Raw genomic sequence first — 230686 nt, 5'->3', positions numbered from 1 at the left:
GGCCGAACAACGTCATCAGGAGTGGCTTCGTTTTGTGGAGCTGCTTCGCCAGTCTTATGAACAGGATCTGCATTTGCCGCTGCTGCAGCTGATGCTCACGCCCGACGAGCGCGAGGCGCTGGGCACGCGGGTGCGGATTATCGAGGAGTTGCTGCGCGGCGAGATGAGCCAGCGCGAGCTGAAAAGCGAGCTGGGGGCGGGGATCGCCACCATCACTCGCGGATCGAACAGCCTGAAATCAGCGCCGGTTGAACTGCGCCAGTGGCTTGAAAATATCCTGTTGAAAAACGCCTGATGGCGCTGCGCTTATCAGGCCTGCAACTGACAGTGTTTACCCCAGGCCGGATAAGGTGAAGCCGCCATCCGGCAATTAGCGGTAAATGGCGTTATGAAACGGACTTAACGCCAGAATCACCGCCTGGTGGTAAACGCTTGAACGCGTCAGCGCCCCGGCGGTAAAGACCCCAATCGCCCCCTCTTTACGGCCAATCTCATCAATGCCCGTGTAGTGTGACATCACCGGGCCGAGGGCTTCGCCTTCGCGCACTTTATCCAGAATGACCTCCGGCAGTGGCAGGGTGGCAGAACGCGCTTCGCCGCGCTGTTCGCGGCTCTCGATAACCACCCAGCTAAAGGTCGCGCCTTCGTCAATTCCCGCTTCAATCGCCACCCAAAAATCCGCGTCAGGACGGGCTGCACGGGCGTTAGCCACGCGGTTTCGGGCGCCAGCCCGTGTTTCTTCGCTGCCGAATGGCTGTTCCGGGACGCCGCTCTCGACGTTGACGGACTCAATGTGGCAGGATCCTTCGCCGTAAATCTCGTCAAATGCCCTTAGAATTGCCTGAATTTTGGCAGGATTAGTGGTAGCAGAGATAACCTGGTGCATAATTAAGCCTAACTCTAAAAATATCATCGCAGTATAACGGAAAAAAAGTATGTTACAGGTATACCTTGTTCGCCACGGTGAAACGCAGTGGAACGCCGAGCGACGTATTCAAGGCCAGTCAGACAGTCCACTTACTGCCAAGGGCGAGGAACAGGCCCGTCAGGTTGGCGAACGCGCCAGAACGCTGGGCATCACCCATATCATCGCCAGCGATTTAGGTCGTACGCGACGCACAGCAGAGATTATCGCCCAGGCCTGCGGCTGCGATGTCACTGTGGACGCCCGCCTGCGCGAGCTGGATATGGGAGTGCTGGAAAAGCGTCTTATCGATACCCTGACCGAAGAAGAAGAAGCATGGCGTCGCACGCTGGTTAATGGCACCGAAGCGGGCCGTATCCCGGAAGGCGAATCCATGCTGGAGTTGAGCGAGCGTATGCACGCGGCGCTGGCGGCCTGTCTGGATCTGCCTGAGGGGAGTCGACCGCTGCTGGTGAGTCACGGTATGGCGTTAGGTTGCCTGGTCAGTACCATCCTCGGTCTGCCAGCATGGGCTGAGCGTCGCCTGCGTCTGCGCAACTGCTCGCTTTCCCGCATTGATTATCAGCAGAGTCCGTGGCTGGCATCAGGCTGGATTGTGGAGATGGCAGGGGACATTTCGCATCTCGATGCCCCTGCATTAGATGAGCTACAGCGTTAACGGCGTACGGGAATCAGGTATTCGCAGCGCAAATCAATTGGGCGTTCGTCCGGTTTAACATCCGTTGACGGATAGTAACGCTCAATATCCTGCCCCTTTCTGCGGTTCAGGTTCAGCATCGGCATGCAGGTACCGTATACCGTCATGATAAAATCCTGTACCCCGGTGCCCAGCCCTTCATAGGTGAACATCACGTATTCGCCGCCTTCGACCACCACCGGCTTCGAACCCTGGATATAGCCGTTGGCCATCTCAGGCGTTAATGCCGTGGTGTAGAAGACCTCCTGCTCGTCATCTTTTTCCAGACTTGGACGCGTCTCGTTCAGGCCATACAGCAACGGCGGAATAGCCGGTGCGTGGCTGAGGAAATCACGCCAGAACTGGACACGCATCTGGTGACGGAATTCGGAGATCTGCTCCAGCGAGCAGGAGTAACTTTGGGTGGTGCCGACCAGATGTGTCTCCGGCAGGGTAACCATCTCGTGCTTCGGCATCTCGAATTCGCCCAGACGCAGGGGCGGGCGCATCCCGAACGAACTCCAGTCTGGCGAGCGGCGATAGAGCGCAGGGGTCAATGAGAACTGTTTTTTAAACGCACGGGTAAAGGTCTGCTGCGAATCAAAGCGATACTGTAATGCGATATCCAGAATCGGACGCGCAGTCAGGCGAAGCGCCACAGCGGATTTGGAAAGACGACGCGCGCGGATATAGGCGCCGATGGCATGACCGGTGACATCCTTGAACATCCGTTGTAAATGCCACTTAGAATATCCCGCTTTTGCCGCCACGTTGTCGAGTGACAAAGGCTGGTCCAGATGGCCTTCCAGCCAGGTAAGAAGATCGCGAATAATTCCAGCCTGATCCATATACTATCCTCATCCTTAATACAGCAGAGACCCTGCTAAACAGGTTAGCGGATAATAGCATTTTTTGATGTTTTAGCATTCAGTGTTTTTTTTGCGCTTAAATGCGCTTTGCCCGGCATTGCGCCGGAATATATTCTAATCCTGTGATCTTGCTACGCTTTTCACATGATTGTTGAATAATGACTCAGTGTAATATTTAAATATGGTAACAATATGAAATACAAGACATTGATCCTCACAACGCTGCTGTTTTTAGCCGGTAATGCGGCGCAGGCAGAAGAAATTGGTTCCGTTGATACCGTATTTAAGGTTTTCGGGCCAGACCATAAAATCGTTGTTGAAGCTTTTGACGATCCCGATGTGAAAAACGTGACCTGCTATATCAGCCGGGCGAAAACCGGCGGGATTAAAGGCGGGCTGGGGCTGGCGGAAGACACCTCCGATGCGGCCATTTCCTGCCAGCAGGTGGGGCCGGTTGAATTGAGCGATAAGATCAAAAACGGCAAGTCGCAGGGCGAAGTCGTGTTCCAGAAGCGCACCTCGCTGGTGTTCAAAAAACTTCAGGTCGTGCGTTTCTATGATGCGAAGCGTAACGCGCTGGCATACCTGGCCTACTCGGATAAGGTGGTGGAAGGGTCGCCAAAGAATGCGCTCAGCGCCGTACCGATTATGCCGTGGCATTAAAAAGGCATAAAAAAAACGGCGCAAATGCGCCGTTTTTAATTGCTGACGTGAGGATTACTCCTGCAGGTCGCCGCAGAAACGATAGCCTTCACCGTGGATGGTGGCGATGATTTCTGGGGTGTCCGGTGTGGATTCGAAGTGTTTACGAATACGACGGATGGTTACGTCAACGGTACGGTCGTGCGGCTTCAGCTCACGGCCGGTCATTTTTTTCAGCAGTTCTGCACGGGACTGGATCTTGCCCGGGTTTTCGCAGAAGTGCAGCATGGCGCGGAATTCACTGCGCGGCAGTTTGTACTGGTCGCCCTGGGGGCTTACCAGTGAACGGCTATTAATATCAAGTTCCCAGCCGTTGAATTTGTAGCTATCTACGCTACGACGCTCTTCGCTGACGGTGCCCAGGTTCATGGTACGGGACAGCAGATTGCGTGCACGAATGGTTAACTCGCGTGGGTTAAACGGTTTGGTGATATAGTCATCCGCACCGATTTCCAGGCCAAGAATTTTATCAACTTCATTGTCGCGGCCAGTCAGGAACATTAACGCAACGTTCGCCTGCTCACGCAGCTCGCGCGCCAGCAGAAGGCCGTTTTTACCCGGCAGGTTAATGTCCATGATGACCAGGTTGATATCATTTTCAGAAAGGATCTGATGCATCTCTGCGCCATCGGTCGCTTCAAAGACATCGTAGCCTTCTGCTTCGAAAATGCTCTTTAACGTGTTGCGTGTTACCAACTCGTCTTCAACGATAAGAATGTGCGGGGTCTGCATGTTTGCTACCTAAATTGCCAACTAAATCGAAACAGGAAGTACAAAAGTCCCTGACCTGCCTGATACATGCCATAAATTAACATGACCGGCGTAACGTGACTAAAGTACGTAATTGCGTTCTTGATGCACTTTCCATCAACGTCAACAACATCATTAGCTTGGTCGTGGGTACTTTCCCTCTGGACCCGACAGTGTCAAAAACGGCTGTCATCCTAACCATTTTAACAGCAACATAACAGGTTAAGAGGCACCGGACACCCAATAAAACTACGCTTCGTTGACATATATCAAATTCAATTGTAGCACGTTAACAGTTTGATGAAATCATCGTAGCGGATTGCTAGCTTTTGTCACATTTTTTCAATAAACCAACCAGTTGCGTTCATTGATTAATAAACAGGGTGAATCCAATGTCAATAACCAACACAAGAAAGCATTATCATTATTAAACATAGGGATAAGTGCTATTCTTTAACATTATCGCGTAAAGTTCATGCATGAAATAGTTTAGTAATTTTAATTTGTACTGAAACACGATTTCGGTGATTTGTGTTGCAATTTTGTAAATTCGCGCCGCGTAATATGATGATGTCCATCACATTATTTGCGGCTAACTGCCTAAAAAGAGAGCATAAATGCATTTGTCAATTGTACTGGTATCCCCCGCAAGAGCAGAAAACATCGGTGCCGCCGCACGTGCCATGAAGACCATGGGGTTTACTGATTTACGTATCGTTGCCAGTGACGCACATAACGATCCGGCGGCGCGGCGTGTGGCCCATGGATCGGGAGATATTCTCGATAATTTAACCACTTACGAAACGCTCGCGGACGCGCTGCACGACATTTCTTTTACGGTCGCGACCACTGCACGCGGTCGTTCGAAATTCCATTACTACGCCACGCCAGCGGAACTGGTGCCGCTAATGGCTGAGAAAAGTCAGTGGTTGCCGAAGATGGCGCTGGTATTTGGCCGCGAAGATTCCGGCCTGACTAACGATGAACTCGCCCTGGCAGATGTGTTGACCGGCGTGCCGATGGTGGCGGATTACCCGTCGCTGAATTTAGGCCAGGCAGTCATGGTGTATTGCTATCAATTAGCCTCTCTGATGCAAATGCCGGCTGCCCCGGTGGCGGAAGTTGATGAAAACCAGCTTGCCGCTTTACGTGCGCGCACCGATCGTCTGCTGACCGCGTTGAATGTTGCTGACGATCAAAAAATGGCGGAGTGGCTACAGCAGCGGCTGGGTCTGTTAGCTCAGCGAGACACGGCGATGTTGCACCGATTACTGCACGATATCGAAAAAAAGCTGGCAGAGTAAACGTCTGTCATAAATTTTTATTATGGTTAAATATTCCAGAATAGAGGTTGCATACGGCCCGATCCGAGAAGAAATAAAATCTCAGGCAGCAAGACGTCACAGGGCCGGGAAAGCCGCTTAAATGAGAAATTCGTTGACTTAGCGGCACGTATGCTTTAACCAATAGAGGTAGACAGCACAGACAGATAATAATGACAGAGTACACAACATCCATGAAACGCATCAGCATCACCACCATTACCACAACCATCATCATTACCACAGGTAACGGTGCGGGCTGACGCGTACAGGAAAGAAAGAAAAAAGCCCGCACCTGAACAGTGCGGGCTTTTTTTTCGGCTAAAGATCACGAGGTAACAACCATGCGAGTGTTGAAGTTCGGCGGTACATCAGTGGCAAATGCAGAACGATTTCTGCGTGTTGCCGACATCCTGGAGAGCAATGCCAGGCAGGGGCAGGTGGCGACGGTACTCTCTGCCCCGGCTAAAATTACCAACCATCTGGTGGCAATGATTGAAAAAACCATCGGGGGGCAGGATGCACTGGTGAACATCAGCGACGCAGAGCAGATCTTCGCTAACCTGCTGCAGGGCCTGGCGGACGCCCAACCCGGCTTTCCGCATGCTCAGTTGAAGGCTTTTGTTGAGCAAGAATTTGCCCAGATTAAACACGTTTTGCATGGTATCAGTCTGTTGGGGCAGTGCCCGGACAGCATTAACGCGGCACTGATCTGCCGCGGTGAAAAACTCTCTATCGCCATTATGGCGGGTCTGCTGGAAGCTCGTGGCCATAACGTCACGGTGATCGATCCTGTCGAAAAACTGCTCGCTGTTGGTCATTACCTCGAATCCACCGTAGATATTGCCGAATCTACCCGCCGCATTGCCGCAAGCAAAATCCCTGCTGATCATATGATCCTGATGGCGGGTTTCACCGCCGGGAATGAAAAAGGGGAGCTGGTGGTGCTGGGCCGTAACGGCTCTGACTACTCTGCCGCCGTACTGGCCGCCTGTTTGCGTGCCGACTGTTGCGAGATCTGGACTGACGTGGACGGTGTGTATACCTGTGACCCGCGTCAGGTGCCGGATGCCCGCCTGCTGAAGTCGATGTCGTATCAGGAGGCGATGGAGCTTTCCTACTTCGGCGCCAAAGTGCTTCACCCGCGTACCATTGCCCCTATCGCCCAGTTCCAGATCCCATGCCTGATTAAAAACACCGGCAATCCACAGGCGCCAGGCACGCTGATTGGGGCCAGCAACGACGACGATGGCCTGCCGGTTAAAGGTATCTCTAACCTCAACAACATGGCGATGTTCAACGTCTCTGGTCCGGGGATGAAAGGCATGGTGGGCATGGCGGCACGCGTGTTCGCGGCCATGTCGCGCAACGGCATTTCCGTGGTGCTGATCACCCAGTCCTCTTCCGAATACAGCATCAGCTTCTGCGTACCGCAGGTGGACTGCCTGCGCGCCCGCCGGGCGCTGGAGGAGGAGTTCTACCTCGAGCTGAAAGAAGAGTTGCTGGAGCCGATGGCCATCCAGGAGCATCTGGCGATTATCTCTGTCGTCGGTGATGGCATGCGCACCCTGCGCGGTATCTCCGCGAAATTCTTTGCCGCGCTGGCGCGGGCAAACATCAATATTGTTGCCATTGCCCAGGGGTCTTCCGAGCGTTCCATCTCCGTGGTGGTGAATAACGACGATGCCACTACTGGCGTGCGCGTGACCCATCAGATGCTGTTCAATACCGATCAGGTGATTGAAGTGTTCCTGATTGGCGTGGGCGGTGTGGGTGGTGCATTACTGGAGCAGCTTAAGCGTCAACAGGAGTGGCTCAAGAAAAAGCATATCGATCTGCGTGTCTGCGGCATCGCAAACTCCAAAGCGCTGCTGACCAACGTCCACGGGCTGAACCTGGAGAACTGGCAGTCAGAGCTGGCAGAAGCAAAAGAGCCGTTTAATCTGGGCCGCCTGATCCGTCTGGTGAAAGAGTACCATCTGTTGAACCCGGTGATTGTTGACTGTACTTCGCACCAGGCGGTGGCCGATCAGTACGCAGACTTCCTGCGCGAAGGCTTCCACGTGGTGACGCCGAATAAAAAGGCCAACACATCGTCGATGGATTACTACCATCAGATGCGCCACGCAGCGGCGAAATCTCGCCGTAAGTTCCTCTACGACACCAACGTTGGCGCAGGGCTGCCGGTTATCGAAAACCTGCAAAACCTGCTCAATGCCGGTGATGAACTACAGCGTTTCTCCGGGATCCTGTCCGGCTCGCTCTCCTTTATCTTCGGCAAACTCGACGAAGGCATGAGCCTGTCGGAAGCGACCAAAGTGGCGCGCGAACTGGGCTACACCGAGCCAGATCCGCGTGATGACCTTTCGGGCACCGACGTAGCGCGCAAGCTGCTGATCCTTGCCCGTGAAACGGGACGTGAGCTGGAGTTGTCGGATATCGTGATCGAACCGGTTCTGCCGGAAAGTTTTGATGACTCCGGCGATGTGGCGACCTTTATGTCCAGGCTGCCGCAGCTGGACGATGCCTTCGCCGCGCGCGTTGCAAAAGCCCGTGATGAAGGGAAAGTATTGCGCTATGTTGGCAACATCGAAGAAGACGGCGTTTGCCGGGTGAAGATGGCGGCAGTAGACGGTAACGATCCGCTGTACAAAGTGAAAAATGGCGAAAACGCCCTCGCGTTTTACAGCCACTATTATCAGCCACTGCCGTTGGTCCTTCGCGGCTATGGCGCAGGAAACGATGTGACGGCGGCGGGCGTCTTTGCTGATCTGCTGCGTACCCTGTCATGGAAGTTAGGAGTTTAACATGGTCAAAGTTTATGCCCCGGCTTCCAGCGCCAATATGAGCGTCGGGTTTGATGTGCTGGGTGCGGCGGTGACGCCGGTGGATGGTTCATCGCTGGGGGATACGGTCACGGTAGAGGCCGCAGACAGTTTTAGCCTGAGCAACGTCGGGCGTTTCGCCAGCAAGCTGCCGACCGATCCGCGTGAGAATATCGTTTATCAGTGCTGGGAGCGTTTCTGTCAGGAGATCGGTAAAAACGTGCCGGTCGCAATGACCCTGGAAAAGAGTATGCCGATCGGCTCCGGGCTGGGATCGAGCGCCTGTTCGGTCGTGGCCGCGCTGGTAGCGATGAACGAACACTGCGGCAAGCCGCTGAATAATACCCGCCTGCTGGCCCTGATGGGTGAGCTGGAAGGGCGCATCTCCGGCAGTATTCATTACGATAACGTCGCCCCCTGTTTCCTGGGCGGCATGCAGCTGATGATCGAAGAGAACGGCATCATTAGCCAGCAGGTGCCAGGCTTTGACGAGTGGTTGTGGGTGCTGGCCTATCCGGGCATCAAAGTGTCCACCGCGGAAGCGCGCGCCATTCTGCCAGCGCAGTACCGTCGTCAGGACTGCATTGCACACGGTCGTCATCTGGCGGGCTTTATTCACGCCTGTTACACCCGCCAGCCAGCTCTGGCTGCAAAACTGATGAAAGATGTTATTGCCGAACCATACCGCACCAAACTGCTGCCGGGCTTCAACGAAGCGCGCAGTGCGGCGCTGGATATCGGCGCCCTGGCCTGCGGCATTTCCGGTTCGGGTCCGACGCTGTTTGCCCTGTGCGACAAGCCGGATACGGCACAGCGGGTCGCTGAGTGGCTGGGAAAAAATTACCTGCAAAATCAGGAAGGCTTTGTTCATATTTGCCGTCTGGATACGGCCGGCGCACGAGTACTGGGATAAACGATGAAACTCTACAATCTTAAAGATCATAACGAGCAGGTGAGCTTTGCACAGGCCGTCACACAGGGCCTCGGCAAAAACCAGGGGCTGTTCTTCCCGCACGACCTGCCAGAATTTGGTCTGACCGAAATCGACGAGATGCTGAAACAGGATTTCGTCACCCGTAGCACCAAAATTCTCTCTGCCTTTATCGGGGATGAGATCCCGCAGGAACTGCTGGAAGAGCGCGTCCGCGCTGCCTTTGCTTTCCCGGCACCGGTAAGCCAGGTGGAGCCGGACGTCGGTTGCCTGGAGCTATTCCATGGCCCGACTCTGGCATTTAAAGACTTCGGCGGCCGCTTTATGGCGCAGATGCTGACTCACATCAGCGGCGATAAGCCGGTCACCATTCTGACCGCGACGTCCGGCGATACCGGCGCGGCGGTTGCGCATGCCTTCTATGGCCTGAAAAACGTGCGCGTGGTGATCCTCTATCCGCAGGGCAAAATCAGCCCGCTGCAGGAAAAACTGTTCTGTACCCTCGGGGGCAACATTGAGACTGTCGCCATCGACGGCGATTTCGATGCCTGTCAGGCGCTGGTTAAGCAGGCCTTCGACGACGAAGAGCTGAAGGTCGCGCTGGGTCTGAACTCCGCGAACTCCATCAACATTAGCCGCCTGCTGGCGCAGATTTGTTACTACTTCGAAGCGGTCGCTCAGCTGCCGCAGGAAGCGCGTAACCAGCTGGTGATCTCAGTGCCGAGCGGCAACTTTGGCGACCTGACTGCGGGCCTGCTGGCGAAGTCTCTCGGCCTGCCTGTGAAACGCTTTATCGCCGCCACCAACGCCAACGACACGGTGCCGCGTTTCCTGAAAGAGGGCAAGTGGACGCCAAACACCACGCAGGCCACTCTGTCCAACGCGATGGATGTGTCCCAGCCTAACAACTGGCCGCGTGTGGAAGAGCTGTTCCGCCGTAAAATCTGGCGTCTCAATGAGCTGGGTTATGCTGCGGTGACTGACGACACCACCAAAGAGACCATGCGCGAGCTGAAGCAGGTGGGCTACACCTCCGAGCCGCACGCGGCGGTGGCGTATCGCGCCCTGCGCGATCAACTGAACCCGGGCGAGTACGGCCTGTTCCTCGGCACGGCCCATCCGGCGAAGTTTAAAGAAAGCGTGGACGCGATCCTCGGTGAGTCGCTGCCGCTGCCGAAAGAGCTGGCCGAGCGTGCCGATCTGCCGCTGCTATCGCACAACCTCCCGGCTGATTTTGCGGCGCTGCGTAAGTTGATGATGACGCGCGGGTAAGCCTGTTTGTTGCCGGGTAGCGCTGCGCATACCCGGCTAACCCAAGTACCGTGTTTGAGGCCGGGTAAGGCGAAGCCGCCATCCGGCTTTTTTTATGGAGAAATTAAGGAGAAAAATAGCAGGGAAAAAGCAGAAATTCCCAATAAATGCGGTAACTTACAGAATAGGATTGCAGAGAATAACATCCTTCCCGCCCCTCACGTAATCTCCTCACATCGGCCCATAACGGGCAAGATCAATAAGGAGTAACCTATGTCTACACTGAAACCTGTGCTTATCGCACTTTCGCTGATGCTGGTGGCTCCGATGGCGGCTCAGGCCTCTGAAATCACGCTGTTACCGGCGGTTAAACTGCACATCGGCGATCAGGACAGGCAGGGACACTACTGGGATGGCGGCCGCTGGCGCGACCATGACTGGTGGAAGTCTCATTACGAGTGGCGTGACAATCGCTGGCATCCGCATGGCGAGCATCATGATAATCGCCATCACGATCGTCATGACGATCACCGTCCGGGACCGGACTGGAAACACCATTAAACTCACCCCGCCAGCTGGCGGGGTTTTGCATTACTGCTCGTGGCGCTTAAACACCAGTTCACCTTTCCCTGACGCTTCTTCGTCAAAGAAATAGTCGTCGCTGTTGAATGCGGTCAGCTGCTCTGGCTGCGTCAGGCGGTTTTCAATGATGTAACGGCTCATCAGCCCGCGCGCTTTTTTGGCGTAGAAGCTGATGACTTTAAACTTGCCGTTCTTCTCATCGAGGAACACCGGCTTGACGATCTCCGCGTTCAGCTTTTTCGGTTTGACCGATTTGTAGTACTCGTCCGACGCCAGGTTAATCAGGATATTGTCGCCCTGCGCCTTCAGCGCATCGTTCAGGGTGTCAGTGATGGTCTCGCCCCAGAACTGATACAGATCTTTGCCTTTTGCGTTCTCCAGACGGATCCCCATCTCCAGACGGTAAGGTTGCATCAGATCCAGCGGACGCAGCACACCGTACAGACCGGAGAGCATGCGTAAATGCTGCTGGGCAAAATCAAAGTCGGCTTCGCTAAATGTTTCTGCCTGCAGGCCGGTATAGACGTCACCTTTGAAGGCCAGAATTGCCTGGCGGGCGTTGGCCGGGGTGAAGTCCGGGTGCCAGTCGTGGAAACGAGTGGCATTAAGATCCGCCAGCTTATCGCTGATCCCCATCAGGCTGGCAATTTGCGGTGCCGAAAGTTTGCGTGCCTCGCGGATCAGCTGTTGCGAGTGATCCAGCAGTTCAGGCTGGGTATAACGCTCGGTGGCGAGGGCGCTCTGGTAGTCGAGCGTTTTAGCGGGTGAAATCAGAATCAGCATATCCAGTCCTTGCAGGAGATTTAGGGCGACTTTAACAAAAAAACCGCCTGTATTGATCGATGGCTGTTATTGACGCGGCAAATCATCCCAGGCGCCTGGCGCAAGTTGCGCTTCAATCTCGGGGTAACGCGCGACATCAAACACAGGCCGAACCCCCAGTTTTCGCTGACGCAGATAATCCCGCGCAATCAGGGTAACCACGGGGGAGAGGAGCAGGATTGCCGTCAGGTTGGTGATCGCCATCAGCGCCATAATAATATCTGCCAGTTGCCAGACCATCGGCAGGCTTAACAGGGAGCCGAGCAGCACCATCAGCACCGCGCCACCCCTTAACAGCCAGCGGGATTTGTGGGCATCAGCGTGCAAAAAGATCAGGTTGTTTTCAGCGTAGATGTAGTTCACCACGATGGAGCTAAAGGCGAACAACACGATAATAAAAGCCGCGAAATCGGCACCCCAGTCCCCGGTAAGATTGACCAGCGCCTGCTGCATCAGCTGCACGCCTGTGGTATTGGCCGGGAGGTCCACTGGGCCTGCCAGCAGCACAATCATCGCGCTGGCAGTACAGATGATAATGGTATCCACGAAGACGCCAATCATCTGCACGATCCCCTGGGAGGCCGGGTGAGGGGGCCAGGAGGCAGCAGCCGCGGCGGCATTCGGCGTTGACCCCAGGCCCGCTTCGTTGGAAAACATACCGCGCTGAAAACCAGCCGTCAGGGCCTGGCTCAGGGTATAGCCCAGCGCACCCGCGGCGGCTTCGTGCCAGCCAAAAGCACTTTTAACGATCAGCGTAAAGACGGCGGGCAGCTGGTCGGCATGCCAGGCGCAGACCAGCAGGCTGGCGCTTACCCACAGCAGGGCCATCACCGGTACCATCCATTGCATCAGCCGGGCAACGCCTTTTATACCGGTGATGATCACTCCCAGGGTGAACAGCGCCATCACGCTGCCGGTAACGATTTCCGGGCAGTCGAAGGCGAAACGCAGCGCGTGGGAGACTGAGTGGGCCTGAACGGTATTGAAAATCAGGCCGTAGGCGACGAGTAAAAAGAGCGAAAACAGCACACCCATCCAGCGCATGCCCAGGCCGCGGGCCATATACCAGGCCGGGCCACCGCGAAATTGTCCCTGTTTATCCGCTTCTTTATACAACTGGGCCAGCGAGCACTCGGCAAACGAGGTCGCCATGCCGATGAGGGCGGTCATCCACATCCAGAAGATGGCCCCCGGGCCGCCCGCCGAAATCGCCAGCGCGACCCCGGCTAAGTTACCGCTGCCCACCCGGGCCGCCAGGCTGGTACAGAGCGCCTGGAACGACGTTAGGCCTCCCGGCAGAGGGCTTAGGCTATTTTTCAGATTATTGTGCAGCTGGCGAAAGGCGCGAAACTGAATAAAACCGCAGCGAAAAGTGAACCAGATACCTGCCGCAAACAGCAGGTAAATCATCACCGAACCCCACAGAATTTCATTAATAAATGACAGAAAATCAGGCATTAACGTCCCTCTTGTTGATGCCAAAGTGCATAGGTAATCGCTTCCAGTGAGTGGGCAAACAGATTATGAGCAGGGTGGAGTTTTGCCAAGTTTATCACAGTATCTTTCAGCGCATTGTCTGCGGTTGCGCTGACCTTCCGTCGTGTTATCATCAGGGCAGACCGGTTACATCCCCCTAACAAGTAAACCTGTCATTTTTCCGTTTCTGGCCTTCAGCTGGTAACGCGAATTATCCAGGGCAAGTTAAAGAGAAACACTATCATGACGGATAAATTAACCTCCCTTCGTCAGTTCACGACTGTTGTCGCTGACACCGGAGATATCGCGGCAATGAAGTTGTACCAGCCGCAGGATGCCACAACGAACCCTTCTCTGATCCTTAACGCTGCACAGATCCCTGAATACCGCAAACTGATCGACGACGCCGTTGCCTGGGCGAAAACCCAGAGCAGCTCACGCGAGCAGCAGATTGTTGATGCCTCGGATAAACTGGCTGTTAACATTGGTCTGGAAATTCTGAAGCTGGTTCCGGGCCGTATCTCGACAGAAGTCGATGCACGTCTGTCTTACGACACCGAAGCGTCTATCGCGAAAGCCAAACGCCTGATCAAACTGTACAACGATGCTGGCATCAGCAACGACCGTATCCTGATCAAACTGGCCTCTACCTGGCAGGGCATCCGTGCTGCAGAGCAGCTGGAAAAAGAAGGCATCAACTGTAACCTGACCCTGCTGTTCTCCTTTGCCCAGGCGCGTGCTTGTGCAGAAGCGGGCGTGTTCCTGATCTCTCCGTTCGTGGGCCGTATTCTGGATTGGTACAAAGCCAATACCGATAAGAAAGAGTACGCAGCGTCTGAAGATCCGGGCGTGGTTTCCGTTACCGAAATCTACGAGTACTACAAACAGCACGGCTATGAAACTGTGGTGATGGGCGCAAGCTTCCGTAACGTTGGCGAAATCCTGGAACTGGCTGGCTGTGACCGTCTGACCATCGCACCTGCGCTGCTGAAAGAGCTGGCAGAAAGCGAAGGCGCGATCGAGCGTAAGCTGAGCTTCAGCGGCGAAGTGAAAGCCCGTCCAGAGCGTATCACTGAATCCGAATTCCTGTGGCAGCACAACCAGGATCCAATGGCCGTAGACAAACTGGCGGACGGTATCCGTAAGTTTGCTATCGACCAGGAAAAACTGGAAAAAATGATCGGCGAACTGCTGTAATCATTCCCGCGTGACCGGGCTTCCGGTCACGCGACTTCGCTTGCTCCCTGTCTGAATCCCCCGCCTGCGTGTATCATTCCCTCAATCTGTATTGTTTGAATGGAATGAATATGAATACCTTACGCATTGGCTTAGTTTCCGTCTCCGATCGCGCCTCCAGCGGTGTTTATGAAGATAAAGGCATCCCCGCACTGGAAGCCTGGCTGGCGTCTGCCCTGACCACCCCCTTTGAAGTGCTAACCCGCCTGATCCCGGATGAACAGGCCATCATCGAGCAAACCTTATGTGAACTGGTTGATGAAATGAGCTGCCACCTGGTGCTGACCACAGGCGGCACAGGGCCAGCGCGTCGCGACGTGACGCCGGATGCGACCCTCGCCATTGCCGATCGTGAAATGCCGGGCTTTGGCGAACAGATGCGCCAGATCAGCCTACACTTTGTGCCAACGGCGATCCTCTCCCGCCAGGTAGGGGTGATCCGCAAGCAGGCGCTGATCCTCAATTTACCGGGTCAACCTAAGTCGATTAAAGAGACGCTGGAAGGGGTGAAAGAGGCTGACGGTAAGGTGGTTGTGGCAGGCATCTTTGCAAGTGTACCTTATTGTGTACAGCTCCTTGAGGGGCCTTACGTTGAAACGGACCCGCAGGTGGTAGCAGCTTTTCGCCCGAAAAGCGCGAGGCGTGAAATAATCTCCTGAAATTAACAATAATGTGACATAAGCTGTAACGGCAGTGGCGTGCTAATTGATTTACGGTATAGTAATTTTTTCTTTACGATCGCTGTAAATATAACTCAACAACTCAGCCCAAAATGGTTCGCTATGTCACATTACAACCGGCCTCTCAATCGTCAGGATTATAAAACCCTCACGCTTGCCGCTCTCGGCGGCGCGCTGGAGTTTTATGACTTCATCATTTTCGTCTTTTTTGCGGCGGTCGTCGGGGCGTTATTCTTCCCGGCTGACATCCCTGAATGGCTGCGTCAGGTACAAACCTTTGGCATCTTTGCCGCCGGGTATCTGGCTCGTCCGCTGGGGGGCATCATCATGGCGCACTTCGGCGATCTGGTGGGACGCAAAAAGATGTTCACCCTCAGCATCCTGCTGATGGCCGTACCGACGCTGGCTATCGGCCTGCTGCCTACCTATGCCTCGATGGGGATTATCGCCCCGGTATTGCTGTTGTTGATGCGCATTTTGCAGGGGGCGGCAATCGGCGGGGAAGTGCCCGGTGCCTGGGTGTTTGTGGCGGAGCATGTTCCGGCCCGGCGGATCGGTATTGCCTGCGGGACGCTTACCGCAGGGCTGACGGTTGGTATTCTGCTCGGTTCGGTGGTGGCGACGTTGGTGAACACCAGCATGACCCAACAGGCGGTGCTCGACTGGGGCTGGCGTATTCCGTTCCTGCTGGGCGGTGCTTTCGGGCTGGTGGCGATGTATCTGCGTCGCTGGTTGCAGGAGACGCCGATCTTCCTCGAGATGCAGCAGCGCAAGGCGCTGGCGCAGGAGCTGCCGGTCAAGGCGGTGGTAGTGCGGCACAAAAAAGCGGTGGTGGTGTCGATGCTGCTCACCTGGCTGCTGTCGGCGGGCATCGTGGTGGTGATTTTGATGTCGCCGGTCTGGCTGCAAAAACAGTACGGCTTTGCCCCGGCGGTAACCTTGCAGGCCAACAGTATCGCGACCATCATGCTCTGCTTTGGTTGCTTGATTGCCGGGCTGGTGGTGGATCGTATCGGTTCCAGCCTGACCTTTATCATCGGTAGCCTGCTGCTGGCCGGAGCGAGCTGGGCGTTCTATCACCTGGTGGGCAGCCACCCGGAACAGCTGTTCCTGCTATACGGCATGGTCGGGCTGTGTGTTGGCGTAGTAGGGGCCGTGCCCTACGTCATGGTGCGCGCCTTCCCGCCGGAAGTGCGCTTCACTGGTATCTCCTTCTCGTATAACGTTTCTTACGCCATCTTCGGTGGGCTGACGCCGATTGCCGTCACCCTGCTGATGGGCGTATCGCCAATGGCTCCTGCCTGGTACGTGCTGGCGCTCTCGCTGATGGGGCTGGCATTAGGTCTCTGGCTGCGCCAGAAGCCCGTAGAAGTGCCTGTCCTGGCCGGTTAACGCTTTGGCCGGGGAGGCGAAGCCCCCCGGCCTTGTCGTTAGTGCGATGGGGTATAGCTCAGGATGATATTGTCATCCGGGATCTGAGTAAAGTCTTTGATAATGCGATGGTAATCCGCGACCGGATCTACATCGTTAAACAGCGTCGGGTAGAAAATTTTGCTCAGTGTCTCAATGGCGACGATGTTGTACGGATTGTTATAGAAGTGGTGATAGAGCGCGCCGGTGTGGCCTTGTGCGACGGCAGGAATACTGCTGACACCCTGACGCGACAGCAGGGCGTTGAAGGCGGCGGTGACATCCTCCGCCGGAACGTTGTAGCCAAACGGGATAATCGCCGTACCTTTACCTGGTCGTCTGGAGCCGGTCATCAGGTAATAATCCGGGTTCAGCGAGATAATTTTCTCTACCGCGATATTCCCGGTTGCCCCCGGTAGCAGCTGCGAGCCGATGTTGGTGCCGCCTGCCGCTTCGACCAGTCCACCCCAGCCGTTACGCGCGTGGGTAAAGCAGCAGCCATTATCCAGCCCGCCGACGCCAGCAATAGGTTCGATAAAGACCAGCGGTTTTTTACTGGTCGTTGCCAGACGCTGGTGGATCCTATCCAGCCGCTGCTGATAGAAATCCATGTAGGCCTGCGCACGCGCGGTTTGTCCCATCACCTTACCTAACAGGGCAATACTCGGCAGGGTGTTCTCCACCGGGTGCAGTTCATAATCCACGAAGATAACCGGAATATGCAGGGCGTCGAGCTTCGCCAGTACGCCGGTCTGCACCAGGGACGGCTTAGCGCGTAGCTGGGCAATCATCAGGTCGGGCTGACGGGAGATTACCGTTTCAAGATCGACATTGCCCTGGTCGGAAAACTTCATGTCGAGGATCTTCTCCGCTTCCGGCCATTTACGCTTCAGCACGTTCCAGGTTTCGGTGTCCTGTTTTTTCGGCAGATTGTTCCACGCCACCACTTTAGCGAACGGGTTATCGCGCTCCAGCAGCGCCAGGGCGAAGATGTCGCGTCCGTCCTGCAGGATGATACGCTGCGGTTCGTGTTCAACGGTGACCGTGCGGTTATCCAGATCCTTAACCGTTACCGGCCAGCTCTGCGCCTGGGCGAGCAAAGGTGAAAGTAGCAATGCCAGGCCGCCTGCGGCGGCAATGAGTTTTTTCAGCGTCATGTTTTCCCCGTCTTTTTCTTATGGTGTTAACCCATCGACCACCACATGCGGCAGCCCACGGGAACAGTATTCAACCCGGCCATCCACGCCGTACACCGTTGCCAGGTTGGCTGGAGTAACAACCTCACCCGGCAGGCCGCTGGCAATCAGTTCTCCACCTTTCAGCATCAGTGCAAAATCCGCATGGCGCAGGGCAATGTTGATGTCGTGGATCACCACGACGGTGACGATATTGCGCAGACGCGTTTCGCGGGCAACGATATCCATCACATGGAACTGGTAGTTAAGATCGAGTGCGCTTAGGGGTTCATCCAGCAACAGCAGATCCGGTTCGCGGATAAGGGACTGGGCAAGGCCAATAAGCTGTTTTTGCCCGCCGGAGAGCTGATCGAGAAAGCTCATCGCCAGATGGGAAACACCCAGTTTGTCCAGAATGGACCAGGCTTCGTGTTCGACATCCAGACCCGAAGTGCCGCCACTCGCCCGGCGGGCGACGATAATCGATTCCAGCGTGTGCAGATGCACGCCCTGCGGCAGGGATTGCGGCAGATAAACCACTTTTTGCGCCCGCGTAGCAGAGGGAAGGGTCATCAGATCTTCGCCGTTAAGCAGCAATGCCCCTTGAGCGGGGTTCAGGTCAGCCAGAGCGCGCAGCAGGGTGGATTTGCCCGAGCCATTTGGCCCCAGCAGGGCGGTGATCTGCCCGCGAGGGAGAAGCGGGGTGTTCAGCCCACTGATAATCTTTTTCTTGCGATAGCCGGTGTGCAGATCGCAGACGCGCAGGCCTTCGGTCATACGTTCCCCCGGTTGCGAATAATGATGCTGAGGAAGAACGGCACGCCCACCAGCGAGGTGACAATGCCCACAGGAATAATGACGCCGGGAACGATGTTCTTGGAAAATACCGAGGCCAGCGACAGCACCAGCGCGCCAATCAGCATACTGCCCGGCAGATAAAACCGGTGATCTTCGCCAAACATCATGCGGGCGATATGCGGGGCCACCAGGCCGATAAAGCCAACGGGGCCGACAAAGGCGACCGTCAGGGCCGAGATAATACTGATGCGTAACAGCGTCGCCAGACGCAGCTTTTTCACGTTAATGCCAAAACTGACGGCACGATCTTCACCCAGACGCAGCGCCGTAAGCTTCCAGGCATTTTTCAACGACAGCGGCACGATAATCAGCAGCGCCACGGCCAGGATCGCCAGCTTATCCCACGAGGCTCTCGCCAGGCTGCCCATCGTCCAGAAGACCAGCCCCTGTAGCGTGTCTTCGCTGGCCACAAATTGCAGGATGGAAATCAGCGCGTTAAAGGTAAAGACCAGCGCGATACCAAACAGCACCACGCCGGAGGTGGCCACACGGGTCCAGCGGCTGATGCCATCCAGAATAAAGCAGGCCAGCAGCGCAAAAACAAAGGCGTTTGCCGGAATGAACCACTTGTCGGCAATGCCGGGAATGCCTAAACCGAGCACAATCGCCAGCGCGGCGCCGAAAGAGGCCGCAGACGACACGCCCAACGTAAACGGGCTGGCGAGCGGATTATTGAGGATGGTTTGCATCTCCGCCCCGGCCAGCCCGAGTGCCATGCCGACGGCAACGGCCATCAGCGCGAACGGTAACCGCAGTTCCCAGACGATCACCCGGGTCCCGGCGTCGGCCGCGGCGGCGTTGATTAAGGTATGCCAGAGGGTGGAAACGGAAATGCCTGACGGGCCGAGCGTGAAGTCGAGTAACAGGGAGCAAATAATAAAGAAGAATAGCGCCCCTGCCAGGGCAAAGCGCCTGACAAGAACCTTACGGTATTGTGACGCGATAATGGATTCGCCAGTGTGATCGCTGGCAGCAAGGCTGGAATTCATCAGTTAACCTTATGCAACACAATAGAATCATTTCATCCCCTTGGGTTCCATTTCGGGTGCTACCTGATATCCATTCTCCGGGATGCGCCGGGTCACACTAATCGCAATGATAATGCTTATCAATTGTATGAGGTAATTATTGCCATCCCGTTTAATCATCGTTTCTGTTGTGACTGAAAATTGAGCGGAGTGAAACAAGAGAGGGTATGCACGGAGGAGGCGATATCGTGCCCGCAGGGCGGGCACGAAGGGGGATCAGTGTTTTTCACCAATCGGCAGAACGGCGCGACCGAACTGTTCGTTCAGGACTTCACCCATTGCCAGGTAGATGGCGCTGGCGCCGCAGACCAGGCCAATCCAGCCCGCTACGTGAATAATAGATTCGCCGTTTTCCACCAGATGACCTACAGCCAGCAGTGCAAACAGTACGGTCAGGCTCAGGAACACAAACTGCAGCGCACGGTTACCTTGCAGCGTACCGAAGAACATGAACAGGGTGAAGATACCCCACAGGCCCAGATAGACGCCCAGGAATTGTGCATTCGCCGCATCGGCCAGACCCATTTTCGGCATCAGCAGAATGGCGACCAGGGTCAGCCAGAAAGAGCCGTAAGAGGTGAATGCGGTTAAACCGAAGGTATTGCCTTTCTTATATTCCAGCAGGCCCGCAAAGATCTGTGCGATACCGCCGTAAAAAATGCCCATCGCCAGGATAATGCCGTCCATCGGGAACATCCCGATATTGTGCAGGTTCAGCAGAATGGTGGTCATGCCAAAACCCATCAGGCCCAGCGGAGCCGGATTAGCCAACTTAGTGTTGCCCATAAGTCCTCAAAAAAATCATCATTAATATGGTGAAATGGTGAATCCCACGCCAATTCTCCCTGGCGGGGCGCGGCATCATAATGGGCGGCATCAGCGCCGTCTATGATCTAATCAGGGTGAAATTAAAAATTTTTTTATCCTCCCCCCTTGATGGATGCCGTTGCGACCCCATCTTGTAGTCAACCGCAGTGTGTGGACCTGAAAAAATTCAAATCTGGACAGTTGAAAAAGCACCTTCTGCCCTTATTACAGGTACACAACCACATGTTGACTGAATTTTTAGTGGAGACGTTTAGATGGGTAAAATTATTGGTATCGACCTGGGTACTACCAACTCTTGTGTAGCGATTATGGATGGCACCACTGCACGTGTGCTGGAGAACGCCGAGGGCGATCGCACCACGCCTTCTATCATTGCTTATACCCAGGATGGTGAAACTCTGGTTGGTCAGCCGGCTAAACGTCAGGCAGTGACAAACCCGCAAAACACCCTGTTTGCGATTAAACGCCTGATTGGCCGTCGCTTCCAGGACGAAGAAGTTCAGCGTGATGAAGCCATCATGCCGTACAAAATCATCGGCGCTGAGAACGGCGACGCATGGATTGACGTTAAAGGTCAGAAAATGGCACCGCCGCAGATCTCTGCTGAAGTGCTGAAGAAAATGAAGAAAACGGCCGAAGATTACCTGGGCGAAGCGGTAACTGAAGCAGTTATCACCGTACCTGCTTACTTCAACGATGCTCAGCGTCAGGCAACCAAAGACGCCGGTCGTATCGCAGGTCTGGAAGTCAAACGTATCATCAACGAACCAACCGCAGCGGCACTGGCCTACGGTCTGGATAAAGAAGTTGGCAACCGTACTATCGCGGTTTACGACCTCGGTGGTGGTACTTTCGATATCTCTATTATCGAAATCGACGAAGTTGACGGCGAAAAAACCTTTGAAGTTCTGGCAACCAACGGTGATACCCACCTGGGTGGTGAAGACTTCGACAGCCGTATGATCAACTACCTCGTTGACGAGTTTAAGAAAGACCAGGGCATTGACCTGCGTAATGACCCGCTGGCGATGCAGCGTCTGAAAGAAGCCGCAGAAAAAGCGAAGATCGAGCTTTCTTCTGCACAGCAGACCGACGTGAACCTGCCGTACATTACTGCAGACGCGACCGGTCCAAAACACATGAACATCAAAGTGACTCGCGCGAAACTGGAAAGCCTGGTTGAAGACCTGGTTAACCGTTCCATCGAGCCGCTGAAAGTTGCTCTGCAGGACGCGGGTCTGTCCGTATCCGAAATCCAGGACGTTATCCTGGTGGGTGGTCAGACACGTATGCCAATGGTTCAGAAGAAAGTGGCTGAATTCTTTGGTAAAGAGCCACGTAAAGACGTTAACCCGGACGAAGCTGTTGCCATCGGTGCAGCGGTTCAGGGCGGCGTTCTGACCGGTGAAGTTAAAGACGTACTGCTGCTGGATGTTACCCCGCTGTCTCTGGGTATCGAAACCATGGGCGGTGTGATGACGGCGCTGATTGCCAAAAACACCACCATCCCAACCAAGCACAGCCAGGTGTTCTCTACCGCTGAAGACAACCAGTCTGCGGTAACCATCCATGTGCTGCAGGGTGAGCGTAAACGCGCCGCAGATAACAAAGATCTGGGTCAGTTTAACCTCGATGGTATCAGCCCGGCACCGCGCGGTATGCCGCAGATCGAAGTGACCTTCGACATCGATGCCGACGGTATCCTGCACGTTTCCGCGAAGGACAAAAACAGCGGTAAAGAGCAGAAGATCACCATTAAGGCCTCTTCCGGTCTGAACGAAGAAGAGATCCAGAAAATGGTTCGCGAAGCGGAAGCTAACGCCGAGTCTGACCGTAAGTTCGAAGAACTGGTTCAGACCCGCAACCAGGGTGACCATCTGCTGCACAGCACCCGTAAGCAGGTTGAAGAGGCCGGCGATAAACTGCCAGCTGACGACAAAACTGCTATCGAGTCTGCACTGAGCGCGCTGGAAGCGTCCCTGAAAGGCGAAGACAAAGCCGATATCGAAGCGAAAATGCAGGCGCTGGCCCAGGCTTCTGAGAAGCTGATGGAGATCGCGCAGCAGCAACACGCACAGCAGCAGGCTGGTGCAGGTGCTGACGCTTCTGCAAACAACGCGAAAGATGACGATGTTGTCGACGCAGAGTTTGAAGAAGTGAAAGACAAAAAATAATCGCCCTTTGAACGGGTAATACACTGGCACGGGCGAAGAGGTTTCCTCTCCGCCCGTGCACGCATGTTAGGGGCAGATAAAACAAGATGGCTAAGCAAGACTATTACGAGATTTTAGGCGTTTCCAAAACAGCGGAAGAGCGTGAAATCAAAAAGGCGTATAAGCGCCTGGCCATGAAATTTCACCCGGACCGCAACCAGGGTGACAAAGAGGCCGAAGCCAAGTTTAAAGAGATCAAAGAAGCCTACGAAGTCCTGACCGATGCCCAGAAACGTGCGGCATACGATCAGTACGGTCATGCTGCGTTTGAACAGGGCGGCATGGGCGGCGGCGGCGGATTTGGTGGCGGCGGCGCAGATTTCAGCGATATTTTTGGTGACGTCTTTGGTGACATCTTCGGCGGCGGTCGCGGTCGTCAGCGTGCGGCCCGTGGCGCAGACCTGCGCTACAACATGGAACTGTCGCTGGAAGAAGCGGTACGCGGCGTAACGAAAGAGATCCGCATTCCGACCCTGGAAGAGTGTGACATCTGCCACGGCAGCGGCGCGAAAGTGGGTACCAAGCCGCAGACCTGTCCAACCTGTCACGGTTCCGGCCAGGTACAGATGCGCCAGGGCTTCTTTGCCGTTCAGCAGAGCTGTCCACACTGTCAGGGGCGCGGTACGCTGATCAAGGATCCGTGCAACAAGTGTCACGGTCATGGTCGCGTTGAGAAGACCAAAACCCTGTCCGTTAAAATCCCGGCAGGCGTGGATACCGGCGATCGTATTCGTCTGTCTGGCGAAGGCGAAGCGGGTGAACATGGTGCACCAGCGGGCGATCTGTACGTTCAGGTGCAGGTGAAGCAGCACGCGATTTTCGAACGTGAAGGCAACAACCTCTACTGCGAAGTGCCGATCAACTTTGCGATGGCGGCGATGGGCGGCGAAATTGAAGTGCCAACCCTCGACGGTCGCGTAAACCTGAAAGTGCCTGGCGAAACGCAGACCGGCAAGCTGTTCCGCATGCGCGGGAAAGGCGTGAAATCGGTGCGTGGCGGCGCACAGGGCGACCTGCTGTGTCGTGTGGTGGTTGAGACACCGGTTGGCCTGAACGAGAAACAGAAGCAGCTGCTGAGAGAGTTGCAGGAGAGCTTTGGCGGCCCGACGGGTGAGAATAACAGCCCGCGCTCCAAAAGCTTCTTTGATGGCGTGAAAAAATTCTTTGACGATTTGACTCGCTAATCGGTGAGCTGACGTTTTTCTCAAAGCCCGGAAGCGATTCCGGGCTTTTTTTATGGCTGAAAAACATAGCTCGGAAAAACTGAGTGCATACTCAATATTAACCTGCTTTTACCGATGAATATCCACGAGTATGATGGTTTTAACGAAGAATTTCCGTAAAAAGAGAGAGTAAAAGTGAAACTTCTGCACCGTTTTTTCAGTAATGAGGCCGCCGGCGGCATCATACTTATTCTGGCGGCCGCGCTGGCAATGCTGCTGGCTAATATGGGCGGTACCCGCGACCTCTATCATTCTTTTCTGGAAACGCCTGTCGAACTACGGGTCGGCGTGCTCGAAATCAATAAGAACATGCTGCTGTGGATCAACGATGCACTGATGGCGGTCTTTTTCCTGCTGGTAGGCCTTGAGGTGAAGCGTGAGCTGGTACAAGGCTCACTCGCCAGTCGCCAGCGCGCTGCGTTCCCGGTGATTGCCGCTATCGGCGGGATGGTGGTACCCGCGCTGATCTACCTGGCGTTTAACTACCAGGACCCTCTTGCCCGCCAGGGCTGGGCAATCCCCGCAGCAACGGACATCGCCTTTGCGCTGGGCGTTCTGGCTCTGCTGGGCAACCGCGTGCCAATGGCGCTAAAAATCTTTCTGATGGCGCTGGCTATCATTGACGATTTGGGCGCAATTATCATCATCGCCCTGTTTTATACCAGCGAACTGTCGATGTTGTCGCTGGGGGTCGCAGCGGCGGCCATTGCGGCACTGGCGCTGCTGAATATCTTCAACGTCCGTCGGATTGGCATCTATGTGCTGGTGGGGATGGTTCTGTGGACGGCGGTGCTGAAATCGGGCGTGCATGCCACCCTGGCCGGGGTGATTATCGGCTTCTTCGTCCCGCTGAAGTCGCAAGAGGGCAAATCCCCGGCGAAACAGCTGGAGCATGTTCTGCATCCATGGGTCGCTTTTCTGATCCTGCCGCTGTTTGCCTTTGCGAATGCGGGTGTCTCCCTTCAAGGGGTGACCTTCGCTGGACTGACATCAATGTTGCCGCTGGGGATCATTGCCGGACTGTTTATCGGCAAGCCGCTGGGGATTAGCCTCTTCTGCTGGCTGGCGCTGAAACTGAAACTGGCCTCGTTGCCACACGGCACCACCTGTCGGCAGATCATGGCCGTTGGCGTGCTGTGCGGGATTGGCTTTACGATGTCGATCTTTATCTCGACGCTGGCATTTGGCGCACATGCCCCGGAGCTTATCGTCTGGGCTAAACTGGGTATTCTGACCGGGTCACTGCTGGCGGCGTTTGTTGGTTATGCCTTACTGAAAATGAAATTGTCGGGGCAGGTGCATCCGGCATAACGGGACATCGGGAGGGCAGGCCGCCCTCCCGTAAACACTATCAGGGAGCGAGGAACGTATGTCTCATCTTAATTACAACCACCTGTACTACTTCTGGCATGTCTATAAAGAAGGGTCGGTTGTCGGCGCTGCAGAAGCGCTCTACCTGACGCCACAGACCATTACCGGGCAGATCAAAGCCCTGGAAGAGCGCCTGCAGGGGAAGCTCTTCAAGCGCAAGGGACGTGGCATCGAACCCAGCGAGCTTGGTGAGCTGGTGTTTCGCTACGCCGACAAAATGTTCACCCTGAGCCAGGAGATGCTCGATATCGTCAATTATCGCAAGGAGTCGAACCTGCTCTTTGACGTGGGCGTGGCGGATGCGCTGTCAAAAAGGCTGGTCAGCGGCGTGCTGGATGCGGCGGTGGTTGAAGATGAACAAATCCACCTGCGCTGTTTTGAATCCACCCACGAGATGCTCCTTGAGCAGCTAAGCCAGCATAAGCTGGATATGATTATCTCGGATTGCCCGATCGATTCTACCCAGCAGGAAGGGCTGTTTTCGGTGAAAATTGGCGAATGTGGCGTGAGCTTCTGGTGTATCAATCCCCCGCCGAAAAAAACCTTCCCTGCCTGTCTGGAAGAGCGACGTTTACTGGTGCCAGGGCGGCGTTCAATGCTCGGCCGCAAGCTGCTGAACTGGTTTAACTCGCAGGGGCTGAACGTGGAGATTCTGGGTGAGTTTGATGATGCGGCGCTAATGAAAGCCTTTGGCGAAGCGCACAACGCGATCTTCGTTGCCCCGACGCTTTACGCGCAGGACCTCTATACGGACATCAGGATTACGGAGATTGGCAGGGTGGATAACGTGATGGAGGAGTATCACGCGATATTCGCCGAAAGAATGATTCAGCATCCGGCGGTGCAGCGTATTTGTAACCGTGACTACTCGGCGCTGTTTACGCCACCGGCAATCTGAAGGCATAAAAAAACCCGCGTTAAGCGGGTTCTTTAAACAAGCAACAACAAGTGACGATTAAGCCAGTTTGTTGATCTGCGCGATCAGGTTTGCTTTATGACGCGCTGCTTTGTTTTTGTGGATCAGACCTTTAGCAGCCTGACGATCCACGATTGGTTGCATTTCGTTAAATGCGTTCTGCGCTGCAGCTTTGTCGCCAGCTTCGATTGCTGCGTATACTTTCTTGATGAAAGTACGCATCATAGAGCGACGGCTTGCGTTGTGCTTACGAGCCTTTTCAGACTGAACGGCACGTTTCTTAGCTGATTTGATATTAGCCAAGTCCAACTCCCAAATATGATCTATGTGGACAATTCAAAGGCCGAGGAATATGCCCTCTCTGCCTTCTTTTGTCAATGGATTTGTGCAAATAAGCGCCGTTAATTAGCGACGCTACGTTACGTAGTGATGGCGCAGGATTCTACCAGCTTGTCGCTCCTGAATACAGCTTTTCGACATAAAAATCCTCATCCGCAGACAGATTTTTTCGCTGTGAAAGGCAACCCTGATGAAATCATTACGGCTTTCTGTTTTGCGTGAACAATCGCCGGTTAACCTTAACCGCTGTACAAGGTATACTTTGGCGATTTTCACTGTTTTGAGCCAGTCATGAAGCTGATACGCGGCATACATAATCTCAGTCAGGCCCCGCACGGGTGTGTGCTGACTATTGGTAATTTCGACGGCGTGCATCGTGGACATCAGGTGCTGTTGCAGGGGTTACGTGAAGAGGGGCGGGCACGAGGTCTGCCGGTAGTAGTCATGATTTTTGAGCCGCAGCCGCTGGAGCTTTTTGCCAGCGAGAAGGCGCCTGCGCGCCTGACCCGCCTGCGTGAAAAATTACGTTACCTGGCCCAGTGCGGCGTGGACTACGTCCTGTGCGTCCGTTTTGATCGGCGCTTCGCCGCGCTGACGGCACAAAATTTTGTCAGCGACCTGTTGGTTGATCGCCTCGGGGTGCGCTTTCTGGCCGTGGGTGATGATTTCCGCTTTGGCGCTGGTCGTCAGGGGGATTTCTTGCTATTACAGAAGGCTGGCCTGGAGTATGGCTTTGACGTCACCAGCACCCAGACCTTTTGCGAAGGCGGCGTACGCATCAGCAGCACGGCAGTACGCCAGGCGCTGGCTGATGACGATCTGGATGCCGCCGCAACGCTGCTCGGCCGCCCGTTCTCCATTTCCGGGCGCGTAGTGCATGGCGATGAACTGGGTCGCACCATTGGTTTCCCTACGGCGAACTTACCGCTGCGCCGTCAGGTTTCCCCGGTAAAAGGGGTCTTTGCGGTAGAGGTAACGGGGCTGGGCGATAAGCCTCTGCCCGGCGTTGCCAATATTGGTACCCGTCCGACAGTGGCCGGTGTACGTCAGCAACTCGAAGTGCATTTGCTGGACGTTGTAATGGACCTTTATGGTCGCCATATAGATGTAATCCTGCGTAAAAAAATACGCAATGAGCAGCGATTCGCCTCGCTCGATGAGCTGAAAGCGCAAATAGCGAGAGATGAATTAACAGCCCGCGAAATTTTTGGGCTTTCAAACCCGGCTTAATGCCTGAGATATAAATACGGAACCGAGAATCTGATGAGTGACTATAAATCAACCCTGAATTTGCCGGAAACAGGGTTCCCGATGCGCGGCGACCTCGCCAAGCGTGAACCGGGAATGCTGGCGCGTTGGACCGATGATGACCTGTACGGCATCATCCGTGCAGCCAAAAAAGGCAAAAAAACCTTCATTCTGCATGATGGCCCTCCTTATGCGAATGGCAGCATTCATATTGGTCACTCTGTAAACAAGATTCTGAAAGACATTATCGTGAAGTCCAAAGGCCTCATGGGCTTTGACTCGCCTTACGTTCCAGGCTGGGACTGTCACGGTCTGCCAATTGAGCTGAAAGTAGAGCAAGAGTTCGGTAAGCCAGGCGAGAAGTTCACCGCAGCTGAATTCCGCGCGAAATGCCGCGAATACGCTGCCACCCAGGTTGACGGTCAGCGTGAAGACTTTATCCGTCTGGGCGTGCTGGGCGACTGGTCGCATCCGTACCTGACCATGGACTTCAAAACCGAAGCCAACATCATTCGTGCGCTGGGTAAAATCATCGGTAACGGCCATCTGCACAAAGGCGCCAAGCCGGTGCACTGGTGCGTGGACTGCCGTTCTGCGCTGGCTGAGGCGGAAGTTGAGTATTACGACAAAACCTCTCCATCCATCGATGTGGCCTTCGAAGGCGTCGATCAGGAAGCGCTGCAGGGCAAATTTGGTCTGCCAGGCGTCGAAGGCCCAATCTCGCTGGTGATCTGGACCACCACGCCATGGACCCTGCCAGCCAACCGTGCGATCTCCCTCTCTGCGGAGTTCGACTACGCGCTGGTACAGGTTGAAGGCCGTGCGCTGATCCTGGCGAAAGACCTGGTGGAGAGCGTGCTGAAGCGCGCGAACATCACCGAGTACAGCATTCTGGGTACGGTTAAAGGTGCCGAGCTGGAGCATCTGCGCTTCAAGCATCCGTTCCTCGATTTCGATGTGCCAGCGATTCTGGGCGAACACGTCACCCTCGAAGCGGGTACCGGTGCGGTGCATACCGCCGGTGGCCACGGCCCGGACGACTACAACATCAGTTTGAAATACGGTCTGGAAATCGCTAACCCGGTTGGCCCGGACGGCGCTTACCTGCCAGGCACTTATCCGACCCTGGACGGCGTGAACGTCTTTAAAGCTAACGACATCATCGTCAACATGCTGCGTGACAACGGCTCGCTGCTGCATGTTGAGAAAATGCAGCACAGCTATCCGTGCTGCTGGCGTCATAAGACACCAATCATCTTCCGCGCGACCCCACAGTGGTTTGTCAGCATGGATCAGAAAGGCCTGCGCGCGCAGTCTCTGAAAGAGATCAAAGGCGTGCAGTGGATCCCGGACTGGGGCCAGGCGCGCATCGAATCTATGGTTGCGAACCGTCCTGACTGGTGTATCTCCCGTCAGCGTACCTGGGGCGTACCGATGTCTCTGTTCGTCCATAAAGAGACCCAGGAACTGCACCCGAATACCCTGGAACTGATGGAAGAAGTGGCGAAGCGCGTCGAAGTTGACGGCATTCAGGCGTGGTGGGATCTCGACGCCCGCGACATCCTGGGCGCGGACGCGGATAACTACGAGAAAGTGCCAGATACCCTGGACGTATGGTTCGACTCCGGTTCAACGCACGCCTCTGTTGTTGACGTGCGTCCAGAGTTTGCCGGCCACGCTGCCGACATGTATCTGGAAGGTTCTGACCAACACCGCGGCTGGTTCATGTCATCCCTGATGATTTCCACCGCCATGAAGGGTAAAGCACCTTACCGTCAGGTACTGACTCACGGTTTCACCGTGGATGGTCAGGGTCGTAAGATGTCCAAATCTATCGGTAACACCGTTTCTCCGCAGGACGTGATGAACAAACTGGGCGCCGACATTCTGCGTCTGTGGGTGGCATCAACTGACTACACCGGTGAAATGGCGGTGTCTGACGAGATCCTGAAACGTGCTGCCGACAGCTATCGTCGTATCCGTAACACCGCGCGCTTCCTGCTGGCGAACCTGAACGGGTTCGATCCGGCGAAAGACATGGTGAAACCGGAAGAGATGGTCGTTCTGGATCGCTGGGCCGTAGGCTGCGCGAAAGCGGCACAGGAAGATATCCTGAAAGCTTATGAGTCTTACGACTTCCACGAAGTGGTGCAGCGCCTGATGCGCTTCTGCTCCATCGAAATGGGTTCGTTCTACCTCGATATCATCAAAGACCGTCAGTACACCGCGAAAGCCGACAGCGTGGCGCGTCGCAGCTGCCAGACCGCACTGTTCCATATCGCAGAAGCGCTGGTGCGCTGGATGGCACCGATCATGTCCTTCACCGCGGATGAGATCTGGGGCTACCTGCCAGGGGATCGTGAGAAGTATGTCTTCACTGGCGAGTGGTACGAAGGTCTGTTTGGCCTGTCCGGGACCGAAGCCATGAACGACAGCTTCTGGGACGAGCTGCTGAAAGTGCGCGGCGAAGTGAACAAAGTGATCGAGCAGGCGCGTGCCGACAAGAAAGTGGGCGGCTCCCTGGAAGCGGCAGTAACCCTGTACGCGGAACCTGAGCTGGCTGCGAAGCTGACTGCGCTGGGCGATGAATTACGATTTGTCCTGTTGACCTCCGGTGCGAATGTTGCGGATTATGCCGACGCGAGCGCTGATGCCCAGCAGAGCGAACTGCTCAAAGGGTTGAAAGTGGCGCTGGTGAAAGCCGAAGGTGAGAAGTGCTCGCGCTGCTGGCATTACACGACCGATGTCGGCAAGGTGGCGGAACACGCAGAGATCTGCGGACGCTGTGTCAGCAACATCGCCGGTGATGGCGAAAAACGTAAGTTTGCCTGATGAGTAAATCACTCTCTTCAACAGGGCTGCGCTGGCTGTGGCTGGTGGTAGTCGTGCTGATTATTGATTTGGGCAGCAAATACCTGATCCTCCAGAACTTTGCTCTGGGGGATACGGTTTCGCTGTTCCCGTCGCTTAATCTGCACTATGCGCGCAACTACGGCGCGGCGTTTAGCTTCCTGGCTGACAGCGGCGGCTGGCAGCGCTGGTTCTTCGCAGGTATCGCTCTCGGTATCTGCGTTGTGCTGGCAGTGCTGATGTACCGCGGGAAAGCCACGCAAAAGCTGAACAACATCGCCTACGCACTGATCATTGGCGGTGCGCTGGGTAACCTGTTTGACCGTCTGTGGCACGGCTTTGTGGTCGATATGATCGACTTCTATGTCGGCAACTGGCACTTCGCCACCTTTAACCTGGCCGATACTGCAATTTGTATTGGTGCGGCGTTAATCGTGCTGGAAGGCTTCCTGCCGAACGCAGCCGCGAAGAAACAGGCTTAAGCATCAATGCCGGGTGACGCACAGCGATCCCGGCCTACCGAATATGCCAACGCCAGTTTGCCGGGTAAGCGAAGCGCCACCTGGCAAACTGCGAGGCAATATTAAAGAGACAATGTTTATGTCTAAATCCGTACAGAGCAACAGCGCGATCCTCGTTCACTTCACGCTGAAACTGGATGATGGCTCTACCGCAGAATCCACCCGCAATAACGGCAAACCGGCGCTGTTTCGCCTGGGCGATACCTCCCTGTCCGAAGGTCTTGAGCAGCAACTGCTGGGGCTGAAAGAGGGAGAGAAAAAAGCCTTTTCTCTGGAGCCGGATGCTGCGTTTGGCGTGCCCAGCCCGGACCTGATCCAGTACTTCTCGCGTCGTGAATTTATGGACGCGGGTGAGCCTGAAATCGGGGCGATTATGCTCTTTACCGCTATGGACGGCAGCGAAATGCCTGGCGTGATTCGGGAAATCAACGGGGACTCCATCACCGTCGACTTCAACCATCCGCTTGCCGGGCGTACCGTCCATTTTGATGTTGAAGTGCTGGAAATTGACCCAGCGCTGGAGGCCTGAAATGCAGATCCTGTTGGCTAACCCGCGCGGTTTCTGCGCCGGTGTAGACCGCGCTATCAGCATTGTTGAAAACGCGCTGGAAATTTACGGCGCGCCAATTTATGTGCGTCACGAAGTGGTGCACAACCGTTACGTGGTCGATAGCCTGCGCGAGCGCGGGGCGATCTTTATCGAGCAGATCAGTGAAGTGCCTGATGGCGCGATCCTGATTTTCTCTGCCCACGGCGTTTCTCAGGCCGTACGTAACGAAGCGAAAAGCCGCGATCTCACCGTTTTCGATGCTACCTGTCCGCTGGTCACCAAAGTGCATATGGAAGTGGCGCGTGCCAGCCGCCGTGGTGAAGAGTCGATCCTGATTGGCCACGCCGGTCACCCGGAAGTGGAAGGCACCATGGGGCAGTACAGCAACCCGGAAGGGGGGATGTACCTGGTCGAGTCGCCGGAAGATGTGCTTACGCTGAACGTGAAAAACGAAGCGCGTCTGTCCTTTATGACCCAGACAACGCTCTCCGTAGACGATACGTCAGACGTTATTGATGCGTTGCGCCAGCGCTTCCCGAAAATTGTCGGGCCGCGTAAGGACGACATCTGCTACGCCACGACAAACCGCCAGGAAGCTGTGCGTGCGCTTGCTGAGCAAGCAGATGTGGTGCTGGTTGTCGGCTCCAAAAACTCCTCGAACTCCAACCGTCTGGCCGAGCTGGCGCAGCGGATGGGGAAAGCGGCGTTTTTGATTGACGATGCGACGGACATTCAGGAGGCGTGGGTTAAGAATGCCGCCTGTGTTGGCGTAACTGCGGGCGCTTCCGCCCCGGATATTCTGGTGCAGAACGTCATTGTCCGCCTGCAGGAGCTGGGTGGCGGTGAAGCGGTGCCGCTGGAAGGACGCGAAGAGAACATCGTCTTTGAAGTCCCGAAAGAGCTACGCATTGATGCCCGCGAAGTCGAGTAAGGTTTAAAAAATGCCAGTCACTGAATGACTGGCATTTTTTCATTCAGGTAGTCGATCATGGCCCGCATTCTGGCCGGCATATGTTTGTTGCGCGTCCACAGCAGCCAGAGATCGCCCGTATAGCTACTGATAAACTCCCACTCCGGTAAGACCTGCACAATCTCCCCACTTTCCAGCGTCTCACGCGCCGTGAACAGCGGTAAACTCCCGATACCCAGGCCGCGCTTTACCGCATCCAGCCTCACACCCGTGTGGTTAGCGGCGTAACGACCATGGGTCTGTACCGTTTCCGTTTTTCCATTCAATGCAAACTTCCAGCGTGAATCGGCCGGCGTTTCACCGAGCGAAATACAGCTATGTTGCCGGAGATCGTGCGGATGCTGCGGTATGCCCATGCGACGAAGGTACTCTGGTGTGGCGCAGATGACATGGGTAACCGGCATCAGCGGTTTACCGTACAGGCCGGGAGAGGGGGTGTTAGTGATCCGTAGCGCCAGATCGACACCGTCGTCGATCAAATCCATGTAACGATCTTCCAGGCGCAGGCAGACATCAATCTGCGGATAGCGCTCAAGGAATGCCGGGATTAAAGGATGGATCACGAAGCGTCCCACGGCTTTCGGTACGCTCATGGTGAGTTTCCCCTGCGCAACGGTCTGCAGGCTGCTGCCTGAATCCATCGCCTGTTGTGCCGCGTCCAGCATATCCAGCGCATGTTCATAAACCGCTTTTCCGGTCACGGTAAGTGCCAGCTTACGTGTAGTGCGGTGCAGCAATTTACATCCCATCTCTTTTTCCAGACGTGAAACACAGCGGCTGATCGCAGAGGGCGTGGCGCCAGTGAGGCGGGCTGCGGTTGAAAAATTGCCATGTTCTACGATGGTGACGAAAGTGGCGAGATCGGGAAGCAAAGAAGGTTTCATTTGTGCATACCAGGCAAGAGTGCAATGTCTGAGTGGCCGATTATCGACACTTAAGTGATGAATATACTGTCAGGGTACAGAGGAGAACAACCATGACAGAACGACTTTATTACACCAGTGACGCGACAGAAGGGCGTACACAGGTGATCCGTTGCACTGAGGAGCCTGACGGCCGCTACGCAATTGAACTTAATCAGACCCTTTTCCATCCGCAGGGCGGTGGACAGCCAGCGGATCGAGGATGGATCGCCGGGATAGCGGTAGAAGCGGTATCCCTGCGTGGGGAGCATGTCGTCCACATTCTGCCCGCAGCGCTTACGCCAGGCGAGGTGGAGATGCAAGTCGATAAAGATGTGAGAGAACGTCACTCCCGCTGGCACAGCGCAGGTCATTTGATCGGCTATGCTGGGGAGCAGTTTGGCTGGAAGCCGGTAAAAGCTCACCACTGGCCTGGTGAAGGGCGGATTACCTTTACGCCTGGCGAGGGTCAGGATCCCCTGCCAGATGCCAGCGCCCTGATGGTCATTATTGACGGCTGGAAAGCCGATAACCTGCTTCGCCATACAGAAATTGAAACGGGCAGACGCAAGGTTCGCTTTGGCGATCTCCCGCCTTATCTTTGCGGTGGAACGCACGTTAAACAGCTGGCGGATGTGGGGGCAATGCAAATCCTCGGACTGAAAATGAAAAAAGGGCAGCTGGTCGTCACCTATAGCCTCGATTAACAGGGTTGTGATTAACCCGACATCGCGGGTGGCCTGGTATTTCTATTGAAAACAATGCCAGGCTCAGCGGCGATCCTCAACACTGCATGTTGAACGTTACATTGATGAACCATAACCTGGGCTGCTGGGTGCGGCTCGCGAAACGCCACGTACTTTTTTCTATGGCCGGAAGCGGGTCATATCCTGGCGATCATGTCTTTAACTGATATCTCTCCCTGTTTATCATTAATTTCTAATTATCGGCGTTTTCTGTGGCAGCCTTCGTCAGGGCTGGTTAATCTGAAAGCGGTTTACATCATTTTAACGTAAGAGAATAACTATGCATGATGCAGAGATCCGTGTCGCCATTGCGGGCGCGGGCGGACGTATGGGCCGTCAGCTTATTCAGGCGGCACTACAGATGGACGGCGTGGCCCTTGGCGCGGCGCTGGAGCGTGAAGGTTCATCTCTTCTGGGAGCCGACGCAGGTGAATTAGCAGGCGTGGCGAAAACGGGCGTGACCGTGCAGAGCAGCCTGGAAGCCGTTAAAGATGACTTTGACGTTTTCATCGATTTCACCCGTCCTGAAGGCACGCTCGACCACCTGGCTTTTTGCCGTCAGCATGGGAAAGGAATGGTTATTGGCACCACGGGTTTTGATGATGCCGGTAAACAAGCCATTCAGGCTGCATCAAACGAGATTGCGATTGTTTTCGCTGCGAACTTCAGTGTAGGCGTTAACGTCATGCTGAAGCTGCTGGAGAAGGCGGCGAAAGTGATGGGGGATTACACCGACATCGAAATTATCGAAGCGCACCACCGTTATAAAGTCGATGCCCCGTCTGGCACCGCGCTGGCGATGGGCGAGGCGATCGCTCAGGCGATGGATAAAGATCTGAAAGAGTGCGCGGTCTATACCCGGGAGGGTTATACCGGTGAACGTGTGCCTGGCACCATTGGGTTTGCAACCGTCCGTGCTGGCGACATCGTTGGTGAACATACCGCGATGTTTGCTGATATCGGTGAGCGTGTTGAGATTACCCATAAAGCCTCCAGTCGGATGACTTTTGCAAATGGGGCAGTTCGTTCTGCAATGTGGTTGAAAGGCAAGAAAAATGGTCTCTTTGACATGCGCGATGTGCTTGATCTTAATAATTTATAATCATGATTACCCTTCGTGATGTGGTTATTGCAGTCATAATCAATTGATTGCACAGGGCAATATTTTATTGCCCTTTAATTTTGACCGTTTTGATATAATTTTTTTCTTAACCCATCATAAACCAACGTTATCCTCACTATTTTTGTTTCAAAAATGTGAATTTTGACCAAATGGTCCACTTTTTTGGGCTTGAGATGAGCACTTGCTATTAAAACTGAGTCGCAAGCGTTTTCTTACGTGATTTAGTTGATCTTTTTGCCCGTTAATTACTTTCCAGCTCATCAGTGGCGCAAAAACAACAAACAAAACCCACTTTTTAAGTTGACTTTCCCCTGCCAAATCTCCAGAATGCCGCCGTTTGCCGAAAATCCACTGGCAGCAGATTTGCATTGATTCATACTATGGGTATGCATTAATATGCAAATAAAGTGAGTGAATATTCTCTGGAGGGTGTTTTGATTAAGTCAGCGCTATTGGTTCTGGAAGACGGAACCCAGTTTATCGGTCGGGCCATTGGGGCAACAGGTTCGGCGGTTGGGGAAGTCGTTTTCAATACTTCAATGACCGGTTATCAAGAAATCCTCACTGATCCTTCCTATTCCCGCCAAATCGTCACTCTAACTTATCCCCATATCGGCAATGTCGGCACTAACGCCGCTGATGAAGAGTCTTCCCAGGTACATGCACAAGGTCTGATTATTCGCGACCTGCCGCTGATTGCCAGCAACTACCGCAATACCGAAGACCTCTCTTCCTACCTCAAGCGCCATAACATCGTGGCGATTGCCGATATCGATACCCGTAAGTTGACGCGTCTGCTGCGTGAAAAAGGTGCCCAGAACGGCTGCATCATCGCTGGCGATAACCTGGATGTAGCTCTGGCGCAGGAAAAAGCCAAAGCCTTCCCGGGGCTGAACGGCATGGATCTGGCAAAAGAAGTAACCACCGCTGAGGCCTACAGCTGGACTCAGGGGAGCTGGACGCTGGCAGGCGAACTGCCGGAAGCCAAAAAAGAAGAGGAGCTGCCGTTCCACGTCGTGGCCTACGACTACGGTGCCAAGCGCAACATCCTGCGTATGCTGGTGGATCGCGGCTGCCGTCTGACCGTTGTGCCGGCGAAAACCCCGGCAGAGGACGTGCTGAAGATGAACCCGGACGGGATCTTCCTCTCCAACGGCCCGGGTGACCCGGCGCCATGCGACTACGCAATCGACGCGATTAAGAGCTTCCTGGAAACCGATATTCCGGTATTCGGTATCTGCCTCGGCCATCAGCTGCTGGCGCTGGCGAGCGGTGCAAAAACCGTGAAAATGAAGTTCGGCCACCACGGTGGTAACCACCCGGTGAAAGATATTGATAACAACACGGTGATGATTACCGCGCAGAACCACGGTTTTGCGGTGGACGAAGCCTCCATGCCTGCCACGCTGCGCGTAACGCACAAGTCGCTGTTCGACGGCACCCTGCAGGGGATTCATCGTACCGACAAACCGGCGTTCAGCTTCCAGGGCCACCCGGAAGCCAGCCCAGGCCCGCACGATGCCGCGCCGCTGTTCGATCACTTCATCGAACTCATTGAGCAGTACCGTAAGACCGCTAAATAATCAGAATCTGTTTATGCCTTGCTGCGCTCAGGCAGACGGCGTCAAAAATTTGTCTGCCAGTCGCTCGCGACGCGCATAAACAGGTTCTCCGGAGAAAGAAGCAATGCCAAAACGTACAGACATAAAAAGCATCCTGATTCTTGGCGCTGGCCCGATTGTGATCGGCCAGGCCTGCGAATTCGACTACTCCGGCGCACAGGCGTGTAAAGCCCTGCGCGAAGAGGGTTACCGCGTTATCCTGGTGAACTCTAACCCGGCGACCATCATGACCGACCCTGAAATGGCCGATGCGACCTACATCGAGCCGATTCACTGGGAAGTGGTACGTAAAATCATCGAAAAAGAGCGTCCGGATGCGGTGCTGCCGACCATGGGCGGCCAGACAGCGCTGAACTGCGCGCTGGAGCTGGAACGTCAGGGCGTACTGGCTGAGTTCGGCGTGACCATGATTGGCGCGACTGCCGACGCGATTGATAAAGCAGAAGACCGTCGTCGTTTCGACGTGGCGATGAAGAAAATCGGCCTCGACACTGCACGCTCCGGTATCGCTCACAACATGGAAGAAGCGCTGGCGGTTGCCGCTGACGTGGGTTATCCGTGCATCATCCGTCCGTCCTTCACCATGGGCGGCACCGGCGGCGGTATTGCGTATAACCGTGAAGAGTTTGAAGAGATTTGCGAACGCGGTCTGGATCTTTCCCCAACCAAAGAGCTGCTGATTGACGAGTCGCTGATTGGCTGGAAAGAGTACGAAATGGAAGTGGTGCGTGATAAAAACGACAACTGCATCATCGTCTGCTCTATCGAGAACTTCGATGCCATGGGCATCCACACCGGTGACTCCATCACCGTGGCACCCGCCCAGACGCTGACCGATAAAGAGTATCAAATCATGCGTAACGCCTCGATGGCGGTACTGCGTGAGATTGGCGTCGAAACCGGCGGCTCTAACGTTCAGTTCTCGGTAAACCCAAAGAACGGTCGCCTGATTGTTATCGAGATGAACCCGCGTGTATCCCGCTCCTCTGCGCTGGCATCGAAAGCCACCGGCTTCCCGATTGCTAAAGTGGCAGCGAAACTGGCCGTGGGTTATACCCTCGATGAGCTGATGAACGACATCACCGGTGGCCGTACCCCGGCATCGTTTGAGCCGTCTATCGACTACGTTGTGACCAAAATCCCTCGCTTCAACTTCGAGAAATTTGCCGGTGCGAACGACCGTCTGACCACACAGATGAAGTCCGTTGGTGAAGTGATGGCGATTGGCCGCACCCAGCAGGAATCCCTGCAGAAAGCGCTGCGCGGCCTGGAAGTGGGCGCGACCGGTTTCGACCCGAAAGTAAGCCTGGATGATCCGGAAGCCCTGACGAAAATCCGCCGTGAACTGAAAGATGCAGGTGCCGAGCGTATCTGGTACATCGCCGACGCCTTCCGTGCTGGCCTGTCCGTTGATGGTGTCTTCAACCTGACCAATATCGACCGCTGGTTCCTGGTGCAGATTGAAGAGCTGGTGCGTCTGGAAGAGAAAGTTGCAGATCTGGGCATCAACGGCCTCGACGCTGACTTCCTGCGTATGCTGAAACGTAAAGGCTTTGCCGATGCGCGTCTGGCAAAACTGGCGGGCGTACGCGAAGCAGAAATCCGCAAGCTGCGTGACCAGTACAACCTGCACCCGGTTTATAAGCGCGTGGATACCTGTGCGGCAGAATTTGCAACTGACACCGCCTATATGTACTCCACTTATGAAGAGGAGTGCGAAGCGAACCCGTCGGTTGACCGTGACAAAATCATGGTTCTGGGCGGCGGTCCAAACCGTATCGGCCAGGGCATCGAGTTCGACTACTGCTGTGTACACGCTTCACTGGCGCTGCGCGAAGACGGTTACGAGACCATCATGGTTAACTGTAACCCGGAAACTGTCTCTACCGACTACGACACCTCCGACCGTCTCTACTTCGAGCCGGTTACGCTGGAAGACGTACTGGAAATCGTGCGTATCGAGAAGCCAAAAGGCGTTATCGTGCAGTACGGCGGCCAGACTCCGCTGAAGCTGGCGCGTGACCTGGAAGCCGCAGGTGTACCGGTTATCGGCACCAGCCCGGACGCGATTGACCGTGCCGAAGACCGTGAGCGTTTCCAGAAGGCGGTTGATCGCCTGAAGCTGAAACAACCGGCTAACGCCACTGTGACCGCGATTGAGCAGGCGGTTGAGAAGGCCAAAGAGATCACCTATCCACTGGTGGTGCGTCCATCCTACGTGCTGGGCGGCCGCGCAATGGAAATCGTCTACGACGAAGCCGACCTGCGTCGTTACTTCCAGACCGCGGTCAGCGTCTCTAACGATGCGCCAGTACTGCTGGACCGCTTCCTGGATGACGCGGTTGAAGTGGACGTTGATGCTATCTGCGATGGCGAAATGGTGCTGATTGGCGGCATCATGGAGCATATCGAGCAGGCGGGCGTTCACTCCGGTGACTCAGCCTGTTCTCTGCCGGCTTATACGCTGAGCAAAGAGATTCAGGACGTGATGCGTGACCAGGTGCAGAAGCTGGCCTTCGAGTTGCAGGTGCGCGGTCTGATGAATGTGCAGTTCGCGGTGAAAGACAACGAAGTTTACCTGATTGAAGTTAACCCGCGTGCGGCGCGTACCGTACCGTTCGTCTCCAAAGCAACCGGCATTCCGCTGGCGAAAGTGGCGGCGCGCGTGATGGCTGGCCAGACTTTGGCACAGCAGGGCGTGACCAAAGAGATCATCCCGCCGTACTACTCGGTGAAAGAGGTCGTGCTGCCGTTCAACAAATTCCCGGGCGTTGACCCGCTGTTAGGGCCAGAAATGCGCTCTACCGGGGAGGTGATGGGCGTGGGTCGCACTTTCGCTGAAGCCTTCGCGAAAGCGCAGCTCGGCAGTAACTCCACCATGAAGAAACAGGGCCGTGCGCTGCTTTCCGTGCGTGAAGGGGATAAAGAGCGCGTAGTGGACCTGGCGGCGAAGCTGCTGAAACAGGGCTTCGAACTGGATGCCACTCACGGTACTGCGATTGTACTGGGCGAAGCGGGTATCAACCCGCGTCTGGTGAACAAGGTGCATGAAGGTCGTCCGCACATTCAGGACCGTATCAAGAATGGCGAGTACACCTACATCATCAACACCACTGAAGGGCGTCAGGCGATTGAAGACTCCAAGCTGATTCGCCGCAGCGCGCTGCAGTACAAAGTGCACTACGACACCACCCTGAACGGCGGTTTTGCAACAGCCATGGCGCTGAACGCGGATGCCACCGAGAAGGTCATTTCGGTGCAAGAGATGCACGCGCAGATCACGAAGTAATCGCTTCAGATTGCTCTCAAAACCCGCTTCGGCGGGTTTTTTTATGTCTTTCCGACCATTTTTGGCGGTTGTGCCTCCTCCCTTTTCAACGCACTGTAGGGTGATACCTGAAAAAAGGAGTTTATTGTGAAACAGGCCCTTACGTTGATACCCCTGGTAATACTGCTTGCTGGCTGTGCAGATTTTGCCTCGTCGGTGACCAATACCATCGATGGAATGGGGATGACTCCCGACTATGCAAAAGGCTTAAAGGACGATCTGGAGCCGCAGAAAAAGTTAACCACACCGGTGGTGAAGGTGGCAGATAGCGTGCCTGAGGGCAAGCTCGTCGAGAAGTATGACAATGGCAATAAGAAGTTTGAGACTGTCATCAAGAACCGCTGCTTTAACGACTATATCGACGTCTATTACCCGAACGGCGTCCTGCGGAGCCATACGCCGCTGGTTAACTGTCAGGCGGAAGGGCTGTCTCAGGGTTATACCCAGGACGGGAAGCTGCGCTCGACCATCACCTTCAAAGCGAGCGTGGCGAACGGCGAAGCGAAAACCTATGACGCTGGCGGAAAAGTGGTTCAGACAGTGATCTACAAAGATGGCTTCCCGCAGAAAAGCTAACCTTCAGAGTGTTCTGCATTTTTCCCTGACCGTAGCGTATTACGCTACAGTTTAGCCTGATGATAACAATGACGACCAACAGGGAGAATACTATGCAAAGCAAACTACTGATGGCCTCTGTCTTTGCGGCTGCAACGCTGTTTACCGTAGCGGGATGTTCGTCTAATCAGGCGGTAAAAACGACGGACGGCAAAACCATCGTTACCGACGGTAAACCGCAGGTAGATGATGATACCGGGCTGGTGTCATATGAGAATGCAGAAACCGGGCAAACCGAGCAGATTAACCGCGATCAGGTTAAATCCATGGGTGAACTGGATAACTGATAAAAAAATGCAGTGGCCTGAGCCACTGCATTGTTCGGTCTGGTGATGGGATTACCAGCGGTGGTTCAGCAGGATATGACCGCCATACGCGTCATAACCGTTTTCACCCCACTCGCCGCTGGCGCGTAACGAGATCAGCGTGGTTTCATTCAGTTTGCCGGTAACGCCCAGCTCCAGTTGACCGCGGTCTTCCGGGGTATCATTACTGAACGCTTCGCCGTTGAAGGCGATATCATTCTGTCCGGCACCTTTCAGCCAGTTGACTGCTACGTAAGGCTGCCATGCCTGCACATCTTTCTGATCGAAGTAGCTGGTTTTCACACCTACGCGTCCCAGAATGCCGTCATTATCAGGGGTAGAGATACGTACGCCGTCGGCGTCTGTATGGTTTTCCTGATCAAGATAGCTGTAGATGGCCTGGATCTGCGGTTCGATTTTCCAGGTTCTTTCGTTTTCTGAGTCAACGATCCAGGCGTGGCCTGCTTCCAGTGATACGGCAAAGCCGTGGCTGTCGTAAGACTCGTCGCTGCGACCGTCACTGGTGAGCGAGTTGTGATACCAGCCGAAAGAGGCCCAGCTGTCGATATAGCTGCCTTTACGCAACTGTTGGTCTTCCTGCCAGGTGGCGTATACGCCGACGTTCACCCCATCGACTTTACCCTGCGCTGAACGTTTACTGCCTGTGGACGTGGAGTCAGTTTTTGCCTGACCGGCACCGAACATCACCCCGCTATGCAGTACACCCGTGTCCATCTTCTTGCTGATGAAATCACTGCCGACCTGCATCACGTACTGGGTGGTGTCATAGTTTACTTTACCGCCCGCCACATCGTTTTCGTGGTAGCGGCCTTTGACATACATCCAGGTGTTGAGATCTTCTTCATTACGCAGCGTCAGCTGATCGCGATCGTCGCGTTTGTGCAGGAACATGTCCTGGGCAGCCAGGTAGTTACCTAAATAGGCACCGACCTCAGGAGCAAGATTGCTCATCTCTGGTGGGGTATAGCCGCCGCTGTTGCCGCCGTCGTTGTTACCACTGTTACCGCCGTCGGTGTTGCCGCCGTCGGTGTTACCGCCGTTTCCACCGTCGGTGTTACCGCCGCTACCGCCGTCAGTGTTACCGCCGTTGCCGTCGTCGTTGTTACCGCCGTTGCCGCCGTCGGTGTTGCCGTCGGTGTTATCGTCTTTGTCAGGAACCGGGGTAGTGTCTGCAGACTCCAGGTACCAGTTGCCATCGCTGTGCTGGTTCAGACTGTATTCCCACGCGCCAACGACGACCGGTCTGGAGAGGCTAAACGCAGCCCCGGAATCGCCACCCACGCTCACGATCTGCATACCGTTGACGGTCTTCGCGCCCGCCCCACCGATATTGCTGATACGGATATCCGATACACCTGCACTGTTACCGGTGATGGTAAGATGGTCGGTCAACGCATTGTCATCCCCCAGCACGCTGTTCATGGCGATCAAACTGCCGCTCATGCCGGTGTAATCACCGTTGATGGTGAAATCATTCCCCACACTGTCGTTCAGACCGCTGATTTGCAGCGTACCGCTGTTGGTGACGTTGCCGTTGATGGTATCGGCGGTAGAAGCACTGGACAGCGTATTTCCCTGAACCGCATTCCATGAGGCCAGAACGCCGCCGCTGAGAATATTGACGTTATTGTTTACCGTACCTGCACTGGCGAAGGTAGCCCCGTCCTGAATCGTGACGGTGGCGGAATTGCCTGCACTTCCCAGCGTTGCGCCTTCGGCTACCAGCATCGTGCCGCTGTTCAACTGCGTGTCGCCTGTATAGCTGTTGTTGCCGGTCAGCGTCAGGGTATGGGCATCTGTTTTTTCGACATTGCCGCTGCCGGAGATATTGGTTGCGAAGGTGGTATCCGAGCCTTGGTTAAATATCAGCGTGCCGTTATCGGTCAGCGTTCCGGTCAACGAGCCGGTATTAGTACCGTCACCCAATTGCAGGGTGGCGTTATTAGCAATCAGGGTATTTCCGGCACCATTTTTTACATCACCTGCCAGGATCAATTTACCTGTATTGACTTTAATAGAGTCACCAGCGCCGATAATATCGATATCGCCAGTCAGCGCCCAATCAGTGCCGTCCATGGTCAGCGATGCGAAGCCGTCGCCATCCTTCAGTCCCAGGAAGTTGCTATCTTCGGATCCGTCTTCCAGCAGAATTAATGTGTTATCTTTTGAATTCGTGGAGAAAACGTCGCCATCAAGTTGAGAGCCTTTTTTCAGCGTTAATGAGTTATTTTGATTGCTTTTAAAAGTGACTGCGCTTTCTGAACCTTTAATTAAGCCGGAGTTGATGAGCTGGAGTCGGTTTTCATCCGTGGTAATAATCCCGTTTGTGGTACCCTGGATCGTCCCGTTGTTTTCGATTTTACTTTTACCTGCCTTCTGAAGCTCAACACCATTGCCGGCAGTGCCATTGAAGATGCCATCATTATCAAGTGTGAAGCCTGCATCGGTTGAAAGCGCGGTTTTACCTTCAATAATTCCAGTGGCGGTATTAGAGATGTTAAAGCTGGAGGAGTCTTCTTTAATTTTAATTCCGTTCTCTGCACCAGTAATTTTGCCTGCGTTTTTTATCGTACCCCCCATATCAATGACGGTAATCCCATTGGCGCTGCTGGAGTTGATAACCGCATTTTGTTGATTATCTAACTCAAGCGTTTGTCCGCCCGTGGCGATATAAAGCCCGTCACCTTCCCCGGTAATTTCCCCACTATTTTTTACGCTAATGACTGTGCTGCCTGTAACAGTAACCGATGGCGCAGTTGTAGTAGGGTTAATGCTGACACCCTCAGGAATGATGTAGGCGTTATCCGATGAAAAGACCTGTGCCGCATCCGTAGAGCCACTAATTGTCGTTTCTGCGGATGTTATAAACGGAGTAAATGCGATTAAGGCTGGAAAAAGTATTTTTAACGATTTTGTCGTTTTATTTAACTGAGGATAATTGTTATTCATTGCCACGTCCATTTGTGATTAAAAATGAACGGATATTTTAATGGGGATAAAAATTATTGTAAATATTTGATTTTGCAGACTAATTTGAAATATAGAAATTAAATTATTAATTTTAAAATCAATTCTGTATATCAATTTATTTTAAATTTTTAATTAACTATGAGTTAAATGCTTCATATTTCTTATTGTTAACAATTAATCGATCTGTAATTATAATATTATATCTTCTGATGATTTATTATTTGCGATATATATCTTTTGCCGCGACGGGATTTGCCAATCCTTGCGGTTAAGCCTGGCACAGGCGCAGACCCCTTCAAACGCCTGCCGTTCCTGTCTACACTGACTGCTACAACAAGAAAGCAGTTCAACCAGGTTAATCATGATACTCATTATTTACGCCCATCCTTATCCGCATCATTCCCATGCGAACAAACGGATGCTTGATCAAGTCAAGACGCTGGAGGGCGTAGAGATCCGTTCGCTCTACCAGCTCTACCCCGATTTCAATATAGATATCGCTGCCGAACAAGAAGCGATCGCCAGGGCCGATTTGATCGTCTGGCAACACCCGATGCAGTGGTACAGCACGCCCCCGTTGCTGAAACTGTGGATCGACAAAGTGTTCTCGCATGGCTGGGCATATGGTCATAACGGCAATGCGCTCAGGGGGAAAAGTCTGCTGTGGGCAGTGACCACCGGCGGCGGTGAAAGCCATTTTGACATCGGCTCCTTCCCCGGCTTTGAGGTACTGGCGCAACCGCTACAGGCAACGGCGCTGTATTGCGGCCTGAACTGGCTCCCGCCGTTTGCCATGCACTGCACCTTCGTCTGTGACGACGAAACGCTCCAGGCGCAGGCGCGCCACTATAAACAACGTTTACTCGACTGGCAGGAGACGCACCATGGATAGCCATACGCTGATTCAGGCGCTGATCTATTTAGGCGCTGCGGCTTTGATTGTGCCAGTTGCGGTACGCCTCGGGTTAGGATCAGTACTGGGGTATCTGATTGCCGGCTGCGTGATTGGGCCGTGGGGATTCCGGCTGGTTACTGACGCCGAGTCGATTCTGCACTTTGCCGAAATCGGCGTGGTGCTGATGCTGTTTGTCATCGGCCTTGAGCTGGATCCGCGTCGTCTGTGGAAGCTGCGCGCGTCGGTGTTTGGCGGCGGGGCATTGCAGATGCTGGCTTGCGGTCTACTGCTGGGCGGGTTCTGTATCCTGCTGGGCATGGACTGGAAGGTGGCAGGGCTGATCGGCATGACGCTGGCGCTCTCCTCCACGGCCATCGCCATGCAGGCCATGAACGAACGTAACCTGACGGTTTCCCGGATGGGGCGCAGCGCCTTCTCGGTGCTGCTATTCCAGGATATCGCGGCTATTCCGCTGGTGGCGATGATCCCGCTGCTGGCTGTATCCGGAGCGTCGACCACGCTTGGCGCTTTTGCGCTGTCGGCATTAAAGGTCGTCGGAGCGCTGACCCTGGTCGTCCTGCTCGGACGGTACGTCAGCCGACCGCTGCTGCGCTTTGTCGCCCGTTCCGGCCTGAGGGAAGTGTTCAGTGCCGTGGCCTTATTCCTGGTCTTCGGCTTTGGCCTGATGCTGGAAGAGGCGGGGCTGTCCATGGCGATGGGGGCGTTTCTGGCGGGCGTTCTGCTGGCGAGTTCGGAATATCGTCACGCGCTGGAAAGCGATATCGAGCCGTTTAAAGGCCTGCTGCTGGGGCTGTTTTTCATCGGCGTGGGGATGTCAGTCGACTTCGGAACGCTAGTGACGCATCCGCTGCGCATTGCCATCCTGCTGGTAGGTTTCCTGGTCATTAAAATGACGATGCTCTGGCTGGTGGCTCGTCCGCTAAAGGTGCCCGGAAAACAGCGTCGCTGGTTTGCCGTGCTGTTGGGGCAGGGGAGTGAATTCGCATTTGTGGTCTTCGGCGCAGCCAATATGGCAAACGTGCTCGATCCAGAATGGGCCAAGGCGCTGACGCTGGCGGTCGCGCTCTCAATGGCGGTCACGCCACTGCTGCTGGTCGTGTTGACCCGTCTGGAAGCGGCCGACAGCGGTCAGGAGCGTGAGGCAGATGAAATTGACGAGGAACAGCCGCGGGTGATCATTGCCGGGTTTGGTCGCTTCGGCCAGATCACCGGCCGTTTGTTGCTCTCCAGTGGCGTTAAGATGGTCATCCTCGATCACGATCCCGACCATATTGAAACCCTGCGTAAGTTCGACATGAAGGTTTTTTACGGTGATGCCACGCGCGTGGATCTGCTGGAGTCTGCCGGAGCGCACAAAGCCGAAGTGTTGATCAACGCGATAGACGATCCGAAAAATAGCCTGCAGCTGGTCGAGCTGGCGAAGACCCATTTCCCGCACCTGAAAATTATCTCCCGGGCGCGTGATATCGAGCATTACATCAAACTGCGTCAGGCAGGTGTCGATGCGCCGGAGCGTGAAACCTTTGAAGGGGCGCTGAAATCGGGTCGGCTGGCGCTGGAGAGTCTCGGACTCGGGGCATATGAAGCCCGGGAGCGAGCCGATCTGTTCCGCCGGTTTAATACTGAGATGGTCGAAGAGATGGCTGAAATGGCCGAGAATGATGCGAAGTCACGCGCGGCGGTGGTTAAACGTACCAGCGCTATGCTGATGGATATCATCAATGAAGATCGCAATCATCTCTCGCTGACGCAGCGTCACGGCTGGCAAGGAACGGAAGAGGGTAAGCATACCGGCGATCCGGGAGACGAGCCGGAAAGTAAACCACTGGCGTGAAGAGGGGTTGCCAGCAAATATAAAAAATTTCCTGTTCTTTACTCTGCCGCCAGTCGACGAAAGATTAAGCTTTCCGTATAGTGGCGGCAATTTTTTGCATCCGGGAAATAATCAATGATCAGTCTGATTGCGGCGCTTGCGGTAGATCGCGTGATCGGTATGGAAAATGCCATGCCGTGGAATCTGCCTGCCGATCTCGCGTGGTTTAAACGCACTACGTTGAACAAGCCGGTAGTAATGGGTCGCCTGACCTGGGAGTCAATCGGGCGTCCATTGCCGGGCCGTAAAAACATCGTTATAAGCAGCCAGCCCGGCACGGATGATCGTGTTGAGTGGGTCAAATCCGTTGACGAAGCCATTGCTGCCTGCGGTGATGCCGAAGAGGTAATGGTGATTGGTGGAGGCCGTGTGTATGAGCAATTCCTGCCGAAAGCGCAGAAATTATATCTGACACACATTGATGCTGAAGTGGAAGGGGATACCCATTTCCCGGACTACGATCCTGACGAGTGGGAATCGGTATTCAGCGAATTCCACGACGCGGATGCGCAAAATTCGCACAGCTATTGCTTCGAGATCCTTGAACGCCGCTAATGTTTTACTGCACCTTTCCCCACGGGAGAGGTGCAGCTCTCTGCTACGACGCTACCGCTTCATTCTCGCCTAAATCCAGATGCCGGTTCGACGGCTGAACAAAGTACGCTTTATCTTCCCAGCGCAGGCAGGTGAGTTCTCCACCCCAGCAGCAGCCGGTATCCAGCCCGTAAATACCCTCAGGCGTGCCTTTGCCCTCCAGCGACGCCCAGTGACCAAAGATCACGTTGTAATGGTCCGTCACCGGGCCGGGGATCGCAAACCAGGGTTTGAGCGGGGTCGGTGCGTTTTCCGGCACATCCTTGCAGTACATGTCCAGCTGACCGTTCGGGAAGCAGTAGCGCATGCGGGTAAAGGCGTTGGTGATAAAACGCAGGCGTGCTACGCCGCTAAGCTCCATACTCCAGTTGTTGGGCATGTCGCCATACATGGCATCAAGGAAGAAGGGGTAAGAGTCGCTGGAGAGCACGGCTTCGACGTCGCGTGCGCACTCTTTCGCGGTTTGCAGATCCCACTGCGGGGTAATACCCGCGTGCGCCATCACCAGCTGCTTCTCTTCATCGACCTGTAGCAGTGGCTGGCGACGCAGCCAGTTAATTAAGTCATCGGCGTCAGGTGCATCCAACAGCGGGTTGAGCCGGTCTTTCGGTTTATTACGGCTGATCCCGGCGTAAACCGCCAGCAGATGCAGATCGTGATTGCCAAGGACCAGCCGCACGCTGTCACCCAGCGATTTCACATAACGCAGCACTTCCAGCGAGCCAGGCCCGCGCGCAACGAGATCGCCGGTGAGCCATAGCGTGTCCGTACCGGGGGTAAACTCCACCTGCTTTAATAATGCGATCAGTTCATCGTAGCAACCATGAACGTCACCAATGAGATATGTAGACATGTTTAGTGAATGAGTGTTGGAACAGCCAGACGGAAAACAGGAATGGCAACGCGGAATGCGTTGCCGTCGGCATCGACCATTTCATAATGGCCCTGCATGGTACCCAGCGGTGTTTCGATTACCGCACCGCTGGTGTACTGATACTCTTCGCCGGGATCAATGTGCGGTTGTTCACCCACCACGCCTTCGCCCTGCACTTCAATTTCACGACCGTTGCCGTTGGTGATAAGCCAGTAACGCCCAAGCAGTTGCACAGGCGTCCGCCCCAGGTTGCGAATGGTGACCGTATAAGCAAAGACAAAGCGCTCTTCATCCGGGGTGGACTGTGACTCAATATAGATGCTTTGTACGTGAACACATACGCGGGGCGAATCAATCATGGCTTAGCTCTCCTTCGGCGGCGCATTTTCGCTGATGTAATTAGCCAGCTTGCAGTACTGTTCTACAGAGATGTTCTCTGCACGCATTGCCGGATCAATACCCAGCTCAGCCAACACTTCAACGGTAAACGTATTGCCAAGGCTGTTACGAATCGTTTTACGACGCTGGTTAAAGGCTTCAGTAGTAATACGGCTCAGGACACGCAGCTCTTTGACCGGGTACGGCTTGGTTTTATGCGGCACAAGGCGTACAACCGCAGAATCCACTTTTGGCGGCGGCGTGAACGCGGATGGCGGCACTTCGAGTACCGGGATCACGTTGCAGAAATATTGCGCCATCACGCTTAAACGACCATACGCTTTACTGTTTGGCCCTGCAACCAGTCGGTTAACGACCTCTTTTTGCAACATGAAGTGCATGTCGGCAATGGCATCAGTATAGCTAAACAGGTGGAACATCAGCGGCGTGGAGATGTTATACGGCAGGTTGCCGAACACGCGCAGCGGCTGACCAAGCTTCTCCGACAGTTCACCGAAGTTCATGGTCATGGCATCTTGCTGATAAATAGTCAGTTTCGGTCCAAGGAACGGGTGCGTCTGCAGACGGGCTGCCAGATCGCGGTCCAGTTCGATGACGGTCAGTTCATCCAGACGCTCGCCAACCGGCTCGGTCAGTGCGGCCAGACCCGGGCCGATCTCGACCATCGCCTGGCCTTTTTGTGGATTGATAGCCGAAACAATACTTTCGATCACGAACTGATCGTTGAGGAAGTTTTGCCCGAAACGTTTACGGGCTAAATGGCCCTGGTGGACGCGATTATTCATTGAGTATTAACAATCATTTTGATGGCGAGATTAAGCGCCGTAATAAAACTGCCGACATCTGCTTTTCCCTGGCCCGCTAAGTCAAGCGCAGTGCCATGGTCAACAGAAGTGCGAATAAAGGGTAAACCGAGGGTGATATTCACGCCGCGGCCAAATCCCTGGTATTTTAGCACGGGAAGGCCCTGATCGTGGTACATCGCCAGCACGGCATCTGCATGATCGAGATATTTTGGTTGAAACAGGGTATCCGCAGGCAGCGGCCCGCTGAGATTCATCCCCTGGGCACGCATCTCGTCCAGCACCGGAATAATGGTGTCGATCTCTTCCGTGCCCATATGGCCGCCTTCACCCGCGTGCGGGTTCAGGCCACACACCAGTACGTGCGGATCGGCGATACCGAATTTGGTGCGTAAATCATGGTGCAGAATGGCAATCACCTCGCGCAGCAGTTCCGGCGTAATGGCATCGGAAACCGCTTTGATCGGCAGATGCGTAGTCGCCAGCGCAACGCGCAGCTCCTCGGTGGCCAGCATCATCACCACTTTTGCGCTGTGCGAGCGCGCTTCAAAAAACTCGGTATGGCCGGTAAAAGCCACCCCCGCATCATTAATCACCCCTTTATGCACCGGCCCGGTGATCAGCGCGGCAAATTCGCCGCTCAGGCAGCCATCACAGGCGCGTGCCAGCGTTTCCACCACATAATGACCGTTTTCGGTACTGAGTTGTCCGGGAACAACGGGGGTACGCAGCGGGACAGGCAACAGCGTCAGGGTGCCCGCTTGCTGGGGGAGAGGCGCATTTTCTGCCTGATACGGCAGGAGCGTCAGCGGCAGATTAAGGGTTTTTGCTCGCGCCTCAAGTACGCTGGCATCGGCGCAGATCACCAGTTCGACCGGCCAGCTGCGCTGGGCAAGCTGGACGACCAAATCGGGACCAATCCCGGCAGGTTCGCCGGGAGTGATAACAACACGATGGTGTTTCATTAGTTGCTCAGAACTTTGACGTAAGCGCTGGCGCGTTGTTCCTGCATCCAGGTTGCCGCTTCTTCAGAGAACTTACGGTTGAACAGCATGCGGTACGCCCGGTCTTTCTGGGCTGCGTCGGTTTTATCCACGTTACGGGTGTCCAGCAGCTCAATCAAGTGCCAGCCGAAGGTGGAGTGAACCGGTTCGCTCAGCTGACCTTTGGTCATTCGCATCAGCGCATCGCGGAAAGCGGGATCATAAATATCCGCTGCCGCCCAGCCCAGATCGCCGCCCTGATTTGCAGAGCCTGGATCCTGAGAGAACTCTTTCGCGGCGTTAGCGAAGGAGGTTTTACCGCTGCGGATATCGGCAGCAATCTGCTGCAGCTTAGCCCGCGCCTGATCGTCATTCATCAGTGGGGATGGCTTGAGCAGAATGTGACGGGCATGCACTTCGGTGACGGAGATGCTCTTGCTTTGGCCGCGCAGGTCGTTCACTTTCAGAATGTGGAAGCCAACGCCGGAACGGATTGGACCGATGATATCGCCTTTCTTCGCCGTGCTCAGCGCCTGAGCGAAGATAGACGGCAGTTCCTGAATACGACCCCAGCCCATCTGGCCGCCTTTCAGTGCCTGCTGGTCAGCCGAGTAGGTGATCGCCAGTTTACCGAAATCACCACCATTACGCGCCTGATCGACGATCGAGCGTGCCTGGCTTTCCGCCTCAGCAACCTGGTCGGAAGACGGGTTTTCTGGCAGCGGGATCAGGATGTGGCTCAGGTTCAGTTCGGTGCTGGCATCATTCTGGTTACCCACCTGTTTTGCCAGCGCGTCCACTTCCTGCGGCAGAATAGTCACACGACGACGCACTTCGTTGTTGCGCACTTCTGAAATCAGCATCTCTTTACGGATCTGATTACGGTAGGTCGAATAGCTGATGCCGTCATAGGCCAGACGACTGCGCATCTGGTCGGCTGACATGTTGTTTTGCTTCGCAATGTTAGCGATAGCCTGATCGAGCTGCTCATCAGAGATCTTCACACCCATCTTCTGGCCCATCTGCAGAACGATCTGATCCATGATCAGACGTTCAAGGATCTGATGACGCAGTGTGGAATCATCCGGAAGTTGCTGACCTGCCTGACCCGCGTTGAGCTTCACAGACTGCATTAAACCATCAACGTCGCTCTCAAGTACCACACCGTTGTTCACAACGGCAGCGACTTTGTCGACAACCTGTGGGGCCGCGAAGCTGGTATTCGCGACCATAGCGATACCGAGCAGCAGCGTTTTCCAGTTCTTCATACTTTTTCCATATCAATTAACCGCAATGCGGATTACGTTGTAAATCAAGCACATTATAAGGAACTACGGTACGGCAGAATCGGTGAGCGCAGCATCTGCTGAGTGCCCAGGCCATAGTTGGAACTCAGGCCACGCAATTCGATGTTAAAGCCGATGACGTTATCGTACTCGCTCTGACCTTTGTCAGGATCCCAGCCATTCAGCTTACGTTCGTACCCGACGCGGATCGCGTAGCAGCAGGAGCTGTACTGCACACCCAGCATCTGATCGGCCGACTTACTCTGATTGGTATCAAAGTAATACGCCCCGACGATTGACCAGCGATCGGCAATCGGCCAACTGGCGGTACCCCCCACTTGCGAAATGCCCTCTTTGTACTGATCCGCCGTCGAGAAGTTAGGCAGCGTTGCCTGGATATATTCCGGGCTGGCGTAACGGTAGCTAAGCTGAACCATGCGGTCTTCATCACGGCGATACTCAATGGCGGCATTGCTGGTAGCAACGTTATCCAGACGCGTATCGTACTGCAGACCGCCACGCAGTCCCCAGCGATCGGTCATGCGCCAGTAGGTATCGCCCGCCCAGACCAGTGAACCCGTTTTGTTGTTTTTCTCCCAGTTGATGTTGTCATCGCCGGTACGCGATTCTGTGAAGTAGTAGATTTGACCCACAGAAGCATTAAAACGTTCAACGGAAGCATCATCATAAACGCGGGTTGTGACGCCGGTCGTCACCTGGTTGGCCGAGGCAATACGGTCCAGACCACCGTAGGTACGGTCGCGGAACAGACCGCTATAGTCGGATTGCAGCAGTGAAGAGTCGTAGTTATTGATTTTGCTCTGATCGCGATACGGCACGTACAGGTATTGCGCGCGCGGCTCCAGGGTCTGGGTATACCCCTCGCTCCAGTTCATGTCACGCTCGAAGACCAGCTTGCCGTCCATTTTAAACTGCGGCAGCGTACGATTAACGGTCTCTTCCAGATGAGTACCGTTAGTGGCGTTGTACGTTTCCAGATTATCCTGCTGATAGTGGGTTGCCATCAGCTTCACTTCAGTATCCAGGCTTGCCCAGTCGTTAGACACCGGCAGGTTGATCGTCGGCTCAAGGTGAATACGGGTGGCTTCTGGCATATCCGAGTTGGTATTCACGAAATGCACGGCCTGGCCGTAGATACGAGTATCAAACGGGCCGACATCATTCTGGTACCAGTTGACGTCCAGCTGCGGTTCAGCCCCGTAGGTGCTGGCGTTCTGGCTGCTGAACACCTGGAACTGACGGGTGGACACGGTGGCGTCAAAGTTTTTCACCGCGTAGCCTGCGCTAAAGATCTGCGTGGCGTAACCGTCGGTACTGGAACCGTATTTTGTTGTAAAGTCGTTGAAATAGTACGGATCGCTGACTTTGGTATAGTTGACGTTAAAGCGCCATACCTGATCCATTACCCCACCATGTTGCCAGTAGTACAACCAGCGGTGGCGATCACCCTCGGTGGGGTGCTCGTCTTCAAAGACTTTATCTGATGGCAGATAGTCCAGCTCCATCAGACCTTCACCCGCGTGCGTCAGATAACGGAACTCGTTTTCCCACATGATGTTGCCGCGCTTATGGATATAGTGCGGCGTGATCGTGGCGTCCATGTTGGGCGCGATGTTCCAGTAGTACGGCAGGTAGAATTCGAAATAGTTGTTGGTGCTGTACTGAGCGTTCGGGATCAGGAAGCCTGAACGACGTTTGTCGCCCACGGGCAGCTGCAGATACGGGCTATAGAAGACCGGTACCGGACCGAGCTTAAAGCGGGCATTCCAGATCTCCGCAACCTGCTCTTCGCGGTCGTGGATTACTTCGCTACCGACCACGCTCCAGGTATCAGAGCCCGGCAGACAGGAAGTAAAGGTCCCGTTTTCAAGAATGGTATAGCGGTTTTCACCGCGCTGTTTCATCAGGTCGGCTTTACCGCGCCCCTGACGGCCCACCATTTGATAGTCACCTTCCCAGACGTTGGTATCTTTGGTATTCAGGTTCGACCAGGCTTTCGGACCTTTCAGGATGACCTGATTATCGTCATAGTGCACATTACCCAGCGCATCCACGGTTCGTACTGGTTCTGCCGCGCCTTCTGGCTGTTTCTGGTGCAACTGAACTTCATCGGCCTGCAAACGGCTGTTGCCCTGGTTAATATCCACATTGCCGCTAAACACGGCGTCGTCAGGATAATTCCCTTTTGCATTGTCAGCCGTGATGGTGACCGGTAGCGTGTTCGTATCACCCTGTACCAGCGGGCGATCATAGCTGGGCACACCCAGCTTACATTGCGAGGCGAGATCGGCTGCGAGACCCTGTTGACTGTACAAAGCACTCGCTATCATCGTGGCCAGAAGGGTGGGGATACGTTTTTTCATACGTTTTATTTATTGTTCCGTCATCAGTGGCTTATCGCTGGCAAACGGTCAGAGACTATCTTACTCATCATCACAGTGCCAGCGTTAATCCTGCCCGTAAACAAGCCGTGGTGATAGGCTCGTTATTGAATGACGAGTATGATAATGCAAATTATAGGCGATGTCCTTCAATTGACCGTGGCCCGGCCACCGGAATGATGGCGTTCGCGGGATCAAATACATCACCATTTGGGGAGTATATGCAGTATTGGGGAAAAATTATCGGCGTAGCGTTCGCTTTACTGATGGGCGCGGGCTTCTGGGGTATCGTTCTGGGCCTGATTATCGGACATATGTTTGATAAAGCTCGAAGTCGTAAGATGGCCTGGTTTGCCAACCAGCGTGAACGTCAGGCACTTTTTTTTGCGACGACGTTTGAGGTCATGGGGCATCTGACCAAATCGAAAGGGCGGGTGACCGAGGCCGACATCCATATCGCCAGCCTGTTTATGGACCGTATGAACCTGCACGGCGACTCCCGCGCGGCGGCACAACACGCATTTCGTATCGGCAAGGCGGATAACTATCCCCTGCGTGAAAAAATGCGTCAGTTTCGCAGTATTTGCTTTGGGCGCTTCGATTTAATTCGGATGTTTCTGGAGATCCAGATCCAGGCGGCGTTCGCCGACGGCTCGCTTCACCCGAACGAACGTGCGGTGCTGTATGTTATTGCTGAAGAGCTGGGGATCTCCCGCACGCAGTTTGATCAGTTCCTGCGCATGATGCAGGGCGGCGCGCAGTTTGGCGACGGCTATCAACAGCAGCAGGCGGGCGGTGGTGGCTGGCAGCAGGCACAGCGCGGGCCTACCCTGGAAGATGCCTGTAACGTGCTGGGCGTGAAGCCCACCGATGAGCCAACGACCATTAAGCGCGCCTATCGCAAGCTGATGAGTGAGCACCATCCAGACAAGCTGGTGGCAAAAGGTTTACCGCCGGAAATGATGGAGATGGCGAAGCAAAAAGCGCAGGAAATTCAAAAAGCGTACGAACTTATCAAAGAGCAGAAGGGCTTTAAGTAAGGCTCAAGGCTGTAGGCCCGGCAAGCGTAGCGCCGCCGGGCAAACATCAGAAATCCGCCGGGGCCTTAAAGGTCATCGGCGTACCGTATTCCGGATGGGTGATGGCCAGCATCTCTGCATGCAGCTGCAGCCGCGGCGCCATGGCCCGGGCTTCTGGCGTGGCATAGAAGCGGTCACCCAGAATAGGATGACCCAGTGCCAGCATATGCACACGCAGCTGGTGCGAGCGGCCGGTAATCGGTTTTAACAGCACGCGAGCGCTGTTATCCGCCGCGTACTCCAGAACTTCATACTCGGTTTGCGCCGCTTTGCCGGTCTCGTAGCAGACCTTCTGCATCGGACGATTCGGCCAGTCGCAGATCAGCGGCAGGTCAATCAGCCCTTCCGCCGGTTTTGGATGTCCCCAGACGCGCGCAAGGTACTGCTTCTTCGGCTCGCGCTCACGAAACTGCCGCTTCAGTTCACGCTCTGCCGCCTTGGTCAGCGCGACCACAATCACACCGCTGGTGGCCATGTCCAGACGATGCACAGACTCTGCCTGCGGATAGTCGCGTTGAACGCGCGTCATCACGCTGTCTTTGTGATCGTCCAGTCTGCCCGGTACGGACAACAAGCCGCTCGGCTTGTTGACCACCATAATGTGCTCATCCTGATACAGAATGACCAGCCACGGATCCTGCGGCGGATTGTAGGGTTCCATCAACATTTTGCGCTCCGCTTACTGATGCGTCACAACGATGAGACGCAGCGCATCCAGACGCCATCCCGCCTGATTCAGGCTTTCGAGTACCTGCTGACGATTGCTCTCAATCGCCGCCAGTTCATCGTCACGAATGTTCGGATTGACCGCGCGCAGGGCTTCCAGACGCGACAGCTCCGCCGACAGTTTTTCATCCGCTTCGCTGCGTGCAGCGTCAATCAATGCCCGCGCCGCTTTCTCGATCTGCGGCTCACCCTGCTGCAGGATGGTATAGACGTCCTGCTGCACCGCATTCACCAGCTTGCTGCCGGTGTGGCGGTTCACCGCACTCAGCTGACGGTTAAAGCTCTCAAACTCCACCTGCGCCGCCAGGTTGGTGCCATTCTTATCCAGCAGCAGACGCACCGGCGTGGCAGGCAGGAAGCGGCTGAGCTGCAGCTGTTTCGGTGCCTGGGCTTCAACCACGTAGATCAGCTCCAGCAGCAGTGTCCCCACCGGCAGCGCCTTGTTCTTCAGCAGCGAAATGGTACTGCTGCCGGTATCGCCTGAGAGGATCAGATCCAGGCCGTTACGGATCAGCGGATGCTCCCAGGTAATGAACTGGGCATCCTCGCGGGAGAGCGCCACATCACGTTCAAAGGTGATAGTGCAGCCATCTTCCGGCAGACCCGGGAAATCAGGGACCAGCATATGATCGGACGGCGTCAGCACAATCATGTTCTCGCCGCGATCGTCCTGGTTGATACCGACGATATCAAACAGGTTCATGGCGAAGCTGATCAGGCTGGTATCGTCATCCTGCTCTTCGATGCTCTCGGCCAGCGCCTGGGCCTTTTCGCCGCCGTTGGAGTGGATCTCCAGCAGACGGTCACGGCCCTGTTCCAGCTGCGCTTTCAGGGCTTCATGCTGCTCGCGGCAGGTTTTGATCAGATCGTCGAAACCGTCCGTGTTTTCCGGTGCCGCCAGATACCCGGTCAGCTCGCTGTGCACGTTGTCGTAAATAGTACGGCCGGTCGGGCAGGTATGTTCAAACGCATCCAGCCCTTCGTGGAACCAGCGCACCAGTACTGACTGGGCGGTTTTTTCCAGATACGGGACGTGGATCTGAATGTCGTGTGCCTGACCAATACGATCCAGACGGCCGATGCGCTGCTCCAGCAGATCCGGGTTGAAGGGGAGATCGAACATCACCAGACGGCTGGCGAACTGGAAGTTACGCCCTTCGGAGCCGATTTCGGAGCAGAGCAGCACCTGTGCGCCGCTGTCCTCTTCGGAGAACCACGCCGCCGCACGGTCACGTTCAATAATGGACATGCCTTCATGGAACACTGCCGCGCGGATACCTTCCCGCTCGCGCAGAACCTGCTCAAGCTGGAGCGCAGTGGTCGCTTTGGCGCAGATCACCAGCACCTTCTGCGAGCGGTTGGCGGTCAGATAGCCCATCAGCCACTCAACGCGGGGATCGAAGTTCCACCAGGTGCCACTGTCGCCTTCAAATTCCTGATAAATCTGTTCCGGGTAAAGCATGTCCCGGGCACGCTCTTCTGCTGTTTTGCGCGCACCCATGATGCCTGACACCTTGATCGCCGTCTGGTACTGGGTCGGCAGCGGCAGGCGAATGGTATGCAGCTCGCGTTTAGGGAAGCCTTTCACCCCGTTACGGGTGTTACGGAACAGGACGCGGCTGGTGCCGTGGCGATCCATCAGCATGGAGACCAGCTCCTGACGCGCGGCTTCAGCACCCTCACGATCGCTGTTGGCGGCCTGTAGCAACGGCTCGATATCCTGTTCGCCAATCAGCTCGCCCAGGGTGTTCAGCTCCTCGTTGGAGAGGTGCTTGCCCGCCAGCAGCAGGGCAACGGCGTCGGCTACCGGGCGGTAATTGTTCTGCTCTTCGACAAAGAGCGCGAAGTCATGGAAGCGGTTTGGATCCAGCAGACGTAGACGCGCAAAGTGGCTCTCCAGACCCAGCTGTTCCGGGGTAGCAGTCAGCAGTAACACACCCGGTACACGCTCGGCCAGCTGTTCAATCGCCATGTACTCACGGCTCGGCGCATCTTCGCTCCAGACCAGGTGATGGGCTTCGTCGACCACCATGATGTCCCACTCGGCGTCGCACAGATGCTCCAGGCGCTGTTTGCTACGGCGAACAAAGTCCAGGGAGCAGATCACCAGCTGTTCGGTTTCGAACGGGTTATCCGCATCGTGCTGGGCTTCGGCGTAGCGCTCATCGTCAAACAGGGAGAAACGCAGGTTAAAGCGGCGCAGCATCTCCACCAGCCATTGGTGTTGCAGGGTTTCCGGCACCACAATGAGCACGCGCTCGGCTGCGCCGGAGAGCAACTGCTGATGCAAAATCATGCCCGCTTCGATGGTTTTACCTAACCCCACTTCATCGGCCAGCAGGACGCGCGGTGCATAGCGGCGACCGACGTCATGGGCAATGTTTAACTGATGGGGGATCAGGCTGGTACGCTGGCCGCGCAGGCCGCTCCACGGCATACGGTACTGTTCGCTCTGGAACTTACGCGCGCGGTAGCGCAGCGAGAAGCGATCCATACGGTCAATCTGACCGGCGAACAGGCGATCCTGTGGCTTGCTAAATACCAGTTTGCTGTCGAGCAGCACTTCGCGCAGCATGACATCGGCCTCTTCGGTATCGAGGCGAGTGCCGATATAGGCGAGCAGTCCATTCTCTTCTTTTACGTCTTCAATCTTCAGCTGCCAGCCCTCATGGCTGGTAACGGTGTCGCCCGGGTTGAACATCACGCGGGTAACAGGGGAATCATTGCGAGCATACAGACGGTTTTCACCGGTGGCGGGGAAAAGGAGAGTCACCATACGCGCATCCAGCGCAACCACAGTTCCTAACCCAAGTTCGCTTTCTGTGTCGCTGATCCAGCGTTGACCAAGTGTAAAAGGCATATTTGTTCGGCTCTAATCTTTAATTGCAGGCAATAGTTCAACCACCGATCATAAATGACGGCAATTGAATAATGGGTCCGGGAATGGAAAGGGCGCTATGGTACTGGATGGCAGCGATTTCGTCACCTGTCAAAATAGCCCCAACTGACCTGTCATCAGTGTAGCAAAGTCGTCGTCCATGAAAGGTAAAATTCCGTCTGCCACGGGCTGCAGTTGCCGTGTCAGGTAGTGCTCATAGTCAAGCGGAGCGCGCTGATAATCCACCGGCTCCGGGCCGCTGGTGGTCCAGACATATTTGATTGTGCCGCGGTTCTGGTACTGCGGCACCCGCCCAAGACGGACGTTCTCTTCATCGGCAAGCCGGGCGGCACGGACGTGCGGCGGCACGTTGCGCTGATACTCCGCCAGCGGGCGGCGCAGGCGTTTGCGGTACACCAGCTGGTCATCCAGTTCACCCGCCATCAGGCTGGCAATGGTCTCACGCACAAACTCCTGATAAGGCTCGCGACGGAAGATTTTCAGATAAAGTGCCTGCTGGAAGTGCTGCGCCAGCGGGGTCCAGTCGGTACGTACTGTCTCCAGCCCTTTGAACACCATTCGCTGCGTTTCCCCCTCCTGGATAAGCCCGGCATAGCGCTTTTTACTGCCCTGATCGGTACCCCGAATGGTGGGCATTAAAAAGCGGCAGAAGTGGGTCTCATACTCCAGTTCAAGGGCGCTGGTTAAGCCAGCCTGCTGCAGATGAGCCTGCCACCACTCATTAACGTACGCCACCAGCGACTGGCCGATGGCGGCCGCCTCGTGTTCGCTGTGCGCGCCCTTAAGCCAGACAAAGGTTGAATCGGTATCGCCATAAATCACGTCATAGCCCCGGGACTCTACCAACACTTTGGTCTGGCGCATGATTTCATGGCCGCGCATGGTGATCGATGACGCCAGGCGCGGGTCGAAGAAGCGGCACGCGCTGGTACCCAGCACGCCGTAAAAGGCATTCATGATGATCTTTAGCGCCTGGGAGAGAGGCTTGTTGCCGTGGCGTTTGGCCTCTTCGCGACCGTGCCAGATCTGGCTGACAATCTCCGGCAGGCAGTGTTTTTCCCGGGAAAAGCGCGCCCCGAGGAAGCCTTCAGTGCTGTGCTCATCATCCGGCTGCGCCAGGCCTTCCACCAGCCCGACCGGATCGATAAGAAAGGTACGGATGATCGACGGATAGAGGCTTTTGTAATCCAGCACCAGCACCGAGTCGTACAGGCCGGGGCGGGAGTCCATCACATAGCCGCCGGGGCTGGCCTGGGGCGGCACGTCACCCAGGTTCGGGGCTACATAGCCCGCCCGGTGCATGCGCGGAAAATAGAGGTGGCTGAAAGCGGCTACCGAGCCGCCGTGCCGGTCAACGGCAAGGCCATTGACCGTGGCGCGCTCCAGCAGGAACGGCATGATGTCGGTTTTGTGAAAAATGCGCGTGACCAGCTCGCAATCTTTCAGGTTATAGGTGGCCAGCGCCGGTTTATTTTCGGCGAAGCGGCGGTCGATCTCGTCCATCCTGTCCCACGGGTTGTCGATGGATTTGCCCTCGCCGAGCAGCTCCTGTGACACCGACTCCAGCGAAAACGACGGAAAACTCCAGAACGCCGATTTCAACGCCTCGATACCGTCGATAATCAGGCGTCCGTTCGCCTGGGCGAAGAAGACGCCGTTTTTAAAGCCGTGCTCGCGCCACTCCAGCTCGCTGTTCCCGCGCCCGAGCAACAGCGGAATGCGGTAGCGTTCGGCGTGCTTTTGCAGCACCCGCAGGTCAAACTGTACGACGTTCCAGCCGATGATCACGTCCGGGTCGTGCTGTGCAAACCACGCATTGAGCTTCTCGAGCAGTTGGGGACGGCTGTTAACGTAGATAAGATCAAAATCGAGCGTGGCGGCATCGCCATTTGCCGGGCCGAGCATATAGACAACACGCTGGCCGCAGCCCTCAATGCCAATGCAGTACAGCTCGCCGTGGCGGGTGGTTTCAATATCCACCGACGCCCATTTCAGCGGCGGGCGATAGTGCGGGTTAGGCTTGAGGCGGGCATTGATCAGGCGATCGCCCAGAGGTGTACCGTCCACCCAGACCGGGGCGGTAATAAAGCGCTCCATCAGAAAGCGTTCCGGGGGGCGAACATCGGCTTCATACAGGGTCACGCCTGCTTCGCGCAGCAGTTTTTCATAACGCATCAGCTGGCGATGGGCGCGGCAGTAAAGACCGTAGACCGGACGACGCTGGAAATCTTTCAGTTCAAGGGGCGTCAGGCGCCAGCCGCTTTCATCGCGCAGCAGCTGTCGGGTCTTTTCGACGTCTGGCTCAGGTATAAAGGCAACGGACTCCTGCGGCGGCAGGGTGATGTGCAGCGGGCCATTGTCAGTCGCCAGCCAGAATTCCACTTCGGTACCTTGAGGGGTATCCCGCCAGTGTCGGGTCAGTAAAAAGCCTTGTTGCGCCTGCGCCACGCCGTTTTCTCATAAAACAAAACCAGGCGTGAGTATAGCCTGGTTGCGGGTGTTTTGCTGGGGTTTTATACAGGCATTCCTTCACCTTCTCCCAAAGGGGAGAAGGTGAAGGGGGATTTTTTACTGCCCGTAATACGCTTTCGCGCCGTGCTTACGCAGGTAGTGTTTATCCAGCAGGGTTTGCTGCATATCAGGCAGTTGCGGTGCCAGTTGGCGGCAGAAAATGCCCATATAGGCCACCTCTTCCAGCACGATGGCGTTATGCACGGCATCTTCGGCATTTTTGCCCCACGCAAACGGGCCGTGAGAGTGAACCAGCACCCCCGGCATTTGCGCCGCGTCGATACCCTGTTTCTCGAAGGTTTCGACAATCACATTGCCGGTTTCCCACTCATATTCGCCGTTGATTTCGGCATCGGTCATCTTGCGGGTGCAAGGGATGGTGCCATAGAAATAGTCGGCGTGAGTGGTGCCAGTTGCCGGGATGGGCTGTCCAGCCTGCGCCCAGATGGTCGCGTGACGGGAGTGGGTATGAACGATGCCGCCAATAGACGGGAAAGCCTGATACAGCAGACGATGGGTCGGCGTATCGGAGGAGGGCTTTTTCTTCCCTTCCACCACTTCGCCGGTGGCGATGCTCACCACCACCATATCGTCGGCGGTCATGACCCGGTAATCGACGCCGGACGGTTTAATGACAAATACGCCAGCTTCGCGGTCAACCGCGCTGACGTTACCCCAGGTCAGGGTGACAAGATTATGTTCCGGCAGGGCCAGGTTGGCTTCAAGCACCTGACGTTTGAGATCTTCCAGCATGTATCCTCCAGGAAAAAAGGCCCGCCCTGCGGCAGGCCAAAGGTTCCCCTGTTAACGTTTTGAACCGTAATAGACTTCGTTCCAGCGCAGTGCGTCTTTGAACGCCGGCATGCGGGTGTCGTTATCAATGACGGCCAGCTCGATATCATGCAGCTCCGCGAACTGACGCATATCGTTCAGATCCAGCGCATGGCTGAAGACGGTATGGTGCGCGCCACCCGCCACAATCCAGGCTTCAGATGCTGTCGCCAGATCCGGCTGGGCTTTCCACAGGGCGTTAGCCACCGGCAGTTTTGGCAGGGAGTGCGGCGTTTCCACAGCGTCAACGCAGTTGACCAGCAGGCGGAAACGATCCCCCAGATCGATCAGGCTGGCGTTAATCGCCGGGCCGGTACGTGTGTTGAAGATCAGACGCGCCGGATCGGCTTTGCCACCGATGCCGAGGTGTTGAACGTCGAGGATCGGTTTTTCATCCACCGCGATCGACGGGCAGACTTCCAGCATGTGGGAACCCAGCACCAGATCGTTGCCGTTTTCGAAGTGGTAGGTGTAATCCTCCATAAAGGAGGTGCCGCCCTGCAGACCGGTCGACATCACTTTCATGATGCGTAGCAGAGCGGCAGTTTTCCAGTCGCCTTCGCCGGCAAAGCCGTAGCCCTGCTGCATCAGACGTTGTACCGCCAGGCCTGGCAACTGCTTCAGGCCGTGAAGGTCTTCAAAGGTAGTGGTAAAAGCATGGAAGCCGCCCTGTTCCAGGAAGCGCTTCATACCCAGCTCAATACGGGCTGCATCCAGCACGTTCTGGCGTTTATCACCATTCACCTGCGCCGCCGCCGTCAGGCGGTAGCTGCTTTCATATTCATCCACCAGCGCGTTGACGTCGCCCTCGCTGACGTCGTTGACAACCTGCACCAGGTCGCCCACGGCCCAGGTATTGACGGAGAAACCAAATTTAATCTGCGCGGCCACTTTGTCGCCGTCGGTGACGGCCACTTCGCGCATGTTGTCACCGAAGCGTGCCACTTTCAGCTGGCGGGTATCCTGCTTCGATACCGCCTGGCGCATCCACGAGCCAATGCGCTGGTGAGCTTGTTTGTCCTGCCAGTGGCCGGTTACGACGGCATGTTGCTGGCGCATACGTGCACCGATAAAGCCGAACTCGCGGCCGCCGTGCGCGGTCTGGTTCAGGTTCATAAAGTCCATGTCGATGCTGTCCCATGGCAGCGCCGCGTTGAACTGGGTATGGAACTGCAGCAGCGGTTTGTTGAGGATCGCGAGGCCGTTGATCCACATCTTGGCCGGGGAGAAGGTATGCAGCCACACCACCAGCCCAGCGCATTTGTCCTCGTAGTTGGCGTCGCGGCAGATATGGGTAATTTCATCCGGCGAGGTACCCAGCGGCTTCAGCACCAGTTTGCACGGTAGTTTTGCTTCCGCATTCAGGGCGTTAACGACATGTTCTGCATGCTGAGTCACCTGGCGCAGGGCTTCCGGCCCGTAAAGATGCTGACTACCAATCACAAACCACACTTCATAATTATTAAAAATCGTCATTATCGTGTCCTTAATGTGTCAGGGTTGCCGTAGATTCCGGGATGTTCTTAACCGGGGCGGCGACAGGGAGATAGTGCTGTTCAGCGCTCTTCGCCCACTGCTGGTAGCGCTGATAAAGTTGCTCAAAACGTTGCGCCTGCTGTGGGCGTGGCTGCAGGGTGCTTTCTACCTGGCTCGCCATGTACTGCTGCGCCGTCGGGATATCCGCATGTACCCCCGCGGCTACCGCTGCGAAGATTGCCGCGCCCAGAGCGCAGCACTGATCGGAGGCGACAATCTGCAGCGGACGATTCAATACGTCACAACAGGCCTGCATGATCACCGGGTTCTTACGGGCGATACCGCCCAGCGCCATCACCTCGTTGACGGCAATCCCCTGTTCGGTGAAGCACTCCATAATGGCGCGTGCGCCAAAAGCGGTGGCCGCCACCAGCCCACCAAACAGTGCCGGGGCGTCGGTGGCGAGGTTCAGATCGGTAATGACCCCTTTCAGACGCTGGTTGGCATTCGGCGTACGGCGACCGTTAAACCAGTCGAGCACCACCGGAAGATGGTCGAGCGACGGGTTTTTGGCCCAGGCGTCAGTCAACTGTGGCAGGAGCTGTTTCTTGCTGGCGTCGATCTGGGTTTTCAGCTCGGGATGCGCAGCCGCCAGCTGATCCAGCGGCCAGCCCAGCACGCGGCCAAACCAGGCGTAAATATCCCCGAAGGCAGACTGACCTGCTTCGAGGCCGATAAAGTCAGGCACTACGCTACCGTCCACCTGTCCGCAGATACCCTTCACGGCGCGGTCGCCGACGCTGGCTTTATCTGCCGTCAGAATGTCGCAGGTGGAGGTGCCGATCACTTTCACCAGCGTATTCGGCTGGGCACCAGCACCGACCGCACCCATATGGCAGTCAAATGCACCGCCGGAGATGGCTACGTGCTGCGGCAGGCCCAGGCGTTCCGCCCACTCGGCGCAGAGGGTGCCCACCGGGATGTCGGCAGTCCAGGTATCGGTAAACAACGGGTAGTCGAGATTCTGGTTAATGATTGGATCGAGTTCGTCAAAGAAGGCGGCAGGCGGCAGACCGCCCCAGCTCTCATGCCAGAGGGATTTATGCCCGGCGCTGCAGCGGCCGCGACGGATATCCTGCGGGCGCGTCGTGCCGGAGAGCAGGGCCGGAACCCAGTCGCACAGCTCAATCCATGACACCGCCGCCTCGGCGACGCGCTGATCCTGACGGGTGACGTGCAGGATCTTCGCCCAGAACCATTCGCTGGAATAAATGCCGCCGATGTAGCGGGAGTAGTCGCTTTTGCCCGGCTGATGGCACAAACGGGTGATGGCCTCGGCTTCTTCCACCGCGGTATGGTCTTTCCACAGCACGAACATGGCGTTCGGGTTGTCGGCAAACTCCGGGCGCAGCGCCAGCACATGGCCGTCGGCGTCAATGGGGGCCGGGGTGGAACCGGTGCTGTCTACGCCAATGCCAACAATCTGGCTGCGCTGTGCCTCGCTTAATTCAGCCAACACGGTTTTGATCGCCGCTTCCATCGACTCGATATAGTCGCGCGGGTGGTGGCGGAACTGATTGTTCGGCGCATCACAGAAGCGCCCCTCTTGCCAGCGCGGATACCACTCAACGCTGGTCGCTATCTCCTGACCCGTTGTGCACTCCACTGCCAGGGCGCGTACTGAGTCACTGCCAAAATCGAGGCCAATCGCAATTGCCATGGTGTTGCTCCATCAAAAAACAGATATGAATGAACATTAGAGAGTGAGGGGGAAAATCGTCAGGCAGGATCCGCTAATCTTATGGATGATTTTGCTGTGGCATGGGAAAGTGTGACGCCGTGCAAATAATGGATGTGGACATTTCTGCCGTAGTTATAGACACTTTTGTTACTGCCGACCCGCTCGATGTTACGGTTAAATCGCAACGGAAGCGTTATGATGGTGGACATAAAAGCAGCCTGATACCTTTTTGTGCTTTGGATGGCCGGTTTTTATGCCGCTTTTGTTGATATGGACAAATGGTTTCCTTCAGGACCGTCAGGAGTACTGAAAATATGGCTGAGACACAAAGTGATCCCCTGCTGCCGGGCTACTCATTTAACGCCCATCTGGTGGCGGGGCTGACGCCCATTGAGGCGGACGGTTATCTCGATTTTTACGTTGACCGACCGCTGGGGATGAAGGGGTATATCCTCAACCTGACCGTACGCGGGGAAGGGGTGATCAAGAATAACGATCAGACCTTCGTCTGCCGTCCGGGGGATATTTTGCTCTTCCCTCCGGGCGAAATTCATCACTATGGCCGCCATCCCGATGCCCGCGAGTGGTATCACCAGTGGGTCTATTTCCGCCCCCGCGCCTACTGGCATGAGTGGCTGGCCTGGCCATCCATGTTTGCCCATACCGGTTTTTATCGTCCTGATGAGATCCATCAGCCACAGTTTCGTGAGCTCTTTGCCCAGATCATCGAGGCTGGGCAGGCCGGAGGACGCTACGCCGAGCTGCTGGCAATCAACCTGCTGGAGCAGCTTCTGCTGCGCCGGATGGAGGCGATCAACGAATCGCTTAACCCGCCGCTGGATCACCGGGTGCGCGAAGCCTGCCAGTACATCAGCGATCATCTGGCAGATAGCCAGTTTGATATCGCAAGCGTAGCCCAGCATGTCTGCCTGTCGCCTTCGCGTCTCTCGCACCTGTTTCGCCAGCAGTTAGGGGTGAGCGTGCTGAGCTGGCGAGAGGATCAGCGCATCAGCCAGGCCAAGCTGTTACTCAGTACCACCCGGATGCCCATTGCCACTGTCGGGCGCAATGTGGGCTTTGAGGATCAACTCTATTTTTCTCGCGTGTTCAAGAAATGCACCGGTGCCAGCCCGAGCGAATTCCGTGCAGGCTGTGAATAGAAGGTAAATAAAACTAAACATATTCGCTGAATGTCGTTCACACCCGGTAAACTATTCAGACAATTGTTGTCTTGACGAAGCAGGCCTCTCTTCGCAGAATCCCTGCTTCGTCACCTGACCGGAACTGTTATGCAGGCATTGCTGGAACATTTCATTACCCAGTCCGTTACTTATTCGCTCATCGCTGTGGCGTTAGTGGCTTTTCTTGAATCTCTGGCGCTGGTCGGACTGATTTTACCCGGCACGGTGATGATGAGCGGGCTGGGTGCCCTGATCGGCAGCGGCGAGGTGAACTTCTGGCAGGCGTGGCTGGCGGGGATCGTCGGCTGTCTGCTCGGGGACTGGATCTCATTCTGGCTGGGCTGGCGCTTTAAAAAACCGCTCCACCGCTGGTCGTTCATGAAGAAGAACAAAGCGCTGCTCGATAAAACCGAGCATGCCCTGCACCAGCACAGCATGTTTACCATTCTGGTCGGGCGCTTTGTCGGGCCGACGCGTCCGCTGGTGCCGATGGTGGCGGGAATGCTGGATCTGCCGGTCGCCAAGTTCATTATCCCGAATCTGCTGGGTTGCCTGTTCTGGCCCCCAATCTATTTTCTGCCGGGTATTCTTGCCGGGGCGGCCATTGATATTCCTGCCGGGATGCAGAGCGGCGGCTTTAAGTGGCTGCTGCTGGCGACCGCGCTGCTGCTGTGGCTGGCCGCATGGCTCTGCTGGCGGCTGTGGCGCAGCAAAAAAGCGTCTGCCGATCGTCTGAGCCATTACCTGCCGCGTGGGCGCTTGTTCTGGCTGGCCCCCGTCACCCTGGGTATCGCTGTGGCGGCGCTGGTGGTGCTGCTCCGCCACCCGCTGATGCCGGTTTACGGCGAGATCTTATTGAAGGTGGTGAGCCGCTGACCGCCGTCAGTGGATCCCCAGCAGGCGCGACGCGCTGGCTTTTCCGCTCGCTAACTGTTCCGTATCGCCATCCCAGGCGATACGGCCATCGGCAATCACCACAGACCGCGGAGCGATTCTGACCGCATCTTCCACGCTGTGCGACACCATCAGCATCGTCAGGCCCTGGCGTTCACACACCTCTTTGACCAGCAGCAGCATCTCCTGGCGTAACGCCGGGTCGAGCGCGGAAAAGGGCTCATCCAGCAGCAGGATTGGCTGCTCACGTACCAGGCAGCGGGCAAGGGCGACGCGCTGACGCTGGCCTCCCGATAGCTCGCCCGGCAGCCGTGCCAGCAGATCGCCAATCCCCATTTGCGCTGCGATATCACTCAGCTTCTGCTGCTGTCCGGCGTTCAGCCTGAGTCCCGGATGCATGCCGAGGCCGATGTTCTGGCGCACGGTCAGATGGGTGAAAAGATTGTTTTCCTGAAACAGCATCGACACCGGGCGCGCAGCGGGCGGCGTATGGGTATGGTCCTGACCCTCAATGGTGATACGGCCATTCGCCGGTTGCAGAAAACCGGCCACCAGATTGAGGAGCGTGCTTTTCCCTGCGCCGCTGGGGCCGAGCACGGCAATCAGTTCGCCCTGACGCACGGACAGGGTGAAACGCATCGGCAGGTGTTGATAAAGCCAGGTGACATCAGTGAGTGTTAGCATCACGCCCCGGAAGTTTCTCAATAACGGTAAATAACGCAAAGCACAGTAACAGCAGCAGCAGCGCCGTGACGGCACCGTCCTGGCTGCGATACGAGCCGATCTGCTGGTACAGCCAGAATGGCAGGGTGCGGAAATCATCATTGCCAAACAGCGCCACCACGCCAAAATCACCAATCGACAGTACGCAGGCAAAGGCCAGCGCTTGCGCCAGCGGGCGTTTCAGGGCGCGCAACTCAACCACCTTCAGCCGCTGCCAGCCGTGCATTCCCAGCGAGTCGCAGAGCAGGGTATAGCGGGCGGCAAGATCCCGCATCGGGTTTTCCAGTACCTTCAGCGCATACGGAATGGCCATTAATGCGTTGGTAAAAATGACGATACCATCCGCCGACTCGGGCAGGCCGACGGTGCTGTTAAACAGCAGGAAGAAACCGCTCGCCAGCACGATACCGGGCATCGCCAGGATCAGCATCCCGCTGAGATCCAACGCTTGTCCGGCTACTGTAGCCTGACGGGCATACAGCTCGCGGCTGGTCCACAGCAGCATCATGGTTAATAGCACGCAGAGTAGACCGGCCCCCAGCGCAATACGCAGCGAGGTGCCGAGCGCTTGCCACAGCACCGGCTGTTGCAGCACCGACAGCAGGTTAAGATTCAGGCCATCCACCACTACCGCCAGCAACGGCGGGAGCAACAGCAGCAGGGCCAGAGTGATAAGCAAGCCATCGGTCAGGCGGCTGCGCAGGCTGTCCTGCGGATCGCGCCAGCCAGCCAGCTGGTTGCTGCCCACGGCGATAGCTTTACCCAGCCGCTGACTCAGCATCACCAGCCCCAGGCAGCAGATCATCTGCACCATCGCCAGTAGCGCCGCGCGGCCCGGATCGTAGTCGTAGCTCAGGGCCTGATAGATGGCAAGCTCAATGGTGGTGGCCTGCGGCCCGCCGCCCAGCGAAAGCACCGTGGCAAAGCTGGCAAAGCAGAGCATAAAAATCAGCGCGGCCACCGGCGGAATTTGTCGGCGCAGCCACGGCCATTCAACGAAGCGGAAAAAGAACCAGCCGCGCATCCCGAGCTGGGCGGCGAGCTGACGCTGCTCGCCCGGGATATTCTCCAGCGCCTGCAGGAGCAGCCGCGTCGCCATTGGCATATTGAAAAAGACGTGCGCCAGCAGGATGCCCTGCAGGCCATAAGGCGAGAAGGTCCACTCCAGCCCGAGCGCCTGGCAGAGGGCGGCAAGCCAGCCCTGACGGCCATAGACGCTAAGAATGCCAAATATCGCCACCAGCACCGGCAGGATCAGCGTCATGGCGCACAGGCGCAGCAGCGCCTGCCGTCCGGGGAAGCGACGGCGGTAGAGGGCGCGAGCAAGAAATATGGCGGGCACGACGGAGAGCAGGGCAGAAAGAAACGCCTGCCAGAAAGAGAAGCGGATGACGTGCCACAGATAGCTATCGTGCAGCAGCGCCGTCACGTCAGTGGCTGGCGCGTTAAACCACAGCGCCAAAAATGCGCCCAGGGCGACGGCGACCATTAAGATGGCGGCTATCAGCCCCGGGAGTAACCAGCCGGCGATCAGCGGCTGACGGCGCGTTGCCATTCACTGACCCAGGCAGCACGTTTCCCGGCCACTTCCTGCGGGGAGTATTCCAGCGCGGTTTGCGGTTTCACCAGCGTGTCGAAACCGGCCGGTAAGGCGACGTCAGTTACCGGATACATCCAGTTGCCGGTCGGGATCGCATTCTGGAACGACGGCGAGACCATAAATTTCAGGAACTTGCTTGCCAGTTCCGGCTGTTTGCTGGCGGCGGTGCGGGCGGCAACTTCCACCTGCAGGTAGTGGCCTTCAGCAAAATCGGCAGCAGCGTAGTTCTCTTTTTTCTCCGAAATAATGTGATACGCCGGAGAGGTGGTGTAGCTCAGCACCAGGTCGCTTTCCCCTTTCAGGAACAGGCCGTAGGCTTCGCTCCAGCCTTTGGTGACGGTGACGGTTTTGGCGGCCAGCTTCTGCCAGGCTTCCGGGGTCTTATCGCCGTACACTTTTTGCATCCACAGCAGCAGACCCAGCCCCGGCGTGCTGGTGCGTGGATCTTCGTAGATCACACGCCATTTCTGATCGCTTTCCACCAGCTCTTTCAGGCTTTTCGGCGGGTTTTTTAGCTTGTTTTTGTCATACACGAAGGCGAAATAGCCGTAATCGAAAGGCACAAAGGTGTCGTTCTTCCAGCCGCCAGGGATGTTAACCGCATCGGTCGCCACGCCGCTTTTGGCGAACAACCCGGTTTGCGTTGCCGCTTCCAGCAGGTTGTTATCGAGACCCAGCACCACGTCGGCTTTGCTGTTCTTACCTTCCATACGCAGGCGATTCAGCAGCGAGACGCCATCTTCCAGCGCCACGAATTTCAGCTCGCAGTTGCAGTCGGCTTCAAAGGCTTTTTTGACCGCCGGGCCTGGACCCCAGTCGGCGGCGAATGAGTCGTAGGTGTAGACCGTCAGGACAGGGCTGGCAACGGCAGGCAGCGCCATCAGCGCCAGCAGGGAAAGAACAGTTTTGAACACTTTGCACCTCTGTATTTGAGAGTGGCAAAGGATTTTGAGCGACAGCCTCAAATCCCTTCGCCGGCGTTATCCGGATCAGGTTCGACGGGTATTTTCTCAGCACACGCTTGCACGTAGCACCCCGTTGAGAACGGCGGTATTGTAATGATTTGGTGAATATTACGAAAGTATTATGGTTCCGGTGGGGCAAACCACGCGGATTTAAAGTCAAACCAGCCCAGGGTATTCATGCGTAAGCCGCGCATACTGCGCTGCCCCTGGATCATCAGCCAGTGGTGGATCAGCGGGACAATCGCCTGCTGGGACAGCAACTGCTGGCACCAGGCGGCAAGGTTCATCTCGCCTGCGCGCCACTGGGCGGCGTCCTGCTGCCAGTCGCGGGGAATGCAGTGTTGCAGGAGCGGGACTTCATACAGATGCGAGAACAGCGAGAAGTCGAGCGGCAGGGTGAAATTGACGCTGTTGAGCCAGATGTCGCTCACCGCCTCGCCGCGATGCCACTCCTCATAGCTGACCTCCTGAATATTCAGCGTCACCTGCTCGGCGGCCAGTAGTTCACTCATCATTCTGGCGATCACCCGATGTTCAATATGCTCGCGGTAGAAGGTGAGGGTGAGGCTCTCCAGTCCGGCCGGTTTGTCGCCGCGTCCCGGGCGGGCGTGATGCCAGCGTGGCAGCAGGCCATAGGCCGGGAACCAGTAGGACTGATAGACCTCCTCGGCCTTATAGATCAGATTGGCCGGGGAGAGGATCTGGCTTACCCACTGACGCACTTCTGCGCTGGCGCCGCGATGGGAGCGGGCGTCGAACAGCAGATAGTAACAGCCCTCTTCGAGCCGACTTTCCACTGCCTTTTCTCCCTCGGTCGGGCCCTCCAGCGTCAGGCCGACGCTCAGCTCTTCGTTGATATCCGGCAAGACCCAGACGTTCACCTCGTCAATCAGCGCCCGGTAACCAAAGTAGTCATCGAAGGCGCGGATCTTCAACTGGTTATTATTATTACGCGATACGGCATACGGCCCGGTACCCACCGGCAGGCTGGCAAAGTTGTGCATCGATTCCCACTCGCGCGGCAGGATCATCGACGGCACATACCCCAACAGCCAGGGGAGCCAGCGGTCAGGCTGCGAGAGATGGATATCCAGGGTCCAGGCGGTAGGGGACTCGACCCGGGTAATGTGTGAATAGAGGGGTAGCTCGCGGGCGCGTTGCAAAGTGGCAATGACGTCGGCCATCTCCAGCTCGCGTCCGTGGTGAAAATGGATGCCTGGCCGCAAGAAAAAGCGCCAGTGCAACGGAGAAAGTTGCTGCCAGTGGTGGGCAATATCGGCTTCGAGTTCCCCATTTTCCTCATTTATGCGCATCAGCCCGCTGAAGATCTGGCGTGCCATATGGGTTTCGGAGCGCCGTAATGCGCTGCCCGGCAACAAGTTTTTCATCGGACGATAATAGAGTACCCGCAGGATGTGTCTGCCCTGGCGGAAGCTGCGGCCCAGATGGGAGACCAGCATCTGGCGTACCGCAGCCTTATCACCTACCAGCTGCACCAGTTGATCGATGCGATCCTGCTCCAGCAAATCTTCTGCCCGCTGCTGCTGCAGTGCGAGGCCAGTGTAGAGAAAGGTGAGGCGGGAACGCTTGCCGCGCCCGGCTTCGGCTTCCCAGCTCAGCCAACCCTGATGCTGCATGGTGTTCAGCAGGGTGCGCATATGGCGGCGCGAACAGCTGAGTAACTCGGCCAGCTCGCTGAGCGTGGTGACCTGAGCCTGGCCGTCACAGCACTGCCACAGGCGAATGAATTGTTGTTGCAGACGACCAGAGGGCATAAAAGGGGAACTCCTGACAAAAAATCAGCAATTTATTAATCCCTATATTAAGCCAATAATTCACTTCGATGAAGCGAGGAGGTGAATATGAAGAGGTCTACCACCCGTCAGTTTTACCGACAGTACTTCTCAGCGACAAAGGGAGTGTCCTGGCTGGCCCGCCGGTGTGCAGAACAGCAGCTGAAAATACTGGAAGATCTGATGCAGTGGGAGGTGACACCGTCGACCTCGGAACGCTGAATGGCTTCGATCATGTGTGACTGAGTATTGGTGCGAATCACCACGCCAGCAGGTATTATCTGCTGGCTTTTTTCGTTTTCACTTGCGCTAAAGGGAACAGTTAATGCTCTGGTTAATGACGATGGGACGCCGTCTGAACGGTGTTTATGCCGCCTTTTTAGTGGTGGCTTTTATGATGGGCATCGCCGGTGCGCTGCAAGCCCCGACCCTGAGCCTGTTCCTGAGCCGTGAGGTGGGCGCCCAGCCATTCTGGGTAGGGATTTTTTACACCGTCAATGCCGTCGCCGGGATCCTGGTCAGTCTGTGGCTGGCGAAACGATCGGACAGCCAGGGCGATCGCCGCAAGCTGATCCTCTTTTGCTGCGCGATGGCGATTTGTAACGCGCTGCTGTTTGCCTTTAACCGTCACTACCTGACCTTATTGACCTGCGGCGTACTGCTGGCTTCGCTGGCCAATACCGCCATGCCGCAGCTGTTTGCCCTCGCGCGGGAATATGCCGACAGCTCGGCGCGTGAAGTGGTGATGTTCAGCTCGGTAATGCGTGCTCAGCTGTCGCTGGCGTGGGTTATCGGCCCGCCGCTGGCCTTTATGCTGGCGCTTAACTATGGCTTTACCGTCATGTTTTCTATTGCGGCGGCCATTTTTGCTATCAGTCTGGGGCTGATAGCCTTCGCGCTGCCGTCGGTTTCCCGGGTGGAGTCAGCGAGTGCCGTACCGGTGACGCAGATCAGCGGCTGGAAAGACAAAAACGTCCGCCGGCTGTTTATCGCCTCCACCCTGATGTGGACCTGCAACACCATGTACATCATCGACATGCCCCTGTGGATCAGCAGCGATCTGGGCTTACCGGATAAGCTGGCCGGGATCTTAATGGGTACCGCCGCCGGGCTGGAGATCCCGGCAATGATTCTTGCTGGCTACTACGTCAAATACTTTGGTAAGCGGCGGATGATGGTGATTGCGGTGGCGTCGGGCGTGCTGTTCTACTTTGGGCTGATCCTCTTTCACAGCCATGAAGCGTTACTTGCCCTGCAGCTGTTTAACGCGGTCTTTATCGGCATCGTCGCCGGGATTGGCATGCTCTGGTTCCAGGATTTGATGCCGGGGCGGGCAGGTTCAGCCACTACGCTGTTTACCAACAGTATTTCAACCGGCGTGATTCTGGCGGGGATTATTCAGGGAGCGCTGGTGCAAAGCTATGGTCATGCCGTGGTGTACTGGGTGATTGCAGCCATCTCGCTGGTGGCGTTGGTGCTGACCTGGCGGGTAAAAGAGAGTGAAATTCTGGAAGGCGGCTTCACGAAATGACGGCCGATTCTGACAGCAGGACGGAATACGAATAGAGTTCACGCGGGTGCTTGAGGCTGTTTGCCTGAAGCATTGCTGGAAGGGTAAACAGAAGAAAGCCCCACTCAACATAACGTTGATGTGCACTGCACCCATTTAGTTGGACTCTCAAACTGGAGAGTCCTATGCCCGGACGTAAATATACCCTCGAAGAACGCCTTGCAGTCGTTATGCACTATCTTGCTGGCGATGAAGGCTATCGGTTAACTTCAGCCCGTTTCAACGTTCCCAGAACCCAGGTAAGAATCTGGGTTGCAGCCTATGATGCTTATGGTGAAGAGGGATTAAAGCCCAGAGATAAGGGCGTATCCATCGATCCTGAAATCAGAATTGAAGCTGTGAAAGCCGTGCTTTCCGGACAGATCTCCCTTACCCAGGCCGCGACTAAATTCAATGTTGCTGGTGCATCATCTGTCGCCAAATGGGTAAAAGTGTTCAATGAGCATGGTGAAGAAGGGCTTCGAGCACTCAAGGTAGGCACAAAAAGGGTATCTTACATGGCTGAACACCCTGAACTTATTGAAGCCGCAGAGGAACGATCAAAAGAGCAACGGATTCATGAGCTGGAAAGGAAGGTCAAACGTCTGGAATTACGGATAGTTTATCTACAAAAGCTGAAAGCCTTAGTTCGGTAAGAGATAAGGTTCTCGTTGTTGACGAACTAAGGCAGCATTATCCGCTTGACCAGCTGCTGAGTATTGCCCGGATACCCAGAAGCACGTTTTACTATCATCTTAAGGCACTTAAGTCTCCTGGAAAATACGATGCAATAAATCGTCGAATCAGTGAGATATATGATGAAAACCAGGGTCGATATGGTTATCGACGGATAACGCTGGCGCTCAGAAGAGAGGGGGGCGTGATCAACCACAAAGCGGTCCAGCGCCTGATGAATGCTCTTGACCTTAAAGCAGCTATCAAAGTAAAGCGTTACACCTCATGGCGTGGCGAACGGGGAAGTGCTGCTGCCAATATCATGCAACGAAACTTCAAAGCCAGCCGGCCTAATGAAAAATGGGTCACAGACGTCACCGAGTTTGCTGTCAATGGCCGGAAACTCTATCTTTCTCCGATCATCGATCTCTTCAATAACGAAGTCATTTCATACAGTATTTCGGAACGCCCAACCATGCCGATGATTGACGACATGTTGATTAAGGCATTTGCCAGAATGGAGGCAAACAGCAAACCAGTACTTCATTCAGATCAGGGCTGGCAATACCGGCATCGATGGTATCAGTATCAGTTGCGTGAGTTTGGGGTTTTGCAAAGCATGTCCCGTAAAGGAAACTGTCTGGATAATGCCTGTGCAGAATGCTTTTTCGGGACCTTAAAATCTGAATGCTTTTACACCCGTAAATTCAACGATGTTGACGAACTGAAGATCGTTCTTGAGGAGTACATTCATTACTACAACACCCGGCGAATCAGCCTTAAATTTAACGGCCTCAGCCCGGTTGAATATCGCCTGAAAACCTATCCGCTACGAATTTGATATGGTGATTTTCATCAAGGAAGCATCATAAATAAAATTATGATAAGGCGTAATCAGCTTGCGCAGGATTTTTACATTTTTGATGATAGTGTTAAGGATATCATCCAGTTATCAAGCCTGCTCAATATCTGAAATGAATAGGGTATAGGTCCGCTATGAGCGACAAGCGGAAATCCGCCTGGTGTTAGAGATATGCTGTGAGCGATGGCCGACTCTGCTCATCAGAAGGTTAAATGTTACTTGCAAACATTACAGGGCATTGATTTTGCAAAACTATGCCTCTTAAAATTCAATTGGTTGTTTTATTTGCTCACTTGCTGAATATGCTTGCCTGGTTATATTTATTCATGTTCCCCGCCGTTAATTCTATTTCTTTAAATTTTTTCAGCCAGCGCACTCGCAGCAGAAGCACCGAAAGAGGCTGCCGCCGCCACACAACAGGCCAATAACGCCCTGTTCAGCCAGCTGCCTTTCTCCGATAACACCGACTTTACCGATGCCCACAAAGGCTTTATCGCCGCACTCCCCGCAGAGGTAATCAAAGGCGAACAGGGCAACGTAGTCTGGGATCCGCAGCAGTACGCTTTTATTAAAGAGGGCGATAAAGCGCCGGATACCGTCAACCCCAGCTTATGGCGGCAGGCGCAGTTGATTAATATCAGCGGCCTGTTTGAGGTGACGGACGGGGTGTATCAGATCCGTAACCTCGACCTGTCGAACATGACCATTATTGAAGGCGCCACCGGCGTGACCGTGGTCGACCCGCTGGTCTCGGCGGAAACGGCAAAAGTCGGGATGGATCTCTACTTTAAAAACCGCGGCCAGAAACCGGTGGTGGCGGTGATCTACACCCACAGCCACGTTGACCACTACGGCGGCGTGCGCGGCGTGGTGAATGAGGCCGACGTCAAGGCCGGTAAGGTGAAAATCTATGCCCCGGCCGGCTTTATGGAAGCAGCGGTGGCAGAAAACATTATGGCCGGGAACGTGATGAGCCGTCGCGCGAGCTATATGTACGGCAACCTTCTGAAACCGGATGCCAAAGGCCTGGTCGGTGCCGGGCTGGGTACCACCACCTCCGCCGGGACCGTTACCCTGCTTGCCCCAACCAATATCATCGAAAAGGATGGTCAAAAAGAGACCATCGACGGTCTGACCTATGACTTTATGTTGGCACCAGGCTCAGAAGCGCCCTCTGAAATGCTCTGGTATATCGAAGAGAAAAAACTGATTGAATCCGCCGAGGACGTGACCCATACCCTGCATAACACCTACTCCCTGCGCGGTGCCAAAATCCGCGAGCCGCTGCCGTGGTCGAAATACATCAACGAAGCCATTGTGCGCTGGGGTGATAAAGCCGAGATCCTGATGGCCCAGCACCACTGGCCGACCTGGGGCAATGAAAACGTCAATAAACTGCTGAAGAGCCAGCGCGACCTGTACCGTTACATCAACGACCAGACCCTGCGCATGGCGAACCAGGGCCTGACCCGGGACGAAATCGCCGCCAACTTTAAACTGCCGGATTCGCTGGCGCACACCTGGGCCAACCGGGGTTACTACGGCTCGGTGAGCCACGACGTGAAAGCCACCTACGTGCTGTATCTCGGCTGGTTTGACGGCAACCCGGCCACCCTGGATGAACTGCCGCCGGAAGAGGCCGCGAAGAAATTCGTTGACTACATGGGCGGCGCGGACGCCATTCTGCAGAAGGCCAAAACCGACTTCGACCAGGGTAACTATCGCTGGGTGGCGCAGGTGGTGAGCAAAGTGGTGTTTGCCGATCCAAACAACCAGGCGGCCCGCAACCTGGAGGCGGACGCGCTGGAGCAACTGGGTTATCAGGCCGAATCGGGCCCGTGGCGTAACTTCTACCTCACCGGCGCACAGGAACTGCGTAACGGCGTGGTGAAAGGCCCGACCCCTAACACCGCCAGCCCGGATACGGTGCGGGCGATGACTCCAGAGATGTTCTTCGACTATCTGGCGGTGCACATCAACGGCGAGAAGGCCGGGACGGCGAAATCGGTGTTTAACATCGATCTTGGCAGCGACGGCGGTAAGTACAAGCTTGAGCTGGAAAACGGAGTGCTGAACCACACCGCCAACGCCGAAGCGACCGATGCTGACGCCACCATTACCCTGAATCGCGACACCCTGAACAAAATCATCCTCAAGGAAACCACACTGAAACAGGCCGAGGAGAACGGCGCGGTGAAAGTGACCGGTGACGGGACAAAACTTGATGCCATGCTGGGATATATGGATAAATTTGAGTTCTGGTTCAATATCGTGACACCGTAAGTTATATCCCTGCAGGCTTCACTTTAGCCTGCGGGGAATTAATACCAGTAACGTCCGCTACTGGCACCAGGCGGACATATTCACGGTGTTACAGGTCGACTATGAGCGAAAAGCAGAATTCAGATATCAAGATGGAGGCGGGGACTTAAAGCAAAGATAACATGGCTGCGTAACCGGGTTTGCCCGGTAGCGGTTTTTCAGCCGGAATTAGCGAAGACAGGCGCCAGGTTCATACAAAACAGCACGGCCTCTGGCCGCGCTGTTTATACCTTATGCGGATATTATTTCAGGTGGTTCTGCAGCGCTGCGCCCGCCTGCTCCAGCGCGGTTCTGACGGTGGGCTCCTGACTTAACGGGTTCAGCAGCCCGTAGTCGTGGATCATGCCGTTATAGCGTGTCACGGTCACAGGCACGCCGGCGGCATCCAGCTTGCGACCGAACGCTTCACCTTCGTCACGCAGAACATCCAGTTCTGCTGTCTGGATTAAGGTTTGCGGGAAACCTTTCAGCTGTTCAGTGGTGGCACGCAGTGGCGAGGCAAGAATATTATTACGGTCTGACACGTTAGTGGTGTAGTTATCCCAGAACCATTTCATCATGTTTTTCGTCAGGAAATAGCCGTTTTCATACTGGTTATAGGATGTGCTGTCAAAATTCGCATCCGTTACCGGCCACAGCATCACGTTATAACGGATCTTCGGCCCGTTAAACTGTTTAGCCTGCAGCGCCACAGAGGCCACCATATTTCCCCCTACGCTGTTACCGACCAGGCCCAGACGGCTGCCATCGACGCCAATTTCCTGACCGTGTTCAGCCACCCATTTGGTTGCTTCATACGCCTGGTTAATCGCGACAGGGAAGTGGGCCTCCGGTGACGGCGTGTAGTCCACATATACCGCCGCAGCGCCGGATGAACGAACCAGGTCGCGGATCAGACGTTCATGGGTCGGGAAATCTCCCAGCACCCAGCCGCCGCCATGGAAGAACATGAATACAGGAAGGGTGCCGGTCGCGTTGTCCGGTTTCACGATTTTCAGTTTTATGGATTGCCCGTTTACCGTGATGATTTTTTCTGCAACCTGCGCAGATGGCAGCGTAACGCCCTTCTGTGCCCCGATCAGTACCTGACGGGCCTCCTGCGGGGTCATTTGTTCCATGGGCTTCCCGTCACCGGAGTTCAGCACGTTGAGAAATGCCTGCACGCCGGCTGTGGGGGCAGGGAGGTTGACTGGTTTTTCGGACGCCACAGCGGTGGCGGATGCGAAAAGAGCAGAAGTCAGGACAGCTGATACGGTTTTCATGATTAAGCCTCTTTAGATGTGTGTTGATTGTATTATTCAGTTGGGCGCCGGTTGTTCCGGCATTAATCTTGTATGCATAATGCTTGCACGCAATATTATTTCAGTCAAACTTTATTTGTTCATCTTTTCTGGACATTCTGGCTTTGCATTATTTAAGTCTTTTAAAACAGTTGATTAGAAGAGAATCCATTCTGATCACTGGATTCAGCTACTGATATGCTCTGCCAGCCGTCTCCGGCCACAGCCAGTGTTCTGCTAACTGCCCTGCGGCTGGCCGGACCTGGGGCTGACCACCGTCAATACGGTTCTGCGCAGTTTCGTTGGAATCCCGACGTTCCTTGCTATCTCTCCTCAAAACATGTGGCGTATTAACCGACACAGACCCGGGGCAGGTAATCCCTTGTCTGCCTGGCTGACGTCTGAGCGAGTGGTCTCTCGTTTACGTTGAATATAAAAGTAAACGATCACTTATATAAATACAATGATTTTTTATGTGCTTTTTTCGGGTGTTATGTGAATGACGTCGCTGGCGTTCATGAGAAGGGGTCAGTAAGCATGAGATAATCACGGTATTCAAAGAAATGCCCGGCCCTCGCTGCTGAGCAGAAAACAAACCGGTTGTTCGGAAAATGCCACAGGGAGAATGCAAATAAGGCAAAATTCAGGACACCTGACCCGGCTTTTATGACCGGTCTTGGTAAAATTATGCGCATCGCCTTGTTACCGGCATTTAACTTTTGCGAATTTAACTTGCATGCAATATTCTTTATAGCAAATATTATTTAAACAATTCTGGTGTGTTTGCATGGAGAAAATTAAATGCAAAAAAACAGCATCTTAGAGGAAAAGCTATGCTTTTCTTTGTATTCGGTAACAAACGCGCTAATCCGCCAGTATCGGCCCTTGCTGAAAGAGTTTGACCTGACCTACCCACAGTTTGTCGTGCTTATGGCCCTTTACGAGCAGGACAATATCCCGTTACGGGCGCTTGGCCAGAAGACATTATTTGACTCGGGAACGCTGACGCCGCTTGTACAAAAACTTGAGGCGAAGGGGTTTCTGAAAAGGATGGCTGTCGCCGGAGATGAAAGGATGAAAAATGTCGTTCTTACTGAAAAGGCGAATGAGATGAAAGAGGCTCTGCTGGATCTGCCTGGTAAGATGAGATGTACCATGCAGATGAACGATGAAGAGTTAAATCTGCTTCGGCAACTGTCGGCTAGTCTGCTGAAAGACTTGTAAGGCTTAGTGCCGGTGTGGCATGGACGGGAAGCACAGTCCGGCAATTCAGCGGTACACCAGAAGATTGCGGCAGCCGTCCATTTTTCCCGGAGGGAATTGCTCTGACGCAGAGCAACAGCGATGGCCGGAGCAGTGTCAAAAATGTTATGAGCGGCGGGGTGAAGGATGCATCCTGATTCCCCGTCATGAATGGGACGGAAATTCGGGATCCCCGGCCGGATTTAAGCCTTGTACTCGCAGAATGCATGCTCTTTTTGAGCATGATTTCCTCGTTTGAACCTAGTAAAAATTTCGCTTACTCAAAGATTCACATTTGGGGCAGTTACAGCCCATCTGTACCGGGCGGCAAAAGATTTGAGCTGCCGCCCCAGGGCGATGCGTATTCGTTCCATGACCATCTATCCTCGCCAGGACGAGTCCCGTCCACGCCAGCAGTGTTAATCCCATAATATCTGAGCGCTGTAAAATAACGTTGCATTTATATAAATGATCACTTACTTTTATATTTGTCGCGACGCAAACGGGCAGCTTTTAGCTTCGGCGTCAACTAGGCAGACAAGGGATTACCCGCACCGTGTCTGCATCGTTCAATCCGCGGGATACCCGGAAAGGAAATATCATGGAACACCCGAATATGACTGAAGCTGCAGGAAACTGGATCAACGGTAACTGGAACAACGGAGGCACGATAAGACAGGCGATAAGCCCTTCAACAGGCCAGCCACTGGGAAACTACCTGGACATCGGCACTGACGAAGCACGTCAGGCGATCGAAGCCGCCCGTACTGCCTTTGACACGACAAGCTGGTCCAGAGATCGCTCCCTGCGCTCACGTGCCCTGTTTGAACTGGCCGACGAGGTCGCAAAACGGGTGGACGAGATAGCAATCCAGCTGGCACGCGAAGGGGGCAAGCTGCTGGCGCAGACTCAGTGGGAGCTGGCATTAACGGTGGAGTGGCTGCGTTATGGTGCCGCCACGGCACTGCTGCAGACCGGCGGGCGCGCCCTTGAAGCCGCTCCGGGAATGCATTTCCATTCCGATCCCGAACCTCTTGGCGTTGTGGGCGTTATTTCGCCATGGAACTCACCAATCATACTGTCAGTGCGCGCTGTCGCTCCCGCCCTGGCTGCCGGATGTACTGTGGTGCTGAAACTGCCGCACCAGACCGCGCTTACCAATGCCCTGTTTTCCCGTGCAATCGCTGCAGTCAAATCGCTGCCACCGGGTGTACTGAATGTGATCACCGAAACCGGGAGTACAGGCGCTTCCATGCTGGTCGACTCCCCTCTGGTGAACATGATCAGCTATACCGGCAGCACTAAAGTAGGCCGCCTCATTGCCGCCAACGGCGCCAGAACGCTCAAACGTCTGAATCTGGAACTGGGCGGCAAAGCGCCGCTGATCGTATTTGATGATGCAAACCTTGATGTGGTGGTGCCGCAGATCGTCATGGCACTGGTCGCGATGAATGGTCAGTTCTGCTGTACCGGTTCACGGGTACTGGCCCAGCGTGGCATCGCCGACCGGTTGCGCGCTGCACTGATCGAGGCTTATCAGAATGTCCGGCTCGGCGAAAGCGAAGACCCGCAGGCGCAGCTTGGCCCGTTGATCGACAAGGCCAGTGTTCAGCGCGTTGACGCCGTGGTCGCGGCTGCAGGATCGTATGCAAACATTCTGGTGCGCGGCGGCCCCGTAAATGAAGGCCCTCTGGCCTCAGGCGCGTTCTACCGCCCCACCCTGATCGAAGTACAGGACCTGAGCACCGATGTCATCCAGTCTGAAGTCTTCGGGCCGGTCCAGACTTTCGAGATTTTTGATGACGAAGCTGATGCAATCATGCGCGCAAACGCTACCGAATTCGGTCTCGCCGCGTCGGTGTTCTCAGACGACACGGCGCGTGGCCGGAGAGTTGGCAAGTCTGTTCAAGCCGGTCATATCTGGCTAAACTGCTGGGGCGTTATGTCCGAGCACTTCGAACAGAGCGGCTTCAAGCAAAGTGGTATCGGCGTCCTCTGCGGGCCACGTGCGATTGAGCAGTTTCAGGAAATCAAGGTCTATGCGAGCGTTGAGGCTACGCCGGCGTCACTCTGACGTTTATCGCCTCGTATCGCCAGTTCGTCCACTGCGCGGCTGACCTGACCTGCAAACTGAGGACGACACTACTCCGGTGTCGTCCTTGTGTTACCTGAATGGAATAAAATGTGAAAATGAAAACTGATGCAGACAAGCCCCTGCGCGGGCGTCCCGTGAATGAGCATGCGCGTGAAGAACGCATGACCCAGATCCTCAACGGGGCCCGAACCTGCTTTATACAACGCGGGTTTCACGCCTCATCTATTTCCGAGATTGGTGCGGCTGCAGGGGTCAGCGTTGCGAACATTTACCAGTACTTTCCGAGCAAGGACGTCCTCATCACGGCGCTTATTGAACTCGACCTGCAGCGGCATCACAATCTGATAAGCCGTTTCTGGAGTACTGATTTCAGTCGCAAGGCGATTGAAGAGTTGCTGGCAGAGATTTTCCTCACACCCGAGGGGCACGCGGTGGCGGTTTTACGTGCTGAAATCGCCAGTGAAGGTGCGCGTAACACACATGTTGCGGAACTCCTTCGTGATTCAGAAGCTGGCCTGATTGACAGCGTCCATAGCAGGATACGCGCGGCCCAGAGCAGCGGCCAGATATCTGCCGGACTCGATCCGCATGCAGTGACAGAGCGCCTGTCCCTTGTTTTTGAAGGCCTCATGCGCCTGTACCTGTTCTCCCCGGACAATGGACAGAAACTCATCGAGCTGTATTACCGCCAGTTTGCCGATACGCTTCAACTGAAGTTTTGACTTCCTGTCTACGGGAGAAAATGAAGGTGGCGCCAGGCTAACCAGGGCTGAATTATCGGCCGATACCGGAGCCTGGCATAACGATAATACATGCACGTTGCTGGCACAAAATGACAGCCCCGCCTGTCCGTTAAACCAACTTTCACACCTTTTTAAGATGCCCCTGTATGCCAATTAAATGTAGGTTAACCTCCCGTAATGAACGAAAAACCTCCTTTGACAAGTGAAGCGGAAGTACTGGCCGAAGAACTGCGCGAGATAGTGAGCGCGTTTATTCGAAATGTACGCATATCAACCGGCACAATTCGCACATCCCAGTATGAAACCCTGGATCTGCTCGATACGCACCATGCGCTTTCTATCGCTGAACTTGCCAGCCTGCGGGGTGTAAAACATCAAAGCATGCGTCTGGTAATCAATGAACTTGAGCTTCAGGGTCTGGTGCAGCGGCAAAAAAATCCGCAGGATGCGCGGGCACAACTGATTGTACTAAGTGAAAATGCACGTGCCCTACTGGCCGACGCACGTGCAAAGCGAGTTGAGTGGATTGCGGCACGGTTAGATACCCGGCTCAGTGAAGCCGAACGCGGGGATCTGCAGAAAGGTCTGGCAGCACTGCACAAACTCCTTTAGTTCTGCTTTAGCTGACTCAACACCTGTGCCAGTGTGTTTAGCCCCCAGTGCTCTACGTATTTTCCTTCAGCAATCCGGACCATATCTATCACTGAAATGTTGACAGCTTTACCGGTTGGAGCGACCCCCATCAGTTCACCTGTATGCCTGCCCGTTATCGTTTTACGCGTGGTGACCCAGTCTCGTTCGGCAATCTGATCTTCTATATTGACCTGCAAATCTGTAAGCGCGGGGCGAAGGATCTGGTCAAAGGTACGCCACAGACTTTCACGATCGCCGGCAGTGCCTTCCGGCGCGGATCGATTGATAAAACGGTCAGCCACTAATACGTCAAATGCCTCGCGGCTGCCTTCGGCAATAACGTACTGATTGAAGCGTTGCACGACAATTTTATTTTGCTCAGACATGAAAACCCCCATATATACAGTTTAACTGTATATATTAAAGCAGATCCTGACCCACTTTGAATAGTGAAGTTGTGCGGTCAGATGTTCAGGACGTACCTGAGTTTTTCTCAGTTTGTTTCTGGCACAAAGCGGGCCTGCCTTGAGGATTATGTCCGCGATGAAGAAAAAGCGAAGAATCGGTTGTTCTGGCAGGAATACCCGCTACGCGCCCACAGGTCCCTCCGGTCTGGACTGATGGGGCCGGAACGCAGGTGGCTGGGGCAGTTTCAGTGGATATAATTACTGTGGATTTGATCCCTTACCAGCAGGCAGGTATCGGCAACAGGGTGAAATTGTGGGGTAAAAAGGTCCTGATTAATGATGATGCGTACGCTGCCGGTACCGTTGGTAATGAGCTGACGTGTGCGCTTGCTCCGCGGGTACCGGTCGGGGTTATTTGGTTTTCAGCGCGGTAAGCGTACCGTGCACATTCCTGCTGCATTTCCACGCCAGCGCTGCCAGTACGGCACCCATAATCATCATCGCACTCAGCGCAAGCTTCTCGTTTACCGGCAGAGCCATCGCCAGTAAACCGGCAGAGGAGCCGCCCGCCATCTGGATAAATCCCGCCAGGGCCGAAGCCACGCCAGCCTGCTGTTTATAAGGTTCCAGTGCAAAGCTGGTTGCCGGGCCGACCGTAAAGGCCAGACCGGCTACCGAAATAGCCACCGGGAACATATACAACGCCCAGCTGGTTTGCATCTCTGCCGGGAAGATGGCCATGCCTGCCAGCATCGTCACAGCACCACAGGCCATTGCCAGACTACCAAAAGCCAGACAGATGGAGCGGCCCAGTTTGCGGATGATTTTATTTACCAGCACGCTGCCCAGCATAATCCAGAAGCCATTAGCGCCAAAGGCTATGGAAAACTGCAGGGCAGAGAGTTTGCCTTCGGTCATCAGCACCTGCGGAGCCAGCGACACGTAGGTCAGCACCATGCCCATTGCACCCGCATTAGCAAACGTAAAAGCAAGGAAGCGGGGTTCACGCAGGATTCTGGCGTACTGGACAAGCGGAAGTGCCTTGACTGCCAGCGTTCCGGCCGGACGTGTTTCAGGCAGGAAACGCAGGATCATCAGGCCAATGACCAGCACATAACTGGCAAGAAACCAGAAGGGGGCACGCCAGCCAAACGCACCGGCCAGGAAACCACCCAGCATCGGTGCCAGTGCCGGAACAATATTCAGGGCACCGTTAAGAAAACCGTAGGCTCGTGCCGCTTCCTCGCCCTCAAGACGATCCCTCACGCCGCTGAACGCCACCACGGCGGTACAGCAAACCGCGCAACCCTGAACAATACGCGCGCTAAGGAACTGCGGCCAGCCGGTTGCAGTGGCAGCCAGAATACTGCCCATCAGATAAAGCAGGATCCCGGTTATGGCTACAGGTTTACGGCCAAAATTATCAACCAACGGACCCGCAACAATCTGACCTAAACCCATGACCAGCAAAAACAGGGGAATGGTTGTCTGGATCGTGGTCACAGGCGTGTTCAGCCCCAGCGCAATGTCTGGCAGGGTAGGCAGGTAGAGGTCAATGCCCAGCGGACCCAGAAGCACCAGGCTGAGTAAAAGAAGCGTGAATTTTTGCATCGTGCGTGACAGCATCCATATAAAAGCGAGCCGCACAGGTTAGCGCAACCGCAGAAAAAGAAAAGGGTAAGTCAGCTCGTGGATCATCGCCATTATGGCTATGACAATTTCCCGGAGCACCGCCCAGTCCTTCATGAGCTCAAGCCAGTCCGTTACCTTTTTCTTATTCATAAATGCCTGTCAAAAGATCCAACAGGCTATCGCGTCCCGCCCTGTGGGCTGAATTTTTCACAAAGTCCGGTGGCGACCTGTAGCTACAGAAGTTTCAGCCGGGACAGATCAATTTTTTGCTCAGCGTAAAACAGGCCGTGACGTATTGCATCCGCAGACACCACTCAGCTGAACTTTCTGTTTTCGGTATAAATTTGAAATAGGTATCTACCAGCGCTGATGAACCCATGGGGATATTTTTTGTTGGTAAATCTTCTGCAGGGCGGTCATCACTTCATCTGAAAGAGCATTAATACTCCCTGCCTGCGCATTAGCCTCTGACTGAGCCTTGTTTTTGGCACCAGGGATCACGACAGAAACATCCTCATTCATGAGAATCCAGCGCAGGGCGAATGCGGCCATTGTGATATCACCAGGTACAAGGCGTCGTATTTCCTCCACGGCATCGAGCGCAACGTCGAAAGGCACACCGGCAAAGGTTTCCCCCTTATCAAACTGCTCTCCATTACGATTAAAAGATCGATGGTCATCGGCTGAGAATACTGTGTCCGTTTTCATTTTGCCGGTCAGCAGGCCTGAAGCCAGCGGGATGCGAGCAATGATCCCCACCTCCCGGCGCCTGGCCTCACGCAGCAACAACTCAGCAGGACGCTGCCTGAAAATGTTGTATATCAGCTGAATGGATGAAACGTTCGGGTACTCAAGTGCCTTAAGCCCCTCTTCCACTTTTTCAACAGAAACCCCATAGCTGCGAATTTTTCCTGCCTTCATCATTTCATCCATAACGGCGAAAACTTCAGGCGTGTAATAAATTTCGGTTGGCGGACAGTGCAGCTGAACCAGGTCCAGCGTTTCTGTTTGCAAATTATCGCGGGAGCGATCGACAAACTCGTTGAGATTTTTTTCTGTGTAACCCGAGGCTACATGGGGGGAAAGACGGCGGCCAATTTTAGTCGCAACAAAAGGACGTTCGCCGCCCCGATCTTTTAATACCTCGGCAATGATTTTTTCAGAACGTCCGTCACCGTAAACGTCAGCGGTATCAATAAAGGTCATACCTGCGTCCAGTGCCGCGTGCAAAGCGCCTTTCGCATCCTCCAGGCTGACTTCCCCCCACGTTCCACCGATAGCCCAGGCTCCGAAGCCAATTTCAGATACGCTTTTACCGGTTTTACCAAGAATTCTGTTCTTCATACGTTATCCCTTACTGGCTGAACTGCAATGAACGCGTCGGCTTCAATCACCTGCGTTTACGACTGTGATAACAGAGCTTAGCGTTTACCTGGGCTGAATTCTTATGCTAAAAGATGTGCCCGATTCACTGAAACGATTAATGAGGTTCATCATATAAATGGAGCGTATTGATTTCGCTGATCTTCAGGCATTCGTGACTGTTTTACGGTGCCGAAGTTTTAAACTCGCCGCCATTGAACTGGGTCTGTCATCCTCAGCCGTAAGCCATGCCATCCGGCGACTTGAAACCCGGCTGGGGGCCAGACTGCTAAACAGAACCAGCCGATCGGTATCGTCAACGGCGCTGGGCCAGGAGATAGCCGAAAAGCTTTCGAGCGGGTTTGATACGATTTCTTCTGCGCTGGATACTGTCAACGCGCCTGGCCGTGGACGCTTTGGTGTATTGCGTATTAATGTCTTTGCCGATGCTGCTGCGCAATTGATTTCGCCTTCCCTGAAAGAGTTTGCGACAAGATGGCCTGATGTCCGGTTGACTGTTGTCGTAGAAGACCGGCCTGTCGATATCACCGCCGAAGGATTTGATGCAGGTATGCGGTATGGGCATCTGGTACCCGAAGACATGGTCGCCGTGGCACTGACCGGCTCTCAGCGCTGGATAGTGGTAGGCTCACCTGATTATGTAAATCGTTATGGAACACCGAACAGGCCAACTGAATTATCCGCGCATAACTGCATACAGCTGTTACTTGGGAATAATGCCAGTTTCCGCTGGGAGTTTGATGCGCCTGAAGGAAATTTCAGTATGCGTGTACCGGGTTCTATCACTCTGAAAGACACGGCGACAACAATTGCAGCGGCCAAAGCCGGGATTGGTCTGGCTTATGTGCTGGAATCGCGTGTTCAGGCAGAGCTTACAGAGGGGACTCTTATCAATGTCATGCCCACGCATTCTGCATATGGCGATCCTTTTCACATGTATTACAGTTCTCGTCGATACGTCCATCCCGCTCTGCGTAAGCTTATCAATATCATTCGGACTAACAACGGGTTGCAGCCTTTACCGGATTTACCTCATGAAAAGCAGAATAGTCAGCAAAGTAATTTTAGAGAACGTGCGTTGCGATAAAAAATGATGTCAGTAATGTCTGTTATTAGTCCCGGATGGTCATCTTCATGGCATTGAAGACCGGATAGCTGACGTCTTCAGAAAACAATATGTCCGCTCTGAGCGAACAGCGGACATAAGTTACACACCGGAAGGGCTGGGATTTATCAGGACACGAGGCTTCATGGCGGTCATGAGATCAGAGAATTCCTTCTCTGACACTTTTACTGAAGCACCGCTTTGTGAGGACTGCAGGCAGGCGAAACCCGAGCGGATAACTGCGTTAACCGTCTGTCTGTTGAATGTTGTGTCGACGTTGCGCTCTGTCAGATATAACTCAGTTGTTTCTTCAAGCAATATTTCAATGATTTCGAGTTGTCGCGCCAGTAAAGCGGGGGTTTTACGAATAAAGGCCTGTATTTCTCCGCCTCCGGGTTCAGCACAGTTCACCGCAAATTCATTAAGCGCGTGTTTGAGCGCTTCCCAAATGTCTTCCGAAGCCAAAAGTTCTCTGAATCGTTCCAGAAAGCGGCTTTTAAAAAGATGAACAGAATCCAGAAGCACGTCCTCTTTAGTAGGGAAGTACCTGAAGTAGGAACGCTTTGACATCCCCACGGTATGAGCAATCATTTCTACCGTGGTTTTTTCATAGCCGTATTGCTGAAAAAGCTCAAATGCAGAAACAGCAATCTGTTCTTTTATGGCCTTTCGGGCCAAAGCGCGTGTATTCATATTTTTAATTTATCTGGATTAGCGTTAGCTCAGTGCGCTACAGGTTAAAGAAAGAGTCCACCTAATCTCTCCGGTGGACTCCATGATATTACAGGGTAAAAAGGTTCAGGCAAATCACAGCCGTTTAACCCAAGTTCTGGCGGACCCATTCATCCATTTTGGTGCCCGCCCGACCCAGTACTTTCTGAACATCATCTTTAACCACAGCCTGATAGGCCAGTCGTCCTTCGGCCGCCAGTTCCATCGTAATGGCAGCACTCTGCATGTAGTAACGGGATCCTGTATCCTCAATTGAAGAAAGATAAGACCGCTGGCCTGCCGGCTCAATTGGCTCGTATTTTATTTCCTTTCCAAGATGTCTGGATAAGATATCTGCCACTTCTGTTCCACGAAGAACTTCAACGCTCAGGTGGTAATCCTGCCCGCCATGCTTCTTCGGACCTTCACGCAAGACCGCCGCGGCTACGGCGGCAATATCGGCGGTACAAACCCAGCCTACGGGAACGTCACCAGGATAGCCCATAAAGGACCCCGTTTCTTTAACTGATGGAGTTCGGGCCAGTATCGTATCTGTGATAATGTTCGGGTGAAGGTGAGTCCAGGCTAAGCCGCTTGCCTGAATGTAGGTTTCGATTAAGTCATGCCATACGAAGTGTGGCTGAATATCCCGGCGGGATGTGAAAACACCCAAGTGGACAATGTGTTTTACGCCCGCATCAACCGCAGCATCCACAAATTTTTTGCTCTGATAGAGCATATCCGCCGTATATCCCGTTAACAGAAATACCCTGTCAACGTTTGCTAAAGCAGGAGCAAATGTCTCAGGATCGTTAAGGTCCAGCGTTACCGCATTTCGCCCCTCGTTCTGCCATTTTCTGGTTGTTTCCGGTCGGCTGGATGACAAAATGACCTCAACGCCATCGCTGTTTTTGTCAAATTCTGTCACTACCTTTGAACCCACGGAGCCGGTCGCTCCTAAAACTAAAACCCTCGTACCCATAATCATGTCTCCATTAACGTAATGTAGTTCGGCACTTACATTACAGCACGGATAGTCACTTAGTGCACATAATGACACTTGGTGACATTTTTGGTGATTTCCTCTATTGCTTGGGTACAGGGGTTCCTGGATCCTCCCCCTTCCTTGAGTAATGTCCGCTTTTGGCACAACCCCGACGTTGCGACTATCCGTTATGGTCGCAACGTCTGCGTAATAAACTGACCATTAAAAAGGTGACGCTTTTTATTCCGTTGGATTATTGCTGGCAGAGTGAATCATTAGAAGATCCTCAATCATCCCTGGGCCAACAGGTTTCCATGCCAGACGTTCCTGGGTAAGCGTACCGGAAGCCGACATATCATGGTTAATAAGCAAACTCATCCAGCCAAAATGTTCTTTTGCATCTTTAGCTGCGATACGCTTAACCGGCACCTTCAGAGCATAACCGATAACCTCAGCCAGACTGCGTAGTGGGATCCCTTCTTCGGCTACCGCGTGATAACGACTGTCAGGAATATTTTTCTCTAGTGCGCGTAAATAGACTTCAGCCACATCGCTGATATGCACCGCTGACCATCGGTTTTGACCATCTTCGACATACCCGGATACGCCTTTCTGGCGGGCAATTTTAATCAGTTCTGTAATTAATCCTTGTTTATTTATGTCGTGAACCTGCGGCAGGCGTACTACCGAGACGCTAACACCGCGCTTCGCAACGGCAAGTCCTGCTAATTCCGTGGCCCGGCGAGGGTTGGGATTTTCGGCATTGAAGTTATTTTCTGTTGCCAGGGTAGTATGGCCTGTCGCGCCCATTGCAACGCCCGAGGTAATAATTAAGGGTTTCTGAGTCCCTTCCAGCGCGGCTCCTAGTGCTTCAATCACACGTCGATCATTTTCACAGTTGGCAACAAAGGTAGAGAAATCGTGATTAAAGGCCGTATGGATCACGCTATCCGCCAAAGCGGATCCGCGCTGCAGGCTCTCCAGATCGTCTAAATTACCGAAGTAGGGCTCAGCGCCTGTGGCAGCAAGATGTTTTGCCCCTTCAGCGCTTCTGACTAAACCAAGCACCTGATGTCCCCCAACAATGAGTTCACGAGCAATGTGTGAGCCGATAAATCCGGTCGCACCGGTAAGAAAAATACGCATATGTAATTACCTTATGTCAGGAAAGGCTTGTCGCCGATTGACAATCAATATAGGGATCCACGTTAATACTGACTATGCTTGAAAGTCGCTATTAATCGTCCAATCGTCCAATCGTCCCGAGGTTGTATGGATCCGCTCTCAGAACTCCTATCGTTACTTAAACCCCAGAGCTACGCTTCGGGCGGACTTGCACTGAAACAAAACATGGCGATTGTCTGGCCTCATCATGAGGGCATAAAGTGCTACTCCGTGGTGTCTGGTCAATGCTGGTTATCCGTTGAAGGAATAGCCGACAATCTGCTGCTCACTACCGGTGATTGCTATCTTTTGCCGCCCGGACCGTCCTTTACCCTCGCAACCAGTCTGTCTGTTGAGCCTGTCGATTTCTGTACTCTTCGCGCGGAAAGGAAATTGGGTAACACGGCTGATGGCGGCGGGCCCGATGGATGTTTCGTGGTGGGGGGGCATTTTGTTCTGAGTGGGCATCACGCCAATATGTTGTTGGGCGCACTACCACCGATTGTGCATATCAAAAAAGAAGTTGATAAAACGGCGATGAGATGGTCGCTTGAACACATGACAAAAGAAGTGCTTAACCCGCAACCCGGTAGTGCATTGATTATCCAGCAGATGGCTTACACCATGTTGATACAGGCGCTGCGTTTACATCTTTGTGATGAGAGCCGTTCCAGTGTGGGCTGGCTTTTTGCACTGGCCGATAAGCAACTGAGCGCAGCCATTAGCACGATGCACAGCGATCCTGGCCATAACTGGACGCTGCAAACGCTGGCTGAAAATATAGGTATGTCGCGCTCAAGCTTTGCCAGACATTTCAAAGAAAAAGTAGGCACTTCACCGATGGAGTACCTTACCCGCTGGCGCATGTTGTTGGCCTGCGATCGTCTAAAAAACACCAGTAACTCCGTCGCACTGATTGCCAACGCTATGGGTTACGAGTCTGAAAGTGCATTTGGTAAAGCGTTTAAACGTGTGATGGGCTATTCACCCAGGCAACATCGTTAAATGGCGTCTGAAAAGAGAGGATGCCTGCAATTTTTACATTGCTGGAGTAGCCTGACGACGGTGACTTGCCCCCATCATGCCAGACAGCCGTCATTTCGGCTGGTTTATATCTCCCCCCACTAAGTAATATATGCGTCTCTGGCAAGGTCCGCTTCTGGCACAAAGCGGACATTCCGACCTTTAAGACTCTTTCTGCCGTCAGTTAGCCCAGTCTTCCAGGACAAGGCCAGGCACACGCTCAAACTCACGTACATTGTTCGTTACCAGCACTGCGCCGGCGGCGATGGCATGCCCGGCGATCGCCGTATCGTTCGGACCGATTGGCGTCCCGGCCGCAGTCAGTGCGGCCTTAATCTCCGTGGTTGCGTCCACCGCGGCGCGGTCCCAGGCGAGGATTGCATCGAGGCGGGCGCAGAAAGCTTCGACAAGCAGGCCGTGGCGGGGAGATACCTTCTTTCCGATCGCACCGAAACGCATCTCTGCATAAGTAATGGCCGAAACCACGATGCGGTGATTCCGCAGCACTGCCTGCTCCAGCCGTTTAATGACAGCTTCCGGCTGCTCACGCATGATGAACGAGCAAATGTTGGTGTCCAGCATATAGGTCTTGATCACAAGTCAAACCGTCCTTCATCGCTGACGACGTCCCCACGTTCGGACATAAAGTCTGAGTCGGCTTTTTCGAGCTGAGTAAACGAACCCCATGTTGGACGAACGGGACGAAGGATGATGCTGTCACCTTCCCGGACGATTTCCAGTTCGCTCACTCCCTCAAAATCCAGGTCGCGGGGCAGACGGATAGCGCGATTGTTACCGTTTTTGAATATCGATACGGTTCTCATAGTATTTCTCCTGATAGGTTAGCCTTAAAGCATATCCTAAGTATATGCAGATGTTGGGCATATGTATAGATATAACTACTTCGGAGTGATAGAGGTGCAAATGCGGTGCATGCAAAAATGCTCTACATACCTCAATTAATCTTTTCTTCACCTAAGATCTGAATAACCAGAATCGGATCTTGCTCAATTAACTGGTGCAGTACAGATGGTTGCAGAAACAAGGAAGTGCATGGAGTAGGAGGCAGTTGAATGGATGATTTTGCTGTGGAAGAGTTTATTTAACTTTTGCAGGAAACAAAAAAGAGCCCATGTATTCCATGGACTCTTTCTGGGATGCCTCGATTATTCTGTCCAACTTTTGGGGGTCAGTACATCATCGCTGGAAAGCAATAAGGAGGCTGGAATGCCAAAACGTACTCTGCTGTTAGGTTTGTTGATGATCTGTATGACGTTACTGATCTTCACCTGGATGGTTCGCGGCTCGCTGTGTGAGCTGCGATTCAGACAGAAACAGACAGAGCTGGCGGCAGTGTTAGCTTACGAAGTGAAACGTTAAGGCAAGGGCGGGGGAGACAATTCCCCGCCTTTCCAGACGTTGAGGTTGGCTCAGGCACCTTTTTTAATGGCCCGCTTTGCGGGCCATTAAATCACCCCATAAACGCAGGCTGTTTGTTCTCGTAGGCGGCAATTGCATCTTCATGCTGCAGCGTCAACCCGATGCTGTCCAGGCCGTTGATCATGCAGTGGCGACGGAATGCATCGATAGTAAAACCATAGGTTTTATCCCCGGCTTTCACTTCCTGCGCTTCCAGATCCACTTCAAACGTTATCCCCGGCTGGCTCTGCACCAGCGCAAACAGCTCGTCGACCTCTTCATCGCTTAATGTTACCGGCAGCAGCTGGTTGTTAAAGCTGTTGCCATAGAAGATGTCGGCGAAGCTCGGCGCAATCACGACTTTGAAACCGTAGTCGGTCAGGGCCCAGGGCGCATGCTCACGGGAAGAGCCACAGCCGAAGTTTTCCCGCGCCAGCAGGATCGACGCGCCTTTAAATGCCGGGAAGTTCAGCACGAACTCCGGGTTCGGCACTTCACCTTTGTCATCCAGGAAACGCCAGTCGTTAAACAGATGGGCGCCAAAACCGGTGCGGGTGACCTTCTGCAAAAACTGCTTCGGGATAATGGCGTCGGTATCGACGTTGGCGGCGTCCAGAGGGACCACCAGGCCAGTATGTTGGGTAAATTTGTCTGCCATGATGGTCTCCTTATTTCAGGCTGCGAATATCGGCAAAATGGCCGGTCACTGCGGCTGCCGCGGCCATCGCCGGGCTGACCAGGTGTGTGCGCCCGCCGCGCCCCTGACGACCTTCAAAATTACGGTTACTGGTAGAGGCGCAACGCTCACCCGGATTCAGGCGATCGTTGTTCATGGCCAGGCACATGGAGCAGCCCGGCAGACGCCATTCAAAGCCTGCATCAATGAAAATTTTATCCAGGCCTTCGGCTTCCGCCTGCGCTTTTACCGGGCCGGAGCCTGGTACCACCAGCGCCTGCACACCCGGCGCCACTTTACGGCCTTTCGCCACTTCTGCCGCCGCGCGCAAATCTTCGATACGCGAGTTAGTGCAGGAGCCGATAAACACTTTATCAATGGCCACGTCGGTCAACGGAACGCCCGGTTTCAGCCCCATGTAGGCCAGAGCTTTTTCTGCGCTGGCGCGCTCAACCGGATCGGCGAACGAGGCCGGATCAGGAATGCTGTCGTTAACGGAGATCACCTGGCCCGGGTTCGTTCCCCAGGTGACCTGCGGCGCGATGGCCTCGGCCTGCAGCGTCACCACGGTGTCGAACTGCGCGCCCTCGTCAGTTTTCAGGGTCTTCCAGTACGCCACGGCGTCGGCATAATCCTGGCCTTTCGGTGCATGCAGACGATCCTTCACATACGCGAAGGTGATCTCATCCGGGGCAACCAGACCGGCTTTTGCGCCCATTTCAATGGCCATGTTGCACAGGGTCATACGGCCTTCCATGCTCAGGGCCTGGATTGCGCTGCCGCAGAACTCCACGACATGACCGGTGCCGCCTGCGCTACCGGTTTTGCCGATGATCGCCAGTACGATGTCTTTGGCGGTAATGCCCGGCGCGGCCTGGCCGGTGACTTCGATCTTCATGGTTTTTGCGCGGCCCTGTTTCAGGGTCTGCGTCGCCAGAACGTGTTCCACTTCCGAAGTCCCGATCCCGAACGCCAGCGCACCAAAGGCACCGTGGGTGGCGGTATGGGAATCCCCGCAGACGATGGTCATGCCTGGCAGGGTAATGCCCTGTTCTGGCCCCATCACGTGAACAATGCCCTGATACGGGTGGTTCAGGTCGTACAGTTCCACGCCGAATTCGTTGCAGTTCTTGATCAGCTCCTGCATCTGGATACGCGCCATCTCACCGGAGGCGTTGATGTCTTTCGTCTGCGTCGAGACGTTATGGTCCATCGTGGCAAAGGTTTTGCCAGGCTGACGCACCGGACGATGGTGCGCACGCAGGCCATCAAACGCCTGCGGCGAAGTTACTTCGTGAACCAGGTGGCGGTCAATATAGAGCAGCGGGGTTTCGTTCGGCGCTTCGAAGACCACGTGCGCATCAAACAACTTTTCGTACAACGTCTTCGCCATGATTACACCCCTTCAGCGACATAGCGGGCAATGATGTCGCCCATTTCATCGGTAGTAACTGCAGCAGCGCCACGGGCCAAATCACCGGTGCGAATGCCTTCTTCCAGCGCACGGTTAATGGCGTTTTCAATCGCCGTCGCCGCGTCGTTAGCATCCAGGCTGTAGCGCAGCAGCAGCGCCAAAGACAGGATCTGCGCAATCGGGTTAGCAATATTCTTGCCCGCGATATCCGGTGCCGAGCCGCCTGCCGGTTCGTACAGGCCAAACCCTTCTTCATTCAGGCTGGCAGACGGCAGCATCCCCATTGAGCCGGTGATCATCGCGCACTCGTCAGAGAGAATGTCCCCGAACAGGTTGGAGCACAGCAGTACGTCGAACTGGGAAGGATCTTTAATCAACTGCATAGTGGCGTTGTCGATATACATATGCGACAGCTGCACGTCCGGGTATTCACGGGCGATTTCATTGACGATTTCACGCCACAGGATCGAGGATTGCAGCACGTTGGCTTTATCGATTGACGTCACTTTATGACCGCGTTTGCGGGCAGATTCGAACGCGATACGGGCGATACGTTCGATCTCAAAACGGTGATACACCTCGGTATCAAACGCTTTTTCGTGCTGGCCGCTGCCTTCGCGGCCTTTTGGCTGACCAAAGTAGATGCCGCCGGTCAGCTCGCGAACGCACAGAATATCGAAACCGTTAGCTGCGATATCGGCGCGCAGCGGGCAAAACTCTTCCAGACCCTGGTACAGTTTGGCCGGACGCAGGTTGCTGAACAGCTTGAAGTGTTTACGCAGTGGCAGCAGCGCACCGCGCTCTGGCTGCTCTGCAGGTGGCAGGTGTTCCCATTTCGGGCCACCCACGGAGCCAAATAACACCGCGTCGGCATTCTCACAGCCGGTCACGGTCGCCTGCGGCAACGGAGTGCCGTGATTATCGATGGCGATACCGCCCACATCATAGTGGCTGGTGGTAATTTTCATCGCAAAACGGGTGCGGATCGCTTCCAGAACCTTCAGCGCCTGTGCCATAACTTCGGGGCCAATGCCGTCGCCCGGTAACACAGCAATATGGTAATTCTTCGACATTACACGGTTTCCTTATTGTTCTCTTTATTCTGAGCTTTGCGTTGCAACTCTTTTTCCACTTCGGCGGCACGCCAGATGTTGTTCAGGACGTGAACCATCGCTTTTGCGGAGGACTCCACAATATCGGTTGCCAGGCCCACGCCGTGGAAGCGGCGGCCGTTATAGTTGACCACGATATCGACCTGACCCAGCGCGTTTTTACCCTGGCCTTTGGCCGTCAGGTCATATTTGACCAGCTCAACATCGTACTCGGTGACGCGGTTAATGGCCTGATAGATGGCATCGACAGGCCCGTTGCCGTTGGCGGCTTCGGCTTTGATCTCATCGCCGCAGGCCAGCTTGACGGAGGCGGTGGCAATATCGCTCGAACCTGACTGCACGCTGAAGTAATCCAGACGGAAATGCTCTGGCTCTTCCTGCTGTTTGTTGATAAACGCCAGCGCTTCCAGATCGTAATCGAAGACCTGACCTTTCTTATCGGCCAGTTTCAGGAAGGCGTCGTACAGGTGATCCATGTTGTAGTCGGTGTCTTTATAACCCATCTCTTCCATGCGGTGTTTGACCGCGGCACGGCCGGAGCGGGAGGTCAGGTTCAGCTGGACCTGGTTCAGACCGATGGATTCCGGGGTCATGATTTCGTAGTTTTCGCGGTTCTTCAGCACGCCGTCCTGGTGGATACCGGAGGAGTGGGCGAAAGCGCCGGTGCCAACAATCGCTTTATTCGCCGGGACCGGCATGTTGCAGATCTGGCTGACGGTCTGGCTGGTGCGCCAGATTTCGTGGTGATTGATGCGGGTCTGCACATTCATGATGTCTTTGCGCACTTTGATCGCCATGATCACCTCTTCCAGCGAACAGTTACCCGCGCGCTCACCGATACCGTTCATCGCGCCTTCTACCTGACGGGCACCCGCATGAACCGCGGCGATGGCGTTGCCGACTGCCAGACCCAAATCGTCATGGGTGTGAACGGAGATGATTGCTTTATCAATGTTCGGCACACGCTCATACAGGCCGGTGATGATGTTGGAGAATTCGAACGGCATGGTGTAGCCGACGGTGTCCGGGATGTTGATGGTAGTGGCGCCGGCACGGATGGCGGCTTCCACTACGCGAGCCAGATCGTCAATCGGCGTACGGCCTGCATCTTCACAGGAGAACTCAACGTCGTCGGTATAGTTACGAGCGTGTTTCACCATATAGATGGAGCGTTCAATCACCTCATCCAGCGTGCTGCGCAGCTTGGTGGCGATATGCATAGGTGAAGTCGCAATAAAAGTATGAATTCGGAAGGCTTCAGCCACTTTCAGTGATTCAGCGGCCACATCGATGTCTTTTTCGACGCAACGCGCCAGGGCGCACACGCGGCTGTTTTTAATGGTGCGGGCAATGGTCTGAACGGATTCAAAATCACCCGGAGAAGAGACCGGGAAGCCCACTTCCATTACGTCTACACCCATACGTTCCAGGGCCAGCGCAATCTGCAATTTCTCTTTAACGCTCAGGCTTGCCTGTAATGCCTGTTCACCGTCACGTAAGGTCGTATCGAAAATAATGACTTGCTGGCTCATGGGTTAGGTCCTTGTCTGAATTTGGGCGCCTTGCTACGAGCATAAAAAAACCCGCGCAGTGGCGCGGGTTTTTTGTCTTACCAGAGAACGATTCAGTGCTGAATTTCGCCCGCCAGTCTACCGCGCACAGTGGATGCGTTTAGTAGTAGTAGACCGGTGAAACGAATGCTGTGAATCATGAATCATGCCCCAGATAAATAAGATATGCTTTTAGTGGTACTGGATACGCGGTTTGATGTCAACCCCTGCACGGTGAAAACGCGCTTTCGACCCGCCAGCTTCATCGCAGGCAATTAGCTTATTGTGCTGGTTTTTCCCTTTCAGACAATTTTATTCGTCTGGCGGTTCGCGGAGAATACATAGTCAGAATCGTTTGCATATACTTGATTGCAATTGTTCAAACTTTTGATGCAAAGGCGCCGTTTTTTGAATGCGTTAATTTTCATTATGTTAGCTTGATACTCAACCTATAAAGCGTATACAGGTAGGCGTAGTGATAAAAAAATGTTAATCATTTAAAATAAAAGGCTATTAATAATTCATTAATACTTAAATAAGCCTTAACTAAACGCGATATTGTTTATTCGCGTAATTTATGTTTTCATTCGACCTATAAACTTATAAGTATGTTTCCTCCTGTCAGGATAGGTTTTCACGTTTTATTTTTCAACCCTGTCACGGTTGACGGGTATTTATATATTCCTAATTTGTAACATTTTCCTTTTTCTTGTTTTATATGCGTGGTAAATCATATTTTCAAAATTGATTGTTGCTGACGAGTAAAGGGAGTTTAACGTGACAGTGGAGCAGGATATGTCTGTAGAAAAAGTTGAAAAAACAGCAGCATTCGAGGGGGCAAAACCACAGCTCCGTACGGTGGATCTGAATCTGCTAACGGTATTTGATGCGGTAATGCAGGAGCAAAATATCACGCGCGCTGCCCATTCGCTGGGGATGTCACAGCCCGCTGTCAGTAATGCGGTTGCCCGACTCAAAGTCATGTTTAATGACGAGTTGTTTGTGCGCTATGGCCGGGGGATCCAGCCTACTGCGCGTGCATTCCAGCTATTTGCATCGGTACGCCAGGCGTTGCAGCTTGTACAGAATGAGTTGCCTGGGTCAGGGTTCGACTCTTCCAGCAGCGAGCGTATTTTCCATTTGTGCGTTTGCAGCCCTCTCGATACGTATATGACCTCGCTTATTTATAATAAAGTTGAGCAGGTCGCGCCTAATATTCACCTGGTGTTCAAATCTTCGCTTAACCAGAATACCGAACATCAGCTGCGTTATCAGGAAACCGAGTTTGTGATTGGGTATGAAGAGTTCCGCCGCCCGGAATTTTCCTGCGTACCTTTATTCAAAGATGAAATGGTGCTGGTGACCAGCAAAACACATCCACGTCTGCATGGTACGCTGCTGGAGAGCGATATATATAGCGAAGAGCATGCGGTTGTCGCCCTCGATCGCTACGCCTCTTTTAGCCAGCCGTGGTATGACACCCCGGATAAACAGGCCTGCGTAGCGTATCAGGGCATGGCGATGGTCAGCGTATTAAATGTTGTCTCACAAACGCAGCTGGTTGCTATCGCGCCGCGCTGGCTGGCAGAGGAGTTTTCCGGGCCGCTGAATCTGCGGATATTACCGCTGCCGTTGAACCTGAACTCGCGTACATGTTATCTCTCATGGCATGAAGCTGCCGGACGCGATAAAGGCCATCAATGGATGGAAGAGCTGCTGGCGAGCGTCTGCCGCCGCTAAACGACTTCAGGATAAATTGCACTGTTGTTGTTATTTATCCTGACTTTCTTTTTGTTCGTGAAATTTTATTCTGTCGCCATTTTTTTCATTGCCGCTTCCGGTCAGTAAAATTGCATGAATTACTGCACCTTTCCCTTTTTAAATGATGAATGCTCACGGCTGTTCGTTATCGTAGTTGATTTATCCATAACAATTATTAATACCTCATATTTCTTCTTTAGTGCTTATGACTCCGCGCAGGTTTGCTAATTGCCTGCCTTCCGGCGAGCGGTTATGTTAACTGTCACTCTGCACAATAAAAAAACGCCAGGGGTAACCCTGACAAAAAAGACGGCGCAGTGCATATTTCTCCTGTCCGTCTGAAACGATAAGCCTGGAGGCTAATCATGGAGATGTTGTCTGGCGCCGAAATGGTCGTCCGATCGTTAATCGATCAGGGCGTGAAGCAAGTGTTCGGTTACCCCGGGGGCGCGGTCCTCGATATTTACGATGCGCTACATACCGTGGGCGGTATCGATCATGTTCTGGTACGTCATGAGCAAGCAGCCGTGCATATGGCCGACGGACTGGCGCGTGCAACAGGCGAAGTTGGCGTGGTGCTGGTGACATCCGGCCCTGGCGCGACCAATGCCATTACGGGTATCGCCACAGCCTATATGGACTCCATTCCGATGGTGGTGCTCTCCGGTCAGGTGGCGACCTCGCTGATTGGCTACGATGCCTTTCAGGAGTGCGACATGGTGGGCATCTCCCGACCCGTGGTGAAACACAGTTTCCTGGTCAAACAGACAGAAGATATCCCCGGCGTGTTGAAAAAAGCTTTCTGGCTGGCGGCGTCCGGGCGTCCCGGTCCGGTCGTGGTTGACCTGCCTAAAGATATCCTCAATCCGGCCAACAAACTGCCTTACGTCTGGCCGGAATCCGTCAGCATGCGCTCTTATAACCCCACCACGCAGGGGCACAAGGGCCAGATTAAACGGGCGTTGCAGACCCTTGTCACCGCCAAAAAGCCGGTCGTGTATGTTGGCGGCGGGGCGGTGAACGCCAAGTGTGAATCGCAGTTGCGCGCGCTTATCGAAAAGTTGAATCTGCCGGTGGCCTCTTCATTAATGGGATTGGGCGCTTTTCCGGCTACCCACCGTCAGGCGCTCGGCATGCTTGGTATGCATGGCACCTACGAAGCCAACATGACGATGCACAATTCCGACGTCATTTTTGCTGTAGGGGTGCGCTTCGACGATCGCACGACCAACAACCTGGCGAAATACTGCCCCAACGCGACCGTGCTGCACATAGATATTGATCCAACCTCGATTTCCAAAACCGTCCCGGCGGATGTGCCCATTGTTGGCGATGCCCGTCTGGTACTGGAACAAATGCTGGAACTGCTTGGGCAGGAAAACGACGTTCAGCCGCTCGATGAGATCCGCGACTGGTGGCTGCAGATTGAACAGTGGCGCGCGCGTCAGTGCCTGAAATACGACACGCAAAGCGAGAACATTAAGCCCCAGGCGGTGATTGAAACCCTCTGGCGACTGACAAAAGGCGAGGCTTATGTGACCTCGGATGTGGGTCAGCACCAGATGTTTGCCGCTCTTTATTACCCGTTCGATAAGCCACGTCGCTGGATCAACTCCGGCGGTCTGGGCACCATGGGCTTTGGCCTGCCTGCCGCGCTGGGCGTGAAGCTGGCATTACCGAATGAAACGGTGGTCTGCGTGACCGGCGATGGCAGTATTCAGATGAACATTCAGGAGCTGTCCACTGCCCTGCAGTACGACCTGCCGGTGCTGGTCCTTAACCTGAACAACGGCTATCTGGGCATGGTGAAGCAGTGGCAGGATATGATCTATTCCGGCCGCCATTCACAGTCGTACATGAAGTCACTGCCTGATTTTGTTCGTCTGGCTGAAGCCTACGGCCATATCGGTATACGCATCAGCAGTCCGGCCGAGCTGGAGACGAAACTGAGCGAAGCCCTTGAGCACGTCAACCATAACCGCCTGGTGTTTGTCGATGTCGTGGTTGATGGCACCGAGCATGTCTATCCGATGCATATTCGCGGCGGCGGTATGGATGAGATGTGGTTAAGCAAAACGGAGAGAACCTGATATGCGCCGGATATTATCTGTATTACTGGAAAACGAGTCCGGGGCGCTATCACGCGTGATTGGGCTTTTCGCACAGCGCGGCTATAACATTGAAAGCCTGACGGTTGCCCCAACGGACGATCCGACGCTTTCGCGCATGACCATCCAGACGGTGGGTGATGCAAAGGTACTGGAGCAGATCGAAAAGCAACTGCACAAACTGGTTGATGTGTTACGCGTCAGCGAGCTGGGGCAGGGGGCTTACGTCGAACGTGAGATCATGTTGGTGAAAATTCAGGCCACGGGTTATGGCCGGGAAGAGGTGAAACGTAATGCGGACATTTTCCGCGGGCAGATCATCGACGTTACTCCCTCCATCTATACCGTTCAGCTGGCCGGCACCAGCGATAAACTGGACGCCTTCCTCGCCTCGGTGCGGGATGTCGCCAAAATTGTTGAAGTGGCGCGTTCAGGCGTCGTGGGACTTTCCCGTGGTGACAAAGTGATGCGTTAAGGATAAAAAGGTTCGCCTCTAGCTTGCCCGGTATGAATGACCGGGCTTTTTTTTGTGCACCGATGTCGCTGCACCGACAAAAGCGGTTGCCGGACAGGCTATTCTGCGCTTAGATGTTACAAGATTTAGCCATAACCCTGACGAGGTCATGGACTCTTTTCTTTTTTTTAAGGGGCAATTGTGAAACTGGATGAAATCGCCAGGCTAGCCGGGGTATCGCGAACAACGGCAAGTTATGTGATTAACGGTAAAGCGAAGCAGTATCGTGTCAGCGATAAGACCGTTGAGAAAGTCATGGCAGTGGTTCGTGAACATAACTACCATCCGAATGCCGTCGCGGCAGGTTTACGTGCCGGCCGCACCCGTTCGATCGGTCTGGTGATCCCGGATCTGGAAAACACCAGCTACACCCGGATCGCAAACTACCTTGAGCGCCAGGCCCGTCAGCGTGGTTATCAACTGCTGATCGCCTGTTCGGAAGATCAGCCCGATAACGAGATGCGCTGTATTGAACATCTGTTGCAGCGCCAGGTTGATGCCATTATCGTTTCCACCTCCTTACCCCCTGAGCATCCTTTCTATCAGCGCTGGGCCAATGATGCGTTTCCGATTGTCGCCCTCGACCGTGCGTTAGATCGTGAGCATTTCACCAGCGTGGTCGGCGCGGATCAGGACGATGCTGAAATGTTGGCGGCTGAGTTGCGCACCTTTCCGGCGGAAAATGTCCTCTATCTGGGAGCGCTGCCGGAACTCTCCGTGAGCTTCCTGCGTGAGCAGGGTTTCCGCACAGCCTGGAAAGACGATCCCCGTAAAGTTGATTACCTCTATGCCAATAGCTATGAACGCGAGGCCTCGGCCCAGCTGTTCGAAAAGTGGCTGGAGACCCATCCGATGCCGCAGGCTCTGTTCACTACCTCGTTTGCACTGTTACAGGGGGTGATGGACGTAACCTTACGTCGTGAAGGCAAGCTGCCATCCGATCTGGCCATTGCGACCTTTGGCGATCATGAGCTGCTCGATTTCTTGCAGTGCCCGGTGCTGGCTGTAGCGCAGCGTCATCGCGACGTGGCCGAGCGGGTGTTAGAGATTGTACTGGCAAGCCTCGATGAGCCACGTAAGCCGAAACCGGGACTGACCCGTATTCGTCGTAACCTTTATCGTCGCGGTATTCTAAGCCGCGCGTAAAGACATCAGGGCAGCGAAAGCTGCCCTGAAATTCTCATCCTGAATCAACATATTAATTCCCACAGTATTTTTAAGATAATTCCTTTAAAACCTTTGCCTGCTACGCTTTTTAATTCCTTTTATTGTTTAAACCTTCTCTTGATGTTTATTTTATTGTCAGTAGCGCCTTTAATTGTATTATTTTGTTACATAACCGACAGTCAGTGCTGAATTATCAGCCATTTTTTCGCCTGGAGTAACCTGCTTACGCCTGCCCGCTACAGGCTTCGCGCCCGCAGCGCAGCTAGCGCTGTTATCCCCCCGCAATATGGCTTAAAATGCCGCCCGCGTCGCAAACTGACACTATATATTTACCTGCGATGATAGACGTGGTTTTAAAGACGGATATGCGTATTCGCGTTTTTTCTCACAGCTATTCATCACGTTAATTTTGCCGCGCCAGTTGGGTAGTTAATAGCCGGACGAACTTCCATTCGTAAATCAGTGACATTTAGACAGATGTCGCGGAAGTCCTGGCTTGACAAGCTTTTCCATCGCTCCGTAAACTCCCTTAAGTGGGAATTTGTGGGTTAAAGTGGTGAGGAGGGGTGAGACTGGCATGTTCCGTGGAGCGACGTTAGTCAATCTCGACAGCAAAGGGCGTTTATCGGTACCAACCCGATATCGCGACCAGCTGAACGAGAGCGCTTCTGGTCAAATGGTCTGCACCATTGACATCAACCACGCCTGCCTGCTGCTTTACCCCTTGCCTGAATGGGAAATCATTGAGCAAAAGCTGTCTCGACTGTCGAGCATGAACCCGCAGGAACGCCGCGTGCAGCGGCTGTTATTGGGTCATGCCAGTGAATGTCAGATGGACAGCGCGGGGCGTTTATTGATTGCGCCCGTGCTACGGCAGCATGCCGGTCTGACAAAAGAAGTGATGCTGGTCGGACAGTTCAATAAGTTTGAGCTGTGGGATGAAACGACCTGGTATCAACGGGTCAAGGAAGATATCGACGCTGAGCAGTCTGATTCCGCAACATTGTCGGAACGATTGCAGGATTTGTCTCTATAAAAAATGATGGAAAATTATAAACATACGACGGTGCTACTGGATGAAGCCGTCAATGGCCTGAATATTCGTCCTGATGGCATCTATATTGATGGCACTTTTGGCCGGGGTGGCCACTCACGTTTGATCCTCTCCCAACTGGGCGCGGACGGCCGTTTGCTGGCAATCGATCGCGATCCGCAGGCTATCGCCGTGGCGAAAACCATCGATGACCCTCGCTTTTCCATCGTACATGGACCTTTCTCCGCGCTGGCTGATTACGTTAGCGAGCGCGATTTAACCGGCAAAATTGACGGGATCCTCCTCGATCTTGGCGTCTCCTCACCACAACTTGATGATGCTGAACGTGGCTTCTCCTTTATGCGCGATGGCCCGCTGGACATGCGTATGGATCCGACGCGCGGCCAATCTGCCGCCGAGTGGCTGCAAACCGCCGAAGAAGCCGATATCGCCTGGGTGATCAAAACCTTCGGGGAAGAGCGTTTTGGCAAACGTATTGCTCGCGCCATCGTGGAACGTAACCGTATCGAACCCATGACCCGCACCAAAGAGCTGGCGGAAGTGATCGCCGCGGCCACGCCGGTGAAAGACAAGTACAAGCACCCGGCTACCCGCACTTTCCAGGCGGTGCGTATCTGGGTTAACAGCGAGCTTGATGAAATCGAGCAAGCCCTGAAAAGTTCGCTTAGCGTGCTGGCTCCGGGCGGTCGCTTGTCGGTAATCAGCTTCCACTCGCTGGAAGACCGCATTGTGAAGCGCTTTATGCGTGAACAGAGCCGTGGCCCGCAGGTTCCGGCCGGGTTACCGATGACGGAAGAGCAGCTCAAAAAACTGGGCGGCCGCCAGCTACGTGCCTTAGGTAAGTTAATGCCGGGCGAAGCGGAAGTGGAAGAGAACCCGCGCGCCCGCAGTTCAGTGCTGCGCATTGCAGAAAGGACTCATGCATGATCGGCAGAGTGGCAGACACCCTCAGCAAGGTGAAAGAGACGTTAGGCAGCAACGAGCGTCATGCCTTGCCGGGTGTTATCTGGGACGACCTGTTGCGTTTCGGCAAGCTGCCACTGTGTCTGTTCATTTGCATCATTGTGTCGGCGGTCACCGTTGTGACCACCGCTCACCATACCCGTTTGTTAACGGCGCAGCGCGAACAGCTGGTGCTGGAGCGTGATGCGCTGGATATCGAGTGGCGAAATTTGATCCTCGAAGAAAATGCGCTCGGCGATCATAGCCGGGTTGAACGGATCGCAACGGAAAAGCTGCAGATGCAGCATGTTGATCCTTCTCAGGAAAATATCGTAGTACAAAAATAAGGGAAAACGCGACGCATGAAATCCGCGGCGAAGGCGCTAAAACCAAAACGTCAGGAAGAACAGGCCAGCTTCATCAGCTGGCGTTTTGCGTTGCTTTGCGGCTGCATTTTACTGGCGCTGGGTTTCCTGCTGGGACGCGTGGCGTGGCTGCAAATCATTGCCCCTGACATGCTGGTACGTCAGGGCGACATGCGCTCCCTGCGCGTGCAGGAAGTGTCAACTTCGCGTGGTCTGATCACCGACCGTTCCGGCCGTCCGCTGGCGGTCAGCGTGCCGGTGAAAGCGATCTGGGCCGATCCCAAAGAACTGCATGATGCCGGTGGGATCTCGCTCGATAACCGCTGGAAGGCCCTCTCCGACGCGCTGAAAATGCCGCTCGATCAGCTGGCTGCCCGCGTCAATGCGAACCCGAAAGGGCGCTTTATCTATCTGGCGCGTCAGGTTAACCCTGATATGGCCGACTACATCAAAAAACTGAAGCTGCCGGGGATTCACCTTCGTGAAGAGTCGCGTCGTTACTACCCATCCGGGGAAGTGACCGCGCACCTGATTGGCTTTACCAACGTCGACAGCCAGGGTATTGAAGGCGTCGAGAAGAGTTTCGATAAGTGGCTGACCGGCCAGCCGGGCGAGCGTGTGGTCCGTAAAGACCGTTATGGCCGTGTCATTGAAGATATCTCTTCCACCGACAGCCAGGCGGCGCACAACCTGGCGCTGAGCATCGACGAGCGTCTGCAGGCGCTGGTGTATCGTGAACTGAACAACGCCGTCGCTTTTAACAAAGCGGAATCCGGCAGTGCGGTACTGGTGGATGTCAGCACCGGCGAAGTGCTGGCAATGGCCAGCAGCCCATCCTATAACCCGAATAATTTTGCCGGAACCGCCAAAGACGCCATGCGTAACCGTTCGATCACTGACGTCTTCGAGCCAGGTTCAACGGTCAAACCGATGGTGGTGATGACAGCGCTGCAGCGCGGCATCGTCAACGAAAATACCGTGCTGAACACGGTGCCTTACCGAATCAACGGTCACGAAATCAAAGACGTGGCGCGTTACAGCGAATTGACCCTCACCGGGGTTTTACAGAAGTCGAGTAACGTCGGCGTTTCTAAGCTGGCGTTAGCGATGCCGTCCTCAGCGTTGGTAGAAACTTACTCGCGTTTTGGACTCGGAAAGGCGACCAATTTGGGGTTGGTCGGAGAACGCAGTGGCTTATATCCTCAAAAACAACGGTGGTCTGACATAGAGAGGGCCACCTTCTCTTTCGGCTACGGGCTAATGGTAACGCCGTTACAGTTGGCGCGTGTCTATGCAACGATTGGCAGCTATGGCGTCTATCGCCCGCTGTCGATTACCAAAGTTGATCCGCCGGTTCCCGGTGAGCGTATCTTCCCGGAATCGATCGTACGCACCGTCGTGCACATGATGGAAAGCGTGGCCCTGCCCGGCGGCGGTGGCGTGAAAGCGGCGATCAAAGGCTATCGCATCGCGATTAAAACCGGTACGGCGAAAAAAGTCGGGCCGGATGGTCGCTACATCAATAAATACATTGCATATACCGCAGGCGTTGCGCCTGCGAGTAATCCGCGTTTTGCGCTGGTGGTGGTTATCAACGATCCACAGGCGGGTAAATACTACGGTGGCGCCGTTTCCGCGCCGGTCTTTGGTGCCATCATGGGCGGCGTATTGCGCACCATGAACATCGAGCCGGATGCGCTGACAACGGGCGAGAAAAGTGAATTTGTGATTAATCAAGGCGAGGGAACAGGTGGCAGATCGTAATTTGCGCGACCTTCTTGCTCCGTGGGTATCAGGTTTACCTGCGCGAGTCCTGCGAGAGATGGTACTCGACAGCCGTGTGGCTGCCTCGGGCGATCTTTTTGTGGCAGTAGTCGGTCATCAGGCGGACGGGCGTCGGTATATCCCGCAGGCGATAGCGCAAGGTGTAGCTGCCATTATTGCTGAGGCAAAAGATGAAGCCGCTGATGGCGAAATACGTGAAATGCACGGCGTGCCGGTCATCTATCTCAGCCAGTTAACCGAACGACTCTCCGCGCTGGCGGGGCGTTTTTATAACGAACCTTCTGACCAGTTGCGTCTGGTTGGCGTAACCGGCACCAACGGTAAAACCACCACCACGCAGCTGATGGCGCAGTGGGCGCAGCTGCTGGGTGAAACCAGCGCGGTGATGGGTACGGTGGGGAACGGCCTGCTGGGCAAAGTGAACCCAACGGAAAACACCACCGGCTCTGCCGTCGACGTACAGCATGTGCTGGCCGGTCTGGCAGGGCAGGGCGCAACCTTTGCCGCAATGGAAGTCTCTTCTCACGGGTTGGTTCAGCACCGTGTTGCGGCACTGAAATTTGCCGCCTCTGTGTTCACTAACCTGAGCCGGGACCATCTCGACTACCATGGTGACATGGAAAACTACGAAGCGGCAAAATGGCAGCTGTATGCCACGCACCACGCCGGTCAGGCGATTATCAACGCTGATGACGAAGTGGGACGCCGCTGGCTGGCTAAGCTGCCGGATGCCGTTGCGGTCTCCATGGCCGACCATATCAACCCGAACTGCCACGGTCGCTGGTTGAAAGCCACCGAGGTGATCTATCACGATAGCGGCGCGACCATTCGCTTTGCATCGAGCTGGGGTGAAGGCGAAATCGAAAGCTGCCTGATGGGGGCGTTCAACGTCAGCAACCTGTTGCTGGCTCTCGCTACCCTGCTGGCGCTGGGTTATCCGCTGGCAGAATTGCTCGGAACCGCCGCGCGTCTGCAGCCGGTTTGCGGGCGTATGGAAGTGTTCGCCGCCCCGGGCAAACCTACTGTCGTGGTGGATTATGCCCACACCCCGGATGCGCTCGAGAAAGCGCTGGAAGCCGCGCGTCTGCACTGCGCCGGTAAACTATGGTGCGTCTTTGGCTGCGGCGGCGATCGCGATAAAGGCAAACGCCCCCTCATGGGTGCCATTGCCGAGCAATTCGCGGATATCGCGGTAGTGACCGATGACAACCCGCGTACCGAAGAGCCGCGCGCCATCATCAACGACATTCTGGCTGGCATGCTGGATGCCGGACGTGCTCGTGTGGTGGAAGGCCGCGCCGAAGCGGTAACCAACACCATCATGCAGGCCAGTGAAAACGACGTGGTGCTGCTGGCTGGTAAAGGCCATGAAGATTACCAGATCGTCGGTACTAACCGTCTGGACTACTCCGACCGTATCACCGCGGCGCGTCTGCTGGGAGTCATGGCATGATTAGCGTAACGCTAAGCCAACTGGCCACTATCCTGGGCGCAGACGTCAGCGGCGAGCTGACCTTCGATGCCGTCACCACCGACACGCGTAAAATTACCCCCGGCTGCCTGTTTGTGGCGCTGAAGGGTGAGCGTTTCGATGCGCACGATTTTGCTGAGCAAGCGAAAGCGGCGGGAGCTGGCGCATTGCTGGTGAGCCGTAAACTGGATATCGATCTGCCGCAGGCGGTGGTGCAAGACACGCGTCTGGCGTTTGGTGAACTGGCCGCATGGGTTCGCCAGCAGGTCCCGGCGCGTATTGTGGCGCTGACCGGCTCTTCCGGCAAAACCTCCGTTAAGGAGATGACCGCCGCGATCCTTAGCCAGTGCGGTAACACGCTCTATACCGCAGGCAACCTGAATAACGATATCGGCGTGCCGATGACGCTGTTACGTCTGACCCGCGAGCATGAATATGCGGTGATCGAACTGGGGGCTAACCACCAGGGCGAAATCGCCTGGACCGTGAGTCTGACGCAGCCGGAAGCGGCGCTGGTAAACAACCTCGCCGCGGCGCACCTTGAAGGTTTCGGCTCGCTGGAAGGCGTGGCGAAAGCGAAGGGCGAGATCTACACCGGTCTGCCGGTCAACGGCATCGCCATCATGAATGCCGACAACAACGACTGGCTGAACTGGCAAAGCGTCATCGGGGATCGCAAAACCTGGCGCTTCTCACCGAATGCCGCCAATAGCGACTTCACCGCCACCAACGTTCACGTGACCTCCCACGGCACAGAATTTACCCTGCAGACCCCAACAGGGGATGTGGAGGTGCTATTGCCTCTGCCGGGTCGTCACAATATCGCGAATGCCCTGGCGGCCACCGCCCTGGCAATGGCGGTCGGCGCACCGCTGTCGGCCATCAAAGCCGGGCTGGCAAACCTGAAAGCGGTCCCCGGACGCCTGTTCCCTATCCCGCTGGCGGAAAACAAACTCCTGCTGGATGACTCCTACAACGCCAACGTCGGCTCTATGACTGCTGCAGTACAGGTGCTGTCTGAGATGCCTGGTTACCGCGTGATGGTGGTCGGCGATATGGCCGAGTTGGGCGACGAGAGCGAAGCCTGCCATATCCAGGTGGGTGAGGCGGCGAAAGCCTCCGGTATCGATCGCGTGTTAAGCGCTGGTCATCTCAGTAAAAATATCAGCCAGGCCAGTGGTGTCGGGGAACATTTTGCCGATAAAGCGGCGTTGATTGCCCGTCTTAAGACGCTGGTCGAAGAGCAGCAAATTGTGACAGTTTTAGTGAAAGGTTCACGCAGTGCTGCCATGGAAGAGGTTGTGCACGCTTTACAGGAGAATGGGACATGTTAGTTTGGCTGGCCGAGCATTTGGTCAAATATTATTCCGGCTTTAACGTCTTTTCTTATTTGACGTTTCGCGCCATCGTCAGCCTGCTGACTGCGCTGTTCATCTCATTGTGGATGGGTCCGCGCATGATTGCCCGTCTGCAAAAACTCTCTTTCGGTCAGGTTGTGCGTAACGACGGCCCCGAGTCGCACTTCAGTAAACGCGGTACGCCAACCATGGGCGGCATTATGATCCTCACCGCGATTGTGGTGTCGGTGCTGCTCTGGGCTTACCCGTCAAACCCGTACGTCTGGTGTGTGCTGGTGGTGCTGGTGGGCTATGGCATTATCGGTTTTGTCGACGACTACCGCAAAGTCGTGCGTAAAGACACCAAAGGGCTGATCGCCCGCTGGAAGTATTTCTGGATGTCGGTGATCGCGCTGGGCGTCGCCTTTGCGCTCTATCTGGCAGGAAAAGACACTCCGGCAACCGAGCTGGTGGTGCCGTTCTTTAAAGACGTGATGCCGCAGCTGGGTCTGTTCTATATCCTGCTGGCCTACTTTGTGATTGTCGGTACTGGTAACGCCGTAAACCTGACCGATGGCCTGGATGGTCTGGCAATTATGCCTACCGTCTTCGTGGCGGCCGGTTTTGCACTGGTGGCGTGGGCGACAGGTAACATGAATTTTGCGAGCTACCTGCACATCCCTTATCTGCGACACGCCGGTGAACTGGTGATCGTCTGTACGGCGATTGTCGGTGCGGGCCTCGGCTTCCTGTGGTTCAACACCTACCCGGCGCAGGTCTTTATGGGCGACGTGGGTTCGCTGGCACTCGGTGGCGCGCTGGGCATCATCGCCGTGCTGCTGCGTCAGGAGTTCCTGCTGGTGATCATGGGCGGTGTGTTTGTGGTTGAAACCCTGTCGGTGATTTTGCAGGTTGGCTCCTTCAAGCTGCGCGGTCAGCGCATCTTCCGTATGGCGCCTATCCATCACCACTATGAATTGAAAGGCTGGCCAGAGCCGCGCGTCATCGTGCGCTTCTGGATTATTTCGCTGATGCTGGTGCTGATTGGCCTGGCAACGCTGAAGGTACGTTAATCATGGCAGATTACCAGGGTAAAAAAGTCGTTATCATCGGGTTGGGCTTAACCGGCCTCTCCTGCGTGGACTTTTTCCTCGCACGAGGCGTTACGCCTCGCGTGATGGATACGCGTACCTCTCCGCCGGGTCTGGATAAACTGCCGGAGCAGGTTGAACGCCACCTTGGTGGTCTGAATGAAGCGTGGCTTCACGCCGCCGATCTGATTGTCGCCAGCCCGGGCATTGCCCTGGCCCACCCGGCGTTAAGTGCGGCGGCAGAGGCGGGCGTCGAGATCGTCGGTGATATCGAACTGTTCTGCCGTGAAGCTCAGGCGCCGATCGTGGCCATTACCGGTTCCAACGGCAAAAGCACCGTCACCAGCCTGGTGGGTGAAATGGCGAAAGCGGCGGGCGTTAATGCCGGTGTGGGCGGCAATATCGGCCTGCCAGCATTGATGCTGCTGGATGCAGCCCGCGAGCTGTACATCCTTGAACTCTCCAGCTTCCAGCTGGAAACCACCTCAAGCCTGCAGGCGGTCGCTGCTACCATCCTCAACGTTACCGAAGATCATATGGATCGCTATCCGTTTGGTCTGCAGCAGTACCGCGCCGCCAAGCTGCGTGTCTATGAAAATGCCCGCGTCTGCGTGGTGAACGCCGATGATGCGCTGACCATGCCAGTACGTGGGGCAGATGAACGCTGCGTGAGTTTCGGCATCAATATGGGCGACTATCACCTGAACCGCCAGCAGGGCGAAACCTGGCTGCGGGTGAAAGGTGAAAAGGTGCTGAACGTGAAAGAGATGCACCTGACGGGCCAGCATAACTACACCAACGCCCTTGCCGCACTGGCGCTGGCGGATGCCGCCGGCTTGCCGCGCGCCACCAGCCTGAAAGCCCTGACTACCTTCAGCGGTCTGGCGCATCGCTTCCAGCTGGCGCTTGAGCATAACGGCGTTCGCTGGATCAACGATTCAAAAGCCACCAACGTTGGCAGCACCGAAGCGGCGCTAAATGGCCTGCACGTTGAGGGCACCCTGCATCTGCTGCTGGGAGGCGACGGCAAAGCTGCCGATTTCTCTTCGCTGAAACAGTACCTCAGCGGCGACAACGTGCGTCTTTACTGCTTTGGCCGTGACGGGGCAGAACTGGCGGCGCTGCGCCCGGATATCGCTGAGCAAACCGATACCATGGAGCAGGCGATGCGGCTGATTGCTCCGCGCGTGAAGCCGGGTGACATGGTGCTGCTCTCGCCAGCCTGCGCCAGCCTCGATCAGTTTAAGAATTTCGAGCAGCGTGGCGATCTCTTTACCCGTCTGGCGAAGGAGTTAGGCTAATGCGCTTCTCTCTCCCTCGCCTGAAGATGCCGCGCATGCCGCGCATGCCGGGATTCAGCATCCTGGTGTGGATTTCGTCGGCGCTCAAAGGCTGGGTCATGGGGTCCAGGGATAAAGATTCCGATAGCCTGGTGATGTACGACCGTATGCTGCTCTGGCTCACGCTGGGGCTGGCGGCGATTGGCTTTATTATGGTGACCTCAGCCTCAATGCCTGTCGGGCAGCGTCTGGCTAACGATCCTTTCCTGTTTGCCAAGCGTGACGGGCTGTACATCATTTTGGCGTTCTGTCTGGCGATGGTGACTTTACGTCTGCCGATGGTCTTCTGGCAACGCCACAGTACCGCCATGCTGATCGCCTCGATCGTCATGCTGCTGATCGTACTGGTGGTGGGTAGCTCGGTGAATGGGGCCTCGCGCTGGATTGCCTTTGGCCCGCTGCGTATTCAGCCTGCCGAATTCACCAAGCTGTCGCTGTTCTGCTACCTCGCCAACTATCTGGTGCGCAAGGTGGATGAGGTTCGTAACAACCTGCGCGGCTTCTTAAAACCGATGGGCGTGATCCTGGTGCTGGCGGTTCTGTTGCTGGCCCAGCCTGACCTCGGGACCGTGGTCGTACTGTTTGTTACCACCCTGGCGATGCTGTTCCTGGCGGGGGCGAAACTCTGGCAGTTCATCGCCATCATCGGAATGGGGATCTCCGCAGTGGTACTGCTGATCCTTGCCGAACCGTACCGTATTCGTCGTGTGACCTCTTTCTGGAATCCCTGGGAAGATCCCTTCGGCAGCGGTTATCAGCTGACCCAGTCATTGATGGCCTTTGGCCGCGGTGAAATGTGGGGGCAGGGGTTAGGGAATTCAGTGCAAAAACTGGAGTATTTACCCGAGGCGCATACCGACTTCATCTTCTCCATCATTGGGGAAGAACTGGGTTATATCGGTGTGGTATTAGCGCTTTTAATGGTATTCTTCGTCGCTTTCCGTGCGATGTCGATCGGCCGGAAAGCACTGGTCATCGACCACCGTTTCTCAGGTTTTCTGGCCTGTTCAATCGGTATCTGGTTCAGTTTTCAGGCTTTAGTTAACGTGGGTGCCGCAGCCGGTATGCTGCCAACCAAAGGTCTGACGCTGCCGTTAATCAGTTATGGTGGTTCGAGTCTGTTGATCATGTCGACCGCCATTATGTTTTTGCTACGCATAGATTATGAAACGCGTCTGGAAAATGCCCAGGCGTTTACACGAGGTTCACGATGAATCAACCGAAGCGGTTAATGGTGATGGCAGGCGGTACCGGCGGGCATGTGTTCCCGGGACTGGCGGTTGCGCACCATTTAATGGATCAGGGCTGGCAGGTACGCTGGCTGGGAACCGCAGACCGCATGGAGGCCGATCTGGTACCGAAGCACGGGATTGAGATCGACTTTATCCATATCTCCGGCTTGCGCGGCAAGGGGATCAAAGCCCTGCTGCTGGCGCCGGTGCGCATTTTCAACGCCTGGCGCCAGGCGCGGGCGATCATGAAGCGTTTCAAGCCGGACGTGGTGCTGGGGATGGGCGGTTATGTCTCGGGTCCTGGTGGGCTGGCGGCGTGGTCGCTGGGGATCCCGGTTGTGCTGCATGAGCAGAACGGTATTGCCGGTCTGACCAACAAGTGGCTCTCCCGTATCGCCAGCAAAGTGATGCAGGCGTTTCCCGGCGCATTTCCGAAAGCGGATGTGGTGGGTAACCCGGTGCGTGTGGACGTGCTTGCACTGCCGTTGCCGCAGGAGCGTCTTGTCGGGCGCGAAGGCCCGGTGCGTGTGCTGGTAGTGGGCGGCTCTCAAGGGGCGCGCATTCTGAACCAGACGCTGCCGCAGGTTGCGGCCAAGCTCGGTGACGCGGTGACCATCTGGCATCAAAGCGGGAAGGGCGGTCAGCAAACGGTCGAGCAGGCCTATGCCGATGCGGGCCAGCCGCAGCATAAAGTGACTGAATTTATCGACGACATGGCGGCGGCGTATGCCTGGGCCGATGTCGTGGTCTGCCGCTCCGGCGCGCTGACGGTGAGCGAAATTGCCGCCGCAGGCTTACCGGCGCTGTTTGTGCCATTCCAGCACAAAGATCGTCAGCAGTACTGGAATGCGTTGCCGCTTGAGAAAGCCGGCGCCGCGAAAATTTTTGAACAGCCGCAGTTTACCGCAGACGCGGTCGCCACCACCCTGGCGGGCTGGGACCGGAAGACATTACTGGAGATGGCGCAGCATGCACGTGCCGCAGCGATCCCGGATGCAACGGAACGGGTGGCAAAAGAAGTGAGCCTGGCAGCCCAGGTTTAACCCTCGCAGCGCGTGTTGCGCTGCACGAATTTTTTGAAGTAGTCGATGGCGTTTAGAGAATGAATACACAACAACTGGCGAAACTGCGTTCAATCGTGCCCGAGATGCGTCGCGTCCGGCACATTCATTTTGTTGGCATCGGCGGCGCCGGTATGGGCGGTATTGCCGAAGTGCTGGCGAATGAAGGCTACCAGATCAGCGGTTCCGATCTGGCGCCGAACCCTGTTACGCAACAGTTGGCGTCGCTCGGTGCGACTATCTATTTTAACCATCGCCCGGAAAACGTCCTTGATGCCAGCGTGGTGGTCGTTTCCAGCGCCATCTCTGCCGACAACCCGGAAATTGTTGCTGCACACGAAGCACGTATCCCGGTGATCCGCCGTGCAGAGATGCTGGCCGAGCTGATGCGTTTTCGTCACGGCATCGCCATTGCCGGAACCCACGGTAAAACCACCACCACGGCGATGGTCTCCAGCATTTATGCTGAAGCGGGCCTCGATCCAACTTTCGTCAACGGCGGCCTGGTCAAAGCCGCGGGTGTGCACGCGCGCCTGGGTAACAGCCGTTATCTGATCGCTGAAGCGGATGAAAGTGACGCCTCTTTCCTGCATTTGCAGCCGATGGTGGCAATCGTGACCAACATCGAAGCCGACCATATGGATACCTACCAGGGCGACTTCGAAAATTTAAAGCAAACATTCATAAACTTTCTCCACAATTTGCCGTTTTATGGACGGGCCGTAATGTGTGTAGACGACCCGGTGATCCGCGAGCTGCTGCCGCGCGTGGGCCGTCAGATCACGACTTACGGTTTCAGCGAAGATGCCGATGTTCGGGTGGAAAGTTACAAACAGATTGGTGCGCAGGGGCATTTCACCCTGGCACGTCAGGATAAAGAGCTGCTGCAGGTAACGCTGAATGCGCCGGGTCGTCACAACGCCCTGAACGCCGCGGCGGCCGTTGCGGTCGCAACAGAAGAAGGCATTGATGACGAGGCCATTTTGCGGGCGCTGGAAAGCTTCCAGGGCACCGGCCGTCGTTTCGATTTCCTTGGCGAGTTCCCACTGGAAACCGTGAACGGAAAAAGCGGAACCGCGATGCTGGTTGATGACTACGGTCATCACCCGACCGAAGTGGACGCCACGATCAAAGCGGCGCGCGCGGGCTGGCCGGACAAAAATCTGGTCATGCTGTTCCAGCCACACCGCTATACCCGTACGCGCGACCTCTATGACGATTTCGCGAATGTGCTTTCACAGGTTGATACCCTGCTGATGCTGGAAGTTTACGCGGCGGGCGAAGCGGCGATTCCGGGCGCAGACAGTCGCTCTCTTTGCCGCACCATTCGCGGTCGCGGCAAGATCGACCCGATTCTGGTCTCCGATCATGCCCAGGCGGCAGCGATGCTTGCTCCGGTGTTGACCGGCAATGATTTGATTCTGGTGCAGGGTGCGGGAAATATCGGCAAGATCGCCCGTACTCTGGCTGAAATCAAACTTAAGCCGCAAATTTCGGAGGAAGAACGTCATGGCTGATAAGATTGCGGTCCTGTCTGGCGGCACTTCTGCAGAACGCGAAGTCTCTCTGAATTCGGGCGCGGCGGTGCTGGCAGGGCTTCGCGAAGGCGGTGTTAACGCGCATCTGGTCGATCCGAAAGAGACTGACGTGACGCGCCTGAAAGAGATGGGTTTTGCTAAAGTCTTTATCGCGCTGCACGGCCGCGGCGGTGAAGACGGTACGTTGCAAGGGCTGCTGGACATCATCGGTCTGCCTTATACCGGCAGCGGTGTGATGGCCTCAGCCATCTCCATGGACAAACTGCGCAGCAAACTGCTGTGGCAGGGGGCCGGTTTGCCGGTTGCGCCATGGGTAGCTATGACCCGTCGTGAATTTGAGCAGGGCCTTGACGCCAGCGTCACTGAACGTATTGCGGCGCTGGGATTGCCGGTGATTGTGAAACCCAGCCGTGAAGGCTCAAGCGTAGGAATGTCTAAAGTTGATGAAGCTGGCGATATATCATCTGCATTAGCGCTGGCATTTCAACATGATGAAGAAGTTTTGATTGAAAAATGGCTCAGCGGACCGGAATTTACCGTTGCGGTGCTTGGCGAAGAAATTTTACCATCAATTCGTATCCAACCAGCTGGAACCTTCTATGATTATGAGGCGAAGTATCTCTCTGATGAGACGCAATATTTCTGCCCAAGTGGTCTGGAAGCGGAGCGTGAAGCCATTTTAAACGCCTTGGTGCTAAAAGCCTGGCATGTACTTGGCTGCCGTGGCTGGGGACGGATCGACGTGATGCAGGATAGCGATGGGCAGTTTTATCTGCTGGAAGCCAACACCTCACCGGGTATGACCAGTCATAGCCTGGTGCCGATGGCGGCGCGCCAGGCGGGAATGAGCTTCTCGCAGTTAGTGGTTCGTATTCTGGACCAGGCGGGCTGATATGTCTCAGGCTGCGCTGAACACGCGAAACCGTGACGAAGAAGAGTATTCCTCTTCGCGACGGAGTAATGGAACGCGTCTTGCAGGGATTACCTTCCTGCTCGCCGTGCTGTGTACGGTGTTTGTCAGCGGCTGGATGGTGCTCGGCTGGATGGAAGATGCACAACGTCTGCCTCTGTCGAAACTGGTGGTGACAGGTGATCGTCACTACACGCGTAATGATGATATCCGTCAGTCGATTCTGGCATTAGGATCGCCCGGCACCTTCATGACGCAGGATGTGAATATTATCCAGAGCCAGATTGAGCGTTTGCCCTGGATTAAACAGGCGAGCGTTAGAAAGCAGTGGCCGGATGAATTGAAGATTCATCTGGTTGAATATGTACCCATTGCGCGTTGGAATGATCAGCATATGGTTGACGTAGATGGAATTTCTTTCAGCGTCCCGGCCGATCGTGTCAGCAAGCAAAATTTACCTATGTTGTATGGTCCAGAAGGCAGCGAAAACGAAGTGCTGGAAGGCTTCCGTAACATGGGGCAAGTGCTGGCTAAAGATCGTTTTACCCTGAAACAAGCCGCGATGACGGCGCGTCGTTCCTGGCAATTGACGCTGACGAACGATATTAAGCTGAATCTTGGCCGGGGTGACACGATGAAGCGTCTGAACCGTTTTGTAGAACTTTATCCCGTTCTACAGCAGCAGGCGCAGGCTGAAGGCAAAAGGATTAGCTACGTTGATTTGCGCTATGACTCAGGCGCATCGGTCGGGTGGATCCCGGCGCCGGTTGAGGAACCTAATCAGCAACAGACTCAGGCTCAGGTACAGGCAGAATAACAATGATCAAGGCGACGGACAGAAAACTGGTAGTAGGACTGGAGATTGGCACTGCGAAGGTTGCCGCTTTAGTAGGGGAAGTTCTGCCCGACGGTATGGTCAATATCATTGGTGTGGGCAGTTGCCCGTCTCGTGGTATGGATAAAGGTGGGGTAAACGACCTTGAGTCGGTGGTGAAATGCGTACAGCGCGCCATCGATCAGGCCGAACTGATGGCAGATTGCCAGATTTCCTCCGTGTATCTGGCGCTTTCTGGCAAGCATATCAGCTGCCAGAACGAGATTGGCATGGTGCCGATCTCAGAAGAAGAAGTCTCGCAGGAAGACGTCGAAAACGTAGTGCATACTGCGAAATCTGTGCGTGTTCGCGATGAACATCGCGTCCTGCATGTGATCCCGCAGGAGTATGCGATTGACTACCAGGAAGGTATTAAAAATCCGGTAGGCCTTTCCGGCGTGCGTATGCAGGCAAAAGTGCACTTGATCACATGTCACAACGATATGGCGAAGAACATCGTCAAAGCCGTTGAACGTTGTGGTCTTAAAGTTGACCAACTGATTTTCGCCGGTCTTGCGGCAAGTTATTCCGTATTGACTGAAGACGAACGTGAGCTGGGCGTCTGTGTCGTGGATATCGGTGGTGGTACGATGGACATGGCCGTCTATACCGGCGGGGCGCTGCGCCACACGAAAGTTATCCCTTATGCGGGGAACGTGGTGACCAGCGATATCGCCTACGCCTTTGGCACGCCACCGAGCGATGCAGAGGCGATTAAAGTGCGCCACGGTTGTGCACTTGGCTCCATTGTGGGCAAAGATGAGAGCGTTGAAGTGCCGAGCGTGGGTGGACGTCCACCGCGCAGCCTACAGCGCCAGACGTTAGCCGAGGTCATTGAGCCGCGTTATACCGAGCTACTCAACCTGGTCAACGAAGAGATTTTGCAGTTACAGGAACAGCTTCGCCAGCAAGGTGTCAAACACCATCTTGCGGCGGGGATTGTATTAACCGGCGGTGCGGCGCAAATTGAGGGTCTTGCGGCCTGTGCTCAGCGCGTGTTCCATACGCAGGTGCGCATCGGCGCACCGCTGAACATCACCGGTTTAACGGATTATGCTCAGGAGCCGTATTACTCAACGGCAGTGGGCTTGCTTCATTACGGGAAAGAAACACATCTCAGTGGCGAAGCAGAAGTAGAAAAACGCGCGTCGGTAGGTTCGTGGTTTAAACGAATCAATACCTGGCTGCGAAAAGAATTTTAATTTTAGTAAGAGACCGGCGAGAATTAACGGTTTCGGGCGACAGGCACAAAACGGAGAGAAACTATGTTTGAACCTATGGAACTGACCAACGACGCGGTGATTAAAGTCATCGGCGTCGGTGGCGGCGGCGGTAATGCTGTAGAGCATATGGTGCGCGAGCGCATCGAAGGTGTAGAGTTCTTCGCGGTGAACACCGATGCGCAGGCACTGCGTAAAACGGCTGTTGGCCAGACGATCCAAATCGGTGGCGGCATCACCAAAGGGCTGGGCGCTGGGGCAAACCCGGAAGTCGGCCGCAATGCTGCAGAAGAAGATCGTGAAGCCCTGCGTGCTGCGCTTGATGGTGCAGACATGGTGTTTATCGCCGCGGGCATGGGCGGCGGTACCGGAACCGGTGCTGCGCCAGTGGTTGCTGAAGTTGCTAAAGATTTAGGTATCCTGACGGTTGCCGTCGTGACTAAGCCTTTCAATTTTGAAGGCAAGAAGCGTATGGCGTTTGCCGAGCAGGGTATCACCGAGCTGTCCAAACACGTGGACTCGCTGATCACTATTCCGAACGACAAACTGCTGAAAGTGCTGGGCCGTGGCATCTCTCTGCTGGACGCCTTTGGCGCTGCGAACGATGTACTGAAAGGTGCAGTGCAAGGTATCGCCGAGCTGATCACCCGTCCGGGCCTGATGAACGTCGACTTTGCTGACGTGCGCACCGTGATGTCCGAGATGGGCTACGCGATGATGGGCTCCGGCGTGGCGAAAGGTGAAGACCGTGCAGAAGAAGCCGCTGAAATGGCGATCTCTTCTCCGCTGCTGGAAGATATCGATCTGTCTGGTGCGCGCGGCGTGCTGGTCAACATCACTGCGGGCTTCGACCTGCGTCTGGATGAGTTCGAAACCGTGGGTAACACCATCCGTGCGTTCGCCTCTGACAACGCCACTGTGGTAATCGGTACGTCCCTTGATCCAGAGATGAACGATGAGCTGCGCGTAACTGTTGTTGCTACCGGTATCGGCATGGACAAACGTCCTGAGATCACCCTGGTGACGAACAAAACTGCTCAGCAGCCTGTGATGGATCGCTACCAGCCGCACGGCATGGCGCCGTTGACGCAAGAGCAAAAACCGGCCGCGAAAGTGGTTAATGACAACACAACACAGACCCAGAAAGAGCCAGATTATCTGGATATCCCTGCGTTCCTGCGTAAGCAAGCTGATTAAGAATTAGCTGGAATTAGGGAATTTACGCTCTTTGTGCTAAACTGGCCGCCCGATAGTGATATACACTCTCGGTTGGATAAGTAACTTGGCGAGATTATACGATGATCAAACAAAGGACATTAAAACGTATCGTTCAGGCGACAGGTGTCGGTTTACATACCGGCAAGAAAGTCACACTGACGCTGCGCCCTGCGCCGGCCAATACCGGGGTCATCTATCGTCGCACCGACTTGAATCCACCGGTAGATTTCCCGGCTGATGCCAAATCTGTGCGTGATACCATGCTCTGTACTTGCCTGGTGAACGAGCATGACGTGCGGATCTCTACCGTAGAGCACCTGAATGCCGCCCTGGCGGGTCTGGGTATCGACAACATTGTTATTGAAGTCGATGCGCCAGAAATCCCAATCATGGATGGCAGCGCTGCACCGTTCGTTTATCTGTTGCTGGATGCCGGCATTGAAGAACTGAACTGTGCGAAGAAATTTGTGCGTATCAAAGAGACCGTTCGTGTCCAGGATGGCGACAAATGGGCTGAATTCAAGCCGTTTAATGGTTTTTCGTTGGATTTCACCATCGATTTCAACCATCCGGCGATTGATTCCAGCACCCAGCGCTATGCGATGAACTTCTCTGCTGATGCGTTTATGCGTCAGATCAGTCGTGCGCGTACTTTTGGTTTCATGCGTGATATCGAATATCTGCAGTCCCGCGGCCTGTGCCTGGGCGGCAGCTTCGATTGTGCCATCGTTGTTGACGATTATCGCGTACTGAACGAAGACGGCCTGCGTTTTGAAGATGAATTCGTTCGTCACAAAATGCTGGATGCGATCGGCGACCTGTTCATGTGTGGTCACAATATCATTGGTGCATTTACCGCGTATAAATCCGGTCATGCGCTGAACAACAAACTGTTGCAGGCTGTTCTGGCAAAACAGGAAGCCTGGGAATATGTGACCTTCGAAGACGAAGCTGAACTGCCACTGGCATTCAAAGCACCGAGCACAGTTCTGGCGTAACGGTAGATCCCGTTATTTAAATTCGACTGGTTGACCTGGCACTCTCTCCGGCCAGCAAGACCAGTCGTTTTTGTTTTTATCCTTCCCGAATTGCCGTAGTCAATGGCGCGTTTGCTGATTTCATCACCATTTTTAACCTCCCCGGTGCCTCATTACTGCTGCTGCGCCGTCGCATTGGTGGTAATATCTGGACGCTAAATAGAAAATTCTTACGGTGAGCCTGAAGGCTTACTTACTTTTGGTGGGGCAATTGAGCGGAATTCTGACGCGCTGGCGACAATTTGGCAGACGTTACTTCTGGCCGCATCTCCTTTTGGGGATGGTCGCGGCGAGCCTTGGCCTGCCCGCGCTCAGCAGCAACGCCGAAGCAGCTAACCCCGCAAAGACCGCCACCTCTCCACAAGACCTGAACACGCGGGTTAACTTCACTAACCTTGCTCTACTGGAAGCGAATCGCCGACCGAATTACACGGTGGATTATTGGCATCAGCATGCTATCCGCACCGTTATTCGTCACCTCTCATTCGCCATGGCACCGCAGGCGTTGCCTGCTGTTGAAGAGTCCCTACCGGTTCAGGCGCACCATCTGGCGCTGCTGGATACGCTCAACACGCTGCTTACCCAACAGAGCGAGCCGCCGGTCATTGTTCGTCAGGTCGCGCTTACTGCATTCTATCCCCCATCCGCTTTCTCCGTGTCGGCCTGGATTAGCCAGGTACAGGGCATCCGCGCCGGACCTCAACGCCTCAGCTAAATTAACGCTTTTCAATACCTTAATTTAACTGCCCATGATGGGGCGTTTGAGAATTTATTATGTTAATCAAATTACTAACAAAAGTTTTCGGTAGCCGTAACGATCGTACTTTGCGCCGTATGCGCAAAGCTGTCAGCATCATCAATGGCCTTGAGCCAGCGATGGAAAAACTCTCTGATGAAGAGCTGAAAGGCAAAACTGTAGAGTTCCGTGCCCGTCTTGAAAAAGGCGAAACCGTTGAAAGTCTGATCCCGGAAGCTTTCGCCGTGGTTCGCGAAGCGAGTAAGCGCGTATTTGGCATGCGTCACTTCGACGTGCAGCTGCTGGGCGGTATGGTGCTGAACGACCGTTGCATCGCTGAGATGCGTACCGGTGAAGGTAAAACCCTGACTGCGACCCTGCCTGCTTACCTTAATGCCTTATCCGGTAAAGGCGTACACGTCGTAACCGTCAACGACTATCTGGCGCAGCGTGACGCCGAAAACAACCGTCCACTGTTCGAGTTCCTGGGCCTGACCGTGGGCATCAACATGTCCGGTCTTCCTGCTCCGGCCAAGCGTGAAGCCTATAACGCGGACATCACATACGGCACCAACAACGAATACGGTTTTGACTACCTGCGCGATAACATGGCGTTCAGCCCGGAAGAGCGCGTTCAGCGTAAACTGCACTATGCGCTGGTGGATGAGGTTGACTCCATTCTGATCGATGAAGCCCGTACGCCGCTGATCATCTCCGGCCCTGCCGAAGACAGCTCCGAAATGTATCGCAAAGTCGACAAAATCATTCCTCACCTGATCCGTCAGGAAAAAGAGGACTCCGACAGCTTCCAGGGCGAAGGCCACTTCTCCGTGGACGAAAAAGCCCGTCAGGTGAACCTGACCGAACGTGGTCTGGTCCAGATCGAAGAACTGCTGGTTGCGCAGGGCATTATGGATGAAGGCGAGTCACTCTACTCTCCTGGCAACATTATGCTGATGCACCACGTGACGGCGGCGCTGCGCGCGCATGTACTGTTTACCCGTGACGTTGATTATATCGTTAAAGATGGCGAAGTTATCATCGTCGATGAGCACACCGGTCGTACCATGCAGGGGCGTCGCTGGTCCGATGGTCTGCATCAGGCGGTGGAAGCTAAAGAAGGCGTGGATATCCAGAACGAGAACCAGACCCTGGCATCCATTACCTTCCAGAACTACTTCCGTCTGTATGAGAAACTGGCAGGGATGACCGGTACGGCGGATACCGAAGCCTTCGAATTCAGCTCAATCTACAAGCTGGATACCGTGGTGGTTCCAACCAACCGTCCGATGATCCGTAAAGATATGCCGGACCTGGTCTACATGACCGAAGCAGAAAAAATTCAGGCCATCATCGAAGATATTCGCGACCGTACCGCCGCGGGCCAGCCGGTTCTGGTGGGTACCATCTCTATTGAAAAATCCGAAGTGGTTTCCAATGAGCTGACGAAAGCGGGCATCAAGCACAACGTACTGAACGCCAAATTCCACGCCAAAGAAGCGGATATCGTTGCGCAGGCGGGCTATCCGGGGGCCGTAACAATCGCCACCAACATGGCGGGCCGTGGTACTGACATCATGCTGGGCGGTAGCTGGCAGGCAGAAGTAGCCGAGCTGGAAAACCCAACCCCGGAACAGATCGCCCAGATCAAAGCCGACTGGCAGGTTCGTCACGATGCTGTACTGGCCGCGGGCGGTCTGCACATCATCGGTACCGAGCGTCATGAATCTCGCCGTATCGACAACCAGCTGCGTGGTCGTGCAGGTCGTCAGGGTGATGCCGGTTCATCCCGCTTCTACCTGTCGATGGAAGATGCGCTGATGCGTATTTTCGCCTCTGACCGTGTGTCGGGCATGATGCGCAAATTGGGCATGAAGCCAGGCGAAGCAATCGAGCACCCGTGGGTGACCAAAGCCATCGCTAACGCCCAGCGTAAAGTGGAAAGCCGTAACTTTGATATTCGTAAGCAGCTGCTTGAGTATGATGACGTAGCCAACGACCAGCGTCGCGCGATTTACACCCAGCGTAACGAGCTGCTGGACGTGTCCGACGTGAGCGAAACCATCAACAGTATCCGTGAAGACGTCTTTAAAGCCACTATCGATGGACACATTCCTCCGCAATCGCTGGAAGAGATGTGGGATATCGAAGGCCTGCAGGCACGCCTGAAGAACGATTTCGATCTGGATCTGCCTATCCAGGAGTGGCTGGATAAAGAGCCTGAGCTGCACGAAGAGACCCTGCGCGAGCGTATTTTTGCTAATGCCATTGAAGTCTATAAGCGCAAAGAAGAAGTGGTCGGCGCTGAGATGATGCGTCACTTCGAGAAAGGCGTCATGCTGCAAACGTTGGACTCCCTGTGGAAAGAGCACCTGGCGGCGATGGACTACCTGCGTCAGGGTATCCATCTGCGTGGCTATGCGCAGAAAGATCCGAAGCAGGAGTACAAACGCGAATCCTTTGCGATGTTTGCCTCAATGCTTGAATCCCTGAAATACGAAGTGATCAGCACCCTGAGCAAAGTGCAGGTTCGCATGCCGGAAGAAGTTGAAGAGATGGAGCAGCAGCGCCGCGAAGAGGCTGAACGTCTGGCCCAGATGCAGCAGCTTAGCCATCAGGACGATGAAGAAGCCGCCGCTGCCGCGATTGCCGCGCAGGCCGGTGAGCGTAAGGTAGGTCGTAACGATCCGTGCCCATGTGGTTCCGGTAAAAAATACAAACAGTGCCATGGCCGTCTGAGCTAAGCATTAAACCAACTGAAAAGGCGCAGATATCTGCGCCTTTTTTATGGAATCAGGACAATGAAAACACTGCAAATCGCTGTCGGGATCATTCGCAACTCCGATAACCAAATCTTTATTACCCAGCGTGCGGCGGATGCGCACATGGCAAATAAGTGGGAATTTCCGGGCGGGAAGATCGAGGCTGGCGAAACGCCGGAACAAGCGTTGATTCGCGAGTTACAGGAAGAGGTGGGGATCACCCCGCTCGGTGCGACCGTGTTCGATAAACTGGAATACCAGTTCCCCGATCGCCACATTACTTTATGGTTCTGGCTGGTGGAAAACTGGGAAGGGGAGCCATGGGGCAAAGAGGGACAGCCGGGGAGTTGGGTTACGCTTCAGGCGAGTGATGCCGATAAATTTCCACCGGCAAACGAACCTGTCATTACCCGCTTAGTGGGGAAGTTGTAGCCTGCTAAGCGAAGCGCCAGCAGGCTTTTACAGTTACTGCTGGTTTTCGCTCCAGTCATCGCTGTCAGAGAGATCGCCATCGCTCGGAATGCGTTTCTCTTCCGCAGCCCACTCACCAAGATCGATCAGCTGGCAACGTTTGCAGCAAAATGGACGAAAAGGACTCTGCTCGCCCCAGATAACGGGCTTCCCACAGGTGGGGCAGTTCACGGTGGTAACATCAGACATCATGGCTCCTTAACAACACGCCAGCTCAAAGTCGAGACGTTCCGGCACCAGACCATGTTCACTGTCGAGCGGCATGAAACGAATCGCAAAGCGGCTCTTGTGACCTGAAATTTGTGGGTAAAGCTGATCGGCAAGGGCCAGCTGCAGGCGCAGCAGATCGGCATCCTCACCGTTATCCTGATAAAAACCGTTCAGGCTGGTTTGCTTACGGAACGGCGCGGAGTTGCGGATCAAATCAAGGATCAGCGACAGCGCCTGGTTCAGCGGCTCAAGGCTGCCGAGCCAGCTTTGTACCTGAACATCGCGCTGCTCCTGCGGCATGTGCAGCCAGATATGCAGGGTCGGTAAATCGAAACTACAGCAGCCGCCAGGAATGCTCAGACGCTGGCGAACCAGCGCCACCAGACGATCTTCCCGCAGAAACTGGCCGATACGTGGCGCCGCCATCAATACAGTGCTGTTGTGTTTCAACTGCTGACGCAGGCTGTCGATACGGCTGTTATCCACGCCGGGCACTTCGGCCCAGGCCTGTAATTTACGCTGCTGACGCTCCAGCTCTTTCAGTAATTCTGTGCGAACTTCACCACGCTCTAACACATCCAGCAGGTCGCTGACGTTACGGAAAAAATGCAGCGCCGTGGTGTGATCCTGTATCGGAAGAAGGCTTGAAAGCTGCTGGATTAAAAACTCGATGCGCAGCCAGGTACGCATTTTTTCATTGAGGGGATGCTCAAACAGAACGTGGGTGTGCATTATGCTTTTTCCTGTAAAACGGCCTGCGCCAGGTAGTACTGATGCAGGCGGGCAACATCGGAGCTGATGGCATCCGGTGCGCCGTTATTATCAATAACATCATCCGCGACGGCAAGGCGTGCTTCACGCGTGGCCTGCGCGGCAAGAATTTGTTCGGCATGTTCGCGCGCAACATTATCGCGGGCGATGGTGCGCTGAATTTGTGTTGTCGGAGAGACGTCCACGACAAGCACCCGATCAGCTTTTTCGTGGAGCTTATTTTCCACCAGAAGCGGTACAACCCAGAGGACATAAGGTGAGGTCGCCTGTGACATCTGCCTCTGCGTCTCCTGCTGGATCAGCGGATGAAGCAGGGCATTTAGCCAGGCTTTTTCTTCAGGATGCGAGAAAATGCGTTCACGCAGCATCCGGCGGTTCAGGGTGCCATCGGGTGCGATCATATCGTGGCCGAAATGTTCTGCGATGGCGTGCAGTGCAGGTGTACCTGGCTCTACCACCTGGCGGGCAATGATGTCGGCATCAATAATCGTGACACCCAGACGAGAGAAGGCGTCGGCCACAGTGCTTTTGCCACTGCCAATGCCTCCCGTTAATGCAACGATGTACCCCATTAATTAAAATCCTGGGAAATATTCATTATTGATATCAATTGCTTAACATTTAATCTTTTAACAGCAATGGTTAAGCTCTGCTTACGGACTTTTTACCAGGTAAATTTATAGGATTGTAGCGTAAAAAAAGTGATTTTCGCAGTCTTGCGCAACAGGTATTAGTGCGTATGATAGCGTCACTGGAGTTGTGTGTTTCGTTTTTCGACATTTACCCCAGTACCCCAGGAATCCGCAAATGCGTATCGAAGAAGATCTGAAGTTAGGTTTCAAAGACGTTCTTATCCGCCCTAAACGTTCTACTCTGAAAAGTCGCTCCGACGTTGAACTCGAACGTCAATTCACCTTTAAGCATTCCGGTCAGACCTGGTCTGGCGTGCCTGTTATCGCCGCCAATATGGATACGGTTGGGACGTTCGCAATGGCGAAAGCACTGGCTTCCTTCGACATCCTCACCGCCGTGCATAAGCACTACAGCGTTGAAGAGTGGAATGCGTTTGCAGGCTCCGTTTCTGAAACTGTTCTCAAGCACGTAATGGTTTCTACCGGCACCTCCGATGCCGATTTCGAAAAAACGAAACAGATCCTTATTGCCAACCCGAACCTGAACTTCATCTGTATTGATGTCGCGAATGGTTATTCGGAACATTTCGTGCAGTTCGTCAGCAAAGCGCGCCAGGCCTGGCCGACCAAAACCATTATTGCAGGTAACGTGGTTACCGGTGAAATGTGTGAAGAGCTGATTTTGTCCGGTGCCGATATCGTGAAAGTGGGCATTGGCCCGGGTTCCGTCTGCACCACCCGCGTAAAAACCGGTGTTGGCTATCCGCAGCTCTCTGCGGTGATCGAGTGTGCTGATGCAGCCCACGGCCTGGGTGGCCAGATCATCAGCGACGGCGGTTGCACCATGCCGGGTGACGTGGCGAAAGCCTTTGGCGGCGGCGCAGACTTCGTGATGCTGGGCGGTATGCTGGCAGGTCATGAAGAGAGCGGCGGTACCGTTGTTGATGAAAACGGTGAAAAATTCATGCTTTTCTATGGGATGAGTTCTGAATCCGCGATGAACCGTCACGTGGGCGGCGTTGCTCAGTATCGTGCGGCAGAAGGTAAAACCGTTAAGCTGCCACTTCGCGGCCCGGTTGAGAACACCGCGCGTGATATCCTGGGTGGCCTGCGTTCAGCCTGTACCTACGTGGGCGCATCCCGACTGAAAGAGCTGACCAAGCGCACCACCTTTATTCGCGTTCAGGAACAGGAAAACCGCGTTTTCAATAGCCTGTAATGCTCTCTCGCTGGCGCGGTTCGCGCCAGCGTTATCCCGCCCCCATCGCATCCCCCAGATGAAAAATCGGCAGGTACATCGCGACCACCAGCGTGCCGATAATTAACCCCGTCACAATTAACAGCAGCGGCTCCAGCAACGAAGCGAGATTATCCGCTTGCTGAAATGTCTGCTCATTATGATGCTGCGCCAGATTAGCCAGCATGGTATCCAGCGCGCCCGAAGCTTCGCCGGTGCGAACGAGTTGAATGCAGAGCGGCGTAAAGATCGCCGCTTCATTCAGGGCAGACCAGATGGGCGCCCCCTGCATAATGTGCTGGCGTATCGCCTGTAATTTCTCCTGCCAGAAGGGGCATGTCAGCGTCTCTTCTGTACTTTCCAGCCCCTGAATAAAGGCGATGCCTGCCTGCTGCGTAAGCGACAGAACGGTAAAGATCTGGCTGAGCTTTTGCCCGCGCACGAGCGCCCCAATCACCGGGCTGCTCAGCAGCAGACGCTGCGTGGCGCGTTGCCATCGCCGGTTGCGGCGAACATACATCAGGCCACATGCCGCCACCACCAGACTTAGCAGCAACCCCGCGCCCCGCTCCTGCAGCATGGTTGCCAGCGCCATTACAGCGCGGGTCAGGGCCGGTAAGGGCGTGTTGAAGGTTTTGTAGATCGCGGCAAATTCCGGCAGTACCAGGGTCACCATCGCCAGTACCACAGCGAAGGCCAGGGCGAGGATAATCACCGGATAGCGCAGCGCCTTTTTTACCTTCGCGCTCAGCTGATGCTGTGTTTTTTGCTGTTGCGCCAGCTGACGACAACATTCATCGAGCTTGCCGGTCAGCTCCCCGGTTTTCATCATCGAAACATAGAGTGGAGGGAAGACATGCGGCCACTTTTTCAGGGCGTCTGAAAAGGCGCAACCCGCGCTGAGATCGTCAGCCACGCTCTGCAGCAGGGCCTGCCACTGCCGGATGGGGTGCTGCTGCGCCAGAAGCGCCAGACCAGCCGAAAGCGTTAAGCCCGCCTGCAGTAACGTCGCCAGCTGGTGGATCACCTCGTAGCGCTGCTGCGCCCGCCAGCGCGTCTGCTGCAGGCTGCGTTTGATTTCGAGAGGGAAGAGATCCCGGCCCAACAGGACGCTCCACGCCGTTTGTTTGTCGGCAGCCCAGAGCGCGCCAGTCTTTTGCTCTCCCTGCGGGTTAAGCGCCCGCCAGCGCCACAGTTGATTATCCGCCATCCGATTCGCCCAGCATCTGAACCAGCTCCCCAAGCGTGGTGTGGCCTTGCTCTACCGCCATGCAGCCATGTTCAAACAGCGTGACCATGCCCGTCTGTCTGGCCAGCTTTTCGATCTCCTCCACCGGCGCTCCGCTGGCAATGGCGGCGCGCAGTTCCCGGGTGATCACCATCACTTCGAAGATCGCCACCCGACCATAAAATCCGTGATAGCAGCGGTCGCAGCCCACTGGCTGCCAGTGCGGCAAAGGCCGGGGCCATAGCGCTTGGGGCAAGGGCGTATCCCGGTGCACCTCGGTACGGCAGTGTGGGCAGAGTCGGCGCACCAGCCGCTGGGCGATCACCAGAGACAGCGCCGACGAGATCATCCAGCGTGCCACGCCCATTTGTTGCAGGCGAACCAGCGTCTCAGCAGTAGAGTTGGTGTGCAACGTTGACAGCACCAGATGACCGGTCTGTGCAGCGTTGATGGCGATCTCTGCCGTTTCGCCATCGCGTATTTCGCCCACCATAATAATGTCGGGATCCTGGCGCAAAAATGCGCGCAGCACGCTCTGGAAGGTTAACCCTGCCCGGGGATTAATGGGCGTTTGATTTAGCCCCTCCAGCGGGATTTCGACCGGATCTTCCACACTGCAGATATTCACCGCGGGCGTGTTCCGCGCCTGCAGTGCGCTGTAGAGAGTAACGGTCTTGCCGCTGCCGGTGGGGCCAGTTACCAGAATCAGCCCCTGGGATTTGTGCAGTGTGCTGGCAAATAGCCGCTGCTGGGTTTCGCTCATGCCCAGTTGTTCGAGCCGCAGTGCCTGTTGCTCTTGCTGCAGAAGTCGCAGAACGATTTTTTCGCCGTTGCGGCAGGGGAGCGTGGCAATGCGAAACGAGACGGGGGATCCCGAAAGCTCGACCGTAAATTGCCCATCCTGAGGTAAGCGACGCTCGGCGATATCCAGATTGCCCAGCACCTTCAGTCTGGCGATAAGGGTTGTGCCAAGTTCGGCCGGGAGCGGTTGCTGCGGGTAGAGCACGCCGTCAATGCGCAACCGTATCTGCCAGCTTTCGTCGGCTGGCTCGATATGAATATCCGACGCCCGCTGGCTCAGGGCCTGCATCAGGGTCTGGTTAAGTATGTCGATGGCGGAACGCGCAGATGTAGTGACCACAGGCAAATGCGCTTCCGATGCGGTTTGCTGGTGCTTTTCCATTCGCTCGGCGGTCCAGCATTCAATGTCGATTCGTTTCTGCGTCGCAAAACGTAATGCCTCCAGCAGTTCGGGCGATGGGTTGCCGACCACAGCAATGTTGATCCTGTCCTGGGCGCAGGTCAGCAGCAGGGCGTTATGACGCCGACAAAGGGCCGTTAAGCGTTCAGCATTCATTGCCCGCTCTCCTGTTCAGCTGTGAAGCGGAACACTTCTTCGCAGGCCTGCTTCAGTGCGCTGTCCTCGCCAACGGTGCACAGGCGCTTCCAGCCAGTGATGCCGTTGCCATTATCCCACTGCGGGGTCATCGTCACCTCCAGGCCGTTAAGGCTCTCCTGGCCAGTCAGGGTAACAACGCCTTTGTCGATGCTCATCCCGGAGACATAACGGCTGGTCGACGGGGAGGGAATGCCGTTGACGCCCGCGTTACAGCTCTCTGTCCCGCCATGATCGAGAGCGCAGAGTTCGACTGCGGTACGGTAGGGCATAAAGGTTTGCAGCATATCGGTGAGGGCGGCTTTTCGCAGGTAGTTCTGGTAAGCCGGAATGCCAATCGCGCTGAGGATAGCCACGATGCCGATGACCACCATTAACTCAATGAGGGTAAATCCTTTTTGTCTTTCCATGGGTCGCTCCTTATGTTGACGCACACTACTGTGGCAGCGGGGCAGACCAGGGGCGAGGGGCAAAAATCGATTCGTGAAGCAGCATTCAGCGGGATGTGCTGGTGTTACAAAACCATGCAGCAGGTTTGCGGGGCGGGTCGTAAATCGGGCGTACCCGGCCTGTGCAGGCCGGGTTTTTTGTCACTTAGCGAAAGCGCATCGACAGGTCGAGGGCGCGAATGTGTTTGGTCAGCGCGCCAACGGAGATGAAATCGACGCCGGTTTCGGCAAATTCGCGCAAGGTTTCGTACGTCACGTTGCCGGAGACCTCAAGACGGGCCTGGCCGTTGGTGCGCTTCACCGCTTCACGCATCTCTTCGGTTTTGAAGTTATCCAGCATGATGATGTCGGCACCCGCTTTCAGGGCATCGTCCAGCTCCTGCAGGTTTTCCACTTCCACTTCAACCGGCACATCCGGGTGCAGCCAGAAGGCTTTTTCCACGGCCTGGCGAACGGAGCCGGAGGCAATAATATGGTTCTCTTTAATCAGGAACGCATCAGATAACCCCAGACGGTGGTTTGCACCGCCGCCGCACAATACGGCATATTTCAGGGCGGTACGCAGGCCCGGCAGCGTTTTACGTGTATCCAGCAGTTGGGTATGGGTGCCTTCCAGCAGGTCGACATAGCGGCGAGCTTCGCTGGCGACGCCGGAAAGCGTCTGGACAAAATTCAGCGCGGTGCGTTCACCGGTCAGCAGGACGCGTGATGCGCCTTCAAGTTCAAACAGCGGCTGATTCGCTTTAATGCTGTCGCCATCTTCAACATGCCACGTCACCTTAACGCCGTCACCGGCCAGCTGGGTAAAGACCTCTTCCACCCAACGTTTACCACAGAAAACCCCGTCTTCACGAGTGATCACAACCGCATGGGAACGGGCATCTTCCGCCAGCAGCTGGGCGGTTATGTCGTTGCCAGCATTGACATCTCCACCCAGATCTTCGCGCAGCGCATTGGCAACGCTTACCGGAATATCAAGATTTATACGTTCCAGCAGTACGTTACGTCTGTGGTCGGGGTTGTAGCGGCGAGGCGGCATGTTAAAACTCCAAATTGGTAACGAATCATAAGATTGAAACATGCTACTCTGAACCGGGAATCAGCACCATATATAAGGAGATCCTGCATGCAGTTAGAACATGGCTGGCTGGCAGATGCCCGGCGTGTTCCGTCGCCACACCACGATTGCCGCCCGGAGGATGAGATCCCGTCGCTGCTGGTGGTGCATAACATCAGTCTGCCGCCAGGCGAGTTTGGCGGTCCGTGGATTGACGCGCTATTCACCGGGACAATCGATCCCGATGCTCACCCCTTTTTTGCGGAGATCGCTCACCTGCGCGTTTCTGCCCATTGTCTTATTCGTCGTGACGGCGAAATCGTCCAGTATGTTCCCTTTGATAAACGTGCCTGGCATGCGGGCGTTTCTCAGTATCAGGGGCGTGAACGGTGCAATGACTTTTCTATCGGCATCGAGCTGGAAGGGACTGATACACTGCCCTACACCGATGCGCAGTATCAACAGCTGGCCGCGGTGACGCGCGCCCTTATCAAGCTCTACCCGGCTATTGCCCAGAACCGGACCGGACACAGCGATATTGCACCGCAGCGCAAGACCGACCCTGGCCCGGCCTTTGACTGGCAACGATTTAACACTATGCTTACCGCCCTGTCAGATAAGGAGATGACATGACGTTATTTACCATGCTGCTGGTGATGATTGCTGAGCGTTTGTTCAAGCTGGGCGAGCACTGGCATCTGGATCACCGGATGGAAGTGCTGTTTCGTCGCATCCGCCATTTTTCCATGATCCGTACTCTGCTGATGACCGCGGCGGTGATGGGCGTGGTGTTCCTGCTGTTGCGTTCGCTGTATGGTCTCTTCTTCAATGTGCCGCTGCTGGTGGTGTGGATCCTGCTCGGTGTGCTCTGTATTGGCGCGGGTAAGGTGCGTCTGCACTACCATGCCTATCTGAAGGCGGCAACCAACGATGATGCCCATGCCCGCGGCGCGATGGCCAGCGAGCTGACGCTGATCCACGGCGTCCCGCCGGAATGCGACGAACGCGAGTTTTTACGCGAGCTGCAGAACGCGCTGTTGTGGATTAACTTCCGCTTCTATCTGGCGCCGTTGTTCTGGTTTGTCGTCGGCGGTGCGTGGGGCCCGGTGCTGATGATGGGTTATGCGTTTTTACGCGCCTGGCAGAGCTGGCTCGCACGTTATCTGACGCCGCACGAGCGGTTACAGTCCGGGATCGACGCCATTCTGCATGTGCTGGACTGGCTGCCGGTGCGACTGTTCGGGGTGGTTTATGCCCTGATCGGGCATGGTGAGAAAGCCCTGCCGGCATGGTTTGCCTCGCTGGGAGATCGCCATACCTCGCAGTACCTGGTGTTAACACGTCTGGCGCAGTTCTCGCTGGCGCGTGAACCGCATACCGATAAGATCGAAACGCCGAAAGCGGCCGTTTCAATGGCCAAGAAAACGTCTTTTGCGGTGGTGGTGATTGTGGCGCTGCTGACCATCTACGGCACGCTGATCTAAACCAGCGTGCCGCAGGGCTTACACTGTATCCGCTGACGGGATGCCAAAATCAGGCATCCCGTTTTCATTCCAGCGAACAAGCTTCAGGCGGGTGTGGCGGTTCGGATCGTACAGCGGATCGCCCTCGATTTCGGTGTAGTTACGCGCGTGGTAAACCAGCACGTCTTCACCCTCCGGCGTTTGGGTAAAGCTGTTGTGCCCCGGCCCGTACTGGCGGTTTTCATAGCTGGTGGTAAATACCGGCTGCGGTGATTTATGCCAGTTCGCCGGGTTCTGTGGGTCGGCATTAAGGTCGATCCACAGTAGCCCCATGCAGTAGTTTTCATCGGTGGCGCTGGCAGAGTAGCTGATAAACAACCGATCGCCGTGGAACAACACTGCCGGGCCTTCGTTGACCCAGAACCCGCGGCACTCCCAGTCATACTCCGGTTTGCTGAGCATCACCGGCTTGCCTTTTAACGTCCACGGGTTCTCCATTTCGCACAGGTACAGGTTCGAGTTACCGGTGATATCCGGGGCTTTTTGCGCCCACAGATACCAGCGTTTTCCCTGGTGAATAAAGGTGGTCGCATCCAGCGCAAAGGTGTCGAACGGGGTTTGGATCTGCCCTTTCTCAACCCAGGTGCCGGTGAGCGGGTCATTGTCTGAACACTCCAGCGCAAACATCCGGTGCTGGAACATCCCGAGTTTATCCAGCGCCTGGGTGTGCGTAGCGGCGAAATAGATGTACCACTTGCCGTCAATCCAGTGCAGCTCCGGTGCCCAGATCAGCTGACTCATCGGGCCGGTGTCGGGCTTGCGCCAGACCACCACCTCATCGGCGCTGCGCAGCCCCTCCAGCGAGTCGGCACGGCGGATCTCCAGCCGGTCGTACTCCGGCACCGAGGCAATAAAGTAGTATTGTCCTTCATGATGAAGAATGTACGGGTCAGCGCGTTGTTCAATAAACGGGTTTGGCCAGGTTTGCATTCGGCTTTCCTTATTTTGTCTCAGCGGCGTTGAGTTCCTGAAAATCATTCAGCTCGCGGTAGTTGTTCCGGCGTTTTTCCAGGTCTTGCTGAATTTGCTTCATGGTTTCGCGATCAACCTTCAGCAGACGCACCACGCCAGCGGTAATGAGGTAGCCAATGCCCGGAATGACGGTGAAGAGCAGAACGATCCCGTTGATGGCATCCGCGCTTTGCGCCTTAGCACCGGCATCATAACCGTACCAGGAGAGCAGGAAGCCCACCATCGCCCCGGCAATCGCCAGCCCCAGCTTGAGGAAGAAGATGTTGCCGGAGAAGCTGATCCCGGTGATACGTTTACCGGTTTTCCATTCGCCGTAGTCATCTACGTCGGCCATCAGCGACCAGTGCAGCGGAGACGGGATCTGGTGCAGGATATTCAGCAGGAAGTAGAGCACCACAATGGTCACGGTGGCTTTTGGATCGAAGAAGTAGAAGGCGGTGGAGAAAATCGCCAGCACGATGTTGGTCCAGAAGAAGACCTTCAGCTTACACCAGCGGTCGGTCAGCACTTTTGCCAGCACGCTGCCAAGCATCATGCCGACCACGCCCAGGCTGATAAACAGGGTGGCGAAGTGAGTGCTCTGGCCCATGACCCAGGTGACGTAATACATGGTTGCCGCCATGCGGATAAAGCCCGGGCAGACGTTGCAGAGCGTCAGCAGCAGAATGCGTACCCACTGGTCGTTCTTCCACACATCTTTCAGATCATTTTTCAGCTCGTCATTGGTTTGCACCGCCGGGCGAACACGCTCGCGCACGGTAGAGAAGCTGAACAGGAACATGCAGGTGCCAATCAGCGCCAGCACGGTCATGGCCATCTGGTAGCCTTTGGCTTTGTCTTCGCCGCCGAACCAGTCGGCCATCGGCAGCAGCGTCAGCGACAGCAGCAGCGTGGCGATACCAACCATCACAAAGCGATAAGACTGACAGGCCACGCGCTCTTTAGGATCGTTAGTGATCACGCCCCCCAGCGAGCAGTACGGAATGTTAATGGCCGTATAGGTCAGGGAGAGCAGGAAGTAGGTGACGAAGGCATAGATAACTTTGCTGTTATAGGTCCAGTCCGGGGTGGTAAACATCAGGATGCTGAACAGCGCATAGGGGAAGGCGATCCATAAAAGCCATGGACGAAATCGCCCATACTTACTACGGGTACGATCGGCAATGGCCCCCATAATGGGATCGGTTACGGCATCGATGACGCGCACAGAGAGCAGCAATACCCCCACCAGTGCCGGAGCAAGGCCGAAAATATCCGTATAAAAATAGTTTACAAACAGCATGATGGCGCCAAAGATGATGTTGCATCCGGCATCCCCCATTCCATAGCCGATCTTTTCTTTTACTGAAAGTTTATTGTTATCCATCGACGATTCTCCGAGTTGCACTATGGAGAGAATTATTCGCTGCCGAAGCAAAATATGCGTTGCAGTATACCGTCGGTGATATGGATAAAATGGCTGTTGGCGAGAAAGTGTGAGGAAGGTAACAACCCTCTGCATCCGCCGGGACGCAGAGGGGAGAAGATTAATGCGCTTTTACCGCTTTAGCATTTTTCTGCTTACATGCGTAACCCACCCCGAGGATAACAATCCAGACAGGGATCAGGTAAACCGAGATAGCCATACCCGGCGTCATCAGCATGATAACCAGCACGGCAGCCATAAACAGCAGGCAGACCCAGTTACCCAGCGGATAGAGCAGGGCAGGGAAGCGCGTTTTCACGCCCTGCTGCTGTTTCGCACGACGGAACTTCATGTGCGCCAGGCTGATCATCGCCCAGTTGATCACCAGAGCGGAGACCACCAGCGCCATCAGCAGACCGAAGGCGGATTCCGGGGCCAGGTAGTTGATCAGCACGCACAGCGCGGTCACAACCGCCGACACGATAATGGTGTTAACCGGCACGCCACGCTTATCCACGTTGAGCAGTGCTTTCGGGGCGTTACCCTGCTGAGCCAGGCCGAACAGCATACGGCTGTTGCAGTAAACGCAGCTGTTATAGACCGACAGCGCGGCGGTCAGTACCACCACGTTCAGGGCGTTGGCCACAAAGGTGTCGCCCAGCTCGTGGAAGATCAGCACAAACGGGCTGGTGTCAGCGGTGACGCGGGTCCACGGCAGCAGGGAAAGCAGCACGGCCAGCGAGCCTACATAGAAGATCAGGATGCGGTAGATAACCTGGTTGGTCGCTTTCGGGATGCTCTGCTCCGGGTTGTCTGCTTCAGCGGCGGTGATACCCACCAGCTCAAGACCACCGAAGGAGAACATAATGATCGCCATCATCATCACCAGACCGGTCATGCCGTGTGGCAGGAAACCGCCCTGATCCCAGAGGTTGCTCACGCTTGCCTGCGGGCCGCCGTTGCCGCTGAACAGCAGCCAGCCGCCAAACAGGATCATCGCCACAACCGCGATAACTTTAATAATGGCGAACCAGAACTCCATCTCACCGAACACTTTTACGTTGGTCAGGTTGATGGCGTTGATGACCACAAAGAAGACCGCCGCGGAGACCCAGGTTGGGATCTCAGGCCACCAGAACTGGACATATTTACCGACCGCGGTCAGTTCCGCCATCGCCACCAGCACATACAGCACCCAGTAGTTCCAGCCGGACGCGAACCCGGCAAAGCTGCCCCAGTATTTATAAGCAAAATGGCTAAAGGAACCGGCTACCGGCTCTTCGACCACCATTTCACCGAGCTGGCGCATAATAAGAAAGGCGATAAAACCGGCAATGGCATAACCCAGAATAATACCCGGACCGGCAGACTGAATAACCGATGCGCTGCCAAGGAACAGGCCTGTACCGATAGCGCCACCGAGAGCGATAAGCTGAATATGGCGGTTTTTAAGGCCGCGCTTCAGCTGATCGCCGTGCTGTTGACCATCCATTATGAAACCTCGTGTGTGGTTGTTATGTTCACGCTCTGGCGTGTGTAATTATGAAATTCCATTTCATGTATTTATTAGTTTACGGTTCAATTGGCTGAAAATATCGGAAGTGTCTTCCGTAATTGGAAGAATAATGTTAAGCGACGGCGAATGCACCTGCTTTATGCGTGGAGAAAGTGAGTTCGAATAAAAAGAAAGCATTTGTAAATCGTTCCGTTTATGTCCCTTCATCAACCTATAGAATAAAAATGCTCCATAAGTGGGCAGCTTTTCATTTTTTACTCCGCTAAATCGGTTCAGATCGCACTTTTCTTCGTTTCGATAAAGTTAAAACTGCCTCTTTGGGAGTAATCATTTCATTTGTGCAGAGTTACATTTTTGAAACGTTATTTCTGTAAGGTTGTTAAAATAAGCAGGGTTTACTGATTTCGGTCAAAACCAATATGGACAGAAGGTGAATACTTTGTTACTTTAGCGATACGAACATGAAATTGGTAAGACCAATTGACTCCGGGCAAAAAGGCGTAAGACAGGGAATATGGCCTACAGCAAAATTCGCCAACCAAAATTATCTGATGTGATTGAGCAGCAGCTGGAGTTTTTGATCCTCGAGGGGACCCTGCGCCCCGGTGAGAAACTTCCACCTGAACGCGAACTGGCTAAACAGTTCGACGTTTCCCGTCCTTCGCTGCGTGAGGCGATCCAACGTCTCGAAGCCAAGGGCCTACTGCTTCGTCGCCAGGGTGGCGGAACCTTTGTGCAAAACAGCCTGTGGCAGAGCTTCAGCGACCCGTTAGTGGAGCTGCTCTCCGACCACCCAGAATCCCAGTTCGATCTGCTTGAGACCCGTCACGCGCTTGAAGGCATCGCGGCTTACTACGCGGCGCTGCGCAGCAACGATGAAGATCGTGACCGCATTCGCGAACTCCATCAGGCCATTGAACGGGCCCAACAGTCCGGCGATCTCGACGCCGAGTCCGACGCCGTCGTCCAGTATCAAATTGCCGTCACAGAAGCAGCCCACAACGTGGTGCTCCTCCATCTGCTACGCTGCATGGAGCCAATGCTTGCCCAGAACGTTCGTCAGAATTTTGAATTGTTGTATGCCCGTCGGGAGATGCTCCCGCTGGTCAGCAACCATCGCACTCGAGTATTCGAGGCGATAATGGCCGGGGAGCCGGAGCAGGCGCGTGAAGCGTCGCACCGTCACCTGGCTTTCATTGAGGAAATCTTGCTGGACCGCAGCCGTGAACAGAGTCGTCGAGAACGTTCACTTCGCCGCATACAGCAACGAAAGGATTAAGCGCCAGTTTTTTAGAGCGCGGCAACTAAACGCAGAACCTGTCTTATTGCGCTTTTAGTTTTCGACATAGTTTGGGTTGTATCGCGGCGGCAAGTGCGCGCATCCCCAGGAGCACAGTTAACGCTGTGACTGGAGTGAAGAAGCACAGCCAACAAAGAGACAGCCCGAAACGAAAAGAAAGTGCAATGGGACAGGTTCCAGACAAATCAACGTATTAGATAGATAAGGAATACCCCCATGTCAGAACGTCTCCAAAATGACGTGGATCCGATCGAAACTCGCGACTGGCAACAGGCGATCGAATCGGTCATCCGTGAAGAAGGTGTTGAGCGCGCTCAGTATCTGATTGAACAGATGCTTTCTGAAGCCCGCAAAGGTGGCGTGAAAGTAGCTGCAGGTGCAGGGGCTAACAACTACGTAAACACGATTGCCGTCGAAGACGAACCGGAATACCCGGGCAATCTGGATCTGGAACGCCGCATCCGTTCTGCAATTCGCTGGAACGCCATCATGACCGTTCTGCGCGCATCCAAAAAAGATCTGGAGCTGGGCGGCCACATGGCTTCCTTCCAGTCTTCTGCAACCGTTTATGAAGTGTGCTTCAACCACTTCTTCCGCGCACGCACTGAGAAAGACGGCGGCGACCTGGTGTACTTCCAGGGCCACATCTCTCCGGGCGTTTACGCACGTGCGTTCCTGGAAGGTCGTCTGACTGAAGAGCAGATGAACAACTTCCGTCAGGAAGTTCACGGTAAAGGCCTGTCTTCTTACCCGCACCCGAAACTGATGCCTGAATTCTGGCAGTTCCCGACCGTATCTATGGGTCTGGGTCCAATCGGTGCGATCTACCAGGCTAAATTCCTGAAATATCTGGAACACCGTGGCCTGAAAGACACCTCTCAGCAGACCGTTTACGCCTTCCTGGGCGACGGTGAGATGGATGAGCCAGAATCTAAAGGTGCGATCACCATCGCGACCCGTGAGAAGCTGGACAACCTGTGCTTCATCATCAACTGTAACCTGCAGCGTCTGGATGGTCCGGTAACCGGTAACGGCAAGATCATCAACGAACTGGAAGGCATCTTCGCAGGTGCAGGCTGGAACGTGATTAAAGTCATGTGGGGCGGTCGTTGGGATGAGCTGCTGCGTAAAGACACCAGCGGTAAACTGCTCCAGCTGATGCAGGAAACCGTTGACGGCGACTACCAGACCTTCAAATCCAAAGATGGTGCCTACGTTCGTGAGCACTTCTTCGGTAAATATCCTGAGACTGCAGCCCTGGTTGCTGACTGGACTGACGATCAGATCTGGGCACTGAACCGCGGTGGTCACGATCCGAAGAAAGTCTACGCTGCACTGAAAAAAGCGCAAGAAACCAAAGGCAAAGCGACTGTAATCCTGGCCCATACCGTTAAAGGTTATGGCATGGGTGATACCGCCGAAGGTAAAAACATCGCGCACCAGGTGAAGAAAATGAACATGGACGGCGTGCGTTATATCCGCGACCGTTTCAACGTTCCAGTGACCGACGAGCAGGTTGAAAACCTCTCTTACATCACCTTCCCGGAAGGTTCAGAAGAGCACACCTATCTGCACGCACAGCGTCAGAAACTGAACGGCTACCTGCCGTCCCGTCAGGTGAACTTCACTGAGAAACTGGAACTGCCAGCGCTGGAAGACTTCTCTCAGCTGCTGGAAGAGCAGAACAAAGAGATCTCCACCACTATCGCCTTCGTGCGTGCCCTGAACGTGATGCTGAAGAACAAGTCGATCAAAGATCGTCTGGTTCCAATCATCGCTGACGAAGCGCGTACCTTTGGTATGGAAGGTCTGTTCCGTCAGATCGGTATCTACAGCCCGAACGGTCAGCAGTACACCCCGCAGGACCGCGAGCAGGTTGCATACTACAAAGAAGACGAGAAAGGTCAGATCCTGCAGGAAGGTATTAACGAGCTGGGCGCAGGCGCATCCTGGCTGGCTGCTGCGACTTCTTACAGCACCAACAACCTGCCGATGATCCCGTTCTACATCTACTACTCCATGTTCGGTTTCCAGCGTATCGGTGACCTGTGCTGGCAGGCTGGCGACCAACAGGCTCGCGGCTTCCTGGTCGGTGGTACTTCCGGTCGTACGACGCTGAACGGTGAAGGTCTGCAGCACGAAGATGGTCACAGCCACATTCAGTCTCTGACTATCCCTAACTGTATCTCTTATGACCCGTCTTACGCGTACGAAGTGGCAGTCATCATGCATGACGGCCTGCAGCGCATGTACGGTGAAGCGCAAGAGAACATTTACTACTACATCACCACCCTGAACGAAAACTACCACATGCCGGCCATGCCAGCAGGTGCCGAGGAAGGTATCCGTAAAGGTATCTACAAACTCGAAACTGTTGCAGGTAGCAAAGGTAAAGTTCAGCTGCTGGGCTCCGGTTCTATCCTGCGTCACGTTCGTGAAGCAGCGCAGATCCTGGCGAACGACTACGGCGTAGGTTCTGACGTCTACAGCGTGACCTCCTTCACCGAACTGGCACGTGATGGCCAGGATTGTGAGCGCTGGAACATGCTGCACCCGCTGGAAACCCCACGTGTTCCGTACATCGCTCAGGTGATGAACGACGCGCCAGCTGTAGCTTCAACTGACTATATGAAACTGTTCGCTGAGCAGGTTCGTACTTACGTACCAGCTGATGATTATCGCGTACTGGGTACTGACGGCTTCGGTCGTTCTGACAGCCGCGAAAACCTGCGTCACCACTTCGAAGTTGATGCTTCTTACGTGGTTGTAGCAGCACTGGGCGAACTGGCTAAACGTGGCGAAATCGACAAGAAAGTGGTGGCGGAAGCAATCACCAAATTCAACATCGATGCAGATAAAGTTAACCCGCGTCTGGCGTAAGAGGTAAAAGAATAATGGCTATCGAAATCAATGTACCGGACATCGGGGCTGATGAAGTTGAAATCACCGAGATCCTGGTCAAAGTGGGCGACAAAGTTGAAGCTGAACAGTCGCTGATCACCGTAGAGGGCGACAAAGCCTCTATGGAAGTCCCGTCTCCTCAGGCTGGCATCGTTAAAGAGATCAAAGTCTCTGTTGGCGATAAAACCGAGACTGGCAAACTGATCATGATTTTCGATTCCGCCGACGGTGCAGCAGCTGCTGCACCTGCGCAGGAAGAGAAGAAAGAAGCCGCTCCGGCCGCTGCTCCAGCAGCTGCCGCGGCAGCGAAAGAAGTGAACGTGCCTGACATCGGCGGTGACGAAGTAGAAGTTACTGAGATCCTGGTCAAAGTGGGCGATACCGTTGCGGCTGAGCAGTCTCTGATCACTGTAGAAGGCGACAAAGCCTCTATGGAAGTCCCGGCACCGTTCGCAGGTACTGTTAAAGAGATCAAGATCAACACCGGTGACAAAGTGTCTACTGGCTCTCTGATCATGGTCTTCGAAGTGGCGGGTGCTGCACCTGCTGCTGCACCGGCTCAGGCGGCTGCTCCGGCACCTGCTGCTGCTCCAGCTGCGGCTGGCGGTGCGAAGGACGTTAACGTCCCGGACATCGGCGGTGACGAAGTTGAAGTGACCGAAGTGATGGTGAAAGTGGGCGACAAAGTTGCCGCTGAACAGTCACTGATCACTGTTGAAGGCGACAAGGCTTCTATGGAAGTTCCTGCGCCATTCGCCGGTACCGTTAAAGAGATCAAAATCAGCACCGGCGACAAAGTGTCTACTGGCTCTCTGATCATGGTCTTCGAAGTGGAAGGCGCTGCGCCTGCCGCGGCTCCGGCTGCTGCTGCTCCGGCACCTGCTGCTGCACCGGCTCAGGCTGCGAAACCTGCTGCTGCCCCTGCTGCGAAAGCAGAAGGCAAATCTGAGTTTGCTGAGAACGACGCCTACGTTCACGCCACCCCGCTGATTCGTCGCCTGGCGCGCGAATTCGGTGTAAACCTGGCGAAAGTGAAAGGAACTGGCCGTAAAGGTCGTATCCTGCGCGAAGACGTTCAGGCTTACGTGAAAGACGCGGTGAAACGCGCTGAAGCGGCACCTGCTGCTGCCACCGGTGGCGGTATCCCAGGCATGCTGCCATGGCCGAAAGTCGACTTCAGCAAGTTCGGTGAAATCGAAGAAGTGGAACTGGGCCGTATCCAGAAAATCTCTGGTGCGAACCTGAGCCGTAACTGGGTGATGATCCCGCACGTTACGCACTTCGACAAAACGGATATCACCGATCTGGAAGCGTTCCGTAAACAGCAGAACGCCGAAGCTGAGAAGCGCAAACTGGACGTGAAATTCACCCCAGTGGTCTTCATCATGAAAGCCGTTGCTGCTGCGCTTGAGCAGATGCCACGTTTCAACAGCTCCCTGTCTGAAGATGGCCAGAAGCTGACGCTGAAGAAATACATCAACATCGGTGTTGCGGTTGATACGCCAAATGGTCTGGTTGTTCCTGTCTTCAAAGACGTGAACAAGAAGAGCATCACTGAGCTGTCTCGCGAACTGACCACCATCTCCAAGAAAGCGCGTGATGGTAAGCTGACTGCCGGCGAAATGCAGGGCGGCTGCTTCACTATCTCCAGCATCGGCGGCCTGGGTACTACCCACTTCGCGCCGATTGTGAACGCGCCGGAAGTGGCGATCCTCGGTGTCTCCAAGTCTGCGATGGAGCCTGTGTGGAATGGTAAAGAGTTTATGCCGCGTCTGATGATGCCAATTTCTCTCTCCTTCGACCACCGCGTGATCGACGGTGCTGATGGTGCCCGCTTCATTACCATCATCAACAACACCCTGAGCGACATTCGCCGCCTGGTGATGTAATAGAAAAGCCGGCCTGACGGCCGGCTTTTTTCTGGTAACCTCATGCTGTTCGTGAGGTTATTGGCGAAAGCAAAAATTCGTGAGCCGTTTGTTGTTTCAAAATTGTTAACAATTTTGTAAAATGCGAGCGGATAGAACGACCCGGTGGACGACGGGTATAAATTAAGAGGTCATGATGAGCACAGAAATCAAAACTCAGGTCGTAGTACTTGGGGCAGGCCCGGCAGGTTATTCCGCAGCATTCCGTGCCGCGGATTTAGGTCTGGAAACCGTCATCGTAGAACGTTACAACACCCTCGGTGGTGTTTGTCTGAACGTCGGCTGTATCCCTTCAAAAGCGCTGCTGCACGTAGCCAAAGTTATCGAAGAAGCCAAAGCGCTGGCTGAACACGGTATCGTCTTCGGCGAGCCGAAAACCGATATCGACAAGATTCGTACCTGGAAAGAGAAAGTTATCACTCAGCTGACCGGTGGTCTGGCAGGTATGGCCAAAGGCCGTAAAGTGAAAGTGGTAAACGGTCTGGGTAAATTTACCGGGGCAAACACCCTGGAAGTGGAAGGTGAGAACGGCAAAACCGTGATCAACTTTGACAACGCAATCATCGCGGCGGGTTCCCGTCCGATCGAACTGCCGTTCATTCCACATGAAGATCCACGCGTGTGGGACTCCACCGATGCGCTGGAGCTGAAAACCGTTCCTGAACGCCTGCTGGTTATGGGTGGCGGTATCATCGGTCTGGAAATGGGCACCGTATACCATGCGCTGGGTTCACAGATTGACGTGGTTGAAATGTTCGACCAGGTTATCCCGGCTGCTGACAAAGACATCGTTAAAGTCTTCACCAAACGCATCAGCAAGAAATTCAACCTGATGCTGGAAACCAAAGTGACTGCCGTTGAAGCGAAAGAAGACGGTATTTACGTTTCCATGGAAGGCAAAAAAGCCCCTGCAGAACCACAGCGTTACGACGCGGTGCTGGTAGCGATCGGTCGTGTACCGAACGGTAAAAACCTGGATGCAGGTGCAGCGGGCGTGGAAGTTGACGACCGTGGTTTCATCCGCGTTGACAAGCAGCTGCGCACCAACGTGCCGCACATCTTTGCTATCGGCGATATCGTCGGTCAGCCAATGCTGGCGCACAAAGGTGTTCACGAAGGCCACGTTGCCGCAGAAGTTATCGCCGGTATGAAGCACTACTTCGACCCGAAAGTGATCCCATCTATCGCCTACACCGAGCCAGAAGTTGCCTGGGTTGGTCTGACCGAGAAAGAAGCGAAAGAGAAAGGCATCAGCTACGAAACCGCCACCTTCCCGTGGGCTGCTTCTGGCCGTGCTATCGCTTCCGACTGCGCAGATGGTATGACCAAACTGATCTTCGACAAAGAGACTCACCGTGTGATCGGTGGTGCGATTGTCGGCACCAACGGCGGCGAGCTGCTGGGTGAGATCGGTCTGGCGATCGAAATGGGCTGTGACGCTGAAGACATCGCGCTGACCATCCACGCTCACCCGACTCTGCACGAGTCTGTTGGCTTGGCGGCAGAAGTGTTTGAAGGCAGCATTACCGACCTGCCAAACGCGAAAGCGAAGAAGAAGTAATTTTCTTCCGGCAATAAAAAAGCGGCTCATGAGCCGCTTTTTTTTTATTCTGCAAACCCCTACTGCGCCACCCGCTGCCAGCGATCGTCCGGGTTAAAGGTCGGTATCGCTTTTGCTTCCTCCGCTGACTGCTCGCCCAGATTGGCCTGCCAGACCCGATCCTCACCGTTAATCATAAAGCTCATCACCCCGGTTTCGCCGTAGCTCACCGGCCAGGCGATCATTGCAAAGCCTGATTTGCTGTCCGGCAGGATACGGAAATGGTAGCCGTGATACCCCTGGCCTGGCGCTTTCGGGCTAAAGGCCGGACCAAGCGGGCTGGGGGCTTCGCCGGGTTTTACCGGCCAGTAAAGCCCATCTTTTTTGCCCTCACTGCTGACAATTTTCTGGGCATACTGCGAGGTGAGGGCGTAATAGCTGTCCTGCGCATCCACGTAGGCGTGCAGGGCTTCGATGGCGGCCAGCTCGTTACGGCCCACTTCGCGGGTGAGGATCTCCTCTTTGGCTGCCTGCATGTCGAACTGCCAGCCTCCGGCGCGTTTTACCGCCGGGACAGGCAACTGCCAGTGGTACTCTCCCACGATGAGCCAGGCCATGTCGCCGTCGATCACCGTGTGATGGTTCACCTGCCAGTCACGCTTAAAGCGATCCACGGCCTCCGGGTCAATGCCATCAGTCGGTAAAAAGGTACGCCAGTCCTCTCCGAGCAGGTTGCTGAGTGCGTTGTCATTCTGCTCGTTGATAGCTTTCGCCAGCGCATCGGTCGCCTGTTCAGGCGTGCTGAAATAGTGTTGGGCAAAGGCACCGGTCGATACCATGAACAACATCATTCCGCTGAGTAATTTACTTTTCATTGTCCTCTTCCTTAACGATGCCGTAATTCACGGTGCTCACCGCCGCCCAGGCGTTCAGATATCTGTGCTCTGCCGTCGCTGCGTTGTTCCAGATGGCGGCCCAACTGCTCACGGCTTTGCATCCCACGCTGCTGCTGCGCCTGCCAGTTGGCGGAACGGCTGTCGTTGCCGCTGAGGGCGTTGGCGCGCGGGTGCGTCTGCGTCGCCCGTTGCGGGGCCTGCACCTTGTGGACGGTTTGTTGATGTGCCGCCGTACGTTGGGCATCGCGCTGGGCATTGCTGGCCCGTTTCACCGTTTGTGGACGCTCGTTGTCGTATCCCCGGTAGTTATTGCGCCGGGAGATCTGGTTCAACTGCTGGCTTGCTGCCTGGCGCTGGCCGTCACGGGTGGCCGGATGCGCCGTCCGGGAGAGGTTTTTACCAGTTGAACGCTCCATCTGCGTCATAGCCGCCTGACGCTGGGCGTCGCGGTTCACAGCTCCTTGCGGCGTAGTAAGGCTGTGATTGACGGTCCGGCGCTCCGCGGTATTGTTCTGCTGGTAACGGTTGTTCAACTGGCTGTTGGCGTAGGGCACGCCGCCGCGATAGGCCGGATTATGTTGCCAGCCGTGGTTGGGATCCAGACGCTCTCCACTGATTTTATTGAAGTTATTGACGTTGATATTGATGTTGTTATCACCGTTCCGCGAATAGCCATCGTGGTGATCCCCGTCATGGTGGTGATGATCCCAGTCGTCATCATCCCAGTCGATATTACTGAAGATGGCGTAGGTGGTGGCTACCCCGAGGCTGAAGCCAAGCCCTTTGACCAGGCTGTCGGTAAACTGCTCCCCCGGAGGCGGCGGCAGATATACCGGCGGGTAACTGCTGTTAGGCCAGGTGCCATAAACCGTACTGGGGTTGTAGGTTGGAACATACACGACCTGCGGATCGGCTGATTCTATCTTGATCACCGTTGGCGCGGGCGTTGAGGCTGGGGCTGAGCTGGCGGCCGCAGTCGATGAAGCGGGTTTCGCCGTTGCCGTTTTCTGCACGGTAGTCACCGTCTGCTGCGGCGTCGATTGCAGCGCGCCGGTTTGCTGCGCCAGCAGGCGTAAGCGCTGGACAGAGTCCATCACATCCTTCGGCTGATTGAGAAACGCATCCCCGAGATTCTGTACCCATGGCGGGTTTTCCCCCATCAGCGACAACAGCTGCGGGAAGGCGACCAGCGATTTAACGCTCGGATCCCAGGGCTGCCCCGCGACGGCCTGAACCGCGGCATCGCCCTGCATACGGGGGTTATCCCGCGACCACTGCGCCGCCTGTATCACGTTCGCCGGATAGGTTGCGGCCATTAAAACTTGCGACAGCAAGGCGTCCGGGTAGAGGGCGACCGGGGCGACCCACTGATCGATTTGCGCTGCGGTGTAGGTCACCGGCGCCTGCGCCACAGCCGCCGGGGCGGTTTGCGCTGTCGGGGCGGGCTGCACGGGGGGCGATGGCTGAGTGAGGGTCTCCGTTGTGCGGCTATTAACGTAGACCACACCCGAGGCGGCAAACAGCCCGGCGCTACATATAAGAGCAAGCAGATGAGGCTTGATGGGCAACTTCATAATAAGACTCCGGGGAGAGCAAGGCCGTAAGGCGTTTACATTGCCGCGAGTATATGCACCCGGTTGTGACTTTTTTGACTTAAACTGGGAACCGTTCCGAATGGCCGGAAAAAGAGTGTGAGTATTTATTACACAGAGTATATCTGATGATAAAAAAGACAACGGGGAGATTCTTTGGTGTGCCGAAAAGATGAAACTTCCCCGCCAGTAACAACGGATTAACGGGTTTGCGTGAGTTTAAATGACCGCTACACCATGCTTAACGATTCAGCAAACAATTCAATGTTGCTTTTTTGTAAACAGATTAACACTGTGTGAAAATCCTGCTATGCTGCCCGACGCGGTATCGGGCATTTACCCTACAAACTGCTGTCTCACAGGAGCGTGAAGAGAACGCCGGCCGCATATGACAATGAGAGCGAGGAGAACCGTCGTGCTAGAAGAATACCGTAAGCACGTAGCAGAACGTGCCGCCGAGGGAATTGTACCCAAACCCTTAGATGCTACCCAAATGGCTGGGCTCGTCGAGCTGCTGAAGAATCCGCCTAAAGGCGAAGAAGAATTCCTGTTAGATCTGTTGATCAACCGTGTACCGCCAGGCGTCGATGAAGCCGCCTACGTTAAAGCCGGTTTCCTTGCTGCGATTGCCAAAGGCGAAGCAACCTCCCCACTGGTTACCCCTGAAAAAGCGATTGAACTGCTCGGCACCATGCAGGGTGGCTATAACATTCATCCGCTGATTGATGCGCTGGACAGCGACACGCTGGCCCCTATTGCCGCTAAAGCACTGTCCCACACGCTGCTGATGTTCGATAACTTCTACGACGTAGAAGAGAAAGCGAAAGCGGGCAACAGCTACGCGAAGCAGGTAATGCAGTCCTGGGCAGATGCCGAATGGTTCCTGAGCCGCCCTGCGCTGGCGGAAAAAATGACCGTTACCGTCTTTAAGGTGACAGGCGAAACCAACACCGATGACCTCTCTCCGGCCCCGGATGCCTGGTCACGCCCGGATATCCCACTGCACGCGCTGGCGATGCTGAAAAACGCCCGTGAAGGTATTGTCCCGGATCAGCCGGGTGTTGTCGGCCCGATCAAACAGATCGAAGCCCTGCAGCAGAAAGGTTTCCCGCTGGCTTACGTCGGTGACGTGGTTGGTACCGGTTCTTCCCGTAAATCCGCAACGAACTCCGTGCTGTGGTTTATGGGCGATGACATCCCGCACGTGCCGAACAAGCGCGGCGGCGGCCTGTGCCTCGGTGGCAAAATTGCCCCTATCTTCTTCAACACCATGGAAGATGCTGGCGCACTGCCAATCGAAGTGGACGTGAACAACCTGAACATGGGCGACGTGATCGACGTTTACCCGTTCAAAGGCGAAGTCCGTAACCACGAAACCAACGAATTGCTGGCAAGCTTTGAGCTGAAAACTGACGTACTGATCGACGAAGTCCGTGCTGGTGGTCGTATCCCGCTGATCATCGGCCGTGGCCTGACCACCAAGGCGCGTGAAGCCCTGGGTCTGCCGCACAGCGATGTCTTCCGTCAGGCGAAAGACGTGGCCGAAAGCAACCGTGGTTACTCTCTGGCGCAGAAAATGGTTGGCCGTGCATGCGGCGTAGCCGGTATCCGTCCGGGTGCCTACTGCGAGCCGAAGATGACCTCCGTTGGCTCTCAGGACACCACCGGTCCAATGACCCGTGACGAACTGAAAGACCTGGCGTGCCTGGGCTTCTCCTCTGACCTGGTGATGCAGTCCTTCTGCCACACCGCGGCCTATCCGAAGCCGGTTGATGTCACCACGCACCACACGCTGCCAGACTTCATCATGAACCGTGGCGGTGTCTCCCTGCGTCCGGGCGATGGCGTGATCCACTCCTGGCTGAACCGTATGTTGCTGCCAGATACCGTCGGTACCGGCGGTGACTCCCATACCCGTTTCCCGATTGGGATCTCCTTCCCGGCGGGTTCTGGTCTGGTGGCCTTTGCCGCTGCGACCGGCGTCATGCCGCTGGACATGCCGGAATCCGTTCTGGTGCGTTTCAAAGGCAAAATGCAGCCGGGCATCACCCTGCGCGATCTGGTGCACGCGATCCCGCTGTACGCGATCAAACAGGGCCTGCTGACCGTTGAGAAGAAAGGTAAGAAAAACATCTTCTCTGGCCGCATCCTCGAGATCGAAGGTCTGCCGGATCTGAAAGTGGAGCAGGCGTTCGAACTGACCGATGCTTCCGCTGAGCGTTCTGCTGCGGGCTGTACCATTAAGCTGAACCAGGCGCCAATCGAAGAGTATCTGACCTCTAACATCGTGCTGCTGAAGTGGATGATTGCTGAAGGCTACGGCGACCGTCGTACCCTGGAGCGTCGTATTCAGGGCATGGAAAAATGGCTGGCGGATCCACAGCTGCTGGAAGCCGATGCTGACGCAGAATACGCGGCGGTGATCGACATCGATCTGGCCGACATCAAAGAGCCGATTCTGTGTGCACCGAACGATCCTGATGACGCACGTCTGCTCTCTGACGTACAGGGCGACAAGATCGACGAAGTGTTCATCGGCTCCTGCATGACCAACATCGGTCACTTCCGCGCTGCCGGTAAACTGCTGGATACCCACAAAGGCCAGCTGCCGACCCGTCTGTGGGTTGCTCCGCCAACCCGTATGGATGCGGCACAGCTGACCGAAGAGGGCTACTACAGCGTGTTTGGTAAGAGCGGGGCGCGTATCGAAATCCCGGGTTGCTCCCTGTGTATGGGTAACCAGGCGCGCGTGGCTGACGGTGCGACCGTTGTGTCTACCTCGACCCGTAACTTCCCGAACCGTTTAGGTACCGGTGCTAACGTCTACCTGGCCTCTGCGGAGCTGGCGGCGGTTGCGGCACTGATTGGCAAACTGCCAACGCCGGAAGAGTACCAGACCTTTGTGGCGCAGGTAGATAAGACCGCGGTAGATACTTATCGCTATCTGAACTTCGATCAGCTCTCTCAGTACACTGAGAAGGCTGACGGGGTGATCTTCCAGACCGCAGTATAAGCCGCAAAACCGTCTCTCTGGAGACGCAATCGCCCGGTGGCGCTACGCTTACCGGGCCTGCAAGACCCATCGCAACCGCGGTGGGTTTTTTATTTTCATTCCTTCACGCGTTACGCTTTTTTTCTTCCCCTGTGCTGCGATAATTACATCAAGGGCTTTGCAGAGGAAAATACTATGGATTACGAATTTCTGCGTGATATCACCGGTGTGGTGAAAGTGCGTATGTCGATGGGCCATGAGGTGGTCGGTCACTGGTTCAATGAGGAAGTGAAAGAGAACCTGAGCCTGCTCGATGAAGTGGAACAGGCTGCGCGCACCGTGAAAGGCAGTGAACGATCCTGGCAACGCGCTGGACATGAATACACGTTATGGATGGACGGCGAAGAGGTCATGGTTCGCGCCAACCAGCTGGAGTTTTCCGGCGACGAGATGGAAGAGGGGATGAATTACTACGATGAGGAGAGCCTGTCGCTGTGCGGCGTAGAGGATTTCCTTCAGGTGGTAGCGGCCTACCGTGACTTCCTGAAACAGAAATAAAATCAGGAGCATCCTTGCTCCACCGATGCCTTATACGGTCGCAATGTTGCGGCCGTAGTAAATTTCGCGCATCTCTTTCCACAGCAGGTCCGTGATGACCTTACGCTCATCTTCGCTTAAATCTTCCGGCCGGGTATGGAACATGTAGTGCTTCAGGTCGAACTCCTTCAGCAGCATCTTGGTATGGAAGATATTTTCCTGATACACGTTCACATCCATCATGTCGTACAGCGATTTCATATCTTCAGACATGAAGTTCTGAATCGAGTTAATTTCATGATCGATAAAGTGCTTCATGCCGTTGATATCACGGGTAAATCCGCGCACGCGATAGTCGATGGTGACGATATCCGACTCAAGCTGATGAATCAGGTAGTTCAACGCATTGAGGGGGGAGATGACGCCGCAGGTCGATACTTCAATATCGGCACGAAAAGTACATAACCCGCCTTCCGGGTGACTCTCCGGGTAGGTATGTACGCAGATGTGGCTCTTATCGAGATGGGCAACGACCGCTTCCGGCAGCGGGCCGGGATGCTCACTGTGGTCGATAAGCGTCGGGTCAACCGGCTCTTCACTGACCAGAATGGTGACGCTGGCACCCTGGGGTTCATAATCCTGTCGCGCGATATTCAGGATATTGGCCCCGATGATGGAGCAGGTCTCTGACAGGATCTCGGTCAGTCGGTTGGCGTTATAGAGTTCATCGATATAGGCGATATAACCATCGCGCTCTTCCGCCGTTTTAACATAGCAGATATCGTAAATACAAAAACTCAGGCTTTTGGTCAGGTTGTTAAAGCCATGCAGTTTTAGCTTTTTCAATTCATTCACCCCCTCAGAGCCTCTTGCAAATATTGCGGTAAGGCAAAGGCTGCGGTATGGACGGCCGGATTGTAATAACGGCAGGTCAGATTTGCGTGCTGGAAGCGCGCCTGAATGATACCGGTGGAGAGATGACGCAGGGCTTCATTATCCGTTGCCCAGGCAAAGGTCATCACGCCGCCGTAATAGGTGGGGATCGCCGCCTGGTAGAAGCTGACGTCAGTAAAGTAATGGCTCAGCTTACGGTGGCTGTCGATAGCCTCATCCTGCTGCAGGAAGCAGACGCCGTTCTGGGCGACGAAGACCCCGCCGGGGTTCAGGCAGCGTTTGCAGCCTTCATAGAACGCCGAGGTAAACAGGCTTTCGCCTGGCCCAATCGGATCGGTGCAATCAGAGATGATGACATCAAAGGTGCGCGTCGTCTGGTTAACAAAATTGACGCCATCGTCAATCACCAGCGTAAAGCGCGGATCGTCGTAGCTTCCGGCGTTGTGATTGGGCAGATACTGGCGGCAGAAAGAGACGACGCCAGCGTCAATCTCGACCATGGTAATGCTTTCAATGGTTTTGTGGCGGGAGACTTCACGCAGCATGGCGCCGTCGCCACCGCCGATGATCAGCACATGTTTTGCATTGCCGTGTGCCAGCAGCGGTACGTGAGTCATCATTTCATGATAGATGAACTCATCACGCTCGGTGGTTTGCACCACGCCATCCAGCGCCATCACCCGGCCAAAAGCCGCGTTTTCAAAAATGATCAGATCCTGATGATCGGTTTTCTCATGATAGAGCACGTTATCAATGGCAAAGTACTGTCCAAACTGGTCATGCAGCGTTTCATGCCACATTTTCTTTTCGGCCATGGGATGATACCTCCTTTGTTAACACCCGCTTAAAACAGGCGCAACATCATAGCTAACAATGACCGTGGTTGCACGGTCATCAATTCAGCAAAAGGGCATCGGGAGGGGAGTTACTTAACGTAGGCGAGCAGGCTCAGTGAATCGCGAGCCAGGGCTTTACATTTTTTTGCTGTAGGAATGCCGATGCCGCTGAGATCGCGGTAGCTGTCTTCACCGAGGGTTTTCATATCAAAACTGTCGTAGTTGCTCAGATCCCACTGGTTCTGTTGAGCAAAGAAGACCAGCGCGCGACGGATCTGGCCGTTAGGTAAATTCTGGTAGCCACAGTCGTTTTTCAGGAATACAAACACCGCCGTTAAATCCGCCATGTCTTCGGCTTCATTTTCACTCAGCGCATAGCTGTTTGCGCAACTCATCATCAGGGTGCTGAACAGAATTGTTCGGAAAAACGTCTTCATTGCTTCTACCAATACGTCACGGAAATTCAACGTTAGCACACTTCCCGCCGGTGCGACGATCTTTATTCTCTCTGCTTTTCTTGACCTTCCGGCAAGGGGAGGGTTTATGCTCATCTCATCGAATGCTGCGAATACGGAGATGAACATGCAACGCCGTGATTTTTTAAAATATTCTGCTGCACTGGGTGTCGCCAGTGCCCTGCCGCTGTGGAGTCGCGCCGCTTTTGCGGCCGAGCGTCCCGTTCTGCCAATCCCCAATTTACTGACGCCTGATGCGCGTAATCAGGTGAAGCTGGTGGTGCAGGCGGGTAAAACCACTTTTGGCCCGCACAACGCCACCACCTGGGGCTACAACGGCAATCTGCTTGGCCCGGCCATTCAGCTACACAAGGGAAAAGCGCTGACCGTAACTATCCACAACACCCTCAATGAAGAGACCACCGTCCACTGGCATGGTCTGGAAGTGCCGGGCGAGGTGGACGGTGGCCCGCATGGCATCATTAAACCCGGCGGCCAGCGGACGGTGACCTTTACCCCGGACCAACAAGCGGCAACCTGCTGGTTCCATCCCCATCAGCACGGGAAAACCGGGCATCAGGTGGCGATGGGACTCGCCGGGCTGGTGCTGATTGAGGATGACGAAAGTCGCCTGCTGCGTCTGCCAAAGCAGTGGGGCATCGACGATGTACCGGTGATCGTCCAGGACAAAAAATTTACTGCCGACGGGCAGATTGACTATCAGCTGGATGTGATGAGCGCCGCGGTGGGCTGGTTTGGTGACACGCTGCTGACCAACGGCGCGATTTACCCGCAGCACAATGCCCCGAAAGGCTGGCTGCGTCTGCGCCTGCTCAACGGCTGTAACGCCCGCTCGCTTAACTTTGCCGCCAGCGATAAACGCCCGCTGTATGTGGTCGCCAGTGACGGAGGGCTGTTGGCGGAGCCGGTGAAGGTGACCGAGCTACCAATGTTGATGGGCGAACGTTTTGAGGTGCTGGTGGATATCAGCGACGGCAAGGCGTTTGACCTGGTGACTCTGCCGGTCAGCCAGATGGGGATGGCCGTGGCGCCGTTCGATAAACCGCACCCGGTGCTGCGCATTCAGCCGCTGCTGGTGACCGCATCGGGCACCTTGCCGGATACGCTGACCACCCTGCCGGCTCTGCCATCACTTGAGGGGCTGACCCAGCGGAAGCTGCTGCTGTCGATGGATCCGATGCTGGACATGATGGGCATGCAGGCATTAATGAAAAAGTACGGGCACCAGGCAATGGCAGGTATGGACCACGGCCAGATGGAGCATGGTCAGATGGACCACGGCAAGATGGGCGGGATGGATCACAGCATGCATGCGTTTGATTTCCATAACGGCAACCGCATTAACGGCCAGGCCTTCGACATGCATACCCCGCAGTTCGCGGCCACCAAAGGGCAGTATGAGCGTTGGGTGATCTCAGGGGAGGGCGACATGATGTTGCACCCGTTCCACATTCACGGCACCCAGTTCCGCATCCTGGCGGAAAACGGCAAAGCGCCAGCGGTGCATCGTGCGGGCTGGAAGGATACGGTGCGCGTTGAGGGCGGAGTGAGCGAGGTGTTAGTGAAGTTCGATCATGCTGCGCCGAAAGAGTTTGCCTATATGGCGCACTGTCATCTGTTAGAGCATGAAGATACGGGGATGATGCTCGGCTTCACCGTATAAAAAAGCCCGGTGGCGCTAACGCCTACCGGGCCTGGATCTTTTAAACGGCAACCCTGGTTGCCGTTTTGCTTTTACTTCTCGTCAGGCAAGGCGTAGGCAACAATGTAGTCGCCCATCTTCGTACCAAACGAACCGTGACCCCCTGCGGAAATCACCACAAACTGCTTACCATTGGCCTCATAGGTCATTGGCGTGGCTTGTCCACCCGCAGGCAGACGACCCTGCCACAGTTTCTCGCCGTTGCTCATGTTGTATGCGCGCAGGTAGTTATCGGCAGTCGCGCCAATGAACAGCACGTTACCGGCGGTGGAGATTGGGCCACCCAGCATCGGCATACCCATATTGAACGGCACCGGGATCGGCATCGGGAACGGCATGCTGTCCTGTGGCGTACCAATACGTTTTTTCCAGACGACCTGATTGGTCTTCAGATCCGTTGCTGCGATATAACCCCATGCAGGCTGTTTACACGGCAGGCCAAACGGAGAGAGGAACGGGTTCAGCGTCACGCCATACGGCACGCCGTACTGCGGCTGAATACCGGACTCTGTACCTGTACCCTGAGCGTCTTTCGGCTGCTCCATCGGGTTGCCTGGGCCACGTGGGATCAGCTTCGACACAAACGGCAGCGCCATCGGGTTAGCAATTGCCACCTGACGGTTTGGATCCACCGAGATACCGCCCCATTCGAACATCCCCAGGTTACCCGGGAACACCAGCGTGCCCTGCTCGGATGGTGGTGTGAAGATGCCTTCATAGCGCAGCTGATGGAACATCACGCGGCACACCAGCTGGTCAAACATGGTGGCACCCCACATGTCTGCCCCGCTGAGATCTTTCTTCGGACGGAAGCTCAGATCAGAGAACGGCTGGGTTTTAGTAACGTAATCGCCTTTCGCTGCGCCCTGCGGAACCGGTTTTTCCGGTGCCGGCACGACCAGCTGGCCGTTACGACGATCCAGTACAAAGATATTACCGGTTTTTGCCGGGGCGTAGATCACCGGTACGGTCTGGCCGTTAACGGTGATGTCAGCCAGCGTCGGCTGGGACGGCAGATCCATATCCCACAGATCGTGGTGAACGGTCTGGTAGCTCCATGCCAGTTTCCCGGTGGTGGCGTTCAGCGCCAGTACGGAGCTGGCATAACGTTCCTGTTCCGGTGTGCGGTTACCGCCCCAGATATCTGGCGTGGTCACGCCCATCGGCAGATAGACCAGGTCCAGCTTCGCGTCATAGGCGGCTGGCGCCCAGGAGTTCGGTGAGTTGAAGGTAAAGGTGTGCTCATCCGACGGGATAGAGTTTGGATCTTTCGCACCCGGGTCAAAGGCCCACAGCAGCTTACCGGTGTTAACGTCAAAACCACGGATTACACCGGAGGTTTCACGGGTAGAGAAGTTATCCGTTACCGACCCGGCGATCACGATGGTTTTATCGGTGATGATCGGCGGAGAAGTTGGCTCATACAGACCCGGAGTTTGATCCGGCATGTTGGTCTGCAGATTCAGGATACCTTTGTTGGCGAAGGTTTCGCACAGCTTGCCGGTCTCAGCGTTGAGGGCAATCAGGCGACCATCGTTCACTGGCAGCATAATGCGGCGCGGACAATCAGCAATGACTTCCGGGCTGGCATTATCGGCACGCGCTTCGTGGTAAGAGACGCCACGACAGGTTACGTGCTGGAACGAGGAGTTAGGTTTAAGCTGCGGATCGTAGTGCCATTTCTCTTTACCGGTAGCCGCATCCAGTGCAAACAGACGTTGGTGAGCGGTACAGAGATACAGCATGTTGCCAACTTTAATCGGGGTAACTTCGTTGGTCAGTTCGCCCGGATCGGTCGGCAACTTCAGATCGCCAGTACGGAATACCCAGGCCTCTTTCAGCTTGTGTACGTTATCGGCATTGATCTGCTTCAGTGGCGAGTAACGTTGGCCTTCCTGGTTACGACCGTAGGCAGGCCAGTCGCCATCTGCGACCTCAGAGATGGCTGCCGCCGGGGTAGCGTCGGCACTCAGGGTACCTTTTACTTCCTGCGGATCGTTGAAACCCGCCCAGGTCAGGATGCCACCGCTAATCAGCAGCGCCACGACCAGAGCAGTCACCGCCCCGCCGGAACGCACGAACAGTCGACGCCAGACGAAAGGCAGGATCAGCCAGATACCGAAGAAGACCAGAATATCGCTACGCGGGGTCAAGGCCCAGAAGTCGAAGCCGACCTCCCAGACGCCCCAGATCATCGTGGCAAGCAGCAGGGCGGCATAAAGCCACAGTGCCGATTGTTTACTGCGCCATAACATCAGGGCGACACCCAGCATCACTACGCCAGCAATCGGGTAGTACCAGGAACCCCCAATGGCTACCAGCCAGACTCCACCTATTAGCAGGTAAAGCCCGCATAAGGCTGCGAACAGCGCTGTTAGCTTCACGAGTAACCGTGAAGGTTGAACTTTTGTTTCCGCCATAAAAAGTACTCTTTAAGTTTGTTAATTTTTTGATAGCAATTAATTATAGGACTTAACAAGTGTGATCGGAATCACAAATCTGGCTTTTATGAACAGATGCGCCAGGCGGATCCATTTGCTGGTATACTTCAGGGCTTATGTAGCGATGCCGGACGTGAAGCCATCGGCATTGAGAAATTCGTTATAAAAACATACGGTTAGTAAAATGAAACATACTGTTGAAGTGATGATCCCGGAAGCGGAAATCAAAGCGCGTATCGCCGAACTCGGTCGTCAGATCACCGAACACTATAAAGACAGCGGCAGCGAGATGGTGTTAGTGGGTCTGTTACGCGGTTCCTTCATGTTTATGGCCGATCTCTGCCGCGAAGTGCAGGTCTCCCATGAAGTCGATTTTATGACCGCCTCCAGCTATGGCAGCGGTATGTCGACGACTCGTGATGTGAAAATCCTTAAAGACCTGGATGAAGATATTCGCGGCAAAGATGTTCTGATTGTTGAAGACATCATCGACTCCGGTAACACCCTGTCGAAGGTGCGCGAAATTCTCAGCCTGCGTGGCCCTAAATCGCTGGCGATTTGTACCCTGCTGGACAAACCGACCCGTCGTGAAGTTCAGGTTCCCGTGGAGTATGTCGGCTTCTCAATCCCGGACGAATTCGTGGTGGGTTACGGCATTGACTACGCGCAGCGCTACCGTCATCTGCCGTATATCGGCAAAGTGGTGTTGCTGGACGAGTAAACGAGTTGGGTGCGGCTTGATACCCTCACCCCAGCCCTCTCCCACAGGGAGAGGGAGCAAAGCCAAAAAACGGCAACCGGGTTGCCGTTTTGCTTTTACCTCGGCACCACCCGGCTTTTTTGCAGGCTTACTTGTGGTTTTCGTGCTTCTGAGTCAGGTTACAGATGCCCCGACGGTAGCGCTGTTCCAGGGTTTCCCGGTTGGTGGCGGTCACTTCCAGGTCGCGCAGCAGGCCATCGTGAATACCGTACGCCCAGCCGTGGATCGTCACTTTCTGCCCGCGCTTCCAGGCGGATTGCATAATGGTGGAGTGGCCCAGGTTGTATACCTGTTCCATTACGTTCAGTTCACACAGGGTATCCAGGCGACGCTCCTGCGGCATTTGCCCCAGCAGTGAGCTATGTTTGAACCAGATATCACGAATGTGCAGCAGCCAGTTGTCGATCAGACCCAGTTCCGTGTTCTCTACCGCCGCCTGTACGCCGCCGCAGCCGTAGTGGCCGCAAATAATGATGTGTTCGACTTCCAGCACATCAACCGCATACTGCACCACGGACAGACAGTTCAGGTCGGTGTGGATCACCAGGTTGGCGACGTTACGGTGTACAAAGAGTTCGCCCGGTTCGAGGCCCGTCAGACGCTCAGCCGGAACGCGGCTATCGGAACATCCAATCCACAGAAAGCGTGGCTTCTGCGCTTGAGACAGTTTCTCAAAAAATCCGGAATCTTCTTCCAGCAGCATCTTTGACCATAGTGCGTTATTGCTGATGAGTGTATCTATGTCGTTCATGGAGGTTAACGGCCTGTAACCGAGTGATTGCGTTGCGCTAATATAGGGTAACTCGACTTTTTATGAAACCACACAACGTGTGTCAGAACTATAGGTAGTCTAATTCATGGCGATTGCACTTGAGCTTGAGCAACTAAAAAAAACCTACCCGGGCGGCGTCCAGGCGCTGCGCGGGATAGATCTCAAAGTAGAAGCCGGTGATTTTTATGCGCTTCTGGGGCCTAACGGGGCGGGTAAATCCACCACCATCGGCATCATCAGCTCGCTGGTGAACAAAACCTCCGGTCGGGTGAGCGTGTTTGGCTACGACCTGCAAAAAGACGTAGTGAACGCCAAGCGCCAGCTGGGGCTGGTGCCGCAGGAGTTCAACTTCAATCCGTTTGAGACCGTTCAGCAGATTGTGGTGAACCAGGCGGGTTATTACGGCGTGGAGCGTAAAGATGCAGTTGAGCGCAGCGAAAAGTACCTCAAACAGCTCGATTTGTGGGAAAAACGCAACGAACGTGCGCGGATGCTGTCAGGCGGTATGAAGCGTCGTCTGATGATTGCCCGTGCGTTAATGCACGAACCAAAACTGCTCATCCTCGATGAACCGACCGCAGGGGTGGATATTGAACTTCGCCGCTCGATGTGGGGCTTTTTGAAGGATTTAAACGATAAAGGCACCACTATCATTCTCACCACCCATTATCTGGAAGAGGCCGAGATGCTGTGCCGTAACATCGGCATCATTCAGCACGGCGAGCTGGTGGAAAACACCTCGATGAAGAACCTGCTCTCCAAGCTGAAATCAGAAACCTTCATTCTCGATCTGGCGGCCAAAAGCGCGCTGCCGAAGCTGGAAGGCTATCAGTACCGGCTGGTTGATACGTCAACGCTGGAAGTGGAAGTTCTGCGCGAGCAGGGGATCAACAGCGTCTTTAGCCAACTGAGCCAGCAGGGGATTCAGGTATTAAGTATGCGTAACAAAGCAAACCGACTGGAAGAGCTGTTCGTCTCGCTGGTCCATGAGAAACAAGGAGATCAGGCATGATGCAGCTTTACTGGGTGGCGCTGAAAAGTATTTGGGCCAAAGAGATCAACCGCTTCATGCGCATCTGGATCCAGACGCTGGTGCCGCCGGTGATCACCATGACTCTCTACTTTATTATCTTCGGCAACCTGATTGGCTCGCGGATCGGTGAGATGCATGGCTTCACCTACATGCAGTTTATCGTGCCCGGCCTGATCATGATGGCGGTGATCACCAACGCCTACGCCAACGTGGCCTCGTCGTTCTTCAGCGCCAAGTTCCAGCGCAACATTGAAGAGCTGCTGGTGGCGCCGGTGCCCACTCACGTTATCATCGCGGGCTACGTCGGCGGCGGGGTGGCGCGCGGCCTGTGTGTCGGTGTGCTGGTCACGGCGATTTCGCTGTTCTTTGTGCCGTTCCAGGTTCACTCCTGGCTCTTCGTCGGCCTGACGCTGCTGCTGACGGCGGTGCTCTTCTCGCTGGCCGGTCTGCTGAATGCGGTATTCGCCAAAACCTTTGACGATATCAGCCTGATCCCGACCTTCGTCCTGACGCCGCTGACCTACCTCGGCGGGGTGTTCTACTCCCTGACGCTGCTGCCGCCGTTCTGGCAGGGGCTGTCACACCTGAACCCTATCGTCTATATGATCAGCGGTTTCCGCTTTGGCTTCCTTGGCATTTCCGACGTACCGCTGGCAACCACCGTCGGCGTGCTGGTGATCTTCATCGTGGCCTTCTATCTGCTGTGCTGGAACCTGATCCAGCGTGGACGCGGACTGCGCAGCTGATCCTCAGGCCCGGCGGCACTCTGTTGCCGGGCCGCTTTATTGACGCTTATCACCCCCGTACTCTCCTGACTCCGTTAGACTACCCCTTTCTGATGAGAGGTGACGATGCTGGGTTGGGTAATCACGTGCCATGATGAACATGCGCAGGAGATGGCGGATAAACTCGCCGTCCGGTTTGGGCCGCTGGAACAGTGCCAGGTGGTCAATTTCTGGCGCGGATTAAGCTGCAATATGCTCAGCCGTATGCTGTGCGATGCCCAGCATCGGGCCGACAGTGGTGACGGGGTGATTTTCCTGACCGATATCTCCGGCGCAGCCCCTTATCGTGCGGCGGCACTGCTCAGCCACAAGCATGCCAACTGCGAAGTAATATCCGGGATAAGCTATCCACTGCTGGAGTTGATGTACCCTCTGCGGGAGATCACCGACAGCATCGGCTTTCGCGAGACCATCGTGGCCCGCGGCGCACCGGAAGTGAGCAGCCTGTGGCATCAGCAACAGAAAAACCCGCCCTTTGTCCTGCTTCACGAGCTGTAGAAATATTAATCATGGGTTTTGCTGCCGCTTTTGTTACAATGGCGTCCGATTTTCGTATTGAATAAACCCCTATGTTCTCGCGTATTTGTCTCCTGTTTTTGCTGCTGGTTTCCGGCGGCGTGTCTGCCAGTCTGCTCAGCCAGCCAGGGCTCCCGCCCCGCTATATGCAAACCACCGAAGATGCCGCCATCTGGGCGCAGGTGGGCAATAATGTCGTCACCGTCGGCAACGTGCGTGCCGGACAAATCATTGCAGTGGTGCCTACCGCCGCGGATTACTATGAGTTCCGTTTTGGCTTTGGCACGGGCTTTATCGACAAAGGTCATCTCGGCGAAGTGCAGGGCAAACAGCGCGTGGAGGACAGCCTGGGCGATTTGAACAAGCCGCTCAGCAACCAGAACCTGATCACCTGGAAGGATACGCCGGTCTATAACGCGCCCAATGCCGGAAGCGCGCCGTTCGGCACCCTGGCGGACAATCTGCGTTATCCGATCCTCAGCAAACTGAAGGACCGGCTTAACCAGACCTGGTATCAAATCCGCATCGCCAACCGCCTGGCCTGGGTCAGCAGCCTGGACGCTCAGGAAGATAACGGTCTGCCGGTTTTGACTTATCACCATATCCTGCGGGACGAAGAGAACACCCGTTTTCGCCATACCTCAACCACCACCAGCGTGCGCGCCTTCAATAACCAGATGGCCTGGCTGCGCGATCAGGGTTACACCACCCTGACGATGTACCAGCTGGAAGGCTATGTGCGTAACAAAATGAACCTGCCGGCTCGCGCGGTGGTGATCACCTTTGACGACGGCCTGAAGTCGGTCAGCCGCTACGCCTGGCCGATCCTGAAGCAGTACGGTTTTCACGCCACGGCGTTTATTATCTCCTCGCGGATCAAAGCCCATCCGCTGAAGTGGGACCCCCGATCGCTACAGTTTATGAGCATTTCCGAGCTGCGCGAGATCCAGGATGTGTTTGACGTCCAGTCACACACCCATTTTCTGCATCGGGTGGATAACTACCGTCATCCCATCCTGCTGAGCCGCACCTACCAGAACGTGCTGATGGATTTTAAACACTCCCGTCGCGCGCTGGCGCAATTCAACCCGCACGTGCTGTATCTCTCGTACCCGTTCGGCGGCTATAACGATAACGCGGTTAAAGCGGCCAACGACGCGGGCTTTCATCTGGCGGTGACGACGGTGAAGGGGAAGGTGAAACCGGGGGATAATCCATTCCTGCTGAAGCGCTTATATGTGCTCAGAACGGACTCGTTAGAGACGATGTCGCGGCTGATCAGTAATCAGCCGCAAGGATAACGATCAGGCGACCTGAACCGGAATCGCTTTCGCGGTACGTTTCATGTCGTTATCACCTTCAAAGTAGGCGACTTTTGGCTGCCAGCGGCGTGCTTCTTCATCGGACATCATGACAAAGCTGGCGATGATGACAATATCACCCACGTTGGCACAATGCGCTGCCGCACCGTTGACGGAGATAATTTTAGAACCACGTTCAGCCGCGATAGCATAGGTTGAGAAACGATTGCCGTTACTCACGTTCCAGATATCAATGGCTTCGTTTTCAAGAATACCCGCTGCGTCGAGAAAATCCTGGTCGATCGCGCAGGAGCCTTCATAGTGCAGATCGGCCTGCGTGACTTTCACACGGTGAAGCTTACCTTGCAGCATTTTGCGAATCATGACGTTACCTTAACTCTTTATCGTATCCCCTCCCGAAGAAGGGGCGGAGGAAAACTAATCCGTTAGCATGGTTATGCTCAGTGCTTACTGAGCCAGTTCAACTACAGTGTTGTCAATCAGGCGCGCCTGGCCGAGCCATGCGGCCACCAGGATCACCGCGCGCTTGCTGTCAGACGAGAGCGCCAGCAGGGTGTCAGCATCGCGGATCTGCACATCGTCAGCCCGAAGGCCCCGATCGTTCAGCGCCTGTTCCGCCAGAGCCACGATCTCTTCGCTGTTCAGTTCTTTGCTTTTCAGCTGGGTCGCCATGGTGCTCATCACCTGGTACAGGCCCGGGGCGATTTTACGTTGTTCGGCGGTGAGGTAACCGTTGCGCGAACTCAGCGCCAGGCCATCTTTGGCCCGCACGATCGGCACGCCAACGATCTCGATGTCGTAGCCCATGTCGGCCACCATTTTGCGGATCAGCGCCAGCTGCTGGAAATCTTTCTCACCGAAGCAGGCAATATCCGGCTGCACCAGGTTAAACAGCTTGCTGACGATGGTCGAGACGCCGCGGAAGTGACCCGGACGGCTGGCCCCTTCCAGCATGGTAGAGATACCCGGCACGTCGACAAAAGTGGTCTCTTCCGTGCCTTTCGGATAGACATCGTTTGGGGCCGGGGAGAAGACGAAATCCACCTTATGCTTTTTCAGCTTCTCGCAGTCTTCCTGCAGCGTGCGCGGGTAGCGCGCCAGGTCGTCGGCACGGTCGAACTGCATCGGGTTAACAAAAATACTCACCACCACCACATCGGCGCGGGCTTTGGCTTCGTCCACCAGCTTCATGTGGCCGTCATGCAGGTTGCCCATGGTAGGCACCAGCGCGATACGTTTACCTTCCTGGCGCAAACGGCGAATGTGCTGGCGCAGCAGCAGCAGGGTTTCAATGATTAGCACGACAAGACTCCTTACTGGAAACTGTGTTCTTCACCCGGGTAAACACCCGATTCAACGTCGGCAATATACTGCCTGACCGCGCCGCGGATGTCGCTGGCGCCGCTAAGGAAATTCTTCGCAAATTTCGGGATGTGCCCACCAGTGATACCAAACGCATCATGCATTACCAGGATCTGGCCATCGGTAACGTTACCGGCGCCAATGCCGATCACCGGGATCGTCAGCGCGTCGGTGATACGTTTTGCCAGTGCGACCGGCACGCACTCCAACACCAACAGCTGTGCTCCCGCGGCTTCAAGGGCGAGCGCGTCATCAAACAGCGTCTGGGCGGCGTCGCCGCGCCCCTGCACCTTATAGCCGCCAAAGATATTCACCGACTGCGGGGTTAATCCGAGATGGCCGCAGACCGGCACCGCGCGCTCGGTGAGCATGCGTACGGTCTCAACCAGCCAGGCGCCGCCTTCCACTTTGACCATATTGGCCCCGGCGCGCATCACCGTGGCGGCATTTTCAAACGCCTGCTCCGGTGTGGCATAAGCCATAAACGGCAGGTCGGCGAGCAGCAGGCAGGCGGGCGCTCCGCGGCGCACCGCCCGGGTGTGATAAGCAATATCGTCTACCGTCACCGGCAGGGTGGAGTCATGTCCCTGGACCGTCATCCCTAACGAGTCGCCAACCAGCATGACGTTAATGCCCTCTTCGGCAAAAAGTTTGGCGAAGCTGTAGTCATAGGCGGTAATAGTGGCGAAGCGCTGCTTGTCCTGTTTGCATTTCTGCAAGGTGGCGATGGTGGTTGGTTTCATACTGTTTCCTGATAGCCCAAAGCGAATCTTTGCGCATTCTAACAGTAACATTCGAGGGAACAATGATTTTAGGTAACCGATTAACCACAAATATTTCAGGGTTAATAATTAAAAATTTCGTGTTACCAGTGGGCAGGTTTTTCGGCGTTCAACTGCGCCAGCAGGGCGCTTAAATGTTCGCCGTCGGGGAAGGTGAGGTCAGGGGCGATTTCAAACAGCGGCCAGAGCATAAAGCCGCGGCGTTTCATATCGTAATGCGGCACCGTAAGACGCTCGGTGTGGATCTGCGCATCACCAAACAGCATGATGTCTAGGTCGAGCGTGCGCGGTCCCCAGCGTTCTTCTTTACGCACACGCCCCTGCTGCAACTCGATGCGCTGGGTGTTGTCCAGCAGCGCTTCGGCACTGAGCACGGTTTCCAGCGCGATGGCGGCATTCAGGTAGTCGGGCTGATCCTGCGGGCCTAGCGGGGGAGTGCGGTAAAACGAAGAGAGGGCGACGACGCGGGTCTGCGGGATGTCGCCCAGCGCCTGAACGGCAGCATTCACCTGCTCCAGCGGAGAGGCCAGATTGCTGCCGATAGCGATGTACGCAAGCGTCATGCTGCGCCTTCGCGGCGTGGAGCGCGTTTGCGCGGACGACGATGGCGGCGACGCGGCGCTGGCTCTTCATCCAGCTCGCCCAGCATGTCTTTCTGCGCCGGTGGTGCAGAGACCTGGAACTCACCCCACCACTGCACCAGAAGCTGCAGTTCGCGGTTGTTTTCCGCTTCGGCACGCAGGGCCATCAGATCGTAAGCTGCGCGGAATTTTGGATGCTCCATTAACTTCCAGGCACGTTTACCCTGACGGCGGGACATCCGCAGCTGAAGCTGCCAGATATCACGCACCAGCGTGGTAATACGTTTCGGGATAGCCAGCGAGCGGCAGGCTTCATCCAGCACATCGTTGGCGGCCAGCGCAAAGGCATCGTAATAGGCAAGGCCGCTTTCCTGGGCAATCTTCTGCGCGGTTTCCAGCAGCGGATACCAGAACATCGCGGCAAAAAGGAACGCCGGGTTAACGCGCATATCGTTCTGAATGCGGTTATCGGTGTTCTTCAGCACCTGATCGATGATGCGTTCCATGGCGCTGTCACCTTTTTCGGTGAAGTTGCGCGTGATGGTCGGGAACAGAGGCTGGAACAGGCTGTATTCGCGCAGCAGCTGATAGGTAGCAAAACCATGGCCCGCCTGCAGCAGCTTCAGCGACTCTTCAAACAGACGCGCCGGTGGCACATCGTTGATAAGCGTTGCCAGGCGCGGGATCGGCTCGGCGGTTTCTGGGCTGATGCGCATATCGAGCTTGGCGGCAAAGCGCACGGCGCGCAGCATGCGCACCGGATCTTCACGGTAGCGCGTTTCCGGATTGCCGATCAGGCGGATCAGACCCGCGTTCAGGTCCGGCACGCCGCCGACGAAATCGCGAACGGTAAAGTCAGCCACGCTGTAATAGAGGCTGTTGATGGTGAAATCGCGACGCTGGGCATCTTCTTCGATAGAGCCAAAGATGTTGTCACGCAGCAGCATACCGTTCTGACCTTGTTGAGAGGTCGTGCGGTCTGATGGGGTGCCTTCGTGATGACCACGGAAAGTAGCGACTTCGATGATTTCTGGGCCAAACATGACGTGAGCAAGGCGGAAGCGACGACCGACCAGGCGGCAGTTACGGAATAATTTACGCACCTGCTCAGGGGTGGCGCTGGTGGTCACGTCAAAATCTTTTGGCTTTTTGCCCAGCAGTAAGTCACGCACCCCGCCACCAACAAGATAGGCCTCATAGCCGGCTTTATTCAGGCGATAAAGGACCTTCAGGGCGTTTTCACTGATATCTTTGCGGGAAATAGCATGCTGCTCGCGCGGAATAACCGACATCGTATTTTGAACAATGACGTCTTCCGCCATGCTCTCATCGCGGCTCAGCACCTTACGGCAAAAATTAGCGACTCGGGTAAAAATAGTACACCTCGGTAGTGTGTGTTTCAGAATTCAGGACAAAAAATAGCGGCTAATCATAGCTCAGCGAGACGCATTTGAGAATGCTGGATTTTCGGCACGCGGTTTAGCGACCACCGGGAGACCGCTTTTGCCAGTAATTCCTCGGTTCGCAGATCCTGCCACTCATGTGTTACATCCTGGTTTAGAAATTGTAAAGCATTGATAAGAACAGGGCGAGGATCGCCTGTCGGTAATGCCGGGGCATGATTCTGTTTCGAGAGTTTCATCCCTTTTTCATTCACCACCAACGGCAAATGGATATAGTCCGGCACCGGCCAGCCAAATAGCTGGTAGAGCGAAATCTGCCGCACGGTGGGTTCGATCAGATCGGCACCGCGAACAATTTCATTTACTCCCTGGAAATGGTCATCCACTACGACCGCCAGGTTATACGCAAACAGCCCGTCGCGCCGATGGATAATGAAATCCTCGCCCGCCAGCCGGGGATCGGCATGGAGTTCGCCCTGTAGCTGGTCGGTAAACCAGGTCACCGGGTGCTGCTGCACCACGCGCACCGCCGCGTTTTCCGGGCTGTGATGCAGGGTGCGGCAATGGCCGTCATAGACGCCGCCGACGCTCTGAATGCGCGCGCGGGTGCAGGTGCAGTAATAAGAGAGTCCCTGGGCGTGCAGCCAGGCCAGGCGTTCGCGATAGGCATCGTGACGCTGCGACTGCCACAGCACGTCGCCGTCCCAGTGCAGGCCGTAATGTTCCAGCTGACGCAGAATAGTCTCTGCTGCACCGGGAACTTCACGCGGGGGGTCAATATCTTCGATACGTACACGCCAGATACCCTGTCGGGCACGGGCTTGCAGATAACTGCCAAGTGCGGCAATGAGCGAGCCAAAATGCAGTTCGCCAGAGGGGGATGGCGCGAAGCGCCCAATATAGTCAGCAGGCATAATTACACAGCGCAGAAAGTAATCAGGCGGGAGAAGACTCCCGCCTGTGATAGCGTTATGACAGGGTCGGAATTAACCGGCCATCTGTTTTTCGCGGATTTCTGCCAGCGTTTTGCAGTCGATACACAGGTCGGCTGTTGGACGGGCTTCCAGACGACGAATGCCGATCTCGACACCGCAGGACTCGCAGAAGCCGAAATCTTCGTCTTCGACTTTTTTCAGCGTCTTTTCAATTTTCTTGATCAGTTTGCGTTCGCGGTCACGGTTACGCAGTTCAAGGCTGAACTCTTCTTCCTGGGCGGCACGGTCTACCGGGTCCGGGAAGTTAGCGGCTTCGTCCTGCATATGCGTAACGGTGCGATCGACTTCATCCCTAAGTTGATTACGCCATGCTTCAAGGATTCGCTTGAAGTGCGACAGCTGGGCTTCGTTCATATACTCTTCGCCCGGCTTCTCTTGATACGGCTCCACCCCAGCGATGGCGAGAATACTCAGGGACGATGTTTTACGGTTTTGCCCTTCTTGCATGTTGCTTCTCCTTAACACGCACTATCGATCCCCGTGTTGGGGGAAAAATCAGGCCGCTATAAATAGCAGATGCTTTTCCGTAAGGCAATTATCTAAACGTAACACTTGACAAGCCTGTGAGGAAAAGCGTATTTGCGCACACGACCAGAACACTTAATAAACAACGCTCAACCCCTTTTATAACGTGACGGGAAGAGCGGATCTCAGAGTTATATTATCGGCAGAAAGTTCCGCTTTATAAGCCAAAACCTCTACCCCCTGCTTTTGTGCCTCATTCAACAGTTGCGCGTACTTAGGGTCAATATGGCGGGCAGGTGAGAATTTTCCAATTGCGCTGTGCAATACCGCAAAAAACAGCACGGCGCGCTTGCCTTCTGCCGCCACACTAATCAACTCCCGGAGATGCTTCTGCCCTCGCAGCGTTACCGCATCCGGAAAGTAGCCATTATCCCTGTCAGCTAACGTTACTGATTTCACTTCAATATAGCACTCGGGTTGATCCTCTGCCTGCAACAGAAAGTCAATTCTGCTGTTTTCAGCACCATATTTCACTTCAGTTTTTAAGGAATTGTAGCCGCGCAGTTCAGGAATTAAATCCAGACTAATCGCCTCTTTCACCAACTGGTTGGCGCGCAGCGTATTGACACAAATATATTCTCCCCCGGCGGTTTGCGTTATTTCCCAGGTATGAGGATATTTACGTTTGATATTGAGAGAGGTGGAGTACCAGACGGTATCCCCGGGGGTCGCGCAGCCGGTCATTGCCCCGGTATTCGGGCAGTGCAGGGTGAGGGCAACGCCCTCCGGCGTTACCACGTCGGCCAAAAAACGCTTGTAGCGCTGCACCAGCGTGGCGGGTTGTAGGGCAGGGGTAAACTGCATGCAGATTCCTTGTTATTCGGTAAGCGTCCAGCGCTGGAGCGGCGTATAGCGCGTGCGCCCGCCAGCAAAACGGCTCTCGTAGAGGACAAATTCCTTCACCGGAAACGCCCAATGAAAACCCGGCGGCGGAATGGCAACCGCGTGGCTGGCATCGCGCAGCAGGGTGATATGGGGGTGAAATGGCTGCGGGCTTTGATAGCAACCGCTGCGCGCCGCCTGGGCACGCAGCATATTGGCTAACTGCAATAATCCCCGCGGCGGCTGGCGCGTACCCAGCCAGAGCACGCGGGAGCGCAGCCACTGTCCGGCATCGTCCAGCGTCAGGGTAAACCCCGGCTGGCGGATACGCCCGGCCATGGCCGCCAGCGCCTGACGTTTTTCGTCGCTGACCTCCCCTAAAAACGCCAGCGTCAGGTGCAGGTTGGCCGCCGCCACCGGACGGCCTGCTTCCGGCGCGAAATGGTCGGCGCGCCAGCGCACGACCTGGCGCTGGATTGCGGCAGGCATTTCAATGGCAAAAAACAGCCTTTTCGACTCAGACATACGGGGCACTCGGTAATGAATTGTGGCGATGCTACAATGTACGCCGTCTAAAGTTAACCCTCTGGAGCCATTCGTGTCCTTGTTGCCGGTCGCCGCTGTCCTTCCTGAACTTCTCCTCGCGTTACAACACGCCCCCCAGGTTCTGCTTACTGCGCCCACCGGTGCGGGGAAATCGACGTGGCTGCCGCTGCAAATCCTGGCGCAGGGGGGAATTAACGGCAAAATTATTCTGCTCGAACCGCGCCGGATCGCCGCCCGTAATGTCGCGCAGCGGCTGGCAGATTTGTTGGGTGAAAAGCCGGGGGAGACGGTGGGTTACCGGATGCGCGCCGAAACCTGCGTGGGGGCGAATACCCGGCTGGAGGTGGTCACCGAGGGGATCCTGACCCGGATGTTGCAGCACGATCCCGAGCTGACCGGCGTGGGGCTGGTGATCCTCGATGAGTTCCACGAGCGCAGCCTGCAGGCGGATCTGGCCCTGGCGCTGCTGCTGGATGTCCAGCAGGGGCTGCGTGAAGATCTCAAACTGCTGATCATGTCCGCGACCCTGGATAACGATCGGCTCCAGCGTCTGCTGCCTGAGGCGCCGACCCTCGTTTCTGAAGGGCGCACCTTTCCGGTTGAGCGACGCTATCAGTCGCTACCGGCGCAGATGCGTTTCGACGAAGCGGTGGCGGTGGCGACCGCCGAGCTGCTGCGTCAGGAGCCTGGTTCGCTGCTGCTCTTTTTACCAGGCGTTAGCGAGATCCAGCGCGTGCAGGAGCAGCTCGCCCGTCGTGTAGCCAGTGACGTGGTGCTCTGTCCGCTGTATGGCGCGCTGTCGCTGACCGAGCAGCGTAAGGCGATCCTGCCCGCCCCGGCCGGACAGCGCAAAGTGGTGCTGGCGACCAACATTGCGGAAACCAGTCTGACGATCGAAGGCATCCGGCTGGTGGTGGATTCGGCCCAGGAGCGGGTAGCGAATTTCGATCCGCGCACCGGCCTTACCCGGCTGGTGACCCAGCGCGTCAGCCAGGCGTCGATGACCCAACGCGCCGGGCGTGCCGGGCGACTGGAACCGGGCATCTGCCTGCACCTGACGCCGTTCGAGCAGGCCGAGCGCGCGGCAGCCCAGGGCACGCCGGAAATTTTGCAAAGCGATCTCAGCGGGTTGCTGATGGAGTTGCTGCAGTGGGGTTGCCGGGATGCGGCGCAGTTGAGCTGGCTGGATCTGCCGCCTGCGACTAACCTTGCTGCGGCCCGCCGCCTGTTAACCCAGCTTGGGGCGCTGGCGGGGGAGCAACTTACCGCTCACGGGCAGAAGATGGCGAAGCTCGGTAGCGATCCGCGGCTGGCGGCGATGCTGGCCAGCGCCGTGGGTGAAGACGAAATTGCGACGGCGGCAAAACTGGCGGCTATCCTTGAACAGCCGCCGCGAGGCAGCAGCAGCGATCTGGCCCAGGCGTTCTTACGCAATCAGCCGGAGTGGCAGCAGCGCGCCCGGCAGTTGAATGCGCGGCTCAACAACCGCGGCGGGACCCCGGACAGCGACCACGTTCCCGCGCTGCTGGCAAAAGCGTTTCCCGACCGGATTGCCCGCCGTCGCGGGCTTGATGGCCGCTACCAGCTGGCGAACGGCATGGGGGCCATGCTGCAGAGCGATGACGCCATGACCCGTCACGAGTGGTTGATTGCGCCGTCACTGCTGCAGGGCAGCCAGTCGCCGGACGCCCGCATTTTGTTGGGCTTAGCCGTGGATATTGATGCCCTGATAACTGCCTCCCCTTGCCTGGTGACGCAGTCTGATACCGTCGAGTGGGATGATGCCCAGGGTACGCTGAAGGCTTTTCGCCGGGCGCAGATTGGCCGCCTGACGGTGAACGTGAAGCCGTTGGCGAAGCCGTCGGAAGAGGAGTTGCATCAGGCGATGCTCAACGGCATCCGTGATAAAGGGCTAAGCGTGCTGAACTGGACCCCTGAGGCGGAGCAGTACCGAATCCGCCTGCACTGCGCGGCGCAGTGGCTGCCGGAGTTTGACTGGCCCGCAGTAGATGAAGCGTCGCTGCTGGCCAATCTGGAAAACTGGTTACTGCCGCAAATGCATGGCGTACACTCCCTGCGCGCGTTGAAAGCGCTGGATGTTAAGGTGGCGTTACAGAACTTAACCGACTGGTCGTTACGTCAGCGTCTGGATACTGAGCTTCCGGGGCATTACACTGTGCCGACCGGCAGCCGGATAGCCATTCGTTATCATGAAGATAATCCTCCGGCGCTGGCGGTACGGATGCAGGAGATGTTTGGCGAGGCGACCACGCCTGCCATTGCGCAGGGCCGTGTGCCGCTGGTGCTGGAGCTGTTGTCACCGGCCCAGCGCCCGCTGCAGATCACTCGCGATCTGGGGGCTTTCTGGGCTGGAAGCTACCGCGAGGTGCAAAAAGAGATGAAAGGACGCTATCCGAAGCATGTCTGGCCGGACGATCCGGCGAATACCGCGCCAACCCGGCGCACGAAAAAGTATTCGTAACGGCGCGGGTGCGCGCTAAGGCCTTCATCCCGGCCTTCTCCTGCAAGGAGAGGGCATAAATTTTGAGAGATTTCTTCTTCCTCCATCAGGGGGAAGAACTGAGAATCGGGCCCTTGCGCCTGATAGTTGCGGAGAGAGAGCATGGCGGGGAATGACCGCGAGCCAATAGGACGAAAAGGAAAACCTTCGCGTCCGGCGAAAGAAAAAGCAGGCCGTCGTCGCCTCAGTGATGAGGAGTATGACGACGTTGATAATGAGTATGAGGATGAGGCGCCCGTGCCACGTAAAGGAAAAGGCAAAAAAGGTAAACCTCGCGGCAAACGCGGCTGGTTCTGGCTGCTGCTGAAGCTATTTATTGTTTTCATCGTCCTGCTGGCGATCTACGGCGTCTATCTGGACCAGAAGATCCGTAGCCGTATCGACGGTAAAGTCTGGCAGCTGCCAGCGGCGGTGTATGGCCGGATGGTCAACCTCGAGCCGGAAATGACCATCAGCAAGAACGAGATGGTCAAGCTGCTGGAGGCCACCCAGTACCGCCAGGTGACGAAGATGACGCGTCCCGGCGAGTTTACGGTGCAGGCGAAAAGCATCGAGATGATCCGCCGTCCGTTTGACTTCCCGGACAGCAAAGAGGGGCAGGTGCGCGCGCGTCTGACCTTCGATGGCGATCATATCGACACCATCGAGAACATGGACAACAACCGTCAGTTCGGTTTCTTCCGTCTCGATCCGCGACTGATCACCATGCTCTCCTCGCCAAACGGCGAGCAGCGTCTGTTTGTCGCGCGTAACGGTTTCCCGGATCTGCTGGTGGATACCCTGCTGGCGACCGAAGACCGTCACTTCTATGAACATGATGGTGTCAGCCTGTACTCCATTGGCCGTGCGGTGCTGGCGAACCTGACTGCCGGACGGACGGTGCAGGGGGCAAGTACCCTGACCCAGCAGCTGGTGAAAAACCTGTTCCTCTCCAGCGAACGCTCCTACTGGCGTAAGGCCAACGAAGCGTACATGGCGGTGCTGATGGATGCCCGCTACAGCAAAGATCGCATTCTTGAGCTGTATATGAACGAGGTCTACCTCGGTCAGAGCGGCGACAATGAAATCCGCGGCTTCCCGCTGGCGAGCCTCTACTACTTTGGTCGTCCGGTGGAAGAGCTGAGCCTCGACCAACAGGCACTGCTGGTGGGCATGGTGAAAGGGGCGTCGATCTACAACCCGTGGCGTAACCCGAAACTGGCGCTGGAACGCCGTAATCTGGTGCTGCGTCTGCTGCAACAGCAGCAGGTGATCGACCAGGAGCTGTACGACATGCTCAGTGCGCGTCCGTTAGGCGTCCAGCCGCGCGGCGGTGTGATCTCCCCGCAGCCTGCCTTTATGCAGATGGTGCGTCAGGAGCTGCAAACCAAGCTGGGCGACAAAGTTAAAGATCTCTCCGGCGTGAAGATCTTCACCACCTTTGACTCAGTGGCGCAGGACGCTGCAGAGAAAGCGGCGGTGGAAGGCATTCCGGCGCTGAAAAAGCAGCGTAAGCTGAGCGATCTGGAAACCGCGATGGTGGTAGTCGACCGTACCACCGGTGAAGTGCGGGCCATGGTCGGTGGGGCAGAGCCGCAGTTTGCGGGCTACAACCGCGCAATGCAGGCACGCCGTTCGATCGGCTCCCTGGCAAAACCGGCGACCTATCTCACCGCGTTAAGCCAGCCGAACCAGTATCGTCTGAACACCTGGATTGCCGATGCCCCGATTGCCCTGCGCCAGCCAAACGGACAGGTATGGTCGCCGCAGAACGACGACAAACAGTACAGCGGCCAGGTCATGCTGGTGGATGCCCTGACGCGTTCCATGAACGTGCCGACGGTCAACCTCGGGATGGCGCTGGGTCTGCCAGCCGTTACCGATACCTGGCAGAAGCTGGGTGTGCCGAAAGATCAGCTGCATCCGGTTCCGGCCATGCTGTTAGGGGCGTTGAACCTGACGCCGATCGAAGTGGCGCAGGCGTTCCAGACCATCGCCAGCGGCGGTAACCGTGCACCGCTCTCTGCGCTGCGTTCGGTGATTGCCGAAGATGGCACCCCGCTGTACCAGAGCTTCCCGCAGGCTGAGCGTGCCGTACCGGCGCAGGCCGCGTATATGACGCTGTGGACCATGCAGCAGGTGGTGCAGCGCGGGACCGGTCGCCAGCTTGGCGCGAAGTATCCGGGTCTGCATCTGGCGGGTAAAACCGGGACCACCAACAACAACGTCGATACCTGGTTTGCGGGCATCGACGGGCGTGAAGTGGTGATCACCTGGGTAGGACGCGACAACAACCAGCCGACGAAACTGTATGGTGCCAGCGGGGCGATGTCGATTTACCAGCGCTATCTGGCTAACCAGTCGCCGGTTCCGTTAACCCTGACGCCACCGGAAGATATCGTGAACATGGGCGTGGATGAGTCGGGTAACTTCGTGTGTGGTGGCGGAATGCGTAGCGTTCCGGTCTGGACCGCGAACCCGGACTCCCTGTGCCAGGCGCCAGTACCGGAGCCGACGGGCAACCCGTTTGAGCAGTCTTCTCCTCAGCAGCCGCAGCAGCAGCAGCAACAACAGCCGCAGCAGCAGAATGAGAAGAAAGACAGCGACGGTGTCGCAGGCTGGATCAAGGATATGTTCGGCGGTAATTAATCATCAGTCCCTCTCCTGCGGGAGAGGGACTTTTCACCTCAATTCAACATCCCTTCAACAGTAAAACCCCTCGTTTATTAACCCTGCATTTTCCATTGTTTAATTCTTATACCCTCAATTCCTGTAGGGCCGCATATCACTTGCTATGCCGTGAATGTTTCGCATAATATGCTGCGGTCATAATAATAATTCTCGTTTACGTTATCATTCACGCTTCCATCAGAGACATACCAATGGCGCATTCAAAAACTGCTCAGCCAATGCAATCTTCGCTGCGTAAAATCGCAGTCGTTGTAGCCACAGCGGTTAGCGGCATGTCTGCTTACGCTCAGGCTGCTGACACCCCTAAAAAAGAAGAAACCATCACCGTAACCGCAGCACCTGCTGCGCAGGAAAGTGCCTGGGGTCCGTCACCGACGATTGCGGCAAAACGCACCGCAACGGCGACCAAAACAGATACGCCTGTTGAAAAGACACCGCAGTCTATTTCAGTGGTAACCCGTGAAGAGATGGATATGAAGCAGCCGGGCACGGTTAAACAAGCCCTGGCCTACACGCCAAGCGTCTTTGCTACACGCGGTGCCTCCACGACCTACGACGTGGTCTCTATTCGTGGCTTCACGACTTCCAGCACAGTGAATACTAACCAGTATCTGGATGGGATGAAGCTGCAGGGTGATAACTATTCTGAAGCGTCCATGGATCCGTATTTCCTTGAACGTGTTGAATTACTGCGTGGCCCAACATCCGTCCTGTACGGCAAAAGCCACCCAGGCGGCGTGGTAAGCATGGTCAGCAAGCGCCCGACCACCGAGCCGCTGAAAGAAGTTCAGTTCAAGATGGGTACCGATAACCTGTGGCAAACCGGGTTTGATTTCAGCGATGCGATCGACGATGACGGCGTGTGGTCATACCGCCTCACCGGGCTGGGCCGCAGTGAGAATGCGCAACAGGAGATGGTTAAGTCTACCCGTTACGCTATTGCTCCATCCTTTAGCTGGCGTCCTGACGACAAAACCGATTTCACTTTCCTGAGCAACTTCCAAAGCGATCCGGATGCGGGCTATTACGGCTGGCTGCCGCGGGAAGGTACAGTAGTGCCTTACTATGACGCTAACGGAAAGGCACACAAGCTGCCGACCGATTTTAACGAAGGTGAAGAAGACAATAAGATCTCCCGTCGTCAGAAGATGGTGGGTTACAGCTTCGCGCATGAATTTGACGATACCTTTACCCTGCGTCAAAACCTGCGTTACACCAAAATCAACACGCTTTACCGCTCGGTCTACGGCAACGGATATATCGCCCCGGCACAAATTAGCCGCGCCTATGTACGTTCTGATGAAGATCTGAACTCGTTCACGGTAGATACCCAGCTTCAGTCCAAATTTGCCACCGGTGCCGTCGATCATACTCTGTTAACGGGTGTTGATTACCTGCGCATGCGTAACGACATTGATGCTGACTACGGCACCGCTGACCCTATCAGCATGACCAATCCGCAGCATGACAACGCGAATATCAATGTGAACTTCCCGTATGCCGTGCTTAATCGTCAGGAACAAACGGGCCTGTACGCACAAGATCAGGCTGAATGGGATAAATGGGTTCTGACTCTCGGCGGACGCTATGATTTCGCTAAAACGTCCACGCTGACACGTTCCTCTAACACTACGGCCGAAATCAACGATCAGGCGTTCACCTGGCGTGGTGGGATCAACTATCTGTTCGATAACGGTATCACGCCGTACTTTAGCTACAGCGAATCCTTTGAGCCAATCTCCGGCGGAACGCAGGGCGGCAAGCCTTTCGATCCGGCGCGCGGTAAGCAGTATGAAGCGGGCGTGAAATACGTACCGAAAGATCTGCCTGTTGTTGTGACGGCTGCCGTGTACCAGCTGACCAAAAACAACAACCTGACTGCCGATCCGGCGAACCCGACCAGTGGCTTTAGCGTGCAGGGCGGTGAAATCCGCTCACGTGGTTTCGAACTCGAAGCCAAAGCCGCGGTATCAGCCAACGTTGATGTGACGGCGTCCTACAGCTACACCGATGCAGAATACACACACGATACCTGGTATGAAGGCCGTCGTCCGGCGGAAGTGCCACGTAACATGGCTTCTCTGTGGGCGGATTACACCTTCCACGAGACGGCACTGAGCGGTCTGACTGTGGGTGCAGGTACGCGTTATATCGGTAACACTGTTTCCTACTATTCCGCCGCCTCTCCAAAAGCGTATCAGTCATTTAACGTGTCGGGCTATGCGCTGGCGGATGCGACCGTGAAATACGATCTGGCGCGCTTTGGGCTGCCGGGTTCATCAGTCGGTGTCAATGTGAACAACATCTTTGATCGCGAATACGTCTCCAGCTGCTATAGCGAATATGCATGCTACTGGGGTGCAGAGCGCCAGGTTGTTGCGACCGCGACCTTCCGCTTCTGATCTTTAAATTTGGGCACGATTTTCGTGCCCTTTTCTTTACTTAAGTTGGCTAACATGCAGGAAAACAACCCGCAATCTGATACCACTTTTGCACTCGATAGCATCTCCTTTCGCGTTCCCGGACGCACGCTGCTGCATCCACTTTCGCTGACCTTTCCCGCAGGCCAGGTGACGGGTCTGATCGGCCATAACGGCTCCGGCAAATCCACCTTACTGAAAATGCTTGGCCGCCATCAGCCGCCGTCTGAGGGCGATATTCTGCTCGACGGACAGCCGCTGGAGAGCTGGAACAGCAAAGCCTTTGCCCGCAAGGTCGCCTATCTGCCCCAGCAACTGCCACAGGCGGAAGGTATGACCGTGCGCGAACTGGTGGCGATTGGCCGTTATCCCTGGCACGGTGCATTAGGCCGCTTCGGCGTGGCCGACCGCGAGAAAGTGGAAGAGGCGATTACGCTGGTAGGATTAAAGCCGCTGGCCCATCGTCTGGTGGATAGCCTGTCCGGCGGCGAACGCCAGCGCGCGTGGATCGCCATGCTGGTGGCGCAGGACAGCCGTTGTTTACTGCTGGATGAACCGACCTCGGCTCTCGACATTGCCCATCAGGTGGACGTGCTGGCGCTGGTGCATCGCTTAAGCCAGCAGCGTGGGCTGACGGTGATTGCGGTGCTGCACGACATCAACATGGCGGCGCGTTACTGCGACTATCTGGTGGCGCTGCGCGGTGGCGAGATGATTGCCCAGGGTACGCCTGCCGAGCTGATGCGCAGTGAAACGCTGGAACACATTTACGGGATCCCAATGGGGATCCTGCCGCATCCTGCCGGAGCGGCACCGGTGAGCTTTGTCTATTGATGCCTGAGTTAACACATATTAGCCGTCGTCGTCTGTTGACGGCCATGGCCCTCTCGCCGCTGCTGTGGAAAATGGGCACGGCGCATGCCGCCGCGGCCGTCGATCCTCATCGCATTGTGGCCCTCGAGTGGTTGCCGGTCGAGCTGCTGCTGGCGCTTGGCGTCACCCCCTACGGCGTGGCCGACATTCCCAACTACAGCCTGTGGGTGAACGAGCCTCGGCTGCCGGAAACGGTGATCGACATTGGCCTGCGTACCGAACCCAATCTCGAACTGCTCACGCAGATGAAACCGTCGTACCTGGTCTGGTCGGCAGGGTATGGGCCATCAGAAGAGAAGCTGGCGCGGATTGCGCCGGGGCGCGGGTTCGCCTTTAGCGACGGTAAAAAACCCCTGGCCAACGCCCGCAAATCCTTAACCGAGATGGCACAGCTGCTGAACATGGAAGCGGCTGCCCGATCGCATCTGGATCATTTTGACAGCGTGATCGACAGCTACAAACCGCGTTTTGCTGGCCGTGGCGACCGACCGCTGCTGATGGTGACCCTGCTCGATGCCCGCCATATGCTGGTGTTTGGCAACAACTGCCTGTTCCAGGAAGTGCTGGATCGCTATGGGATTAAAAACGCCTGGGAAGGGGAGATGACCTTCTGGGGCAGTACCACCGTGGGCATCGACCGTCTGGCCATGTTCCGTGATGTGGATGTGCTGTGCTTCGATCATGGCAATGAGCGCGAGATGCAGACATTAATGGCGACGCCGCTGTGGCAGGCGATGCCGTTTGTCCGCCAGCAGCGCGTCAAGCGCGTGCCCGCGGTGTGGTTCTACGGCGCTACCCTGTCGGCGATGCACTTTGCCCGTGTGCTGGACAGCGCGCTGGGAGGCCAGGCATGAAGTCACGGATAACCCTTTTCCCGGCGCTGCTGATGGCGCTGCTACTGGTGGTCGCGCTGGGCCTAACCTGGTGGAACCTGAATCTGGCGCTGCCGCGCGCGCAGTGGGGGAGTGCCTTAATCGCCCCCGATATCGACAATATTCAACAGATGCTGTTCCACTACAGCCTGCTGCCGCGGCTGGCGATCTCGCTGCTGGTGGGCGCAGGGCTTGGGCTGGTGGGCGTGCTCTTCCAGCAGGTATTACGTAACCCGCTGGCAGAGCCGACGACCCTTGGCGTGGCGACGGGTGCCCAACTGGGGATGACGATTATCACGCTGTGGGCGCTCCCGGGCGTACTGGCGGCGCAGTTTGCCGCGCTGGTGGGTGCTTGCGTCGTCGGTGCGATTGTCTTTGGCGTGGCCTGGGGTAAACGCCTCTCGCCGGTGACGCTGATCCTCGCCGGGCTGGTGGTGAGCCTCTACTGCGGCGCGGTCAACCAGCTGCTGGTGATCTTCCATCATGACCAGCTGCAGAGCATGTTCCTCTGGAGCACCGGGACGCTGACACAAACCGACTGGAGCATCGTCCAGCGTCTGTGGCCGCAGCTGCTCGGCGGCGTGCTGTTGACCCTGCTGCTGCTGCGTCCGCTTACCCTAATGGGGCTGGACGATGGCGTGGCGCGCAACCTCGGTCTGGCGCTGTCGCTGGCCCGTCTGGCGGCGCTGACGCTGGCGATTGTCATCAGCGCCCTGCTGGTGAATGCGGTCGGCATCATCGGTTTTATCGGCCTGTTCGCGCCGCTGCTGGCAAAAATGCTCGGCGCGCGCCGTTTGCTCTCCCGGCTGATCCTCGCCCCGCTGATTGGTGCCCTGATCCTCTGGCTTTCTGACCAGGTGATCCTCTGGCTGACGCGGGTATGGATGGAAGTCTCGACCGGTTCGGTCACGGCGCTGATTGGCGCGCCGCTGCTGCTGTGGCTGCTGCCACGCCTGCGCAGCATGAGCGCCCCGGCAATGAACGCGGGCGATAAAGTGAGCGCCGAGCGTCATCATGTCTTGTGGTTTGCCCTGGCGGGTGGCGCGGTACTGATGCTGGCGGTGATTGCGGCGCTGGCGTTTGGCCGTGATGCCCAGGGCTGGCACTGGGCGAGCGGGGCGATGCTCGATGAGCTGCTGCCGTGGCGCGCGCCGCGTATCTTCGCCGCGCTCATTGCCGGGGTGATGCTGGCGGTAGCGGGCTGCATTATCCAGCGTTTGACCGGCAACCCGATGGCAAGCCCGGAAGTGCTGGGGATCAGCTCCGGCGCAGCGTTCGGCGTGGTGTTGATGCTCTTCTTCGTACCGGGTAATGCCTTCGGCTGGCTGATGCCTGCGGGCAGTATCGGTGCGGCGGTCACGCTGCTGATCATCATGATTGCCGCCGGACGGGGCGGCTTCTCGCCGCACCGGATGCTGCTGGCGGGGATGGCGCTGAGTACCGCCTTCACCATGCTGCTGATGATGCTGCAGGCGAGCGGCGATCCGCGGATGGCGCAGATCCTGACCTGGATTTCTGGTTCAACCTATAACGCCACGAATGAACAGGTAGTGAGCACGGGAGTGGCGATGATTATCCTGTTGGCCCTGGTGCCGCTGTGTCGTCGCTGGCTGACGGTACTGCCGCTGGGGGGCGACACAGCGCGTTCCGTGGGGATGGCGCTGAGCGCCTCGCGTATCGGCCTGCTGTTACTGGCGGCCTCGCTGACGGCTACCGCCACCCTGACCATTGGGCCGCTGAGCTTTATCGGACTGATGGCACCGCACATTGCGCGGATGATGGGATTCCGCCGGACGATGCCGCATATTGTGATGTCGGCCTTAACGGGGGGGATCCTGCTGGTGTTCGCTGACTGGTGTGGCCGGATGGTGTTGTTCCCGTATCAGATCCCGGCGGGGCTGTTGTCCACCTTTATCGGGGCGCCTTACTTTATCTATCTGCTGCGCAAGCAGAGCCGATAAAAAAAGCCGGGTGGCGCTAACGCCCACCCGGCCTGCGGTTGATTTGCTGCCTCTTCCTGTGGGAGAAGAGTGGGGTGGGGGCATCCGGCCGCACCCCGCAAACCTTATCAGAGCTTCGCAAACACCCGACGCGCTGCGTCGATGGTGTTATTGATATCCTCTTCGCTGTGCGCAACCGACATAAAGCCTGCCTCAAACGCTGATGGTGCCAGATAAACACCTTCCTCCAGCATCAGATGGAAGAAACGCTTGAAGCGCTCAACGTCGCACTTCACCACATCCTGATAGCAGGTCACGGTTTTCGCGTCGGTGAAGAAGATGCCGAACATGCCGCCGACATGGTTCACCACCAGTGGAATACCCGCGTCTTCAGCCGCCTCCAGCAGGCCGTTTGCCAGCTGGGTGGTACGCTCGGTAAGGGTGGTATGAATACCCGGCTGCGCCACTTCGGTTAAGCAGGCGAAACCGGCCGCCATGGCAATCGGGTTACCAGAGAGCGTACCCGCCTGATAGACCGGGCCAGTTGGCGCCAACGCGTCCATTACCTCTTTACGACCGCCAAAAGCCCCCACCGGCATGCCGCCGCCGATGATTTTGCCCAGACAGGTCAGGTCCGGCACCACGTCGTAGTACGCCTGTGCGCCTGCGAGGGCTACGCGGAAACCGGTCATTACTTCGTCGATAATCAGCAGCGCGCCGAACTCGTCGCATAGCGCACGCAGACCCTGCAGGAAGCCAGGCTGCGGTGGAATGCAGTTCATATTGCCTGCCACCGGTTCGACGATAATGCAGGCGATCGCCTGCGGGTTCAGTTCAAAGGCTGCGCGCACCGAGTCGAGATCGTTATAGGTGCAGGTCAGGGTGTGCTTCGCAAAGTCTGCCGGCACGCCCGGAGAGTTCGGCTGGCCGAGGGTCAGCGCGCCAGAACCGGCTTTCACCAGCAGGCAATCCGCGTGGCCGTGGTAGCAACCTTCGAATTTGATGATTTTGTCGCGGCCAGTAAAGCCACGCGCCAGACGGATGGCGCTCATGGTCGCTTCGGTACCGGAGTTCACCATGCGCACCATATCCATGGTTGGCACCAGCTCGGTTACCAGCGCCGCCATTTTTACTTCCATCTCGGTAGGTGCCCCGAAGCTTAACCCGCGCTGCGCCGCTTCGATCACCGCGTTGCGGATGGCCGGGTGATTGTGACCCAGCACCATCGGCCCCCATGAGCCGACATAGTCGATATAGGCTTTACCATCCACATCGTACAGATAGGCGCCATCGGCACGTTCGATAAACAGCGGTGTCCCGCCCACGCCGGTAAAGGCACGGACCGGGGAGTTAACACCGCCAGGGATAAGCTCGCGGGCTGCACTGTAGAGGTTTTCAGACTTGCTCATGGCGTGGTTCCTGGCTCGTATAAAATGATTAAGCCCGCTATTCTAAGTGATTCGTGGAAGGTTATGAAATTTTTGCCCCATTAATGCATTAACAATTGTTAAGCAATTTTCCGAAGACGGCCGGGCGGTCTCTGGTAAACTCCCTGTGGCGATTTGTATGACGAAAACTAACAGGCCATGAAAGCAGATTCTCCCTCATTTGAACAACAACAGTTTGCGCGTGCGCGATCCCGTATCAGCATCCGGCGGCTGCTCAATCGCGACAAAACCCCGCTGGCGATTTTGCTGGGCGCAGCGGTAGTCGGCACGCTGGCGGGGCTGGTGGGCGTCGCATTCGAAAAAGCCGTCAATGCCGTGCTTAACTGGCGTATCGGCACCGTTGCGGGTTATGCCGATCGTGAAGGGCTGGTCTGGCTCCTGGCGTTTGGTTTATCCGCTCTGTTGGCGATGGTCGGTTATTTTCTGGTGCGTAAATTCGCCCCGGAAGCGGGCGGCTCGGGGATCCCTGAGATAGAAGGGGCGCTCGAAGAGCTGCGCCCGGTTCGCTGGTGGCGCGTCCTTCCCGTTAAGTTTATTGGCGGAATGGGGACGCTGGGTGCGGGGATGGTGCTTGGGCGAGAAGGGCCGACCGTACAGTTGGGCGGTAATATTGGCCGTATGGTCAGCGATCTGTTCAGGATGCGCAGCGCCGAAGCACGCCATACGCTGCTGGCAACCGGTGCCGCCGCGGGGCTTTCCGCCGCGTTTAATGCCCCGCTGGCGGGGATCCTGTTTATCATCGAAGAGATGCGGGCTCAGTTTCGCTATAACCTGATCTCGATTAAAGCGGTCTTTACCGGCGTGATTATGTCGAGCATTGTCTTCCGGCTTTTCAATGGCGAAGGGGCAGTTATTGAGGTCGGTAAATTGACCAACGCGCCGGTCAATACGCTGTGGTTGTATCTGATCCTCGGCATGATTTTTGGCATTGTAGGCCCGCTGTTTAATGCCGTTATTATTCGCGCTCAGGATATGTTCCAGCGGATTCACGGCGGCAACACGACCAAATGGGTGCTGGTGGGCGGCCTGCTGGGGGGCGTGTGCGGCGTGCTGGGCTTTATCGAACCTAACGCGGCAGGCGGTGGCTTTGGCCTGATCCCCATTGCGGCGGCGGGTAATTTTAGCATCGGCCTGTTGCTGTTTATGTTTATCTCCAGGGTGATCACCACCGTACTCTGCTTCTCCTCCGGCGCGCCTGGTGGCATTTTTGCCCCGATGCTGGCGTTAGGTACGTTGCTGGGAACGGCCTTTGGCATGGCTGCCGCCGCAGGCTTCCCGGCGTATCATCTTGAGGCTGGCACCTTTGCCGTCGCCGGAATGGGGGCGCTGCTGGCGGCATCGTTGCGCGCGCCACTGACCGGGATCGTGCTGGTGCTGGAGATGACCGACAATTACCAGCTCATTTTGCCAATGATCATTACCTGTCTGGGGGCCACACTATTAGCCCAGTTCCTCGGCGGAAAACCGCTATACTCCACCATTCTTGCCCGTACCCTGGCGAAGCAGAATACTTGAATGAATTACCAGGGTATTAGATAATGGCAACAAGAATTGGGTGATTTTTACCCACTAGCAGTATTCATGGGAGCATAAGATGAGTGATGACGTAGCGCTGCCGTTGCAGTTTACCGAAGCAGCAGCCAAAAAAGTAAAAGACCTGATTGCCGATGAAGACAACCCAGAGCTGAAATTGCGTGTTTACATTACCGGCGGCGGCTGCAGCGGCTTCCAGTATGGTTTCACCTTTGACGATCAGGTTAACGACGGTGACATGACCATCGAGAAGCAGGGCGTTGCGCTGGTCGTTGACCCGATGAGCCTGCAGTATCTGGTGGGCGGCGCGGTGGACTACACCGAAGGTCTGGAAGGTTCCCGCTTTGTGGTGACCAACCCGAACGCAACCAGCACCTGCGGGTGTGGCTCGTCGTTCAGCATTTAAAAGTGTGTGGCCGGGTGCCCTCACCCCGGCCCTCTCCTTACCGGAGAGAGAGCAAACATTAAAAACGGCAACCCTGGGTTGCCGTTTTGCTTTTATGACCTGGCGTTATCATCCAGCGCAAAGGTGGGTAGCTTCAGGTGCCAGCGAATGGCCGCCAGCCGGATCCCCAGCGTGACCACCATCCCCAGCATCGCCGCCTGTTCCAGCGGAACCTGAAATGTGTACCAGGCTGTGGCGTGGACGATCCCACCCAGAATACAGGCGGTGGCGTAAATCTCGGTTCTCAGGATCATCGGCACTTCGCGTGCCAGAATATCGCGGATAATCCCGCCGCCCACGCCGGTGACCACCCCCATACAGATCGCGACCATCGGGCCGGTGCCAGCCATAAAAGCTTTGTTAACCCCAATGCCGACAAAGACCGCGAGGCCTACCGCATCCAGCACCGGTAGCAGCCATTTAGGCAGGCGGCGCGGCTGACGGACCAGGATAATGGTTAACATGCAGGTGACCATCGCCACCACCAGATCGGTAGGATCTTTGACCCAGAAAACCGGGCCGTGATCGAGCGCCATGTCGCGGATCGTTCCTCCGCCCACGGCGGTGACGACCCCTAACACCAGCACGCCAAACGGGTCCATACGTAATTTACCGGCCAGCAGAACGCCGGAGATCGCAAAAACGGCTGTGCCGAGAATATCCAGCCAATAAACGAGCATCGTGATCCTCGAGAAAATTAGTGGCTCTGCGACAGCGCAGAGCAGAGTTGTTTTGCGGCGAGGATAATACGCGGGCTTGCGCGCTCAAACCAGTCGCTGTTCAGCGCAATCACCGGTATTTTTAGTTGGCTGTGCCAGTATTGTTCTATTTTAGGAATATCGCCCGCAGAACCGGCCACCACAATCGCCTGAGGCTGGCGCGCCAGCACCTGCTCGCGGCTCACCTGGGGCCAGGGGACACGGCTGGACGCGAAGATATTTTCTCCGCCACACAGTTCAACTACCTGATGTTGCAGCGATCCCCGGCTTGTCGTGAACAGCGGCTGTTGGCCGAACTGAATAAATACCCGCTTTTTCGGCAGGGTGCCGTAAGCCGCTTTCAGGGCGGCATAGTCGGTCAACATTTTTTGTGCGGCCTGTCGGGCCTGGTCTGGCGTCGGACTCCAGGGCGCAAGATCGCCAAGGGCCTGCGCGATATGTTCAATGCTGGTGGCATCGATCCACTGTACTTTTATCCCGAGCGAGGCCAGCTGGTTCACCTGCCGTTCCGCGTTGCCGCCGCGCCAGGCCAGCACCAGATCGGGCTTCAGGGCGACGATACGTTCAACGTTCATGCCTTGCCAGGTGGCGACCTGCTCAATCTTTGCCGCTTCGGGGGGATAATCGGAAAAGCTGCTGACCCCGATGGGGGTGATCCCGGCGGCAAAGGCCAGTTCGGTATTGGCGGGGGAGAGGGTAATAACACGCGGCGCGGCCAGAAGCCACGCCGGTGCCAGCAGAAACAGCGCCAGAAGCGCCCTGACGAGCAGCTTAACCACGCGCCAGTTTCTGCACCAACGTCTCAACCATCAGGCTGGACTGTTTGGCAGCGACCACGAGGAACTCGTCGAAGCTCAGGTGAGACTGCTGATCCGCGACGTCGGAGATGGCGCGAACCACCACGAAGGGTACGCTGAAGTTATGGCAGACGTGGGCAATGGCGGTGGCTTCCATCTCAACGGCAATCGCCTGCGGGAAGTTATGGCGGATTTTCGCCAGGTTCACGGAACCATTGATAAAGGCATCGCCGCTGACAATCAGGCCACGCACGGCGTTGAGGTTCAGTTCCGCGATGCAGCTTTCTGCGGCGGCAATCAGCTTATCATCGGCTTTGAAACCGGCCGGGCAGCCCGGGAGCTGGCCGTATTCGTACCCGAAGGCGGTGACATCGGCGTCGTGATAGCGCGCTTCGTCAGAAACCACGATATCGCCCACTTTCAGGGTGGAGGCCAGGCCGCCCGCAGAGCCGGTGTTAATGATCACGTCTGGCTTGCAGCGTTCCAGCAGCAGGGTTGCGCCCAGCGCGGCGGAAACTTTACCGATACCCGATTTCAGCAGAGCAACTTCAGTACCGTTCAGCGTGCCGGTGTAGATCTCGCAGCCACCCAGAGAGAGGGTCTGACGGTTCTCAATTTTGTCACGCAGCAGCGTAACTTCTTCTTCCATTGCTCCAATAATACCGATTTTCATAGATTTACTCGCGATGTGCCTTGTTAAGATGCATAGTCTATCATGCGCTTCAGGGGAAACGCATTCTCACGCGGGGGAGCACATGGCACCAATCGACTTTCGCACCAAAATTAACTGGCACCGCCGGTACCGCTCTCCGCAGGGGAAAAAGAGCGAACATGAGATCCTGCGGATCTTCGAAAGTGACCGCGGGCGCATCGTCAACTCGCCGGCGATCCGCCGCCTGCAGCAAAAAACGCAGGTTTTCCCCCTCGAACGCAACGCCGCCGTGCGCACCCGCCTGACCCACTCCCTGGAGGTGCAGCAGGTAGGGCGCTATATCGCCAAAGAGATCTTAAGCCGCCTCAAGGAGCAGCGCCTGCTGGACGCCTACGGGCTGGATGAGCTGACCGGGCCGTTTGAAAGCATCGTTGAGATGGCGTGCCTGATGCACGATATCGGTAATCCCCCCTTCGGTCATTTTGGCGAAGCGGCCATCAATGACTGGTTCCGCCAGCGCCTGTTCCCCTCCGATGCTGCCAGCCAGCCCCTGAGCGACGATCGCTGCAGTGTGCAGGCTCTACGGTTGCGTGAAGGCGAAGAGACGCTGAACGGATTGCGACGCAAGGTACGTCAGGATCTGTGTCATTTTGAAGGCAATGCTCAGGGTATCCGTCTGGTGCACTCTCTGATGCGCATGAACCTCACCTGGGCGCAGGTGGGGTGCATTCTGAAATATACCCGCCCCGCCTGGTGGCAGGGCGACCCGCCCGAGACGCACAATTACTTAATGAAAAAACCGGGCTACTATTTCTCGGAAGAGGCGTATATCGAGCGGCTCCGGCAGGAACTTTCTCTCACGCCCTATGGCCGTTTTCCATTGACCTGGATTATGGAAGCGGCAGACGATATTTCCTATTGTGTGGCCGATCTGGAAGATGCAGTAGAGAAAAGAATATTCAGCGTCGAGGGGCTTTATCAGCATCTTTATGATGCCTGGGGCAACCACGAGAAAGGGTCTTTATTTTCCCAAGTGGTGGAAAATGCCTGGGAGAAATCACGCTCCAATTCCCTCAGTCGTAGCACTGAGGATCAGTTCTTTATGTATTTACGCGTCAATACATTAAATAAACTGGTGCCCTATGCGGCTGAGCGTTTTATCGACAATATCGATCAGATTTATCACGGTGAATTCAATCATGCGCTACTTGAAGACGACAGTAGCTTTAGTCAACTGCTTGAGTTATATAAAAATGTCGCCATGCGCCATGTCTTCAGCCACCCTGAGGTCGAGCAGCTGGAATTACAGGGATATCGGGTGATCACCGGCCTGCTGGAGATCTACCGTCCGCTGCTACAATTATCCGCGGAGGAGTTCAGCGAGTTGGTAGAAAAGGAGCGGGTCCGCCGCTTACCGATTGAATCCCGGCTATTTCATAAACTTTCACCGCGCCATCGGCTGGCGTATGTTGAGTCGGTCAGTAAATTTGATCGGCAGCAGCCAGACTGGCCGGTGCTGGAGTTTTATTATCGCTGCCGCCTGATTCAGGACTATATCAGTGGAATGACAGACTTATATGCCTGGGATGAATACCGCAAGTTGATGGCAGTGGAATAAGGCTGAGTTTTGTAAAGACGGACAATAAATTTTTACTTTTTCCAGAAACTTAATGCCGGAACTAAGCGCGTCGAAACGAATCTGATATACACAGCAATTGTGCGTGACCTGTAAATCGAGATTAAGAAACATGAAAAAAACCACTTTAGCAATGAGTGCACTGGCTCTGAGTTTAGGTTTAGCGTTATCCCCTCTGTCTGCCAGCGCAGCAGAGACTGTCTCTTCCGCAGCCACTGCGCAACAGATGCCAAGCCTGGCACCGATGCTGGAAAAAGTGATGCCTTCGGTGGTGAGTATCAATGTCGAAGGGAGCACCACCGTCAACACGCCGCGCATGCCGCGCAACTTCCAGCAGTTCTTCGGTGACAACTCGCCGTTCTGCCAGGAAGGTTCGCCATTCCAGAGCTCACCGTTCTGCCAGGGCGGGGCGGGTGATGACAACGGCGGCGGCCAGCAGCAGAAGTTTATGGCGTTGGGTTCCGGCGTAATCATTGATGCGGCCAAAGGCTATGTCGTCACCAACAACCACGTGGTGGATAACGCCAGCAGCATCAAAGTTCAGTTGAGCGACGGGCGTAAGCTTGACGCCAAAATGGTCGGAAAAGATCCGCGCTCTGATATCGCTCTGATTCAGATTCAGGATCCGAAAAACCTGACGGCGATTAAGCTGGCTGACTCAGACGCGCTGCGCGTCGGAGACTACACCGTGGCGATCGGTAACCCGTTTGGTCTGGGTGAGACGGTCACCTCCGGTATCGTTTCTGCCCTTGGCCGTAGCGGCCTGAATGCGGAAAACTATGAAAACTTTATCCAGACTGATGCGGCGATCAACCGCGGTAACTCCGGTGGTGCGCTGGTCAACCTGAACGGGGAGCTGATCGGGATTAACACCGCGATCCTCGCCCCGGACGGCGGTAACATCGGCATCGGCTTTGCGATCCCAAGTAACATGGTGAAAAACCTGACCGGTCAGATGGTTGAGTTTGGCCAGGTGAAACGCGGCGAGCTGGGTATCCTCGGCACCGAGCTGAACTCCGAACTGGCGAAAGCCATGAAGGTTGACGCCCAGCGCGGCGCCTTTGTCAGCCAGGTGATGCCAAACTCCTCCGCGGCGAAAGCGGGCATCAAGGCCGGTGACGTGATCACCACCCTGAACGGCAAACCGGTGAGCAGCTTCGCGGCACTGCGCGCAGAAGTTGGCTCCATGCCGGTGGGCAGCAAAGTCTCCCTGGGCCTGCTGCGTGAAGGGAAACCGGTCACGGTGACGCTGGAACTGCAGCAGAGCAGCCAGAATCAGGCGGGTACTGCTACCGCGGTCTTCAGCGGTATCGAAGGTGCGGATATGAGTAATAAAGGCCAGGATAAAGGCGTGTCGGTAGATAATGTCAAAGCCAACAGCCCGGCGGCCCGTATCGGCCTGAAGAAAGGGGACGTCATTATCGGTGCCAACCAGCAGCCGATTAAAAATGTCGAAGAACTGCGCAAGATCCTCGACAGCAAACCATCGGTGCTGGCGCTGAACATCCAGCGTGGCGACACCTCTCTCTATCTGCTGATGCAGTAAGTTGTTCTGCCCCTGTTTCTGTCTGGAAACAGGGGCGTTTTCATCCCTTTCTGTGAACCCTTCCACAAGTCCATACTTCTCCCTGTCAGTTTGTGCATCTGCACAATGCGGCGCGAATTAATCTTCCTTATGCTTGAGCGATGCTCAGAGGAGGGTGACATGGCTGGCTGGCATCTTGATACCAAAATGGCGCAGGATATCGTGGCGCGAACAATGCGCATCATCGACACCAATATTAACGTAATGGATGCTCGTGGCCGAATCATTGGCAGCGGCGATCGTGAGCGTATTGGGGAATTGCACGAAGGTGCGCTATTGGTGCTCTCTCAGGGGCGCGTGGTAGATATCGATGACGCGGTCGCGCGGCATCTGCATGGCGTGCGCCAGGGGATCAACCTGCCGCTGCGTCTGGAAGGCGAGATTGTCGGGGTTATCGGTCTGACCGGTGAGCCGGAATCCTTACGCAAATATGGCGAGCTGGTCTGTATGACGGCAGAGATGATGCTGGAGCAATCCCGCCTGATGCATCTGCTGGCGCAGGACAGCCGCCTGCGCGAAGAGCTGGTGATGAACCTGATCCAGGCGGAAGAGCATACCCCGGCGTTAACGGAGTGGGCGCAGCGTCTGGGCATTGACCTCAACCAGCCCCGCGTGGTGGCGGTCATCGAGGTCGACAGCGGTCAACTGGGCGTCGACAGCGCAATGGTCGAGCTGCAGCAGCTGCAAAACGCGCTGGCGACGCCAGAGCGTAATAACCTGGTGGCGATCGTTTCATTAACCGAGATGGTGGTGCTCAAACCGGCATTAAACCAGTTTGGTCGGTGGGATGCGGAAGATCACCGTCGGCGGGTGGAACAGCTGATTGCCCGGATGAAAGAGAATGGGCAACTGCGTTTCCGGGTCGCGTTAGGGAACTACTTTACCGGCCCCGGCAGTATTGCGCGCTCCTGGCGTACCGCCAGAACGACCATGATGGTTGGTAAGCAGCGTATGCCGGAAAACCGCAGCTATTTTTATCAGGATCTGATGTTGCCGGTGCTGCTCGACAGCCTGCGCGGTGGCTGGCAGGCCAACGAACTGGCGCGCCCGTTGGTACGTTTGAAAGCGATGGATAACAACGGCCTGCTGCGGCGCACGTTACAGGCCTGGTTCCGGCATAACGTGCAGCCACTGGCGACGTCCAAGGCGCTCTTTATTCACCGCAATACGCTGGAATATCGCCTGAACCGTATTTCAGAGTTAACGGGGCTGGATCTGGGGAATTTTGACGATCGGCTGTTGCTATATGTAGCGTTGCAGTTAGACGAGCAGAGATGACGTTGTTTGTCGGGTGATCCGGCCTGTACGGAAACGCAAAACGGCAACCAGAGGTTGCCGTTTTTAGTGTTTGCACCCTCTCCACGTGGGAGAGCGCCGGGTGAGGACATCAGGCCGCACCGGGAATTACTTGTTACGGGTCAACTTCTCAAGATCCGCTTCGATTTCCGTGATCTTGTGGGCAACGACGCTTTCCAGATGACGCAGGTCATCCAGGATCTTCCGCTTCAGATCCACCTCAGTGCGATCGCGCTGGCAAATCTGATCCAGCTCATCAATCACATAACGCAGATTAGGGCTGATCTCCTGCACTTCTTTGTAACCCTGACCGATGCCATCGGCAACGACAGTCTTACGCTGACGTGGGTACTTGAACTTCACGCTCTTGGCGAAGAACTCGCCTTTATCCTTGTGGAAATAGATTTTCAGGATATCGTTGTTGGCTTCCTGACGGAGGCTGTAACGGTCAATTTCATCAGGATTAGTAATGCCCAGACTTTTCAGATTATCGTACATAGCGGTACCCTTGATCTCAACATAACCCATGAATAATTCACGAAAAAATCTATTTTCGCCACCCTCAGATATAAAAAAAGCGGGGTTGCCCCCGCTTTTTGTTATACCCGATTAATCGATGGTGCGCAGCAGTTCGTTGATGCCAACTTTGCCGCGGGTTTTCGCATCGACTTTTTTGACGATAACCGCACAGTACAGGCTGTATTTGCCATCTTTTGATGGCAGGTTGCCGGATACCACCACTGAACCTGCTGGTACGCGACCGTAATGCACTTCACCGGTTTCGCGATCGTAAATACGGGTGCTCTGGCCGATGTAAACGCCCATAGAGATCACCGAGCCTTCTTCCACGATCACGCCTTCAACCACTTCGGAGCGTGCGCCGATGAAGCAGTTGTCTTCGATGATGGTCGGGTTCGCCTGCAGTGGCTCCAGAACACCACCGATACCCACGCCGCCAGAAAGGTGAACGTTTTTACCGATCTGCGCACAGGAGCCAACGGTGGCCCAGGTATCAACCATGGTGCCTTCATCAACGTATGCGCCAATGTTCACATAGGATGGCATCAGCACGGTGTTACGGGCGATAAATGCACCCTGGCGAACCGCCGCCGGTGGCACCACACGGAAACCTTCTTTCTGGAAACGCGCTTCGTCGTAATCAGCGAATTTCATTGGCACTTTATCGAAGTAGCGGCTTTCCGCACCGTCGATAACCTGGTTATCGTTAATACGGAAAGAGAGCAGTACCGCTTTCTTCAGCCACTGATGAGTGACCCACTGACCGTCGATTTTTTCGGCTACACGCAGCGCGCCGGAATCAAGCAGAGAAATAACCTGATTAACCGCCTCGCGGGTCACGGTATCCACATTTGCCGGAGTAATTTCGGCGCGACGCTCAAAAGCGGACTCAATAACGTTCTGTAACTGCTGCATAGTTCAACTCTTTCCAGGTAAAAAAAAACATCACCCTTTATCGTTTGGATTGAGGGCTGCTGTCAACCGTTGTTGCACTTCCTTCTGCAGGGCATTATTAAGCCCACGACGGTCGGCTGTGGCGATTATAAATAAATCTTCTACTCGCTCGCCAATGGTTGTAATTCTGGCGCCGTGCAGCGAAATTCCCAGATCCGCAAAAACCTGGCCAACCCTGGCAAGCAGGCCTGGCTGGTCGAGTGCGATCAGCTCAAGGAAGGATTTCCGGTCGGTATGCGTCGGCAAGAAATTGACCTCGGTATCGACGGTAAAGTGGCGCAGTTTGGCCGGTTGTCTCCGCGGCTGCGGTGGCTGCCAGCTGTGTTGGGTAATCGCCTGCTCCAGCCCGTAGCGAATCGGCTCGTGACGGTCGGCCGACAGCGGGCTTCCGTCCGGCTCCAGCACAATAAAGGTATCCATCGCCATGCCGTCGCGGGTCGTGAAGATCTGCGCGTCGTGAACGCTGAGGTTACGTCGGTCGAGTTCAGCACAGACCGCAGCAAACAGGTAAGCGCGGTCGGGGCTCCAGATAAAGATCTCCGTTCCCCCGCGGGTCGCCTGCGGGCTAAGCAGGATCAGGGGCTTAGACAGATCGTGCTGCAGCAGATGACGGGCGTGCCAGGCCAGCTGATTCGGGCTATGACGCACAAAATAGTTGGCGCGACAGCGCGCCCAAATCAGATGCAGTGCCTCTTCATTAATACTCTCCATCCGCAACAGTGCCAGAGCCTGCATCTGGTGATGGCGCACGCGTTCGCGCATGTCCGGCGTGCTCTGCATTCCGCGACGCAGCTGCTTCTCGGTGGCGAAATAGAGTTCGCGCAGCAGGCTCTGCTTCCAGCTGTTCCACAGCGTCTCGTTGGTGGCGCAGATGTCAGCCACCGTCAGGCAGACCAGGAAGCGCAGGCGATTCTCGGTCTGCACCTCTTCGGCAAACTGTTTGATCACCTCGGGATCCTGAATATCGCGCCGCTGGGCGGTAACCGACATCAGCAGGTGATGGCGTACCAGCCAGGCAACCAGTTGGGTTTCGCGCGAATTCAGCCCGTGCAGCTCGGCGAATTTCAGCACGTCCTCTGCACCCAGTATTGAGTGGTCGCCGCCGCGCCCTTTGGCGATATCGTGAAACAGGGCGGCAATCAGGATCAGCTCCGGGTTGGTGAGGCGTGGCCAAAGCTCGACGCAAAGCGGGTGGCGGCTGCGCACCTCTTCTCTGGCGAAGCTTTCCAGCTTCAGCATTACGCGGATGGTGTGTTCATCAACGGTATAGGCATGGAAAAGGTCAAACTGCATCTGGCCGACGATATGTGACCACTGCGGCATATAGGCCCAGAGTACGCTGTGACGGTGCATCGGCAGCAGCCCGCGGCTGACCGCACCAGGGTGGCGCAACATGCTCAGAAACAGCGAACGCGCTTCCGGGATATAGCACAGCGGCTGGTTAAGATGGCGGCGGGCGTGACGCAGGTGGCGCAACGTAGTGGAGTAGATCCCTGTGATGGTGCTGTTCCGCACCATGGTGTAGAACATCCGCAGAATCGCTTCCGGCTTACGGATAAACAGTGTCTCGTCACGCAGGTCGATCAGGGTGCCGCGCAGCTGGAATTCATCATCAATTGGACGCGGCTTTTCATCGGCGGTAAGCGCCAGGATCGCCTCATCGAACAGCTGCAACAGCATCTGATTCAGTTCACCCACGCGACGGGTCACGCGGAAGAAGTCCTTCATCATCTGCTCGACCGGTTCGTTACCTTCGCCGCTGTAGTGCAGGCGCTGGGCGACGCTTAGCTGGCGGTCAAACAGCAGACGGTTGTCGTAGCGGGTAACTTCAAGATGCAGGGCGAAACGGATGCGCCACAGCAGATGCAGACACTCATTCAGCTCGGTACGTTCGGCCTCGGTAAGGAAACCAAACCCGACCATCTCATCCAGCGAGGTGGCGCCGAAATGGCGGCGGGCGACCCATTGCAGGGTGTGGATATCGCGCAGGCCGCCCGGGCTGCTTTTGATATCCGGCTCCAGGTTGTAGCTGGTGCCGTGGTAACGCTGGTGGCGCACCTGCTGCTCATCGACCTTCGCGGCGAAGAACTTCTCTGATGGCCAGAAGCCGTCGCTGAAAATGTGCTTTTGCAGCTCCAGAAACAGGGCCACGTCGCCAATCAGCAGGCGGGTTTCAATCAGGTTGGTAGCGACGGTGAGATCGGATAACCCTTCCAGCAGACACTCTTCCAGGGTTCGCACGCTGTGGCCGATTTCAAGTTTGACATCCCACAGCAGGGTCAGCAGCTCACCGATTTTCTGCGCCTGTTCATCAGGCAGCTTTTTCCGGCTCAGGATCAGCAGGTCGATATCCGAAAGAGGGTGCAGCTCGCCACGGCCATAGCCGCCGACTGCGACCAGCGCCACATCGCCTAACTGACCAAAACCGTAGTCAATCCATAAGCGTTGCAGGAGCTGATCGATAAATTCCGTGCGCGCCTCAATAAGCGCTTCAGCGGAGATCCCGCTATCAAAGGCCTCCCCCAGCCAGCGCTGGAAGATATCGATATGCGCTTTGATGCCGGCGCAGGTCAGCTCGGCCGTCGGCCAGACGCCGGGGTTATCCGGCTGGCCAGGCAGGGTGGGGAGTGCCGTATTGGCATACTGTTCGGGTAAAAGGTTACTCATTGCGCGCCACCCATAAGAAAAAACGATAGCCATTAAAAAAGCCGGCATTTGCCGGCTTCTTATCATGCGTCTTGCGAGAGTATCGCCGGGATGGTGTCATCCTTGCGTAACGTCAAAATTTCGCAGCCGTTGTCGGTCACCACAATAGTATGCTCGTACTGGGCAGACAAGCTCCGGTCTTTAGTTTTCACCGTCCAGCCATCTTTCATGGTACGGATGCGGTAATCACCCGAGTTGACCATCGGCTCAATGGTGAAGGTCATGCCCGCCTGCAGCACTACACCGCCGTCATCCGCATCATAGTGCAGAACCTGTGGCTCTTCATGGAAGACACGGCCAATACCGTGACCGCAGTATTCGCGGACCACAGAGAAACCCTGTGCTTCAACAAATTTCTGGATCGCCGCACCGAGAGTACGCAGGCGAATGCCCGGCTTGACCATCTTCAGCGCCAGATAGAGGCTATCCTGCGTCACTTTACACAGACGCTCGCCCAGAATAGTCGGTTTGCCGACGATGAACATTTTGGAGGTGTCGCCGTGGTACTCGTCTTTAATGACGGTCACGTCGATGTTAACGATGTCGCCGTCTTTCAGCAGTTTTTCGTCATCCGGGATGCCGTGACAGACCACTTCATTAATAGAGATACACACGGATTTCGGGAAGCCGTGGTAGCCAAGGCAAGCGGAGACCGCCTGCTGCTCATTCACGATGTAATCATTACAGATGCGATCCAGTTCGCCGGTGCTAACGCCCGGTTTTACGAACGGCTCGATCATTTCCAGCACTTCAGCGGCCAGACGACCGGCGACGCGCATCTTTTCAATTTCTTCAGGTGTCTTAATAGAGATAGCCATGTAATCTGTCCATCAGTGTCGTTTTTTTCGACAATACTAGTCTAAGTGTTGTCAATGGTATCAGTCTGGCGCACATGCTGCCAAATTGAGATTCCCTCACCGCACACACCGCCAACAATTGTTGGTTTCGGGTAGCATTTTGTGGTATAAAGCGCGCCGGACTTCCGATCCATTTCAGATACACAGAATGGACGGGAGCGACAAATCTCACTTTGTGTAACAACACACACGTATCGGCACATATTCCGGGGTGCCCTTTGGGGTCGGTAATATGGGATACGTGGAGGCATAACCCCAACTTTTAAATAGAGGTTTTAAAACATGGCAACTGTTTCCATGCGCGACATGCTCAAGGCTGGTGTTCACTTCGGTCACCAGACCCGTTACTGGAACCCGAAAATGAAGCCTTTCATCTTCGGCGCACGTAACAAAGTTCACATCATCAACCTTGAGAAAACTGTACCAATGTTCAACGAAGCCCTGGCTGAGCTGAACAAGATCTCTTCCCGTAAAGGTAAGATTCTGTTCGTTGGTACTAAGCGCGCTGCAAGCGAAGCTGTGAAAGAAGCTGCTAACAGCTGCGACCAGTTCTTCGTGAACCATCGCTGGCTGGGCGGTATGCTGACCAACTGGAAAACCGTTCGTCAGTCTATCAAGCGCCTGAAAGATCTGGAAACCCAGTCTCAGGACGGTACTTTCGAAAAGCTGACCAAAAAAGAAGCGCTGATGCGCACTCGTGAGCTGGACAAGCTGGAAAACAGCCTGGGCGGTATCAAAGATATGGGCGGCCTGCCAGACGCGCTGTTCGTTATCGATGCTGACCACGAGCACATCGCAATCAAAGAAGCTAACAACCTGGGTATCCCAGTATTCGCAATCGTTGATACCAACTCCGATCCGGACGGTGTTGACTTCGTTATCCCGGGTAACGACGATGCAATCCGTGCTGTTAGCCTGTACCTGAGCGCTGTAGCTGCTACCGTTCGTGAAGGCCGTTCCCAGGATCTGGCTTCTCAGGCGGAAGAAAGCTTCGTAGAAGCTGAATAATAAGGTTCTACCCCTTATTAGTACCGTGTATGAATAGGGGCCAATTATCGGCCCCTTTTTTCAATTTATACTGTTTGGCTTCTGGCCGGGCAGTTCACATCTCCCGAGGATTTAAGAATGGCTGAAATTACCGCATCCCTGGTAAAAGAGCTGCGTGAGCGTACTGGCGCAGGCATGATGGATTGCAAAAAAGCGCTGACTGAAGCGAACGGCGACATCGAGCTGGCAATCGAAAACATGCGTAAATCTGGTGCGATCAAAGCAGCTAAGAAAGCAGGCAACGTTGCTGCTGACGGCGTGATCATCACTAAGATCGACGGCACCTACGGCATCATTCTGGAAGTTAACTGCCAGACTGACTTCGTAGCTAAAGATGGCGGTTTCCAGGCATTTGCTAACAAAGTTCTGGACGCAGCTATTGCTGGCAAAATCACTGACGTTGAAGTTCTGAAAGCACAGTTCGAAGAAGAGCGTGTTGCGCTGGTTGCTAAAATCGGTGAGAACATCAACATCCGTCGCGTGTCTTCCCTGGAAGGCGACGTTCTGGGTTCATACCAGCACGGTGCGCGTATCGGTGTTCTGGTGGCGGCTAAAGGCGCTGACGAAGAGCTGGTTAAGCAGCTGGCAATGCACATCGCTGCAAGCAAGCCAGAATTCGTTAAGCCAGAAGACGTGTCTGCTGAAGTTGTAGAAAAAGAGTACCAGGTTCAGCTGGACATCGCCATGCAGTCTGGCAAGCCAAAAGAAATCGCAGAGAAAATGGTTGAAGGCCGCATGAAGAAATTCACCGGCGAAGTTTCTCTGACTGGCCAGCCTTTCGTAATGGATCCAAGCAAGTCTGTTGCTCAGCTGCTGAAAGAGCACAACGCTGACGTAACTGGCTTCATCCGCTTCGAAGTGGGCGAAGGCATCGAGAAAGTTGAGACTGACTTCGCAGCAGAAGTTGCTGCAATGTCTAAACAGTCTTAATCAGCGAAAAGAAGCCGCCTGAGGGCGGCTTCTTTTTGTGTACGTTACGTGTAAATCAGCCAAGTGCCTATAGTCTCTGTGCTGAGATGCGATATATCATGTCGCCAGAATTAACCCCCCATCTTAATCGTTGACAGTCCCAGGAAAGAAATATGGCTACCAATGCAAAACCCGTTTACAAACGCATTCTGCTTAAGCTGAGCGGCGAAGCGCTGCAAGGGTCGGAAGGCTTCGGTATTGACGCAAGCATCCTTGACCGCATGGCGCAGGAAATCAAAGAACTGGTTGAACTGGGCATCCAGGTTGGCGTAGTCATTGGCGGTGGTAACCTTTTCCGTGGCGCGGGTCTGGCAAAAGCAGGCATGAATCGCGTGGTGGGCGACCACATGGGTATGCTGGCAACGGTCATGAATGGCCTGGCTATGCGTGATGCACTGCATCGTGCCTATGTGAATGCGCGCCTGATGTCCGCTATTCCACTGAATGGCGTCTGTGATAACTACAGCTGGGCCGAAGCTATCAGCCTGCTGCGCAACAACCGTGTGGTGATCCTCTCTGCCGGTACGGGTAACCCATTCTTTACTACCGATTCCGCGGCCTGCCTGCGCGGTATCGAGATCGAAGCCGACGTGGTACTGAAAGCGACCAAAGTGGACGGCGTGTTTACTGCCGATCCGGCAAAAGATCCTGCTGCCACCATGTACGATCAGCTGACCTACAGCGAAGTACTGGATAAAGAGCTGAAAGTGATGGATCTTGCCGCCTTTACGCTGGCTCGCGACCACAAACTGCCGATTCGTGTCTTCAACATGAATAAGCCTGGTGCGCTGCGTCGCGTGGTGATGGGCGAAAAAGAAGGCACTTTAATCACGGAATAATTTCCGTCGACGATAAATACAGGTAAGATTCCGCTTTATTTTGTAGTGATATCTTACCTGGACGCGCCTTTGGCGTTGTCATGAATTAAACGCGACTATACTTAGCACACCTGTAGCGTAGTGCTGGTGGATAGTCTGCCTGAGACAAGTTTCCAAGGATTCGTAACGTGATTAACGACATCAGAAAAGATGCTGAAGTACGCATGGACAAATGCGTTGAAGCGTTCAAAACCCAAATCAGCAAAATTCGTACTGGCCGTGCTTCTCCAAGCCTGCTGGATGGTATCGTCGTGGAATACTACGGTACGCCAACGCCGCTGCGTCAGCTGGCGCAGGTTACGGTAGAAGATACCCGTACGCTGAAAATTAACGTCTTTGATCGTTCAATGGGCCCGGCTGTTGAGAAAGCCATCATGGCATCCGATCTGGGTCTGAACCCAAGCTCTGCAGGCACGGATATCCGTGTTCCACTGCCAGCGCTGACCGAAGAGCGTCGTAAAGATCTGATCAAAGTGGTACGTGGTGAAGCAGAGCAGGGCCGTGTTGCCGTGCGTAACGTACGCCGTGACGCGAACGACAAAGTGAAAGCACTGCTGAAAGACAAAGAGATCAGCGAAGATGACGATCGCCGCTCTCAGGACGACGTACAGAAACTGACCGATGCAGCCATCAAGAAGCTTGATGCGGCGCTGGCAGAAAAAGAAGCGGAACTGATGCAGTTCTGATTTCTGACGTAATCTGATAAAACGCCGTACAGAAGGCCCGATGGGCTTTGCTGGCGGCGTTTTGCTTTGCTGGTTTCACTACTTCTGGACAATTCATGAAGCAATTAACACTCCTCGGCTCAACCGGTTCGATTGGTTGCAGCACGCTCGACGTCGTTCGCCACAACCCTGAACACTACACCGTGACCGCGCTTGTCGCTGGAAAAAACGTTCAGCGGATGGTCGAGCAGTGTCTTGAGTTTTCGCCACGCTATGCGGTTATGGACGACGAGGAGAGTGCTCGCCAGGTAAAAGCGCTGCTGGCCGAAAATGGCAGTCGGACCGAAGTATTAAGCGGTCAACAGGCTGCCTGCGACATGGCGGCCCTGGATGAAGTAGACCAGGTGATGGCAGCGATTGTGGGAGCTGCGGGCCTGCTGCCGACGCTGGCGGCGATCGATGCCGGGAAAACGGTGTTGCTGGCCAATAAAGAGTCGCTGGTGACCTGCGGACGCCTGTTTATGGAGGCGGTAAAGCAACGCGGTGCGCGTCTTTTGCCGGTAGATAGCGAACATAACGCTATTTTTCAGAGTTTACCGCAACCGTTTCAGCAAAACCTGGGGTACGCTGATCTCGAGCAGAATGGCGTCTCTTCTATCCTGCTTACCGGGTCTGGTGGCCCGTTCCGTGATACGCCGTTGTCTGACCTGGTCTCAATGACCCCGGATCAGGCCTGCCGTCATCCGAACTGGTCGATGGGGCGTAAAATCTCGGTCGACTCTGCCACCATGATGAATAAAGGTCTGGAATACATTGAAGCCCGCTGGTTGTTTAACGCCTCGGCAGCGCAGATGGAAGTGTTGATTCACCCGCAGTCCGTGATCCACTCCATGGTCCGTTATCGGGATGGCAGCGTGGTGGCGCAGTTAGGCGAGCCAGATATGCGTACGCCTATCGCCCATACGATGGCGTGGCCAAACCGCGTCGTCTCCGGCGTGAAGCCGCTCGACTTTTGCAAATTAAGTGCGCTGACGTTCAGCGCGCCGGATTATCAGCGCTATCCATGCCTGAAACTGGCAATGGAAGCCTTCGAGCAGGGGCAAGCAGCGACAACTGCCCTTAATGCGGCGAATGAAATTGCTGTCGCCGCCTTCCTCGAACAACGGATCCGCTTTACGGATATCGCTGCGCTGAACCTGTCTGTTCTTGAGGCAATGGATTTACGCGAGCCGCAAAGTGTGGATGATGTGCTGACCGTCGATGCGAAAGCCAGACTCACGGCGCAAAAAGCGGTGACGCACCTCGCAAGCTGGTGATAATCCAGCCTCGGGTGGTCATGCTATTTGTTAGCGTTGTGCTTCAGTGATATAGTCTGCGCCACCTGATTGCGGGTAGTTGACGTTACGTGGTCAGGTAAGCCGTGGTATGACACGGCTTTTTTACGTAAAGGCTTCAGTATTCCTGAGTACCGTTAAATCCTTTCAGGGACCAAAAACGCGTTATGTTGTCTGCGAATCAACCAATAAGCGAGAACTTGCCAGCACATGGCTGTCGTCATGTTGCGATCATCATGGATGGCAATGGCCGCTGGGCGAAAAGACAAGGGAAGATCCGAGCCTTTGGGCATAAAGCTGGGGCGAAATCTGTGCGCCGCGCCGTTTCTTTTGCCGCTAATAACGGCATTGATGCGTTAACGCTCTATGCTTTCAGCAGTGAAAACTGGAATCGACCTGCGCAGGAAGTTAGTGCGTTGATGGAATTGTTTGTGTGGGCGCTCGACAGCGAAGTAAAAAGCCTGCACCGCCACAACGTTCGTCTGCGTATTATCGGGGATACCAGTCGTTTTAACTCACGTCTGCAGGAACGTATTCGTAAAGCGGAAGCGTTGACCGGGAAAAACACCGGCTTAACGCTCAATATCGCGGCGAATTATGGCGGACGTTGGGATATTGTCCAGGGTGTACGGCATTTGGCTGAACAGGTTCAGGAAGGGCTATTACAGCCGGACCAGATTGATGAAGAGGCGCTGAGTCAGCAAATCTGCATGAGTGAACTGACACCCGTGGATTTAGTAATTAGGACAGGGGGAGAACATCGCATCAGTAACTTTTTGCTGTGGCAGATTGCCTACGCCGAACTTTACTTTACAGATGTTCTTTGGCCCGATTTTGATGAACAAGACTTTGAAGGTGCGCTGCATGCCTTTGCCAATCGAGAGCGTCGCTTTGGTGGTACCGAGCCTGGTGGCGACAACGCCTGATGGGGGTAGCTTTTGCTGAAGTATCGCCTGATTTCTGCGTTTGTTTTAATACCTGTTGTCATCGCGGCGCTGTTTTTACTGCCACCGGTGGGCTTCGCTATTGTCACTCTGGTCGTTTGCATGCTGGCGGCGTGGGAATGGGGTCAGCTTAGCGGCTTTACTTCGCGTTCCCAGCGGGTATGGCTGGCGGTGTTGTGCGGCCTGATGCTGGCGCTGATGCTCTTTATGCTGCCAGAGTACCATCACAATATTCATCAGCCGATCATAGCAGGTTCGCTCTGGCTTTCGCTGGGATGGTGGCTTGCAGCCCTGCTGCTGGTACTCTTTTATCCCGGCTCTGCTTCGCTATGGCGCAATTCTAAACTACTGCGTCTCTGCTTTGGGCTGTTCACCATCGTTCCTTTCTTCTGGGGAATGCTTGCCCTCCGTACCTGGCACTACGACGACAACCCTTACAGCGGCGCGTTATGGCTGCTTTATGTCATGATTCTCGTCTGGGGGGCTGACTCTGGCGCCTATATGTTTGGTAAACTGTTTGGCAAACATAAACTGGCGCCAAAGGTCTCTCCGGGTAAAACCTGGCAAGGCTTTATCGGCGGGTTATTTACGGCGGCGATTATCTCATGGGGTTATGGCGTGTGGGCCAACCTTGAGGTGGCACCGGCAACCCTACTGGTCTGTTCTATCGTCGCAGCGCTGGCTTCCGTGCTGGGTGATTTGACCGAAAGTATGTTTAAGCGTGAAGCAGGGATCAAAGACAGTGGCAATCTTATTCCAGGGCACGGTGGTATCCTGGATCGTATAGACAGCCTGACGGCGGCGGTTCCCGTGTTTGCCTGCCTGTTTTTGCTGGTATTTGGGACGATTTAACGGAAGGTTTTATGCTTAGCATTCTCTGGAATCTGGCGGCGTTCATTGTTGCACTGGGTGTGCTTATCACGGTGCATGAATTTGGCCATTTCTGGGTTGCTCGGCGCTGTGGCGTACGTGTAGAGCGCTTTTCAATTGGTTTTGGGAAAGCGCTCTGGCGTCGTAACGACCGCCACGGCACAGAATTTGTTATTGCCCTTATCCCGCTCGGCGGCTACGTCAAAATGTTGGATGAGCGCGTAGAGCCAGTGGCGCCTGAAGTGCGCCACTACGCGTTCAATAACAAAACCGTCGGCCAGCGCGCCGCCATCATTGCTGCTGGTCCGGTGGCAAACTTCATTTTCGCTATCTTTGCTTACTGGCTGGTGTTTATCATCGGTGTCCCTGGCGTTCGTCCGGTTGTTGGTGAAATAACACCCAACTCCATCGCGGCAAGCGCGCAAATTAACCCAGGGATGGAACTTAAAGCGATTGATGGTATCGAAACCCCTGATTGGGATTCCGTGCGGTTACAACTGGTTGCCAAAATTGGCGATGAGCAGACCACCGTCAGCGTGTCACCTTTCGGTTCCAGTACGCGTCAGGATAAAATCCTGAATTTACGCAACTGGACCTTTGAGCCAGATAAAGAAGATCCTGTAGCGGCTTTAGGCATTCGCCCACGCAGCGCACAGATTGAACCGGTGCTGGCAGAAGTGCAGTCTGACTCCGCAGCGCGTAAAGCAGGTTTGCAAGCGGGCGATAGGATCGTTAAAGTCGATGGTCAACCTTTAACGCAGTGGATGACCTTTGTTACTCTGGTGCGTGATAATCCAGGTACGCCGCTGGCGCTGGAGATAGAAAGGCAGGGCAGCCCGCTCTCCTTAACGCTTATCCCGGATACGAAACCGGGTGGCGGAAAGGCTGAAGGTTTTGCAGGCGTGGTGCCAAAAGTCATCCCGCTGCCTGATGAGTACAAGACAATACGCCAGTATGGGCCGTTCAGCGCCATTCTTGAAGCCACGGATAAAACATGGCAACTGATGAAGCTGACCGTGCAGATGCTGGGGAAATTGATTACCGGTGACGTAAAACTGAACAACCTCAGTGGGCCGATTTCGATCGCTCAGGGGGCTGGGATGTCAGCAGAGTTCGGGGTGATTTACTATCTCATGTTCCTTGCGCTCATTAGCGTGAACCTCGGGATAATAAATCTGTTCCCACTGCCTGTTTTAGACGGGGGTCATCTGCTGTTTTTAGCGATCGAGAAGCTAAAAGGCGGGCCGGTATCCGAGCGAGTTCAAGACTTTAGTTATCGCATTGGTTCGATTTTACTGGTGCTGTTAATGGGGCTTGCACTTTTCAATGATTTCTCTCGGTTGTAAGAGAGTGTTAGGAAGAACGCATAATAACGATGGCGATGAAAAAGTTGCTCATAGCGTCGCTGCTGTTTAGCAGCGCGACCGTATACGGTGCTGACGGGTTCGTAGTGAAAGATATTCATTTCGAAGGCCTTCAGCGTGTCGCCGTTGGTGCGGCCCTCCTCAGTATGCCAGTGCGCCCAGGCGACACGGTTAATGATGAAGACATTAGTAATACCATTCGCGCCCTGTTTGCCACTGGCAACTTCGAGGACGTTCGCGTTCTGCGCGATGGTGATACGCTGCTGGTGCAGGTAAAAGAGCGTCCAACTATTGCCAGCATCACTTTCTCCGGCAACAAGTCGGTGAAAGACGACATGCTCAAGCAAAACCTTGAGGCCTCTGGCGTCCGTGTCGGCGAATCTCTGGATCGTACTACCCTGTCTGACATTGAGAAAGGGCTGGAAGATTTCTATTACAGCGTCGGTAAATACAGCGCGAGCGTAAAAGCCGTTGTCACCCCACTGCCGCGTAACCGTGTTGACCTTAAACTGGTGTTCCAGGAAGGCGTCTCCGCGAAGATCCAGCAGATTAACATCGTCGGTAACCATGCTTTCACCACCGATGAGCTGATCTCAACCTTCCAGCTGCGTGACGAAGTGCCGTGGTGGAACGTAGTGGGCGACCGTAAATACCAGAAACAGAAACTGGCGGGCGATCTCGAGACCCTGCGCAGCTACTATCTGGATCGCGGCTATGCGCGCTTCAACATCGATTCGACTCAGGTCAGTCTGACTCCTGACAAGAAAGGTATCTACATCACGGTTAACATTACCGAAGGCGATCAGTACAAGCTTTCTGGTGTTGAAGTGAGTGGCAACCTGGCAGGGCACTCTGCTGAAATCGAGAGTCTGACCAAGCTTCAGCCGGGCGAGCTGTATAGCGGTGCGAAAGTGACCAAAATGGAAGACGGCATTAAAAAGCTGCTCGGCCGTTATGGTTATGCTTATCCACGTGTACAAACTCAGCCTGAAATCAACGATACGGATAAAACCGTTAAGCTCCACGTTAACGTTGATGCGGGTAACCGTTTCTACGTACGTAAGATCCGTTTTGAAGGCAACGACACCTCTAAAGACTCCGTACTGCGCCGCGAAATGCGCCAGATGGAAGGGGCGTGGTTGGGCAGCGATCTGGTTGACCAGGGTAAAGAGCGTCTGAACCGTCTGGGCTATTTCGAAACGGTTGATACGGACACCCAGCGTGTACCAGGCAGACCGGATCAGGTTGACGTGGTCTATAAGGTCAAAGAGCGTAACACCGGTAGCTTTAACTTTGGTGTCGGTTACGGTACAGAAAGTGGCGTCAGCTTCCAGGTGGGCGTGCAGCAGGATAACTGGTTAGGTACTGGCTATTCTGTAGGTATCAACGGTACCAAAAACGACTACCAGACTTACTCTGAGCTCTCTGTTACTAACCCTTACTTCACCGTTGATGGTGTGAGTCTGGGCGGTCGTATTTTCTATAACGACTTTAAAGCGGATGATGCAGACCTGTCCTCGTATACCAACAAGAGCTACGGCGTTGATGGTACGCTCGGTTTCCCAATTAACGAATACAACACCCTGCGTGCTGGTTTAGGTTACGTGCATAACGACCTGTCCAACATGCAACCGCAGGTGGCCATGTGGCGTTATCTGGACTCTATTGGACAATCTGCAAGCACCTCCAATGATGATAACGGCTTTGCCGCAGATGACTTCACCTTCAACTATGGCTGGACGTATAACCGCCTCGACCGTGGTTTCTTCCCGACCGAAGGCTCACGCGTCAACCTGAACGGTAAAGTTACGGTCCCGGGCTCTGACAATGAGTTTTATAAAGTTACTCTCGATACCGCGTCATACTTCCCAATCGACGAAGATCACAAATGGGTGGTTCTGGGTCGTACGCGCTGGGGTTACGGCGACGGCTTAGGTGGCAAAGAACTGCCATTCTACGAGAACTTCTATGCAGGTGGTTCAAGCACCGTACGTGGCTTCCAGTCCAATAACATTGGTCCGAAAGCAGCCTATTACGGCGGTAATGACGAAGATAACTGCAATAAGTCTTCATCAAGCGAAGTATGTAGCTCTGATGACGCAGTAGGCGGTAACGCAATGGGTGTTGCAAGCCTGGAGTTTATTACCCCTACGCCGTTTATCAGCGATAAGTATGCCAATTCCGTACGTACGTCCTTCTTCCTGGACGCGGGTACCGTATGGGATACTAACTGGGAAAATACCAGTGCGACCCGGGCTGCCGGTATTCCAGACTACAGCGATCCGAGCAATATTCGTATGTCTGCGGGTCTCGCACTACAATGGATGTCACCGCTGGGGCCGTTGGTCTTCTCTTACGCCCAGCCGTTTAAGAAATACGAAGGAGACAAAGCGGAACAGTTCCAGTTTAACATTGGTAAAACCTGGTAATTGTCCGTTGCAAAGGAATGCGTTGGCAGTGTAGCGCTGACAACTGGCGATCGCAGGATCGCCTTGCCACGCAAAGAACGGTACCTTCGGGTACCAATGGGATGGTAAGGAGTTAATTGTGAAAAAGTGGTTATTAGCTGCAGGTCTCGGTTTAGCGATGGCAACTTCTGCTCAGGCTGCAGACAAAATTGCAATCGTCAATATGGGTAACTTGTTCCAGCAGGTTGCGCAGAAAACGGGTGTTTCTGCCACGCTGGAGAACGAGTTCAAAGGCCGTGCAAGCGAACTGCAAGGTATGGAAAAAGATCTGCAATCCAAAATGCAGCGTCTGCAGCGCGATGGTTCTACCATGAAAGCGAGCGAGCGCAGCAAACTGGAAAAAGACGTAATGGCTCAGCGTCAGACTTTCTCTCAGAAAGCGCAAGCTTTTGAGCAGGATCGTCAACGTCGTTCTAACGAAGAACGTGGCAAGCTGGTTACCCGTATCCAGTCCGCCGTGAAAGCTGTTGCCGCCGATCAGAACATCGATCTGGTTGTTGATGGCAACGCTGTTGCATTCAACAGCAGCGATGTTAAAGACATCACCGCTGATGTCCTGAAACAGGTTAAATAAGTAATGCCTTCAATTCGACTCGCTGATTTAGCTCAGCAGTTGGATGCAGAATTACACGGTGATGGCGATATCGTCATCACCGCTGTTGCGTCCATGCAGTCTGCTAAAGCAGGCACTATCACCTTCATGGTAAGCCCGAAGTACCGTGAACATCTGGCTCTTTGCCAGGCGTCTGCTGTCGTACTGACGCAGGACGATTTGCCGTTTGCCAAAGGTGCAGCGCTGGTAGTGAAGAATCCCTACCTGACATACGCCCGTATGGCACAAATTCTGGATACCACGCCGCAGCCGGCACAGAACATCGCACCCGGTGCGGTGATTGATCCGACGGCGCAGCTGGGTAATAACGTATCAATTGGTGCAAATGCGGTTATCGAATCAGACGTCGTGCTGGGCGATAACGTTGTCATTGGTGCCGGTTGCTTCGTAGGTAAAAAAACAAAAATTGGTGCAGGTTCTCGCCTGTGGGCCAATGTCTCCGTTTATCATGAGATCGAAATTGGTGAACAATGCCTGATCCATTCCAGCACCGTTATTGGCGCAGATGGTTTCGGTTATGCCAACGATCGTGGTAATTGGGTCAAGATCCCGCAGCTGGGACGGGTGATCATCGGCGATCGTGTCGAAATCGGCGCATGCACTACCATTGACCGTGGCGCGCTTGATGACACGATAATCGGTAATGGTGTTATCATCGATAACCAGTGCCAGATTGCACATAACGTTGTGATTGGCGACAATACGGCGGTTGCCGGTGGCGTTATTATGGCGGGCAGCCTGAAGATCGGCCGTTACTGTATGATTGGCGGTGCCAGCGTCATTAACGGGCATATGGAAATATGCGATAAAGTCACGGTTACAGGGATGGGCATGGTTATGCGTCCTATCACTGAACCGGGCGTTTACTCCTCAGGTATTCCGTTGCAGCCTAACAAGGTGTGGCGTAAAACTGCTGCCCTGGTGATGAATATTGATGATATGAGTAAGCGCCTCAAGGCCATTGAGCGCAAAATCGATCAACAAGACTAAGCGTTCACCCGTTAAACGCATACTTCCCGGCCTGTCGGCTTTCTTATAAACCGGCAGGCCGTGTTATTATTGCCATTCAGATATTTTGACAGGAAGAGTATTTTGACTACTGACACTCATACTCTGCATATTGAAGAGATTTTAGAACTTCTGCCGCACCGCTACCCGTTTTTGCTGGTAGACCGTGTGCTGGATTTTGAAGAAGGTCGTTTTCTGCGCGCAGTGAAAAATGTTTCTGTAAACGAGCCATTCTTCCAGGGGCATTTCCCTGGGAAGCCTATCTTCCCGGGCGTATTGATCCTGGAAGCGATGGCTCAGGCTACCGGTATTCTGGCGTTTAAAAGCGTTGGTAAACTGGAGCCGGGTGAGCTGTATTACTTCGCAGGTATCGACGAAGCGCGCTTTAAGCGCCCGGTTGTACCTGGTGATCAGATGATCATGGAAGTGACTTTTGAAAAAACGCGTCGCGGCCTGACTCGCTTCAAAGGCGTAGCTCTGGTTGACGGCAAAGTTGTTTGCGAAGCTACCATGATGTGTGCGCGTAGCCGGGAGGCCTGATACGTGATTGATAAAACCGCCTTTATTCATCCAACCGCCATTGTGGAAGAAGGCGCCGTTATCGGTGCTAACGTTCACATTGGTCCATTTTGTATTGTTGGACCCCATGTTGAAATTGGTGAGGGTACCGTACTGAAATCTCACGTTGTGGTGAATGGTCATACGACCATTGGCCGCGATAACGTGATCTATCAGTTCGCCTCCATCGGTGAAGTTAACCAGGATCTGAAATATGCTGGCGAACCGACCCGTGTGGAAATTGGCGATCGTAACCGCATTCGCGAAAGCGTAACCATTCATCGTGGCACAGTACAGGGTGGTGAATTGACGAAGGTGGGCAGCGATAACCTGTTTATGGTCAACGCGCACATCGCGCATGACTGTACCGTTGGTAACCGCTGTATTCTCGCCAACAACGCAACGCTGGCGGGACACGTATCAGTTGACGATCATGCCATCATTGGCGGCATGACCGCTGTCCATCAGTTCTGCATCATTGGTGCGCACGTGATGGTAGGCGGCTGCTCCGGCGTGGCGCAGGACGTCCCGCCGTATGTGATTGCGCAGGGTAACCATGCGACGCCGTTTGGTGTCAACATCGAAGGCCTCAAGCGCCGCGGCTTCAGCCGTGAAGCGATTATGGCTATCCGTAACGCCTATAAACAGCTGTACCGTAACGGTAAAACGCTGGAAGAGGCGAAGCCGGAAATCGCTGAACTGGCGAAACAGCACCCTGAGGTGAACGCGTTCGTGGAATTCTTCGCACGCTCAACCCGTGGTCTGATTCGTTAATGGTTGATAGTCGCCCGCTGACGATCGCCCTTGTCGCCGGAGAAACCTCCGGCGATATTCTTGGTGCTGGTCTTATTCGAGCGCTCAAAGCGCGCGTTCCCAATGCGCGCTTTGTCGGCGTTGCCGGTCCATTGATGCAGGCTGAAGGATGTGAAGCCTGGTACGAGATGGAAGAGCTGGCGGTGATGGGCATCGTTGAGGTGCTGGGGCGCTTGCGCCGTTTGCTGCACATCCGCGCCGATTTAACACGCCGTTTTACCGAACTTCAGCCCGATGTTTTCGTCGGCATTGATGCGCCTGATTTCAATATTACCCTCGAAGGGAATCTGAAAAAGCAGGGGATCAAAACCATTCATTACGTCAGTCCGTCCGTCTGGGCGTGGCGACAGAAACGCGTTTTCAAAATAGGCAGATCGACGAATCTGGTGTTGGCCTTCCTGCCTTTCGAAAAAGCGTTTTACGATAAATTCAACGTGCCGTGCCGCTTTATCGGTCACACAATGGCTGATGCCATGCCGCTGGACCCCGATAAAAATGCGGCGCGCGACGTGCTTGGTATTCCGCATGACGTGCACTGTCTGGCCCTGCTGCCGGGTAGTCGTGGGGCAGAAGTGGAAATGCTCAGCGCAGATTTCCTTAAAACGGCGCAGATCCTGCGTCAGACCTACCCCGATCTCGAAGTGGTCGTGCCGCTGGTAAATGCCAAACGCCGGGAGCAGTTCGAGCGCATTAAGGCCGAGGTCGCCCCGGATCTGCATGTTCATCTGTTAGATGGCAAGGGCCGTGAGGCGATGGTGGCCAGCGATGCCGCGCTGCTGGCATCCGGCACTGCCGCGCTGGAGTGTATGCTGGCGAAATGCCCGATGGTGGTAGGCTATCGTATGAAGCCGTTCACCTTTTGGTTGGCGAAACGTCTCGTGAAAACCGATTACGTCTCCCTGCCAAACCTGCTTGCCCGACGCGAGCTGGTGAAAGAGTTGCTGCAGGATGAGTGCCAGCCACAGGCGTTAGCCGCTGCGCTATTACCGCTGCTGGCCAACGGCAAAACCAGCCATGAAATGCATGACACCTTCCGGGAGCTGCATCAGCAGATCCGCTGTAATGCCGATGAGCAGGCGGCTGACGCGGTGCTGGAGTTAGCACAATGATGGAATTTGTTTACCCTCACACCCATCTGGTGGCGGGTGTGGATGAAGTGGGTCGTGGGCCGCTGGTGGGGGCCGTTGTCACTGCCGCGGTGATCCTCGATCCTGCTCGTCCGATTATCGGGCTGAATGACTCGAAGAAATTATCCGAAAAGCGCCGTCTGGCGTTATACAATGAAATTAAAGAAAAAGCGCTGGCCTGGAGTCTGGGGCGTGCGGAGCCGCATGAGATCGACGAACTGAACATCCTGCATGCCACAATGTTGGCGATGCAGCGTGCGGTAGCCGGGCTGAGCGTGGTGCCCGAATTTGTGCTGATCGACGGGAATCGTTGTCCGGCGCTACCCATGCCGTCACTGGCGGTCGTTAAAGGCGACAGCCGGGTAGCCGAAATCAGCGCCGCCTCGATTATTGCCAAAGTCACCCGCGATGCCGAAATGGCTGCGCTGGATCTCACTTTTCCCCAGTATGGCTTTGCCCAGCATAAGGGGTATCCTACCGCTTTCCATCTGGAAAGACTGGCTGAACACGGCGCAACTGAACATCATCGCCGCAGTTTTGGGCCGGTGAAACGCGCACTGGGACTGATGTCCTGAATCAAGACGCCAATAAGTAACGCGGAATCTGAAGATGGCTGAACCACGTTTCGTACACCTGCGGGTGCACAGCGACTATTCCATGATTGATGGGCTGGCGAAGACCGGGCCGCTGGTGAAAAAGGCGGCCGCGCTTGGCATGCCTGCGCTGGCGATCACCGACTTCACCAACCTGTGCGGTCTGGTGAAGTTCTACGGAACGGCGCACGGTGCCGGTATGAAGCCGGTGATTGGTGCCGATTTTCACGTTCAAAGCGAGCTGCTCGCCGATGAAATGACGCAGATCACCGTGCTGGCGCTGAATAACACGGGTTATCAGAACCTGACTCTTTTGATCTCCCGCGCCTATCAGCGTGGCTACGGCGCGCAGGGTCCATGGATCGATCGGGAGTGGCTGGCGGAGCTGAATGAAGGGCTGCTGCTAATCTCCGGCGGGCGTATGGGCGATGTTGGCCGCTGCCTGTTGCGCGGCAATGGCGCGCTGGTGGAGCAGTGTGTCGATTTTTATAAAGAATATTTTCCGGATCGCTTCTACCTGGAGCTGATCCGCACCGGCCGTCCTGATGAAGAGAGTTATCTGCACGCCGCGGTGGCGCTGGCAGAAGAGCATGGATTGCCAGTGGTGGCATCCAACGATGTGCGCTTTATCAATGCCGACGACTTTGACGCCCATGAAATTCGCGTCGCCATCCACGATGGGTTTACCCTCGACGATCCGAAACGCCCGCGTAACTATTCGCCGCAGCAGTACATGCGCAGCGAAGAGGAGATGTGCGAGCTGTTTTCCGATATCCCGGAAGCGCTGCAAAACAGCGTAGAGATTGCTAAACGCTGCAACGTCACCGTTCGCCTGGGCGAGTATTTCCTGCCGCAGTTCCCGACCGGCGACATGACCACCGAAGACTTCCTGGTCCTGAAATCGAAAGAGGGTCTGGAAGAGCGTCTGGAGTTTCTCTTCCCGGATCCGGCCGTTCGCGCCGAAAAGCGCCCGGAATATGACGAACGTCTGGATATTGAACTTCAGGTTATCAACCAGATGGGGTTCCCCGGCTACTTCCTGATCGTAATGGAGTTTATCCAGTGGTCGAAGGATAACGGCGTACCGGTAGGGCCGGGCCGTGGTTCGGGTGCCGGATCGCTGGTGGCCTATGCGCTGAAAATCACCGACCTCGATCCGCTTGAGTTTGACCTGCTGTTCGAACGTTTCCTCAACCCGGAACGTGTCTCGATGCCCGACTTCGACGTCGACTTCTGCATGGAGAAACGCGACCAGGTTATCGATCACGTGGCCGACATGTACGGCCGCGATGCGGTATCACAGATTATTACCTTCGGGACCATGGCGGCAAAAGCGGTTATCCGCGATGTGGGGCGCGTACTGGGGCATCCGTACGGCTTTGTTGACCGTATCTCGAAGCTGGTACCGCCTGATCCGGGCATGACCCTGGCGAAAGCCTTCGAAGCAGAGCCGCAGCTGCCAGAAATCTACGAGGCCGACGAAGAGGTCAAAGCGCTGATCGATATGGCGCGTAAGCTGGAAGGCGTCACCCGTAACGCCGGTAAACACGCCGGTGGGGTGGTTATTGCCCCGACCAAAATCACCGATTTTGCGCCACTCTACTGCGATGAAACCGGTTCGCACCCGGTCACCCAGTTCGATAAGAACGACGTAGAATACGCTGGCCTGGTGAAGTTTGACTTCCTCGGCTTGCGTACGCTCACCATCATCGACTGGGCGCTGAAGATGATCAACCCGCGCCGGGCCAAACAGGGCCTGGAGCCGATCGATATCGCCGCGATCCCGCTGGATGACAAGAAAAGCTTCGACATGCTGCAGCGTTCGGAAACCACGGCGGTGTTCCAGCTTGAATCCCGCGGCATGAAAGATCTGATCAAACGCCTGCAGCCTGACTGCTTCGAAGACATGATCGCCCTGGTGGCACTTTTCCGTCCGGGGCCGCTGCAGTCGGGGATGGTAGATAACTTTATCGACCGTAAGCACGGCCGCGAAGAGCTTTCCTATCCTGATGTGCAGTGGCAGCATGAAAGCCTGAAGCCGGTACTGGAGCCAACCTACGGCATTATCCTGTATCAGGAACAGGTTATGCAGATTGCCCAGGTACTCTCTGGCTATACCCTCGGCGGCGCGGACATGCTGCGTCGTGCTATGGGTAAGAAAAAGCCAGAAGAGATGGCCAAGCAGCGTTCTGTCTTTGAGGATGGGGCGAAAAAGAACGGCATCGACGGCGAACTGGCGATGAAAATCTTCGATCTGGTAGAGAAATTTGCCGGATACGGGTTTAACAAATCGCACTCCGCTGCCTACGCGTTGGTCTCCTATCAGACCCTGTGGCTCAAAGCGCACTACCCGGCAGAGTTTATGGCCGCGGTAATGACCGCCGATATGGATAACACCGAGAAGGTGGTGGGCCTGGTGGATGAGTGCTGGCGAATGGGGCTGAAGATCCTGCCGCCGGATATCAACTCCGGTCAGTACCATTTCCACGTCAATGATGACGGAGAAATTGTTTACGGTATCGGCGCGATTAAAGGCGTGGGTGAAGGCCCGATCGAAGCGATCATCGAGGCCCGTAATCAGGGCGGTTATTTCCGCGAGCTGTTCGACCTGTGCGCCCGTACCGATATTAAAAAGCTTAATCGCCGGGTGCTGGAAAAGCTGATCATGTCCGGGGCGTTTGACCGTCTCGGGCCGCATCGTGCCGCGCTGATGAACTCGCTGGCCGATGCCCTGAAGGCCGCCGATCAGCACTCAAAAGCGGAAGCTATTGGTCAGGCGGATATGTTTGGCGTGCTGGCAGAAGAGCCGGAGCAGATTGAACAATCCTATGCCAGCTGCCAGCCGTGGCCGGAACAGACGGTTCTGGATGGTGAGCGTGAAACGCTAGGCCTGTACCTGACCGGGCACCCGATCAACCAGTATCTTAAAGAAATTGAGCGCTATGTCGGAGGCTATCGGCTGAAAGACATGCATCCGACAGAACGTGGTAAGATTACCACGGCTGCGGGGCTCGTCATTGCCGCGAGGGTTATGGTCACCAAGCGCGGCAATCGTATCGGCATCTGTACGCTGGATGACCGTTCCGGACGTCTGGAGGTGATGTTATTCACCGACGCACTGGATAAATATCAGCAGTTGCTGGAAAAAGACCGCATACTTATCGTCAGCGGACAGGTCAGCTTTGATGACTTCAGCGGGGGGCTTAAAATGACTGCCCGCGAAGTGATGGACATTGACGAAGCCCGGGAAAAATATGCTCGCGGGCTTGCTATCTCGCTGACGGACAGGCAAATTGATGACCAGCTTTTAAACCGACTCCGTCAGTCTCTGGAACCCCACCGCTCGGGGACCATTCCAGTACATCTCTACTATCAGAGGGCGGATGCGCGTGCACGGTTGCGCTTTGGTGCGTCGTGGCGTGTCTCTCCGAGCGATCGTTTACTCAACGATCTGCGTGGCCTCATTGGTTCGGAGCAGGTGGAACTGGAGTTTGACTAATACAGGAATACTATGAGTCTGAATTTCCTTGATTTCGAACAGCCGATTGCAGAGCTGGAAGCGAAAATCGATTCTCTGACCGCCGTTGGCCGTCAGGATGAAAAACTGGATATTAACATCGACGAAGAAGTGCATCGTCTGCGTGAAAAGAGCGTAGAACTGACGCGCAAAATCTTTGCCGATCTCGGCGCATGGCAGGTAGCCCAGATGGCGCGCCATCCACAGCGTCCGTACACCCTGGATTATGTCCGCCTGGCGTTCGATGAATTCGACGAGCTGGCAGGCGATCGCGCTTATGCCGACGATAAAGCTATCGTTGGTGGTATCGCACGCCTCGACGGTCGTCCGGTGATGATTATTGGCCACCAGAAAGGGCGCGAAACGAAAGAAAAAATTCGCCGCAACTTCGGGATGCCAGCGCCGGAGGGTTACCGTAAAGCCCTGCGTCTGATGGAGATGGCCGAGCGTTTCAACATGCCGATCATCACCTTTATCGACACCCCGGGTGCATACCCTGGCGTCGGTGCAGAAGAGCGCGGTCAGTCTGAAGCGATTGCCCGCAACCTGCGCGAAATGTCACGCCTGACCGTGCCAGTCATCTGTACCGTTATCGGTGAAGGTGGCTCCGGTGGCGCGCTGGCTATTGGCGTGGGCGATAAAGTGAATATGCTGCAGTACAGCACCTATTCCGTTATCTCCCCGGAAGGCTGTGCATCCATTCTGTGGAAAAGCGCCGACAAAGCGCCGTTGGCTGCTGAAGCGATGGGCATTATCGCCCCGCGTCTGAAAGAGCTGAAGCTGATCGATACCGTTATCCCGGAACCTCTGGGTGGCGCGCACCGTAAGCCGGAAGTGATGGCGGCCTCTCTGAAGGCACAGCTGTTGGCCGATCTCGCAGATCTCGACGTGCTGAGCAAAGAAGATCTGCTTAACCGTCGTTACCAGCGTCTGATGAGCTACGGTTACGCGTAAGCCAGGCCATACTCTGAAAAGCCGCACATCGTTGCGGCTTTTTTTATGCCTGCGATTTACCTCAACTATGCTTAGTGAATGTTTTTTAAGGAGGTAAACCGTGAACATCATTGCCATTATGGGGCCGCACGGCGTCTTTTATAAAGACGAACCCATCAAGGAGCTGGAGCAGGCGTTAACATCCCGCGGGTTTCAACTTATCTGGCCACAAAACAGCGCCGATCTACTGAAATTTATCGAACACAATCCGCGTATTTGCGGCGTTATCTTCGACTGGGATGAGTACGACCTCGAGCTGTGTAGCGATATCAATCAACTTAATGAATATCTTCCGTTGTATGCCTTTATTAATACGCATTCATCGATGGATATCAGCGCGCAAGAAATGCGTATGGCGCTGTGGTTTTTTGAGTATTCCCTTGGGGTGGCAGACGATATCGCCGCCCGTATCCAGCAATATACCGGTGAGTACCTTGATACCATCACCCCGCCGTTTACCCGTGCACTCTTCACCTATGTGAAAGAGGGGAAATACACTTTCTGCACCCCGGGCCATATGGCGGGAACGGCGTATCAGAAAAGCCCGGTGGGCTGTCTGTTTTATGATTTCTTTGGCGGGAACACGCTAAAGGCAGATGTGTCGATCTCGGTGACGGAGCTGGGATCGCTGCTGGATCATACCGGTCCACATCTTGAAGCCGAAGAGTATATCGCCCGCACCTTCGGGGCCGAGCAGAGCTATATGGTGACTAACGGCACCTCCACCTCGAACAAAATTGTCGGCATGTACGCCGCGCCGGATGGCAGTACTTTACTGATTGATCGCAACTGCCACAAATCGCTGGCGCATCTGCTGATGATGAGCGACGTGGTGCCGATCTGGCTATCGCCCACCCGTAACGCGCTGGGTATTCTGGGCGGTATCCCGCGCCGGGAATTCTCCCATGCGGCAATTGAGAGTAAAGTGGCGACCGTTCCGGGGGCAAGCTGGCCTGTTCATGCGGTGATCACCAACTCCACCTACGACGGCCTGCTGTACAACACCAACTGGGTGAAACAGACCCTGGATGTGCCCTCGATCCATTTTGACTCTGCATGGGTGCCCTATACCAATTTCCACCCGATCTATGCCGGTAAAAGCGGGATGAGCGGCGGGCGGGTGCCGGGAAAAGTGTTCTTCGAAACCCAGTCCACGCATAAGATGCTGGCGGCGTTTTCCCAGGCCTCGCTGATCCACATTAAAGGTGAATACGACGAAGAGACTTTCAACGAAGCCTTCATGATGCATACCACCACCTCGCCGAGTTACCCGCTGGTGGCTTCGATTGAAACCGCGGCGGCAATGCTGCGCGGCAATCCCGGTAAGCGTCTGATCAACCGCTCTGTTGAGCGCGCCCTGCATTTTCGCAAAGAGGTCCAGCGACTTAAAGATGAAGCCGACGGTTGGTTCTTTGATATCTGGCAACCGGACGATATCGACGAAGCCGAATGCTGGCCGGTTGCACCTGGGGAGAGCTGGCATGGCTTTCGCGATGCCGATGCGGATCATATGTTCCTCGATCCGGTTAAAGTCACCATTCTCACACCGGGTATGGATGAGCAGGGCGTGATGAGCGAGGAGGGGATCCCGGCTGCGCTGGTGGCGAAGTTCCTTGATGAGCGCGGTGTCGTGGTGGAGAAAACCGGGCCATATAACCTGCTGTTCCTGTTCAGCATTGGTATCGATAAAACCCGGGCGATGGGATTGCTGCGCGGGTTGATGGAGTTTAAACGCGCCTACGATCTGAATCTGCGGGTCAAAAATATGCTGCCGGATCTCTATGCCGAGGATCCTGACTTTTACCGCAACATGCGCATTCAGGATCTGGCCCAGGGGATCCATAAGCTTATCCGCCAGCACGATCTGCCGCGGCTGATGCTACAGGCGTTTGACGTTCTGCCGGAAATGAAGCTCACTCCCCATCATGCCTGGCAGCGGCAGGTGAAAGGGGAGGTGGAAACGGTCGATCTGGAGGATCTGGTCGGGCGGATCTCCGCCAATATGATCCTGCCCTATCCGCCGGGCGTGCCGTTATTGATGCCGGGAGAGATGATCACCGAGCAGAGCAGGGCGGTGCTGGATTTCCTGCTTATGCTCTGTTCGATTGGTCGTCATTATCCTGGGTTCGAAACCGATATCCATGGCGCCAAACGGGATGAAGATGGCAACTATCGGGTACGTGTCCTAAAAGCGCAGTGACCCCTTGCACGGCACGGGGGTTCGGATATAACGTTCAGGCACATTAAAAAGGAGAAACTATGCTGGGCTTAAAGCAGGTTCACCATATTGCCATTATTGCTACCGACTACGCCGTGAGTAAGGCGTTTTACTGCGATACGCTGGGATTTACCCTGCAAAGTGAGTTTTATCGCGAGGAGCGCGACTCCTGGAAGGGAGACCTGGCGCTGAACGGCCAGTACGTCATTGAGCTGTTTTCGTTCCCATTCCCGCCAGCGCGCCCGTCCCGGCCGGAAGCCTGCGGTTTACGTCATCTCGCCTTTAGCGTAGATGATATCGACCAGGCCGTGCAGCATCTCGACGCGCATGGCGTAAAGTGTGAAGCCATCCGCATCGACCCCTTCACTGGCAAACGCTTCACCTTCTTCACCGATCCTGATGGCCTGCCGCTGGAGCTGTACCAGCAGTAACGCTTGCCTCCCTGGGAATTGCCCGGTAACGTGCCGGGCATCTTCCTGCACAGATGATGACGATGACCACAGCCGATCTTCAGCTCGCCCTCCACCCATACCGCCGACTGCTGGTGGGATTTAGCGGTGGCCTGGATTCCACGGTTTTGCTGCATCAGCTGATGCGCTGGCGTGAACATGCACCCGACCTCGAACTGCGCGCTATCCACATTCACCACGGTCTCAGCCCACATGCTGACAGTTGGGTGGCGCATTGCCAACGCCTCTGTCACGAATGGGATATTCCCCTGATCGTGGCGCGGGTGATGCTGGCGGAAGAGGGGCTGGGGCTGGAAGCGCAGGCACGAAAGGCGCGTTATGCCGCTTTTCACGAGGCGCTGTTACCCGGGGAAGCGCTGGTCACGGCGCAACACCTGGACGATCAGTGTGAAACCTTTTTGCTGGCGCTCAAGCGCGGTAGCGGCCCGGCGGGACTGTCGGCCATGCCTGTGCGGGCACGTTTTGCCGATACCGAACAGATCCGTCCCCTGCTCGGCAAGACGCGAGAATCGCTGCTTGCCGAGGCGCAGCATTGGGGTCTTCGCTGGATTGAGGATGAAAGTAACCAGGACGACAGCTATGACCGCAATTTCCTGCGTCTGCGTGTAGTGCCCCTGCTGACACAACGCTGGCCCCATTTCGCACAAGCCACCTCCCGTAGCGCCACGCTGTGCGCGGAACAGGAGCAGCTCCTTGATGAGCTGCTGGCTGAGGAGCTGTCGTCCCTGGTTTCTGACGACGGGGCGCTGGCGATCGCGCCGCTGGAGGCGATGAGCGCGGTACGTCGGGCTGCACTCCTGCGAAGATGGCTGGCGGCACACGGGGCGTTAATGCCGTCGCGCGCTATGCTTACCCGGCTCTGGGATGAAGTGGCGCTTGCCAGGGAAGATGCGGCACCGCGGCTGCGTTCAGGTGAGGGAGAAATCAGGCGCTTCAAGGGGCAACTGTGGTGGGTAAAAAGCCACGCATCGCTTGCCGATCGGGTTATCGACTGGCCCTGTCTGGATCGGCCTCTGTTGCTACCGGAAGGGCTGGGCACTCTGCATCTCAACGCAGGCGGTAACTTGCGCCTGCCGCAGCCTGATGAGCCGGTGACGGTGCGCTTCCGGGCCAGCGGAACGTTGCACATTGTCGGGCGAAACGGGGGGCGTAAGATCAAAAAAATCTGGCAGGAGCTTAATGTTGCGCCCTGGCGTCGGGATGCCACACCGCTACTGTTTTATGGCGAAACGCTGGTGGCGGCTGCGGGCGTGTTTGTGACGCGAGAAGGCGTGGCGGATACGGATAAAGGTGTACAACTGGAGTGGAATACGTAACGGACAGCAGGCTGCCCGTTACAGAGGATCAGGACTCGCTCACCACGACGGTGCCGATTTCGGGATGACTGAAGCTGGCGATTTTATCGAGACGGAGTTCACGCGTTGCGCCGCCGTCCTCGACCACCAGGTACTCCACATTTTTACGGGATACCAGATCGTTCGCCTTTGCCTTCAGGACTTCGCCATCTTTTAACGTCAGCGTCAGAACCAAATGATGCTGGCAGGCGAGTTCGAGGTTGTCATAGTCATCACAATTGATGGGTTGATAAGTTTCATTCATTGACATAATCGCTCACCAGTAAATTCGCAGCAGCATAGGCTGCCTTTTCTCTGACCGATTCTGAAAGCGTGTCATCCGACGCTATTTCATTCAGAACTTTCAATACACAGCCCAACGCATCGGGGACATACCCCAGATCGCCGCTGGCAATTTCCGCATACCGTTTGCGAATTAGCTCACAATAATTATTCACATCCCCTCCTGCCAGCGCACTGACTTTACTGTGAGATACAATTAAGCCTACGAGCATTAACCCGGTTTAGCAAGGTGACTATACCATACTCATTTAAGCAATATCAGCAGGTTGATATAGCAGACATTCGCGAGCCTGTAACAGCCTTTTGGCAGAGATTTCGCTACAATGCGCACCTGATTCGAAAGGAGTTCTCTCATGGCGCTTAAAGCGACAATTTACAAAGCCGCGGTCAATGTGGCGGATTTAGACCGCAATCAGTTCCTGGATGCGACATTAACGCTGGCGCGTCATCCCTCTGAAACCCAGGAGCGCATGATGCTGCGTCTGCTGGCATGGATTAAGTATGCCAACGAGCGACTGCAGTTTACCCGCGGCTTAAGCGCGGAAGAGGAGCCAGAAGCCTGGCTGCGCAACGACCATATGGGTATCGATCTGTGGATTGAGCTTGGCCTGCCGGATGAGCGCCGTATTAAGAAAGCCTGCACCCAGTCTGCCGAAGTGGCGCTCTTCACCTATAACAGCCGCGCCGCGGAGATCTGGTGGCAGCAGAACAAGAACAAATGCTCGCAATTCAATAACCTGTCTGTCTGGTATCTGGATGATGAACAGTTGGCTAAGCTGAGTGCGTTTGCCGGGCGAACCATGATCCTGCAGGCGACGATTCAGGATGGTGCCATCTGGTTATCGGATGCTGAGAATAATCTGGAAATTCATCTTGTAGCCTGGCAGTCCCGCTCATGATTGTTGTGTCCCGAACGGTCAGCCTCCCTGATAATGACGTTGAGATCACCGCGATCCGCGCTCAGGGAGCAGGGGGCCAGCATGTGAATAAAACCTCAACGGCTATTCATCTGCGCTTTGACATTCGGGCATCCAGCCTGCCAGAGTACTATAAAGAACGTTTGCTGGCCGCCAGCCACCATCTGATCACCAGTGAAGGGGTGATTATTATCAAAGCCCAGGAGTACCGCAGCCAGGATATGAACCGGGAAGCGGCGCTGGCCCGGCTGGTGGCGGTGATCCAGGAACTCACGGCAGTGCAAAAAAGCCGTCGGGCGACCCGTCCGACCCGCGCCTCGAAAGAGCGCCGCCTGGCGTCTAAGTCACAGAAATCATCCGTCAAGGCGCTGCGTGGCAAAGTTCGCCGTCCTCAGGATTAACGGGCGACAGTTGAGATACGATAAGGAATAAAAAGTGAAATCAGCGATATTTTCCGTGGTGGCAGCAAGCGCGCTGTTCGTCCTGATGGGGTGTCATAACCGTGCTGAGATGGAAGTGCTGGAACCGACCCAGGCAGAGGCGTTAAAACCCATGCAGCAGAGCTGGCGCGGTGTCTTGCCTTGCGCTGATTGCGAGGGTATCGAAACCTCGCTGTTTCTGGAAAAAGATGGCACCTGGGTAATGAACCAGCACTATCAGGGCGCCAAAGCCCCTTCCACTTTTGCCAGCTATGGTACATGGGCCAGAACTGCCGATAAGCTGGTGCTGACCGATACGGCGGGCGAAAAGCGTTATTTCCGTGCCAAAGGCGAAGGGCTGGAGATGCTCGACATGCAGGGCAACCCCATCGTGTCACAGTTTAACTACACGCTGGCACCGGTAACCGCCGCGCTGCCGGCGACACCAATGGCGATGCGTGGCATGTATTTCTATATGGCTGATGCAGCGATCTTCACCGACTGTGCCACCGGCAAAAAGGTGAGTGTGGCAAATAACGCTCAGCTGGAGCGGGATTACGCAGCAGCGCGTGGGAATGATACTAAACCGGTGCTGCTCACGGTTGACGGTCACTTTACGCTGCAAGCCAACCCGGACAGCGGGGAAAAAATCAAAACGCTGGTGCCGGACCGCGACGCCAGGTTTGAAGCTGGTAAGAATTGCGACAGCAAATAGCTGAAATAAAAAACCCCGCTGAAGCGGGGTTTTTTGTGGCTTATGCCTTGATAGCTTTCACCAGGTAATCAAGCACCTCACCGGTCTTGATCATCTGTTTCTCGCCGTTACGACGGTATTTGTACTCAATTTCGTCATTGTCGATGTTACGATCGCCGATAACCACAGTGTGTGGAATACCGATCAGTTCCATATCGGCAAACATCACGCCCGGACGCTCTTTACGATCGTCCATCAGCACTTCGATACCCTGCGCACGCAGCTCGCTGTATAGCTTCTCGGCCAGTTCCTGGACGCGATAAGACTTGTGCATGTTCATCGGCAGGATTGCTACCTGGAACGGTGCAATGTTGTCCGGCCAGACGATACCGCGTTCGTCGTGGTTCTGCTCAATTGCAGCGGCTACCACGCGCGTTACCCCAATACCATAGCAACCCATGGTCAGGATCTGGTTACGGCCATCTTCACCCTGTACGGATGCGTTCAGTGCCTGGGAATACTTGTTGCCCAGCTGGAAGATGTGGCCCACTTCGATACCGCGTTTGATCTGCAGCACGCCCTGGCCATCCGGGCTTGGATCGCCTGCGACCACATTACGAATGTCAGCCACTTCCGGGGTCGCTACGTCGCGATCCCAGTTGATGCCGAAGAAGTGTTTACCATCAACGTTGGCACCGGCAGAGAAATCGCTCATTGCCGCAACGGTACGGTCAATCACTACCGGGATCGGCATATTGACCGGGCCGAGAGAGCCTGGACCGGCATTCACCACCGCGCGGATTTCTGCTTCGGTCGCGAAGGTCAGTGGGCTGGCAACCTGTGGCAGTTTTTCTGCCTTAACTTCGTTCAACTCGTGATCGCCACGCACCAGCAGGGCTACCAGCGGGTAGCTGCTGCCTTCAACCGCTTTCACCAGCAGCGTTTTAACGGTTTTTTCAACCGGCAGATTGAACTGCTCAACCAGCTCAGCAATGGTTTTGGCGTTCGGCGTATCAACCAGCGTCATCGCTTCAGTGGCTGCCGCGCGTGGCGTAGCGGGTGCCAGGGCTTCAGCAAACTCAATGTTAGCCGCGTAATCAGAGGTGTCAGAGAAGATCACATCATCTTCGCCGCTCTGCGCCAGCACCTGGAATTCATGGGATGCGCTACCGCCGATGGAACCGGTATCGGCCTGTACAGCACGGAAATCCAGACCCATACGGGTGAAGATTTTGCTGTACGCGTCGTACATCTTGTCATAGGTCTCTTGCAGTGATTCCTGTGAGGTATGGAAGGAGTACGCATCCTTCATCAGGAATTCACGGGAACGCATCACGCCAAAACGCGGGCGTACTTCGTCGCGGAATTTGGTCTGGATCTGATAGAAGTTCAGCGGCAGCTGTTTGTAAGAGCTGAGCTCGTTACGGATCAGATCGGTGATCACTTCTTCATGCGTTGGACCCAGAACAAATGGGCGCTCGCCGCGGTCAACAAAGCGCAGTAATTCCGGGCCGTACTGCTCCCAACGACCGCTCTCCGCCCACAGGTCTGCGGGCTGAACCACGGGCATGGACACCTCAATGGCACCGGCGTTATCCATCTCTTCACGCACGATGTTTTCGACTTTTCTCAGGACGCGCAGGCCGGTCGGCAGCCAGGTATACAACCCGGAGGCCAGCTTGCGGATCATCCCGGCGCGCAGCATCAGCTGATGGCTGATAACTTCGGCGTCGGCAGGTGTCTCCTTCAATGTGGAGAGCAGATATTGGCTAGTACGCATGTTGTTACGGTTCCATTTCGACGATTGGAACAGGCTGACAGGGCAGCCTGACACAAAAAAAGTGGTTTAGTTTACCAGTGTGGCAATGATGCCAAAAGAGAAGAGAATAAAATTACTGCGGCTCGAGGGCAAACACTTCAAAGCCCGCCGCCGTAACGCGCCAGCGAACATTGAAGTCCAGCAACAAGACGGCGTAACTTTTCCCGGCCTCTTCTTCCTTGCGATAGGCTGGGCGAGGATCTTGCGCCAGCACCTCGACGATAAAATCCCGTAGGCGAGGGTAACGCTTTTCCAGTTGGATTAACGTGTGAACCAGCTCGTCGGTAAAGTACACCGGCATATCCGCCTGAGGGGCAAGCTGGGCATAGCTGGCACGCGCATCCGGCAAGGCTTCGGCAAAGGGCAGATAGGGTTTGATATCCACTACCGGCGTGCCGTCGACCAGATCCAGACTGCCCAGTTCGAGAATCACCTGGTCTTTTTGACAGCGGATGCCTTTCAGTTCAACGAGCGACATACCGACGGGGTTCGGGCGGAAGGTCGAGCGCGTGGCAAATACCCCCATCCTGGCATTACCGCCGAGACGAGGCGGGCGCACGGTTGGCCGCCAGCCGCCAGCCATGGTCTGATGAAAGATAAACAGCACCCACAGGTGGCTAAACGCTTCCAGTCCGCGCACGGCATCGGCCTGATTATACGGCGCGAGCAAGTGAAGTTCGCCGCCACCGCTTTTTACCAGCCCAGGCTGACGGGGTACGGCAAACTTCTCTTTATAAGGAGAGCGGATAACGCCTATCTGCTCGAACTGGAACACACTCATTTTGCCGAGACGTTAAGAGCAGTACCTACGCAAACAGCCTGGCGGTAGCAGCCTGGCGTGCCGCTGGTGACTTCGCAGCTGTGCAGCAGAACCGCATTGGCCTTCATTTTTGAGGCATTGATCTGCATGCGTTTACGTGCCGTTGGGATATTCGGCGGAGAGTCCTGATTGCTGGCCTGGCAAGATTCGCCGGAGACTTCACCCAGATCGCGGAACGGTTTACCGATTAACGCTTCAGCGCTGGTATAGATTTTGACTGGCGCAGGGCGTGGCGCTTTTGGTTTTTCAGGCTCCACTTTTGGCGGGGTTGCTGTGCTTTTAACAGGTTCAACAGGAGATCTGCTTAGCATAGAACAGCCGCTCAGCATCAGTGCTAAAAGACAGATCGGTAAAGCACGCATAATATTTCCTCTATGAATAATCAAATCGTCAGTTATTGAATCAGTTGCCTGCATAAATGACAAGACGGGCTTTCGCCCGTCATGAATGATATTACACAAAGGTCAGATTACCAGCCTTTAACTGCTCCGCCGTTAAAGACTTTGTTGGCTTCCTGGTAAACTTCATCAGACTGGTAAGCCTGTACGAATTTCTTCACGTTCTCCGCGTCTTTATTATCTTCACGGGTTACGATCAGGTTCACGTACGGGGAATCTTTGTCTTCAACGAAGATACCGTCTTTGGCTGGCGTCAGGTTGATCTGGCTGGCGTAAGTCGTGTTAATAACCGCCAGGGCGATCTGCGCATCGTCTAGAGAACGTGGCAGCTGTGGTGCTTCCAGCTCAACAATTTTCAGGTTCTTTGGATTGCCGGTAACGTCCAGAACGGTCGGCAGCAGGCCAACACCGTCTTTCAGCGTAATCAGGCCCACTTTCTGCAGCAGCAGCAGGGAACGACCGAGGTTAGTTGGATCGTTAGGTACCGCAACCTGAGAACCGTCCTGCAGCTCTTCTAACGATTTAATTTTCTTGGAGTAGCCCGCGATTGGATAAACGAAGGTATTTCCTGCCGCAACCAGCTTGTAGCCGCGATCTTTGATCTGCTGATCCAGGTACGGTTTGTGCTGGAAGGCATTAGCGTCGATATCGCCTTTGCTCAGTGCTTCGTTCGGCAGAACGTAATCGTTGAAAGTTACCAGCTCGACGTCGAGGCCATACTTCTCTTTCGCCACTTTGGCTGCCGTCTCTGCAACCTGCTGTTCCGCACCGACGATAACGCCCACTTTGATGTGATTTGGATCTTTTTCATCCTGACCGCAGCCTACCAGTGCCAGAGAGCCAATCAGCGCGCCTACCGCAGCAAAGGTCTTCAATTTAAACGCCATGTTCTTATCCTTAACTCGTCGAGTTTGTATTGTGTAACGTTATTTGTGCGTAACTGCCCGGACGATGCGATCGCCTGAGAATTGAATGAGATAAACCAGTACAACCAGCAGGACCAGCACGGTATTCATAACAGTGGCATTGTAGCCAATGTAGCCGTACTGATAACCGATCTGACCCAGACCGCCTGCACCGACAGCGCCGCCCATCGCAGAGTAACCCACCAGGGTAATCAGCGTGATGGTTGCCGCATTCACCAGACCCGGCAGGGCTTCTGGCAGTAAGATTTTGCGAACGATCTGCATCGGCGTTGCACCCATGGCGCGTGACGCTTCAATCAGACCTGACGGGATCTCTAACAATGCGTTCTCAACCATACGGGCGATAAATGGCGCCGCGCCTACAGTCAGGGGAACGATAGCCGCCTGCAGGCCGATGGAAGTTCCAACAATAACGCGGGTGAAGGGAATCATCCACACCAACAGAATAATGAAGGGAATAGAACGGAAGATGTTCACCAGCGCAGAGAGCGTGCGATACAGTTTTGCGTTCTCGATAATTTGACCCGGGCGGGTGACATACAGCAGTACGCCTACCGGCAGACCAATGACAAAACCGAAAAAGCCGGATACGAAGGTCATTGCCAGCGTTTCCCATACGCCGCGTGCCAGCAACCACATCATTGCCTCAGACATAACCCAGTACCTCTACTTTTACATGATGCTCTTGCAGCCAGGCGATAGCGGCCTGGGTATCCTGTTGTGTGCCGTGCATTTCGGTCAGCATGATGCCGAACTTCACGCCACCGGCGTAATCCATCTGCGCGCTAATAATATTGTTGTTCACGTTGAAACGACGGGCGGTTTCAGACAGCAGTGGGGCATCCACTGACTTGCCCGTAAATTCCATTCGCAGCATTGGCACGCTGTCGGTTGTTGGAGAGCTTTTTAAACGCGCCTGATAATCTTCCGGGATATCCAGATGTAATGTGGCCTGAATAAACTGCTGCGCCAGCGGGGTTTTGGGATGCGAGAACACCTCGCTCACGCTGTCTTGCTCAATCAGTTCACCCTGACTGATCACCGCCACGCAGTCGCAAATACGCTTAACCACGTCCATCTCGTGCGTAATAAGGAGGATGGTCAGTCCCAGGCGACGGTTAATGTCTTTTAATAGTTCCAGAATCGAGCGGGTAGTTGCAGGATCCAGGGCGCTGGTGGCTTCGTCACAGAGCAACACTTTTGGATTGCTTGCCAGCGCACGTGCAATGGCCACGCGCTGTTTTTGCCCGCCGGATAAGTTAGCAGGGTAGATATCATGCTTATCGCTCAGACCGACCAGATCCAGCAGCTCAGTAACGCGACGTTTGATTTCGTCTTTTGGCGTATTGTCCAGCTCCAGCGGCAAGGCGACGTTGCCAAATACGGTGCGGGAGGAGAGCAGGTTAAAGTGCTGGAAGATCATGCCAATCTGGCGGCGAGCTTTGGTTAAATCCGTTTCGGAAAGGGTTGTCAGCTCCTGGCCATCAACCTGAACCTGACCTTTAGTCGGGCGTTCGAGCAGGTTAACGCAACGGATGAGCGTACTTTTACCTGCACCGGAGGCACCAATGACGCCATAAATCTGTCCAGCCGGAACATGCAGGCTAACGTTGTTCAACGCCTGAATGGTTCGGTTCCCTTGCTGGAACACTTTGGTGATATTCGAAAGTTTAATCATTAGATTATTTTTATCGTATGTAAGTTAGCCGTGGCATTTTCTGCTGCCTTATACGGGCGATGACCGTCAACAAAATGGATGTTAAGGCATCCAGACGTCTAAATCAATCCAACTCTGCGTGATGAGCACTTTATTGCGCGGTGATTCATGAGATACTAACCGGACATCCCTTTTCAGGAGCAAACCGGTGGCAAAATCAGTACCCGCAATTTTTCTCGATCGTGACGGCACTATTAATGTTGATCATGGCTACGTGCATGAGATAGACGAATTTGAATTCATCGATGGCGTTATTGATGCCATGCGTGAATTAAAAGAGATGGGTTTTGCGCTGGTGGTCGTCACCAACCAGTCAGGTATCGCGCGCGGTAAATTCACCGAAGCACAGTTTGAGACATTAACTGAATGGATGGACTGGTCATTGGCCGATCGTGGCGTCGACCTGGACGGTATCTATTATTGTCCTCATCACCCGCAAGGAACCGTGGACGAATATCGTCAGACCTGTGATTGCCGTAAACCGCATCCGGGCATGCTCATCTCGGCACAAGAGTTCCTTCATATAGATATGAGCGCTTCATATATGGTGGGCGACAAACTGGAAGATATGCAGGCAGCTGTCGCAGCAGGTGTCGGTCATAAAATTCTGGTGCGTACCGGCAAACCCGTTACGCCAGAAGCAGAAAATGCAGCGGATTGGGTGATTAATAGCCTTGCAGCACTGCCGGAAACCATCAAAAAGCAGCAAAAATAGGCGTTATGGCCAAAAGGTGAGCGGTTGAAATAAAATTGTCTTTTCCCGCTTGTCACCGCCAGAGAACTCCCTATAATGCGCCTCCATCGACACGGCAGATGTGAATCACTTCACACAAACAGCCGGGCCGGTTGAAGAGAAAAGCGTGAAATAATCGCTTGACTCTGAAAGAGGAAAGCGTAATATACGCCACCTCGCAACGGTGAGCGAAAGCCGCGTTGCACTGCTCTTTAACAATTTATCAGACAATCTGTGTGGGCACTCAAAGTGACATGGATTCTTAACGTCCTCGGACGAAAAATGAATACCAAGTCTCTGAGTGAACATACGTAATTCATTACGAAGTTTAATTCACGAGCATCAAACTTAAATTGAAGAGTTTGATCATGGCTC

Annotated in this window: 203 protein-coding genes, 1 pseudogene, 1 riboswitch and 1 other annotated feature (1 of these 206 cut by a window edge); of the genes and pseudogenes, 120 read left to right on the top strand and 84 right to left on the bottom strand. The window is 55.2% G+C overall.

Annotated features, from left to right (window positions below):
- On the top strand, positions 1-295 hold the 3' portion of the coding sequence (trpR, locus tag ABIE02_RS10605) for a trp operon repressor (RefSeq protein WP_032616423.1). The gene continues 32 nt to the left of window position 1, outside the view; 295 of the gene's 327 nt are visible here — the last part of the coding sequence; its start codon lies beyond the left edge, outside the window; it ends in the stop codon at positions 293-295.
- A gap of 75 nt (positions 296-370) precedes the next feature.
- On the opposite strand, the gene yjjX is transcribed toward trpR, so the two are convergent.
- Positions 371-886 carry an inosine/xanthosine triphosphatase gene (gene yjjX, locus ABIE02_RS10600; RefSeq protein ID WP_032616510.1) on the bottom strand — a complete coding sequence of 172 codons (516 nt, stop codon included), beginning with the start codon at positions 884-886 and terminating at the stop codon, positions 371-373.
- A gap of 49 nt (positions 887-935) precedes the next feature.
- Between yjjX and gpmB the strand changes: the two genes are divergently transcribed.
- Complete coding sequence (gene gpmB / locus ABIE02_RS10595; protein WP_032616424.1) at positions 936-1583, top strand: 2,3-diphosphoglycerate-dependent phosphoglycerate mutase GpmB; 648 nt, start codon at positions 936-938, stop codon at positions 1581-1583.
- On the opposite strand, the gene robA is transcribed toward gpmB, so the two are convergent.
- Complete coding sequence (robA, locus tag ABIE02_RS10590) at positions 1580-2449, bottom strand: MDR efflux pump AcrAB transcriptional activator RobA (RefSeq protein ID WP_032616425.1); 870 nt, start codon at positions 2447-2449, stop codon at positions 1580-1582. The two genes, gpmB and robA, sit on opposite strands and share 4 nt — an antisense overlap.
- 213 nt (positions 2450-2662) lie before the next feature.
- Here robA and creA point away from each other — a divergent pair, with 213 nt between their 5' ends.
- Positions 2663-3133, top strand: a complete 471-nt coding sequence (creA, locus tag ABIE02_RS10585) for a protein CreA (protein ID WP_032616426.1) — start codon at positions 2663-2665, stop codon at positions 3131-3133.
- Between the two features lie 54 nt (positions 3134-3187).
- Here the strand turns inward: creA and arcA are convergent, their stop codons facing one another.
- Positions 3188-3904: a two-component system response regulator ArcA gene (arcA, locus tag ABIE02_RS10580; protein ID WP_032616427.1), complete on the bottom strand. Its 717-nt coding sequence runs from the start codon at positions 3902-3904 to the stop codon at positions 3188-3190.
- 95 nt (positions 3905-3999) lie between these two features.
- Between arcA and yjjY the strand changes: the two genes are divergently transcribed.
- The 7 genes from yjjY (at position 4000) to ABIE02_RS10545 (ending at position 10812) form a co-directional block, all read left to right on the top strand.
- Positions 4000-4140: a protein YjjY gene (yjjY, locus tag ABIE02_RS10575; protein WP_001541509.1), complete on the top strand. Its 141-nt coding sequence runs from the start codon at positions 4000-4002 to the stop codon at positions 4138-4140.
- 399 nt (positions 4141-4539) lie between these two features.
- Entirely contained in the window at positions 4540-5226 is a 687-nt protein-coding gene (locus ABIE02_RS10570) for a tRNA/rRNA methyltransferase (RefSeq protein WP_032616428.1), read from the top strand.
- 212 nt (positions 5227-5438) lie between these two features.
- On the top strand, positions 5439-5507 hold the full coding sequence (gene thrL / locus ABIE02_RS10565; protein WP_103181027.1) for a thr operon leader peptide: 69 nt from the start codon (positions 5439-5441) through the stop codon (positions 5505-5507).
- Positions 5446-5563: a sequence feature (Thr leader region), on the top strand. Its footprint overlaps the gene before it by 62 nt.
- Positions 5564-5588: 25 nt before the next feature.
- Positions 5589-8051: a bifunctional aspartate kinase/homoserine dehydrogenase I gene (gene thrA / locus ABIE02_RS10560; RefSeq protein ID WP_032616429.1), complete on the top strand. Its 2463-nt coding sequence runs from the start codon at positions 5589-5591 to the stop codon at positions 8049-8051.
- 1 nt (position 8052) lies between these two features.
- Positions 8053-8982 carry a homoserine kinase gene (gene thrB, locus ABIE02_RS10555; protein WP_077227122.1) on the top strand — a complete coding sequence of 310 codons (930 nt, stop codon included), beginning with the start codon at positions 8053-8055 and terminating at the stop codon, positions 8980-8982.
- Between the two features lie 3 nt (positions 8983-8985).
- Positions 8986-10272: a threonine synthase gene (thrC, locus tag ABIE02_RS10550; RefSeq protein ID WP_032616431.1), complete on the top strand. Its 1287-nt coding sequence runs from the start codon at positions 8986-8988 to the stop codon at positions 10270-10272.
- Between the two features lie 252 nt (positions 10273-10524).
- Positions 10525-10812: a DUF2502 domain-containing protein gene (locus ABIE02_RS10545; protein ID WP_032616432.1), complete on the top strand. Its 288-nt coding sequence runs from the start codon at positions 10525-10527 to the stop codon at positions 10810-10812.
- Positions 10813-10842: 30 nt separating this feature from the next.
- Here the strand turns inward: ABIE02_RS10545 and yaaA are convergent, their stop codons facing one another.
- Positions 10843-11616: a peroxide stress protein YaaA gene (gene yaaA / locus ABIE02_RS10540; RefSeq protein WP_032616433.1), complete on the bottom strand. Its 774-nt coding sequence runs from the start codon at positions 11614-11616 to the stop codon at positions 10843-10845.
- A 66-nt stretch (positions 11617-11682) separates the two neighbouring features.
- The gene (locus ABIE02_RS10535) at positions 11683-13113 is read right to left on the bottom strand and encodes an alanine/glycine:cation symporter family protein (protein ID WP_032616434.1); all 1431 of its coding nucleotides are present in this window, start codon (positions 13111-13113) and stop codon (positions 11683-11685) included.
- A gap of 261 nt (positions 13114-13374) precedes the next feature.
- Here ABIE02_RS10535 and tal point away from each other — a divergent pair, with 261 nt between their 5' ends.
- The 3 genes from tal to ABIE02_RS10520 all read left to right on the top strand — a co-directional run bounded on the left by tal (position 13375) and on the right by ABIE02_RS10520 (position 16439).
- Complete coding sequence (tal, locus tag ABIE02_RS10530) at positions 13375-14328, top strand: transaldolase (RefSeq protein WP_032616436.1); 954 nt, start codon at positions 13375-13377, stop codon at positions 14326-14328.
- Between the two features lie 110 nt (positions 14329-14438).
- Positions 14439-15026 (top strand): molybdopterin adenylyltransferase, encoded by a 588-nt coding sequence (mog, locus tag ABIE02_RS10525; RefSeq protein WP_032616437.1) that lies wholly within the window; start codon positions 14439-14441, stop codon positions 15024-15026.
- Between the two features lie 123 nt (positions 15027-15149).
- A complete protein-coding gene (locus ABIE02_RS10520) occupies positions 15150-16439 on the top strand; it encodes an MFS transporter (protein WP_032616439.1) in 1290 nt (429 codons plus the stop codon).
- A gap of 38 nt (positions 16440-16477) precedes the next feature.
- Here the strand turns inward: ABIE02_RS10520 and ABIE02_RS10515 are convergent, their stop codons facing one another.
- The 4 genes from ABIE02_RS10515 to satP all read right to left on the bottom strand — a co-directional run bounded on the left by ABIE02_RS10515 (position 16478) and on the right by satP (position 20304).
- Positions 16478-17614 carry an ABC transporter substrate-binding protein gene (locus ABIE02_RS10515; RefSeq protein ID WP_032616440.1) on the bottom strand — a complete coding sequence of 379 codons (1137 nt, stop codon included), beginning with the start codon at positions 17612-17614 and terminating at the stop codon, positions 16478-16480.
- 18 nt (positions 17615-17632) lie between these two features.
- On the bottom strand, positions 17633-18409 hold the full coding sequence (locus tag ABIE02_RS10510) for an ABC transporter ATP-binding protein (protein ID WP_032616441.1): 777 nt from the start codon (positions 18407-18409) through the stop codon (positions 17633-17635).
- Positions 18406-19479 carry a FecCD family ABC transporter permease gene (locus ABIE02_RS10505; protein WP_032616443.1) on the bottom strand — a complete coding sequence of 358 codons (1074 nt, stop codon included), beginning with the start codon at positions 19477-19479 and terminating at the stop codon, positions 18406-18408. Before ABIE02_RS10505 ends, ABIE02_RS10510 begins: the two co-directional genes overlap by 4 nt.
- A gap of 255 nt (positions 19480-19734) precedes the next feature.
- Positions 19735-20304 carry an acetate uptake transporter gene (gene satP / locus ABIE02_RS10500; RefSeq protein ID WP_032616445.1) on the bottom strand — a complete coding sequence of 190 codons (570 nt, stop codon included), beginning with the start codon at positions 20302-20304 and terminating at the stop codon, positions 19735-19737.
- 296 nt (positions 20305-20600) lie between these two features.
- Between satP and dnaK the strand changes: the two genes are divergently transcribed.
- The 4 genes from dnaK to nhaR all read left to right on the top strand — a co-directional run bounded on the left by dnaK (position 20601) and on the right by nhaR (position 26051).
- Complete coding sequence (gene dnaK / locus ABIE02_RS10495) at positions 20601-22520, top strand: molecular chaperone DnaK (RefSeq protein WP_032616446.1); 1920 nt, start codon at positions 20601-20603, stop codon at positions 22518-22520.
- Between the two features lie 86 nt (positions 22521-22606).
- Positions 22607-23743, top strand: a complete 1137-nt coding sequence (gene dnaJ / locus ABIE02_RS10490; protein WP_032616447.1) for a molecular chaperone DnaJ — start codon at positions 22607-22609, stop codon at positions 23741-23743.
- 174 nt (positions 23744-23917) lie between these two features.
- Positions 23918-25093, top strand: coding sequence for a Na+/H+ antiporter NhaA (gene nhaA / locus ABIE02_RS10485; protein ID WP_032616448.1), 1176 nt, complete (start codon positions 23918-23920; stop codon positions 25091-25093).
- A 58-nt stretch (positions 25094-25151) separates the two neighbouring features.
- Positions 25152-26051 (top strand): transcriptional activator NhaR, encoded by a 900-nt coding sequence (nhaR, locus tag ABIE02_RS10480; protein ID WP_059308757.1) that lies wholly within the window; start codon positions 25152-25154, stop codon positions 26049-26051.
- Positions 26052-26108: 57 nt separating this feature from the next.
- Here the strand turns inward: nhaR and rpsT are convergent, their stop codons facing one another.
- Complete coding sequence (rpsT, locus tag ABIE02_RS10475; RefSeq protein ID WP_032616451.1) at positions 26109-26372, bottom strand: 30S ribosomal protein S20; 264 nt, start codon at positions 26370-26372, stop codon at positions 26109-26111.
- 101 nt (positions 26373-26473) lie between these two features.
- Between rpsT and ABIE02_RS10470 the strand changes: the two are divergent.
- The 6 genes and pseudogenes from ABIE02_RS10470 to ispH all read left to right on the top strand — a co-directional run bounded on the left by ABIE02_RS10470 (position 26474) and on the right by ispH (position 32508).
- A pseudogene (locus ABIE02_RS10470) lies at positions 26474-26692 on the top strand (DUF2575 domain-containing protein).
- Positions 26693-26699: 7 nt separating this feature from the next.
- The gene (gene ribF, locus ABIE02_RS10465; protein ID WP_032616452.1) at positions 26700-27638 is read left to right on the top strand and encodes a bifunctional riboflavin kinase/FAD synthetase; all 939 of its coding nucleotides are present in this window, start codon (positions 26700-26702) and stop codon (positions 27636-27638) included.
- 33 nt (positions 27639-27671) lie between these two features.
- The gene (ileS, locus tag ABIE02_RS10460) at positions 27672-30488 is read left to right on the top strand and encodes an isoleucine--tRNA ligase (protein ID WP_164529662.1); all 2817 of its coding nucleotides are present in this window, start codon (positions 27672-27674) and stop codon (positions 30486-30488) included.
- Positions 30488-30988 (top strand): signal peptidase II, encoded by a 501-nt coding sequence (gene lspA, locus ABIE02_RS10455; protein WP_032616454.1) that lies wholly within the window; start codon positions 30488-30490, stop codon positions 30986-30988. The genes ileS and lspA overlap by 1 nt, the downstream gene beginning before the upstream one ends.
- Positions 30989-31106: 118 nt before the next feature.
- Positions 31107-31556, top strand: a complete 450-nt coding sequence (gene fkpB / locus ABIE02_RS10450; RefSeq protein WP_032616512.1) for an FKBP-type peptidyl-prolyl cis-trans isomerase — start codon at positions 31107-31109, stop codon at positions 31554-31556.
- A 1-nt stretch (position 31557) separates the two neighbouring features.
- Complete coding sequence (gene ispH, locus ABIE02_RS10445; RefSeq protein ID WP_014882496.1) at positions 31558-32508, top strand: 4-hydroxy-3-methylbut-2-enyl diphosphate reductase; 951 nt, start codon at positions 31558-31560, stop codon at positions 32506-32508.
- Between the two features lie 17 nt (positions 32509-32525).
- Here the strand turns inward: ispH and ABIE02_RS10440 are convergent, their stop codons facing one another.
- Entirely contained in the window at positions 32526-33431 is a 906-nt protein-coding gene (locus tag ABIE02_RS10440; protein WP_032616457.1) for a LysR family transcriptional regulator, read from the bottom strand.
- A 92-nt stretch (positions 33432-33523) separates the two neighbouring features.
- Between ABIE02_RS10440 and ABIE02_RS10435 the strand changes: the two genes are divergently transcribed.
- From ABIE02_RS10435 to ABIE02_RS10410, 6 genes are all read left to right on the top strand, one after another.
- Entirely contained in the window at positions 33524-34156 is a 633-nt protein-coding gene (locus ABIE02_RS10435; protein ID WP_032616458.1) for a serine-tRNA(Ala) deacylase AlaX, read from the top strand.
- A 319-nt stretch (positions 34157-34475) separates the two neighbouring features.
- The gene (gene dapB, locus ABIE02_RS10430; protein ID WP_148568720.1) at positions 34476-35297 is read left to right on the top strand and encodes a 4-hydroxy-tetrahydrodipicolinate reductase; all 822 of its coding nucleotides are present in this window, start codon (positions 34476-34478) and stop codon (positions 35295-35297) included.
- 455 nt (positions 35298-35752) lie between these two features.
- Positions 35753-36901 (top strand): glutamine-hydrolyzing carbamoyl-phosphate synthase small subunit, encoded by a 1149-nt coding sequence (gene carA, locus ABIE02_RS10425; protein ID WP_103792719.1) that lies wholly within the window; start codon positions 35753-35755, stop codon positions 36899-36901.
- A 103-nt stretch (positions 36902-37004) separates the two neighbouring features.
- The gene (gene carB, locus ABIE02_RS10420; protein WP_032616462.1) at positions 37005-40229 is read left to right on the top strand and encodes a carbamoyl-phosphate synthase large subunit; all 3225 of its coding nucleotides are present in this window, start codon (positions 37005-37007) and stop codon (positions 40227-40229) included.
- A 126-nt stretch (positions 40230-40355) separates the two neighbouring features.
- Positions 40356-40844, top strand: a complete 489-nt coding sequence (locus tag ABIE02_RS10415; protein WP_032616464.1) for a toxin-antitoxin system YwqK family antitoxin — start codon at positions 40356-40358, stop codon at positions 40842-40844.
- 92 nt (positions 40845-40936) lie between these two features.
- Complete coding sequence (locus ABIE02_RS10410; RefSeq protein WP_059308751.1) at positions 40937-41170, top strand: YgdI/YgdR family lipoprotein; 234 nt, start codon at positions 40937-40939, stop codon at positions 41168-41170.
- A 51-nt stretch (positions 41171-41221) separates the two neighbouring features.
- On the opposite strand, the gene ABIE02_RS10405 is transcribed toward ABIE02_RS10410, so the two are convergent.
- On the bottom strand, positions 41222-43789 hold the full coding sequence (locus ABIE02_RS10405; RefSeq protein ID WP_336994886.1) for an autotransporter outer membrane beta-barrel domain-containing protein: 2568 nt from the start codon (positions 43787-43789) through the stop codon (positions 41222-41224).
- Positions 43790-44540: 751 nt separating this feature from the next.
- Here ABIE02_RS10405 and kefF point away from each other — a divergent pair.
- From kefF to folA, 3 genes are all read left to right on the top strand, one after another.
- Positions 44541-45071 (top strand): glutathione-regulated potassium-efflux system oxidoreductase KefF, encoded by a 531-nt coding sequence (kefF, locus tag ABIE02_RS10400; RefSeq protein WP_032616468.1) that lies wholly within the window; start codon positions 44541-44543, stop codon positions 45069-45071.
- Positions 45064-46929, top strand: a complete 1866-nt coding sequence (gene kefC, locus ABIE02_RS10395) for a glutathione-regulated potassium-efflux system protein KefC (protein WP_032616469.1) — start codon at positions 45064-45066, stop codon at positions 46927-46929. The genes kefF and kefC overlap by 8 nt, the downstream gene beginning before the upstream one ends.
- A 114-nt stretch (positions 46930-47043) precedes the next feature.
- On the top strand, positions 47044-47523 hold the full coding sequence (gene folA / locus ABIE02_RS10390) for a type 3 dihydrofolate reductase (protein WP_032616470.1): 480 nt from the start codon (positions 47044-47046) through the stop codon (positions 47521-47523).
- A 43-nt stretch (positions 47524-47566) separates the two neighbouring features.
- On the opposite strand, the gene apaH is transcribed toward folA, so the two are convergent.
- From apaH to lptD, 6 genes are read right to left on the bottom strand one after another with little or no spacing between them, the layout of a single operon-like run.
- Positions 47567-48415 carry a bis(5'-nucleosyl)-tetraphosphatase (symmetrical) ApaH gene (gene apaH / locus ABIE02_RS10385; RefSeq protein ID WP_077227138.1) on the bottom strand — a complete coding sequence of 283 codons (849 nt, stop codon included), beginning with the start codon at positions 48413-48415 and terminating at the stop codon, positions 47567-47569.
- Positions 48416-48417: 2 nt separating this feature from the next.
- The gene (gene apaG / locus ABIE02_RS10380) at positions 48418-48795 is read right to left on the bottom strand and encodes a Co2+/Mg2+ efflux protein ApaG (protein WP_032616473.1); all 378 of its coding nucleotides are present in this window, start codon (positions 48793-48795) and stop codon (positions 48418-48420) included.
- 3 nt (positions 48796-48798) lie between these two features.
- A complete protein-coding gene (gene rsmA / locus ABIE02_RS10375) occupies positions 48799-49620 on the bottom strand; it encodes a 16S rRNA (adenine(1518)-N(6)/adenine(1519)-N(6))-dimethyltransferase RsmA (protein WP_077227139.1) in 822 nt (273 codons plus the stop codon).
- Positions 49617-50603, bottom strand: coding sequence for a 4-hydroxythreonine-4-phosphate dehydrogenase PdxA (pdxA, locus tag ABIE02_RS10370; protein ID WP_148568718.1), 987 nt, complete (start codon positions 50601-50603; stop codon positions 49617-49619). The genes rsmA and pdxA overlap by 4 nt, the downstream gene beginning before the upstream one ends.
- On the bottom strand, positions 50603-51889 hold the full coding sequence (gene surA, locus ABIE02_RS10365; RefSeq protein WP_059308746.1) for a peptidylprolyl isomerase SurA: 1287 nt from the start codon (positions 51887-51889) through the stop codon (positions 50603-50605). Before surA ends, pdxA begins: the two co-directional genes overlap by 1 nt.
- A 53-nt stretch (positions 51890-51942) precedes the next feature.
- A complete protein-coding gene (gene lptD, locus ABIE02_RS10360) occupies positions 51943-54291 on the bottom strand; it encodes an LPS assembly protein LptD (protein ID WP_032616477.1) in 2349 nt (782 codons plus the stop codon).
- Between the two features lie 239 nt (positions 54292-54530).
- On the opposite strand from lptD, the gene djlA reads away from it, so the two are divergent.
- Positions 54531-55349 carry a co-chaperone DjlA gene (djlA, locus tag ABIE02_RS10355; protein ID WP_032616478.1) on the top strand — a complete coding sequence of 273 codons (819 nt, stop codon included), beginning with the start codon at positions 54531-54533 and terminating at the stop codon, positions 55347-55349.
- A 46-nt stretch (positions 55350-55395) separates the two neighbouring features.
- Here djlA and rluA read toward each other — a convergent pair whose 3' ends face one another.
- The 6 genes from rluA to araB all read right to left on the bottom strand — a co-directional run bounded on the left by rluA (position 55396) and on the right by araB (position 65551).
- Complete coding sequence (rluA, locus tag ABIE02_RS10350) at positions 55396-56055, bottom strand: bifunctional tRNA pseudouridine(32) synthase/23S rRNA pseudouridine(746) synthase RluA (protein ID WP_336994885.1); 660 nt, start codon at positions 56053-56055, stop codon at positions 55396-55398.
- A 12-nt stretch (positions 56056-56067) separates the two neighbouring features.
- Positions 56068-58974 (bottom strand): RNA polymerase-associated protein RapA, encoded by a 2907-nt coding sequence (rapA, locus tag ABIE02_RS10345; protein ID WP_077227142.1) that lies wholly within the window; start codon positions 58972-58974, stop codon positions 56068-56070.
- A gap of 129 nt (positions 58975-59103) precedes the next feature.
- Entirely contained in the window at positions 59104-61461 is a 2358-nt protein-coding gene (polB, locus tag ABIE02_RS10340) for a DNA polymerase II (protein ID WP_336994884.1), read from the bottom strand.
- Between the two features lie 120 nt (positions 61462-61581).
- The gene (gene araD, locus ABIE02_RS10335) at positions 61582-62277 is read right to left on the bottom strand and encodes an L-ribulose-5-phosphate 4-epimerase (RefSeq protein WP_032616482.1); all 696 of its coding nucleotides are present in this window, start codon (positions 62275-62277) and stop codon (positions 61582-61584) included.
- Positions 62278-62328: 51 nt separating this feature from the next.
- A complete protein-coding gene (gene araA, locus ABIE02_RS10330; RefSeq protein WP_336994883.1) occupies positions 62329-63831 on the bottom strand; it encodes an L-arabinose isomerase in 1503 nt (500 codons plus the stop codon).
- Between the two features lie 10 nt (positions 63832-63841).
- A complete protein-coding gene (araB, locus tag ABIE02_RS10325) occupies positions 63842-65551 on the bottom strand; it encodes a ribulokinase (protein WP_032616484.1) in 1710 nt (569 codons plus the stop codon).
- A gap of 335 nt (positions 65552-65886) precedes the next feature.
- Here araB and araC point away from each other — a divergent pair, with 335 nt between their 5' ends.
- Both araC and ABIE02_RS10315 read left to right on the top strand, forming a co-directional pair.
- On the top strand, positions 65887-66732 hold the full coding sequence (araC, locus tag ABIE02_RS10320) for an arabinose operon transcriptional regulator AraC (protein WP_117386238.1): 846 nt from the start codon (positions 65887-65889) through the stop codon (positions 66730-66732).
- Between the two features lie 129 nt (positions 66733-66861).
- Complete coding sequence (locus ABIE02_RS10315; RefSeq protein ID WP_032616487.1) at positions 66862-67629, top strand: DedA family protein; 768 nt, start codon at positions 66862-66864, stop codon at positions 67627-67629.
- Positions 67630-67635: 6 nt separating this feature from the next.
- On the opposite strand, the gene thiQ is transcribed toward ABIE02_RS10315, so the two are convergent.
- The 4 genes from thiQ to sgrR form a co-directional block, all read right to left on the bottom strand.
- Positions 67636-68331 carry a thiamine ABC transporter ATP-binding protein ThiQ gene (thiQ, locus tag ABIE02_RS10310; RefSeq protein WP_032616488.1) on the bottom strand — a complete coding sequence of 232 codons (696 nt, stop codon included), beginning with the start codon at positions 68329-68331 and terminating at the stop codon, positions 67636-67638.
- Positions 68315-69925 (bottom strand): thiamine/thiamine pyrophosphate ABC transporter permease ThiP, encoded by a 1611-nt coding sequence (gene thiP, locus ABIE02_RS10305; RefSeq protein ID WP_059308742.1) that lies wholly within the window; start codon positions 69923-69925, stop codon positions 68315-68317. The genes thiQ and thiP overlap by 17 nt, the downstream gene beginning before the upstream one ends.
- Complete coding sequence (gene thiB, locus ABIE02_RS10300; RefSeq protein WP_222128273.1) at positions 69901-70851, bottom strand: thiamine ABC transporter substrate binding subunit; 951 nt, start codon at positions 70849-70851, stop codon at positions 69901-69903. The genes thiP and thiB overlap by 25 nt, the downstream gene beginning before the upstream one ends.
- Before the next feature lie 67 nt (positions 70852-70918).
- Positions 70919-71018: riboswitch (TPP riboswitch) on the bottom strand.
- Positions 71019-71054: 36 nt separating this feature from the next.
- Positions 71055-72710, bottom strand: a complete 1656-nt coding sequence (gene sgrR / locus ABIE02_RS10295) for an HTH-type transcriptional regulator SgrR (protein WP_148568714.1) — start codon at positions 72708-72710, stop codon at positions 71055-71057.
- Between the two features lie 87 nt (positions 72711-72797).
- Between sgrR and sgrT the strand changes: the two genes are divergently transcribed.
- The 4 genes from sgrT to ABIE02_RS10275 all read left to right on the top strand — a co-directional run bounded on the left by sgrT (position 72798) and on the right by ABIE02_RS10275 (position 78097).
- A complete protein-coding gene (sgrT, locus tag ABIE02_RS10290; RefSeq protein ID WP_077227149.1) occupies positions 72798-72950 on the top strand; it encodes a glucose uptake inhibitor SgrT in 153 nt (50 codons plus the stop codon).
- Between the two features lie 103 nt (positions 72951-73053).
- Positions 73054-74259, top strand: coding sequence for a sugar efflux transporter (locus ABIE02_RS10285; protein WP_336994882.1), 1206 nt, complete (start codon positions 73054-73056; stop codon positions 74257-74259).
- Positions 74260-74423: 164 nt separating this feature from the next.
- A protein-coding gene (locus tag ABIE02_RS10280) for an IS3 family transposase (RefSeq protein WP_204231843.1) occupies positions 74424-75793 on the top strand; the annotation gives its coding sequence in 2 pieces (ribosomal slippage) (positions 74424-74907 and positions 74907-75793; 1371 coding nt in all).
- A gap of 378 nt (positions 75794-76171) precedes the next feature.
- Positions 76172-78097: an alkyl/aryl-sulfatase gene (locus tag ABIE02_RS10275; RefSeq protein ID WP_059308740.1), complete on the top strand. Its 1926-nt coding sequence runs from the start codon at positions 76172-76174 to the stop codon at positions 78095-78097.
- 281 nt (positions 78098-78378) lie between these two features.
- On the opposite strand, the gene ABIE02_RS10270 is transcribed toward ABIE02_RS10275, so the two are convergent.
- Complete coding sequence (locus ABIE02_RS10270; protein ID WP_117386236.1) at positions 78379-79398, bottom strand: alpha/beta hydrolase; 1020 nt, start codon at positions 79396-79398, stop codon at positions 78379-78381.
- A gap of 819 nt (positions 79399-80217) precedes the next feature.
- Between ABIE02_RS10270 and ABIE02_RS10265 the strand changes: the two genes are divergently transcribed.
- The 4 genes from ABIE02_RS10265 (at position 80218) to ABIE02_RS10250 (ending at position 84108) form a co-directional block, all read left to right on the top strand.
- The gene (locus tag ABIE02_RS10265; RefSeq protein WP_032616499.1) at positions 80218-80640 is read left to right on the top strand and encodes a MarR family winged helix-turn-helix transcriptional regulator; all 423 of its coding nucleotides are present in this window, start codon (positions 80218-80220) and stop codon (positions 80638-80640) included.
- Positions 80641-81259: 619 nt separating this feature from the next.
- Complete coding sequence (locus ABIE02_RS10260) at positions 81260-82732, top strand: aldehyde dehydrogenase family protein (protein ID WP_200142211.1); 1473 nt, start codon at positions 81260-81262, stop codon at positions 82730-82732.
- Positions 82733-82848: 116 nt separating this feature from the next.
- Complete coding sequence (locus ABIE02_RS10255; protein ID WP_223263938.1) at positions 82849-83475, top strand: TetR/AcrR family transcriptional regulator; 627 nt, start codon at positions 82849-82851, stop codon at positions 83473-83475.
- A gap of 198 nt (positions 83476-83673) precedes the next feature.
- Complete coding sequence (locus ABIE02_RS10250) at positions 83674-84108, top strand: MarR family winged helix-turn-helix transcriptional regulator (RefSeq protein ID WP_117386235.1); 435 nt, start codon at positions 83674-83676, stop codon at positions 84106-84108.
- Here ABIE02_RS10250 and ABIE02_RS10245 read toward each other — a convergent pair.
- A complete protein-coding gene (locus tag ABIE02_RS10245) occupies positions 84105-84515 on the bottom strand; it encodes an ester cyclase (RefSeq protein WP_117386323.1) in 411 nt (136 codons plus the stop codon). The genes ABIE02_RS10250 and ABIE02_RS10245 overlap by 4 nt on opposite strands.
- A gap of 185 nt (positions 84516-84700) precedes the next feature.
- Between ABIE02_RS10245 and ABIE02_RS10240 the strand changes: the two genes are divergently transcribed.
- Positions 84701-84970 (top strand): alanine racemase C-terminal domain-containing protein, encoded by a 270-nt coding sequence (locus ABIE02_RS10240; protein ID WP_117386234.1) that lies wholly within the window; start codon positions 84701-84703, stop codon positions 84968-84970.
- Here the strand turns inward: ABIE02_RS10240 and ABIE02_RS10235 are convergent.
- Together ABIE02_RS10235 and ABIE02_RS10230 are read right to left on the bottom strand one after the other, a co-directional pair.
- Positions 84948-86147, bottom strand: a complete 1200-nt coding sequence (locus ABIE02_RS10235; RefSeq protein WP_164539867.1) for a multidrug effflux MFS transporter — start codon at positions 86145-86147, stop codon at positions 84948-84950. The two genes, ABIE02_RS10240 and ABIE02_RS10235, sit on opposite strands and share 23 nt — an antisense overlap.
- Before the next feature lie 378 nt (positions 86148-86525).
- Positions 86526-87512, bottom strand: coding sequence for an aldo/keto reductase (locus tag ABIE02_RS10230; protein ID WP_117386233.1), 987 nt, complete (start codon positions 87510-87512; stop codon positions 86526-86528).
- Positions 87513-87669: 157 nt separating this feature from the next.
- On the opposite strand from ABIE02_RS10230, the gene ABIE02_RS10225 reads away from it, so the two are divergent.
- Positions 87670-88638, top strand: a complete 969-nt coding sequence (locus ABIE02_RS10225) for a LysR family transcriptional regulator (protein ID WP_429211246.1) — start codon at positions 87670-87672, stop codon at positions 88636-88638.
- Positions 88639-88758: 120 nt separating this feature from the next.
- Here the strand turns inward: ABIE02_RS10225 and ABIE02_RS10220 are convergent, their stop codons facing one another.
- The 3 genes from ABIE02_RS10220 to ABIE02_RS10210 all read right to left on the bottom strand — a co-directional run bounded on the left by ABIE02_RS10220 (position 88759) and on the right by ABIE02_RS10210 (position 91498).
- The gene (locus ABIE02_RS10220) at positions 88759-89349 is read right to left on the bottom strand and encodes a TetR/AcrR family transcriptional regulator (protein ID WP_059308736.1); all 591 of its coding nucleotides are present in this window, start codon (positions 89347-89349) and stop codon (positions 88759-88761) included.
- A 124-nt stretch (positions 89350-89473) separates the two neighbouring features.
- Positions 89474-90349: an NmrA family NAD(P)-binding protein gene (locus ABIE02_RS10215; protein ID WP_059308735.1), complete on the bottom strand. Its 876-nt coding sequence runs from the start codon at positions 90347-90349 to the stop codon at positions 89474-89476.
- Positions 90350-90592: 243 nt separating this feature from the next.
- Positions 90593-91498 (bottom strand): SDR family oxidoreductase, encoded by a 906-nt coding sequence (locus tag ABIE02_RS10210; RefSeq protein WP_336994881.1) that lies wholly within the window; start codon positions 91496-91498, stop codon positions 90593-90595.
- A 126-nt stretch (positions 91499-91624) separates the two neighbouring features.
- Between ABIE02_RS10210 and ABIE02_RS10205 the strand changes: the two genes are divergently transcribed.
- Positions 91625-92521 carry an AraC family transcriptional regulator gene (locus ABIE02_RS10205; protein ID WP_336994880.1) on the top strand — a complete coding sequence of 299 codons (897 nt, stop codon included), beginning with the start codon at positions 91625-91627 and terminating at the stop codon, positions 92519-92521.
- A 198-nt stretch (positions 92522-92719) separates the two neighbouring features.
- Here the strand turns inward: ABIE02_RS10205 and ABIE02_RS10200 are convergent, their stop codons facing one another.
- Together ABIE02_RS10200 and vapB are read right to left on the bottom strand one after the other, a co-directional pair.
- Complete coding sequence (locus ABIE02_RS10200; protein WP_204231562.1) at positions 92720-93136, bottom strand: type II toxin-antitoxin system VapC family toxin; 417 nt, start codon at positions 93134-93136, stop codon at positions 92720-92722.
- Positions 93133-93363, bottom strand: a complete 231-nt coding sequence (gene vapB, locus ABIE02_RS10195; RefSeq protein WP_032616516.1) for a type II toxin-antitoxin system VapB family antitoxin — start codon at positions 93361-93363, stop codon at positions 93133-93135. Before vapB ends, ABIE02_RS10200 begins: the two co-directional genes overlap by 4 nt.
- A gap of 403 nt (positions 93364-93766) precedes the next feature.
- Between vapB and ABIE02_RS10190 the strand changes: the two genes are divergently transcribed.
- On the top strand, positions 93767-93919 hold the full coding sequence (locus ABIE02_RS10190; RefSeq protein WP_059308732.1) for a Hok/Gef family protein: 153 nt from the start codon (positions 93767-93769) through the stop codon (positions 93917-93919).
- A gap of 91 nt (positions 93920-94010) precedes the next feature.
- Here the strand turns inward: ABIE02_RS10190 and leuD are convergent, their stop codons facing one another.
- The 5 genes from leuD to leuL all read right to left on the bottom strand — a co-directional run bounded on the left by leuD (position 94011) and on the right by leuL (position 98871).
- Positions 94011-94616, bottom strand: a complete 606-nt coding sequence (leuD, locus tag ABIE02_RS10185) for a 3-isopropylmalate dehydratase small subunit (RefSeq protein ID WP_059308731.1) — start codon at positions 94614-94616, stop codon at positions 94011-94013.
- A gap of 10 nt (positions 94617-94626) precedes the next feature.
- Entirely contained in the window at positions 94627-96027 is a 1401-nt protein-coding gene (gene leuC, locus ABIE02_RS10180; RefSeq protein WP_032616519.1) for a 3-isopropylmalate dehydratase large subunit, read from the bottom strand.
- A 2-nt stretch (positions 96028-96029) separates the two neighbouring features.
- A complete protein-coding gene (gene leuB, locus ABIE02_RS10175) occupies positions 96030-97121 on the bottom strand; it encodes a 3-isopropylmalate dehydrogenase (RefSeq protein ID WP_059308730.1) in 1092 nt (363 codons plus the stop codon).
- Complete coding sequence (gene leuA / locus ABIE02_RS10170; RefSeq protein ID WP_032616521.1) at positions 97121-98692, bottom strand: 2-isopropylmalate synthase; 1572 nt, start codon at positions 98690-98692, stop codon at positions 97121-97123. The genes leuB and leuA overlap by 1 nt, the downstream gene beginning before the upstream one ends.
- A 92-nt stretch (positions 98693-98784) precedes the next feature.
- Positions 98785-98871 carry a leu operon leader peptide gene (leuL, locus tag ABIE02_RS10165; protein ID WP_077227153.1) on the bottom strand — a complete coding sequence of 29 codons (87 nt, stop codon included), beginning with the start codon at positions 98869-98871 and terminating at the stop codon, positions 98785-98787.
- A gap of 634 nt (positions 98872-99505) precedes the next feature.
- On the opposite strand from leuL, the gene leuO reads away from it, so the two are divergent.
- From leuO to mutT, 23 genes are all read left to right on the top strand, one after another.
- Positions 99506-100450 carry a transcriptional regulator LeuO gene (leuO, locus tag ABIE02_RS10160; protein ID WP_032616522.1) on the top strand — a complete coding sequence of 315 codons (945 nt, stop codon included), beginning with the start codon at positions 99506-99508 and terminating at the stop codon, positions 100448-100450.
- 386 nt (positions 100451-100836) lie between these two features.
- Entirely contained in the window at positions 100837-102561 is a 1725-nt protein-coding gene (gene ilvI, locus ABIE02_RS10155; protein ID WP_204231564.1) for an acetolactate synthase 3 large subunit, read from the top strand.
- A gap of 1 nt (position 102562) precedes the next feature.
- Positions 102563-103054 carry an acetolactate synthase small subunit gene (gene ilvN / locus ABIE02_RS10150; protein WP_032616525.1) on the top strand — a complete coding sequence of 164 codons (492 nt, stop codon included), beginning with the start codon at positions 102563-102565 and terminating at the stop codon, positions 103052-103054.
- 180 nt (positions 103055-103234) lie between these two features.
- Positions 103235-104239 carry a catabolite repressor/activator gene (gene cra, locus ABIE02_RS10145; RefSeq protein WP_032616526.1) on the top strand — a complete coding sequence of 335 codons (1005 nt, stop codon included), beginning with the start codon at positions 103235-103237 and terminating at the stop codon, positions 104237-104239.
- 598 nt (positions 104240-104837) lie between these two features.
- Positions 104838-105296 carry a division/cell wall cluster transcriptional repressor MraZ gene (mraZ, locus tag ABIE02_RS10140; protein WP_032616527.1) on the top strand — a complete coding sequence of 153 codons (459 nt, stop codon included), beginning with the start codon at positions 104838-104840 and terminating at the stop codon, positions 105294-105296.
- A 3-nt stretch (positions 105297-105299) separates the two neighbouring features.
- Entirely contained in the window at positions 105300-106241 is a 942-nt protein-coding gene (rsmH, locus tag ABIE02_RS10135) for a 16S rRNA (cytosine(1402)-N(4))-methyltransferase RsmH (protein ID WP_032616528.1), read from the top strand.
- Complete coding sequence (gene ftsL / locus ABIE02_RS10130; RefSeq protein WP_032616529.1) at positions 106238-106603, top strand: cell division protein FtsL; 366 nt, start codon at positions 106238-106240, stop codon at positions 106601-106603. The genes rsmH and ftsL overlap by 4 nt, the downstream gene beginning before the upstream one ends.
- Positions 106604-106618: 15 nt before the next feature.
- Positions 106619-108385 carry a peptidoglycan glycosyltransferase FtsI gene (locus ABIE02_RS10125; RefSeq protein ID WP_032616530.1) on the top strand — a complete coding sequence of 589 codons (1767 nt, stop codon included), beginning with the start codon at positions 106619-106621 and terminating at the stop codon, positions 108383-108385.
- Positions 108372-109859, top strand: a complete 1488-nt coding sequence (gene murE / locus ABIE02_RS10120; protein ID WP_336994879.1) for a UDP-N-acetylmuramoyl-L-alanyl-D-glutamate--2,6-diaminopimelate ligase — start codon at positions 108372-108374, stop codon at positions 109857-109859. Before ABIE02_RS10125 ends, murE begins: the two co-directional genes overlap by 14 nt.
- Positions 109856-111211 (top strand): UDP-N-acetylmuramoyl-tripeptide--D-alanyl-D-alanine ligase, encoded by a 1356-nt coding sequence (gene murF, locus ABIE02_RS10115; RefSeq protein WP_059308727.1) that lies wholly within the window; start codon positions 109856-109858, stop codon positions 111209-111211. The genes murE and murF overlap by 4 nt, the downstream gene beginning before the upstream one ends.
- On the top strand, positions 111205-112287 hold the full coding sequence (mraY, locus tag ABIE02_RS10110; RefSeq protein WP_032616534.1) for a phospho-N-acetylmuramoyl-pentapeptide-transferase: 1083 nt from the start codon (positions 111205-111207) through the stop codon (positions 112285-112287). The genes murF and mraY overlap by 7 nt, the downstream gene beginning before the upstream one ends.
- 2 nt (positions 112288-112289) lie before the next feature.
- A complete protein-coding gene (gene murD, locus ABIE02_RS10105) occupies positions 112290-113606 on the top strand; it encodes a UDP-N-acetylmuramoyl-L-alanine--D-glutamate ligase (RefSeq protein WP_032616535.1) in 1317 nt (438 codons plus the stop codon).
- The gene (gene ftsW, locus ABIE02_RS10100) at positions 113606-114859 is read left to right on the top strand and encodes a cell division protein FtsW (protein ID WP_059308725.1); all 1254 of its coding nucleotides are present in this window, start codon (positions 113606-113608) and stop codon (positions 114857-114859) included. The genes murD and ftsW overlap by 1 nt, the downstream gene beginning before the upstream one ends.
- The gene (gene murG / locus ABIE02_RS10095; RefSeq protein ID WP_032616538.1) at positions 114856-115920 is read left to right on the top strand and encodes an undecaprenyldiphospho-muramoylpentapeptide beta-N-acetylglucosaminyltransferase; all 1065 of its coding nucleotides are present in this window, start codon (positions 114856-114858) and stop codon (positions 115918-115920) included. Before ftsW ends, murG begins: the two co-directional genes overlap by 4 nt.
- A gap of 59 nt (positions 115921-115979) precedes the next feature.
- The gene (gene murC / locus ABIE02_RS10090; protein WP_032616539.1) at positions 115980-117455 is read left to right on the top strand and encodes a UDP-N-acetylmuramate--L-alanine ligase; all 1476 of its coding nucleotides are present in this window, start codon (positions 115980-115982) and stop codon (positions 117453-117455) included.
- The gene (locus ABIE02_RS10085; protein ID WP_336994878.1) at positions 117448-118368 is read left to right on the top strand and encodes a D-alanine--D-alanine ligase; all 921 of its coding nucleotides are present in this window, start codon (positions 117448-117450) and stop codon (positions 118366-118368) included. Before murC ends, ABIE02_RS10085 begins: the two co-directional genes overlap by 8 nt.
- A gap of 1 nt (position 118369) precedes the next feature.
- Positions 118370-119203 (top strand): cell division protein FtsQ, encoded by an 834-nt coding sequence (ftsQ, locus tag ABIE02_RS10080; protein ID WP_336994877.1) that lies wholly within the window; start codon positions 118370-118372, stop codon positions 119201-119203.
- A gap of 2 nt (positions 119204-119205) precedes the next feature.
- Positions 119206-120462, top strand: a complete 1257-nt coding sequence (ftsA, locus tag ABIE02_RS10075; protein ID WP_032616543.1) for a cell division protein FtsA — start codon at positions 119206-119208, stop codon at positions 120460-120462.
- A 63-nt stretch (positions 120463-120525) separates the two neighbouring features.
- On the top strand, positions 120526-121677 hold the full coding sequence (gene ftsZ, locus ABIE02_RS10070; RefSeq protein WP_032616544.1) for a cell division protein FtsZ: 1152 nt from the start codon (positions 120526-120528) through the stop codon (positions 121675-121677).
- 101 nt (positions 121678-121778) lie between these two features.
- A complete protein-coding gene (lpxC, locus tag ABIE02_RS10065; RefSeq protein WP_032616545.1) occupies positions 121779-122696 on the top strand; it encodes a UDP-3-O-acyl-N-acetylglucosamine deacetylase in 918 nt (305 codons plus the stop codon).
- Positions 122697-122946: 250 nt separating this feature from the next.
- On the top strand, positions 122947-123450 hold the full coding sequence (gene secM, locus ABIE02_RS10060) for a secA translation cis-regulator SecM (protein WP_164539875.1): 504 nt from the start codon (positions 122947-122949) through the stop codon (positions 123448-123450).
- Between the two features lie 59 nt (positions 123451-123509).
- Positions 123510-126215 (top strand): preprotein translocase subunit SecA, encoded by a 2706-nt coding sequence (gene secA / locus ABIE02_RS10055; RefSeq protein ID WP_032616546.1) that lies wholly within the window; start codon positions 123510-123512, stop codon positions 126213-126215.
- Between the two features lie 57 nt (positions 126216-126272).
- Positions 126273-126665, top strand: coding sequence for an 8-oxo-dGTP diphosphatase MutT (gene mutT, locus ABIE02_RS10050; RefSeq protein ID WP_164539876.1), 393 nt, complete (start codon positions 126273-126275; stop codon positions 126663-126665).
- A 33-nt stretch (positions 126666-126698) separates the two neighbouring features.
- Here the strand turns inward: mutT and yacG are convergent, their stop codons facing one another.
- The 3 genes from yacG to coaE are packed head-to-tail and all read right to left on the bottom strand — an operon-like array spanning position 126699 to position 128257.
- Positions 126699-126893 carry a DNA gyrase inhibitor YacG gene (gene yacG / locus ABIE02_RS10045; protein ID WP_032616548.1) on the bottom strand — a complete coding sequence of 65 codons (195 nt, stop codon included), beginning with the start codon at positions 126891-126893 and terminating at the stop codon, positions 126699-126701.
- Positions 126894-126902: 9 nt separating this feature from the next.
- Positions 126903-127646: a cell division protein ZapD gene (gene zapD, locus ABIE02_RS10040; RefSeq protein WP_077227162.1), complete on the bottom strand. Its 744-nt coding sequence runs from the start codon at positions 127644-127646 to the stop codon at positions 126903-126905.
- The gene (gene coaE, locus ABIE02_RS10035) at positions 127646-128257 is read right to left on the bottom strand and encodes a dephospho-CoA kinase (protein ID WP_164539877.1); all 612 of its coding nucleotides are present in this window, start codon (positions 128255-128257) and stop codon (positions 127646-127648) included. The genes zapD and coaE overlap by 1 nt, the downstream gene beginning before the upstream one ends.
- A 235-nt stretch (positions 128258-128492) precedes the next feature.
- Here coaE and ABIE02_RS10030 point away from each other — a divergent pair, with 235 nt between their 5' ends.
- Positions 128493-129536 carry a GMP reductase gene (locus ABIE02_RS10030; RefSeq protein ID WP_032616552.1) on the top strand — a complete coding sequence of 348 codons (1044 nt, stop codon included), beginning with the start codon at positions 128493-128495 and terminating at the stop codon, positions 129534-129536.
- Positions 129537-129567: 31 nt separating this feature from the next.
- On the opposite strand, the gene hofC is transcribed toward ABIE02_RS10030, so the two are convergent.
- The 4 genes from hofC to nadC form a co-directional block, all read right to left on the bottom strand.
- On the bottom strand, positions 129568-130764 hold the full coding sequence (gene hofC / locus ABIE02_RS10025) for a protein transport protein HofC (RefSeq protein WP_164539878.1): 1197 nt from the start codon (positions 130762-130764) through the stop codon (positions 129568-129570).
- Positions 130754-132139 carry a type II secretion system protein GspE gene (gene gspE / locus ABIE02_RS10020; protein ID WP_164539879.1) on the bottom strand — a complete coding sequence of 462 codons (1386 nt, stop codon included), beginning with the start codon at positions 132137-132139 and terminating at the stop codon, positions 130754-130756. Before gspE ends, hofC begins: the two co-directional genes overlap by 11 nt.
- Positions 132136-132588 (bottom strand): prepilin peptidase-dependent pilin, encoded by a 453-nt coding sequence (ppdD, locus tag ABIE02_RS10015; RefSeq protein WP_151583603.1) that lies wholly within the window; start codon positions 132586-132588, stop codon positions 132136-132138. Before ppdD ends, gspE begins: the two co-directional genes overlap by 4 nt.
- Before the next feature lie 184 nt (positions 132589-132772).
- Positions 132773-133666: a carboxylating nicotinate-nucleotide diphosphorylase gene (gene nadC, locus ABIE02_RS10010; protein ID WP_164539880.1), complete on the bottom strand. Its 894-nt coding sequence runs from the start codon at positions 133664-133666 to the stop codon at positions 132773-132775.
- 87 nt (positions 133667-133753) lie between these two features.
- Here nadC and ampD point away from each other — a divergent pair, with 87 nt between their 5' ends.
- Both ampD and ampE read left to right on the top strand, forming a co-directional pair.
- Positions 133754-134317, top strand: a complete 564-nt coding sequence (gene ampD / locus ABIE02_RS10005; protein ID WP_032616557.1) for a 1,6-anhydro-N-acetylmuramyl-L-alanine amidase AmpD — start codon at positions 133754-133756, stop codon at positions 134315-134317.
- On the top strand, positions 134314-135168 hold the full coding sequence (gene ampE, locus ABIE02_RS10000) for a beta-lactamase regulator AmpE (protein WP_032616558.1): 855 nt from the start codon (positions 134314-134316) through the stop codon (positions 135166-135168). The genes ampD and ampE overlap by 4 nt, the downstream gene beginning before the upstream one ends.
- Positions 135169-135186: 18 nt before the next feature.
- Here the strand turns inward: ampE and ABIE02_RS09995 are convergent, their stop codons facing one another.
- From ABIE02_RS09995 to aroP, 3 genes are all read right to left on the bottom strand, one after another.
- On the bottom strand, positions 135187-136137 hold the full coding sequence (locus ABIE02_RS09995; protein WP_164539881.1) for a glycoside hydrolase family 43 protein: 951 nt from the start codon (positions 136135-136137) through the stop codon (positions 135187-135189).
- Positions 136138-136147: 10 nt separating this feature from the next.
- Positions 136148-137545 (bottom strand): glycoside-pentoside-hexuronide (GPH):cation symporter, encoded by a 1398-nt coding sequence (locus ABIE02_RS09990; protein WP_032616560.1) that lies wholly within the window; start codon positions 137543-137545, stop codon positions 136148-136150.
- A gap of 160 nt (positions 137546-137705) precedes the next feature.
- Positions 137706-139076: an aromatic amino acid transporter AroP gene (gene aroP, locus ABIE02_RS09985; RefSeq protein ID WP_032616561.1), complete on the bottom strand. Its 1371-nt coding sequence runs from the start codon at positions 139074-139076 to the stop codon at positions 137706-137708.
- 538 nt (positions 139077-139614) lie between these two features.
- Here aroP and pdhR point away from each other — a divergent pair.
- The 4 genes from pdhR (at position 139615) to lpdA (ending at position 146790) form a co-directional block, all read left to right on the top strand.
- Positions 139615-140379 carry a pyruvate dehydrogenase complex transcriptional repressor PdhR gene (gene pdhR / locus ABIE02_RS09980; RefSeq protein WP_032616562.1) on the top strand — a complete coding sequence of 255 codons (765 nt, stop codon included), beginning with the start codon at positions 139615-139617 and terminating at the stop codon, positions 140377-140379.
- 237 nt (positions 140380-140616) lie between these two features.
- Positions 140617-143280: a pyruvate dehydrogenase (acetyl-transferring), homodimeric type gene (aceE, locus tag ABIE02_RS09975; protein ID WP_032616563.1), complete on the top strand. Its 2664-nt coding sequence runs from the start codon at positions 140617-140619 to the stop codon at positions 143278-143280.
- 14 nt (positions 143281-143294) lie between these two features.
- Complete coding sequence (aceF, locus tag ABIE02_RS09970; protein ID WP_032616564.1) at positions 143295-145190, top strand: pyruvate dehydrogenase complex dihydrolipoyllysine-residue acetyltransferase; 1896 nt, start codon at positions 143295-143297, stop codon at positions 145188-145190.
- A 175-nt stretch (positions 145191-145365) separates the two neighbouring features.
- Positions 145366-146790 carry a dihydrolipoyl dehydrogenase gene (gene lpdA, locus ABIE02_RS09965; RefSeq protein WP_032616565.1) on the top strand — a complete coding sequence of 475 codons (1425 nt, stop codon included), beginning with the start codon at positions 145366-145368 and terminating at the stop codon, positions 146788-146790.
- A gap of 59 nt (positions 146791-146849) precedes the next feature.
- Here the strand turns inward: lpdA and ABIE02_RS09960 are convergent, their stop codons facing one another.
- Together ABIE02_RS09960 and ABIE02_RS09955 are read right to left on the bottom strand one after the other, a co-directional pair.
- A complete protein-coding gene (locus tag ABIE02_RS09960) occupies positions 146850-147644 on the bottom strand; it encodes a DUF2950 family protein (protein WP_032616566.1) in 795 nt (264 codons plus the stop codon).
- 11 nt (positions 147645-147655) lie between these two features.
- Positions 147656-149239: a DUF3300 domain-containing protein gene (locus tag ABIE02_RS09955; RefSeq protein ID WP_164539882.1), complete on the bottom strand. Its 1584-nt coding sequence runs from the start codon at positions 149237-149239 to the stop codon at positions 147656-147658.
- 433 nt (positions 149240-149672) lie between these two features.
- On the opposite strand from ABIE02_RS09955, the gene acnB reads away from it, so the two are divergent.
- Together acnB and yacL are read left to right on the top strand one after the other, a co-directional pair.
- On the top strand, positions 149673-152270 hold the full coding sequence (gene acnB, locus ABIE02_RS09950; RefSeq protein ID WP_032616568.1) for a bifunctional aconitate hydratase 2/2-methylisocitrate dehydratase: 2598 nt from the start codon (positions 149673-149675) through the stop codon (positions 152268-152270).
- Between the two features lie 174 nt (positions 152271-152444).
- A complete protein-coding gene (gene yacL, locus ABIE02_RS09945; protein WP_032616569.1) occupies positions 152445-152807 on the top strand; it encodes a protein YacL in 363 nt (120 codons plus the stop codon).
- A gap of 30 nt (positions 152808-152837) precedes the next feature.
- Here the strand turns inward: yacL and speD are convergent, their stop codons facing one another.
- The 3 genes from speD to ABIE02_RS09930 all read right to left on the bottom strand — a co-directional run bounded on the left by speD (position 152838) and on the right by ABIE02_RS09930 (position 154953).
- Complete coding sequence (speD, locus tag ABIE02_RS09940) at positions 152838-153632, bottom strand: adenosylmethionine decarboxylase (RefSeq protein WP_032616651.1); 795 nt, start codon at positions 153630-153632, stop codon at positions 152838-152840.
- Positions 153633-153637: 5 nt separating this feature from the next.
- The gene (gene speE, locus ABIE02_RS09935) at positions 153638-154495 is read right to left on the bottom strand and encodes a polyamine aminopropyltransferase (protein ID WP_032616570.1); all 858 of its coding nucleotides are present in this window, start codon (positions 154493-154495) and stop codon (positions 153638-153640) included.
- Positions 154496-154605: 110 nt separating this feature from the next.
- Positions 154606-154953, bottom strand: a complete 348-nt coding sequence (locus ABIE02_RS09930) for a YacC family pilotin-like protein (protein ID WP_032616571.1) — start codon at positions 154951-154953, stop codon at positions 154606-154608.
- A 145-nt stretch (positions 154954-155098) separates the two neighbouring features.
- Here ABIE02_RS09930 and cueO point away from each other — a divergent pair, with 145 nt between their 5' ends.
- Positions 155099-156655, top strand: coding sequence for a multicopper oxidase CueO (gene cueO / locus ABIE02_RS09925; protein ID WP_165717425.1), 1557 nt, complete (start codon positions 155099-155101; stop codon positions 156653-156655).
- Positions 156656-156726: 71 nt separating this feature from the next.
- Here the strand turns inward: cueO and ABIE02_RS09920 are convergent, their stop codons facing one another.
- Positions 156727-159114: a glucose/quinate/shikimate family membrane-bound PQQ-dependent dehydrogenase gene (locus ABIE02_RS09920; protein WP_032616572.1), complete on the bottom strand. Its 2388-nt coding sequence runs from the start codon at positions 159112-159114 to the stop codon at positions 156727-156729.
- 205 nt (positions 159115-159319) lie between these two features.
- Here ABIE02_RS09920 and hpt point away from each other — a divergent pair, with 205 nt between their 5' ends.
- On the top strand, positions 159320-159856 hold the full coding sequence (hpt, locus tag ABIE02_RS09915) for a hypoxanthine phosphoribosyltransferase (RefSeq protein ID WP_059308714.1): 537 nt from the start codon (positions 159320-159322) through the stop codon (positions 159854-159856).
- A gap of 127 nt (positions 159857-159983) precedes the next feature.
- Here the strand turns inward: hpt and can are convergent, their stop codons facing one another.
- A complete protein-coding gene (gene can, locus ABIE02_RS09910) occupies positions 159984-160646 on the bottom strand; it encodes a carbonate dehydratase (RefSeq protein ID WP_032616574.1) in 663 nt (220 codons plus the stop codon).
- Between the two features lie 106 nt (positions 160647-160752).
- Between can and ABIE02_RS09905 the strand changes: the two genes are divergently transcribed.
- The 4 genes from ABIE02_RS09905 to ABIE02_RS09890 all read left to right on the top strand — a co-directional run bounded on the left by ABIE02_RS09905 (position 160753) and on the right by ABIE02_RS09890 (position 164302).
- Positions 160753-161679 carry an ABC transporter ATP-binding protein gene (locus ABIE02_RS09905; RefSeq protein ID WP_032616575.1) on the top strand — a complete coding sequence of 309 codons (927 nt, stop codon included), beginning with the start codon at positions 160753-160755 and terminating at the stop codon, positions 161677-161679.
- A complete protein-coding gene (locus ABIE02_RS09900; protein ID WP_032616576.1) occupies positions 161676-162446 on the top strand; it encodes an ABC transporter permease in 771 nt (256 codons plus the stop codon). The genes ABIE02_RS09905 and ABIE02_RS09900 overlap by 4 nt, the downstream gene beginning before the upstream one ends.
- Positions 162447-162551: 105 nt before the next feature.
- Positions 162552-162983 carry a PTS sugar transporter subunit IIA gene (locus ABIE02_RS09895; protein WP_032616577.1) on the top strand — a complete coding sequence of 144 codons (432 nt, stop codon included), beginning with the start codon at positions 162552-162554 and terminating at the stop codon, positions 162981-162983.
- Positions 162984-163054: 71 nt separating this feature from the next.
- Positions 163055-164302, top strand: coding sequence for a polysaccharide deacetylase family protein (locus ABIE02_RS09890; protein WP_032616578.1), 1248 nt, complete (start codon positions 163055-163057; stop codon positions 164300-164302).
- 3 nt (positions 164303-164305) lie between these two features.
- Here ABIE02_RS09890 and panD read toward each other — a convergent pair whose 3' ends face one another.
- The 9 genes from panD to thpR form a co-directional block, all read right to left on the bottom strand.
- On the bottom strand, positions 164306-164686 hold the full coding sequence (gene panD / locus ABIE02_RS09885; protein WP_032616579.1) for an aspartate 1-decarboxylase: 381 nt from the start codon (positions 164684-164686) through the stop codon (positions 164306-164308).
- Positions 164687-164770: 84 nt separating this feature from the next.
- The gene (gene panC, locus ABIE02_RS09880) at positions 164771-165625 is read right to left on the bottom strand and encodes a pantoate--beta-alanine ligase (protein WP_032616580.1); all 855 of its coding nucleotides are present in this window, start codon (positions 165623-165625) and stop codon (positions 164771-164773) included.
- An 11-nt stretch (positions 165626-165636) separates the two neighbouring features.
- Positions 165637-166428 (bottom strand): 3-methyl-2-oxobutanoate hydroxymethyltransferase, encoded by a 792-nt coding sequence (gene panB / locus ABIE02_RS09875; protein WP_032616581.1) that lies wholly within the window; start codon positions 166426-166428, stop codon positions 165637-165639.
- A 122-nt stretch (positions 166429-166550) separates the two neighbouring features.
- Entirely contained in the window at positions 166551-167030 is a 480-nt protein-coding gene (gene folK, locus ABIE02_RS09870; protein WP_032616582.1) for a 2-amino-4-hydroxy-6-hydroxymethyldihydropteridine diphosphokinase, read from the bottom strand.
- Positions 167027-168424 carry a polynucleotide adenylyltransferase PcnB gene (gene pcnB / locus ABIE02_RS09865; protein ID WP_204231584.1) on the bottom strand — a complete coding sequence of 466 codons (1398 nt, stop codon included), beginning with the start codon at positions 168422-168424 and terminating at the stop codon, positions 167027-167029. Before pcnB ends, folK begins: the two co-directional genes overlap by 4 nt.
- 53 nt (positions 168425-168477) lie before the next feature.
- Positions 168478-169368, bottom strand: coding sequence for a tRNA glutamyl-Q(34) synthetase GluQRS (gene gluQRS / locus ABIE02_RS09860; protein WP_167540288.1), 891 nt, complete (start codon positions 169366-169368; stop codon positions 168478-168480).
- Between the two features lie 69 nt (positions 169369-169437).
- Positions 169438-169893, bottom strand: coding sequence for an RNA polymerase-binding protein DksA (dksA, locus tag ABIE02_RS09855; RefSeq protein ID WP_012016093.1), 456 nt, complete (start codon positions 169891-169893; stop codon positions 169438-169440).
- A gap of 177 nt (positions 169894-170070) precedes the next feature.
- Entirely contained in the window at positions 170071-170775 is a 705-nt protein-coding gene (gene sfsA, locus ABIE02_RS09850; protein ID WP_103792753.1) for a DNA/RNA nuclease SfsA, read from the bottom strand.
- Between the two features lie 12 nt (positions 170776-170787).
- Entirely contained in the window at positions 170788-171318 is a 531-nt protein-coding gene (gene thpR / locus ABIE02_RS09845) for an RNA 2',3'-cyclic phosphodiesterase (RefSeq protein ID WP_151583611.1), read from the bottom strand.
- Between the two features lie 73 nt (positions 171319-171391).
- Between thpR and hrpB the strand changes: the two genes are divergently transcribed.
- The 6 genes from hrpB to fhuB all read left to right on the top strand — a co-directional run bounded on the left by hrpB (position 171392) and on the right by fhuB (position 182656).
- On the top strand, positions 171392-173821 hold the full coding sequence (hrpB, locus tag ABIE02_RS09840; protein ID WP_336994876.1) for an ATP-dependent helicase HrpB: 2430 nt from the start codon (positions 171392-171394) through the stop codon (positions 173819-173821).
- Between the two features lie 141 nt (positions 173822-173962).
- On the top strand, positions 173963-176488 hold the full coding sequence (gene mrcB, locus ABIE02_RS09835) for a bifunctional glycosyl transferase/transpeptidase (RefSeq protein ID WP_103792756.1): 2526 nt from the start codon (positions 173963-173965) through the stop codon (positions 176486-176488).
- A gap of 233 nt (positions 176489-176721) precedes the next feature.
- Positions 176722-178932, top strand: a complete 2211-nt coding sequence (fhuA, locus tag ABIE02_RS09830; protein WP_164539887.1) for a ferrichrome porin FhuA — start codon at positions 176722-176724, stop codon at positions 178930-178932.
- Between the two features lie 54 nt (positions 178933-178986).
- On the top strand, positions 178987-179784 hold the full coding sequence (gene fhuC, locus ABIE02_RS09825) for a Fe3+-hydroxamate ABC transporter ATP-binding protein FhuC (protein WP_032616591.1): 798 nt from the start codon (positions 178987-178989) through the stop codon (positions 179782-179784).
- A complete protein-coding gene (gene fhuD / locus ABIE02_RS09820; protein ID WP_059308704.1) occupies positions 179784-180677 on the top strand; it encodes a Fe(3+)-hydroxamate ABC transporter substrate-binding protein FhuD in 894 nt (297 codons plus the stop codon). Before fhuC ends, fhuD begins: the two co-directional genes overlap by 1 nt.
- Positions 180674-182656, top strand: coding sequence for a Fe(3+)-hydroxamate ABC transporter permease FhuB (fhuB, locus tag ABIE02_RS09815; protein ID WP_144883752.1), 1983 nt, complete (start codon positions 180674-180676; stop codon positions 182654-182656). The genes fhuD and fhuB overlap by 4 nt, the downstream gene beginning before the upstream one ends.
- 107 nt (positions 182657-182763) lie before the next feature.
- On the opposite strand, the gene hemL is transcribed toward fhuB, so the two are convergent.
- Positions 182764-184044, bottom strand: a complete 1281-nt coding sequence (hemL, locus tag ABIE02_RS09810; protein ID WP_144883750.1) for a glutamate-1-semialdehyde 2,1-aminomutase — start codon at positions 184042-184044, stop codon at positions 182764-182766.
- Positions 184045-184221: 177 nt separating this feature from the next.
- Here hemL and clcA point away from each other — a divergent pair, with 177 nt between their 5' ends.
- Both clcA and erpA read left to right on the top strand, forming a co-directional pair.
- Positions 184222-185598, top strand: a complete 1377-nt coding sequence (gene clcA / locus ABIE02_RS09805; protein ID WP_077227179.1) for a H(+)/Cl(-) exchange transporter ClcA — start codon at positions 184222-184224, stop codon at positions 185596-185598.
- Between the two features lie 79 nt (positions 185599-185677).
- A complete protein-coding gene (gene erpA, locus ABIE02_RS09800; RefSeq protein ID WP_032616597.1) occupies positions 185678-186022 on the top strand; it encodes an iron-sulfur cluster insertion protein ErpA in 345 nt (114 codons plus the stop codon).
- A 92-nt stretch (positions 186023-186114) separates the two neighbouring features.
- Here the strand turns inward: erpA and ABIE02_RS09795 are convergent, their stop codons facing one another.
- From ABIE02_RS09795 to mtnN, 3 genes are read right to left on the bottom strand one after another with little or no spacing between them, the layout of a single operon-like run.
- Positions 186115-186741 carry a TRIC cation channel family protein gene (locus ABIE02_RS09795; protein ID WP_032616598.1) on the bottom strand — a complete coding sequence of 209 codons (627 nt, stop codon included), beginning with the start codon at positions 186739-186741 and terminating at the stop codon, positions 186115-186117.
- Between the two features lie 17 nt (positions 186742-186758).
- Positions 186759-187559 (bottom strand): vitamin B12 ABC transporter substrate-binding protein BtuF, encoded by an 801-nt coding sequence (gene btuF, locus ABIE02_RS09790; RefSeq protein WP_117386216.1) that lies wholly within the window; start codon positions 187557-187559, stop codon positions 186759-186761.
- Complete coding sequence (gene mtnN / locus ABIE02_RS09785; RefSeq protein WP_032616601.1) at positions 187552-188250, bottom strand: 5'-methylthioadenosine/S-adenosylhomocysteine nucleosidase; 699 nt, start codon at positions 188248-188250, stop codon at positions 187552-187554. The genes btuF and mtnN overlap by 8 nt, the downstream gene beginning before the upstream one ends.
- 82 nt (positions 188251-188332) lie before the next feature.
- On the opposite strand from mtnN, the gene dgt reads away from it, so the two are divergent.
- The 3 genes from dgt to cdaR all read left to right on the top strand — a co-directional run bounded on the left by dgt (position 188333) and on the right by cdaR (position 192728).
- Positions 188333-189847 carry a dGTPase gene (dgt, locus tag ABIE02_RS09780; protein ID WP_077227181.1) on the top strand — a complete coding sequence of 505 codons (1515 nt, stop codon included), beginning with the start codon at positions 188333-188335 and terminating at the stop codon, positions 189845-189847.
- A gap of 130 nt (positions 189848-189977) precedes the next feature.
- A complete protein-coding gene (gene degP / locus ABIE02_RS09775; RefSeq protein ID WP_032616603.1) occupies positions 189978-191411 on the top strand; it encodes a serine endoprotease DegP in 1434 nt (477 codons plus the stop codon).
- 159 nt (positions 191412-191570) lie between these two features.
- Positions 191571-192728: a DNA-binding transcriptional regulator CdaR gene (cdaR, locus tag ABIE02_RS09770; protein ID WP_039030313.1), complete on the top strand. Its 1158-nt coding sequence runs from the start codon at positions 191571-191573 to the stop codon at positions 192726-192728.
- Positions 192729-192854: 126 nt separating this feature from the next.
- Here cdaR and ABIE02_RS09765 read toward each other — a convergent pair whose 3' ends face one another.
- From ABIE02_RS09765 to map, 4 genes are all read right to left on the bottom strand, one after another.
- Positions 192855-193244, bottom strand: coding sequence for a DUF3461 family protein (locus ABIE02_RS09765; protein ID WP_032616607.1), 390 nt, complete (start codon positions 193242-193244; stop codon positions 192855-192857).
- Positions 193245-193355: 111 nt separating this feature from the next.
- On the bottom strand, positions 193356-194180 hold the full coding sequence (gene dapD, locus ABIE02_RS09760; protein WP_008501915.1) for a 2,3,4,5-tetrahydropyridine-2,6-dicarboxylate N-succinyltransferase: 825 nt from the start codon (positions 194178-194180) through the stop codon (positions 193356-193358).
- 30 nt (positions 194181-194210) lie between these two features.
- Positions 194211-196886, bottom strand: a complete 2676-nt coding sequence (glnD, locus tag ABIE02_RS09755; RefSeq protein WP_077227190.1) for a bifunctional uridylyltransferase/uridylyl-removing protein GlnD — start codon at positions 196884-196886, stop codon at positions 194211-194213.
- Between the two features lie 62 nt (positions 196887-196948).
- Positions 196949-197743, bottom strand: a complete 795-nt coding sequence (gene map, locus ABIE02_RS09750; protein ID WP_032616609.1) for a type I methionyl aminopeptidase — start codon at positions 197741-197743, stop codon at positions 196949-196951.
- A 321-nt stretch (positions 197744-198064) separates the two neighbouring features.
- On the opposite strand from map, the gene rpsB reads away from it, so the two are divergent.
- From rpsB to tilS, 20 genes are all read left to right on the top strand, one after another.
- Positions 198065-198790, top strand: a complete 726-nt coding sequence (gene rpsB, locus ABIE02_RS09745) for a 30S ribosomal protein S2 (protein WP_032616611.1) — start codon at positions 198065-198067, stop codon at positions 198788-198790.
- 117 nt (positions 198791-198907) lie between these two features.
- Complete coding sequence (tsf, locus tag ABIE02_RS09740; protein ID WP_032616612.1) at positions 198908-199759, top strand: translation elongation factor Ts; 852 nt, start codon at positions 198908-198910, stop codon at positions 199757-199759.
- 152 nt (positions 199760-199911) lie between these two features.
- The gene (gene pyrH, locus ABIE02_RS09735; protein WP_032616613.1) at positions 199912-200637 is read left to right on the top strand and encodes a UMP kinase; all 726 of its coding nucleotides are present in this window, start codon (positions 199912-199914) and stop codon (positions 200635-200637) included.
- 167 nt (positions 200638-200804) lie between these two features.
- Positions 200805-201362, top strand: a complete 558-nt coding sequence (frr, locus tag ABIE02_RS09730) for a ribosome recycling factor (protein WP_032616614.1) — start codon at positions 200805-200807, stop codon at positions 201360-201362.
- A gap of 95 nt (positions 201363-201457) precedes the next feature.
- The gene (gene ispC, locus ABIE02_RS09725; RefSeq protein WP_032616615.1) at positions 201458-202657 is read left to right on the top strand and encodes a 1-deoxy-D-xylulose-5-phosphate reductoisomerase; all 1200 of its coding nucleotides are present in this window, start codon (positions 201458-201460) and stop codon (positions 202655-202657) included.
- Between the two features lie 185 nt (positions 202658-202842).
- Positions 202843-203601, top strand: a complete 759-nt coding sequence (gene ispU / locus ABIE02_RS09720) for a (2E,6E)-farnesyl-diphosphate-specific ditrans,polycis-undecaprenyl-diphosphate synthase (protein ID WP_032616616.1) — start codon at positions 202843-202845, stop codon at positions 203599-203601.
- Positions 203602-203613: 12 nt separating this feature from the next.
- Positions 203614-204471, top strand: a complete 858-nt coding sequence (cdsA, locus tag ABIE02_RS09715) for a phosphatidate cytidylyltransferase (protein ID WP_032616617.1) — start codon at positions 203614-203616, stop codon at positions 204469-204471.
- An 11-nt stretch (positions 204472-204482) separates the two neighbouring features.
- Complete coding sequence (rseP, locus tag ABIE02_RS09710; protein WP_032616618.1) at positions 204483-205835, top strand: sigma E protease regulator RseP; 1353 nt, start codon at positions 204483-204485, stop codon at positions 205833-205835.
- 29 nt (positions 205836-205864) lie between these two features.
- Positions 205865-208282 carry an outer membrane protein assembly factor BamA gene (gene bamA / locus ABIE02_RS09705; protein ID WP_032616619.1) on the top strand — a complete coding sequence of 806 codons (2418 nt, stop codon included), beginning with the start codon at positions 205865-205867 and terminating at the stop codon, positions 208280-208282.
- Positions 208283-208400: 118 nt separating this feature from the next.
- Positions 208401-208895, top strand: coding sequence for a molecular chaperone Skp (gene skp / locus ABIE02_RS09700; protein WP_032616621.1), 495 nt, complete (start codon positions 208401-208403; stop codon positions 208893-208895).
- Between the two features lie 3 nt (positions 208896-208898).
- A complete protein-coding gene (gene lpxD / locus ABIE02_RS09695; protein ID WP_032616623.1) occupies positions 208899-209924 on the top strand; it encodes a UDP-3-O-(3-hydroxymyristoyl)glucosamine N-acyltransferase in 1026 nt (341 codons plus the stop codon).
- A gap of 102 nt (positions 209925-210026) precedes the next feature.
- The gene (fabZ, locus tag ABIE02_RS09690) at positions 210027-210482 is read left to right on the top strand and encodes a 3-hydroxyacyl-ACP dehydratase FabZ (RefSeq protein WP_007373234.1); all 456 of its coding nucleotides are present in this window, start codon (positions 210027-210029) and stop codon (positions 210480-210482) included.
- Positions 210483-210485: 3 nt separating this feature from the next.
- A complete protein-coding gene (gene lpxA, locus ABIE02_RS09685; protein ID WP_032616625.1) occupies positions 210486-211274 on the top strand; it encodes an acyl-ACP--UDP-N-acetylglucosamine O-acyltransferase in 789 nt (262 codons plus the stop codon).
- Positions 211274-212422 (top strand): lipid-A-disaccharide synthase, encoded by a 1149-nt coding sequence (gene lpxB / locus ABIE02_RS09680; protein ID WP_032616626.1) that lies wholly within the window; start codon positions 211274-211276, stop codon positions 212420-212422. The genes lpxA and lpxB overlap by 1 nt, the downstream gene beginning before the upstream one ends.
- Positions 212419-213015, top strand: coding sequence for a ribonuclease HII (gene rnhB, locus ABIE02_RS09675; RefSeq protein WP_262659824.1), 597 nt, complete (start codon positions 212419-212421; stop codon positions 213013-213015). Before lpxB ends, rnhB begins: the two co-directional genes overlap by 4 nt.
- Before the next feature lie 34 nt (positions 213016-213049).
- Positions 213050-216532, top strand: a complete 3483-nt coding sequence (dnaE, locus tag ABIE02_RS09670; RefSeq protein ID WP_032616628.1) for a DNA polymerase III subunit alpha — start codon at positions 213050-213052, stop codon at positions 216530-216532.
- Positions 216533-216544: 12 nt separating this feature from the next.
- Positions 216545-217504, top strand: a complete 960-nt coding sequence (gene accA, locus ABIE02_RS09665) for an acetyl-CoA carboxylase carboxyl transferase subunit alpha (RefSeq protein ID WP_032616629.1) — start codon at positions 216545-216547, stop codon at positions 217502-217504.
- Positions 217505-217604: 100 nt separating this feature from the next.
- Entirely contained in the window at positions 217605-219743 is a 2139-nt protein-coding gene (locus ABIE02_RS09660) for a lysine decarboxylase LdcC (protein ID WP_032616631.1), read from the top strand.
- A gap of 59 nt (positions 219744-219802) precedes the next feature.
- Positions 219803-220192 (top strand): VOC family protein, encoded by a 390-nt coding sequence (locus ABIE02_RS09655; protein WP_032616632.1) that lies wholly within the window; start codon positions 219803-219805, stop codon positions 220190-220192.
- A gap of 62 nt (positions 220193-220254) precedes the next feature.
- Complete coding sequence (gene tilS, locus ABIE02_RS09650) at positions 220255-221547, top strand: tRNA lysidine(34) synthetase TilS (protein WP_051916109.1); 1293 nt, start codon at positions 220255-220257, stop codon at positions 221545-221547.
- Positions 221548-221575: 28 nt separating this feature from the next.
- On the opposite strand, the gene rof is transcribed toward tilS, so the two are convergent.
- A complete protein-coding gene (gene rof / locus ABIE02_RS09645; RefSeq protein ID WP_032616633.1) occupies positions 221576-221836 on the bottom strand; it encodes a Rho-binding antiterminator in 261 nt (86 codons plus the stop codon).
- A complete protein-coding gene (locus tag ABIE02_RS09640; RefSeq protein ID WP_032616635.1) occupies positions 221823-222023 on the bottom strand; it encodes a YaeP family protein in 201 nt (66 codons plus the stop codon). Before ABIE02_RS09640 ends, rof begins: the two co-directional genes overlap by 14 nt.
- Before the next feature lie 198 nt (positions 222024-222221).
- Here ABIE02_RS09640 and ABIE02_RS09635 point away from each other — a divergent pair, with 198 nt between their 5' ends.
- The 3 genes from ABIE02_RS09635 to nlpE are packed head-to-tail and all read left to right on the top strand — an operon-like array spanning position 222222 to position 223919.
- Complete coding sequence (locus ABIE02_RS09635) at positions 222222-222767, top strand: YaeQ family protein (protein WP_032616636.1); 546 nt, start codon at positions 222222-222224, stop codon at positions 222765-222767.
- Positions 222764-223186: an alternative ribosome rescue aminoacyl-tRNA hydrolase ArfB gene (arfB, locus tag ABIE02_RS09630; RefSeq protein ID WP_130589266.1), complete on the top strand. Its 423-nt coding sequence runs from the start codon at positions 222764-222766 to the stop codon at positions 223184-223186. The genes ABIE02_RS09635 and arfB overlap by 4 nt, the downstream gene beginning before the upstream one ends.
- A gap of 34 nt (positions 223187-223220) precedes the next feature.
- Positions 223221-223919: an envelope stress response activation lipoprotein NlpE gene (nlpE, locus tag ABIE02_RS09625; protein ID WP_130589265.1), complete on the top strand. Its 699-nt coding sequence runs from the start codon at positions 223221-223223 to the stop codon at positions 223917-223919.
- Between the two features lie 40 nt (positions 223920-223959).
- Here the strand turns inward: nlpE and proS are convergent, their stop codons facing one another.
- The 6 genes from proS to metN all read right to left on the bottom strand — a co-directional run bounded on the left by proS (position 223960) and on the right by metN (position 229539).
- On the bottom strand, positions 223960-225678 hold the full coding sequence (gene proS / locus ABIE02_RS09620; protein WP_336994875.1) for a proline--tRNA ligase: 1719 nt from the start codon (positions 225676-225678) through the stop codon (positions 223960-223962).
- Between the two features lie 112 nt (positions 225679-225790).
- Positions 225791-226498, bottom strand: coding sequence for a tRNA (N6-threonylcarbamoyladenosine(37)-N6)-methyltransferase TrmO (gene tsaA, locus ABIE02_RS09615; RefSeq protein WP_032616642.1), 708 nt, complete (start codon positions 226496-226498; stop codon positions 225791-225793).
- A complete protein-coding gene (gene rcsF, locus ABIE02_RS09610; protein WP_032616643.1) occupies positions 226495-226899 on the bottom strand; it encodes an Rcs stress response system protein RcsF in 405 nt (134 codons plus the stop codon). The genes tsaA and rcsF overlap by 4 nt, the downstream gene beginning before the upstream one ends.
- Before the next feature lie 107 nt (positions 226900-227006).
- Entirely contained in the window at positions 227007-227822 is an 816-nt protein-coding gene (gene metQ, locus ABIE02_RS09605) for a methionine ABC transporter substrate-binding lipoprotein MetQ (protein ID WP_032616644.1), read from the bottom strand.
- A gap of 39 nt (positions 227823-227861) precedes the next feature.
- Positions 227862-228515 carry a methionine ABC transporter permease MetI gene (locus tag ABIE02_RS09600; RefSeq protein WP_032616645.1) on the bottom strand — a complete coding sequence of 218 codons (654 nt, stop codon included), beginning with the start codon at positions 228513-228515 and terminating at the stop codon, positions 227862-227864.
- Positions 228508-229539 carry a methionine ABC transporter ATP-binding protein MetN gene (gene metN / locus ABIE02_RS09595; RefSeq protein WP_059308690.1) on the bottom strand — a complete coding sequence of 344 codons (1032 nt, stop codon included), beginning with the start codon at positions 229537-229539 and terminating at the stop codon, positions 228508-228510. Before metN ends, ABIE02_RS09600 begins: the two co-directional genes overlap by 8 nt.
- Positions 229540-229726: 187 nt before the next feature.
- Here metN and gmhB point away from each other — a divergent pair, with 187 nt between their 5' ends.
- Complete coding sequence (gene gmhB, locus ABIE02_RS09590; RefSeq protein WP_032616648.1) at positions 229727-230293, top strand: D-glycero-beta-D-manno-heptose 1,7-bisphosphate 7-phosphatase; 567 nt, start codon at positions 229727-229729, stop codon at positions 230291-230293.
- The last annotated feature ends 393 nt before the right edge of the window (positions 230294-230686 follow it).

This window comes from Leclercia sp. 1548, from assembly GCF_050435045.1.
GTDB lineage: Bacteria > Pseudomonadota > Gammaproteobacteria > Enterobacterales > Enterobacteriaceae > Enterobacter > Enterobacter adecarboxylatus.
This window is presented reverse-complemented; position numbering and strand designations above follow the sequence as displayed.

Excerpts from the sequence above, each read along its gene's own strand:
- yjjX (WP_032616510.1), bottom strand. The coding sequence starts at position 886 with ATGCACCAGGTTATCTCTGCTACCACTAATCCTGCCAAAATTCAGGCA.
- gpmB (WP_032616424.1), top strand. The coding sequence starts at position 936 with ATGTTACAGGTATACCTTGTTCGCCACGGTGAAACGCAGTGGAACGCC.
- robA (WP_032616425.1), bottom strand. The coding sequence starts at position 2,449 with ATGGATCAGGCTGGAATTATTCGCGATCTTCTTACCTGGCTGGAAGGC.
- creA (WP_032616426.1), top strand. The coding sequence starts at position 2,663 with ATGAAATACAAGACATTGATCCTCACAACGCTGCTGTTTTTAGCCGGT.
- arcA (WP_032616427.1), bottom strand. The coding sequence starts at position 3,904 with ATGCAGACCCCGCACATTCTTATCGTTGAAGACGAGTTGGTAACACGC.
- ABIE02_RS10570 (WP_032616428.1), top strand. The coding sequence starts at position 4,540 with ATGCATTTGTCAATTGTACTGGTATCCCCCGCAAGAGCAGAAAACATC.
- thrA (WP_032616429.1), top strand. The coding sequence starts at position 5,589 with ATGCGAGTGTTGAAGTTCGGCGGTACATCAGTGGCAAATGCAGAACGA.
- thrB (WP_077227122.1), top strand. The coding sequence starts at position 8,053 with ATGGTCAAAGTTTATGCCCCGGCTTCCAGCGCCAATATGAGCGTCGGG.
- thrC (WP_032616431.1), top strand. The coding sequence starts at position 8,986 with ATGAAACTCTACAATCTTAAAGATCATAACGAGCAGGTGAGCTTTGCA.
- ABIE02_RS10545 (WP_032616432.1), top strand. The coding sequence starts at position 10,525 with ATGTCTACACTGAAACCTGTGCTTATCGCACTTTCGCTGATGCTGGTG.
- yaaA (WP_032616433.1), bottom strand. The coding sequence starts at position 11,616 with ATGCTGATTCTGATTTCACCCGCTAAAACGCTCGACTACCAGAGCGCC.
- ABIE02_RS10535 (WP_032616434.1), bottom strand. The coding sequence starts at position 13,113 with ATGCCTGATTTTCTGTCATTTATTAATGAAATTCTGTGGGGTTCGGTG.
- tal (WP_032616436.1), top strand. The coding sequence starts at position 13,375 with ATGACGGATAAATTAACCTCCCTTCGTCAGTTCACGACTGTTGTCGCT.
- mog (WP_032616437.1), top strand. The coding sequence starts at position 14,439 with ATGAATACCTTACGCATTGGCTTAGTTTCCGTCTCCGATCGCGCCTCC.
- ABIE02_RS10520 (WP_032616439.1), top strand. The coding sequence starts at position 15,150 with ATGTCACATTACAACCGGCCTCTCAATCGTCAGGATTATAAAACCCTC.
- ABIE02_RS10515 (WP_032616440.1), bottom strand. The coding sequence starts at position 17,614 with ATGACGCTGAAAAAACTCATTGCCGCCGCAGGCGGCCTGGCATTGCTA.
- ABIE02_RS10510 (WP_032616441.1), bottom strand. The coding sequence starts at position 18,409 with ATGACCGAAGGCCTGCGCGTCTGCGATCTGCACACCGGCTATCGCAAG.
- ABIE02_RS10505 (WP_032616443.1), bottom strand. The coding sequence starts at position 19,479 with ATGAATTCCAGCCTTGCTGCCAGCGATCACACTGGCGAATCCATTATC.
- satP (WP_032616445.1), bottom strand. The coding sequence starts at position 20,304 with ATGGGCAACACTAAGTTGGCTAATCCGGCTCCGCTGGGCCTGATGGGT.
- dnaK (WP_032616446.1), top strand. The coding sequence starts at position 20,601 with ATGGGTAAAATTATTGGTATCGACCTGGGTACTACCAACTCTTGTGTA.
- dnaJ (WP_032616447.1), top strand. The coding sequence starts at position 22,607 with ATGGCTAAGCAAGACTATTACGAGATTTTAGGCGTTTCCAAAACAGCG.
- nhaR (WP_059308757.1), top strand. The coding sequence starts at position 25,152 with ATGTCTCATCTTAATTACAACCACCTGTACTACTTCTGGCATGTCTAT.
- ribF (WP_032616452.1), top strand. The coding sequence starts at position 26,700 with ATGAAGCTGATACGCGGCATACATAATCTCAGTCAGGCCCCGCACGGG.
- ileS (WP_164529662.1), top strand. The coding sequence starts at position 27,672 with ATGAGTGACTATAAATCAACCCTGAATTTGCCGGAAACAGGGTTCCCG.
- lspA (WP_032616454.1), top strand. The coding sequence starts at position 30,488 with ATGAGTAAATCACTCTCTTCAACAGGGCTGCGCTGGCTGTGGCTGGTG.
- fkpB (WP_032616512.1), top strand. The coding sequence starts at position 31,107 with ATGTCTAAATCCGTACAGAGCAACAGCGCGATCCTCGTTCACTTCACG.
- ispH (WP_014882496.1), top strand. The coding sequence starts at position 31,558 with ATGCAGATCCTGTTGGCTAACCCGCGCGGTTTCTGCGCCGGTGTAGAC.
- ABIE02_RS10440 (WP_032616457.1), bottom strand. The coding sequence starts at position 33,431 with ATGAAACCTTCTTTGCTTCCCGATCTCGCCACTTTCGTCACCATCGTA.
- ABIE02_RS10435 (WP_032616458.1), top strand. The coding sequence starts at position 33,524 with ATGACAGAACGACTTTATTACACCAGTGACGCGACAGAAGGGCGTACA.
- dapB (WP_148568720.1), top strand. The coding sequence starts at position 34,476 with ATGCATGATGCAGAGATCCGTGTCGCCATTGCGGGCGCGGGCGGACGT.
- carB (WP_032616462.1), top strand. The coding sequence starts at position 37,005 with ATGCCAAAACGTACAGACATAAAAAGCATCCTGATTCTTGGCGCTGGC.
- ABIE02_RS10410 (WP_059308751.1), top strand. The coding sequence starts at position 40,937 with ATGCAAAGCAAACTACTGATGGCCTCTGTCTTTGCGGCTGCAACGCTG.
- ABIE02_RS10405 (WP_336994886.1), bottom strand. The coding sequence starts at position 43,789 with ATGGGGGGTACGATAAAAAACGCAGGCAAAATTACTGGTGCAGAGAAC.
- kefF (WP_032616468.1), top strand. The coding sequence starts at position 44,541 with ATGATACTCATTATTTACGCCCATCCTTATCCGCATCATTCCCATGCG.
- kefC (WP_032616469.1), top strand. The coding sequence starts at position 45,064 with ATGGATAGCCATACGCTGATTCAGGCGCTGATCTATTTAGGCGCTGCG.
- folA (WP_032616470.1), top strand. The coding sequence starts at position 47,044 with ATGATCAGTCTGATTGCGGCGCTTGCGGTAGATCGCGTGATCGGTATG.
- apaH (WP_077227138.1), bottom strand. The coding sequence starts at position 48,415 with ATGTCTACATATCTCATTGGTGACGTTCATGGTTGCTACGATGAACTG.
- apaG (WP_032616473.1), bottom strand. The coding sequence starts at position 48,795 with ATGATTGATTCGCCCCGCGTATGTGTTCACGTACAAAGCATCTATATT.
- rsmA (WP_077227139.1), bottom strand. The coding sequence starts at position 49,620 with ATGAATAATCGCGTCCACCAGGGCCATTTAGCCCGTAAACGTTTCGGG.
- pdxA (WP_148568718.1), bottom strand. The coding sequence starts at position 50,603 with ATGAAACACCATCGTGTTGTTATCACTCCCGGCGAACCTGCCGGGATT.
- surA (WP_059308746.1), bottom strand. The coding sequence starts at position 51,889 with ATGAAGAACTGGAAAACGCTGCTGCTCGGTATCGCTATGGTCGCGAAT.
- lptD (WP_032616477.1), bottom strand. The coding sequence starts at position 54,291 with ATGAAAAAACGTATCCCCACCCTTCTGGCCACGATGATAGCGAGTGCT.
- djlA (WP_032616478.1), top strand. The coding sequence starts at position 54,531 with ATGCAGTATTGGGGAAAAATTATCGGCGTAGCGTTCGCTTTACTGATG.
- rluA (WP_336994885.1), bottom strand. The coding sequence starts at position 56,055 with ATGTTGATGGAACCCTACAATCCGCCGCAGGATCCGTGGCTGGTCATT.
- rapA (WP_077227142.1), bottom strand. The coding sequence starts at position 58,974 with ATGCCTTTTACACTTGGTCAACGCTGGATCAGCGACACAGAAAGCGAA.
- araD (WP_032616482.1), bottom strand. The coding sequence starts at position 62,277 with ATGCTGGAAGATCTCAAACGTCAGGTGCTTGAAGCCAACCTGGCCCTG.
- araA (WP_336994883.1), bottom strand. The coding sequence starts at position 63,831 with ATGACGATTTTTAATAATTATGAAGTGTGGTTTGTGATTGGTAGTCAG.
- araB (WP_032616484.1), bottom strand. The coding sequence starts at position 65,551 with ATGGCAATTGCGATTGGCCTCGATTTTGGCAGTGACTCAGTACGCGCC.
- araC (WP_117386238.1), top strand. The coding sequence starts at position 65,887 with ATGGCTGAGACACAAAGTGATCCCCTGCTGCCGGGCTACTCATTTAAC.
- ABIE02_RS10315 (WP_032616487.1), top strand. The coding sequence starts at position 66,862 with ATGCAGGCATTGCTGGAACATTTCATTACCCAGTCCGTTACTTATTCG.
- thiQ (WP_032616488.1), bottom strand. The coding sequence starts at position 68,331 with ATGCTAACACTCACTGATGTCACCTGGCTTTATCAACACCTGCCGATG.
- thiP (WP_059308742.1), bottom strand. The coding sequence starts at position 69,925 with ATGGCAACGCGCCGTCAGCCGCTGATCGCCGGCTGGTTACTCCCGGGG.
- thiB (WP_222128273.1), bottom strand. The coding sequence starts at position 70,851 with ATGGCGCTGCCTGCCGTTGCCAGCCCTGTCCTGACGGTCTACACCTAC.
- sgrR (WP_148568714.1), bottom strand. The coding sequence starts at position 72,710 with ATGCCCTCTGGTCGTCTGCAACAACAATTCATTCGCCTGTGGCAGTGC.
- sgrT (WP_077227149.1), top strand. The coding sequence starts at position 72,798 with ATGAAGAGGTCTACCACCCGTCAGTTTTACCGACAGTACTTCTCAGCG.
- ABIE02_RS10285 (WP_336994882.1), top strand. The coding sequence starts at position 73,054 with ATGCTCTGGTTAATGACGATGGGACGCCGTCTGAACGGTGTTTATGCC.
- ABIE02_RS10270 (WP_117386236.1), bottom strand. The coding sequence starts at position 79,398 with ATGAAAACCGTATCAGCTGTCCTGACTTCTGCTCTTTTCGCATCCGCC.
- ABIE02_RS10265 (WP_032616499.1), top strand. The coding sequence starts at position 80,218 with ATGCAAAAAAACAGCATCTTAGAGGAAAAGCTATGCTTTTCTTTGTAT.
- ABIE02_RS10260 (WP_200142211.1), top strand. The coding sequence starts at position 81,260 with ATGGAACACCCGAATATGACTGAAGCTGCAGGAAACTGGATCAACGGT.
- ABIE02_RS10255 (WP_223263938.1), top strand. The coding sequence starts at position 82,849 with ATGAAAACTGATGCAGACAAGCCCCTGCGCGGGCGTCCCGTGAATGAG.
- ABIE02_RS10250 (WP_117386235.1), top strand. The coding sequence starts at position 83,674 with ATGAACGAAAAACCTCCTTTGACAAGTGAAGCGGAAGTACTGGCCGAA.
- ABIE02_RS10245 (WP_117386323.1), bottom strand. The coding sequence starts at position 84,515 with ATGTCTGAGCAAAATAAAATTGTCGTGCAACGCTTCAATCAGTACGTT.
- ABIE02_RS10235 (WP_164539867.1), bottom strand. The coding sequence starts at position 86,147 with ATGCAAAAATTCACGCTTCTTTTACTCAGCCTGGTGCTTCTGGGTCCG.
- ABIE02_RS10230 (WP_117386233.1), bottom strand. The coding sequence starts at position 87,512 with ATGAAGAACAGAATTCTTGGTAAAACCGGTAAAAGCGTATCTGAAATT.
- ABIE02_RS10225 (WP_429211246.1), top strand. The coding sequence starts at position 87,670 with ATGGAGCGTATTGATTTCGCTGATCTTCAGGCATTCGTGACTGTTTTA.
- ABIE02_RS10220 (WP_059308736.1), bottom strand. The coding sequence starts at position 89,349 with ATGAATACACGCGCTTTGGCCCGAAAGGCCATAAAAGAACAGATTGCT.
- ABIE02_RS10215 (WP_059308735.1), bottom strand. The coding sequence starts at position 90,349 with ATGGGTACGAGGGTTTTAGTTTTAGGAGCGACCGGCTCCGTGGGTTCA.
- ABIE02_RS10210 (WP_336994881.1), bottom strand. The coding sequence starts at position 91,498 with ATGCGTATTTTTCTTACCGGTGCGACCGGATTTATCGGCTCACACATT.
- ABIE02_RS10205 (WP_336994880.1), top strand. The coding sequence starts at position 91,625 with ATGGATCCGCTCTCAGAACTCCTATCGTTACTTAAACCCCAGAGCTAC.
- vapB (WP_032616516.1), bottom strand. The coding sequence starts at position 93,363 with ATGAGAACCGTATCGATATTCAAAAACGGTAACAATCGCGCTATCCGT.
- ABIE02_RS10190 (WP_059308732.1), top strand. The coding sequence starts at position 93,767 with ATGCCAAAACGTACTCTGCTGTTAGGTTTGTTGATGATCTGTATGACG.
- leuD (WP_059308731.1), bottom strand. The coding sequence starts at position 94,616 with ATGGCAGACAAATTTACCCAACATACTGGCCTGGTGGTCCCTCTGGAC.
- leuC (WP_032616519.1), bottom strand. The coding sequence starts at position 96,027 with ATGGCGAAGACGTTGTACGAAAAGTTGTTTGATGCGCACGTGGTCTTC.
- leuB (WP_059308730.1), bottom strand. The coding sequence starts at position 97,121 with ATGTCGAAGAATTACCATATTGCTGTGTTACCGGGCGACGGCATTGGC.
- leuA (WP_032616521.1), bottom strand. The coding sequence starts at position 98,692 with ATGAGCCAGCAAGTCATTATTTTCGATACGACCTTACGTGACGGTGAA.
- leuL (WP_077227153.1), bottom strand. The coding sequence starts at position 98,871 with ATGATTCACAGCATTCGTTTCACCGGTCTACTACTACTAAACGCATCC.
- leuO (WP_032616522.1), top strand. The coding sequence starts at position 99,506 with ATGTCTGTAGAAAAAGTTGAAAAAACAGCAGCATTCGAGGGGGCAAAA.
- ilvI (WP_204231564.1), top strand. The coding sequence starts at position 100,837 with ATGGAGATGTTGTCTGGCGCCGAAATGGTCGTCCGATCGTTAATCGAT.
- ilvN (WP_032616525.1), top strand. The coding sequence starts at position 102,563 with ATGCGCCGGATATTATCTGTATTACTGGAAAACGAGTCCGGGGCGCTA.
- mraZ (WP_032616527.1), top strand. The coding sequence starts at position 104,838 with ATGTTCCGTGGAGCGACGTTAGTCAATCTCGACAGCAAAGGGCGTTTA.
- rsmH (WP_032616528.1), top strand. The coding sequence starts at position 105,300 with ATGATGGAAAATTATAAACATACGACGGTGCTACTGGATGAAGCCGTC.
- ftsL (WP_032616529.1), top strand. The coding sequence starts at position 106,238 with ATGATCGGCAGAGTGGCAGACACCCTCAGCAAGGTGAAAGAGACGTTA.
- ABIE02_RS10125 (WP_032616530.1), top strand. The coding sequence starts at position 106,619 with ATGAAATCCGCGGCGAAGGCGCTAAAACCAAAACGTCAGGAAGAACAG.
- murF (WP_059308727.1), top strand. The coding sequence starts at position 109,856 with ATGATTAGCGTAACGCTAAGCCAACTGGCCACTATCCTGGGCGCAGAC.
- mraY (WP_032616534.1), top strand. The coding sequence starts at position 111,205 with ATGTTAGTTTGGCTGGCCGAGCATTTGGTCAAATATTATTCCGGCTTT.
- murD (WP_032616535.1), top strand. The coding sequence starts at position 112,290 with ATGGCAGATTACCAGGGTAAAAAAGTCGTTATCATCGGGTTGGGCTTA.
- ftsW (WP_059308725.1), top strand. The coding sequence starts at position 113,606 with ATGCGCTTCTCTCTCCCTCGCCTGAAGATGCCGCGCATGCCGCGCATG.
- murG (WP_032616538.1), top strand. The coding sequence starts at position 114,856 with ATGAATCAACCGAAGCGGTTAATGGTGATGGCAGGCGGTACCGGCGGG.
- murC (WP_032616539.1), top strand. The coding sequence starts at position 115,980 with ATGAATACACAACAACTGGCGAAACTGCGTTCAATCGTGCCCGAGATG.
- ABIE02_RS10085 (WP_336994878.1), top strand. The coding sequence starts at position 117,448 with ATGGCTGATAAGATTGCGGTCCTGTCTGGCGGCACTTCTGCAGAACGC.
- ftsQ (WP_336994877.1), top strand. The coding sequence starts at position 118,370 with ATGTCTCAGGCTGCGCTGAACACGCGAAACCGTGACGAAGAAGAGTAT.
- ftsA (WP_032616543.1), top strand. The coding sequence starts at position 119,206 with ATGATCAAGGCGACGGACAGAAAACTGGTAGTAGGACTGGAGATTGGC.
- ftsZ (WP_032616544.1), top strand. The coding sequence starts at position 120,526 with ATGTTTGAACCTATGGAACTGACCAACGACGCGGTGATTAAAGTCATC.
- lpxC (WP_032616545.1), top strand. The coding sequence starts at position 121,779 with ATGATCAAACAAAGGACATTAAAACGTATCGTTCAGGCGACAGGTGTC.
- secA (WP_032616546.1), top strand. The coding sequence starts at position 123,510 with ATGTTAATCAAATTACTAACAAAAGTTTTCGGTAGCCGTAACGATCGT.
- mutT (WP_164539876.1), top strand. The coding sequence starts at position 126,273 with ATGAAAACACTGCAAATCGCTGTCGGGATCATTCGCAACTCCGATAAC.
- yacG (WP_032616548.1), bottom strand. The coding sequence starts at position 126,893 with ATGTCTGATGTTACCACCGTGAACTGCCCCACCTGTGGGAAGCCCGTT.
- zapD (WP_077227162.1), bottom strand. The coding sequence starts at position 127,646 with ATGCACACCCACGTTCTGTTTGAGCATCCCCTCAATGAAAAAATGCGT.
- coaE (WP_164539877.1), bottom strand. The coding sequence starts at position 128,257 with ATGGGGTACATCGTTGCATTAACGGGAGGCATTGGCAGTGGCAAAAGC.
- ABIE02_RS10030 (WP_032616552.1), top strand. The coding sequence starts at position 128,493 with ATGCGTATCGAAGAAGATCTGAAGTTAGGTTTCAAAGACGTTCTTATC.
- hofC (WP_164539878.1), bottom strand. The coding sequence starts at position 130,764 with ATGGCGGATAATCAACTGTGGCGCTGGCGGGCGCTTAACCCGCAGGGA.
- gspE (WP_164539879.1), bottom strand. The coding sequence starts at position 132,139 with ATGAATGCTGAACGCTTAACGGCCCTTTGTCGGCGTCATAACGCCCTG.
- ppdD (WP_151583603.1), bottom strand. The coding sequence starts at position 132,588 with ATGGAAAGACAAAAAGGATTTACCCTCATTGAGTTAATGGTGGTCATC.
- nadC (WP_164539880.1), bottom strand. The coding sequence starts at position 133,666 with ATGCCGCCTCGCCGCTACAACCCCGACCACAGACGTAACGTACTGCTG.
- ampD (WP_032616557.1), top strand. The coding sequence starts at position 133,754 with ATGCAGTTAGAACATGGCTGGCTGGCAGATGCCCGGCGTGTTCCGTCG.
- ampE (WP_032616558.1), top strand. The coding sequence starts at position 134,314 with ATGACGTTATTTACCATGCTGCTGGTGATGATTGCTGAGCGTTTGTTC.
- ABIE02_RS09995 (WP_164539881.1), bottom strand. The coding sequence starts at position 136,137 with ATGCAAACCTGGCCAAACCCGTTTATTGAACAACGCGCTGACCCGTAC.
- ABIE02_RS09990 (WP_032616560.1), bottom strand. The coding sequence starts at position 137,545 with ATGGATAACAATAAACTTTCAGTAAAAGAAAAGATCGGCTATGGAATG.
- aroP (WP_032616561.1), bottom strand. The coding sequence starts at position 139,076 with ATGGATGGTCAACAGCACGGCGATCAGCTGAAGCGCGGCCTTAAAAAC.
- pdhR (WP_032616562.1), top strand. The coding sequence starts at position 139,615 with ATGGCCTACAGCAAAATTCGCCAACCAAAATTATCTGATGTGATTGAG.
- aceE (WP_032616563.1), top strand. The coding sequence starts at position 140,617 with ATGTCAGAACGTCTCCAAAATGACGTGGATCCGATCGAAACTCGCGAC.
- aceF (WP_032616564.1), top strand. The coding sequence starts at position 143,295 with ATGGCTATCGAAATCAATGTACCGGACATCGGGGCTGATGAAGTTGAA.
- lpdA (WP_032616565.1), top strand. The coding sequence starts at position 145,366 with ATGAGCACAGAAATCAAAACTCAGGTCGTAGTACTTGGGGCAGGCCCG.
- ABIE02_RS09960 (WP_032616566.1), bottom strand. The coding sequence starts at position 147,644 with ATGAAAAGTAAATTACTCAGCGGAATGATGTTGTTCATGGTATCGACC.
- ABIE02_RS09955 (WP_164539882.1), bottom strand. The coding sequence starts at position 149,239 with ATGAAGTTGCCCATCAAGCCTCATCTGCTTGCTCTTATATGTAGCGCC.
- yacL (WP_032616569.1), top strand. The coding sequence starts at position 152,445 with ATGGATTACGAATTTCTGCGTGATATCACCGGTGTGGTGAAAGTGCGT.
- speE (WP_032616570.1), bottom strand. The coding sequence starts at position 154,495 with ATGGCCGAAAAGAAAATGTGGCATGAAACGCTGCATGACCAGTTTGGA.
- ABIE02_RS09930 (WP_032616571.1), bottom strand. The coding sequence starts at position 154,953 with ATGAAGACGTTTTTCCGAACAATTCTGTTCAGCACCCTGATGATGAGT.
- cueO (WP_165717425.1), top strand. The coding sequence starts at position 155,099 with ATGCAACGCCGTGATTTTTTAAAATATTCTGCTGCACTGGGTGTCGCC.
- ABIE02_RS09920 (WP_032616572.1), bottom strand. The coding sequence starts at position 159,114 with ATGGCGGAAACAAAAGTTCAACCTTCACGGTTACTCGTGAAGCTAACA.
- hpt (WP_059308714.1), top strand. The coding sequence starts at position 159,320 with ATGAAACATACTGTTGAAGTGATGATCCCGGAAGCGGAAATCAAAGCG.
- can (WP_032616574.1), bottom strand. The coding sequence starts at position 160,646 with ATGAACGACATAGATACACTCATCAGCAATAACGCACTATGGTCAAAG.
- ABIE02_RS09905 (WP_032616575.1), top strand. The coding sequence starts at position 160,753 with ATGGCGATTGCACTTGAGCTTGAGCAACTAAAAAAAACCTACCCGGGC.
- ABIE02_RS09900 (WP_032616576.1), top strand. The coding sequence starts at position 161,676 with ATGATGCAGCTTTACTGGGTGGCGCTGAAAAGTATTTGGGCCAAAGAG.
- ABIE02_RS09895 (WP_032616577.1), top strand. The coding sequence starts at position 162,552 with ATGCTGGGTTGGGTAATCACGTGCCATGATGAACATGCGCAGGAGATG.
- ABIE02_RS09890 (WP_032616578.1), top strand. The coding sequence starts at position 163,055 with ATGTTCTCGCGTATTTGTCTCCTGTTTTTGCTGCTGGTTTCCGGCGGC.
- panD (WP_032616579.1), bottom strand. The coding sequence starts at position 164,686 with ATGATTCGCAAAATGCTGCAAGGTAAGCTTCACCGTGTGAAAGTCACG.
- panB (WP_032616581.1), bottom strand. The coding sequence starts at position 166,428 with ATGAAACCAACCACCATCGCCACCTTGCAGAAATGCAAACAGGACAAG.
- folK (WP_032616582.1), bottom strand. The coding sequence starts at position 167,030 with ATGACGCTTGCGTACATCGCTATCGGCAGCAATCTGGCCTCTCCGCTG.
- dksA (WP_012016093.1), bottom strand. The coding sequence starts at position 169,893 with ATGCAAGAAGGGCAAAACCGTAAAACATCGTCCCTGAGTATTCTCGCC.
- sfsA (WP_103792753.1), bottom strand. The coding sequence starts at position 170,775 with ATGCAGTTTACCCCTGCCCTACAACCCGCCACGCTGGTGCAGCGCTAC.
- thpR (WP_151583611.1), bottom strand. The coding sequence starts at position 171,318 with ATGTCTGAGTCGAAAAGGCTGTTTTTTGCCATTGAAATGCCTGCCGCA.
- mrcB (WP_103792756.1), top strand. The coding sequence starts at position 173,963 with ATGGCGGGGAATGACCGCGAGCCAATAGGACGAAAAGGAAAACCTTCG.
- fhuA (WP_164539887.1), top strand. The coding sequence starts at position 176,722 with ATGGCGCATTCAAAAACTGCTCAGCCAATGCAATCTTCGCTGCGTAAA.
- fhuC (WP_032616591.1), top strand. The coding sequence starts at position 178,987 with ATGCAGGAAAACAACCCGCAATCTGATACCACTTTTGCACTCGATAGC.
- fhuD (WP_059308704.1), top strand. The coding sequence starts at position 179,784 with ATGCCTGAGTTAACACATATTAGCCGTCGTCGTCTGTTGACGGCCATG.
- fhuB (WP_144883752.1), top strand. The coding sequence starts at position 180,674 with ATGAAGTCACGGATAACCCTTTTCCCGGCGCTGCTGATGGCGCTGCTA.
- hemL (WP_144883750.1), bottom strand. The coding sequence starts at position 184,044 with ATGAGCAAGTCTGAAAACCTCTACAGTGCAGCCCGCGAGCTTATCCCT.
- clcA (WP_077227179.1), top strand. The coding sequence starts at position 184,222 with ATGAAAGCAGATTCTCCCTCATTTGAACAACAACAGTTTGCGCGTGCG.
- erpA (WP_032616597.1), top strand. The coding sequence starts at position 185,678 with ATGAGTGATGACGTAGCGCTGCCGTTGCAGTTTACCGAAGCAGCAGCC.
- ABIE02_RS09795 (WP_032616598.1), bottom strand. The coding sequence starts at position 186,741 with ATGCTCGTTTATTGGCTGGATATTCTCGGCACAGCCGTTTTTGCGATC.
- mtnN (WP_032616601.1), bottom strand. The coding sequence starts at position 188,250 with ATGAAAATCGGTATTATTGGAGCAATGGAAGAAGAAGTTACGCTGCTG.
- dgt (WP_077227181.1), top strand. The coding sequence starts at position 188,333 with ATGGCACCAATCGACTTTCGCACCAAAATTAACTGGCACCGCCGGTAC.
- degP (WP_032616603.1), top strand. The coding sequence starts at position 189,978 with ATGAAAAAAACCACTTTAGCAATGAGTGCACTGGCTCTGAGTTTAGGT.
- cdaR (WP_039030313.1), top strand. The coding sequence starts at position 191,571 with ATGGCTGGCTGGCATCTTGATACCAAAATGGCGCAGGATATCGTGGCG.
- ABIE02_RS09765 (WP_032616607.1), bottom strand. The coding sequence starts at position 193,244 with ATGTACGATAATCTGAAAAGTCTGGGCATTACTAATCCTGATGAAATT.
- dapD (WP_008501915.1), bottom strand. The coding sequence starts at position 194,180 with ATGCAGCAGTTACAGAACGTTATTGAGTCCGCTTTTGAGCGTCGCGCC.
- glnD (WP_077227190.1), bottom strand. The coding sequence starts at position 196,886 with ATGAGTAACCTTTTACCCGAACAGTATGCCAATACGGCACTCCCCACC.
- map (WP_032616609.1), bottom strand. The coding sequence starts at position 197,743 with ATGGCTATCTCTATTAAGACACCTGAAGAAATTGAAAAGATGCGCGTC.
- rpsB (WP_032616611.1), top strand. The coding sequence starts at position 198,065 with ATGGCAACTGTTTCCATGCGCGACATGCTCAAGGCTGGTGTTCACTTC.
- tsf (WP_032616612.1), top strand. The coding sequence starts at position 198,908 with ATGGCTGAAATTACCGCATCCCTGGTAAAAGAGCTGCGTGAGCGTACT.
- pyrH (WP_032616613.1), top strand. The coding sequence starts at position 199,912 with ATGGCTACCAATGCAAAACCCGTTTACAAACGCATTCTGCTTAAGCTG.
- ispC (WP_032616615.1), top strand. The coding sequence starts at position 201,458 with ATGAAGCAATTAACACTCCTCGGCTCAACCGGTTCGATTGGTTGCAGC.
- ispU (WP_032616616.1), top strand. The coding sequence starts at position 202,843 with ATGTTGTCTGCGAATCAACCAATAAGCGAGAACTTGCCAGCACATGGC.
- rseP (WP_032616618.1), top strand. The coding sequence starts at position 204,483 with ATGCTTAGCATTCTCTGGAATCTGGCGGCGTTCATTGTTGCACTGGGT.
- bamA (WP_032616619.1), top strand. The coding sequence starts at position 205,865 with ATGGCGATGAAAAAGTTGCTCATAGCGTCGCTGCTGTTTAGCAGCGCG.
- lpxD (WP_032616623.1), top strand. The coding sequence starts at position 208,899 with ATGCCTTCAATTCGACTCGCTGATTTAGCTCAGCAGTTGGATGCAGAA.
- lpxB (WP_032616626.1), top strand. The coding sequence starts at position 211,274 with ATGGTTGATAGTCGCCCGCTGACGATCGCCCTTGTCGCCGGAGAAACC.
- rnhB (WP_262659824.1), top strand. The coding sequence starts at position 212,419 with ATGATGGAATTTGTTTACCCTCACACCCATCTGGTGGCGGGTGTGGAT.
- dnaE (WP_032616628.1), top strand. The coding sequence starts at position 213,050 with ATGGCTGAACCACGTTTCGTACACCTGCGGGTGCACAGCGACTATTCC.
- accA (WP_032616629.1), top strand. The coding sequence starts at position 216,545 with ATGAGTCTGAATTTCCTTGATTTCGAACAGCCGATTGCAGAGCTGGAA.
- ABIE02_RS09655 (WP_032616632.1), top strand. The coding sequence starts at position 219,803 with ATGCTGGGCTTAAAGCAGGTTCACCATATTGCCATTATTGCTACCGAC.
- tilS (WP_051916109.1), top strand. The coding sequence starts at position 220,255 with ATGACCACAGCCGATCTTCAGCTCGCCCTCCACCCATACCGCCGACTG.
- rof (WP_032616633.1), bottom strand. The coding sequence starts at position 221,836 with ATGTCAATGAATGAAACTTATCAACCCATCAATTGTGATGACTATGAC.
- ABIE02_RS09635 (WP_032616636.1), top strand. The coding sequence starts at position 222,222 with ATGGCGCTTAAAGCGACAATTTACAAAGCCGCGGTCAATGTGGCGGAT.
- arfB (WP_130589266.1), top strand. The coding sequence starts at position 222,764 with ATGATTGTTGTGTCCCGAACGGTCAGCCTCCCTGATAATGACGTTGAG.
- proS (WP_336994875.1), bottom strand. The coding sequence starts at position 225,678 with ATGCGTACTAGCCAATATCTGCTCTCCACATTGAAGGAGACACCTGCC.
- tsaA (WP_032616642.1), bottom strand. The coding sequence starts at position 226,498 with ATGAGTGTGTTCCAGTTCGAGCAGATAGGCGTTATCCGCTCTCCTTAT.
- rcsF (WP_032616643.1), bottom strand. The coding sequence starts at position 226,899 with ATGCGTGCTTTACCGATCTGTCTTTTAGCACTGATGCTGAGCGGCTGT.
- metQ (WP_032616644.1), bottom strand. The coding sequence starts at position 227,822 with ATGGCGTTTAAATTGAAGACCTTTGCTGCGGTAGGCGCGCTGATTGGC.
- ABIE02_RS09600 (WP_032616645.1), bottom strand. The coding sequence starts at position 228,515 with ATGTCTGAGGCAATGATGTGGTTGCTGGCACGCGGCGTATGGGAAACG.
- metN (WP_059308690.1), bottom strand. The coding sequence starts at position 229,539 with ATGATTAAACTTTCGAATATCACCAAAGTGTTCCAGCAAGGGAACCGA.